This is a genomic window from Pseudomonas sp. THAF187a, assembly GCF_009363395.1.
In the GTDB taxonomy this organism is placed as follows: domain Bacteria; phylum Pseudomonadota; class Gammaproteobacteria; order Pseudomonadales; family Pseudomonadaceae; genus Aquipseudomonas; species Aquipseudomonas khazarica.
In genome coordinates this window covers 4,979,577-5,204,278 of sequence record NZ_CP045349.1, presented here as the reverse complement: position 1 = coordinate 5,204,278, position 224,702 = coordinate 4,979,577, and the positions used below count along the sequence as shown (strand labels likewise).

General features: G+C 65.7%; 200 protein-coding genes, 2 tRNA genes, 3 rRNA genes and 1 pseudogene (2 of these 206 cut by a window edge). 94 read left to right on the top strand and 112 right to left on the bottom strand.

The features are described 5' to 3' along the window. Positions 1 to 256, top strand: the 3' end of a protein-coding gene (locus tag FIV02_RS24300) for a tetratricopeptide repeat protein (RefSeq protein WP_152490023.1). 455 nt of this gene lie to the left of the window's left edge; 256 of the gene's 711 nt are visible here — the last part of the coding sequence; the start codon falls outside the window, past its left edge; the stop codon is at positions 254 to 256. Beyond that, complete coding sequence (locus FIV02_RS24295; protein ID WP_152490022.1) at positions 256 to 1,503, top strand: hypothetical protein; 1,248 nt, start codon at positions 256 to 258, stop codon at positions 1,501 to 1,503. The genes FIV02_RS24300 and FIV02_RS24295 overlap by 1 nt, the downstream gene beginning before the upstream one ends. 112 nt (positions 1,504 to 1,615) lie before the next feature. On the opposite strand, the gene FIV02_RS24290 is transcribed toward FIV02_RS24295, so the two are convergent. After that, on the bottom strand, positions 1,616 to 2,983 hold the full coding sequence (locus tag FIV02_RS24290; RefSeq protein ID WP_152490021.1) for a glutamine synthetase family protein: 1,368 nt from the start codon (positions 2,981 to 2,983) through the stop codon (positions 1,616 to 1,618). Positions 2,984 to 3,079: 96 nt separating this feature from the next. Continuing rightward, on the bottom strand, positions 3,080 to 4,474 hold the full coding sequence (locus FIV02_RS24285; protein WP_152490020.1) for an aspartate aminotransferase family protein: 1,395 nt from the start codon (positions 4,472 to 4,474) through the stop codon (positions 3,080 to 3,082). Between the two features lie 244 nt (positions 4,475 to 4,718). Here FIV02_RS24285 and FIV02_RS24280 point away from each other — a divergent pair, with 244 nt between their 5' ends. Further along, positions 4,719 to 5,372, top strand: coding sequence for a GntR family transcriptional regulator (locus FIV02_RS24280; protein ID WP_150607227.1), 654 nt, complete (start codon positions 4,719 to 4,721; stop codon positions 5,370 to 5,372). A 107-nt stretch (positions 5,373 to 5,479) separates the two neighbouring features. On the opposite strand, the gene FIV02_RS24275 is transcribed toward FIV02_RS24280, so the two are convergent. Then, complete coding sequence (locus FIV02_RS24275; protein WP_037055555.1) at positions 5,480 to 5,887, bottom strand: SMI1/KNR4 family protein; 408 nt, start codon at positions 5,885 to 5,887, stop codon at positions 5,480 to 5,482. Positions 5,888 to 5,993: 106 nt separating this feature from the next. On the opposite strand from FIV02_RS24275, the gene FIV02_RS24270 reads away from it, so the two are divergent. Next, positions 5,994 to 6,470, top strand: a complete 477-nt coding sequence (locus FIV02_RS24270) for a GNAT family N-acetyltransferase (RefSeq protein WP_150607225.1) — start codon at positions 5,994 to 5,996, stop codon at positions 6,468 to 6,470. A gap of 152 nt (positions 6,471 to 6,622) precedes the next feature. Here the strand turns inward: FIV02_RS24270 and FIV02_RS24265 are convergent, their stop codons facing one another. The 4 genes from FIV02_RS24265 to uvrD all read right to left on the bottom strand — a co-directional run bounded on the left by FIV02_RS24265 (position 6,623) and on the right by uvrD (position 12,080). Then, entirely contained in the window at positions 6,623 to 7,468 is an 846-nt protein-coding gene (locus tag FIV02_RS24265) for a Tim44 domain-containing protein (protein ID WP_150607223.1), read from the bottom strand. A gap of 166 nt (positions 7,469 to 7,634) precedes the next feature. Further along, the gene (locus tag FIV02_RS24260; RefSeq protein ID WP_150607219.1) at positions 7,635 to 8,717 is read right to left on the bottom strand and encodes a TRAP transporter substrate-binding protein; all 1,083 of its coding nucleotides are present in this window, start codon (positions 8,715 to 8,717) and stop codon (positions 7,635 to 7,637) included. A 52-nt stretch (positions 8,718 to 8,769) separates the two neighbouring features. Next, positions 8,770 to 9,870, bottom strand: coding sequence for a TRAP transporter substrate-binding protein (locus FIV02_RS24255; protein ID WP_152490019.1), 1,101 nt, complete (start codon positions 9,868 to 9,870; stop codon positions 8,770 to 8,772). Positions 9,871 to 9,896: 26 nt separating this feature from the next. Continuing rightward, positions 9,897 to 12,080, bottom strand: coding sequence for a DNA helicase II (uvrD, locus tag FIV02_RS24250; RefSeq protein WP_037055547.1), 2,184 nt, complete (start codon positions 12,078 to 12,080; stop codon positions 9,897 to 9,899). A 118-nt stretch (positions 12,081 to 12,198) separates the two neighbouring features. Between uvrD and FIV02_RS24245 the strand changes: the two genes are divergently transcribed. Further along, positions 12,199 to 13,878: a molecular chaperone HscC gene (locus tag FIV02_RS24245; protein WP_256663036.1), complete on the top strand. Its 1,680-nt coding sequence runs from the start codon at positions 12,199 to 12,201 to the stop codon at positions 13,876 to 13,878. Here the strand turns inward: FIV02_RS24245 and FIV02_RS24240 are convergent. Next, positions 13,875 to 16,547, bottom strand: a complete 2,673-nt coding sequence (locus tag FIV02_RS24240) for a DUF805 domain-containing protein (protein WP_152490018.1) — start codon at positions 16,545 to 16,547, stop codon at positions 13,875 to 13,877. The two genes, FIV02_RS24245 and FIV02_RS24240, sit on opposite strands and share 4 nt — an antisense overlap. Then, positions 16,544 to 17,251: a DUF1266 domain-containing protein gene (locus tag FIV02_RS24235; protein WP_152490017.1), complete on the bottom strand. Its 708-nt coding sequence runs from the start codon at positions 17,249 to 17,251 to the stop codon at positions 16,544 to 16,546. The genes FIV02_RS24240 and FIV02_RS24235 overlap by 4 nt, the downstream gene beginning before the upstream one ends. 306 nt (positions 17,252 to 17,557) lie before the next feature. Here FIV02_RS24235 and FIV02_RS24230 point away from each other — a divergent pair, with 306 nt between their 5' ends. Together FIV02_RS24230 and FIV02_RS24225 are read left to right on the top strand one after the other, a co-directional pair. Next, positions 17,558 to 20,440 carry a bifunctional diguanylate cyclase/phosphodiesterase gene (locus FIV02_RS24230; protein ID WP_152490016.1) on the top strand — a complete coding sequence of 961 codons (2,883 nt, stop codon included), beginning with the start codon at positions 17,558 to 17,560 and terminating at the stop codon, positions 20,438 to 20,440. 121 nt (positions 20,441 to 20,561) lie between these two features. Further along, the gene (locus FIV02_RS24225) at positions 20,562 to 21,227 is read left to right on the top strand and encodes a hypothetical protein (protein WP_152490015.1); all 666 of its coding nucleotides are present in this window, start codon (positions 20,562 to 20,564) and stop codon (positions 21,225 to 21,227) included. Positions 21,228 to 21,265: 38 nt separating this feature from the next. Here the strand turns inward: FIV02_RS24225 and FIV02_RS24220 are convergent, their stop codons facing one another. Further along, positions 21,266 to 21,691 (bottom strand): VOC family protein, encoded by a 426-nt coding sequence (locus FIV02_RS24220; RefSeq protein ID WP_152490014.1) that lies wholly within the window; start codon positions 21,689 to 21,691, stop codon positions 21,266 to 21,268. Between the two features lie 108 nt (positions 21,692 to 21,799). Here FIV02_RS24220 and FIV02_RS24215 point away from each other — a divergent pair, with 108 nt between their 5' ends. The 10 genes from FIV02_RS24215 (at position 21,800) to FIV02_RS24170 (ending at position 33,326) form a co-directional block, all read left to right on the top strand. Next, positions 21,800 to 22,660, top strand: coding sequence for a LysR substrate-binding domain-containing protein (locus tag FIV02_RS24215; protein ID WP_152490013.1), 861 nt, complete (start codon positions 21,800 to 21,802; stop codon positions 22,658 to 22,660). Positions 22,661 to 22,721: 61 nt separating this feature from the next. Further along, complete coding sequence (locus FIV02_RS24210) at positions 22,722 to 23,234, top strand: RNA polymerase sigma factor (RefSeq protein WP_037055535.1); 513 nt, start codon at positions 22,722 to 22,724, stop codon at positions 23,232 to 23,234. Positions 23,235 to 23,332: 98 nt separating this feature from the next. Next, on the top strand, positions 23,333 to 24,301 hold the full coding sequence (locus tag FIV02_RS24205; RefSeq protein WP_152490164.1) for a FecR family protein: 969 nt from the start codon (positions 23,333 to 23,335) through the stop codon (positions 24,299 to 24,301). Between the two features lie 206 nt (positions 24,302 to 24,507). Next, complete coding sequence (locus tag FIV02_RS24200) at positions 24,508 to 27,099, top strand: TonB-dependent receptor (RefSeq protein ID WP_306106440.1); 2,592 nt, start codon at positions 24,508 to 24,510, stop codon at positions 27,097 to 27,099. Positions 27,100 to 27,169: 70 nt separating this feature from the next. Continuing rightward, positions 27,170 to 27,736, top strand: a complete 567-nt coding sequence (locus tag FIV02_RS24195) for a heme acquisition protein HasA (protein WP_152490012.1) — start codon at positions 27,170 to 27,172, stop codon at positions 27,734 to 27,736. A gap of 166 nt (positions 27,737 to 27,902) precedes the next feature. Beyond that, positions 27,903 to 29,660, top strand: coding sequence for a type I secretion system permease/ATPase (locus FIV02_RS24190; RefSeq protein ID WP_152490162.1), 1,758 nt, complete (start codon positions 27,903 to 27,905; stop codon positions 29,658 to 29,660). Next, positions 29,657 to 30,973 (top strand): HlyD family type I secretion periplasmic adaptor subunit, encoded by a 1,317-nt coding sequence (locus tag FIV02_RS24185; protein ID WP_152490011.1) that lies wholly within the window; start codon positions 29,657 to 29,659, stop codon positions 30,971 to 30,973. The genes FIV02_RS24190 and FIV02_RS24185 overlap by 4 nt, the downstream gene beginning before the upstream one ends. 2 nt (positions 30,974 to 30,975) lie before the next feature. Then, positions 30,976 to 32,295, top strand: coding sequence for a TolC family outer membrane protein (locus FIV02_RS24180; protein WP_152490010.1), 1,320 nt, complete (start codon positions 30,976 to 30,978; stop codon positions 32,293 to 32,295). A 52-nt stretch (positions 32,296 to 32,347) separates the two neighbouring features. Continuing rightward, complete coding sequence (locus tag FIV02_RS24175) at positions 32,348 to 32,938, top strand: biliverdin-producing heme oxygenase (protein WP_152490009.1); 591 nt, start codon at positions 32,348 to 32,350, stop codon at positions 32,936 to 32,938. A 64-nt stretch (positions 32,939 to 33,002) separates the two neighbouring features. Continuing rightward, on the top strand, positions 33,003 to 33,326 hold the full coding sequence (locus FIV02_RS24170) for a YbaN family protein (protein ID WP_371923292.1): 324 nt from the start codon (positions 33,003 to 33,005) through the stop codon (positions 33,324 to 33,326). A gap of 155 nt (positions 33,327 to 33,481) precedes the next feature. Here FIV02_RS24170 and FIV02_RS24165 read toward each other — a convergent pair whose 3' ends face one another. The 7 genes from FIV02_RS24165 to zur form a co-directional block, all read right to left on the bottom strand. Then, positions 33,482 to 34,252 (bottom strand): MetQ/NlpA family ABC transporter substrate-binding protein, encoded by a 771-nt coding sequence (locus FIV02_RS24165; RefSeq protein ID WP_152490007.1) that lies wholly within the window; start codon positions 34,250 to 34,252, stop codon positions 33,482 to 33,484. A 64-nt stretch (positions 34,253 to 34,316) separates the two neighbouring features. Further along, entirely contained in the window at positions 34,317 to 34,985 is a 669-nt protein-coding gene (locus FIV02_RS24160; RefSeq protein ID WP_152490006.1) for a methionine ABC transporter permease, read from the bottom strand. Then, positions 34,985 to 35,992: a methionine ABC transporter ATP-binding protein gene (locus FIV02_RS24155; protein WP_152490005.1), complete on the bottom strand. Its 1,008-nt coding sequence runs from the start codon at positions 35,990 to 35,992 to the stop codon at positions 34,985 to 34,987. Before FIV02_RS24155 ends, FIV02_RS24160 begins: the two co-directional genes overlap by 1 nt. Positions 35,993 to 36,173: 181 nt before the next feature. Beyond that, positions 36,174 to 37,010 carry a PA5502 family lipoprotein gene (locus FIV02_RS24150; RefSeq protein WP_152490004.1) on the bottom strand — a complete coding sequence of 279 codons (837 nt, stop codon included), beginning with the start codon at positions 37,008 to 37,010 and terminating at the stop codon, positions 36,174 to 36,176. A 116-nt stretch (positions 37,011 to 37,126) separates the two neighbouring features. Beyond that, a complete protein-coding gene (gene znuB / locus FIV02_RS24145; RefSeq protein ID WP_037055522.1) occupies positions 37,127 to 37,915 on the bottom strand; it encodes a zinc ABC transporter permease subunit ZnuB in 789 nt (262 codons plus the stop codon). Continuing rightward, entirely contained in the window at positions 37,915 to 38,703 is a 789-nt protein-coding gene (znuC, locus tag FIV02_RS24140; RefSeq protein ID WP_037055521.1) for a zinc ABC transporter ATP-binding protein ZnuC, read from the bottom strand. Before znuC ends, znuB begins: the two co-directional genes overlap by 1 nt. After that, positions 38,700 to 39,185: a zinc uptake transcriptional repressor Zur gene (gene zur, locus FIV02_RS24135; RefSeq protein WP_037055519.1), complete on the bottom strand. Its 486-nt coding sequence runs from the start codon at positions 39,183 to 39,185 to the stop codon at positions 38,700 to 38,702. Before zur ends, znuC begins: the two co-directional genes overlap by 4 nt. Positions 39,186 to 39,451: 266 nt before the next feature. On the opposite strand from zur, the gene znuA reads away from it, so the two are divergent. Together znuA and FIV02_RS24125 are read left to right on the top strand one after the other, a co-directional pair. Beyond that, entirely contained in the window at positions 39,452 to 40,378 is a 927-nt protein-coding gene (znuA, locus tag FIV02_RS24130; RefSeq protein ID WP_152490003.1) for a zinc ABC transporter substrate-binding protein ZnuA, read from the top strand. A 268-nt stretch (positions 40,379 to 40,646) separates the two neighbouring features. Then, positions 40,647 to 41,888: an MFS transporter gene (locus FIV02_RS24125; RefSeq protein WP_152490002.1), complete on the top strand. Its 1,242-nt coding sequence runs from the start codon at positions 40,647 to 40,649 to the stop codon at positions 41,886 to 41,888. Between the two features lie 20 nt (positions 41,889 to 41,908). Here the strand turns inward: FIV02_RS24125 and FIV02_RS24120 are convergent, their stop codons facing one another. The 9 genes from FIV02_RS24120 to zwf form a co-directional block, all read right to left on the bottom strand. After that, entirely contained in the window at positions 41,909 to 42,280 is a 372-nt protein-coding gene (locus FIV02_RS24120) for a hypothetical protein (RefSeq protein WP_152490001.1), read from the bottom strand. Continuing rightward, positions 42,270 to 42,890, bottom strand: coding sequence for a hypothetical protein (locus tag FIV02_RS25080; RefSeq protein ID WP_256663034.1), 621 nt, complete (start codon positions 42,888 to 42,890; stop codon positions 42,270 to 42,272). The genes FIV02_RS24120 and FIV02_RS25080 overlap by 11 nt, the downstream gene beginning before the upstream one ends. After that, complete coding sequence (locus FIV02_RS25075; protein ID WP_256663033.1) at positions 42,860 to 43,264, bottom strand: hypothetical protein; 405 nt, start codon at positions 43,262 to 43,264, stop codon at positions 42,860 to 42,862. The genes FIV02_RS25080 and FIV02_RS25075 overlap by 31 nt, the downstream gene beginning before the upstream one ends. A 9-nt stretch (positions 43,265 to 43,273) precedes the next feature. Continuing rightward, positions 43,274 to 44,341 (bottom strand): hypothetical protein, encoded by a 1,068-nt coding sequence (locus tag FIV02_RS24110; protein WP_152490000.1) that lies wholly within the window; start codon positions 44,339 to 44,341, stop codon positions 43,274 to 43,276. Continuing rightward, positions 44,328 to 48,401, bottom strand: a complete 4,074-nt coding sequence (locus FIV02_RS24105; RefSeq protein ID WP_152489999.1) for a hypothetical protein — start codon at positions 48,399 to 48,401, stop codon at positions 44,328 to 44,330. Before FIV02_RS24105 ends, FIV02_RS24110 begins: the two co-directional genes overlap by 14 nt. Further along, positions 48,398 to 49,198, bottom strand: a complete 801-nt coding sequence (locus tag FIV02_RS24100) for a DUF4123 domain-containing protein (protein ID WP_152489998.1) — start codon at positions 49,196 to 49,198, stop codon at positions 48,398 to 48,400. The genes FIV02_RS24105 and FIV02_RS24100 overlap by 4 nt, the downstream gene beginning before the upstream one ends. Continuing rightward, positions 49,195 to 51,276 (bottom strand): type VI secretion system tip protein TssI/VgrG, encoded by a 2,082-nt coding sequence (tssI, locus tag FIV02_RS24095; protein WP_152489997.1) that lies wholly within the window; start codon positions 51,274 to 51,276, stop codon positions 49,195 to 49,197. Before tssI ends, FIV02_RS24100 begins: the two co-directional genes overlap by 4 nt. Positions 51,277 to 51,464: 188 nt before the next feature. Further along, complete coding sequence (locus FIV02_RS24090) at positions 51,465 to 51,983, bottom strand: Hcp family type VI secretion system effector (protein WP_003241180.1); 519 nt, start codon at positions 51,981 to 51,983, stop codon at positions 51,465 to 51,467. A 283-nt stretch (positions 51,984 to 52,266) separates the two neighbouring features. Continuing rightward, entirely contained in the window at positions 52,267 to 53,691 is a 1,425-nt protein-coding gene (gene zwf / locus FIV02_RS24085; RefSeq protein ID WP_218571718.1) for a glucose-6-phosphate dehydrogenase, read from the bottom strand. A gap of 220 nt (positions 53,692 to 53,911) precedes the next feature. On the opposite strand from zwf, the gene hexR reads away from it, so the two are divergent. The 4 genes from hexR to FIV02_RS24070 all read left to right on the top strand — a co-directional run bounded on the left by hexR (position 53,912) and on the right by FIV02_RS24070 (position 56,321). Next, positions 53,912 to 54,778, top strand: coding sequence for a transcriptional regulator HexR (hexR, locus tag FIV02_RS24080; RefSeq protein ID WP_037054469.1), 867 nt, complete (start codon positions 53,912 to 53,914; stop codon positions 54,776 to 54,778). Positions 54,779 to 54,815: 37 nt separating this feature from the next. Continuing rightward, positions 54,816 to 54,956: a hypothetical protein gene (locus FIV02_RS24870; RefSeq protein ID WP_172979196.1), complete on the top strand. Its 141-nt coding sequence runs from the start codon at positions 54,816 to 54,818 to the stop codon at positions 54,954 to 54,956. A 69-nt stretch (positions 54,957 to 55,025) separates the two neighbouring features. Then, the gene (locus FIV02_RS24075) at positions 55,026 to 55,211 is read left to right on the top strand and encodes a PA3496 family putative envelope integrity protein (RefSeq protein WP_037054482.1); all 186 of its coding nucleotides are present in this window, start codon (positions 55,026 to 55,028) and stop codon (positions 55,209 to 55,211) included. 102 nt (positions 55,212 to 55,313) lie between these two features. After that, a complete protein-coding gene (locus tag FIV02_RS24070) occupies positions 55,314 to 56,321 on the top strand; it encodes an Ldh family oxidoreductase (RefSeq protein WP_152489996.1) in 1,008 nt (335 codons plus the stop codon). 90 nt (positions 56,322 to 56,411) lie between these two features. On the opposite strand, the gene FIV02_RS24065 is transcribed toward FIV02_RS24070, so the two are convergent. The 14 genes from FIV02_RS24065 to FIV02_RS24000 all read right to left on the bottom strand — a co-directional run bounded on the left by FIV02_RS24065 (position 56,412) and on the right by FIV02_RS24000 (position 70,245). Next, complete coding sequence (locus tag FIV02_RS24065) at positions 56,412 to 57,995, bottom strand: aldehyde dehydrogenase (NADP(+)) (protein WP_152489995.1); 1,584 nt, start codon at positions 57,993 to 57,995, stop codon at positions 56,412 to 56,414. A gap of 79 nt (positions 57,996 to 58,074) precedes the next feature. Beyond that, positions 58,075 to 59,010 carry a dihydrodipicolinate synthase family protein gene (locus tag FIV02_RS24060; RefSeq protein WP_047587070.1) on the bottom strand — a complete coding sequence of 312 codons (936 nt, stop codon included), beginning with the start codon at positions 59,008 to 59,010 and terminating at the stop codon, positions 58,075 to 58,077. Between the two features lie 141 nt (positions 59,011 to 59,151). Beyond that, complete coding sequence (locus FIV02_RS24055; protein ID WP_152489994.1) at positions 59,152 to 60,189, bottom strand: proline racemase family protein; 1,038 nt, start codon at positions 60,187 to 60,189, stop codon at positions 59,152 to 59,154. A 12-nt stretch (positions 60,190 to 60,201) separates the two neighbouring features. After that, positions 60,202 to 60,924, bottom strand: coding sequence for an amino acid ABC transporter ATP-binding protein (locus tag FIV02_RS24050; protein WP_037054492.1), 723 nt, complete (start codon positions 60,922 to 60,924; stop codon positions 60,202 to 60,204). Then, positions 60,917 to 61,567: an amino acid ABC transporter permease gene (locus FIV02_RS24045; RefSeq protein ID WP_037054493.1), complete on the bottom strand. Its 651-nt coding sequence runs from the start codon at positions 61,565 to 61,567 to the stop codon at positions 60,917 to 60,919. Before FIV02_RS24045 ends, FIV02_RS24050 begins: the two co-directional genes overlap by 8 nt. Positions 61,568 to 61,580: 13 nt before the next feature. Beyond that, entirely contained in the window at positions 61,581 to 62,246 is a 666-nt protein-coding gene (locus FIV02_RS24040) for an amino acid ABC transporter permease (RefSeq protein ID WP_037054495.1), read from the bottom strand. A gap of 3 nt (positions 62,247 to 62,249) precedes the next feature. Continuing rightward, positions 62,250 to 64,025, bottom strand: a complete 1,776-nt coding sequence (locus tag FIV02_RS24035) for an aconitase X (RefSeq protein WP_371923222.1) — start codon at positions 64,023 to 64,025, stop codon at positions 62,250 to 62,252. A gap of 22 nt (positions 64,026 to 64,047) precedes the next feature. Next, complete coding sequence (locus FIV02_RS24030) at positions 64,048 to 64,866, bottom strand: transporter substrate-binding domain-containing protein (RefSeq protein ID WP_037054498.1); 819 nt, start codon at positions 64,864 to 64,866, stop codon at positions 64,048 to 64,050. Positions 64,867 to 65,115: 249 nt separating this feature from the next. Then, positions 65,116 to 65,868, bottom strand: coding sequence for an AraC family transcriptional regulator (locus FIV02_RS24025; protein WP_178114236.1), 753 nt, complete (start codon positions 65,866 to 65,868; stop codon positions 65,116 to 65,118). Positions 65,869 to 65,938: 70 nt separating this feature from the next. Next, positions 65,939 to 67,174, bottom strand: coding sequence for an FAD/NAD(P)-binding oxidoreductase (locus tag FIV02_RS24020; protein ID WP_152489992.1), 1,236 nt, complete (start codon positions 67,172 to 67,174; stop codon positions 65,939 to 65,941). Then, on the bottom strand, positions 67,171 to 67,407 hold the full coding sequence (locus FIV02_RS24015; protein ID WP_037054509.1) for a (2Fe-2S)-binding protein: 237 nt from the start codon (positions 67,405 to 67,407) through the stop codon (positions 67,171 to 67,173). The genes FIV02_RS24020 and FIV02_RS24015 overlap by 4 nt, the downstream gene beginning before the upstream one ends. Continuing rightward, positions 67,400 to 68,509 carry an FAD-binding oxidoreductase gene (locus tag FIV02_RS24010; RefSeq protein WP_152489991.1) on the bottom strand — a complete coding sequence of 370 codons (1,110 nt, stop codon included), beginning with the start codon at positions 68,507 to 68,509 and terminating at the stop codon, positions 67,400 to 67,402. Before FIV02_RS24010 ends, FIV02_RS24015 begins: the two co-directional genes overlap by 8 nt. Beyond that, positions 68,506 to 69,441, bottom strand: a complete 936-nt coding sequence (locus FIV02_RS24005; RefSeq protein ID WP_047584600.1) for a 4-hydroxyproline epimerase — start codon at positions 69,439 to 69,441, stop codon at positions 68,506 to 68,508. The genes FIV02_RS24010 and FIV02_RS24005 overlap by 4 nt, the downstream gene beginning before the upstream one ends. A gap of 132 nt (positions 69,442 to 69,573) precedes the next feature. Next, positions 69,574 to 70,245 carry a GntR family transcriptional regulator gene (locus FIV02_RS24000; RefSeq protein WP_037054516.1) on the bottom strand — a complete coding sequence of 224 codons (672 nt, stop codon included), beginning with the start codon at positions 70,243 to 70,245 and terminating at the stop codon, positions 69,574 to 69,576. A gap of 246 nt (positions 70,246 to 70,491) precedes the next feature. Between FIV02_RS24000 and FIV02_RS23995 the strand changes: the two genes are divergently transcribed. Together FIV02_RS23995 and FIV02_RS23990 are read left to right on the top strand one after the other, a co-directional pair. After that, positions 70,492 to 70,950: a (2Fe-2S)-binding protein gene (locus tag FIV02_RS23995; protein ID WP_037054519.1), complete on the top strand. Its 459-nt coding sequence runs from the start codon at positions 70,492 to 70,494 to the stop codon at positions 70,948 to 70,950. 168 nt (positions 70,951 to 71,118) lie between these two features. Next, complete coding sequence (locus tag FIV02_RS23990) at positions 71,119 to 73,356, top strand: xanthine dehydrogenase family protein molybdopterin-binding subunit (protein ID WP_152489990.1); 2,238 nt, start codon at positions 71,119 to 71,121, stop codon at positions 73,354 to 73,356. 152 nt (positions 73,357 to 73,508) lie between these two features. Here the strand turns inward: FIV02_RS23990 and FIV02_RS23985 are convergent, their stop codons facing one another. Together FIV02_RS23985 and FIV02_RS23980 are read right to left on the bottom strand one after the other, a co-directional pair. After that, a complete protein-coding gene (locus tag FIV02_RS23985; RefSeq protein WP_152489989.1) occupies positions 73,509 to 74,696 on the bottom strand; it encodes an XdhC family protein in 1,188 nt (395 codons plus the stop codon). 81 nt (positions 74,697 to 74,777) lie between these two features. Further along, a complete protein-coding gene (locus FIV02_RS23980) occupies positions 74,778 to 75,752 on the bottom strand; it encodes a LysR family transcriptional regulator (protein ID WP_150607156.1) in 975 nt (324 codons plus the stop codon). A gap of 156 nt (positions 75,753 to 75,908) precedes the next feature. On the opposite strand from FIV02_RS23980, the gene FIV02_RS23975 reads away from it, so the two are divergent. Together FIV02_RS23975 and oadA are read left to right on the top strand one after the other, a co-directional pair. After that, positions 75,909 to 77,324, top strand: a complete 1,416-nt coding sequence (locus FIV02_RS23975; protein ID WP_037054528.1) for an acetyl-CoA carboxylase biotin carboxylase subunit — start codon at positions 75,909 to 75,911, stop codon at positions 77,322 to 77,324. A gap of 8 nt (positions 77,325 to 77,332) precedes the next feature. After that, a complete protein-coding gene (oadA, locus tag FIV02_RS23970) occupies positions 77,333 to 79,141 on the top strand; it encodes a sodium-extruding oxaloacetate decarboxylase subunit alpha (RefSeq protein WP_037054531.1) in 1,809 nt (602 codons plus the stop codon). A gap of 249 nt (positions 79,142 to 79,390) precedes the next feature. On the opposite strand, the gene FIV02_RS23965 is transcribed toward oadA, so the two are convergent. The 13 genes from FIV02_RS23965 to FIV02_RS23905 form a co-directional block, all read right to left on the bottom strand. Next, on the bottom strand, positions 79,391 to 80,119 hold the full coding sequence (locus FIV02_RS23965; RefSeq protein WP_051800626.1) for a carbonic anhydrase: 729 nt from the start codon (positions 80,117 to 80,119) through the stop codon (positions 79,391 to 79,393). A 158-nt stretch (positions 80,120 to 80,277) separates the two neighbouring features. Then, a complete protein-coding gene (gene pgi / locus FIV02_RS23960) occupies positions 80,278 to 81,942 on the bottom strand; it encodes a glucose-6-phosphate isomerase (RefSeq protein ID WP_134678327.1) in 1,665 nt (554 codons plus the stop codon). A 14-nt stretch (positions 81,943 to 81,956) separates the two neighbouring features. Further along, positions 81,957 to 82,910: a carbohydrate kinase gene (locus FIV02_RS23955; protein ID WP_152489988.1), complete on the bottom strand. Its 954-nt coding sequence runs from the start codon at positions 82,908 to 82,910 to the stop codon at positions 81,957 to 81,959. 109 nt (positions 82,911 to 83,019) lie between these two features. Beyond that, a complete protein-coding gene (gene xylB / locus FIV02_RS23950; RefSeq protein WP_152489987.1) occupies positions 83,020 to 84,519 on the bottom strand; it encodes a xylulokinase in 1,500 nt (499 codons plus the stop codon). A gap of 2 nt (positions 84,520 to 84,521) precedes the next feature. After that, a complete protein-coding gene (gene tal / locus FIV02_RS23945; protein WP_152489986.1) occupies positions 84,522 to 85,484 on the bottom strand; it encodes a transaldolase in 963 nt (320 codons plus the stop codon). 15 nt (positions 85,485 to 85,499) lie between these two features. Then, the gene (locus FIV02_RS23940) at positions 85,500 to 86,975 is read right to left on the bottom strand and encodes a mannitol dehydrogenase family protein (RefSeq protein ID WP_047584184.1); all 1,476 of its coding nucleotides are present in this window, start codon (positions 86,973 to 86,975) and stop codon (positions 85,500 to 85,502) included. A 26-nt stretch (positions 86,976 to 87,001) separates the two neighbouring features. Further along, positions 87,002 to 88,105, bottom strand: a complete 1,104-nt coding sequence (locus tag FIV02_RS23935) for an ABC transporter ATP-binding protein (protein ID WP_152489985.1) — start codon at positions 88,103 to 88,105, stop codon at positions 87,002 to 87,004. A 13-nt stretch (positions 88,106 to 88,118) separates the two neighbouring features. Next, the gene (locus tag FIV02_RS23930) at positions 88,119 to 88,952 is read right to left on the bottom strand and encodes a carbohydrate ABC transporter permease (protein WP_037054547.1); all 834 of its coding nucleotides are present in this window, start codon (positions 88,950 to 88,952) and stop codon (positions 88,119 to 88,121) included. A gap of 10 nt (positions 88,953 to 88,962) precedes the next feature. Further along, complete coding sequence (locus FIV02_RS23925) at positions 88,963 to 89,895, bottom strand: carbohydrate ABC transporter permease (protein WP_037054550.1); 933 nt, start codon at positions 89,893 to 89,895, stop codon at positions 88,963 to 88,965. 167 nt (positions 89,896 to 90,062) lie between these two features. Then, complete coding sequence (locus tag FIV02_RS23920) at positions 90,063 to 91,373, bottom strand: sugar ABC transporter substrate-binding protein (protein WP_037054551.1); 1,311 nt, start codon at positions 91,371 to 91,373, stop codon at positions 90,063 to 90,065. A gap of 227 nt (positions 91,374 to 91,600) precedes the next feature. After that, positions 91,601 to 92,506 (bottom strand): AraC family transcriptional regulator, encoded by a 906-nt coding sequence (locus FIV02_RS23915; protein ID WP_134678236.1) that lies wholly within the window; start codon positions 92,504 to 92,506, stop codon positions 91,601 to 91,603. 61 nt (positions 92,507 to 92,567) lie between these two features. Next, positions 92,568 to 93,629: a PA0069 family radical SAM protein gene (locus FIV02_RS23910; RefSeq protein WP_152489984.1), complete on the bottom strand. Its 1,062-nt coding sequence runs from the start codon at positions 93,627 to 93,629 to the stop codon at positions 92,568 to 92,570. Between the two features lie 76 nt (positions 93,630 to 93,705). After that, positions 93,706 to 94,692, bottom strand: a complete 987-nt coding sequence (locus tag FIV02_RS23905; protein ID WP_152489983.1) for a bile acid:sodium symporter family protein — start codon at positions 94,690 to 94,692, stop codon at positions 93,706 to 93,708. Positions 94,693 to 94,774: 82 nt separating this feature from the next. On the opposite strand from FIV02_RS23905, the gene FIV02_RS23900 reads away from it, so the two are divergent. Further along, positions 94,775 to 95,566: a helix-turn-helix transcriptional regulator gene (locus FIV02_RS23900; RefSeq protein ID WP_152489982.1), complete on the top strand. Its 792-nt coding sequence runs from the start codon at positions 94,775 to 94,777 to the stop codon at positions 95,564 to 95,566. Between the two features lie 191 nt (positions 95,567 to 95,757). On the opposite strand, the gene FIV02_RS23895 is transcribed toward FIV02_RS23900, so the two are convergent. Next, a complete protein-coding gene (locus tag FIV02_RS23895; protein WP_152489981.1) occupies positions 95,758 to 96,045 on the bottom strand; it encodes a YheV family putative zinc ribbon protein in 288 nt (95 codons plus the stop codon). Continuing rightward, positions 96,042 to 98,090: an oligopeptidase A gene (gene prlC, locus FIV02_RS23890; protein WP_152489980.1), complete on the bottom strand. Its 2,049-nt coding sequence runs from the start codon at positions 98,088 to 98,090 to the stop codon at positions 96,042 to 96,044. Before prlC ends, FIV02_RS23895 begins: the two co-directional genes overlap by 4 nt. A 130-nt stretch (positions 98,091 to 98,220) precedes the next feature. Here prlC and FIV02_RS23885 point away from each other — a divergent pair, with 130 nt between their 5' ends. From FIV02_RS23885 to FIV02_RS23870, 4 genes are all read left to right on the top strand, one after another. Further along, complete coding sequence (locus tag FIV02_RS23885; protein ID WP_152489979.1) at positions 98,221 to 98,757, top strand: gamma carbonic anhydrase family protein; 537 nt, start codon at positions 98,221 to 98,223, stop codon at positions 98,755 to 98,757. A 2-nt stretch (positions 98,758 to 98,759) separates the two neighbouring features. Then, a complete protein-coding gene (locus tag FIV02_RS23880) occupies positions 98,760 to 99,260 on the top strand; it encodes a GNAT family N-acetyltransferase (RefSeq protein WP_172979195.1) in 501 nt (166 codons plus the stop codon). 116 nt (positions 99,261 to 99,376) lie between these two features. Beyond that, positions 99,377 to 100,348, top strand: coding sequence for a hypothetical protein (locus FIV02_RS23875; protein ID WP_152489978.1), 972 nt, complete (start codon positions 99,377 to 99,379; stop codon positions 100,346 to 100,348). 59 nt (positions 100,349 to 100,407) lie between these two features. Next, on the top strand, positions 100,408 to 101,085 hold the full coding sequence (locus FIV02_RS23870; protein WP_152489977.1) for an HAD family hydrolase: 678 nt from the start codon (positions 100,408 to 100,410) through the stop codon (positions 101,083 to 101,085). Here FIV02_RS23870 and FIV02_RS23865 read toward each other — a convergent pair. Next, on the bottom strand, positions 101,070 to 101,300 hold the full coding sequence (locus tag FIV02_RS23865) for a DUF1161 domain-containing protein (protein ID WP_037054573.1): 231 nt from the start codon (positions 101,298 to 101,300) through the stop codon (positions 101,070 to 101,072). The genes FIV02_RS23870 and FIV02_RS23865 overlap by 16 nt on opposite strands. Before the next feature lie 62 nt (positions 101,301 to 101,362). After that, positions 101,363 to 102,424: an aminopeptidase gene (locus FIV02_RS23860; RefSeq protein ID WP_152489976.1), complete on the bottom strand. Its 1,062-nt coding sequence runs from the start codon at positions 102,422 to 102,424 to the stop codon at positions 101,363 to 101,365. A 135-nt stretch (positions 102,425 to 102,559) separates the two neighbouring features. Between FIV02_RS23860 and FIV02_RS23855 the strand changes: the two genes are divergently transcribed. Beyond that, positions 102,560 to 102,979 carry a hypothetical protein gene (locus FIV02_RS23855; protein WP_134678245.1) on the top strand — a complete coding sequence of 140 codons (420 nt, stop codon included), beginning with the start codon at positions 102,560 to 102,562 and terminating at the stop codon, positions 102,977 to 102,979. 15 nt (positions 102,980 to 102,994) lie between these two features. On the opposite strand, the gene FIV02_RS23850 is transcribed toward FIV02_RS23855, so the two are convergent. The 3 genes from FIV02_RS23850 to FIV02_RS23840 form a co-directional block, all read right to left on the bottom strand. Continuing rightward, positions 102,995 to 103,420: an OsmC family protein gene (locus tag FIV02_RS23850; protein ID WP_037054579.1), complete on the bottom strand. Its 426-nt coding sequence runs from the start codon at positions 103,418 to 103,420 to the stop codon at positions 102,995 to 102,997. An 84-nt stretch (positions 103,421 to 103,504) separates the two neighbouring features. Next, positions 103,505 to 104,506 carry an LLM class flavin-dependent oxidoreductase gene (locus FIV02_RS23845; RefSeq protein WP_152489975.1) on the bottom strand — a complete coding sequence of 334 codons (1,002 nt, stop codon included), beginning with the start codon at positions 104,504 to 104,506 and terminating at the stop codon, positions 103,505 to 103,507. Between the two features lie 113 nt (positions 104,507 to 104,619). Beyond that, entirely contained in the window at positions 104,620 to 105,648 is a 1,029-nt protein-coding gene (locus FIV02_RS23840) for an AraC family transcriptional regulator (RefSeq protein WP_152489974.1), read from the bottom strand. Between the two features lie 173 nt (positions 105,649 to 105,821). Between FIV02_RS23840 and FIV02_RS23835 the strand changes: the two genes are divergently transcribed. Further along, the gene (locus FIV02_RS23835; protein WP_037054586.1) at positions 105,822 to 106,793 is read left to right on the top strand and encodes a TAXI family TRAP transporter solute-binding subunit; all 972 of its coding nucleotides are present in this window, start codon (positions 105,822 to 105,824) and stop codon (positions 106,791 to 106,793) included. Between the two features lie 64 nt (positions 106,794 to 106,857). Here the strand turns inward: FIV02_RS23835 and FIV02_RS23830 are convergent, their stop codons facing one another. Then, on the bottom strand, positions 106,858 to 107,763 hold the full coding sequence (locus tag FIV02_RS23830; protein WP_037054649.1) for a LysR family transcriptional regulator: 906 nt from the start codon (positions 107,761 to 107,763) through the stop codon (positions 106,858 to 106,860). A gap of 128 nt (positions 107,764 to 107,891) precedes the next feature. Here FIV02_RS23830 and FIV02_RS23825 point away from each other — a divergent pair, with 128 nt between their 5' ends. The 5 genes from FIV02_RS23825 to FIV02_RS23805 all read left to right on the top strand — a co-directional run bounded on the left by FIV02_RS23825 (position 107,892) and on the right by FIV02_RS23805 (position 114,936). Next, entirely contained in the window at positions 107,892 to 109,130 is a 1,239-nt protein-coding gene (locus tag FIV02_RS23825) for a D-amino acid dehydrogenase (RefSeq protein WP_152489973.1), read from the top strand. 39 nt (positions 109,131 to 109,169) lie between these two features. Next, the gene (locus FIV02_RS23820; RefSeq protein ID WP_047585210.1) at positions 109,170 to 109,529 is read left to right on the top strand and encodes a RidA family protein; all 360 of its coding nucleotides are present in this window, start codon (positions 109,170 to 109,172) and stop codon (positions 109,527 to 109,529) included. Positions 109,530 to 109,609: 80 nt separating this feature from the next. Continuing rightward, on the top strand, positions 109,610 to 110,581 hold the full coding sequence (locus FIV02_RS23815) for a TAXI family TRAP transporter solute-binding subunit (protein ID WP_152489972.1): 972 nt from the start codon (positions 109,610 to 109,612) through the stop codon (positions 110,579 to 110,581). 172 nt (positions 110,582 to 110,753) lie between these two features. After that, positions 110,754 to 113,312, top strand: coding sequence for a TRAP transporter permease (locus FIV02_RS23810; protein ID WP_150607113.1), 2,559 nt, complete (start codon positions 110,754 to 110,756; stop codon positions 113,310 to 113,312). A 115-nt stretch (positions 113,313 to 113,427) separates the two neighbouring features. Beyond that, on the top strand, positions 113,428 to 114,936 hold the full coding sequence (locus tag FIV02_RS23805) for an NCS2 family permease (RefSeq protein ID WP_152489971.1): 1,509 nt from the start codon (positions 113,428 to 113,430) through the stop codon (positions 114,934 to 114,936). Position 114,937: 1 nt separating this feature from the next. Here FIV02_RS23805 and FIV02_RS23800 read toward each other — a convergent pair whose 3' ends face one another. Both FIV02_RS23800 and FIV02_RS23795 read right to left on the bottom strand, forming a co-directional pair. Further along, positions 114,938 to 116,578, bottom strand: a complete 1,641-nt coding sequence (locus tag FIV02_RS23800) for a Na/Pi cotransporter family protein (protein ID WP_152489970.1) — start codon at positions 116,576 to 116,578, stop codon at positions 114,938 to 114,940. Between the two features lie 85 nt (positions 116,579 to 116,663). Next, a complete protein-coding gene (locus FIV02_RS23795; protein WP_150607107.1) occupies positions 116,664 to 117,791 on the bottom strand; it encodes a PilT/PilU family type 4a pilus ATPase in 1,128 nt (375 codons plus the stop codon). 166 nt (positions 117,792 to 117,957) lie between these two features. On the opposite strand from FIV02_RS23795, the gene FIV02_RS23790 reads away from it, so the two are divergent. Continuing rightward, the gene (locus FIV02_RS23790) at positions 117,958 to 118,692 is read left to right on the top strand and encodes an ABC transporter substrate-binding protein (RefSeq protein ID WP_230622682.1); all 735 of its coding nucleotides are present in this window, start codon (positions 117,958 to 117,960) and stop codon (positions 118,690 to 118,692) included. 26 nt (positions 118,693 to 118,718) lie between these two features. On the opposite strand, the gene prfH is transcribed toward FIV02_RS23790, so the two are convergent. The 3 genes from prfH to FIV02_RS23775 all read right to left on the bottom strand — a co-directional run bounded on the left by prfH (position 118,719) and on the right by FIV02_RS23775 (position 121,549). Further along, a complete protein-coding gene (prfH, locus tag FIV02_RS23785; protein WP_371923291.1) occupies positions 118,719 to 119,270 on the bottom strand; it encodes a peptide chain release factor H in 552 nt (183 codons plus the stop codon). Positions 119,271 to 119,335: 65 nt separating this feature from the next. Then, entirely contained in the window at positions 119,336 to 120,472 is a 1,137-nt protein-coding gene (locus FIV02_RS23780; protein WP_152489969.1) for an RNA ligase RtcB family protein, read from the bottom strand. 213 nt (positions 120,473 to 120,685) lie between these two features. Further along, positions 120,686 to 121,549 carry an AEC family transporter gene (locus tag FIV02_RS23775; protein WP_230622683.1) on the bottom strand — a complete coding sequence of 288 codons (864 nt, stop codon included), beginning with the start codon at positions 121,547 to 121,549 and terminating at the stop codon, positions 120,686 to 120,688. A gap of 109 nt (positions 121,550 to 121,658) precedes the next feature. Between FIV02_RS23775 and FIV02_RS23770 the strand changes: the two genes are divergently transcribed. Next, positions 121,659 to 122,060, top strand: a complete 402-nt coding sequence (locus tag FIV02_RS23770; protein WP_152489968.1) for a GFA family protein — start codon at positions 121,659 to 121,661, stop codon at positions 122,058 to 122,060. 8 nt (positions 122,061 to 122,068) lie between these two features. Here the strand turns inward: FIV02_RS23770 and FIV02_RS23765 are convergent, their stop codons facing one another. The 9 genes from FIV02_RS23765 to FIV02_RS23725 all read right to left on the bottom strand — a co-directional run bounded on the left by FIV02_RS23765 (position 122,069) and on the right by FIV02_RS23725 (position 130,140). Further along, positions 122,069 to 124,024, bottom strand: a complete 1,956-nt coding sequence (locus tag FIV02_RS23765) for a DUF4105 domain-containing protein (RefSeq protein ID WP_152489967.1) — start codon at positions 124,022 to 124,024, stop codon at positions 122,069 to 122,071. Continuing rightward, on the bottom strand, positions 124,021 to 124,341 hold the full coding sequence (locus FIV02_RS23760) for a DUF2388 domain-containing protein (protein WP_037054615.1): 321 nt from the start codon (positions 124,339 to 124,341) through the stop codon (positions 124,021 to 124,023). Before FIV02_RS23760 ends, FIV02_RS23765 begins: the two co-directional genes overlap by 4 nt. Before the next feature lie 143 nt (positions 124,342 to 124,484). After that, positions 124,485 to 124,808: a DUF2388 domain-containing protein gene (locus FIV02_RS23755; RefSeq protein WP_037054618.1), complete on the bottom strand. Its 324-nt coding sequence runs from the start codon at positions 124,806 to 124,808 to the stop codon at positions 124,485 to 124,487. Between the two features lie 83 nt (positions 124,809 to 124,891). After that, a complete protein-coding gene (locus FIV02_RS23750) occupies positions 124,892 to 125,095 on the bottom strand; it encodes a DUF1127 domain-containing protein (protein ID WP_037054620.1) in 204 nt (67 codons plus the stop codon). A gap of 225 nt (positions 125,096 to 125,320) precedes the next feature. Then, positions 125,321 to 125,536: a DUF1127 domain-containing protein gene (locus FIV02_RS23745; protein WP_037054622.1), complete on the bottom strand. Its 216-nt coding sequence runs from the start codon at positions 125,534 to 125,536 to the stop codon at positions 125,321 to 125,323. 358 nt (positions 125,537 to 125,894) lie between these two features. Then, positions 125,895 to 127,331, bottom strand: coding sequence for an NAD(P)(+) transhydrogenase (Re/Si-specific) subunit beta (locus tag FIV02_RS23740; RefSeq protein WP_152489966.1), 1,437 nt, complete (start codon positions 127,329 to 127,331; stop codon positions 125,895 to 125,897). 2 nt (positions 127,332 to 127,333) lie between these two features. Further along, positions 127,334 to 127,648, bottom strand: coding sequence for an NAD(P) transhydrogenase subunit alpha (locus FIV02_RS23735; RefSeq protein ID WP_037054628.1), 315 nt, complete (start codon positions 127,646 to 127,648; stop codon positions 127,334 to 127,336). Between the two features lie 11 nt (positions 127,649 to 127,659). Then, the gene (locus tag FIV02_RS23730) at positions 127,660 to 128,781 is read right to left on the bottom strand and encodes a Re/Si-specific NAD(P)(+) transhydrogenase subunit alpha (RefSeq protein WP_037054631.1); all 1,122 of its coding nucleotides are present in this window, start codon (positions 128,779 to 128,781) and stop codon (positions 127,660 to 127,662) included. Between the two features lie 462 nt (positions 128,782 to 129,243). Then, positions 129,244 to 130,140 carry a LysR family transcriptional regulator gene (locus tag FIV02_RS23725; protein ID WP_152489965.1) on the bottom strand — a complete coding sequence of 299 codons (897 nt, stop codon included), beginning with the start codon at positions 130,138 to 130,140 and terminating at the stop codon, positions 129,244 to 129,246. Between the two features lie 180 nt (positions 130,141 to 130,320). On the opposite strand from FIV02_RS23725, the gene FIV02_RS23720 reads away from it, so the two are divergent. From FIV02_RS23720 to FIV02_RS23680, 8 genes are all read left to right on the top strand, one after another. Then, complete coding sequence (locus FIV02_RS23720) at positions 130,321 to 131,499, top strand: acyl-CoA dehydrogenase (protein WP_037054635.1); 1,179 nt, start codon at positions 130,321 to 130,323, stop codon at positions 131,497 to 131,499. Positions 131,500 to 131,556: 57 nt separating this feature from the next. Next, positions 131,557 to 132,780 (top strand): CaiB/BaiF CoA-transferase family protein, encoded by a 1,224-nt coding sequence (locus FIV02_RS23715; protein ID WP_152489964.1) that lies wholly within the window; start codon positions 131,557 to 131,559, stop codon positions 132,778 to 132,780. Between the two features lie 606 nt (positions 132,781 to 133,386). Further along, positions 133,387 to 134,923, top strand: a 16S ribosomal RNA gene (locus FIV02_RS23705). A gap of 88 nt (positions 134,924 to 135,011) precedes the next feature. Further along, positions 135,012 to 135,088, top strand: a tRNA-Ile gene (locus FIV02_RS23700). A 20-nt stretch (positions 135,089 to 135,108) separates the two neighbouring features. Then, a tRNA-Ala gene (locus tag FIV02_RS23695) sits at positions 135,109 to 135,184 on the top strand. A 245-nt stretch (positions 135,185 to 135,429) separates the two neighbouring features. Continuing rightward, positions 135,430 to 138,322 (top strand): 23S ribosomal RNA (locus tag FIV02_RS23690). Between the two features lie 138 nt (positions 138,323 to 138,460). Continuing rightward, positions 138,461 to 138,576 (top strand): 5S ribosomal RNA (gene rrf / locus FIV02_RS23685). Together the 16S, 23S and 5S rRNA genes with 2 tRNA genes alongside form the textbook arrangement of a ribosomal RNA operon. A gap of 360 nt (positions 138,577 to 138,936) precedes the next feature. Then, a complete protein-coding gene (locus tag FIV02_RS23680) occupies positions 138,937 to 139,278 on the top strand; it encodes a PilZ domain-containing protein (protein WP_152489963.1) in 342 nt (113 codons plus the stop codon). A 68-nt stretch (positions 139,279 to 139,346) separates the two neighbouring features. Here FIV02_RS23680 and flhA read toward each other — a convergent pair whose 3' ends face one another. The 7 genes from flhA to FIV02_RS23645 are packed head-to-tail and all read right to left on the bottom strand — an operon-like array spanning position 139,347 to position 145,623. Beyond that, on the bottom strand, positions 139,347 to 141,443 hold the full coding sequence (gene flhA / locus FIV02_RS23675) for a flagellar biosynthesis protein FlhA (protein WP_152489962.1): 2,097 nt from the start codon (positions 141,441 to 141,443) through the stop codon (positions 139,347 to 139,349). Between the two features lie 3 nt (positions 141,444 to 141,446). Beyond that, positions 141,447 to 142,580 carry a flagellar biosynthesis protein FlhB gene (gene flhB, locus FIV02_RS23670; protein ID WP_152489961.1) on the bottom strand — a complete coding sequence of 378 codons (1,134 nt, stop codon included), beginning with the start codon at positions 142,578 to 142,580 and terminating at the stop codon, positions 141,447 to 141,449. Beyond that, on the bottom strand, positions 142,573 to 143,367 hold the full coding sequence (fliR, locus tag FIV02_RS23665; protein WP_047587258.1) for a flagellar biosynthetic protein FliR: 795 nt from the start codon (positions 143,365 to 143,367) through the stop codon (positions 142,573 to 142,575). Before fliR ends, flhB begins: the two co-directional genes overlap by 8 nt. Positions 143,368 to 143,377: 10 nt before the next feature. Continuing rightward, entirely contained in the window at positions 143,378 to 143,650 is a 273-nt protein-coding gene (locus tag FIV02_RS23660; RefSeq protein ID WP_037051071.1) for a flagellar biosynthetic protein FliQ, read from the bottom strand. 13 nt (positions 143,651 to 143,663) lie between these two features. Then, entirely contained in the window at positions 143,664 to 144,416 is a 753-nt protein-coding gene (gene fliP / locus FIV02_RS23655) for a flagellar type III secretion system pore protein FliP (protein ID WP_152489960.1), read from the bottom strand. Then, complete coding sequence (gene fliN / locus FIV02_RS23650; protein ID WP_047587253.1) at positions 144,416 to 144,787, bottom strand: flagellar motor switch protein FliN; 372 nt, start codon at positions 144,785 to 144,787, stop codon at positions 144,416 to 144,418. The genes fliP and fliN overlap by 1 nt, the downstream gene beginning before the upstream one ends. Continuing rightward, positions 144,784 to 145,623 (bottom strand): FliM/FliN family flagellar motor switch protein, encoded by an 840-nt coding sequence (locus tag FIV02_RS23645; RefSeq protein WP_150607084.1) that lies wholly within the window; start codon positions 145,621 to 145,623, stop codon positions 144,784 to 144,786. The genes fliN and FIV02_RS23645 overlap by 4 nt, the downstream gene beginning before the upstream one ends. A 478-nt stretch (positions 145,624 to 146,101) precedes the next feature. Here FIV02_RS23645 and FIV02_RS23640 point away from each other — a divergent pair, with 478 nt between their 5' ends. The 14 genes from FIV02_RS23640 to FIV02_RS23575 all read left to right on the top strand — a co-directional run bounded on the left by FIV02_RS23640 (position 146,102) and on the right by FIV02_RS23575 (position 159,363). Continuing rightward, positions 146,102 to 147,511, top strand: a complete 1,410-nt coding sequence (locus FIV02_RS23640) for a sigma-54-dependent Fis family transcriptional regulator (protein WP_152489959.1) — start codon at positions 146,102 to 146,104, stop codon at positions 147,509 to 147,511. Positions 147,512 to 147,523: 12 nt separating this feature from the next. Continuing rightward, positions 147,524 to 147,859, top strand: a complete 336-nt coding sequence (locus tag FIV02_RS23635; RefSeq protein WP_037051080.1) for a flagellar hook-basal body complex protein FliE — start codon at positions 147,524 to 147,526, stop codon at positions 147,857 to 147,859. 20 nt (positions 147,860 to 147,879) lie between these two features. Further along, positions 147,880 to 149,559: a flagellar basal-body MS-ring/collar protein FliF gene (fliF, locus tag FIV02_RS23630; protein ID WP_152489958.1), complete on the top strand. Its 1,680-nt coding sequence runs from the start codon at positions 147,880 to 147,882 to the stop codon at positions 149,557 to 149,559. Further along, on the top strand, positions 149,534 to 150,598 hold the full coding sequence (locus tag FIV02_RS23625) for a FliG C-terminal domain-containing protein (protein WP_037051085.1): 1,065 nt from the start codon (positions 149,534 to 149,536) through the stop codon (positions 150,596 to 150,598). The genes fliF and FIV02_RS23625 overlap by 26 nt, the downstream gene beginning before the upstream one ends. A gap of 1 nt (position 150,599) precedes the next feature. Then, positions 150,600 to 151,292 carry a flagellar assembly protein FliH gene (gene fliH / locus FIV02_RS23620; RefSeq protein ID WP_152489957.1) on the top strand — a complete coding sequence of 231 codons (693 nt, stop codon included), beginning with the start codon at positions 150,600 to 150,602 and terminating at the stop codon, positions 151,290 to 151,292. A gap of 18 nt (positions 151,293 to 151,310) precedes the next feature. Then, positions 151,311 to 152,627, top strand: a complete 1,317-nt coding sequence (gene fliI / locus FIV02_RS23615; RefSeq protein ID WP_037051087.1) for a flagellar protein export ATPase FliI — start codon at positions 151,311 to 151,313, stop codon at positions 152,625 to 152,627. Beyond that, positions 152,624 to 153,049, top strand: a complete 426-nt coding sequence (locus FIV02_RS23610; RefSeq protein ID WP_037051089.1) for a flagellar FliJ family protein — start codon at positions 152,624 to 152,626, stop codon at positions 153,047 to 153,049. Before fliI ends, FIV02_RS23610 begins: the two co-directional genes overlap by 4 nt. A 95-nt stretch (positions 153,050 to 153,144) precedes the next feature. Then, positions 153,145 to 153,423, top strand: coding sequence for a flagellar biosynthesis anti-sigma factor FlgM (gene flgM / locus FIV02_RS23605; protein ID WP_047587244.1), 279 nt, complete (start codon positions 153,145 to 153,147; stop codon positions 153,421 to 153,423). After that, the gene (gene flgN, locus FIV02_RS23600) at positions 153,420 to 153,866 is read left to right on the top strand and encodes a flagellar export chaperone FlgN (protein ID WP_037051093.1); all 447 of its coding nucleotides are present in this window, start codon (positions 153,420 to 153,422) and stop codon (positions 153,864 to 153,866) included. Before flgM ends, flgN begins: the two co-directional genes overlap by 4 nt. Before the next feature lie 59 nt (positions 153,867 to 153,925). Further along, entirely contained in the window at positions 153,926 to 154,477 is a 552-nt protein-coding gene (locus FIV02_RS23595) for a chorismate lyase (RefSeq protein WP_152489956.1), read from the top strand. Between the two features lie 162 nt (positions 154,478 to 154,639). Continuing rightward, positions 154,640 to 155,530, top strand: a complete 891-nt coding sequence (gene ubiA / locus FIV02_RS23590) for a 4-hydroxybenzoate octaprenyltransferase (RefSeq protein ID WP_152489955.1) — start codon at positions 154,640 to 154,642, stop codon at positions 155,528 to 155,530. A gap of 178 nt (positions 155,531 to 155,708) precedes the next feature. After that, positions 155,709 to 156,398 carry a phosphate regulon transcriptional regulator PhoB gene (phoB, locus tag FIV02_RS23585; protein ID WP_003242584.1) on the top strand — a complete coding sequence of 230 codons (690 nt, stop codon included), beginning with the start codon at positions 155,709 to 155,711 and terminating at the stop codon, positions 156,396 to 156,398. 242 nt (positions 156,399 to 156,640) lie between these two features. Further along, complete coding sequence (gene phoR / locus FIV02_RS23580; RefSeq protein ID WP_037051097.1) at positions 156,641 to 157,960, top strand: phosphate regulon sensor histidine kinase PhoR; 1,320 nt, start codon at positions 156,641 to 156,643, stop codon at positions 157,958 to 157,960. 62 nt (positions 157,961 to 158,022) lie between these two features. Further along, positions 158,023 to 159,363 carry a hemolysin family protein gene (locus FIV02_RS23575; protein ID WP_037051098.1) on the top strand — a complete coding sequence of 447 codons (1,341 nt, stop codon included), beginning with the start codon at positions 158,023 to 158,025 and terminating at the stop codon, positions 159,361 to 159,363. Here FIV02_RS23575 and FIV02_RS23570 read toward each other — a convergent pair. Continuing rightward, positions 159,350 to 160,504: a BCCT family transporter gene (locus FIV02_RS23570; RefSeq protein ID WP_152489954.1), complete on the bottom strand. Its 1,155-nt coding sequence runs from the start codon at positions 160,502 to 160,504 to the stop codon at positions 159,350 to 159,352. The two genes, FIV02_RS23575 and FIV02_RS23570, sit on opposite strands and share 14 nt — an antisense overlap. Positions 160,505 to 160,783: 279 nt before the next feature. On the opposite strand from FIV02_RS23570, the gene FIV02_RS23565 reads away from it, so the two are divergent. From FIV02_RS23565 to FIV02_RS23540, 6 genes are all read left to right on the top strand, one after another. Next, positions 160,784 to 162,277 carry an acetyl-CoA hydrolase/transferase family protein gene (locus FIV02_RS23565; RefSeq protein WP_047587232.1) on the top strand — a complete coding sequence of 498 codons (1,494 nt, stop codon included), beginning with the start codon at positions 160,784 to 160,786 and terminating at the stop codon, positions 162,275 to 162,277. Between the two features lie 120 nt (positions 162,278 to 162,397). Beyond that, on the top strand, positions 162,398 to 162,565 hold the full coding sequence (locus tag FIV02_RS23560) for a rubredoxin (RefSeq protein ID WP_037051106.1): 168 nt from the start codon (positions 162,398 to 162,400) through the stop codon (positions 162,563 to 162,565). A 139-nt stretch (positions 162,566 to 162,704) separates the two neighbouring features. Next, complete coding sequence (locus FIV02_RS23555; RefSeq protein WP_152489953.1) at positions 162,705 to 163,853, top strand: FAD-dependent oxidoreductase; 1,149 nt, start codon at positions 162,705 to 162,707, stop codon at positions 163,851 to 163,853. A 188-nt stretch (positions 163,854 to 164,041) separates the two neighbouring features. Further along, entirely contained in the window at positions 164,042 to 164,314 is a 273-nt protein-coding gene (locus FIV02_RS23550) for an HU family DNA-binding protein (protein WP_003242571.1), read from the top strand. 149 nt (positions 164,315 to 164,463) lie between these two features. After that, positions 164,464 to 164,859: a helicase gene (locus FIV02_RS23545; protein WP_152489952.1), complete on the top strand. Its 396-nt coding sequence runs from the start codon at positions 164,464 to 164,466 to the stop codon at positions 164,857 to 164,859. Positions 164,860 to 164,942: 83 nt separating this feature from the next. Then, positions 164,943 to 165,698 (top strand): hypothetical protein, encoded by a 756-nt coding sequence (locus tag FIV02_RS23540; protein ID WP_172979193.1) that lies wholly within the window; start codon positions 164,943 to 164,945, stop codon positions 165,696 to 165,698. A 10-nt stretch (positions 165,699 to 165,708) separates the two neighbouring features. Here FIV02_RS23540 and FIV02_RS23535 read toward each other — a convergent pair whose 3' ends face one another. The 3 genes from FIV02_RS23535 to FIV02_RS23525 all read right to left on the bottom strand — a co-directional run bounded on the left by FIV02_RS23535 (position 165,709) and on the right by FIV02_RS23525 (position 170,220). Further along, positions 165,709 to 167,115, bottom strand: a complete 1,407-nt coding sequence (locus tag FIV02_RS23535; protein WP_037051115.1) for an aminoacyl-tRNA deacylase and HDOD domain-containing protein — start codon at positions 167,113 to 167,115, stop codon at positions 165,709 to 165,711. A 91-nt stretch (positions 167,116 to 167,206) separates the two neighbouring features. Beyond that, complete coding sequence (gene recG, locus FIV02_RS23530) at positions 167,207 to 169,282, bottom strand: ATP-dependent DNA helicase RecG (RefSeq protein ID WP_037051124.1); 2,076 nt, start codon at positions 169,280 to 169,282, stop codon at positions 167,207 to 167,209. A gap of 8 nt (positions 169,283 to 169,290) precedes the next feature. Further along, complete coding sequence (locus tag FIV02_RS23525; RefSeq protein WP_037051126.1) at positions 169,291 to 170,220, bottom strand: hydrogen peroxide-inducible genes activator; 930 nt, start codon at positions 170,218 to 170,220, stop codon at positions 169,291 to 169,293. Positions 170,221 to 170,474: 254 nt separating this feature from the next. On the opposite strand from FIV02_RS23525, the gene FIV02_RS23520 reads away from it, so the two are divergent. The 3 genes from FIV02_RS23520 to FIV02_RS23510 all read left to right on the top strand — a co-directional run bounded on the left by FIV02_RS23520 (position 170,475) and on the right by FIV02_RS23510 (position 172,827). Next, on the top strand, positions 170,475 to 171,332 hold the full coding sequence (locus tag FIV02_RS23520) for an NAD-dependent epimerase/dehydratase family protein (protein ID WP_152489950.1): 858 nt from the start codon (positions 170,475 to 170,477) through the stop codon (positions 171,330 to 171,332). A gap of 2 nt (positions 171,333 to 171,334) precedes the next feature. Then, on the top strand, positions 171,335 to 172,135 hold the full coding sequence (locus FIV02_RS23515; RefSeq protein ID WP_152489949.1) for an AraC family transcriptional regulator: 801 nt from the start codon (positions 171,335 to 171,337) through the stop codon (positions 172,133 to 172,135). A 68-nt stretch (positions 172,136 to 172,203) separates the two neighbouring features. Continuing rightward, complete coding sequence (locus FIV02_RS23510) at positions 172,204 to 172,827, top strand: LysE family translocator (RefSeq protein ID WP_037051131.1); 624 nt, start codon at positions 172,204 to 172,206, stop codon at positions 172,825 to 172,827. 13 nt (positions 172,828 to 172,840) lie between these two features. Here the strand turns inward: FIV02_RS23510 and FIV02_RS23505 are convergent, their stop codons facing one another. The 6 genes from FIV02_RS23505 to FIV02_RS23480 all read right to left on the bottom strand — a co-directional run bounded on the left by FIV02_RS23505 (position 172,841) and on the right by FIV02_RS23480 (position 178,148). After that, positions 172,841 to 173,578: a hypothetical protein gene (locus FIV02_RS23505; RefSeq protein ID WP_152489948.1), complete on the bottom strand. Its 738-nt coding sequence runs from the start codon at positions 173,576 to 173,578 to the stop codon at positions 172,841 to 172,843. 55 nt (positions 173,579 to 173,633) lie between these two features. Beyond that, positions 173,634 to 174,014, bottom strand: coding sequence for a RidA family protein (locus FIV02_RS23500; RefSeq protein WP_037051135.1), 381 nt, complete (start codon positions 174,012 to 174,014; stop codon positions 173,634 to 173,636). A 68-nt stretch (positions 174,015 to 174,082) separates the two neighbouring features. Further along, positions 174,083 to 176,194, bottom strand: a complete 2,112-nt coding sequence (gene spoT / locus FIV02_RS23495; protein ID WP_037051137.1) for a bifunctional GTP diphosphokinase/guanosine-3',5'-bis pyrophosphate 3'-pyrophosphohydrolase — start codon at positions 176,192 to 176,194, stop codon at positions 174,083 to 174,085. 60 nt (positions 176,195 to 176,254) lie between these two features. After that, on the bottom strand, positions 176,255 to 176,518 hold the full coding sequence (gene rpoZ / locus FIV02_RS23490; RefSeq protein ID WP_037051139.1) for a DNA-directed RNA polymerase subunit omega: 264 nt from the start codon (positions 176,516 to 176,518) through the stop codon (positions 176,255 to 176,257). Between the two features lie 94 nt (positions 176,519 to 176,612). Continuing rightward, a complete protein-coding gene (gene gmk, locus FIV02_RS23485) occupies positions 176,613 to 177,230 on the bottom strand; it encodes a guanylate kinase (RefSeq protein WP_037051141.1) in 618 nt (205 codons plus the stop codon). Between the two features lie 54 nt (positions 177,231 to 177,284). After that, entirely contained in the window at positions 177,285 to 178,148 is an 864-nt protein-coding gene (locus FIV02_RS23480; protein WP_152489947.1) for a YicC/YloC family endoribonuclease, read from the bottom strand. 185 nt (positions 178,149 to 178,333) lie between these two features. On the opposite strand from FIV02_RS23480, the gene rph reads away from it, so the two are divergent. Continuing rightward, positions 178,334 to 179,053, top strand: a complete 720-nt coding sequence (rph, locus tag FIV02_RS23475) for a ribonuclease PH (protein ID WP_037051147.1) — start codon at positions 178,334 to 178,336, stop codon at positions 179,051 to 179,053. A 24-nt stretch (positions 179,054 to 179,077) separates the two neighbouring features. After that, the gene (locus tag FIV02_RS23470; RefSeq protein ID WP_037051149.1) at positions 179,078 to 179,449 is read left to right on the top strand and encodes a DUF4870 domain-containing protein; all 372 of its coding nucleotides are present in this window, start codon (positions 179,078 to 179,080) and stop codon (positions 179,447 to 179,449) included. 52 nt (positions 179,450 to 179,501) lie between these two features. On the opposite strand, the gene FIV02_RS23465 is transcribed toward FIV02_RS23470, so the two are convergent. Continuing rightward, positions 179,502 to 180,281, bottom strand: a complete 780-nt coding sequence (locus tag FIV02_RS23465) for an exodeoxyribonuclease III (RefSeq protein ID WP_037051151.1) — start codon at positions 180,279 to 180,281, stop codon at positions 179,502 to 179,504. An 80-nt stretch (positions 180,282 to 180,361) separates the two neighbouring features. Between FIV02_RS23465 and pyrE the strand changes: the two genes are divergently transcribed. Both pyrE and FIV02_RS23455 read left to right on the top strand, forming a co-directional pair. Continuing rightward, positions 180,362 to 181,003: an orotate phosphoribosyltransferase gene (pyrE, locus tag FIV02_RS23460; RefSeq protein WP_037051153.1), complete on the top strand. Its 642-nt coding sequence runs from the start codon at positions 180,362 to 180,364 to the stop codon at positions 181,001 to 181,003. A gap of 20 nt (positions 181,004 to 181,023) precedes the next feature. Continuing rightward, on the top strand, positions 181,024 to 181,626 hold the full coding sequence (locus tag FIV02_RS23455; RefSeq protein ID WP_037051155.1) for a DUF4124 domain-containing protein: 603 nt from the start codon (positions 181,024 to 181,026) through the stop codon (positions 181,624 to 181,626). Positions 181,627 to 181,788: 162 nt separating this feature from the next. On the opposite strand, the gene argB is transcribed toward FIV02_RS23455, so the two are convergent. From argB to coaBC, 4 genes are read right to left on the bottom strand one after another with little or no spacing between them, the layout of a single operon-like run. Then, positions 181,789 to 182,694: an acetylglutamate kinase gene (gene argB / locus FIV02_RS23450; protein WP_037051158.1), complete on the bottom strand. Its 906-nt coding sequence runs from the start codon at positions 182,692 to 182,694 to the stop codon at positions 181,789 to 181,791. A gap of 24 nt (positions 182,695 to 182,718) precedes the next feature. Continuing rightward, positions 182,719 to 185,307: a phosphomannomutase/phosphoglucomutase gene (locus FIV02_RS25130; RefSeq protein ID WP_152489946.1), complete on the bottom strand. Its 2,589-nt coding sequence runs from the start codon at positions 185,305 to 185,307 to the stop codon at positions 182,719 to 182,721. Positions 185,308 to 185,344: 37 nt separating this feature from the next. Next, a complete protein-coding gene (gene dut, locus FIV02_RS23440) occupies positions 185,345 to 185,800 on the bottom strand; it encodes a dUTP diphosphatase (RefSeq protein ID WP_037051166.1) in 456 nt (151 codons plus the stop codon). 2 nt (positions 185,801 to 185,802) lie between these two features. Beyond that, on the bottom strand, positions 185,803 to 187,011 hold the full coding sequence (coaBC, locus tag FIV02_RS23435; protein ID WP_152489945.1) for a bifunctional phosphopantothenoylcysteine decarboxylase/phosphopantothenate--cysteine ligase CoaBC: 1,209 nt from the start codon (positions 187,009 to 187,011) through the stop codon (positions 185,803 to 185,805). 140 nt (positions 187,012 to 187,151) lie between these two features. On the opposite strand from coaBC, the gene radC reads away from it, so the two are divergent. Then, entirely contained in the window at positions 187,152 to 187,826 is a 675-nt protein-coding gene (gene radC / locus FIV02_RS23430; RefSeq protein ID WP_152489944.1) for a DNA repair protein RadC, read from the top strand. Positions 187,827 to 187,835: 9 nt separating this feature from the next. Here the strand turns inward: radC and FIV02_RS23425 are convergent. Then, a pseudogene (locus FIV02_RS23425) lies at positions 187,836 to 189,413 on the bottom strand (ABC transporter substrate-binding protein). Positions 189,414 to 189,756: 343 nt separating this feature from the next. On the opposite strand from FIV02_RS23425, the gene rpmB reads away from it, so the two are divergent. The 3 genes from rpmB (at position 189,757) to FIV02_RS23410 (ending at position 191,590) form a co-directional block, all read left to right on the top strand. Then, complete coding sequence (rpmB, locus tag FIV02_RS23420; protein ID WP_003242523.1) at positions 189,757 to 189,993, top strand: 50S ribosomal protein L28; 237 nt, start codon at positions 189,757 to 189,759, stop codon at positions 189,991 to 189,993. A 10-nt stretch (positions 189,994 to 190,003) separates the two neighbouring features. Next, positions 190,004 to 190,159 carry a 50S ribosomal protein L33 gene (gene rpmG, locus FIV02_RS23415; RefSeq protein WP_003457707.1) on the top strand — a complete coding sequence of 52 codons (156 nt, stop codon included), beginning with the start codon at positions 190,004 to 190,006 and terminating at the stop codon, positions 190,157 to 190,159. Positions 190,160 to 190,375: 216 nt separating this feature from the next. Continuing rightward, positions 190,376 to 191,590: an HDOD domain-containing protein gene (locus FIV02_RS23410; protein ID WP_152489943.1), complete on the top strand. Its 1,215-nt coding sequence runs from the start codon at positions 190,376 to 190,378 to the stop codon at positions 191,588 to 191,590. On the opposite strand, the gene FIV02_RS23405 is transcribed toward FIV02_RS23410, so the two are convergent. After that, positions 191,578 to 194,457, bottom strand: a complete 2,880-nt coding sequence (locus FIV02_RS23405) for an EAL domain-containing protein (protein WP_152489942.1) — start codon at positions 194,455 to 194,457, stop codon at positions 191,578 to 191,580. The genes FIV02_RS23410 and FIV02_RS23405 overlap by 13 nt on opposite strands. A gap of 181 nt (positions 194,458 to 194,638) precedes the next feature. Beyond that, positions 194,639 to 195,697, bottom strand: coding sequence for a fatty acid desaturase (locus tag FIV02_RS23400; RefSeq protein WP_047587179.1), 1,059 nt, complete (start codon positions 195,695 to 195,697; stop codon positions 194,639 to 194,641). 103 nt (positions 195,698 to 195,800) lie between these two features. Between FIV02_RS23400 and FIV02_RS23395 the strand changes: the two genes are divergently transcribed. The 5 genes from FIV02_RS23395 (at position 195,801) to FIV02_RS23375 (ending at position 202,911) form a co-directional block, all read left to right on the top strand. Further along, on the top strand, positions 195,801 to 196,814 hold the full coding sequence (locus FIV02_RS23395; protein WP_134677636.1) for an AraC family transcriptional regulator: 1,014 nt from the start codon (positions 195,801 to 195,803) through the stop codon (positions 196,812 to 196,814). Beyond that, on the top strand, positions 196,811 to 197,887 hold the full coding sequence (locus FIV02_RS23390) for an FAD-dependent oxidoreductase (RefSeq protein WP_037051202.1): 1,077 nt from the start codon (positions 196,811 to 196,813) through the stop codon (positions 197,885 to 197,887). Before FIV02_RS23395 ends, FIV02_RS23390 begins: the two co-directional genes overlap by 4 nt. 231 nt (positions 197,888 to 198,118) lie before the next feature. Continuing rightward, positions 198,119 to 199,690, top strand: a complete 1,572-nt coding sequence (locus FIV02_RS23385; protein ID WP_172979192.1) for a methyl-accepting chemotaxis protein — start codon at positions 198,119 to 198,121, stop codon at positions 199,688 to 199,690. Positions 199,691 to 200,104: 414 nt separating this feature from the next. Continuing rightward, entirely contained in the window at positions 200,105 to 201,472 is a 1,368-nt protein-coding gene (locus tag FIV02_RS23380; protein ID WP_152489941.1) for a glutamine synthetase family protein, read from the top strand. 125 nt (positions 201,473 to 201,597) lie between these two features. Then, the gene (locus FIV02_RS23375) at positions 201,598 to 202,911 is read left to right on the top strand and encodes an FAD-binding oxidoreductase (protein ID WP_047587171.1); all 1,314 of its coding nucleotides are present in this window, start codon (positions 201,598 to 201,600) and stop codon (positions 202,909 to 202,911) included. Positions 202,912 to 202,936: 25 nt separating this feature from the next. Here FIV02_RS23375 and FIV02_RS23370 read toward each other — a convergent pair whose 3' ends face one another. Together FIV02_RS23370 and FIV02_RS23365 are read right to left on the bottom strand one after the other, a co-directional pair. Next, positions 202,937 to 203,266, bottom strand: a complete 330-nt coding sequence (locus tag FIV02_RS23370; RefSeq protein ID WP_152489940.1) for a DUF2790 domain-containing protein — start codon at positions 203,264 to 203,266, stop codon at positions 202,937 to 202,939. A gap of 126 nt (positions 203,267 to 203,392) precedes the next feature. After that, positions 203,393 to 204,706 carry an OprO/OprP family phosphate-selective porin gene (locus FIV02_RS23365; protein WP_152489939.1) on the bottom strand — a complete coding sequence of 438 codons (1,314 nt, stop codon included), beginning with the start codon at positions 204,704 to 204,706 and terminating at the stop codon, positions 203,393 to 203,395. 375 nt (positions 204,707 to 205,081) lie between these two features. On the opposite strand from FIV02_RS23365, the gene FIV02_RS23360 reads away from it, so the two are divergent. From FIV02_RS23360 to FIV02_RS23350, 3 genes are all read left to right on the top strand, one after another. Next, complete coding sequence (locus FIV02_RS23360) at positions 205,082 to 205,984, top strand: LysR family transcriptional regulator (protein ID WP_152489938.1); 903 nt, start codon at positions 205,082 to 205,084, stop codon at positions 205,982 to 205,984. Positions 205,985 to 206,236: 252 nt separating this feature from the next. Beyond that, complete coding sequence (locus FIV02_RS23355; protein ID WP_256663139.1) at positions 206,237 to 207,517, top strand: OprD family porin; 1,281 nt, start codon at positions 206,237 to 206,239, stop codon at positions 207,515 to 207,517. A gap of 141 nt (positions 207,518 to 207,658) precedes the next feature. Next, positions 207,659 to 207,862, top strand: a complete 204-nt coding sequence (locus FIV02_RS23350; RefSeq protein WP_172979191.1) for a hypothetical protein — start codon at positions 207,659 to 207,661, stop codon at positions 207,860 to 207,862. 239 nt (positions 207,863 to 208,101) lie between these two features. On the opposite strand, the gene FIV02_RS23345 is transcribed toward FIV02_RS23350, so the two are convergent. Together FIV02_RS23345 and FIV02_RS23340 are read right to left on the bottom strand one after the other, a co-directional pair. Continuing rightward, positions 208,102 to 209,493, bottom strand: a complete 1,392-nt coding sequence (locus FIV02_RS23345) for a heavy metal sensor histidine kinase (RefSeq protein ID WP_152489935.1) — start codon at positions 209,491 to 209,493, stop codon at positions 208,102 to 208,104. Then, the gene (locus tag FIV02_RS23340; RefSeq protein ID WP_037051233.1) at positions 209,490 to 210,164 is read right to left on the bottom strand and encodes a heavy metal response regulator transcription factor; all 675 of its coding nucleotides are present in this window, start codon (positions 210,162 to 210,164) and stop codon (positions 209,490 to 209,492) included. The genes FIV02_RS23345 and FIV02_RS23340 overlap by 4 nt, the downstream gene beginning before the upstream one ends. Before the next feature lie 456 nt (positions 210,165 to 210,620). On the opposite strand from FIV02_RS23340, the gene FIV02_RS23335 reads away from it, so the two are divergent. The 3 genes from FIV02_RS23335 to FIV02_RS23325 are packed head-to-tail and all read left to right on the top strand — an operon-like array spanning position 210,621 to position 216,323. Then, positions 210,621 to 211,817, top strand: a complete 1,197-nt coding sequence (locus FIV02_RS23335; protein ID WP_256663029.1) for a TolC family protein — start codon at positions 210,621 to 210,623, stop codon at positions 211,815 to 211,817. 56 nt (positions 211,818 to 211,873) lie between these two features. After that, on the top strand, positions 211,874 to 213,148 hold the full coding sequence (locus FIV02_RS23330) for an efflux RND transporter periplasmic adaptor subunit (RefSeq protein WP_152489932.1): 1,275 nt from the start codon (positions 211,874 to 211,876) through the stop codon (positions 213,146 to 213,148). Between the two features lie 22 nt (positions 213,149 to 213,170). Further along, on the top strand, positions 213,171 to 216,323 hold the full coding sequence (locus FIV02_RS23325; RefSeq protein WP_152489931.1) for a CusA/CzcA family heavy metal efflux RND transporter: 3,153 nt from the start codon (positions 213,171 to 213,173) through the stop codon (positions 216,321 to 216,323). A gap of 34 nt (positions 216,324 to 216,357) precedes the next feature. On the opposite strand, the gene FIV02_RS23320 is transcribed toward FIV02_RS23325, so the two are convergent. Then, on the bottom strand, positions 216,358 to 217,140 hold the full coding sequence (locus tag FIV02_RS23320; RefSeq protein ID WP_152489930.1) for a helix-turn-helix transcriptional regulator: 783 nt from the start codon (positions 217,138 to 217,140) through the stop codon (positions 216,358 to 216,360). Between the two features lie 140 nt (positions 217,141 to 217,280). Between FIV02_RS23320 and FIV02_RS23315 the strand changes: the two genes are divergently transcribed. Together FIV02_RS23315 and FIV02_RS23310 are read left to right on the top strand one after the other, a co-directional pair. Then, positions 217,281 to 218,096 carry a carbon-nitrogen hydrolase family protein gene (locus tag FIV02_RS23315; protein ID WP_152489929.1) on the top strand — a complete coding sequence of 272 codons (816 nt, stop codon included), beginning with the start codon at positions 217,281 to 217,283 and terminating at the stop codon, positions 218,094 to 218,096. A 108-nt stretch (positions 218,097 to 218,204) separates the two neighbouring features. After that, entirely contained in the window at positions 218,205 to 219,530 is a 1,326-nt protein-coding gene (locus FIV02_RS23310; protein ID WP_037051242.1) for an APC family permease, read from the top strand. Here the strand turns inward: FIV02_RS23310 and FIV02_RS24865 are convergent. From FIV02_RS24865 to FIV02_RS23295, 3 genes are all read right to left on the bottom strand, one after another. Continuing rightward, positions 219,475 to 221,472, bottom strand: coding sequence for an alkaline phosphatase family protein (locus FIV02_RS24865; RefSeq protein ID WP_172979190.1), 1,998 nt, complete (start codon positions 221,470 to 221,472; stop codon positions 219,475 to 219,477). The genes FIV02_RS23310 and FIV02_RS24865 overlap by 56 nt on opposite strands. Positions 221,473 to 221,597: 125 nt before the next feature. Further along, positions 221,598 to 221,939 carry a VOC family protein gene (locus FIV02_RS23300; protein WP_152489928.1) on the bottom strand — a complete coding sequence of 114 codons (342 nt, stop codon included), beginning with the start codon at positions 221,937 to 221,939 and terminating at the stop codon, positions 221,598 to 221,600. 69 nt (positions 221,940 to 222,008) lie between these two features. Next, complete coding sequence (locus FIV02_RS23295) at positions 222,009 to 222,695, bottom strand: Crp/Fnr family transcriptional regulator (RefSeq protein WP_152489927.1); 687 nt, start codon at positions 222,693 to 222,695, stop codon at positions 222,009 to 222,011. 115 nt (positions 222,696 to 222,810) lie between these two features. Between FIV02_RS23295 and FIV02_RS23290 the strand changes: the two genes are divergently transcribed. Beyond that, positions 222,811 to 223,335 (top strand): DUF962 domain-containing protein, encoded by a 525-nt coding sequence (locus tag FIV02_RS23290; RefSeq protein WP_037051246.1) that lies wholly within the window; start codon positions 222,811 to 222,813, stop codon positions 223,333 to 223,335. 64 nt (positions 223,336 to 223,399) lie between these two features. On the opposite strand, the gene FIV02_RS23285 is transcribed toward FIV02_RS23290, so the two are convergent. Both FIV02_RS23285 and FIV02_RS23280 read right to left on the bottom strand, forming a co-directional pair. After that, entirely contained in the window at positions 223,400 to 224,146 is a 747-nt protein-coding gene (locus tag FIV02_RS23285; RefSeq protein ID WP_152489926.1) for a hypothetical protein, read from the bottom strand. A gap of 113 nt (positions 224,147 to 224,259) precedes the next feature. Further along, a protein-coding gene (locus FIV02_RS23280; protein ID WP_152489925.1) for a helix-turn-helix domain-containing protein crosses the window boundary here: on the bottom strand, positions 224,260 to 224,702 show its 3' portion. 352 nt of this gene lie beyond the right edge of the window; the window shows 443 of its 795 coding nt (coding positions 353-795); its start codon lies beyond the right edge, outside the window — the gene reads right to left on this strand; its stop codon occupies positions 224,260 to 224,262.

The window sequence follows — 224,702 nt, the reverse complement described above, 5'->3', positions numbered from 1 at the left end:
CCGCTTCTCGCCGCTGCGCGCCGGGGCGCGGGTGGAGGAATACGGCCCGGCAGCCATCGGCAAGCTGGACGGTCGCCTGCACGGCGATGGCGCCGCGATGACACTGCAGGACGCCCAGCTGGGCGCCGGTTGCTCCGTGCAGCTGCTGCGCGAAGGCATCGCCCTGCGCGTGCTGGAGGTGTTCGACGAGGGCTGTCAGGACTACGGCGGCATGGGCATCAGCGTGGCGGGCGGGTACATCAAGGTGAGCCGATGATGCGCAGAGGGATCGTTGCACTGCTCGCGAGTCTGCCGGTGCTGCTGGTCGTGAGTGGCTATGCCTGGATGCGGGATGAGCCGCTGAGTGCCGACGCCCAAACCTGGCTCGAACAGGCCCAGGTCGATGCGGCGCAGAGTCGGGCCTATGTGTTTCTCAATGGTCTGGATGCCGATCCTGGGCAGTCGCCAGAGGCACTGGGTGCCGAGCGGCTGCAGGCCTATCGCACCTGGCGCAGCAGCCACGGCCCGTTGGATGAGGGTTTTGCGGAGCCGCTGGTCCCGACGTTGGCTATAGCGAATGGACCATTGTTCTGTGCGATAGAGAAAGATGGCTGTCTGAGCACACTGCTGAGTGGCGTGTCTGGCTGGGTGGAGACGGATGAGCAGCGTCTTCTGCGCGAGCGCTACTGGCAGTTCCTCCAGCTCGATGACTACCGCAATCTGCTGGAGGACAGCATCATGGCCCCGTTGCCGCCCTACCACTACCTGGTGAATGGCCAGCAGCTGCTGGCTCTGCAGCTGCTCAAGGCGGCTCAGGCGGGGGAAGGTGAGCAGGTTCGGGTGCGTCTGGATGAGGAGCTGCAGCTGCTGCGAGGGCAGATGCGTCGCGCCGATACGCTGATCGCGAAGATGATCATGGTGCGTATGGTCGAGCGCAACATGCGCTGGCAGGCCGTGCTCTATCGCCAGGGGCTGATGCCCGCGCCGAGCAGCGTGCCTGCATTCGATCAAGCCGAGCGCAGCTTGCTGAGGCCGCTGCAGTATGAGTTTCGGAGTGTGGCCCTGATGTTCAAGAGCCAGCCCAGCAGCAACCTGGACTGGAAGGAGCGCCTGCTCATGTGGTGGGGGCTGCGTCCGCAGATGAGCATCAACGCCAGCCTGAGTTTCTATCAGCCACTGGCTGAGCTGTCGCAGCTTCCGCCTGCGGAGTTTGCCCCTAAGGTTCAGCAATTGCCTGAACCTCAGTGGCAGAAGAGCCGGCGCAATCCCGTGGGTAACGTGCTGCTGGGTGTGGCCATACCGGACTTTCGTGACTATGCCGTGCGTGTGCAGGACCTTGAGGCCCAGCGCCGTCTCCTGCAAGGGATGTCTCAACTGCCTCAAGGTGTGCCAAGTGCCGAGCAGTTGCATGCCTTCGACAACCCCTACTATCCGGGCCAGCCGGCGCTGCTCGATGAGCGTGACCGGCTGTGCTTTGCCGGACCTTTGCCGGTGCGAGACGGGGCGCGCTGCCTGTCGCTGTGAGCCGGACGTAGCCCGGATGCAATCCGGGGGCTGGTTCGGCAATTTCCCCGGATTTCATCCGGGCTACATGGCGCAGTCGGGTGGGTGACGCTTGTTCATCCACCTGCCCGGCTCAGGCGTGGCTCAGGTACCAGCGCCAGTCCTGTTCGCCCACTTCGCCCATGAACTGGCGGTACTCGGCCCATTTGATCGCGAGGAAAACCTTGAGGAAGCCCTCGCCCAGCGCCTCGCACGCCCAGCTTGAACCTTCCAGGTTGCGCAGGGCGGTAAGCCAATCCGTGGGCAGCGTTTCGCGGGCCTGTTCGTAGCCGTTGCCGACGATGGCCGCCCCCGGATCGATCTGCTCGCGGATGCCCTTGTGGATGCCGGCGAGAATCGCGGCCGCCGCCAGGTAGGGGTTGGCATCGGCGCCGCAGATGCGGTGTTCGACATGACGGCTGTGGGCCGGTCCGCCCGGCACGCGGAAGGACACGGTGCGGTTGTTCACCCCCCAGCTCTTGGCCAGCGGTGCATAGCTGTTGGCCTGGAAACGGCGGAAGGAGTTGGCGTTGGGGCAGAAGATCGCCAGCGCATCGTCGAGCGTGGCCATCATGCCGCCGATGGCGTGGCGCAGCAGCGGCGTACCCTGCGGGTCGTCGCTGGCCATCAGGTTGTTGCCGTTCTCGTCGGCCAGCGAGACGTGCATATGCAGACCGCTGCCGGCCAGGTCGCCGAAGGGCTTGGCCATGAAGCAGGCCTGCAAGCCGTGTTTGTTGGCCACGCCCTTGACCAGGCGCTTGTAGCGCACGCCCTCGTCCACCGCCTGCAGGGCGTCGAAGCGGTGCTCCAGGGTCAGCTCGAGCTGGCCCGGCGCGTATTCGGAGATTGCCGTGCGCACTGGTAGGCCCTGTGCCTCGCAGGCGGCATAGAGATCGTCGAGGAACGGCTGCAGCTGTTCCAGCTCGTAGACGCCGTAGACCTGTGGCGCCTGTGGGCGCACGCCGTTCATCTGCACGGCAGGCTGCGGGCGACCATTGGCGTCGCGCTGCTTGTCCAGCAGGTAGAACTCCAGCTCCACCGCCATCACCGGGTGATAGCCTTCGGCCTTGAGCGCGTCGATGGCACGCACCAGCACGTGGCGTGGATCGCCCGGCGTGGCTGGCAGGCCCTGGGTCGGGTGCATGCTTACCTGCAACTGGCCGGTGGGCACGGTGCGCCAGGGTTGCAGGGTCAGGCTGCCGGGCAGCGGGTAGGTCCAGCAGTCGGCGTCGGCCACTTCCCAGACCAGGCCGCTGGCCTCGACGTCCTCGCCCTGGAGGGTCAGCGACAGGATCGAACTGGGCAGCGGCCGGCCATTCTCGTAGATGGCCAGCAGTTCGTCGCGGTGCAGCAGCTTGCCGCGGGGGATGCCATTGGCGTCGATCAGCATCAGCTCGATGCTGCGCACCTCGGGGTGGCGATCTAGAAAGTCGCGGGCTTCCTGGGGATTGGCGAATTGCATGTGGGTTCTCGTAGAAGGTCGTGGGGCGCGTCTGTGGGAGGCGCTTCAGCGGCGACTGTCGCGGCTGAAGCCCCTCCCACAGGCATCCTTTGGGGCTTACTCGCGGGCGCCGGGGATGGCCAGCAGCTCGCTCAAGGCCTGGTCGAGCGTGACGATCAGCTTGTCCACATCCTCGGTCGTGGTGCTCGGGCAGCACAGGGTCATGTTGTGGAACGGGGTGATGAGGATGCCGCGGTTGATCAGGTACAGGTGCAAGGCCATCTGCAGCTCGTCATGGAAGGCGGCCTCGGCTTCGGCCCCGGTGCGCGGCGCTGTGGCACAGAACTGGAATTCGCAGCGTGCGCCCAGCTCGGTCACCGACCAGTCGAGGCCGTGCCGGCCGATCAGCTGACGGAAGCCTTCGGCCAGGCGCGCGGCCAGTGGCAGCATGCGGTCGTAGGCGTCCTGGGTCATCACCTGCTCCAGGTTGGCGCGCATGCAGTGCATGGCCAGGGCGTTGGCCGACAGGGTGGTGCCCATGCCGCTGTGGCCATGACCCTGGCTGCCTTCGCTGGCGCGCTGGCGGGCTGCGTTCATGGCGCTGGCCATCGCCGCGCTGCAGCCGAAGATGCCGCAGGGCACGCCGCCGGCGATGGGCTTGCCGACCACGAAGAAGTCCGGCTCCAGCCCCCACAGGCGGGTACAGCCGCCGATGTCGGTGGAGATGGTATGGGTCTCGTCGATGATCAGCAGGCTGCCGTACTGGCGCGTCAGCTCGCGGCAGCGCTGCATGAAGCCCGGATCGGGGAGGACCATGCCGATGTTGGTCATCGCCGGTTCGCAGAGCAGGGCGCAGACATCACCCTGGGCCAGGGCGGCCTCCAGTGCTGCGACATCGTTGAAGGGGATGGCGCGGCTGTGCTCGGTCAGGTCGTAGGCCTGGCCGATCAGCCCCGAGCGGTGCACCGTCTGGCCGTCCCTGTGGCGCACCATCACGTCATCGACGGTGCCGTGGTAGCAGCCGTCGAACACCAGCAGGGTCTTGCGCTGGGTGATGGCGCGCGCCCAGCGCAGCACGTAGCGGTTGGAGTCGGTCGCCGTGGCGGTGACCTGCCAGTACGGCAGGCCGAAGCGCTGCGCCAGCAGTTCGCCGCAGACCACGGCATCCTCGCCGGGGAGCATGGTGGTCAGGCCGTTGCCGGCCTGTTCGGCGATGGCGCGGGCCACGGGATCGGGCGAGTGACCGAACATGCTGCCGGTGTCGCCCAGGCAGAAGTCGATGTACTCATGACCGTCCACGTCGAAGAAGCGTGCGCCCTTGGCGCGCTCGACGAACAGCGGCACCGGTGTCGACCAGTCGGCCATCCAGTGCATCGGCACGCCGCCGTACAGCGAATGGCGTGCGCGTTCGGCCAGGGCTGCGGATTTCGGGTTGCGGGACAGGAACAGCTCGCGCTCGGCAGCGACGAAACGCTCCACGGCGGCTTGGCTGATACCACTGGCAGTGGTCATGGGAAGTACCTCGATGGGGTTTCGTGCATCATATTTTGTGATCACAAAATAGTAAACGGTAGGATTTATCCGTTAATTCAGGCAGTAAACTGCTAATTTGTGATCACAGAATATTTACGCTATAGCGCTTTTTCACACAAAATCCATATCGACGTAGACTTGTCGGATTTTCCAGCGGAGCCTTCCATGCGCGACTGTAGCCTCACCCTTGCTCAACTGCCGGCACCACCGAGGGAGCCGGCCCATGGCTGACAACCTGCAGGAACAGCTGTACCAGAACATTCGCTCGGGCTTGCTGGCCGGGCGCTTCCAGCCGGGCCAACGGTTGAAGATCCGTGACCTGGCTGCCGAGTGGGGCACCAGCCCGATGCCGGTCCGCGCCGCCCTGCAGCGGCTGGTGGCCGAGGGGGTGCTGGAGGGCGAGCAGCAACGCTCGGTGCGGGTGCCATCGATGACGCGTGAGCGCTACGAGAACATCTTCCAGGTGCGCCTGGCGCTGGAGGGCATGGCGGTCGAACTGGCGACGCCACGGCTGGACAGCGCGGACCTGGCGCTGCTGCGCGACTGCGTGCAGCGCATGGATGCAGCCATCGAACGACGCCAGGTGCAGGACTACCTGAACGCCAACAGCCAGTTTCATCTGCACCTGTACGGCGCGTGCGGCAACCCGGTGCTGCTGCGCTCGATCGAGGCGCTGTGGCTGCAGATCGGTCCCTTCTTCAACCGCCTGTTCACCGGCGCCGACCTGTCATTGCGGCTCAACGACTTTCACGAGGACGCCTTCGCCGCCATCGAGGCCGGCGATGCCAAGGGGGCGCGCCAGGCCATGGAGCAGGACCTGCTGTACTTCGCGCGGTTTCTGCTCAACCTGCTGGCGCTGGAGCAGGGCGAGGTGTGAGCCGGGTTTGCCTGATGGGGTGTGCCGGTCGCGGCTGAAGCCCCTGCCCCTGCCTCGGGTTCAGGTGTAGCGGCCAGCCGTGTGCGGCGCTTTGGTGGCGACGCCGATCAGCTTTCCAGCCAGACGTCGCGGCACCAGTGCCAGACCGAATCCCAGCTCTCGTCGGTCAGCTCACCCTCGTCGCCGTCCCACAGCCACACCTGGCCTTCCACGTCCACGGCGTAGTAGTCGCGGCCGTCCTGGCACAGCGGCACCAGGTCGCGTGGCAGGCCGAGGTCCCAGGCCACCGAGGCCACTTCCGGCAGGTAGGTGTGCGATTGCGGGTCGCTGGCGGTCACCGGCTCCAGGCGGCCATAGACCACGTCGCTGACCTTGAGCAGGAACTCGCGCAGTTCGAAGGGCAGGTGGATGAGGATCTGCTCCTGAATCTCCACCAGGGTCTCTTCCTCCGGCAGCTCCAGCGGTACCGGCACCGGTTCGTTGAGTTCGCGCAGCTGTTCGATGACTTCTTCCACAGTGTCGGCTCCTGATGCGGTGGGATCGGCTTTATACAGTAGCTGCTGGGTGGAATGAAAACCTCCGGGCGTCGCGGCATACTGCTGATTTTTACGGAGCGCCCCTATGCCGTCTCTCTCCTGGCAATGCCTGCACCACCGCGAACTCGATACCGCCACGCTCTACGCGCTGCTGGCGCTGCGTACCCAGGTGTTCGTGGTCGAGCAGAACTGCCCGTATCTGGAAACCGATGGCCAGGACCTGCTGGGCGACACCTGCCACCTGCTGGCGCGCGACGAGCATGGCCTGGTGGGCTATCTGCGCCTGCTCGATCCGCAGCGCATGGACGGTGAGGTGGTGATCGGTCGGGTGGTGATCGCCGCGTCGGCACGAGGCAGCGGCCTGGGGCACCAGCTGATGGAGCGGGCGCTGGCCGAGTGTGGGCAGCGCTGGCCGGGCGTGCCGTTGTACCTGTCGGCGCAGGCGCACCTGCAGGGCTACTACGGGCGCTATGGCTTCGAGCCGGTGACCGAGGTCTACCTGGAGGACGACATCCCGCACATCGGCATGCGCCGGGCGGCGGGCGACCAGGCGTCCGGCTAGGTCGCCGCTGCAGCGCCCGCTCGGATGCGCCCGCAGCGCTGCTGCCGAACGGGCTGACGGTGTTGCAGGAGCGCTCCCGGCCGCGCAGGCCGGCCAGGGCCGAAACGAAAAACCCCGGGGCTTGCCCGGGGTTTTTCATGCTGCGCTGCTGATCAGTTCTGGCGGATGCCGGCGATCAGCCAGGGCTGGTTGTCGCCCTGGGCGCGTTCCAGGCGCCAGCTTTCGCTGAACGCTTCGCCCTGGTCGAAGCGCGAGGTCTTCGACAGGCCGCTGAAGGTCAGGGTGGCGATGGTCTTCTCGGCGTTGTCGTCGACGCCGTCGAGCTGCACGTCGAGCTCGTCGATGTAGGTGGACTGGAAGCCGTCACCCAGCTCGGCGCGCTCGCGCTTGAGGAAGTCCAGCAGTTGCGGGGTGACGAACTCGGCGATCTTGTCCATCTCGTTCGCGTCCCAGTGCTGCTGCAGGTTCATGAAGTGCTCGCGGCCGGCAGCCAGGAAGCTCTGCTCGTTGAACCAGGCCGGGGCGTTGATCACCGGGCGCGCCGCCGCAGCGCCGCTGCCGCCGAAGATCGAGGTCGGTGCGGCCTGGGCCGGCATTTCGCGCTGGTACGGAGCGCCAGCGGTGGCGGCTTGCGGCTGCTGCTGAGCACGACGGGCGGCGAGGAAGCGGAAGATCAGGAAGGCGATCAGGCCGAAGATCAGGAAGTCCATGATCTGCAGGCCTTCGAAGCCATCACCCATGAACATCGAGGCGAGCAGGCCACCGGCGGCCAGGCCGGCCAGCGGGCCGAGCCAGCGCGATGCGCCGCTGGCGGCAGCGGGTTGACGACCTGCGGTGGGCGCGGTGGTTGCCGGTTGCGACTGCGGCGTGGCCTGGCGAGTCTGGTGGCTGGGCGCGGAACCGAAGGACTTGCCGCCGCCAAAGCGCTTGGCGTGGGCTTCGAAGCTGAAGGTCAGCGCCAGGCACAGGACCATGGCGATACTGAGGAAACGCTGCATCACGGTTTTCTCTCTTGTGGAAAAGCTTGGGCGGCATCTTGCCCGGCAAGGATGGGCGTGGCCAGTGACAGAATGTTTCTGGCTTTTGCCTGGAGCGGCAGGCCCCGCGCGGACGAAATCCGCGCGCCTGCCCGAACGACGAACGGAGCCCGCAGGCTCCGTCCATTCAGCGCCAGTCGTAGAGTTCCTTCTCCGACAGCGCCTGCATTGAGGTCGCCAGTGCCTGGAAGGCCTGCATCGAGGCCCAGATGCGGCCGTTCAGTTCGCTCTGCGCGGCCAGTTCACCGAGTACCTGTTCGGTTTCCTGCTGCATGGCCAGCAGCACCTCGTCGGGGAAGCGCTTGAGCAGCGTGCCGCTTTTCTTCAGCTCGTCCAGCGCCAGGGCGTTGTTGAACACGTAGTCGTCCATCATGTCCAGGGTGGAGGCGCGGGCCGCCTCGGTGACGATCGCCTGCAGGTCGGGCGGCAGGCTGTCGAAGGCCTTCTGGTTGATCAGCAGCTCCAGCACCGACTGCGGTTCCTGCCAGCCGGGGTAGTAGTAGTACCTGGCGGCCTTCTGCAGGCCGAAGGCGAGGTCGTTGTAGGGGCTGACCCAGTCGGTGGCATCGATGGCGCCGGTCTGCAGGGCGGTGAAGATCTCGCCGCCCGGCAGCACCACGGTGGTGGCGCCGAGGCGACTCCAGACTTCGCCGCCGATGCCCGGCATGCGGATCTTCAGGCCCTTGATGTCGGCCAGGCCGTTGATTTCCTTGTTGAACCAGCCGCCCATCTGCATGGTGCTGTTGCCCGCCGTCAGCGGCTTGAGGCCGAAGGGCGCGTAGGCTTCGTCCCACAGCGCCTGGCCGCCGCCATGGCTGAGCCAGGCGTTCATTTCCAGGGTGGACAGGCCGAAGGGAACGGCGCCGAAGAACTGCGCGGCCGGCACCTTGCCCTTCCAGTAGTAGGGCGTACCGTGGCCGAGCTCGGCGGTGCCACGGGAGACGGCATCGAACACTTCCAGCGCCGGCACCAGCTCGCCAGCGGCGTAGACCTTGATGGTCAGGCGCCCGGCGCTCATGGCGTTGATCCGCTCGGCCAGACGCTCGGCGGCGACGCCGGTGCCCGGGGCGTTCTTCGGCCAGGTGGTGACCATCTTCCAGTGGAAGCTTTGCGCAGGCGCCTGGGCTGCGTCGGCAGGGGCGGAATCGTCCTTGCAGCCGGTCAGGCCGAGGGCGAGCAGGGGCAGGAGAAGCAGAGAGCGAAGACGCATGGACAGTCATCCCTAAGAAAAACGGGGCCTTCAGTGGCCCCGTTCGATTGGCTCAGCGCCAGTTGTACAGCTCTTTCTCGGTCAGTGCCTGCATGGCGCTGGCCTCTTCGAGGAAGGCTTTCTGCGAGGCCCAGATGCGGCCGTTGAGATCGCTCGCCGCCGCCAGTTGCTCGAGCACGGCTGCGGACTGTTCGCGCATGGCCTGCAGCACGTCGTCCGGCAGGCGCTTGAGCTGCACGCCTTCGGCCTTGAGGCTGCCCAGCGCCTTGGCGTTGTTGAACACGTAGTCGTCCATCATGTCCAGGGTGGCCGCGCGTGCCGCCTCGACGACGATGGCCTGCAGGTCGGCCGGCAGGGCGTCGAAGGCCTTCTGGTTGACCATCGACTCGACCACCGCCTGCGGCTCCTGCCAGCCCGGGTAGTAGTAGTACTTGGCGGCCTTGTGCAGGCCGAAGGCCAGGTCGTTGTAGGGGCCGACCCAGTCGGTGGCGTCGATGGCGCCAGTCTGCAGGGAGGTGAAGATCTCGCCGCCGGGCAGGTTGACGGTGATCGCGCCGAGCTTGCTCCAGACTTCGCCGCCGAGGCCCGGCATGCGGATCTTCAGGCCCTTGATGTCATCCAGGCTGTTGATCTCCTTGTTGAACCAGCCGGCCATCTGCATGGTGGTGTTGCCAGCGGACAGCGGCTTCACGCCGAACGGCGCGTAGGTCTCGTCCCACAGTGCCTGGCCGCCGCCGTGGCTGAGCCAGGCGTTCATTTCCAGGGTGGACAGGCCGAACGGCACGCTGCTGAAGAACTGCGCGGCCGGTACCTTGCCTTTCCAGTAGTACGGGGTGCCGTGGCCCATCTCGGCGGTGCCGCGGGAAACGGCGTCGAACACTTCCAGGGCGGGTACCAGCTCACCGGCGGCGTAGACCTTGACGGTCAGGCGCCCGGCGCTCATGGCGTTGATGCGCTCGGCCAGGCGCTCGGCTGCGGTGCCGAGGCCGGGGAAGTTCTTCGGCCAGGAGGTGACCATCTTCCAGTGGATGGTCTGTGCGGGCGCGGCTGCGGCTGCGGTTTGCTCGCTGCCAGCCTTGTCTTCCTTGCAGCCGAGCAGGCCGAAGGTGGCCATCACGGCCAGGGCGGCGCCGAACAGGTTGCGGCGATTCATCGATGGTTCTCCAGATACGGTAGGTTCTAACAGGCTTCCAGCTTGGCATAGGCCAGCATCAGCCACTTGCTGCCTTCGTTTTCGAAATTCACCTGTACCCGCGCCTGTGCGCCGGCACCCTCGAAATTGAGGATGGTGCCCTCGCCGAACAGGCTGTGTCGCACGCGTTGCCCCAGGTTGAAGGGCGTCTGCGGTACGGCGCTGCCGGCGAACAGGCTGCTGCCACCCATGGAACTGGTGTTCACCGGGCGGCTGACGCTGTTGTTCAGGCGGACTTCCTGAATCAGTGGTGCGGGTATTTCGCGGACGAAGCGCGATACCTTGTTGTAGGTCTCGCTACCGTAGAGACGCCGGGTTTCGGCGTAGCTGATCACCAGCTTCTGCATGGCACGGGTAATGCCGACATAAGCCAGGCGGCGCTCTTCTTCCAGTCGGCCCGGTTCTTCCAGGCTCATCTTGTGCGGGAACAGACCCTCTTCCATGCCCACCAGGAACACCAGCGGGAATTCCAGGCCCTTGGCGCTGTGCAGGGTCATCAGTTGGATGCTGTCCTCGTTCTCGGCGGCCTGGGTGTCCCCGGCCTCCAGCGAGGCGTGGGTGAGGAAGGCCTGCAGCGGGGTCAGCTCGTCGTCTTCGTCATTCTCGAAGGTGCGTGCCGCGCTGACCAGTTCCTCGAGGTTCTCCACGCGGGCCTGGCCTTTCTCGCCTTTTTCCGCTTCGTGGTAGGCGAGCAGGCCGCTCTGCTCGATGACCACCTGGGTCATCTGGTGCAGGGGCATCGCCAGGACCTTCTCCGCCAGGCCTTCGATCAGCTCGATGAAGCCGCTCAGGGCGCTCGAAGCGCGGCCCGGCAGGGCCTTGTTGGCGAGCATCAGGCGGATCGCTTGCCACATGTGCACGTCATGCGCGCGGGCGTATTCGCGAATGGTCTCGATGCTCTTCTCGCCGATACCGCGCGCCGGCACGTTGATGATGCGCTCCAGCGCGGCATCGTTGCCGCGGCCGTCGAGCAGGCGCAGGTAGGCCATGGCGTTCTTGATCTCGGCGCGCTCGAAGAAACGCTGCCCGCCATAGATGCGGTAGGGGATCTTCTCGCGCAGCAGCGCCTCTTCCAGCACCCGCGACTGGGCGTTGGAGCGGTAGAGGATGGCGATCTCGCTGCGCTTGAGGCCGTCCTTGCGCAGGGCGTCCTCGATGCTCTCCACCACGTAGCGGGCTTCGTCGTGCTCGTTGAACGCGGCGTACAGCGCCAGGGGCTCGCCGTCGCTGCCGTCGGTCCACAGCTCCTTGCCCAGGCGCCCGTTGTTGTTGGCGATCAGGGCGTTGGCGGCCTTGAGGATGCCGGCCGTGGAGCGGTAGTTCTGCTCCAGGCGGATCAGCTGGGTGTCGGGGAAGTCGCTGGAGAACTGCTGGATGTTCTCGATCTTCGCGCCGCGCCAGCCGTAGATCGACTGGTCGTCGTCGCCGACCACCATGAGGCTGTCGCCGCCCTTGGCGAGGAAGCGCAGCCAGGCGTACTGCACGGCGTTGGTGTCCTGGAACTCGTCGACCAGGATATGGCGGAAGCGCCGCTGGTAGTGTTCGAGCAGGCCCGGCTTGTCGCGCCAGAGGTCGAGCGCGCGCAACAGCAGCTCGGCGAAGTCGATCACCCCGGTGCGGGCACAGGCCGCCTCGTAGGCTTCGTAGATGCCACGCATGGTGGCGAGGAACAGGTCGCCGCCCGCCTGGATGTGCGCCGGGCGCAAGCCCTCGTCCTTCTGGCCATTGATGAACCACTGCGCCTGCTTGGCCGGCCAGCGCTGTTCGTCCAGGCCGAGGTCGCGGATCACCCGCTTGATCAGGCGTTGCTGATCGTCGGAGTCGAGAATCTGGAAGTTCTCGGCCAGGCCGGCTTCCTGCCAGTGCGCGCGCAACAGGCGGTGGGCCAGGCCGTGGAAGGTGCCGACCCACATGCCCGCCGGGCTGTGCCCGAGCATGTCCTCGATGCGCTGGCGCATCTCGGCGGCGGCCTTGTTGGTGAAGGTCACCGACAGGATCGAATGAGGCGAAGCACCCATGGCCTGAATCAGGAAGGCGATGCGGTGCACCAGCACACGGGTTTTCCCGGAGCCGGCACCGGCCAGTACCAGTTGGCGGCCAAGCGGGGCAGCCACGGCCTGGACCTGGGCGTCGTTGAGCGAAGCGAGGAGGAGTTCGGGGTCGTTTTGCATCGCGGCATTCTAGGGGGCCGGACAGGGGAGGGCAAACCGTGTCGACCAGGCGGTTTGCCGAGGCCTGCGCGCGGAGTAGACTGCGCCTCTCAATGGATCTGAAGGAGTCGTGACGCCGATGTCTACCGGTACCCACGCCATGGAAAGCCCCCTGCTGGGCATCGACCTGGGCACCACCAACAGCCTCATCGCGGTTTGGCGCGAGGGGCGTGCGGAGCTCATTCCCAATGCCCTCGGCGAGGTCCTCACGCCGTCGGCGGTGAGCCTGGACGAAGATGGCAGCATCCTCGTCGGCAGCGCTGCCCGTGCCCGGCTGACCACTCATCCACTGCGCAGCGTGGCGGCATTCAAGCGCTACATGGGCAGCGACAAGCGTTTCACGCTGGGCGACCGCCAGTTCACCCCGGAAGAACTCTCGGCGCTGGTGCTCGGCTCGCTCAAGGCCGATGCCGAGGCGCACCTCGGCATGCCGGTGAGCACGGCGGTGATTTCGGTGCCTGCCTATTTCAGCGATGAACAGCGCAAGCGCACGGTGTTCGCGGCGGAGCTGGCCGGGCTGCGCGTCGAGCGCCTGATCAACGAGCCGACCGCCGCGGCGATGGCCTACGGCCTGCACGAGCAGCAGTTCGAGCGCACCCTGATCTTCGACCTGGGCGGCGGCACCTTCGACGTCACCGTGCTCGAATACGCGCTGCCACTGATCGAGGTGCATGCTTCCACCGGCGATAACTTCCTGGGGGGTGAAGATTTCACCGAAGCCCTGCTCGGGGCCTGCCTGGACGATTGGCAACTGGCGCGCAGCGCGCTGGACAGCCAGGCGCTGGCGAGCCTGGAAGATGCCCTGGAGCAACTCAAGCGGCGCCTCGCCGACGGTCCGCAGACGCTGGACTGGATGGGCCGCCAGTGGCAGCTGGACGAGGCGCGTGCCCTGCAGATCTGGACGCCGCTGCTGACCCGTCTGCGCCAGCCCATCGAACAGGCCCTGCGCGATGCGCGGCTCAATCCGCGCGATCTCGACAGCCTGGTGCTGGTCGGCGGTGCCACGCGCATGAGTGCGGTGCAGCAACTGGTGGCGACCCTGTTCGGCCGTCTGCCCTACCGGCACCTCGACCCGGACACCATCGTCGCCCTCGGCGCCGCCGCCCAGGCCGCCTGCAAGGCGCGCGACCATGCCATCGAGGAAGTCATCCTCACCGATGTCTGCCCCTATACCCTGGGGATCGCCTCGCGCCGCAGCGACGAGCAACCCGGCGCCTTCTCGCCGATCATCGAGCGCAACACGGTGATCCCGACCTCGCGGGTGCAGCGCTACTACACCACCCACGCGCAGCAGGAGTACATCCGCATCGAGGTCTACCAGGGCGAGCGCCCCTGGGTGCGCGACAACATCTTCGTCGATGCCTTCGAGGTGAAGCTGGCCCAGACCGGGCAGGTGCAGGCACTGGATGTGCGCTTCAGCTACGACATCAACGGCCTGCTGGAAGTGGACGTGACCCTGGAGAACGGCCAGCGTCACGGCCATGTGATCGACCGCAGCCCCACCGGCCTGAGTGCCGAGGCACGGGCCACCAGCCAGGCGCGCCTGGCCGGTTTGAAGATCCACCCGCGCGATACCTTGCCCAACCGCACGCTGCTGGCACGCCTGGAACGCGCCTGGATGCAGACCCTGGGGGCCGAGCGCGAGCAGATCGGCCAGTGGCTGGACGAGTTCCAGAACGTGCTCGGCACCCAGCAGGAGCAGCCGATCACCGCCGCGCGGCAGCGCCTGGAGCAGCAGCTGCAGGCGCTGCGCTTCTAGCCGGCCGGCGGCTCGCGGAAGCCGTTGAGCTGGCGCAGGCGGGCCTGCAGGCCCTGCCCGGCGTCGGCCCGTCGGCCACCGGGCGGGCCGTAGCGGTTGGGCAGCGGGTCGCCTGGCCAGAAGAACAGCAGCAGCGCTATGTAGGGCATGAAGAAGCTGCCGGCCAGCAGCATCACCAGGGTGCCGGCGCCACGGCTCATGTCGTGCAGGCGGCGCAACTGGCAGCCGATCAGCGCCAGGCCGATGACCAGCAGCGTCGCCAGGGCCAGACCGTTGCCGGCCTTGCTGGCGAGGCCGGCCAGGGGTACGGCGATCGCCGCCAGGGCGATGGTCTGCAGGGTGAAGTTGAGCCGGTTCAGGCGCCCGCCCAGTCGCCAGGGTTGCCACTGCGCGCGCAGGCTGTCGGGCTGATGCCGAGGCAGCAGGCGTTCGCTGCGTGACAGCAGCAGGGTGATCGCCAGGCGCACCGCGATGGGTGTCACGGTGCTGTCCTTGGCCTGCTGCAGCGAGCGCAGCTGACCCGAGGTGGGAACGCCAGGCTTGGTCTGATACAGGGTGCGCATCGACTCGAAGATCGTCTGCATGGTCGAGAAGGGCAGTCCGTTGTCCTTGCAGATCGACTGCGCCAGGGACTCGGGACGTGCCTTGACCAGGCCCTCGCGGAACGCGTCGAACCAGGTGCTGGGCCCGGTGAAACCGTGCAGCCGCTGCAGGGCCTGGTCGCGCAGCGCGCGCGGCAGGTCCGGGTCGTGGTAGAGCAGGGCGTCGAGGATCATCTGGCCGAGGGGATCGCCCGCCAGCTCATGGCCGTGGTGCCGGGCGCCGGCTTCGATCCGGGCGACCGAGGGCAGCCGGCGGCTGCCCAGCAGCACGCTCGGGCTGACCAGTTCGGCCGCCAGCAGTCCCTGCAAGGCATCGCCTTCGTCGAGGTCGAACAGCCACTGCTGAGGCGCGGCGTCGGCCGCCAGCCACTGCGTCTGCAAGGCATGGGCCGGATGCTCGGCGGAGGTGGGCACGCGCCCGACACGCTCACGCAGCCGTCCCAGCCACTGCAGTGGCTGCTCCAGCAGGCCGATCAGCAGCAGGGTCTGGCGCTGCAGCTGCCAGCGCGCCTCGGGCTCGGCGGGCAGCGGCGGCAACGGCTGTCCCGCTTGCAGCAGGCGCAGTTGCAGCTTCAGGCAATAGGGATGCAGACCGTCCGCCAGTGGGGCGAGCACGTCCTGCAGGCGTTGCAGGGTGTCGGGCGCATAGTGGCGCAGGCGGCGAAGCCAGCTCAGCATCTGCGCGCGGGCGACGGTGTTGTCGCCCAGGGCCTGGGGCAAGGCCGCGCCGGGCGTGGCCAGCGCATGTTGCAGTGCCTGCACGGCGGGCGATTCGCGCAGCCATTGCAGCTGTTGCCCGGCCAGGTAGGCGAAGCCTTGCTGCACGATGACGCCGAGCGGGTGCTCATCGGCCGTCAGGTTCAGCAGCGGCTCGATGTCCGCCGCCTCGCCACGCTGCAGCAGCCAGGCCTGGCGATACAGGCGGGTCAGCGGCGTATCCAGTGCGCTGAACAGTTCGGCGAGGAACGGCCATTCGCTGTCGCCCAGCTGCCAGGCGACGAAGGTGCGTGCGAGGGCCGGCAGGTCGGTGTCGGCCGCGCGCAGCCAGCGGGCCAGGGTCTGCGGGCTCTGCGCCGGCTCGCCATCGCCCAGGCGGTTGTCGTCCAGGGCGTACTGTCGGTCCACATCCTGCTGGCTGCGGTCGCAGGCCATGATCAGCAGGGGCAGGTGCTCCGGCGCATGGTAGGCGCTCCACGCCAGCAGCCAGGCGGCCGCTTCGGGCATCTCGCGTTCCAGCCACAGGCGCGTCCACAGGTCGAGGGCATCCTGGTCATGGTGCTGCTTCTGCAGCGCCAGCAGGTAGAGGATGTCGAGATCGTCCGGCTGCTCGGCGTGACGCGCCTGGTAGTGCTCCAGGGCACCGCTGAGGGCCGCGCCGGCCAGGGTGCACTGACGGTACAGGTGCGGGTAGTAGGCCGGGTCGGCGGGCATCGGCAGGCACAGGTGCAGGGAGCTCCAGCCGCGGAACTCCTGCAGCGGCCGGTTCTGGAACAGGTGCTCGAGGGTGCGCACGTACCAGAGGTTCTCCACCTGCGCCACGCTCGGCCAGTCGCTGAGGGTGGCGAGGTCGAACGGGTCGGGTTCGGCGATGCGCTGCAGCAACTGGTCGAGCGGCTCGGCTTCTTCGAAGGGCAGCTGCATCAGGCGGTTGGCCCAGGCCATGCGCTCGGTCAGCAGCTGCGCGCAGCGGTGCGACAACGGCCCGTTGCTGAGCAGCAGGTGACGCAGCGAGCCGTCGATGCTCTCCAGCACGTCCAGCGGCAGCTGGTCCAGCGCCCGGCAGTAGTCCTGCCAGGCCTCGGGGCGAAAGCGCCGGCCGGCATCCTGCAGCAGCTCGACGAACTGCTGCACGGCCTGTTCGCTGGCGCTGGGCAGTGCGGCCGCCTCGCCGGCCTCGCTCGCTTCGCCGCGCGCGTGGCGCAGGGCATCCTCGTAGGCACCGCGCAGCGCCTGGAAGCCCTCGGGGTCGCGCTCCGGATGGACCTCGGGCAGGCGTGTGCGGTAGGCCGTGCGAATGGCGTTCTGATCGTCTGTCGGCTCGATGCCGAGGTGTTCCCAGCAACTCATGACCAGTCGAATGCCTCCAGCGATTCAGGTTTTTCCGGCAGATCCAGCTCCAGGTCCCAGTGCAGGTCATCCAGTCCTGCCGCCGGGTTCATCGCCAGCTCGCGTGCCAGCGCGACGTGCGTCGGGTTGCTGCCCTGGCGGCTGATGCACAGCGCCAGCTCGTCTGCCTGCTCGTGGCCGAGGCAACTCCAGTAGCTGCGGCCGATGAGAAAGCCGGCCAGGTAGCTCTGCCAGTTCTGGTAGTAGTAGCGCGCCCGCAGGCTCAGGCGGCTGTGCAGCCAGAGGCTTTCCTCGAGGCTGAGCCAGCCGTTGAGCTGACCGATGCGGGCGAGGAAGCTCATGCGCCCCAGGTCCCAGGCGCGAATACCGCCGGAGCCGCACACCAGGATGGTATCGGCGACGTAGCGGTAGGCGACCTGCTGGCTGGCGTCCAGGCTGTCGACCAGCTTCTGCCATTCGCTTGGCAGCAGGCGCGCGTTGTCCCAGTAGGCGCCGCTCAGATCGCTGGCATGGCCGTTGTCGGTCATGCGCTGGATCATCGCCAGCAGGGCCGGGCGATCGGCGATGTCCCAGGACTCGGTCAGGTCGACGAATTCGTTGTCCGGGTAGAAGTTCGGCAGGTCGTAGCGGGCGTCGTAGCGGGCATTGATCGCCACCATCGGTGCGGACAGGGCGAAGAGCCAGCGTCGTTGCAGTTCATCCATGGGCTGAGGGCCATTCTTCCTTGAGCGGGAGGGCGCCATCCTAGGAGCTGTTGGCAGGGGGCTGCAAGTGCCTCGCGGCGTCCCGGGCGAAAGCGCTCAACCGATGACTGGCAGGTCAGCCGGCCAGTGTCCGCGCGCGTTGCGCCCATGGCGCGGGACGCCCGCCGAAAGTTGGACGCCAGGTTGTGAAATTGCCCACATCTCTGTTGGGCACAGCGTCTGTCTCGGGTATTCTGCCGCCACGTCAGGGCTGCGACCGCCGCTTGCGCGGGCAGGCCCTCAGGCACCATTACAAGAACATCGCCTATGACCGCCACTACTAGCGCCGCAATCCAAGAGATGACGCTGGACCCGCAGCAGACCGAGCATCAGTTCGCCACGGATATCGCCGTCGAGCGCACGCGCCTGCTTTTCCAGGGCTCGCGTCTGCCTACATTGCTGATGTTGCTGGTCGGCTTGGCCTGCCCCCTGCTGCTGTGGCATCAGCAAAGCGTGCCCCTGCTCGCGCTGTGGCTGGCCTGGGTGGTGCTGCTGGTGCTGCTGCGCCTGACCCAGGTGAAGGCCTTCGACGACGCCCTGCCCAGCCGCCAGGCGGAACCCTACTGGCGCCGCGTGTTCCTGCTCGGCGCCGGTGCCTCGGGGCTGAGCCTGGCCTTCGCCGTGATCGTCCTGGTGCCCGCCGATGTGTTCTACCACCAGGCCCTGGTCTATGGGCTGATCGCCGCGGCCATCCTCTCCGCCAGCGTCGCCTACGCGGTCAGCCTGCCGGCGTTCCTCACCTTCGCCTTGCCCTGCCTGCTGCCGTCGGCGGCCTTCCTGCTGCTCAGCGACAACAGCCTGCAGCGCGGCTGGGGGCTGATCAGCGTCATTCTCTTCCTGGCACTGCTGGTCGTCGCCTGGCAGGTCAACCGCCTGGTCCAGCGCAGCCTGTTGCAGCGGTTTCACAACCTGGCGCTGATCGCCCATCTGGAGCACGCCAAGCAGCGCGCCGAAGGGCTGAACGGGGAGCTGGCCAGCGAGGTGGAGCAACGTCGTCGCGCCGAGCGCGAGCTGCGCGATGCCCATGGCGAGCTGGAAATGCGCGTGGCCGAGCGCACCCTGGAGCTGGACGAGGCCACGCACGCGCTGGGCAAGAGCCAGGCGCGCCTGTCGCTGGCGCTGGAGGCCAGTGAGCTGGGGCTGTGGGACTGGGACCTGCAGAGCGACCAGGTGCACCACTCGCACCTGCGCGAGCTGTTCGGCCTCGACCCCGAACAGGTCAGGGAGATGCTGCGCGACCTGCGCCCGCGCCTGCATCCCGACGACCTGCCGACGTTGCGGCGTGCCTTGCTCGAGCACATGAAGGGACGCAGCGAGGACTATCACGTCGAATACCGCGTACGCCACGCCGACGGGCACTGGGTGTGGGTCGAGGACCGTGGCCGTGCGGTCGAGCGCGACTCCAGCGGGCGCGTGCTGCGCATGCTCGGCACCCGCCGCAACATCAGCGCACGGCGCCAGCAGGAGCAGCAGCAGCGGCTGGCGGCGATGGTCTTCGAAGCGGCCAGCGAGGGTATCTTCATCCTCGACCCGGACTACCGTCTGCTGGCGGTGAACCGTGCCTTCAGCAGCGTGACCGGCTATTCGCGGGACGAGGTGCTCGGGCGCCGGGTCACCAGCCTGCTCGGCAGCGACGAGATGCGCCGCCAGTACCTGAGCATCCGCCAGGAACTCGATGGCAGCGGCAACTGGCAGGGCGAGCTGATCGAGACGCGCAAGAGCGGCGAACTCTACCCGCAGTGGTTGCAGCTCAACATGGTGCGTGACGCGGCCGGGCGGCCCAGCCATATCGTGGGCTTCTTCGCCGACCTCACGGCGCGCCGCGAGGCCGAGGAGCGCCTGCGCTACCTGTCGCACTACGACGAGCTGACCGGCCTGGCCAACCGCACGCTGTTCCGCGAGCGCCTGCACGAGGCCAGCCAGCGTGCGCGGCAGACGGGACGCAGCATCGCCCTGATGCACATCGACCTGGACCGTTTCAAACTGCTCAACGACAGCCTTGGCCATGAGGTCGCCGACCAGCTGCTGCGGCAGATGAGCCGTCGCCTCACCCAGACCGTGCCGGAGGCCGACTGCATCGCGCGCCTGTCCGGTGACGAGTTCGCCATCATCCTCGATGCCTACGGCAGTCTCTCCAGCCTGGCGCGGGTGGCCAGCCGTCTGCTGGCCAAGCTGCGCGTGCCGATGACCGTCGGCGGCCACGAGCTGGTGGTCAGCGCGTCGCTGGGGATCAGCCTGATGCCGGACTATGCCCGCGAGGTCGGCACGCTGATCAGCCAGTCGAACATGGCCGTGCAGCATGCCAAGCACCTGGGCGGCAACACCTTCCAGTTCTTCACTGACAACCTGCAGGCCTGCACCCTGGGGCGCCTGCAGCTGGAAAACCAGCTGCGCAAGGCGATCGACGAGGGCCAGCTGGAGGTGTTCTACCAGCCCAAGCTGAACCTCGCCGACGATCAGCTCAACGCCGCCGAGGCGCTGGTGCGCTGGCGTCATCCGCAGCAGGGGCTGGTGCCGCCGGGCGAATTCATCGGCCTGGCCGAGGAGACCGGGCTGATCACCGCGATCGGCGAGTTCGTCCTGCGTCAGGCCTGTCGCCAGGCGTGCGAGTGGCAGCGCCAGGGGCTGGCGGAGATTCGCGTGTCGGTCAACCTGTCCGTGCACCAGCTGCGCCAGGGCAATCTCACCAGCCTGGTCCGCCAGGTGCTCGAGGAGACCGGGCTGGCGCCGGAGTACCTCGAGCTCGAACTGACCGAGAGCCAGCTGCTGGACAACGTCGAGAGCGTCATCGTGACCTTCCAGCAGCTGCGCGCGCTGGGTGTGAAGCTGGCGATCGACGATTTCGGCACCGGCTACTCCTCACTCAGCTACCTCAAGCGTTTCCCGGTGCACTACGTGAAGATCGACCAGACCTTCATCCGCGACCTGTCGCCGGGTGGCGAGGACGCGGCGATTACCCGCGCCATCATCGCCATGGCGCACAGCCTGGAGCTCAAGGTGGTCGCCGAGGGCGTGGAGACCCAGGCGCAGATGGACTACCTGAAAAGCCAGCACTGCGATGAGATCCAGGGTTTCCTGATCAGTCGTCCGGTGGAGGCGAGTGCCTTTGCCGAGCTGCTGCGCGCGCAGATCGAGCGCGCGCCGGGTTGAGCCGCGTTTCCTCCCTACCCAGTCACGGCTGAACGCTGCGGGCGTGACCGGCGCAAAGATGGCTGCGCCCCGCGTGCCGCTGCGCGATGCTGCGGGCCTCGCTCACGACAAGGAGGACCCGATGGCCAAAGCCCCCAACCTGAGCCTGTCCCAACGCCTGCTGCTGGCTTCGCAGCGCATGGCGCCAGTGGCGGTGAAAGCGGCGCTGGTGCAACAGCTGGGCGCCGAGCAGGCTGCGCAACTGTCGCCGCACATGCCGCCGGCGCAGTTGCGCGAACTGATCATGACGCTGCCCATCGAGTTCCTTGCCGAGGTCACCACGCACCTCGATCCGCGCGGCATCCTCGATACCTACCTCAGCCTGCCCGACAGCCTGCACCTGGAGGTGGCCCGGCGGTTGTGCGTGATCGGGGCCTTCGCCACCGCGGCGCGCTATGCCGAATGCCTGTCGCCCAGGCAGGTGAAGGTGCTGATCTACGGCATCCACGACGCCGACCAGGTGCTGCAGATCGCCCGTCATATCGTCGACATCGAGCTCATCGTGCAGAGCCTGCGCAGCTTCTCCACCAGCTACCTGTGCAAGCTCACCGAGGCGGCCGCCGCCGATGCCAACGTGGCGCTTTCCGCTCGCGTGCTCAGTGGCCTGCCGCTGTCACGTCAGGCCGATATCTGCACCCATCTTGCGCCAGCCGTGCTGGAGCCACTGCTGCCGCTGCTGCTGCAGGCCAATGCGGCGCTGCGCGAGCTGTTGCCCGAGCCCGCGCAGCCTGTAGCCGAGCTGCCCTAGGCGCGCACCGAGCCGGGCGGTTGGCGGCGGCGCCGGACCTAGCGCGCGAACAGCTGGCCGATGTCCTTGAACGCCTTGAACTCCAGGGCGTTGCCGCACGGGTCGAGGAGGAACATCGTGGCCTGCTCGCCGACCTGCCCCGCGAAGCGCACGTAGGGCTCGATGACGAAGCGGGTGCTGCGGCTGCGCAGGCGCTCGGCCAGCGCTTCCCAGTCGGCCCAGGCGAGCACCACGCCAAAGTGCGGCACCGGTACGTCGTGGCCATCCACCGGGTTGCTCACCGCCGACTCCTGGTGGGCCATCTTCGGCGCCTGGTGGATGACCAGCTGGTGGCCGAAGAAGTCGAAGTCCACCCAGTGCTCGCTGCTGCGGCCCTCGGCGCAGCCGAACACCTCGCCATAGAAATGCCGCGCGGCGGCCAGGTCGTATACGGGAATTGCCAGGTGAAAGGGAGCAAGGGCCATCACGGAGTACCTCTGTTGGTTTTTGCTCCAGCCTACCAACAGCAGAATTGATCGAAAGCGAATATCCTTGCTCGCAAGCTCAAATATTTTTGATCGATAGGGGCCGCCGTGCTGCGCGAGCTGAGAACCTTCGTCACCGTCGCCCGCCTGGGTACCTTCGCCGCGGCCGGCCAGCAGGTCGGCCTCACCCAGTCGGCGGTCAGCGCCCAGATGCGTGTGCTCGAACAGCAGCTCGGCGTGCGCCTGTTCGACCGTAGCGGCCGCAGCGCGGTGCTCAATGCCGCCGGCCGGCATGCCTTGCCGTTGGCCGAGCAGATGCTCGCCCTGTACGGGCAGATGGCCCTGCCGCCAGGGGCTGGCGACTGTGTCGGCGAGTTGCGCGTCGGCGCCATCGCCACCCTGCAGACCGGTCTGTTGGCCGAGGCGCTGCCGCGTTTTCACCAGCTGGCGCCACGGGTCGAGCTGAAGCTGGTGCCGGGTGTCTCGCTGCAGCTGTTCAGTCAGCTCGATGCCGGCGAGCTGGACCTGGCCTTGCTGATCAAACCGCCGTTCGCCTTGCCCAAGGAGATTCTCGAAGTGCCGCTGGCGCGCGAACCTTTCGTGCTCGTCGCCCCTTTGCACGTCGAGGGGGATGACCCGCTGCGGCTGCTGGCCGAGCAACCATTCGTGCGTTACGACCGGACCTCGTTCGGCGGCCGCCAGGTCAGCCGCTTCCTGCGAGAGCAACGCCTGACTGTGCATGAGGCGCTGGAACTGGACGAACTGGAAGCCATCGTGCGCCTGGTGGAAAACGGCATGGGGGTGTCGCTGGTGCCGCGTGCCGGCCTGTGGCTGCAGCGCCCGACCCGACTGCGGGTGATCGAGCTGGGCGCGTTGACCTTCCACCGCGAACTGGTCGCCTTGTTGCGCCGGGCACAGCGCCAGCCGGCACTGGACTGTCTGCTGAGCTGCCTCGAGTCGATAAATTGAAAATGCTTCTCAATAAAAATAAGATGCCGCTTTCCTATCGCCCAAGACCAGGGATGCACGATTGTCGGACTTGGATCTCAAAGGCCTGTTCCAGAAGCACGCCAAGACCCTGCACAGCTTTCTGCTGCGCAAGAGTCGCGACCCGCAACTGGCCGCCGATCTCACTCAGGAGAGCTTTCTGCGTCTGGCCGAGCAGAGCGGCGGCGAGCGCATCGACAATTCGCCGGCCTACCTCTACCGTACGGCCAGCAACCTGCTGATCGACCACCAGCGCCAGCAGATTCGGCGCAGGACCGACCTGCTCGGTGATGACCTGTTGCATGAAATCGAGGCCGAAGGCAGCTCGCTGGACGACATCACCGCCGCGCGCCAGCGTATCGAACGTCTGCAGGAGGCCGTCGCCGAGCTGCCGGCGCGGACTCAGGAGATCTTTCGCCTCAACCGCATCGAGGGCCTGACCCACGCCCAGGTGGCGCGTCAGCTGGAGATCTCCGACAGTTCGGTGCAGAAGCACCTGGCACGCGCCCTGGCGCATGTGATGGAGCGCGTGCTCGAGGTGGACGAACAGGCATGACGATGGTTTACGGTAAAACCCCGCGTCGCACGTCATTACTTGAAACGGGTATCAGCCGCCCGCTCCGCAGCGACCTATAACGAGAATCCAGAGTGAGCGTGATTAGCCAAGATCCGCAGCAGCGGAGCATCCGTGAGGCCGCCGCCGAATGGGCGGTGCTGCTCGCTGACGATGCACTCGACGACGCCCGGGCCGAGGCGCTGCAGCACTGGTTGCAGGCCGATGTCCGGCATGCCGAGGCGCTGGCGTTCGCCCAGCGTACCTGGGCGACCCTGGCGGGTCTGCCGGGCGACAGGCCCCGGCAGCATCGGGCGCCGCCAGTGGCCTCTGCCAGGCCCCAGCATCCCGTGCGCAAGGCGCGCCTGCGGCGCTGGGGCGCGGCGGCCTGCCTGGCGCTGCTGCTCGGTGGCCTGGGGCTGAGCCAGCGCGACCGCCTGTTGCTGCCGCTCATGACCGACCATCGCACCGCCAGCGGCGAGGTGCGCAGCCTGACGTTGGCCGATGGCAGCGAGGTGATCCTCGACAGTGCCAGTGCCATCCGCCTGGACTACTCCGCGACCCGGCGGCGGGTGGAGCTGCTGGCCGGTGCCGCCATTTTCCAGGTGGCGCCGCAGGCGGATCGGCCGTTCGTCGTCGAGGCGTCCGGCGGGACGGCACGCGCCCTGGGCACGCGCTTCCTGGTGCGGCGCGAGGCTGACGAAGGCGCTCTGGTCGGTGTGCTGGAGCACGCCGTGCAGGTCAGTGCCGGCGGCCAGCAGCAGCGTCTGGAAGAGGGGGACAGCGTGCATTACGACGCCTCGGGCATCAGCGACGTGGCGCTCGACCTGCAGCGTGTCACCAGCTGGCAGCGTGGCTTGCTGGTGTTCGACCGCGTGCCGCTGGCGCAAGTGGTCGAACAGCTCAACCGCTATCGCAGCGGACACATTCTCCTCGGCAGCGAGGCGCTGGCACAGCGCGAGGTGAGCGGGGTTTTCCGCCTGGATGCACTCGACGATGCCCTGGCCACCCTGGCGCGGGAAATGCACCTGCAGCGGGCAGAAATGCTGGGCATCAGCCTGATCTACTGAGGCGCATCGAGGCGCTCCGACAGGACCGGCAGAAAAAATTTCACGATTTCCTTACTGAGTTTCTCCGGGTTGCGCGTCTTTGTTGGTAGTGATTTTCATTATCAATAAAGAAAGCCCTGGGGTTAGTCGTGAGTCGTCGTCGTTCTGCAGCATCACCTGCTCTCCGTCATCCTTCATCCGTGTTGCTCAGTGGTGTCGCGCTGGGCGTGGCCCTGGCCTTGAACGGCGCCGCGCTGGCGGCCGAAGCCGTGGCCGAGGCGCGCTCGACCCATCACGAGGTGATGGCATTCGACATCCCCGCGCAACCGCTGGACCGCGCTGCCCTGGCCTTCGCCGAGCAGACGGGGGTGCAGGTGTTCTTCGACAGCGCACGCCTGCAGGGCTTCGCCAGTACCGCGCTGAGCGGGCGCTACCCGCTCGACGAGGCGCTGCGTCGCCTGCTCGGCAGTGCGCCGGTGGATTACCGCTTCGACGGCCAGCGTCAGGTCACCCTGACCCGCCGTGCGCTGCGCGATGAACAGACGCTGCAGCTGCAGTCGACCACGGTGCAGGGGCGCCAGCTCAGTCAGCGCCAGGAAACCTACCTGCAGCCACGCTCGGTCGCGGTGATCGACCGTGAGCAGATCGACCGCACGCCGCCTCATCATGCTGCCGATCTGCTCGAGCAGTCGGCGGGTGTTTATACCGCCGTGAGTCAGCAGGACCCCGGGTTGTCGGTGAACATCCGCGGGCTGCAGGACTACGGTCGGGTCAACATGAACATCGATGGCATGCGTCAGAACTACCAGCAGAGTGGCCATCAGCAACGCAATGGCAGTATGTATGTCGACCCCGAACTGTTGTCCGGCGTGGTGATCAGCAAGGGCGCCAGCTCCGGGCTGGGCGGCGCGGGGGTGATCGGTGGTGTGGCCGAGTTCCGTACCGTGGAGGCGAGCGACTTTCTGCGCGATGGCAAGGAGGTTGGTGGCCGGCTTCGGGCGACCAGCGGCCTGGGTGGCTTGGGCAACGGTACTCACTTCATCGGCAGCGGTGTCTTCGCTTTTGGCAACGATGCCTGGGACGTTCTGTTGGCGGGTAGCGAACGCAATCTGGGCAACTACGAGCCGGGCTCCAACGGGCGTATCGGCGAAATCCGTACCCAGGCGGGTACGGCCAATGACGCAACCGAGCGCTTGAAAAACTCCACGGTCGACTATTCGGCCAACGAGATGCGCTCGTTCCTCGCCAAGTTCGGCCTGAACCTCGACGAGACGCAGCGCTTGCAACTGAGCTATCTGCGTACCGAGGTTTCCTATGACGATGCCAACCTGATGAGTGTCAGCGGTGATCGGCTCTGGGAGAAACTCGGCAGCAGCGAGGTGACCTCGCAGAACCTGGCCCTCGATTACAGCTACGACCCGGAAAGCCCGCTGATCGACTTCAAGGGCAAGCTGTACTTCGTCGAGAATCGCAACGAGCAGGACAATCTGGCGCGCGGTAGTTCGCCGGCCTACCAGATCGAATACCGTACCCGCACTATTGGTCTGCAGCTGGAGAACACCTCGACCTTCGCGCTCGGTCAGCTCAGTAGCCTGGACTTCAACTACGGTGCGGAGTTGTTTCAAGACAAGGTCAGGCCCAAATCGGATCAGCAGGCTGAGAGCGCGGCCGTTTCCTTTCCCTATGTCGAAGGCATGACGCCGTCTGGCAAGCGCGGCATGGCCAGTGTGTTCGGTGAGTTGCGCTTGCACTATGACGACTGGCTGACGGCCAGCGCCGGGCTGCGCTACGACCGCTATCGGCTGCAGGGTGAAACCGGCATGACCATCCGCCGCTTCACGCCGCCTGCGACCTTTACCCAGGAAGCGCTGACATTCGATGTGGATCGTGAGGAGGGGCGCTTCTCGCCGACCTTCGGCCTGGCGATCAAGCCGGGCCTGGACTGGCTGCAGGTATTCGCCAGTTACGGTAAGGGCTGGCGCCCGCCGGCGGTGACCGAAACGCTGATCTATGGGCGGCCGCATGGCGGAGGTGGTGAGTGGATGTATCCCAACCCCTACCTCAAGCCTGAGCGTTCCAGTGCCTGGGAGGTTGGCTTCAACGTCTTTCGCCAGGGCTTGTTGCAGGCCAACGACAGTCTGGGCATCAAGGTTGCCTACTTCGATACGCGGGTGGACGACTTCACCTACATGGCCATCAACCGGCAGGTGCCGGGGTTCGGTACGGGGCCGACCTTGGGCACTGTGGCGCATGTCAACGACCTGACCTCGACACGCTTTCGCGGTGTCGAGTACCAGGCCAACTACGACAACGGACGCTTCTACGCCGACCTCACCTACACCCACATGATAGGCAAGAACGAGTACTGCTCGAAGAATGCCTGGTTGGGCGGCGCTGAGCGATTCGGTTTCATACCGGGCGTCGGTGTTGGTTCGATCCCGGATGACTATGCCAATTCGCTGGTCAGTTGTGGCGGCCTGATGGGCAGCTCCGAGTACATGCCGATGGATCGAGGCTCGCTGGTGCTGGGGACCCGCTGGCTGGATCGCAGGCTGGATGTGGGCACACGTATCCGTTACAGCGAGGGCTATACCGAGTCCTACACCGAGCGCAACCTCGAAGCCATCTACCCGGCCGACTGGGCCTCTTATGTCGTCTACGACTTCTTCGCCGGCTACCAGGCCACACCCCAGACTCGGCTCAGCCTGTCCCTGGAGAACGCCTTTGATCGTGCCTACTTGGTGCCGCTGGGGGATGTGTATGCCTTCACTCTTAGTCGCGGCAGAACCCTGACCGGCAGCGTCGAGTACCAGTTCTGAGAATTTGCTCATCCCGAGCGAATCGCGGCTCGTTGGCGGGCCGTGAATGACACCGATAGGAGATCAACCCATGAGTCTGTCCATTTCCTACAGCGCCACCTATGCCAGTAACTCGATCAGCAGTTACCTCTCGGCCTGGGAGCTGACCTTCGCCGACAACAACCACACCAGTGGCAACGTCAACGAGGGCAGCAACACCGGCGGTTTCTATCCGGGCTACCTGAGCGGCACGCAGTACGCCATCTCCGGGTACGAGAGCACCGGCGCCTTCGTCGCCGAAGGCACCCTGAGCTACAACATCACCACGCACGTGCTGTCCGGTGACCTGGATAACGTCAACCTGGGTGGTTATCTGTACAAGGATGCCAGTGGCTACCACCTGTTCGACGAGCAGGCGACCTTCGATGGTCTGGGCCTGAGCGGCACCGACGTGCACAACACCATTTACGCCCTGATGTCCGGCAACACCGGTGAGCTCGAAGCACAGCTGAACGACATCCTCGACGACTACGGCGTCTCCACCGACGACACCTTCGACGTGGTCGCCGCTGCCCTGGCAGCCGGTCCGCTGAGCACGGGCTCGGCCGAAACGGTTGGCGTACCGGAGCTGGCCGACGACCTGGCCCTGGCGGCCTGATCGGGCGGTGATGAAAAAGGCGGCGGGGAGATCGCTCTCCCGGCCGCCGGCAACGACCGCCGTGGTGCTGGCCTGAACAACTCGCGCCACGGTGGTCGCACGAATTCTCGACAAGCGCGGCCTGCTGCGTCAATCACGGCAGGCGGCGTTCCTGGGGCTCGAAGGCATGCAACCCTCCAATGAAATCCTCGCCGCGCTGGCGTCCTGCCGGCGTGGCTTCGTCAGCATCGGCGCGTTCAGCGCGGTGATCAACCTGTTGATGCTGGCCCCGGCGTTGTACATGCTGCAGGTCTACGACCGCGTGCTGGCCTCGGGCAACCACATGACTCTGGCCATGCTGACGCTGATGGTGCTCGGCCTGTATGCCTTCATGGGCCTGCTGGAATGGGTGCGCAGCCTGGTGGTGATCCGTCTCGGCGCGCTGGTCGACCAGCAGCTGGGCGGTCGCGTCTACGACGCCACCTTCGATGCCAGCCTGCGGGTGGCGCGCGGCAGCAGCGCGCAGCCGCTGAACGATCTGACCAGCCTGCGCCAGTTCGCCACCGGCAATGCGCTGTTCGCCCTGTTCGATGCGCCCTGGTTCCCGCTCTATCTGGTGGTGCTGTTTCTCTTCCATCCCTGGCTCGGCTGGCTGGCGCTGGGCGGTGCCGCGCTGTTGCTGGTGCTGAGCTGGGCCAACCAGTGGCTGACCCGAGCGCCCCTGGCCGAGGCCGGGCAACTGGCGATCCATTCGACCCAGGCGGCCAGTGCCCACCTGCGCAATGCCGAAGCCACCGAAGCCATGGGCATGCTGACGCGCCTGCGCCAGCGCTGGCAGGCCGAGCACGGGCGCTTTCTGCAGTTGCAGAATCGCGCCAGCGAGCAGGGTTCGGTCTTTGCCGCGGCCTCGAAGGGCGTGCGTCTGGCCCTGCAATCGCTGATGCTCGGCCTGGGCGCGTTGCTCGCCGTGGATGGGCAGATCACGCCGGGGATGATGATCGCCGGCTCCATCCTCAGCGGCCGCGTGCTCGGTCCGCTGGATCAGCTGATCGGCGCCTGGAAGCAGTGGAGCGGTGCGCAGCAGGCCTACCAGCGCCTGCGTGACCTGCTCCAGGCGCAGCCGCCGCGTGCCAGCGGCATGAGCCTGCCGGCGCCGCGTGGCGAGCTGCGCGTGGAGCAGCTGTCGGCCTGTGCGCCGGGGGCGCGCACGCCGGTGCTGGCGGGGGTCAGCTTCGCCCTGGAGCCGGGCCAGCGTCTGGTCGTGCTGGGGCCGTCCGGTTGCGGCAAATCCAGCCTGGCGCGCCTGCTGGTGGCGGCGCAGGTGCCGCTGGCGGGCAAGGTGCGCCTGGACGGCGCTGACCTGCAGCAATGGGACAAGCAGGCGCTTGGCCCGTACCTCGGCTACCTGCCGCAGGACGTGCAGCTGTTCGCCGGCAGCATCGCCGAGAACATCGCCCGCTTCACCGAGGTCGAGGCGGACAAGGTGATCGCCGCCGCGCAGATGGCCGGCGTGCACGAACTGATCCTGCGCCTGCCGCAGGGTTACGACACGCGCCTGGGCGAAGGTGGCGCCGGGCTGTCTGGCGGGCAGAAGCAACGCATCGGCCTGGCCCGGGCGGTTTACGGCCTGCCGGCGCTGATCGTCCTCGACGAACCCGATGCTAACCTCGACGAGGCCGGCGAGCAGTCGCTGCTGGCTGCGCTCGATCGCCTGCGCGAGCAGGGGCGCACGCTGGTGCTGGTCAGCCATCGCCCGGCGTTGCTCAAGGGCGCCGATCAGTTGCTGGTGCTGCGCGCCGGGCAGATGCAGGCCTTCGGTCCGGCCGCGCGGGTGTTGCAGGATCTGCAGCAGAGCGCCCGTTCCGCCGCGCAGACCGCGCCGGTGCGGCGGGTCGCGCCGGCGCTGAGCATCAGCTACGGCGCCCAGCCGGGAGGCCAGCAATGAGTGCCCCGGCTCCTGTGCAGGGGTTGCATGCGGTCGATGCCGGGGCACCGACTCGCCTGGGCTGGTGGCTGTTGCTGGTCGGCTTCGGCGGCTTCCTCGCCTGGGCCGCGCTGGCGCCTCTGGATCGCGGCGTGCCGGTCAGTGGCACGGTGATGGTCAGCGGCAATCGCCAGGCGGTGCAGCACCCCGTCGGCGGTACGGTGCGGCGCATCCTGGCCCGCGACGGCGACTCGGTGCAGGCCGGCCAGGCGCTGCTGGAGCTGGACGACCAGGCATTGCGGACCCAGGCCGAGGCATTGCGCGCGCAGTTGATCGGCAGCCGCGCCAGTGCCGATCGCCTGGCCGCCGAGCGTGACACGGCCGAGCGCATCGACTTCGATCCCTGGCTGCTGGCGCGCGGTGATGATGCGCTGGTCAGTGCCAGCCTGGAATTGCAACGACAGCTGTTCGCCAGCCGCCAGCAGGCGCTGCGCCTGGAACTCGAGGGGCTGGCGCAGAACCTCGCCGGCAGCGAAGCGCAGCTGGGTGGCCTGCGCGCGCTGCGCAGCAGCAAGCAGGCGCAGTTGCAGGTACTCGATGAACAACTGCTGGGCCTGCGCGAGCTGGCTGCCGAGCAGTACATCCCGCGCAACCGCCTGCTCGATGTCGAGCGCCAGCGTGCCGAATTGCTCGGGCTGGTGGCGGACGACAGCGGCCGTATCGGCCAGTTGCAGCGGCAGATCGCCGAGTTGCGCCTGCGCGCCGGCCAGCGCCGCGAAGCCTTCCAGGAGCAGGTACGCAGTCAGCTGGCCGAGGCGCAGGTTCGCAGCGAAGAACTGCGTCATCGCCTGGCGGGCCTGGAGATCGAACTGCAGCAGGTGGTGCTGCGTGCGCCGGCGGCGGGCCAGGTAGTGGGCCTCAGCGTGTTCACCGAGGGTGGCGTGGTGGCGCCGGGGCAGGCGCTGATGGAGATCGTCCCTGAGCATCAGCCACTGCTGGTCGAGGGCCGGCTGAGCCCGGCGCTGGTGGACAAGGTCCACGCCGGCCTGCCGGTGGAGCTGCTGTTCAGCGCCTTCGAGCAGAGCACCACGCCACGGGTGCCGGGCACGGTGCAACTGGTCTCGGCCGATCGCCTGGAGGACGAGCGCAGCGGCGATGCCTACTACGCCGTGCGCATCCGCGTGGATGACGCAGGCATGCAGAAACTCGGCGGCCTGCGCATTCGTCCCGGCATGCCGGTGGAAGCCTTCGTGCGCACGGGCGAGCGCTCGTTGCTCAACTACCTGTTCAAGCCGCTGCTCGACCGTACCCACCTGGCCCTGGCGGAAGACTGAGCATGCGCGTGATCTGTTTCCTGCTGCTGTCCTGCCTGGCGCTGCCGGCGCAGGCCCTGGCGCTGCTCGATGCCTACGCCCTGGCGCTGCGCAACGACCCGAGCTTCCAGGCGGCCATCGCCGAGCGTGACGCCGGCCTGGAGGAACGTGCGGTCGGTCGTGCCGGGCTGCTGCCCAGGTTGTCGTGGAGCTACAGCAACCAGCGCAACGAATCGGAGGTGAGTGCGGGCGGGCAGCGCGTCGACCGCGACTATCGCAGCTACGCGTCGGTGCTGAGTCTGCAGCAGCCGTTGTTCGACTACGCCGCCTGGGCCGACTATCGCCAGGGCGTGGCGCGCGCCCTGCTGGCCGATGAGCGCTTCCGTGCACGCAGCCAGGAGCTGGCGGTGCGCCTGTTCGAAGCCTACAGCCAGGCACAGCTCAGCGACGAGCGCATCCAGCTGGCGCGCGCCCAGCGCCGTGCACTGGTCGAGCGCCTGCGCCTCAATCGACACCTGCTCCAGGCCGGCGAGGGCACCCGGACCGATGAGCTGGAAACCGAGGCGCGCCTGGCTCTGGCCGAGGCCGAACTGATCCAGGCGCGGGATGACCTCGATGTCGCCTTGCGCACGCTGGAGAGCATCGTCGGCGAGCCTCTGGATCGTGCCGATCTGCTACCACTGGCCGACGACTTCACCGTGCAACCGCTGCAACCGGCGCGCTTCGAGGCCTGGCGCGATCTGGCCATCGCCGGCAATGCCGAACTGGCGGCGCAGCGCCAGGCCGTCGAGGTGGCCGCAAGAACGATCGACAGGCAGCGTGCCGGGCACCTGCCGACCCTGAGCCTGGTGGCCAGCAACCGTCTGACCAGCTCCGACTCGGAGAGCAGCTACAACCAGAAGTACGACACCGACAGCATCGGCATCCAGCTCAGCGTGCCGCTGTTCGCCGGTGGCGGCGTGTCGGCGGCGACCCGCCAGGCGACGGCAGCTCACCTGCAGGCCGGCTTCGAACTGGATGCGCAGCGTGCCGACGTGCTGACGCGCCTGCGTCAGCAATTCAACCTGTGCAGCAGCGCGCAGGCGCGGTTGCGCGCCTACCGGCTGGCCGTGGCGTCGGCGCAGACCCTGGTCGAGGCCACGCGCAAGAGCGTGGCCGGTGGCGAGCGGGTCAACCTCGATGTGCTGGACGCCGAACAGCAGCTGTATGGCGCTCGGCGCGACCTGGCCGAAGCGCGTCATGGCTACCTGCGCGCCTGGTTGCAACTGCGCCAGTTGAGCGGCGTGCTGGCCGCCGCCGACCTGGAGCGCCTGGCCGGCTATTTCGTCGACGCCGATTACTGAATGAAACCGACTGATTCGTCTTTACCTAACCGAACCATTCAGGGCTACCGCCATGACCGCACCTTCGCAACTTTCCCACCCGCTGCGCTCGCAGCGTCTCAACGCCATCACCCACGAGCCGCACAGCCGCCTCGATCAGCTGGTCAAGAGCCATGATCCGTTCGCCAGCCCGGAGCGTTTCGCCCATTTCGTCGCGGCGCAGTACCTGTTCCAGCGCGACCTGCAGGCGCTCTACAGCGATCCCGAGCTGATCCGGCTGATCGCCGACCTGCCGCAGCGCTGCCGTGTCGAACAGGCCAGGCTGGATCTCGCCGACCTGCAACGTGACCTGCCGCAGGGCGATGAGCGCATTCGTGGCCAGGCCATGGGCACCGGCGAGGCGCTGGCCTGGCTGTTCGTTTCCGAAGGCTCCAAGCTCGGTGCGGCCTTTCTGCTCAAGCGCATGCCGGCGCTGGGTTTGAGCGAGACCTTCGGCGCCCGTCACCTGGCCGAGCCGGAAGGCGGTCGGGCGCAGGGCTGGAAGGCTTTCACGGCGGTGCTCGACAGCATCGAACTGGACGCCGAGCAGGAACGCCAGGCCGAAGTGGCGGCGATTGCGGCCTTCGAACGCTTCACCGAGCACCTGGAGCGCTGCTTTGCCTGACGCCAGCTTGCAGCCCGGCTGGCAGCGCTGGCTGTGGCTGCTGCTGGCCTACCTGAGCATCGGCATGGCCATGCTCGGGGTGATCCTGCCGGGGCTGCCGACCACCGAGTTCGTCCTGCTGGCGGCGTGGGCGGCCTCGCGCAGTTCGCCGCGCCTGGCCGCCTGGCTGGAGAACCATCGGGTGTTCGGCCCGCTGTTGCGCGACTGGAAGAACGGCGGCCTGGTCGCCCGGCGCACCAAGTGGCTGGCCAGCCTGAGCATGCTGACAGCGCTGGGGATCATGATCCTGACGGTCGAGCACCGGCCTTCGGTGCTGTTCGCTGCGGCTGGCATGAGTTGCGGCGCGCTGTTCATCTGGACCCGCCCGGAGAAGCCCAGGGCTGCCTAGTGAGTAGCCCGGATGCACCCTGGGGTGGCCGGCGAGAAGGGGCCCGGATTTCATCCGGGCTACGCCGTACCAGCGCTCCCTTCTGCTGACCCCAATAAAAATGCCGCGTGGCTGGGCGGCCACGCGGCATCGGGTACGACGGGGGCGATCAGCGATCAGAACGCCGGTACGACAGCGCCCTTGTACTTCTCTTCGATGAACTGCTTGACCTCGGCGCTGTGCAGGGCCTTGACCAGCTTCTGCACGGCCTCGGCGTCCTTGTTGTCGGCGCGGGTCACCAGGATGTTGACGTACGGCGAGTCGCTGCCTTCGATGGCCAGGGCGTCCTGGGTCGGGTTCAGCTTGGCTTCCAGGGCGTAGTTGGTGTTGATCAGGGCGAGGTCGACCTGGCTCAGCACGCGCGGCAGGGTGGCCGCTTCCAGTTCACGCACCTTGATCGCCTTCGGGTTCTCGACGATGTCCTTCGGCGTGGCGAGGATGCCGGCGTCCGCCTTGAGCTTGATCACACCGGCCTTCTGCAGCAGCAGCAGGGCGCGGCCGCCGTTGGTGGCGTCGTTGGGGATGGCCACGGTGGCGCCCTGCGGCAGCGCGTCGAGGCTCTTGATCTTGCTGGAGTAAGCGCCGAAGGGCTCTACGTGCACGCCGGCGACGCTGACCAGATCGGTCTTGCGGCTGGCATTGAACTCGTCCAGGTACGGCTGGTGCTGGAAGAAGTTGGCGTCCAGGTTGCCCTGCTGCACCTGCAGGTTGGGCTGCACGTAGTCGGTGAACACCCGCACCTTCAGCTCCACACCTTCTTTGGCCAGCGCCGGTTTGACGAACTCGAGGATCTCCGCGTGCGGCACCGGGGTGGCGGCGACGTTGAGGGTTTCGGCCTGGGCCGAGAAGGCCGCGCAGGCAGCCAGGGCAGTCAGCAGTTTCTTCATTTCGAGGTTCCTTTTGGGAAGGTTGGCGCGGGTCTCGCGGGTGGCGAGTCGCCGCTTTTCATCATTACTTGCGAGAAAAGTGCACCACCAGGCGGTCACCGACCATCTGCAGCACCTGCACCAGAATCAGCAGCAGCACCACGGTCACGGCCATCACGTCGGGCTGGTAGCGCTGGTAGCCGTAGCGCACGGCCAGGTCACCCAGGCCGCCGCCGCCGACCAGGCCGCTCATGGCGGTGTAGCCGACCAGGGTGATCGCGGTGACGGTGGTGGCGGCGAGCAGGCCGGGCAGGGCCTCGGGCAGCAGCGCGCGGGTGATGATCTGCCAGGTGCTGGCGCCCATGGCCTGGGTCGCCTCGATGATGCCGCGCTCCACTTCGCGCAGCGCGGTTTCCACCAGGCGGGCGAAGAACGGCGTGGCGCCGACCACCAGCGGCGGGATGGCCCCGGCGACCCCCAGCGAGGTGCCGACCACCAGCTCGGTGATGGGCAGCATCAGGATCAGCAGGATGACGAAGGGCACCGAGCGCAGGACGTTGACCACCAGCGACAGCACGCCATACAGGGCCTTCTGCTCGAACAGCTGGCGCGGGCCGGTGAGAAACAGCAGCACGCCGAGCGGCAGGCCGAGCAGCACGGTGAACAGCATCGAGCCGAGCAGCATGTTCAGGGTGTCGATACTGGCCTGCCAGATTTCCGGCCAGAAGACGTTGGGCAGCAGTTGTTCGAGCATCAGCGCAGTACCTCCAAATGCACATCGGCGGCTGCGAAGCGCGCCAGCGCGGCGTCGATGTCACCGCCGGTCAGGGCCAGGGTGAGCTGGCCGTAGGGGGTGTCCTTGATGCGGTCGATGCGCCCGGCGAGGATGCTGTAGTCCACCCCGGTTTCGCGAGCCACAGTGCCCAGCAGCGGCGCGTAGGTGGCGTCGCCCTGGAAGGTCAGGCGCAGGATGCGGCCTTCGACATGGGCGAAGTCATCGCGCTGCTCGGCCTCGTCGACATGCTCGGACTCCTGCACGAAGCGCCGGGTGGTCGAGTGCTGCGGGTGCAGGAACACCTCGGCCACCGGGCCTTCCTCGACGATGACGCCGGCGTCCATCACCGCCACGCGGTCGCAGACGCGGCGAATCACGTCCATCTCATGGGTGATCAGCACGATGGTCAGGCCCAGCTCGCGGTTGATCTCGGCCAGCAGGTGCAGCACGGCGGTGGTGGTCTGCGGGTCGAGGGCGCTGGTGGCTTCGTCGCACAGCAGGATCTTCGGCCGGGTGCTCAGCGCGCGGGCGATGCCGACGCGCTGCTTCTGCCCGCCGGAGAGCTGCGCCGGGTATTTCTTCGCATGCTCCTGCAGGCCGACGCGGGCCAGCAGTTCGGCAACACGGGCGTCGATCTCGGTACGGCTCAGCTCGCCGGCCAGGCGCAGCGGCATGGCGATGTTGTCGGCGACGGTCTTCGACGACAGCAGGTTGAAGTGCTGGAAGATCATCCCGACCTGCTGGCGGAAGCGGCGCAGGCCATTGGCGTCGAGCGCGGTGACATCGACATCGTCGATCTCGATGCGCCCGCCGGTGGGCTCCTCGAGGCGGTTGATCAGGCGCAGCAGGGTGCTCTTGCCGGCGCCGGAGTGGCCGATGATGCCGAACACCTGACCGCGGCCGATCTGCAGCGTGGTGGGCTGCAACGCCGGAATCTCGCGGCCCGCGACGCGGTAAGCCTTGTGGACGGATTGAAACTGGATCACACGAACGACCTTTTGGGTGTGTTCAAGGGCTGGCTACGGGGTTGTCGAGCCGGCCATCGGGCGCCGGGTGGGCGCAAAAGGGCGCTAGTTTACCCGGCGGTGTTTAGGCCGAGAAAATCTTTGTTGGCCTATGGTTATTACAAAATGGCATTACCTGCAGCGCAGCAGCCGGCGTGCGGCACTACTTGCGCTGCGGGCTCAACAGCAGATGCGGCACCTGCTGCGGCACGATCTTTTGGCTCAGTCGCGGGCGGAAGGTCGGGTCGAGCTTCTTGATCCGTGCCGAGAGCAGCGCCGCGACCCAGGGATAGTCCTTGGCCTCGCGTACTTCGATGCGCACCGCACAGTGAAAGGTCACGACATCGGCCGCGACGCTGTCGAGCAGGCGGCGCAGGTTTTCGTTGTCCTGGTTGTCCAGCATAGGCAGGGCGACGCTGCTGGTGGTGGCGTCGAGGTCGATCAGGCGTGCCTTGGGTGCGCGCTCGACGACCGGCTCCACGGCAGGTTCGGTGACTGCGGCGGCGGCCTTGAGCTGACGCTCGGCCGCCAGGCGCTGCTGGCGCAGTTGTTCCTGACGCTGTGCATCGAGCCTGGCCGCTGCCTCCCGCGCCTGCTGTTCGGCGGCGTTCTGGCGGGCCTCTCGTGCGCGGTCGATGGCCTGGTTCAGGTCATGGCTCAGCGACGGTGCCTGCGGCAGCAGGCTGCGTGCCTGACCCAGCGCCTGCGCGGCGCGATCCAGATCACCCTGTTGCAGCGCCTCGCGGCCCTGTTCCATGTAGGCATCGGCCAACTGGCGCTGGTATTGCTCCAGGCGCGTGTCACCGCTGGCGCGACGCTGCAGGGCATCGAGCTGGCTGCGCGCGTCGTCGAGCCGCTCCTCGGCCAGGCTCACGTCAAGCTGGCGGAAGGCGCTGACCAGTTCATCGACCGGCAGCACGTTGTGCGATGGCGTGTTCTGGCAGCCGGCCAGCAGCAGAACCAGAACCAGGGGAAGACCACGAAAAGCGAACGACTTCATGACTACGCGTCTCGAGTTGTGCAAAAAACGCGCAATCATACAGGTTTGCGGTGCCGATTTCACGCCGCACGCTACACCACTCCCCGGATGGCGCTCGGTTTACGCGGCGCGCGCCATCATCCGTTGCGCTTGGGCAGGGCGAAGCTGGCCAGGAACAGGCCGGCGGCGCTGACCACGATGGACGGCCCGGCCGGCGTGTCCTGGTACCAGGACAGCGTCAGGCCGCAGCACACCGCCAGCAGGCCGAGCAGGCTGGCGCCGATGGCCATCTGTTCCGGCGTGCGCGCATGACGCTGGGCGGCGGCGGCGGGAATGATCAGCAGCGAGGTGATCAGCAGGACGCCGACGACCTTCATCGCCACGGCGATCACCACCGCGATCAGCAGCATCAGGGCCAGGCGAATCGCCGCCACCGGCAGGCCTTCGACGCGCGCCAGCTCCTCGTGCACGGTGATCGCCAGCAGGGGGCGCCACAGCCAGGCCAGCAGCGCCAGCACCAGTGCGCTGCCGCCGACGATCCAGGCCAGGTCGCTGTGGCTGACGGCCAGCAGGTCGCCGAACAGGTAGCTCATCAGGTCGATACGCACGTCATGCATGAAGCTCAGCGCCACCAGGCCCAGCGACAGGGTGCTGTGGGCGAGGATGCCGAGCAGGGTGTCGGAGGCCAGTGGCTGGCGCTGTTGCAGGGTGACCAGCAGCACGGCCAGCAGCACGCAGCCGACGGTCACCGTCAGGGTCGGGCTGACGTCGAGCATCAGGCCCAGCGCCACGCCGAGCAGGGCGGCATGGGACAGGGTGTCGCCAAAGTAGGCCATGCGCCGCCAGACCACGAAGGAGCCGAGCGGGCCGGCCACCAGGGCCAGCGCCAGGCCGGCGAGCAGGGCGTTGAGGAGGAAATCGGGCATCAGTGTTTGCAACCTGGACCGTGAACGTGAGCCGGACCATGGATGGTCAGGCCCGCCTTGACCACGCCGCCATGCAGGTCGTGATCATGGTCGTGATGGTGGTGGTAGACGGCCAGGCTCTTGGCGTCCTGGCCGAACAGTTCGATGAAGGCCGGGTCGCCACTGACCTGTTCCGGGTGCCCGGAGCAGCACACGTGACGGTTGAGGCAGACCACCTGGTCGGTGGCGCTCATCACCAGGTGCAGGTCGTGCGAGACCATCAGCACGCCACAGCCGTAGCGTTCACGCAGCTGCGAGATCAGCCGGTACAGCTCGGCCTGGCCGGCCACGTCGACACCCTGTACGGGCTCGTCGAGCACCAGCAGCTGTGGCTCGCGCAGCAGCGCCCGGGCCAGCAGCACGCGCTGCATCTCGCCGCCGGAGATGCTCTGCAGCGGGCTGTCGATCACCTGTTCGGCGCCGACCTCGGCCAGCGCCGCGAGGGCGCGCTTGCGGTCCACTCCCGGCACCAGGCGCAGGAAACGCAGCACCGACAGCGGCAGGGTGGCGTCGACATGCAGCTTCTGCGGCATGTAGCCGATGCGCAGGCGTGGCGCACGCCGGACCTTGCCCCGGTCCGGCTGCAGAAGGCCGAGCACGACGCGCACCAGGGTGGTCTTGCCGGCGCCGTTGGGGCCGATCAGGGTGACGATCTCGCCAGGTCTCACGCTGAGCTGAACGTCGTCCAGCACGGCCTGGCCGTTGAACCCGACGGCCACGCCCTGCAGCTGGATCAGCGCGTCGCTCATCGCTCGTCCTTGCAGCCGGCGCAGAGGCCGACCACTTCCACGGTCTGGCTTTCCACCGCGAAACCGACGCCTGCGGCGCCGTCGACGATCGCCTGGCTGATGGCCGGCTGTTCCAGTTCGGTCGCGGCATGGCACACCCGGCAGATCAGGAACTGGCCCTGGTGGGCATGCTCAGGATGGCTGCAGCCGACGAAGGCGTTGAGCGAGGCGATGCGATGCACCAGGCCGTTCTCCAGGAGGAAATCCAGCGCGCGATAGACGGTAGGCGGCGCGGCGCGGCGGCCATCTTCCTCGCTGAGTACGCCGAGGATGTCGTAGGCGCCGAGAGGCTTGTGGCTGGCCCATACCAGCTCCAGCACGCGCTTGCGCAGGGTGGTGAGGCGCAGGCCCTGGCGGGCACAGATGGCTTCGGCCTCAGCCAGGGCGTGACTGACGCAGCGGGAGTGATCATGGGGGCGCGAGGCCAGTGGCGTGTCGGTCATGGGCAAGGACGGCGCTGGTAGGAGACGTTATTATATTACTCGCTCAGTGCGTCTCTAAAAACCACCTGCGTTGCCATCGCTGCGTTGAAAACAGGCCCAGGATGCTCATTTACCGCAGGTAAACTGCATCTTCTCGCCTGCCGGATTCGCTGGCGCTCAGCCTTCGGGCCAGCCTCTGGCTGATACGTCCGTTGGTCTTGCGCCTTGCGCTGGCTACCGCGCTCAGGTTTGCAGAGATGTCCACCCATCCAATCCGAGTATGTCCCGTGTCGCGTCTTATCTGTCTTATCGCCCTGTTCTTCGTCGCCAGCGCCCAGGCCGAGGTGCGTGTCCTGACCAGCATCAAACCGCTGCAATTGATCGCAGCGGCCGTGCAGGATAGCGTTGGCGCGCCCGAGGTGCTGCTGCCGCCCGGCGCCTCGCCGCACCACTACGCGTTGCGTCCTTCCGACGTGCGCCGGGTGCGCGATGCCGATCTGCTCTACTGGGTGGGCGCGGACCTGGAGAATTTCCTGCCGCGCGTGCTGAACAATCGCCAGAAACCGCAGGTGGCCGTGCAGGATCTGCCAGGCATGGCCCTGCGTCACTTCGGCGACAGCCACGAGGAGCATGCTGGGCACGGGGAGGATCACGCCGATGAGGACCTCGGCCATGACCACGACCACCGTCCGGGCAGCCTGGATGCCCATCTGTGGCTGTCACCGGTCAATGCCAAGGTAATCGCGGCGCGCATGGCGGCCGACCTGAGCGCGCTGGACGCGGCCAACGCGGCGCGCTATGCCGCTAACCTGCAGGCATTCGAACAGCGCCTGGATGCGCTCGACGGGCGTCTTCGTCCGCAACTGGCGGCGCTGCAGGGCAAGCCTTATTTCGTCTTCCACGAGGCGTTCGACTATTTCGAGGCAGCGTATGGCCTCAAGCATGCCGGCGTATTCAGCGTGCTGACCGAAGTGCAGCCAGGGGCGCGGCATGTCGCAGCGATGCGCGAGCGTCTGCAGGCTGCGGGGCCCAGTTGCGTGTTCAGCGAGCCGCCGCTGCGCCCGCGCCTGGCGGAAACCCTCACCGCCGGCCTGCCGGTCAGACTGGCCGAGCTGGATGCGCTGGGCGGCACCTTGCCGGTCGATGCCACGGCCTACCCACTGCTGCTGGAAAACCTGGCCAACGGTCTGAGCGAGTGCCTGAACAGCCTGTAGGGTGGAACGCGCTGCAGCGCTCTACCGGATAAACGCCGGCCCGAGCCCTTGATGGTGGATGAAAAAGGCGTCATCCACCCTACGCACAGGAAGATCCGCCGGGGCTTGCGCGAGCGACGCCCCGGATTGCTTCCGGGCTGCGGGCTGGCAAGGCTGTTGTGGGAGGGGCTTCAGCCGCGACCCACTGCGCTACGAACTGTAACCACCGCTGCGTTGCCGCTCGCAGGCGCAAACCACTAGGCTTGCGCTTTTGCCGCGAGCGCCTGCCATGTCGCCATCCGCCTCTCGCCCGTCCAATGCCACGCTGGTGCTGCTGGCGTCGCTGTATTGCGCGCAAGGCCTGCCCTCCGGGCTGATCGCCCATTCGCTGCCGGTGCTGTTGCGTCAGCATGGTGTCGACCTGGCGCTGATCGGCCTGCTCAAGCTGCTGGCGTTGCCCTGGCTGCTCAAGGTGCTGTGGGCGCCCTGGGTCGACCGGCTGGCCTCACCCCGCCTCGGCCACCATCGCGGCTGGATCCTGCCGCTGCAGAGTGGTGTCGTGGTCTGCCTGGCCGCGCTGGCGCTGCTCGCGCCGCAGACCCTGTTCGGCTCCGGCTTGTGGCTGTTGCTCGGCCTGCTCGTGCTGATCAACCTGCTGGCGGCTACCCAGGACGTCGCCACCGACGGGCTGACCGTGCGCCTGCTGCCGGAGCGCTGGCGCGGCCTGGGCAACAGCCTGCAGGTGGGCGGCTACAAGGTCGGCATGATCGTCAGCGGCAGCGGCCTGCTGCTGGTGATCGACCCGCTGGGCTGGAATCTGGCGCTCGGCCTGCTGGCCGGGCTGGTCCTGCTGATGAGCGTGCCGATCCTGCTGTTTCCCGAGCGCCGGCTCCTGCCCTTCCAGCCCGCCCTGGCAGAAAGCGCCCTCGGCCCGCGTCTGCTGTTGAACCATTATCGCGGCCTGCTGGCACAGCCCGGCATGCTGCTGTGGCTGGCGGTGGTGCTGACCTTCAAGCTGGGCGACTCGCTCGGCTCGCCGATGATCAAACCGATGCTGGTGGACCAGGGCTGGAGCACCGCCCAGCTGGGCCAGCTGACCCTGATCGGCAGCCTGGCCGGCATTGGTGGCGCCTTGCTCGGCGGCCTGCTCTACGCCCGCATCGGCGTGCTGCGGGCATTGATCCTGTTCGGCGCCCTGCAGGCGCTCGGCATCGCTGCGCTGGCCTTGCTGGTGGGGCAGGGCGCCAATACCGTGCTGGTCTATGCCGTGACCCTGTTCGAGCAGGTGGCCGACGGCATGTCCACCGTCGCCCTGTTCGCCGCGATGATGCGTATGTGCCGCCCGGAACACGAAGGCGCCGACTTCACCCTGCAGGCGTCGGCGCAGGTACTGCTGTCCGGTTTCGTCGGGGCCGGCAGTGGCGTGTTGGCCAAGGGGGTGGGGTATGAGGGGTTGTTTGTCGGTGCGGGCGGGTTGGGGATGTTGGTGCTGGTGGTGGTGCTGATACATGGCCGCCGAACTCAGGGTTGAGAACGGCGGAGTTCGGCCTATCAGGCATTGCTCAGAGAGAGGGTGTTCGAGCTCTGAAGCGATTTCTTCGCGCCGAGGATGCCGATGACGCCGACAGGCACGAAAGGCACGCAACCGATGATGAACAGGATGGCGCCCAGCTTGGCTTTATCGAGCATGACCAGCAGCATGCCGATCATGTTTAGCACCAGGAATGGAAGCATCCAGATATACAGACCGTCGTAACGCGGCTCCAGACTGATCCAGACCACTGCAAGCAGGTGAATCACGGTGCCCAGGGGCATCTTGAAATCCATTTTCTTCATAGGTTTTCCGTAGGTGTGAAGGTTATGCGAGGGGTAGCGGGGCGATTCTGACAGCCGTCCATCGATCAGTTCGGAATCAATCGGCATAACGCACATGGCGATCCATGAGGTTGAGGCGCCCGGTAATGTCGTAGGCGTTGACGCGGGCCAGGTTCTGTTTCAACTGCGCGTCCCAGGTTGCATCGTCCATATCACGCCAGTAGCGCTCGGGGCGGCCCGTGCGGCGGTCATGTGCCGCCGTGGTCGGATCGTTCGCGCGGTGCTGCTCGAACAGCGGGATATCCGGCAGCGGGTGGCCGATGTCCATGTAGTTCTGCAGAAAGTCCCACGCGGCGAAGTGCGGCGACATGCTGGAATCCTTGGGCACGATGGGACTCAGATCAATGGCCAGGTCGTGATAGCGATGCAGCAGATGCAGTTGATACCAGATCAATCCCTGCCTGTCGGGGCCGCTGCTGATATAGGCATCGAACTCATGAAAGGGGTAGGTGAACTCACCGATGGTGCCGCTGCGTTTGTACTCGCCCATATTGTCGTAATCGAAGATCGTGACCATGCCAGTGCGGCGGTTGAACTCCCACAGCGGGCCCTTGGAGGGGCGAACGACCCAGTTGGTAAATTTGTTAACGACTAGGGAGCCGATGGCCCAGCAAGCGAGGGGTACCGTCAGATACCATGCTGTTTCTTTAGCAAACATCCATAAATTGTCCGTGAATTCGCCATCACCCAAAAAACAAACCGCCCCCCCCCCAATAGATAAAACCAGAACAGGCTGCGCTTGGAGAGCGAGGCATGCCGATAACGCTCGTGATCGATGACTTGGTGGTAATCCAGCAGTTCGTATGACTGTTTTTTTTTCGTCCCTGCTGCCAACGCGTGCTCATAGCGTTCGATATCTCGCAGCTCGGCAGGTGATGGTTGGCTCAGCATGCTATGCGGCACGATGTCCTCGGTATGCCCCCAGGGCAGGCGCGAGTTGCCAAAGCGGAACACCCAACTGCGCTTGGTCGCTGCTGGCTGATCGGGAATGCGCGCTGGCTGGTAGGCGCTTGGGCTGTAGTGGGCAGTCATGGCTCGCAATCAATCAGCATAGCTCACATGCAGTGCCATCAGGTTGGGGCGGTTGAAGGTATCGATCTGGGAGATGCGTCTATCCAACTCTCGCTCTTTGGCCTCGAAAGTTTCGTCGTCCATATCGCGCCAGTAGCGCGGCTCGCGGCTGGTTTGGTGGTCGTGTTCAGCGGTAGTCGGGTCGAGATGGCGGAAGGCTTCCAGCCTCGGCGTGTCCGGCAGGGGCTTGCTGATGTCCATATAGTTCTGCAGGTAATCCCAGAGGGCGCACGGTACCTCGGTACCGCTGCATGCACCGACAAAATTGCCCATATTGATCCAGATGTCTTGGTAACGGTGGACGATGCATAGCACGTTATTGGGTAGGCCCTGGCGATCTGGTGTGACGGTGATATAGGCATCGAACTCGTAGAAAGGTGCGGCCTTTTCGCCGATGGTGCCGTTCTTCTTATATTCACCTTGATTGTCGTAATCGAAGACAGTGACCAGCCCAGTGCGGCGGTTGAATTCCCAGAGAGGGCCTCTGGAGGGTTTTATCCAGAGTTTGGGGAAGTGGTAGACGACAAGTGAGCCTACCCCCCACATAGCTAGTAGAGGAGCAAATATAAAGGCAGAAAGAGTAAGGAGAGTATTTGCTAGTTCGCTTGGCCAATTAGGATGGCTGTAGTCTTCGGTTATCAAGAATGAGAAGAGTATGAGCGGGATAGTTATACATGAAAAGCCTTTTCCGAGCATCTGCATGTACATCCAAAACTTGGAGCTAGCAGGGAATTGAGCATGTCTGATCCGTTCATGATCTAGCAGGTCATGAAGATCAATATGCTCGAACGGCTTAGGTTTATATTCGCCGCGACTCTTTTGTTCATCCCTGATCCTGTCCCTTTCTTCCTGCAGGCGTAAGCTGGCTGGTTTGACACTTGTCAGTACGCTGGGTGGGACGATGTCCTGGCTACTGCCCCAGGGTAGGCGCATGCTACCGAAGCGGCGTAGCCAGGGCTGTTTCTCCGCCGGAGGCTGGTCGGGTACGCACTTCGGGTGATAGGCCTCGGGACTGTAGAAGGAATCAGGATTCGGCATGGGTCTTCTCATCGGCCCAGAAAGGTTCGTTGGTCTTGTTGAAATTGGCGGCTGTTGCCTGGCTTGGATCGGCTTTCCCGCTTCTGATCGGCGGGGTGGGGAAGAGCCAGAGTAGCGCTCCAGGGCGACAGTCCTTCTCGCCAGTATCGAGTGCTAGACGCAATTGTGCGCGCACCTGCCACTCATAGTGCAGGCTGCTGTCGCGTATATTGCCCGTCCATTGCCGGAAGGACGGTGTCTGCATATAAAGTTCGCGGCCATTGGGTACGGGGCGCATGGTCACTGGGCCGGGATTGTGCACGGTGACTGTCGCGGGGTAGGGGTCGCCATTGCCGCGATAACGTGTTTCATGAGCGAGCAGGCGTGTTTCGGGATACACATTGACTTCGCCCATCTGGGCCAGCAGGCCAGGCAGGTTACTGCTTATGCGGATGCGGGTATTGGCGTTGGCTAGCTTGTACGATTCGGCATCCTGGCTTATCTCCAGCTTAGCGTTTGGCTTGAAATAAGGGTTGGCTTCGATTGCGATGCGGATGCCGGCGAAAATCCCGATCAGACGATAGAGGGCCTCATGAGGCTCGATCAGATAGTCGCGGGGCTCCGCCCCGAAGGGTCCACATTCCAGCCAGTCCTCCAGTTGGGTGCTGCTAAGCCAGAAAACCAGACCTGCGCCAAGCACGATCAGCACCAGTGCAGCCAGGCTGAAGGGGTTGAAGCCAAACAGCACGCTGGTACCGCTGAAGAAGGGGGCGATGCCACCTAGCATGGCGCCCACTGCCATAGCACCAAAACCCCAGACGGTGTCATCTCCCCACTGCCAAGCATTGACGGCATCCATGATACAAACAACCATCATCACAAGGCTTGCAACTGCTGTCGCGATTAGACGAGCGGATAGTTGAGTGACAAGCTCTACACCGAGAGTTCGGCTAAAGAATCCCGATAGTTTATCGAGATTGAGAGTCCAACGAGTCTTGCGAACATAGGATGTGAACCACTTCATCTCTTTCATTTTGAATAGGAGCATTTCGACGGCAATGATGGTGTCGATACTGGCGCTAGCTGCACCAAAACCTGCCCTGAAACGACCTTTCTGATCCAAAGAAGAGAACTCCGCATACAAGTTCCAGATCTCCAGCCCCATCACCGCTGCTGAAAAAGCACCATGGTTGAGCGCTTGAAAATACAGATTGCGCTGCCCGGCATCTACGCTGCGGGCCAGTTCCTGAATGCGTTGATTCGCTAGCTGCATTTCCTTCTGTGCCGCTTTCGCCAGTTCCCCAGCTTGCTTCATGCGTCTTTCCAGAGTCGCCTCCTGGCGCCTAGCGTTGTTTGTCTGCTGGGTTGTTGCGTGCAGCAGGGCAGCTTTATCGGCATTGACCTGAGCTGCAATGCTCTCGGCCTGTTCGGCCATCATTTTGGCGTTCTTGTAGTGGTTGTAGGCCTTGATCAATTGCGCCGTGTTCTCATTTTCCGGCATGGCCGCGACCATATGGTCGGCAGTTTCACTGGGCAAGCCCTGGCGGTTGGCCGTTCGGGCGTTGCTGCTGGCTTTCAGATTGCCTTGGTCATCCATTACCTCGCCATAGGCGCGGATCGTACGTTGGATGTCCAGGGGCAGGTCACTCAGGGCGAAGATATAGTAACCGCCGGCTCTGGCCGCGCTACGGCGCATCAGACGTAGCCCCCCGAAGTGCTCGGCAAGCATGCTGCGTAATTGCTCGATGCTCATGCCATGTAGGCGGATATTCATGGGTCTGGCTTCGGCAGCGAGCTTGCGTCGTGTGACGTCCTCTAGTCCTTGGGCTTCGCTCAGTGCTTGCCGGCGTTTGTCCAATTCGGCCTTGGCGCTACGCTGCTCGCTCTCGGCTGTTTGCTGAGCCTTTTCTGCTTGCTGGCGTTGCTCGTTGGCTCGTTCGCGGCCTCGCTTGGCGTTTTCGTGTTGGTTTTGCGCTTGCTGGCGCTGCTGGTTGGCGGCGGCGCGCTCCGTCTGCGCTTTTTCGATACCTTTGCTAGCTGCCCTGATCGCGCCGTCCAGGTGCTCGTATATGCTGATCAGGCCATTGGCAATGGCTTTGCTCTCGACGATTACGGCGCTGGTCAGCCCGCCTGCGTCAAGCAGGGCTTGAAGCTGGGCAGCATCGATTGTGGCTTGTGCTTCCTTGGGGGCTTGGAGGTTCTCTTGAGCGGCTAGAACTGTTGCGCGGAAGCTACCATCTCCAATGTTTTCCTCGATTTGCTCAGGCTTGACATAGGCCTGCTCAAGTTTGGCCAGGTCATATCTGGGCCAGAGCATAGAGTGCAGAGGGTGTTGCACCTTTTCTGCTACGTTCAGGATGAATCGGCGCCCGGCGGAATCAGACTGAGCCATGCACAGCCGTCCACCGACAGCATCGACGAGTTGCGGGCTATTGCTGGCCAGCGGGTCGTGATCGGCGGCGGTGGTGGCCAGCGAGGAAAATGCCTGGGCAGTAAAGTGCAGAGCGGCGGTGTACTCGAAGTGATCGAGGCTGAGGTGATCGGCGATGGTTTGCTGGCACGCACTTTTTTCCAGTAGACCCACTAGGCATTGCTGGCTGCTTTCCATGGCTCGCCATGCTTCCATGCGTTCGATGGTGGCGGTGAAGCGGTTCAGATCCTGCAGCCCGGTCGGGGTGATCTTGCTGATGCAGGCGTGCAGCTTGTTCACTTCGCCGGATACGCTTCTGGGCACGATCGTCTGCTGCACAAGCATGGCGCTGGCAAAGTGGCCATGGCTTCGTGCGTATTCCGCGCATTGCTCCAGCAGCATCTTGTGGCCAGCGATCTTGGTCGTCAGGTGGCGCAGGCGGAACTGATTGTCGTCGAGCAGAATGGCGCAAAGCTGTCGAGGGCGTAGCGCGGCAAAGATATCCGCTGCGCCGGACTGTGCTTGCCAAAGCTCCTTGGCTTCGAACGTCGGCTCGATTCTGGGCTTCTGCGCCTTTAGTTTCTCGCGCAGCGCTTGTTCGATGGCGCCCATCTCCACTTCAGGTTCCGCGGGCGTGGTCTTACCAGCCTGGCAGGCATCGAGGAAGGTATTTGCCGCCACGAGGCTCTTGGCCGGGTATTGACCGCTCAGGTCGCATAAATAATGGCTGGGGTTATCCAGCATCAGCTCAAAACCAGCCTGCCTGCCACGTTGTGGAGCCGCCACGCTCAGCGGAAAGGCCCAGAGATCGAGGTTCATCCTTACCAGGCGGGCCGCGCTGAGAGGTTGCGCCGAGTCCATGATCTGCTTGTAGGCCTCGATGATCTCCAGCCCACCCGGCTTGCCGGTGAACAGTTTATCAAAGGTGGCCTTGGATACATCCAACTGCGTGTGGCTGGTACGGGTGCGTCGGGTTGCCTTATCCCTTTCAAGAAAGACGAGGCGAGCTGCGCTCAATTGGATTTCGGAGAAGCAGAGTTCTACGTCAAGTTCCTTGCGGTTGTTCCATTGCGAGGGCAGCCAGATTTCTTCCAGACCGACGCCGATGGCTTTACGCGGGCCGGACTTGAAACCGGTGCCCTGGCGGTAGCTGTCGACTCGCACATCGTGGTAGGTGACACCACTCTCGCTGTTACGTACTTCCAGCTCACGCCAGAGCTTGCCGCGGTAGAACAGGTAGAGGTAGCCATTGCGCAAGCTGACCGGCGTACCGAGGTCATAGACGCTCTTGCTACCTGGCAAGGCGGTCATGGGCACCACCGGCACGATCTGATTCCACTGGGCAGTATGTTCGGGTTGGCGAGGCGTGGTGCGCACTTCGTCATGCAGCGGAACGCGAATTGGCCCGCCTTCGCTCGTCGCGATTTCCAGCCATAGATTGCGCTTGGGCTGGTTCTCCCAGTCCCACACGTGCAGTACGCTGCTAAAGCTGTCGCTGGTCTGGATTTCTGGTTTGTCCTGCTGGGTCAGCCATTCCTGTTGAGTGGCGTTGGTTTCGTCATAGATGACCAGCTTCTGGGTAGTCGGGTGATCCTTGCCCACTACCTGGATGATGAGCTTGCCAGCCTCGCAGGCGGCGCCTTTGCTCAGTGCGCATACGTTGTTGCTCATACGCTGCTTTCCTTGTCGGTCGTATTCTGGGTCAGGTGTCTGGCGAGGGCGTCAAGGCGCTCCTGATCGGTGCCGGGCGGGAGTATGTCTGGCGGCGTGGCGTGTGGGTTGGCATGCCGCAGGTCGAGGTAGGTGTGTAGCGATTCAGCCGTCACGAAACCGGCCTGCATACCCTCACTCAGGTAGTCCCAGGCCCTTTTGAAGCCAATGCCACTCTGGCGTTCCCACCACTGGTAAAGAAAGTGCTCGCCCTGTTGACGTTGCAGCGCTTGTTCCTGTCTGGGGGGCAGATGCAGTTCATGCGTGGTGGTTCCGGAGTGCCATTCCTGTGCCTGCCGGTTGTCGATGTGCTGCCAGACTTCGCGGCCGTCGGCGCGGTCGTGCCAGGTGCCGCCATACCAGGTCAGCCGCTGTATCGGGCCGAGCCACAGGGGGCGTGTTTCCTCATCACTGGCAGGGAAGAAGTAACTGGCGGTACGTGGCCTGGAGTAGCGTAGTACGCCACGGCGCTCCTGATCGAAGCGGATGAACAGGATATGACGCAGGTGGGCCAACAGGCCTTCGGTTGGTCCCGTGATTTCAAGCTGCAGGCCGGGCCAGGAGGCCGGTTCATTCTGCACGGCAGCAAGCAGTGAGGGATTGGCCTGTGCATCGATCAGCAGGGGGCTTTCTTCCTCGCAAGCGGCCAGTTCTGTGCCGTCGAACAGGCGTATAGGATCCGGGTTCTCGCCAAGTCGATACAGGTCGGGCAGCAAATGTTCCGTGCGCTCCAGCAACAGCCAATGCCCTGTGCTCATACGCTGGCTCCAGGAGTCATGGCCTTACGGCAGGGACAGTCGGATAGCGGGCATTGCATAGGGGTTCCACCCTTGGGTTTCTGACAGAGCTCGACGATGGGCAACTCTTCACGCAGGCGCTGCTTGAGCAATGCTCCCGGCACATCCACATCCGCCGGCCTCACCGCGCCAGGCAACACCGGCGCTGCCCCCGAACCGCTGCCCGCTGCGCCGCCGGAGTTGATCTTGATCACCGGCCCGACCAGGGTCACGCCGCCGCCGTCGAGCTTGATGAAGCTGCCGCCGCCCTTGAGGGTCAGTTCGCTGCCGGCTTCGAGCACGACCTTGAGGCCGCTGCTGAGGTGAATTTCCTGGCCGGCCTGGATGAACTGGCCGTTGCCCAGCTTGATGTGCTGGCTGTCGCCGACGGTGAGGTGGTCGTTGGCCTTGATCTCGGTCTTGCGATCGGCGTGAGTGGTGCGGTGTTCTTCGGCCTTGAAGTGGCTGTAGGCATTGGCCTCGACGGTATCGTGGCGCTCGTTGCCGACGCGGATCTTCTGGTCGTGCTCGATGTTCTCGTCCCAGTCGCGCTGGGCGTGGACGTAGATCTGCTCGGCGCCCTTGCGGTCCTCGATGCGCAGTTCGTTGTAACCACCACCGCCGGGGCTGCTCAGGGTCTTGAACACGCTGCGGGTCTTGTTCGTCGGCAGGTCGTAGGGCACCACGTGCTCGGCGTGGTACAGGCAGCCGGTGACCAGTGGCTGGTCGGGGTCGCCTTCGAGGAAGGTGACCAGCACTTCCATGCCGATGCGCGGGATGGTGATGGCGCCGTAGCGATCGCCGGCCCAGCTGGAGCTGACGCGCAGCCAGCAGCTGGTCTTGTCGTCGGCCTGGCCTTCGCGGTCCCAGAAGAACTGCACCTTCACCCGGCCGTATTCGTCGCAGTGGATCTCTTCGCCGGCCGGGCCGGTGACGACGGCGCTCTGACTGCCCAGGATGCGCGGCTTCGGGTGCTCCAGCGGCGGGCGATACGGGACGTCCCACGGGGTGGCGACGAACTGGTTGCGATAACCCTGGGTGAAGCCGTCGTCGGCTCGGGTGTCGCTGATGACCGACTCTTCCAGCACCTGCGGTTGCTTGCCTTCGTGCAGCACCTCGGTGAGCAGCCAGAGCTGGTTCCAGGTGTCGCGCGGGTGGTCGGTCAGGTCGAGGAAGTGGCCACTGACCAGGGTTGGCGAGTCGCCATCGCCCTGGGCCTGCGCGAAGTCATGGCGATGGCGTTCCAGGGCGCGCGTGGCCAGGTGCTTGCCGCGCTCGCGGTCGGTGTAGCGGCCGGGGTAGTCGTAGTCCTCCAGCTTGGGCTGGGCGTCGCCATCGGCCTTGGCTTCCAGTTGCAGGCGTGGCTTCTCGAAGTCGTAGTCACGGCGTGTGACCTGGCTGGTGCGGGTCTCCACGCGGACGCCGAAGTGCTTGATCACCGGGTCGTCGGCCACCAGGCCGGTGTCCTGCTGGTAGGCCAGCGGTGCCAGGCGTGGGAAGACGGTCTGGTCGTCGCCGAAGGTCAGGACGTGGCCGTCGCTGCTGTGCTGGAAGTGGTAGTGAATGCCTTCCTCTTCGCACAGGCGCTGGACGAAGTGCAGGTCGCTCTCGTCGTACTGCACGCAATATTCGCGCTCGGGGTAGATCGAGCTGAGCTGGAACTGGTACGCATCGGCCTGGATGCCGTGTTCTTCGAGCACCTGGCTGATGATCTTCTCCACCGTCAGGTGCTGGAAGATGCGCTGGTTGGTGCGGTGTTTCAGATAGGTCAGCTGAGGCACCAGTGTCAGGCGGTAGCGGGTCATGCGCTTGCCGGACTCGCCCTGGGCGATGCAGTGGATCAGGCCGTGGATGCCTGCTCCCTTCTGGTCGAACGCGAGAAAGGCACGTTGATGCAGCAGGCTTTCCAGGTCCAGGTCGGGCCTGTCGCTGATCAGTTCCACGGCGAACGCATACGGCTGGCTGACCGCCTCGCGCCCGCTGAACTCGAGCACCTGCAGGTCGTGTTCGACACCTTCGATGCTGAGACTGAAATGGGTCTGGTTGGCCTGGGCGAACATTCGTTGTTCCTCTCGATCATTCCATGATGGGCGCGTGGCGCGCTCCAGGTTGTAACCGATTCGGCCGCGCGCTGCTGGCAGCGGTCGAGGTTTTCGGCAACTGCCGCGCCTGTCCGACGCGTTTTGCCGAAACGCAACGGCCAGGACGATGCCTGGCCGCTGCGGTGACGCACGAACTCAGCCTGCGATTAGGCGGAGATCGGGGTACGCCAGTCGTCGGAGCCGGAAGTACCGGAGACTTCGTGGGTCCAGACGATTTTGCGGTAGGTGAAGTAGACGTCTTCCAGGTGAGTGAAGTGCGCCATGTTCGGGTCCTGGCAGTTCGGCATGCGCGACTGAACGTCGACGATCACGGCGTCTTCCAGTTCGATGGTGAAGTAGTGCTCCTGGGTACCGGTGGAGGAGGTGCGGTACCACTCCAGACGGCACTTGTTCAGACGCTCACCGGAGGTCAGGGCGTTGAAGATCAGCGGCGAGGACTTGTCGAAGACCTTGGTGATCATCAGCGGCTTGTGTACGCGCTGGCCGGTCGGTTGGCCGGACTGCGGGTCACGCGGGATGATGACCTGGTGGTTGTACGCCTGAACCAGAATCTGGTCTTCATGACCTTCCTGGAAGATGTTGCCGACCGAGTCCTCGGTGAAGGTGCCAGCGGTGATCAGACCTTGTTTGGTGCCTTCGAGGGACAGATACGCGGGTGTTGGCATGAGTGCTCTCCTTGCCTGGGTCATGGATCATGATTGATCCGGGAGCCTTGTCTAAAGCGAGCGGCATGCCAGATAAAATAAATTCAATTAAAACAGGTAGTTAGAGTGACTGGACGGTGCGCTTTCGTCACCTTGAGCGCTGGGTCACGTTAATCTGCGCAACAAGTTGCGCAGTGCTGTGCAGCTTGTTGCGCAGCGCGCTGAAGGCCCCGTGTTTGCTGGTTTTCAGGCGATCCGGCAGTGCTTTATCCGGCGGGCGCTGCGCAAGAAGCTGCCGCTCGGTTCATTCGGCCCAGTGCCGGCCATGGCGCTCCAGCAGGTGCTGCAATTGCTCCGGGCCGTCGCTGCCGGCCGGGTAGGGGCGCGGGCTCTGGTAGTGCTGGTGCCAGCCCTGCAGGATCGGGTCGACCCACTGCCAGGCGGCCTCGACTTCGTCGCGGCGCATGAACAGCGTGGAGTCGCCTTCGATCACGTCCAGCAGCAGGCGCTCGTAGGCGTCCCAGCGGCGCTGCTGGCTGAAGGCGTTGGCCAGGTTGAGGTCCAGTTCCACGGGTTTGAGGCGCATGCCCTTGCCCGGGTTCTTGGCCATCAGCTGCAGGCTGATGCGTTCTTCCGGCTGCAGGCGAATCAGCAGCTGGTTGGCCTCGCCGTCGTTGAACAGGCGGTGTGGCACCGGCTTGAACTGGATGAGAATCTCCGAGGTTTTCTTCGCCAGGCGTTTGCCGGTGCGCAGGTAGAAGGGCACGCCGGCCCAGCGCCAGTTGTCGATCTCCGCCTGTACGGCGACGAAGGTCTCGGTGTCGCTGTCGTTGTCGACGTTTTTCTCGAAGTAGTAGGCCTGCACGTCATGGCCGCCGATCTGGCCGGCGGTGTACTGGCCGCGCACGGTCTTGTCCTGCACGTCGAGGCCGCTGATGGGCTTGAGCGCTTCGAGAATCTTCACCTTCTCATTGCGCACGGCCTCGGCGTCGAAGCGTACCGGCGCTTCCATGGCCACCAGGCAGAGCAGCTGCAGCAGGTGGTTCTGGATCATGTCGCGCATGGCGCCGGCCTTGTCATAGTAGGCACCGCGGTTTTCCACACCGAGCGTCTCGCAGACGCTGATCTGCACGTGGTCGATATGCCCGGCACGCCAGACCGGCTCGAACAGGGCGTTGGCGAAGCGCAACGCCATGAGGTTCTGCACGGTTTCCTTGCCCAGGTAGTGATCGATGCGGAACACCCGAGCTTCGTCGAATACCGCACCGATGGCCGCGTTGATCGCACGGGCCGAATCCAGCGAGTGGCCGATGGGCTTTTCCAGCACGATGCGGGCGGCCGGGCCCGCCAGGCCGGCGTTGGCCAGGTGGGTGGCGATGTCTTCGAACAGATTCGGCGCGGTGGCGAGGTAGTAGACCCGCACGCGGTCCTCGGCACGCCCCAGGTACTTGGCCAGGCGGCCGAAGTCGGCGCTCTGCGCGGCGTCCATGGCAAAGTAGTCGAGGCGCGCGGCGAAGCTGGCCCAGGTTTCGGTAGTGAAGTCCGCGCGCGCTACCTGCGCCCGGCAATGGCGCTCGGCCAGCGCCTGGTAGGCCTCGCGGCTGTGACTGCTGCGAGCCAGGGCGAGGATGCGCACGTCGGCATGCAGGCGTCCTTCGCGATGCAGGTGGTAGAGCGCTGGCAGCAGCTTGTGCAGGGCCAGGTCGCCGGTGCCGCCAAAGACCAGCATGTCGCAGGGGATGCTCAAGAGAAGACTCCGACTCGATTCTGACAGGCTGTTGGAAACTACCCGTGTTGGTAATACGGCGTCAAAAACGGGCTGTTGGCCGTGCGCCAGTGCCACTCATGTAGTATAACTACAAGGTCACTACAACCCCGGCGATGGATCATAACCGAGTCATGATCGATCGAGTGCCCGTGGTAGACCCTTTTCTCATAGAGCCAAGCCCGTGAATCTGTTGCAACACATCGCCCAGTCGCGCCACCTGCTGCGCAAGTCAGAACTGAAGGTGGCCGACCACGTCCTGCTCGATCCCGCATCGGTGATGCACAGCTCGATGGCCGAGCTGGCGCACAGCGTGGGTATCAGCGAGCCGACCATCGTGCGTTTCTGCCGTGCCATCGGCTGCAGTGGTTTCCAGGATCTCAAGCTCAAGCTGGCGCAGAGCCTGGCGGCGGGTGCGAGTTTCGGTCAGTTCGCCATTCACGAGGACGACTCGGTCGCGGACTTCAGCCTGAAGATCTTCGACACCACCCTGCACACCCTGATGGAAGTGCGCGAGAAGCTCGACCCCGAGGCGCTGCAGCGCGCCATCGCCGCCTGCTCGCAGGCGCAGCGTGTGGAGTTCTATGGCTTCGGTGCATCCGGTGCCGTGGCGGCGGATGCCCAGCACAAGTTCTTCCGCCTGTTGCTCAATGCCGCCGCCTACTCCGACCCGCACATGCAGGCGATGAGCGCGGTCACGCTCAAGCCGGGTGATGTCGCCGTGTGCATTTCCCAGTCCGGCCGTTCCAAGGACCTGCTGATCACCGCCAACCTGGTGCGCGAGTCCGGTGCCAGCCTGATTACCCTGTGCCCGAGCCAGACCCCTCTGGCCGAACTGGCCACCGTCAACCTGGCCATCGATGTGCAGGAAGACACCGAGATCTACACCCCGCTGACCTCGCGCATCGCCCACCTGGTGGTGATCGACGTGCTGGCCATGGGCGTGGCCATGGCGCGCGGGCCGAGCCTGGTCAACCACCTCAAGAGCGTCAAGCGCAGCTTGCGCAGCCTGCGTCTGTCGCCGAAGTCGATCAAGGCTTCCGAGGATTAGAGAGTTGGGTCTTCAAGGACGAAGATGCGAGCAAGGCATGCGCTACAGATTGCACTGGTCGTTTTCCTGGCAGGGTGCAGTACTGTTTCCGCTCGATGCTGTTCGCGTGCACGAGCGTGACGAAGCCCCGCACGAGCTTCGAGCGACCGAGGCGGTCGACGTCACCGAGCATTCATGACGTCGCCGTCAAAGCGTCATCTGCCCGGAGCAAGCTGAGGCCTCCAGTCCTCGTTCCGGGAGTACCGAGATGTCTCGTATCTTCGATGACGCGCTGCTGCAGACCCAACCCGACGCCAAGACCCGTCGCAAGCTGCAGGACCAACGGCGCATGGCCTATCGCCGGGCCATCGAGCACTACGCCGAGCAGTGCCAGCTGCAGCGTGAGCTGGCGGACTTCCCGGATCTGCAGACGAACCAACGCCACGCCGCCTGACGCCGCACGGTGTGCCGAATTCGGCATGCTGCCTGGGTAAAGCGATCAAGCGGGCGGGGCCTGTTCGGGCCACTGTAACGGGCTGACTGCCAGGAGCCCGATATGACCCGACTGACCCTTGCCGAGGCCCATGAGCTGGCCGCCGATATCCTTCGCCATGCCGGTTTCAGTGCCGCCTTCGTTCAGGCCATCGCCGCCACGGTGACCGCCGGCGAGCGCGATGGCTGCACGTCCCATGGCCTGTGGCGCCTGCTGGGCATCGTGCGCACGCTGAAATCAGGCAAGGCGGTGGCCGATGCCGAACCCGAGGTGTTCGAGCCGGCGCCTGCGCTGGTGCGCGTCGATGCCCATGGTGGCTTCTCGCAACTGGCGTTCGCCGCCGGCCTGCCGCTGCTGGCCGAGAAGGCGCGGCGCCATGGCATCGCCGCCATGGCGATCAATCGCTGCGTACATTTCTCCGCGCTGTGGGTGGAGATGGAGGCGCTCACCGAACTGGGCCTGGTCGCGCTGGCCTGCAACCCGACTCAGGCCTACGTCGCGCCCACCGGGGGCAGTCGCCCACTGTTCGGCACCAATCCCATCGCGTTCGGCTGGCCACGTCCTGGCGGCCAGCCGTTCGTCTTCGACTTCGCCACCAGTGCCGTGGCCCGTGGCGAGATCGAGCTGCATCGCCGTTCCGGCAAGCCGTTGCCGAGCGGCTGGGGCGTGGATCGCCAGGGACGGCCCAGCGATGACGCCGCCGAGGTGCTCGACCATGGCGCCATGCTGACCTTCGGCGAGCACAAGGGCTCGGCGCTGTCGGCCATGATCGAGCTGATTGCCGGGCCACTGATCGGTGACCTCACCAGCGTCGAGTCCGCCGCGTTCGATGCGGGGCACAACGCCTTGCCGTATCACGGCGAGCTGATCATCGCGCTCGATCCGCAGCGCTTCCTCGGTGAGCAGGCCGACGCGCAGCTGGCCCGTGCCGAGACGCTGTTCGAGGCGATCCAGGGCCAGGGCGCACGGCTGCCGTCGCAGCGCCGCTACGCAGCGCGGGCGCAAAGCCTGGTCGAGGGTGTAGAGATCGCCGACAGCCTGTATCAGGACCTGATCGCGCTGCGTGGCTGAGTGCTGGCGGGGCCAGGGGCCAGCGCAAAAAAAGCCCCAGCAAGCCGGGGCTGAGGGTGGGATGCGCCGGTTACCGCGCCGACACGGATTTCAGTCCAGCGCATCCCGCGTGGTGACGCCGTTGACCAGCCGCGCCAGGCCGAGCGGGTTGGCATTCTGCAAGGCTTCTGGCAGCAGGGCGTCCGGGCAGTTCTGGTAGCACACTGGGCGCAGGAAACGCTCGATGGCGAGGCTGCCGACCGAGGTGCCGCGCGCGTCCGAGGTGGCCGGGTAAGGGCCGCCATGCACCATGGCATCGCACACCTCGACCCCGGTCGGGTAGCCATTGAACAGCACTCGGCCGACCTTCTGTTCCAGCACGGCCAGCAGGTCGCCATGCGCCTGCAGGTCATCTGCCTCGGCCGTCAGCGTGGCGGTCAGCTGGCCGCGCAGGCCGTGCAGGGCCCTCAGCAGCTCGGCCTTGTCGGCCACCTCGACGATCACCGTCGCCGGGCCGAAGACCTCCTCCTGGAGCAACGCGTCACCGTCGATCAGCAGGCCGGCATCGGCCTGGAACAGCTGTGGACGCGCCTGCCGGCCCTCCTGCGGCTGGCCGGCCAGGTGGCGAATGCGCGGGTGCGCGTGCAGCGCTGCCAGGCCCTTCTCGTAGCTGTGCAGCGTGCCGCCATTGAGCATGGTCTGCGCCGGACGCTGGCCGATTTCGGCGATCAGGTTGGCGGTGAACAGGCTGAACTCCGGCGAGGCGATGCCGATCACCAGGCCGGGGTTGGTGCAGAACTGGCCGCAACCGAGCACCACCGAGTCGGCCAGTTCGCGGGCGATCCGCTCGCCACGGCTGGCCAGGGCGCCGGGCAGCACCAGCACCGGGTTGATCGAACTCATCTCGGCGAACACCGGAATCGGCTGCGAGCGGGCCGCGGCCATGTCGCACAGGGCACGGCCGCCCTTGAGCGATCCGGTGAAGCCGACGGCCTGGATCGCCGGGTGCTTGACCAGCGCCTCGCCGACGCCGCTGCCGTAGATCATGCTGAACACGCCGGCGGGCATGCCGGTCGCGCGGGCGGCACGCAGGATCGCCTCGGCGACGAAGGCGGCGGTGGCCATGTGGCCGCTGTGCGCCTTGAACACCACCGGGCAACCGGCTGCCAGCGCCGAGGCGGTATCGCCACCGGCGGTGGAGAAGGCCAGGGGGAAGTTGCTGGCGCCGAACACGGCAACCGGCCCGACGCCGATGCGGTACTGGCGCAGGTCCGCCCGTGGCAGCGGCTGTCGCTCCGGCTGGGCACGGTCGATGCGCGCCGCATAGAAGTCGCCCCGGCGCAGGACGCGGGCGAACAGGCGCATCTGGCCGCTGGTGCGGCTGCGCTCGCCCTGGATGCGCGCCGCCGGCAAGGCGGTTTCGCGGCAGACGATGGCGACGAAGTCGTCGCCCAGCGCGTCGATCTCGTCGGCGATGGCGTCGAGGAAGGCGGCGCGCTGTGTGGCTGGCAGGCTGCGGTAGGCCGGGTAGGCCTCGGCAGCGGCCTTGGCGGCGGCGTCGACTTCTTCGGCGCTGGCCTGGATGAAGGTGTAGGGCAGGGGTTCGCCCGTGGTGGCGTCATGACTGCTGTGAACCACGCTGCCGGCGGCGCTGAATACGCCGCCGATGATGTTGTGGCCGATGGTGGAGGGCATTGCGGGCTCCTGTGTTTGCAGCGGTTCGGGAAGGCCCTGCGCTCGGCTGCGCAGGCGGCAGCCGAGCGAGGTGCAGCGGTCAGGCGGCGGCCGACCAGTTGGCGTACCACTGGCGGAACAGCTGGTACTGGGTCTCGGCGTAGCGGCGCTGGGCGTCGCTGAGCGCGTCGCTCTCGTTGAAGTGCAGGCGGTATTCCTGGTCGCCGTTGAGCACCATCAGGTGCTTGTAATAGAGCACCAGGTCGGTGCCTTCGTCGAAGGACGACAGCACGTTCAGCGCTTCGGAAAGTTCCCAGGCACGGCGGCGCGCAACGGCATCGCCCTTGGCGGCCTGCCTGCTCAGCTCGACCAGTTGCAGCACTTCACGTGGCAGCGCGTTGCCGATGCCGGTGATGGCGCCGGTGGCGCCGCAGTTGACGAAGCCGTGCACCACCTGGGTATCCACGCCAGCCATGAGGATCACACTGTCGTCCTGCGAGGTGATGTGTTCGGCGGCGTAGCGCATGTCGGCGGCGCCACCGAATTCCTTGAAGCCGACCAGGTTGGGGTACTGGCGGCGCAGCTTGAAGAACAGCTCGGCGCGGGTGGCGAAGCCGTAGTAGGGGCTGTTGTAGATCACCGCAGGCAGGTTCGGCGCGGCGGCGAGAATGGCGGAGAAGTGCGCCTCCTGGGCGGCCGGCGAGGCGCCACGGGACAGCACGCGGGGAATGACCATCAGGCCGTGGGCGCCGACCTTGGCGGCGTGCGCGGCGTGCGCCACGGCCTCACGGCTGTTCACGGCGCCGGTGCCGACGATGGTCGGCACGCCGGCTGCGACCAGGCGTGCCACGCCTTCCTGGCGCTCGGCCTCGGTGAGCAGCGGCCAGTCGCCCATGGAGCCGCAGTAGACCACCGCGCTCATGCCGATTTCGATCAGTTCCTTGCCCTTGCGCACCAGGGCGTCGAAGTCCGGCTTGCGCTCGGCGGTGCAGGGGGTCATCAGGGCGGGGATGGTGCCGATGAAGATGTTGCTCATGCTGTAGCCTCTTGGATAGATGCAGGGTATTTCGTATACGAAAATAAGCGTGCGAAGCGCACCATTCATTTCCAGGGTCTGGGCCGTAGCCCGGTTCACTGCGTCGGCGAGCCGGCGCTTGTCAATCTGCTGAACGCCGCGTTACAGCTGCAGGTCCACCGGCCAGGTGTCCGACAGACGATAGCCGGTTGGCCAGGGGTCGTCCGGGTCGAGCATGTGCTGGTGGGTGCCGGTGATCCAGGCGCGCCCGGACAGGCAGGGGTAGATGGCCGTGCGCCCGGCGACCTCGGTCAGCGAGTCGATGCGGCAGTGGAACGCCGAGCCGATGATCGAGCGGCCGATGAAGCGCTCGCCCACCGCCAGCTGGCCCTTGGCATGCAGCACGGCCATGCGCGCCGAGCAGCCGGTGCCGCAGGGGGAGCGGTCGATCTTGCCGGGGCGGATGACCACCGCGTTGGCGCCAGTGGCCACACCGTTCTCATGCACCACCGGCGCGGCGATCTGGCAGAAGGAGAGGTGGTTCCAGTCCGGATTCAGCGGGTGGCTGAAGCCGAGCTGCTGGTTGGCCGCCTGGGTGATCTTCAGGCCGATGGCGACCAGGTCCGCGGCTTCGTCCGGGGTGATGGCGAAGCCCAGCCTGTGCGCGTCGGCGATGACGAAACTGTCGCCACCGTAGGCGGTGTCCACCTGCAGCGAACCGATGCCCTCGACCTCGATCCAGGCGTCGAGCCGGTCGGCGAAGGACGGTACGTTCTTCACTTCGACGCGCTCGGCCTTGCCGTTCTTGCAGTCGGCGACCACTTCCACCAGGCCGCCGGGGGCTTCCAGGGTCAGCCGGGTCTGCGGTTCGCTCATCGGCAGGATGCCGCTGTCGAGCAGCACGGTGGCCACGCACAGCGAGTTGGAACCGGACATCGGCGGCACGTCGGCCGGTTCCATGATGATCCAGCCCATCTGCGCGGCGGGGTTCTTCGCCGGCACCAGCAGGTTGACGTGGCGGAACACGCCACCGCGCGGCTCGTTGAGCACGAAGTTGCGCAGGAAGTCGTCCTGCGCGACCCAGCGCGACTGCTGCCAGAGGGTCTCGCCGGGGGGCGGGGTGACGCCGCCGACGATGACGTCACCGACCTCGCCTTCGGCGTGGCAACTGACGACATGGATGAGTTTGCTGCTGCGCATGCTGCGGCCCTCCTAGTTGACCGACTTGAGGAAGTCGGCGGTTTCCGGGCGCTGCGGATTGCCGATCACCTGGTCGGGCGTGCCGATCTCATGCACCAGGCCGTTGCGGAAGAACGCCACGCGGTCGGAGACGTCCCGGGCGAAGCGGATCTCGTGCGTCACCAGGACCATGGTCATGCCGTCTTCGGCGAGCATGCGCATGGTGTCCAGCACCTCGCCGACCAGCTGCGGGTCGAGGGCGCTGGTGGCTTCGTCGAACAGCATGTAGTCGGGGCTCATGGCCAGTGCGCGGGCAATCGCCATGCGCTGTTGCTGGCCGCCGGAGAGCTTGCTGGGAAACACCTTGAGCTTCTCCGCCAGGCCGACGTGGGTCAGCTGCCTGACCGCCATCGCCTCGGCTTCCTCCTTGCTCAGGCCGAGCACCTTGCGCGGCGCCAGCATGACGTTCTCCAGCACCGTCAGGTGCGGGAAGGCGTTCCACTGCTGGAAGACGATGCCGATCTTCTGCCGCAGCCTGTTCAGGTCGGTGCCGGCGGCATGCACCTCGGTGCCATCGACGCGGATGCTGCCCTGCTGGATCGGCTCCAGGCCGTTGATGCACATCAGCAGGGTCGACTTGCCGGAGCCGGAGCCGCCGATGATCGACACCACCTCGCCCTTGTTCACCGTCAGGCTGACGCCCTTGATGACCTCGAGGTCGCCGAAGGATTTGTGGACGTTGTCGATCTCAATCATTTTCCTGCCACCTTTTTTCCAGCCGGGCGCCGAGTTGGGCGACGACCAGGCTCATGACGTAATAGATGATGCCGGCGATGCACAGCACCAGCAGCGGCTCCTGAATGCGCGTGACGATGGTCTGCGAGGCGCGCAGCAGCTCGACGATGCCGATCCACATGACCAGGGCGCTGTCCTTCATCACGCTCAGCACCAGGTTGAGCCAGCCGGGGAAGGCCACGCGGGTGGCGATCGGCAGCACGATGTAGCGCAGGTCCTGCAGGTAGCTCATGCCCAGCGAGCGCGAGGCGCGACGCAGGTTCGGCGGCACCGCGAGGACGCCACTGCGGACGATCTCGGTGCAGAAGGCCGCGGCGTAGACGCCGAGCACGATGCAGCCGACGGCGAAGGCGCTGATGTTCAGCCCGGCGATGCTCTTCATGGCATTGAACAGCACGAACTGGATCAGCAACGGGACGCTGCGGAACACGTCCAGCACCCAGGCCAGCGGCAGGCTGGCGCGTGGCAGGGTGGCGCGCAGCAGGCCGAAGACGACGCCGGAGAGGGTGCCGATGAGCATGGCGCCGACGGTCAGCTGCAGGGTCACCCAGGCGCCGTCGAGCATGAACATCAGGTCGGTGGAGGTCAGGCTGGTTTCGAACATGTGCAGTCCTCCCTCAGTAGCGGAACAGGCGCCAGGCCATCAGCCGTGCGACGAGCACGATGGTCTTGGCGATCAGGTAATAGAGCAGCGCCGCGAGGGCGAAGTACTCGAAGGTGCGGAAGGTCTTCACGTTGTAGTCCTGGGTCACGCCGGTGAGGTCGTTGTTCAGGCCCACGACCACGCCCAGCGAGGTCATCAGCACGGCCCAGACCATCTGGTTGGACAGCGGGTGGAAGACGATGCGCAGCAGCTGCGGCACGATGATCATGCGGTACGCCTGGAAGGCGTTCATGCCCAGCGAGCGGGCGGCCTTCATCTGGGTTTCCGGCACGGCCTTGAGGCCACCACGGAAGTTCTCCGCCAGGTAGCCGGCGTTGTTGAAGGTGATGCCGGCGAGCAGGGCGACCCAGGAGCTGACGTGCAGCCCGAAACTGCCCAGCCCGAAGTAGAGGATGTAGATCTGGAACAGCGACGGCGTGTTGCGGGCGATGGACACCCAGGTATTGGCGAAATGCCGCAACGCCGGGTTCTTCATCTGCCGCATCACGGTCAGCAACAGGGCGATGAGCGTGCCGAGAAGCATCGACAGCGCGGCGGTCTCCAGCGTGACCCAGGCGCCGGCCAGCATGTCCGGCAGGGCCTTGAACGCTGAGCGCCAGTGGAAGGAATAATCGAACATCGATCAATGGGTTCCTTGCGGTTGAGGTTGTCCCAGCCAGGCCGGGAGTTGTCCCTGGTTCTGCCCGCTGCAGGCCGCGTCGACACACGCGGCAAGGCTGCCGAAATGCACCTGGCGTCCGGCCAGCCCGGGGGCGTAGTGGGCGTACTTGCCCGAATTGGTCATCAGGTTGCGGCTGTCCGGCGGCACCACCGGCTCGCCGAGCATGCACCAGCAGGTGTCCGTCAGCAGGCGCACGCCGAAGGCCTGCAGGGTGGCGACATGGCCGCTGGCGCTGGCCTGGTCGTGCACGGCACGCCCGCAGGTCACCACCACGGCGGTATGCGGATGGCGCGTGCGCCCGGCGCAGAGTTCGGCCAGCCTGGCCAGCTCGCTGGCCGAGGCGTGCGGGTTGCCGAGGGCGACCAGGCTGACCTCGCTCGAGTCGGCGCTGTTGAGCTCGGCCCAGCTGCTGCGCAGGTCCGCCAGCGTCACCTGCAGGGTGCGCCGTGGCGCCTGGCCGGCGAGGGCGCGGGTCACGTCCGGCGCCTCCGGGGTGATGCCGGCGATATGGAACATCGGCGCTGCCGAAGTGGTGGCGAAGGCAGCGCTGAAGGCCTTGAGGTCATCGCGGCTCGGCTGGCTGTGCTCGAGGCCGGCGAGTACCGGGATGTCGACGGTGGCGAGCAGCCCGACGTGGTAGCCCAGCAGCGGCCAGAAGCTGTCGTCGGCCTCTGCGGGCGCCTCGACCTCGAGCAACAGGCGCGCCTGGCGGCCCGCGTCGAGATGGCTGCCGGTGCGCGGCGCGCGGCCGGTGAGGGCGATGCAGATGTCGAGAAAGTCCGGGTACTTGAGCGTGCGCGCGCCGATCACGCTGTTGGCGTAGGCCACCGCGTTGGATTCGGCCCAGACGATCTGCTCGCCGAATGCCGGTGCGCTGTCGAGCAGGTAGGGCGCGCAGGTGAAGCTGAGCTGCGCGCCCATCGCCATGTACACGTCGCCCAGGCGGCTGGCCGGTTCGCCGAACGCCGGATCGACGCCCAGGGCGCGCCACTGGCGCTGGTCCACCGAGATGGCATTGAGGGTGGTCGGCACGCGCACCCTGGCGCCCCAGTCCAGCAACTGCTGGGCGAAGCGCAGGCTGGCCGAGCCGGTGTAGATGCAGCCATCGATATGCGCCTGGCTGATGTCGAGCAGTGCGCTGGCGCCCTGCAGTTCGGCCATGCGCACCAGCAGCTGCATGGCGACCTGGGCGGCGCGGCCCTGTTCGCCGGCGAGCAGAGCGCGGTCGCCGGCGTTGAGTTCGAGCGTGCTCGCCTGGGTTTCGGCCGGCTCGAGCGGGCTGGCTTGCCAGCCATCGTCGGGTGCGTGGGCAAACAGCTGCAGGTTCGCCCCGTCGACGCGAGCGAAGCTGCCGTGGTGCGCGGCCAGCTGGGCGAACGCGGCATGGCCGATGCACAGCACGGGCAGCTGGATGCCGAAGATGTGTTCGGCGACCAGGGCGCCGAGGCTGAGAATTTCGTCGGGTTCGGCCAGCACCAGCGCCGCTGGCGCCGGGCCTGACAGGATCAGCTCCAGCAGGACGCTGCTGCCGGTGCAGGAGCCGCGTCCGCTGGGAATGGCCAGTACGCGCCCGGCCAGGGATTGCCCGCTCAGCGGGTGATGGCGGTCGATCACCTCGCCGTTGCTCGGGTCGACGCCGCCCCAGAAGCTCAGGCCGAGCGTGGCGTGCAGCAGTGGCCCCTGGCCTCGGCCGGCGACCAGGCAGCGGCCGTCGATAGTAGTTGCAGGCATCGTCATCATCCCCACCAGGCGCGGCCGATCAGTAGTACACGGCGGGAACGGTCAGGTTGGCCGGCTTGATCTCCTCGCCCACCCACTTTTTCCACAGCTCGTCGTAGCGGCCGTTGCGCACCTGCTGGTTGACGAACAGGTTGAGGTAGTTGAGCAGGCCGTACTCGCTGCGCTTGGCGGCCAGGGACACGTAGTCGACGACGTAGGGGGCGTCGCCCGCGACCTTCAGGCCCTTGTACTTGCCGGACTTGAGGGTGGCGGCGGCCACGGTATTGGTCACCACGGTGGCGTCGATATGGCCCTGACTCAGGGCGAGGATGGTGTCGTTCTGCGACTGGTAGGCGCGGAAGCTGCCTTCACCCCAGGCCTTCTGATCCTTTTCCAGGGCGATGGCCTCGTAGGTGCCGCTGGTGTTGCCGAGCTTCTTGCCTTTCAGGTCGGCGTAGCCGTTCACGCCGGTGTCTTCGCGGGTCAGCACGACCATCTGGAAGGCGAAGTAGGGCACGGTCATGCCAACCGTCTTGGCGCGTTCGAGGGTGTCGGAGGTGGAGGCGACGATGACGTCGGCCCGGCCGGAAACCAGCGCGGGAATGCGATCCGGGAAGGGGGTCTCGACCACTTCGGCCTCGACGCCGAGGATCTTCGCCAGGTCGCTGCAGTAGTCGACGTCGAAACCGGCCGGCTTGTTCTGCTCATCGCGGAAACCCATGGGCGGGAAGTCCAGGGTCACGGCGCAACGCAGTTTGCCTGATTCGATGATGTCGTCGAGCTTGTCGGCCTGGGCGTTGCCGATCAGCGAAGCGCTCAATGCGGCGCCGAGGGCGAGGGTGAGGGTCTTTCTGTTCATGTGCAGCCTCATGATGGGTGATGGTTGGCAGATGAATCGAGTATCAATGATTTCGTATACGATATTTGATTAGCAAGGCCTGTGCCGATTTTCACCGGCAGCCTGCTGCGAGGTGCCAGCCCTTGCCAGGCAAGGGCTGCAGAGGGGAAGGCGAGCAAGGTGACGCAGCGCGCGGCGCTGGCGAACTGTCACCGTGTTACATAACGAAGCATGACGGCGCGCGTTTGCCCCGAAGCGGAACACGCCTGCTCAGAGCTGGCGCCGGGCGTCGCGATACTGGCTGGGAGAGAGGCCGGTCAGGGCCTTGAACTGGCGGCTGAAGGCGCTGTGATCGGTGTAGCCGCAGCGCAGGGCGACCTCGGTGATCGGCAGTTCGCCCTGCAGCAGCTGGCTGGCCGAGCCGAGCCGCGCCTTGTGGATCATCTGCCGTGGCGTGAGCTGGAAGATGCGCTTGCACAGGCGCTCCAGCTGCGCCACCGAGAGCCCGGCCAGTTCGGTCAGCTCGGCCAGGCTGATCGGGCGCGCGTGGTGCTGGCGAATGTAGTCGTCCACCGCAGCCAGCTTCTGGTAGGCCGGGTGAGTGTCCTGCGCGGCCTGCAGGTCGCACGACACGCCAGCCATGCCGATCACGTTGCCGGCGACATCGTGCAGCGCCAGCTTGTGGGTCAGGCACCAGCCGGTGAGGTGTCCGGGGTACAGGTGCAGTTCGAGCTGATCCTCCAGCCGTGCGCCCGCCTGCAGGACCTGCAGGTCCTGGGCGGTGTACTGCGGGCCCAGATGCGACGGGAAGACCGCCTCGGCGGTGCGGCCGAGCAGCGCCTGCTTGTCCTTGCAGCCGCAGCGCCGGACCAGTGTCTGGTTGACCATCATGTAGCGCGCCTGCGGGTCCTTGATGAAGAACACCACGCCGGGCATTGCATCCAGCAACGGCGCGACCGCCGTAAGGCTGTCGAGCAGCGCGGGCAGGTCGGTGAGCGTGGAACGTGGTAGCAGGTCTAACATCGTGCGACTGACAGGTGGCGGCCCCTGAGCATACGGCTCGAGGGGCCGCCTGGGTAGTGCTCGAACGGCGCTATTGCAGGTGCAGCAGGGTGTCGATGCGCGCCGGGCTGAGCGGCGAGCGGGGCGCCGGCTGTGGCCAGTCGAACAGCACCTGCGCGGCGGCTGCGCAGACGCGTCCCTGGCAGGCGCCCATGCCGCAGCGGCTGGCCATCTTGGCCTGGCTCCAGCCAGCCTGGTCGCGGACGGCCGCCAGCGGCACGTCTTCGCAGCGGCAGAGCAGGGTCTCGGGCCTGGCGAGGTGCTTGACCTCGTCACGCAAGGCGAACGCTGCGTTCAACGCCTTGGCGAACCCCTGCCAGTGTTGCCGTCGTGGCCACAGGCGCCGCGCTGCGTCGTGCTCGCCGACTGCCGCATGGCCGGCGATGGCGCCTTCCACCAGGGCTTTCTCGCTGCCGCCGAAGCCGGTGCTTTCTCCGGCGGCGTAGTGATCGGCGAGGCTGGTGGCCTGCCAGTCATCCACGGCCAGTGCATTGAGTTCGATGCGGCAGCCCAGGGCCTGGCCAAGTTGCAGGTTGGCTATCAGGCCGAAGCCACATGCCAGGCGGTCACAGGCGACTTCGCGGATGCGCCCGCCGATGCTCAGGCGCACGGCTTGCAGGTGCCCGTCGCCGAGTGCTTCGACGACATGGCTGTTCGCCCTGTAGCCCAGGTGGAACAGCGTGCAGGCCTGCAGCAGCTTGCCTGGCCAGCGCGGCAGTTGCGCGGCGAAACCGGCGACGGCTGACCAGTGTGCCTGCTCGGCGATGTTCAGCACCTGCGCGCCGTTGTCCTGCGCCGTGGCGGCGCTGGCGAGCAGCAGCGGGCCGCTGCCGGCGACGACGATGCGCTCGCCGGCGACCGGCAGGCCGCCCTTGATCAGTGCCTGCAGGCCGCCCGCGCCGGTGACCCCAGGCAACGTCCAGCCGGGAAACGGCAGCAGCAGCTCCCGCGCACCGGTGCAGAGAATCAGCTTGTTGTAGTGGATGATCCAGCCGCGCGTGGGGTCTTCCAGCAACAGCGCCTTGGGGCCGGCCAGGGCGACCACGCGGGTGCAGGGCAGCCACTCGACATTCGCCAGCGCCTCCAGCTGTTGCCGGTAGGCGCGCGCCTGCGCCGGCAGGTGCGCCTGCGGGCCGTCGCGCCAGATCTGTCCGCCCGCGGCGGGATTGTCGTCGACTATGGCGATGCGCGCGCCGCTGGGGGCCGCGGCCAGAGCTGCCGCCATGCCGGCGGGGCCGGCGCCGACGATGAGCAGGTCCACCTTCATGCTCGGGTCTCCACGTGCATGCCGTCCTGGCACAGGGTCTGGCAGGCCAGGCGCCGCTGGCCATCGATGTTCACGCGACACTCCTGGCAGATGCCCATGCCGCACAGCGGGGCGCGGCGCTCGCCACTGACCGAGGTGCGGCTGCTGCCGTCACCACCGAGCGCGAGCGCGGCGGCGACCGTGGTGCCGGGGGCCACCCGCAGTGGGCTGCCGTCGAGAGTCAGTTCAGGCATGCGCGCGTACTCCTGGGAAGCGTTGTGGCAGGTAGGCATCCACCTGCAAGGGGGCGGGTTCGCCGAGCAACTGGGCGATCAGCAGGTCGGCGCTGCCCGGTGCAGTGGTCACGCCCAACCCTTCATGGCCGACGGCCAGCCACAGGCCCTGGCGTTGCGGGTGCGCGCCGAGCAGCGGCAGGCCGTCCGGGCTGGCGGCGCGGAAGCCGGTCCAGGCGCGGATGGCGTTGAGCCGGGCCAGCCCCGGCACGTAATCGACGGCGCGCTGCAGCATCTTCGCCAGCATCCATGGTTCGACGGTGGGGTCGCTGGTGTTGAACTGCCGCGATGCGCCGATGAACAGCTGTCCGGTCGGGCGCGGCTGGACATTGGCGGCGGTCGAAGGGCCGCTGGCGTTGTGCGCGCTGGTGACGTAGCCCAGCTCCACCAGGGTGTGGCTGATGTGGCCGGGGTAGCGGTCGGTGATCAGCAGGTGGCCCTTCTTCGGCTCGATCGGCAGCTCCGGGCAGAGGGTGCTGGCGTGGGTGCCGCCGGCGAGAATCAGCGCCTGGGCGCTGAGCCAGCTGCCGTTCTCCAGGCGCACGCGCTGGCCGTCCACCTCGACGACGTGCGCCAGGCGTTGTTCGATCAGCGGGTGGTCGAGCAGCCAGCGCGCGACATTGGGTGCATAGAGGATGCCGTCACCGATCACGCGCAGACCGCCGTGCAGGCCGTCGCGCAGCTCCGGTTCGGCCCGTTGCAGGGCCGTGGCGCCGAGCAGCTCGCAGTCCAGCCCGTGATCGCGCAGCACCTGATACTTGGCCTCGGCCACGGCCATTTCCTCGGCATTGGCGGCTAGCCACAGGGTGCCGTTCTGCCGGTAGGCGCAGTCCTCCGGCATGTCCCGCGACCAGTCGCGCCAGCGTTGCACCGAGTATTGGCTGAGGGCCAGCTCGGCCGGGTTGTCGTCGAGCACGATCAGGTGGCCCATGCCGGCAGCGGTGGCGGCGCGCAGGCCGGCATCCAGCACCAGCACGCGGTGCCCGCGCCGGGCCAGTTCGTGGGCGCAGGTGGCGCCGACGATGCCGGCGCCGATGACGATGAAGTCGGCGCCGTCGCTCACAGCACGATGCCCCAGGCGAAGGGGTCGTCGTCCTCGATCAGCAGGGTGGCCTCGGCACTGACGTTGGCCCGGCCGCGAATGGTCGGGATGATGCGGCCGCCGTCGGCGGTCTCGTAGCGGCCTTCGAACTGGCTGCCGATCACGCTGGCCTGGCGCCAGGTCATGCCGGGTTGCAGCTTGCCGTCGGCGGCGAGGCAGGCCAGCTTGGCGCTGGTGCCGGTGCCGCAGGGCGAGCGGTCGTAGGCTTTGCCGGGGCAGAGCACGAAGTTGCGGCTGTCGGCTTCGGCGTCATCGGCGAACAGCTCGATGTGGTCGATCAGGCCGCCGTCCTCACCGCGAATGCCCTGGTCTTCCAGCGCCTGCTGCACGGCCGCGCTGTAGCGGGTCAGGGCCTCGAGGTTGTCGCCCGCCACGCGCAGGCCGTGGTCGCTGATCAGGAAGAACCAGTTGCCGCCCCAGGCGATGTCGCCGGTGACGTCACCCTGTCCGGGCACGCCCAGGGTGACCGCCTTGCGGTAGCGGTAAGCCGGCACGTTGCGCACGCTGACCGAGCGATCCTCATGCAGGGTCGCCTCGACGGTGCCGACAGGCGTCTCGATCTTGTGCACGCCGGGCCCGATCCGCCCCAGGTGGGCCAGGGAGGCCACCAGGCCGATGGTGCCGTGCCCGCACATGCCGAGGTAGCCGGTGTTGTTGAAGAAGATGACACCGGCACAGGCCTGGGGATCGACCGGGGTACACAGCAGGGCGCCCACCAGGACGTCGCTACCGCGTGGCTCCAGCACGCTGGTCGCACGCCACTGGTCGTGCTGGCTGGCCAGGCGTTGCCGGCGCTCGGCCATGCTGCCGCTGCCCAGGTCAGGAAAACCGCTGATGATCAGGCGGGTCGGTTCACCGCCGGTGTGGGAATCGATTACCTCGATACGTTTCATGTGGCCATGCCTGCAGTCGTGTTGAGTGACTACAGGGTGACGCGAGGCGCAGCGTCAGGCTTGAGGGATTTGCCTGGGGCGAATGACGAAATCAGCACAGCCTCGGGGCGACTGAATAGGCCGGGGCGGGCCTCAGCGGTGACCTGGCAAATGCGCGAAGAGGCTGCTGCAGACACCGGTGATGTGTTCCTCGAGCAGCGCCACCGCATGCTCCGTGTCGCGGCTGCGGCAGGCGTCGATGATCGCGCGGTGCTCGTGGTCGGCGCGGTCCTTGCCCTCCGACAGGCTCATCTGCATGCGCAGGTAGCGCTCCAGCTTGTCGTGGATCGAGCGGATCAGGCTGACCAGGAAAGGCCGCTGCGCCGGCTCGTACAGGCAGGCATGCAGCTTCCAGTTGAGTTCGGCCCAGCGCCCCACGTTTTCCTCGCCGACGAACTCCTCGCAGATGCGCTCGGCGCGGGCGAAGGTCTCCTCGGTCATGTTTGGAATGGCCAGGCGCAACACCTTGTTCTCGAGCAGGATGCGCACCTCGAACATCTGCGCCAGTTCCGGCTCGGAGATCCGTGTCACCACGGCGCCCTTGTTGCGCTGGAACAGGACCAGGCCCTCGGCCTCCAGGCGCTTGAGCGCCTCGCGCACGGGAATCTTGCTGACGTTGAACAGCTGCGCCACGTCGTCCTGGCGAATCGGCTCGCCTTCGGCGATATCGCCCGCGACGATGGCGTCACGCAGGTGCGTGGTGATGACCTCCGATGCCGTTGGCGTGAGGCCGAGGTTGGGGGCGTTGACACGGGCAAGGGGCAAGGGGCGGTACTCTCTTCAGCTATAGCGGATACTTTATACGAAATTTCTCGAGCGGATCGTAGGGGTATTTCGCAGCTTGCCCGATTCTACGGACTTGTTGCCCGGTTCTGCCGATCTCGTTGGCGGGCAACGACACCGTGCTGTTCGCCCACTACAGTGATGGCCTGGCTCCCTGTGGGCCTGACCGTGAACGCCGGCGAGCCTGGCGAGACTATTCAGACACCATCAAGTCAAGGTGGGCAGACCATGATTACCCTGAATCTCAATGGCAAGGACCATGAGCTGGACGTGGCCGACGACATGCCGCTGCTCTGGGCCCTGCGTGACGTCGCCAATCTCACCGGCACCAAGTATGGCTGCGGCATGGCGCTGTGCGGTGCCTGCACGGTGAACGTCGAGGGACAGCCGACCCGCTCCTGCGTCACCCCGGTATCGGCGGTGGTCGGCAAGCGCATCAGCACCATCGAAGCGGTCGCCGAGGACAGCGTCGGCAAGGTCGTGCAGGAGGCTTGGCGTGAGCTCGACGTGGTGCAGTGCGGCTACTGCCAGTCTGGCCAGATCATGGCGGCCACGGCACTGCTCAGCAGCAACAAGGCGCCGAGCGATGCCGATATCGACGCGGCCATGAGCGGTAACATCTGCCGTTGCGCCACCTATGTGCGGATTCGTGCGGCCATCCATCAAGCCGCCGAGCAACTGGCCTAAGACCTCTCCAGGGTCTGCTGCGCGTCGCGCGTGCGGGGCTTAGAACCGATTCGGAATGCATGCAGCACATCAACGCATGTGCGAGCCCAGTCCGTCGTCGATCGGTTGTTGCCTTGCCCGCCTCTGGCTCGCGAGACCCTGAACAGGTTTTCTTCGGAGAACTGAATCATGGGCAAGATCGAAACCCCCGATAGCGCCGCTCGCGGCATCCTCAACGTCAGCCGTCGCTCGTTGCTCAAGGGCACGGGCGGGCTGGCGCTGGGCATCTTCTTCGCGCCGCTGATCCGCGGCATGGATGCACTGGCCGCAGGTGGCCCGCTGGAGCCGAACGCCTTCGTGCGGATCGACCTGGATGGCAGCGTGACCGTGCTGGCCAAACACCTGGAGATGGGCCAGGGCAGCTACACCGGCCTGGCCACGTTGCTGGCCGAAGAGCTGGACGCCGATTGGGAAGCGGTGCGCGTCGAAGGCGCGCCGGCCGATGTGAAACGCTACAACAACCTCGCCTTCGGCCCGATGCAGGGCACGGGCGGCAGTACCGCCATGGCCAACTCCTGGGAGCAGATGCGCAACGCCGGGGCCACGGCCAAGGCCATGCTGGTGGCTGCGGCGGCGCAGCGCTGGGCAGTGCCGGCCAGTGAAATCAGCGTCAGCAAGGGGGTGGTCAGTCACCCCGGCTCGGGGCGCAGTGCCGGTTTCGGCGAGCTGGTCGAAGCGGCTGCGGCGTTGCCGGTGCCCGAGCAGGTGCAGCTCAAGCAGCCGCAGGACTTCAAGCTGATCGGCAAGGTCGAGCTGCGCCGCAAGGACAGCCCGGGCAAGACCGACGGCAGTGCCGTGTTCACCCAGGACTTCAAACTGCCGGGCATGCTGGTGGCGATGGTCGCCTATCCGCCGCGTTTCGGTGGCGTGCCGCGTTCCGTCGACAGCAGCAAGGCCAAGGCCGTGCGCGACGTTGTCGGTGTGGTGGAGTTTCGCGACCTGCCGCACGGCCGTGCCGGCGTCGCCGTGCTGGCGAAGAACACCTGGGCCGCGCGCCAGGGGCGTGATGCCCTGGTGATCGACTGGGACGAGAGCCAGGCGTTCACCCTCGGCAGCGAGGAAATCCTCGCCCAGTACCGCGAGAGTGCCGGCAAGCCCGGCCTGCCGGCGGCCGCCCGTGGCGACGCCGATGCGGCGCTGGCCAAGGCGGCGAAAACCGTCGAGGCCGACTACGAGTTCCCGTACCTGGCGCATGCGGCGATGGAGCCGATGAACTGCCTGGTGAAGCTCTCCGCCGATCGCTGCGAGATCTGGAACGGCGAGCAGTTCCAGACCGTCGACCAGGCGATCATCAGCGGCTACCTGGGCTTCAAGCCGGAACAGGTGTCGCTGACCCAGCTGTATGCCGGCGGCAGTTTCGGGCGCCGTGCCAGCTCGCGTTCGGATTACCTGCTGGAGGCCGTGGCGATCACCAAGGCCGCGCGCGACAAGGGCGTGGACGCACCGGTGAAGATGGTCTGGGCGCGTGAGGACGATACCCGTGGCGGCTTCTTCCGCCCGATGTACCTGCACCGTGCGCGCATCGGCCTGGATGAGGCCGGCAAGCTGCAGGCCTGGCACAACCGCATCGTCGGCCAGTCGATCATCGCCGGCACCTCGATGGAGCCGTTCCTGGTCAAGGAGGGCGTCGACCATACCTCGGTCGAAGGTGTCTCCAACCTGTCCTATGCGGTGCCCAACCTCAAGGTGGAGCTGAGTACGCCGAGCAACATCAGGGTGCCGGTGCTGTGGTGGCGCTCGGTCGGGCATACCCATACCGGCTATGTGGCCGAGACCATGATCGACGAAGCCGCGGTGGCGGCCGGCCAGGACCCCTATGCCTTCCGCCATGCGCTGCTGGAAAACCACCCGCGTCACCGTGGCGCGCTGGAGCTGGCGGCCAGGCAGGCGGGCTGGGACAAGCCGCTGGCCGCCGGTGCGGCGGGCGAGAAGCGTGGACGTGGTATCGCCGTGCATGAGTCGTTCGGCTCGTTCGTGGCGCAGGTCGCCGAGGTGACGGTGAAGGCCGACGGCAGCTATCGCCTGGATCGCGTGGTGTGTGCGGTGGACTGCGGTATCGCCATCAACCCGGACGTGATCAAGGCGCAGATGGAGGGTGGGATCGGCTTCGCCCTGGCGGCGGCCCGGCACAGTGCGATCACCCTGAAGGATGGGCGGGTCGAGCAGTCGAACTTCCATGACTTCCAGGTGCTGCGCATGAACGAGATGCCCAGGGTCGACGTGCATATCGTGCCCTCTGCGCAGAACCCGACCGGTGTCGGCGAGCCCGGCGTGCCGCCCCTGGCGCCGGCGCTGGCCAACGCACTGTTCGCGGCCACTGGCGTACGCCTGCGCAAGCTGCCGTTCCCGGCGCAGATCAAGGCCTGACCGAGAGCAGGCGCTGAACACAAGACGCCCGGGCAGGATGCCCGGGCGTTTTTGTGTGTGGGTGTTTGCGTGGCGGATTCGTGAGTGGCTGATCGCGGCTGAAGCCGCTCCTACAGGGAGCGGGGTAGCCCGGATGCAATCCGGGGCCGCGTTCAGGAGGCGGTCAGGCGGGTGGTCGTTGCAATGTCGCTCGACTCCAGTGGGGTCTGCGCATGGATCGACGCCTGGCGGTGCTTGAGCATGCCTCCGCTGCGCTCGTTCAGCGCGGCGGTCATCTCGGCCAGGATCGAGGTGGCCACGCTTTCCGGTGTGTCGCCACCGATATCCAGACCGATGGGGTAGTGCAGGCGGTCCAGCGCGGGCAGTTGTGCGGCGTACTGGCGAATTTCCCCCAGCAGGCGCTCGGTGCGCTCGCGTGGGCCCAGTTGGCCGACGTAGAGGGGCGAGCCCTGCAGCACGCTGCCCAGCCAGTGACGGTCCTGGCTGTAGCTGTGGCTCATGATCGCCACCAGCGCGCCGTCGGTCAGCCGGGTCAGGTCGCAGGGCGCTTTCACGTCCACCTGGCGCACGACGTCGGCATCGGGGAAGCGCTCGGCGCGGGCGAAATGCGCGCGCCCGTCGATCACGCTGACATGCCAGTCCAGCAACTTGGCCATGTGGCTCAGCGGCTGCGCATCATGCCCGGCGCCGAAGATCACCAGGCGGCGTTGCGGCGGCAGGTACTCGCAGAACACTTCGATCTCGCCGCGCGCGCCCTGGTAGGTCCGCAGCGAGGAGCGGCCCAGGGCCAGGGTCTCGGCCAGGTCGGCGCGGAGCGCATCGTCGAGGCCGGGCTCGGGCAGGCGTCCGCTGCTGGCCTGCGCGGGGTGCAGCGCGAGGCGATCGCCGACACGCACGCGGGCGTGACGATAGCTGGAGATCACCGTGCCCAGCGCGCCGGGCTGGCCGCTTTCGCGCACCTGGCGCAACAGGTCGAGCACGCCCAGGGGCTTCTCCGCGCTGTGCCGTTCGAGCAGCACGTGCACGGTGCCATTGCAGCCCAGGCCGAAGGTCAGCGCGGCGTCCTGGTCATCATCGTCATCCTGGGTCGCGGTGCTGTAGCGACGGATCACCGCCTCGCCGCTGTCGGTCAGCCACCAGGCCTTCTTCGCCACTTCGGATTCCAGGCAGCCACCGCTGATGGTGCCCACGGTACCGCCGTAGAGCGGGATCAGCATGCGCGCGCCGGGGCGTCGGTAGGCCGAGCCTTCCACCTTGACCACGGTGGCGAGCACGGCCTGGCCGTTATCGCGTTCGACGCTGCCGATGGCGTCGAGCAGGGCACTGATTCCCGACAGCATAGGTTTCTCCCAGACAAGAACGGGGCAGCGACAGGCGGCGACCCTCAGACTGCCAATGTTCCGTATGCCAGTTAAGGAGAGTTAGGCCGATCCTGCGAGATTCTTGCCCGATCCTGCGTGGCTGCCTTCGAAACGCTCGGCCAGCCTGACGATATGCGCACGCTCGGTGCGGATGAAGTCGACGAAGGCCTGGGCCACGGGGGACAGGCGTCGCCCGCGGATGTTCACCACGCACCAGCTGCGCTGCAGCGGCAGCTCGGCCACCGGCAGTTCGCGCAGCAAGCCGTGCTGCAGCTCCAGGCGCACGGCGTGGCGTGGCAGCAGGGCGATACCGAGGCCGGCCAGCACCGCTTCACGCTGCGATTCCAGCGAGCCGATCTCCAGGGTATTGGGGAAGTGCGCGCGCTTCTGGTGGCAGTACTCCTCGCAGGCGCGCCGGGTGCCCGAGCCGCTCTCGCGGATCAGCAGGGGATAGGGGGTCAGGTCCTGCAGTTGCAGGTTGTCCGCCTGGCACAGCGGATGGTCCGGCGCCGCCACGGCGATGATCGGGTTGTTGAGGAAGGGCATGAAGTCCAGCGCCATGTCCTGCGGCACCTGGCTCATGATCATCAGGTCGTCGCGGCTCTGGGTCAGGCGGCGTACCACCAGGCTGTGGTTGACCACGGTCAGGTTCAGGCTGACTTCCGGGTAACTGCGGCGAAAGTCGGCGAAAAGGTGCGGAATGAAATACTTGGCGCTGGATTCCACGCACAGGTTCAGTTGCCCCTGCAGTGAGCCCTGCAGGTCCGACAGCTGCATGTCCAGGCTTTCCAGGCGACCGAAGATGTCGCTGCTGGCGCGGCGCAGGGCTTCGGCGGCTTCGGTCAGGTAGAGCTTCTTGCCGAGGTACTCGAACAGCGGCTGGCCGACCAGCTCTTCCAGCTGGCGGATCTGCAGGCTGACGGCGGGCTGGGTCAGGGCCATCTCCTCGGCGGCGCGGCTGTAGGAGCCGTGCTCGCACACGGCACGGAAGACCTGGAGCTGGCGCAGGGTCATGCGCAGCAGGGTTTTACGCACGGTCGTTTCCTCGTTCGCAAAGATGAATAAGTAATTACTTATGCCTGATCAAATAATTATTCATTTTGGTTAATCCGTATAGCCGGATAGGGTTTGTCCAACTTTGCAACCAACTGTTGCAGCGGCCCTTGCAGCTCTGCGCTGAGGATTCGAACCGTGATCAAGAAGATCCTGATCGCCAACCGTGGTGAAATCGCCGTCCGCATCGTGCGGGCCTGTGCCGAGATGGGCATTCGCTCGGTGGCCATCTATTCGGATGCGGACCGTCACGCGCTGCACGTCAAGCGTGCCGACGAGGCGCACAGCATCGGCGAGGACCCGCTGGCCGGCTACCTGAACCCGCGCAAGCTGGTGAACCTGGCGGTGGAGACCGGTTGCGACGCCTTGCATCCGGGCTACGGCTTCCTGTCCGAGAATGCCGAACTGGCGGAGATCTGCGCCGAACGCGGGATCAAGTTCATAGGCCCGAGCGCCGAAGTCATCCGCCGCATGGGCGACAAGACCGAAGCGCGCCGCAGCATGATCGCCGCCGGCGTACCCTGCACCCCCGGCACCGAAGGCAATGTCGCCGACCTGGCCGAGGCCCTGCGTGAGGCCGAGCGCATCGGCTACCCGGTGATGCTCAAGGCCACCTCCGGTGGTGGTGGGCGCGGCATTCGTCGCTGCAACAGCCGCGAGGACCTGGAGCAGGCCTACCCGCGGGTGATCTCCGAGGCGACCAAGGCCTTCGGCAGCGCAGAGGTGTTCCTGGAAAAGTGCATCGTCAATCCGAAGCACATCGAAGCGCAGATCCTCGCCGACAGCTTTGGCAACACCGTGCACCTGTACGAGCGCGACTGCTCGATCCAGCGCCGCAACCAGAAACTCATCGAGATCGCCCCCAGCCCGCAGCTCACCCCTGAGCAGCGCGCCTACATCGGCGACCTGGCCGTGCGCGCCGCCCAGGCCGTGGGCTACGAGAACGCCGGCACCGTGGAGTTCCTGCTCGCCGAGGGCGAGGTGTACTTCATGGAAATGAACACCCGGGTGCAGGTGGAGCACACCATCACCGAGGAAATCACCGGCATCGACATCGTCCGCGAGCAGATCCGCATCGCTTCGGGCCTGGCCCTGTCGATCAAGCAGGAAGACATCATCCACCGCGGTTATGCCCTGCAGTTCCGCATCAACGCCGAGGACCCGAAGAACAACTTCCTGCCCTCGTTCGGCAAGATCACCCGCTACTACGCCCCCGGCGGGCCCGGCGTGCGTACCGACACGGCGATCTACACCGGCTACACCATTCCGCCCTATTACGACTCGATGTGCCTGAAGCTGATCGTCTGGGCGCTGACCTGGGAAGAGGCGATGGACCGTGGCCTGCGCGCGCTGGACGACATGCGCGTGCAAGGCGTGCGCACCACCGCGCCCTATTACCAGGAAATCCTGCGTAACCCGGAATTCCGCAGCGGCCAGTTCAACACCAGCTTCGTCGAAAGCCATCCGGAACTGACCCAGTACTCGATCAAGCGCAATCCGTCGCACCTGGCCATCGCCATCGCCACCGCCATCGCTGCCCACGCGGGCCTGTAGGGGACATCATGAGCAAGAAGATCACCGTTACCGATACCGTCCTGCGCGATGCCCACCAGTCGCTGCTGGCCACGCGGATGCGCACCGAAGACATGCTGCCGATCTGCGACAAGCTCGACCGCGTGGGCTACTGGTCGCTGGAAGTCTGGGGCGGCGCCACGTTCGACTCGTGCGTGCGCTTCCTCAAGGAAGATCCGTGGGAGCGTCTGCGTCAGCTCAAGGCCGCGCTGCCCAATACCCGCCTGCAGATGCTCCTGCGCGGGCAGAACCTGCTCGGCTACCGGCATTACAGCGATGACGTGGTCAAGGCCTTCGTCGCCAAGGCGGCGGTCAACGGCATCGACGTGTTCCGCATCTTCGACGCGATGAACGACGTGCGTAACCTGCGCGTCGCCATCGAGGCGGTCAAGGCCGCCGGCAAGCATGCCCAGGGCACCATCGCCTACACCACCAGCCCGGTGCACACCACCGACGCCTTCGTCGCCCAGGCCAAGGCCATGCAGGCGATGGGCATCGACTCCATCGCCATCAAGGACATGGCCGGCCTGCTCACGCCGTACGCCACCTTCGAGCTGGTCAAGGCGCTGAAGAGCGAAGTCGACCTGCCGGTGTTCATCCACAGCCATGACACGGCCGGCCTCGGCGCGATGTGCCAGCTCAAGGCCATCGAAGCCGGCGCCGACCATATCGACACCGCCATCTCCAGCCTGGCCTGGGGCACCAGCCATCCGGGTACCGAGTCGATGGTCGCCGCGCTCAAGGGCAGCGAGTTCGACACCGGCCTGGACCTGGAGCTGATCCAGGAGATCGGCATGTACTTCCATGCCGTGCGCAAGAAGTACCACCAGTTCGAGAGCGAGTTCACCGGCGTGGACACCCGCGTGCAGGTCAACCAGGTGCCGGGCGGGATGATTTCCAACCTGGCCAACCAGCTCAAGGAGCAGGGCGCGCTGAACCGCATGAACGAAGTGCTGGACGAGATTCCGCGCGTGCGTGCCGACCTCGGCTTCCCGCCGCTGGTCACGCCCACTTCGCAGATCGTCGGTACCCAGGCGTTCTTCAACGTGCTGGCTGGCGAGCGCTACAAGACCATCACCAACGAGGTGAAACTGTATCTGCAGGGCCGCTACGGCAAGGCCCCGGGCAAGGTCGACGAGCAGCTGCGCAAGCAGGCCATCGGCAGCGAGGAAGTGATCGACGTGCGTCCGGCCGACCTGCTCAAACCCGAGCTGGCGCGCCTGCGTGAAGAGATCGGCAGCCTGGCCAAGTCCGAAGAGGACGTGCTGACCTTCGCCATGTTCCCCGATATCGGGCGCAAGTTCCTCGAAGAGCGCGAGGCCGGCACCCTCAAGCCCGAAGAACTGCTGCCCATGCCCAGTGGCCAGGGCGCGGCGCCGGTCGGCGGCGAAGGCGTGCCGACCGAGTTCGTGGTCGACGTGCACGGCGAGAGCTACCGCGTGGACATCACCGGGGTCGGCGTCAAGGGCGACGGCAAGCGTCACTTCTACCTGTCCATCGACGGCATGCCGGAAGAAGTGGTGTTCGAGCCGCTCAACGAATTCGTCGCCGGCAGTGGCGGCAAGCGCAAGCAGGCCGGCGCCCCGGGCGACGTGTCCACCACCATGCCGGGCAACATCGTCGATGTGCTGGTCAAGGAAGGTGACACGGTCAAGGCCGGTCAGGCGGTGCTGATCACCGAAGCGATGAAGATGGAAACCGAAGTGCAGGCGCCGATTGCCGGCAAGGTCAAGGCCGTTCACGTGGCCAAGGGCGACCGCGTCAATCCGGGCGAAGTGCTGGTGGAAATCGAAGGTTAACCTCAGGAGCCCGGCCTGTTGGATGGGCAAGTTTGACGGGGCGTAACCCGGGCTCCTTTTTTATTCACGGGCGCTTCGCATGAGGCGCCAAGGGTTCGAGACCCGGGAGCCGCAAGGCTCCTTTTTTTACCACGGTTCTCTGGCCGTGCCCCGGGTGCGCAAGCACAGCGCGGGCGATCAGCACCGCTTGCGCGGGGCGCGGCCTTTTCCCTTCGACCGGCCGGAGCAGTTCGCTCCGGCCGGTCTTTTTCATTCCTGCGGGAAGCGCGAGCGCGGGGTGGCCATCGGCACCTTGTCGCCGTCGAGCGGCAGGAAAGTGCCCAGCTCGGCGTCATAGGCCTTGATCTGGCTGGTTTCGATGTCATACACCCAGCCGTGGATGAACAGCTGGCCGCGCGCCAGCTTGGCCGCTACCGACGGGTGGGTGCACAGGTGGTTGAGCTGCGCCACCACGTTTTCCTCGGTGAGCACCGCCAGGGTTTCCTTGTCGTCGCTGCAGTTGCAGTTCTCCGCCACCACGCTGCGTGCCACCTCGGCATGGCGCAGCCAGGCCTTGACGGTGGGCATGGTTTCCAGCGATGCCGGGTTGAGTACCGCCTTCATCGCGCCGCAGTCGGAGTGGCCGCAGACGACGATGTGCTGCACGCCCAGGGCCATCACCGCGTATTCGATGGCGGTGGAGACGCCGCCCATCATCTGCCCGTAGGCCGGCACCACGTTACCGACGTTGCGGTTGACGAACAGGTCGCCGGGCGAGCTCTGGGTGATCAGTTCCGGCACCACGCGCGAGTCGGCGCAGGTGATGAACATGGCACGCGGGTTCTGGGCGGTGGCGAGCTTCTTGAACAGTTCTTCCTGCTGCGGGAAGACTTCGTTGCGAAAGCGCTTGAAGCCATCGACGATGCTGTGCAGCGCCTGCTCGGCGGTTTCGTTGCCCTCATGGGTCTGAAGCGGAATCACCTGGTGTTTGTAAGGCATGCCCTGAACCTCTTTGTTATCTGAAAATGCGCTGCTAGAACGACAGCCGCTGCGCTGTGCGAGTCACACCGCAAGTTTCTCCTGCGCCAGGCGGCGCGACAACCGGTAGGTTTTTGCAATTCGTGGCGAACGCCTGCGGCCGGGCGAGCCGCAGGTCGTCAGCCGCGGTGGTGGCTGCGGAAGAAGTCGATCAGGCCCTGGGTGGACGCATCCTCGGCGCCGCTGAGGTCGCTGCCGACCATGCGCGAGTAGACGCCCTTGCCCAGTTCCTTGCCCAGCTCCACGCCCCACTGGTCGAAGGCGTTGATGCCCCAGATCACGCTCTGCACGAACACCTTGTGCTCGTAGAGGGCGATCAGTGCGCCCAGGCGGCCGGGGCTGACCCGCTCCAGCACCAGGGTGTTGCTCGGGCGGTTGCCGGGGACCACCTTGTGCGGCGCCAGGCGCTGCACCTCGGCCTCGCTCAGGCCCTGGGCGCGCAGTTCGGCCTCGGCCTCGGCGTGGCTCTTGCCGAGCATCAGCGCCTGGCTCTGCGACAGGCAGTTGGCGAACAGCCACTGATGGTGATCGGCGACCGGGTTGTAGCTGCTCACCGGGACGATGAAGTCCGCCGGGATCAGCAGCGTGCCCTGGTGCAGCAACTGGTGATAGGCGTGCTGGCCGTTGCAGCCGACGCCGCCCCAGATCACCGGGCCGCTGGCGATCTGCAGCGCGCTGCCGTCCTGGCGCACGCGCTTGCCGTTGGACTCCATGTCCAGCTGCTGCAGGTGCTTGGTGATGTTGCGCAGGTAATGGTCGTACGGCAGGATCGCGTGGCTCTGCGCGCCCCAGAAATTGCCGTACCAGACGCCGAGCATGGCCAGCAGCAGCGGCATGTTGCGTTCGAACGGCGCCTGCTGGAAGTGCCGGTCCATGCGGTAGGCGCCGGTGAGCAGCTCCTTGAAGTTGGAGATGCCGATGGACATGGCGATGGGCAGGCCGATGGCCGACCACAGCGAATAGCGCCCACCGACCCAGTCCCACATGGGCAGGATGTTTTCCTCGCGGATGCCGAAGGCGCAGGCCGCCTCGACGTTGCTCGACACCGCCATGAAGTGCCGGTGCAGCTCCTCTTCGCTGCCACCCTGGGCCAGGTACCAGCCACGTGCGGCCTGGGCGTTCTTCAGGGTTTCCAGGGTGCCGAAGGTCTTCGACGAGACGATGAACAGCGTGGTTTCCGCACACAGCTTGGCGGCCAGCTCCTGGAACGAGCTGCCGTCGATATTGGCCAGGTAGTGGCAGCGCACGCCGCGCTGGGCGAACGGCAGCAGCGCCTCGGACACCAGCTGCGGGCCGAGGAACGAGCCGCCGATGCCGATGTTCACCACGTCGGTGATCGGCTTGTCGCTGTAGCCGCGCCACAGGCCATGGTGCACCCGGCCGACCAGTTCGCTCATGCGTTGCAGGGCGCGGTGCACCTGCGGCATCACGTCCACGCCGTCGACCAGCACGCGCTCGCCCAGCGGCCGGCGCAGCGCCGTGTGCAACGCCGGGCGCCGCTCCGAGGCGTTGACCTGCGCGCCATCGAACAGCGCCGCGATGGCCTCGGCCAGGCCGGCCTCGCGGGCCAGTTCGACCAGCAGGCTGCGGGTGCGCACGTCGATCAGGTTCTTCGAATAGTCGAGGAACAGGCCGCAGTCATCCAGCGAGAAGCGCGCGAAGCGTTGCGGGTCGTCGGTGAAGGCCTGGCGCAGGCTGAAACCCTCCAGTGCCTGGCGCTGCTCGCGCAGTGCCTGCCAGCTGGGCAGTTGGGTGACGTCCTGCGAGGACGGGGTGTAGGGCATCGGGCAATCCTCTCTCAGCGCGCGGCCAGGTGATGGCGGTCCAGCTCGTGCAGGTAGGGCAGGTCGGGGCCGACCCGTGAGCAGGTCAGCGCGGCCGCCTCGATGGCCAGGCGCAGCATGTCGTCGATCGTTGCGCGGTCGAGCGTCTTCAGCGCCTCGGGGCTGTCCAGGCCATGCCGTGCCAGGTAGCTGAGCAGCGCCGCCTGGAAGGTATCGCCCGCACCGACGGTGTCGCGGGTGTGCACCGGCACCGCCGGTGCCGACCAGTGCCCGTGACGGCTGTGCACGCTGGCGCCGGCACTGCCATGGGTGAGAAACACCAGCTGGCAGCGTTCGCTGAGCCAGCCGGCCGCGACCTGTTGTGGCTCGCGCTCGGGGTACAGCAGCTGCAGGTCCTCTTCGCTGACCTTGATCAGATGCGCATGGCTGGCGAAGGCTTCGACCCGTTCGCGCCATAGCGCGACATCCGGCGCAGGGCCGAGGCGCACGTTGGGGTCGAGGCTGATCAGGCGCCGCTGATGTTCGCGCTGCACCAGCGCCAGCAGCGTGCTGGCCACCGGTTCCACCACCAGGGAGAAGGAGCCGACATGCAGGCCGCGCACCTGGGCATCCAGGGTCGGCAGGTGTTCGGTCAGCAGCAGGCGGTCGGCGCAGCCCTCGCCACGGAAGGAATACTGCGGCGAGCCGGCGGCATCCACGCCGACCATCGCCAGGGTGGTCGGCGCATCGCTGGCGATCAGGTAGGCATCGCTCACGCCCTCGTCGTGCAGGACCTGGCGCAGGCGCTGGCCGAGGCTGTCGGAGGATATCCCGGTGAACAGCGCCGAGTCGGCCCCCATGCGGCGCATGCCCAGCGCCACGTTGAACGGCGAGCCACCGGCGATGGCCTTGAAGGCCAGCTCGTTGCTGCGTGCGCCGTCGCTCTGGATGAACACGTCGAACAGTGCTTCGCCACAGACCAGGTACATATGTCTCTCCGTATCGGTTCTCGCGCAGCTCCGCAAACGGCCCTGGCGCTGGCTCGCGGCGTCGCTCTGCGCCAGTGCCGGGTGTTCCGCAGCCGCCCTCGGGGCGTTCTCACGCCGGGTTGTGTTCGGCGAGCCGGCTGACCTGCTCGCGATAGTGTTGGTAGACCTCTTCGTACTGCGCCGTGCGCGCCGGGTCCGGCTGCGTCTGCGTGCTGGCGTCGAGCTGCACGCAACGTTCGCACAGTGCGGCCAGCTGCGCCTGGCGGTCGGCACCCGGTGTCAGGCACCACGCCGCCTGGATCGCCGCACCCAGGGCGGCGGCCTCGGTCTGTCGCGGGCAGACCAGCGGCGTGCCCATGATGTCGGCGATTACCTGGCGCCACACCGGGCTCTTCGCCGCACCACCGATCAGGCGGATGGTCTGGCTCTGCAGGCCGCTGGCGCGCAGCAGGTCGAGACCGTAGCGCAAGCCGAAGCTGGTGCCCTCGACCACCGCCCGGCAGAGGTTGGCGCGGGTCAGGTTGTCGCTGTCCATGCCCAGCAGGCTGGCGCGCGCGTTGGGCAGCGCCGGTACCCGTTCGCCGTTGAAGAACGGCAGCATCAGCAGACCCTCGGCGCCGATGGGCGCCTGCTCGACCAGCGCGCCGAAGGCCTGGATGTCCAGTTCCAGCAACTGCTGGATCAGCCCGGTGGCGCTGGTCAGGTTCATGGTGCAGATCAATGGCAGCCAGCCGCCGGACGACGAGCAGAAAGTCGCCACCTGGGCATGCGGGCTGATCATCGGCTGGTCGCTGTAGGCGTACAGCGTGCCGGAGGTGCCCAGGCTCATGGTGATCGCGCCGGGACGGATGTTACCGGTGCCGATGGCACCCATCATGTTGTCGCCGCCGCCGCTGGCCACCACGGCCTGCGGGTTCAGGCCCAGGCGCTCGGCGATCTGCGGGCGGATAGGCCCCACCGGCTGGTCCGGCTCCAGCAGTTGCGGCAGGGCGCGCTGCAGGCGCCCGCTGGGGTCGATGAAATCCAGCAGCGCGCCGTCCCATTGGCGTGTGCGCACGTCGAAATAGCCGCTGCCGGAGGCGTCGCCGTATTCGCTGCAGGCACGCCCGGTGAGCCAGTGGTTGAGGTAGTCGTGTGGCAGCAGGATATGCGCGATGCGGGCGAACAGTTCGGGGTGCTGCTCGCGCGTCCAGAGCAGCTTGGACACCGTGTAGCCGGGCGCGATGGCCACGCCCAGGCGCTGCAGCGAGCCGGCTGCGCCGCCGAGGTGCTCGAGCAGGCGCTGGTTCTCCGGGGTCGATTCGGTGTCGCACCAGAGCTTGGCCGGACGCAGCACCGCGCCCTGCTCGTCGAGCAGGACCAGGCCATGCTGCTGGCCGGAGACGCCGATGCCGAGAATCTGCTCGCCGCGAATGCCGGCGGCGGCCAGCGCCTGCCGCGTGGCCTGCTCGAAGGCCTCCAGCCATTGCCCCGGCTGCTGCTCGCGGCGGCCGTTGGCCGCGCTCTGCAGGCTGTGGCTGGCGCTGCCGGCGCCGAGCACCTGGCCGCTGTCGGCGTCGAGCACCAGGGCCTTGGTGCCCTGGGTGCCGCAGTCGATACCGAGGTACATGCTCAGAGCTCCCGCATGCGCTCGATCAACAGCGCTTCCAGGGCGAGCTGATCGGCATGGAACTGGCGAATGCCCTCGGCGAGCTTCTCCGTGGCCATGGGGTCTTCGTTCATCTGCCAGCGAAACTGCTGCTCGTCGAGGCAGGCCGGGGCGAGCACCCGCTGGCCGTCGTCCTGCAGCGCTGGCCGCAGTTCGCCGCTGGCCTGTTCCAGTTCGGCGAGCAGGGCAGGGCTGATGGTCAGACGGTCGCAGCCGGCCAGGGCGAGCACTTCGCCGATGTTGCGAAAGCTCGCGGCCATCACCACCGTGGCGTAGTCGTGCTGCTTGAAGAAGCGATAGACCTGGCGCACCGACAGCACGCCGGGGTCGTTCTCGGCCTCGAAGCGGACGTCCGGGGTCTGCTGCCTGTGCCAGTCGAGAATACGCCCGACGAAAGGCGACACCAGGTAGATGCCGGCCTCGGCGCAGGCACGGGCCTGGGCCAGGTTGAAGATCAGCGTGAGGTTGCAGCGAATGCCCTCGCGCTCCAGCTGGCGCGCCGCCTGGATGCCTTCCCAGGTGGCGGCGATCTTCACCAGGACGCGGTCGCCGGGGATGCCCAGTTGCAGGTAGCGCTGATGCAGCGCGCGCGCCCGCGCCACGGTGGCGGCGCTATCGAAGGACAGCGCCGCCGGCACTTCGGTGGACACCTTGCCCCGGATGGTCGCGAGAATCTCCACGCCCATGCTGACCACCAGGCGGTCGCACGCCTCGGCGATGATCGCGCGGGGCGCTGCGCCGCTGCGGATGGCCTGGCGCAGTGCGTCGTCGACCTGACGCTGGTACTGCCCCGCCTGCAGCGCCTTGAGGATGATCGACGGGTTGGTGGTGGCGTCTTCGGGCTGGAAGCGGTTGATGGCGACCAGGTTGCCGGTGTCGGCGACCACCACGCTGTGCTGCTTGAGTTGGCTGAGCAGGCTGGGCATGTGCGTCTCCGGGGCCTAGGCGTGCAGCAGGTTGTGCAGGGTCTGGCTGACGCCCCGCTCGCGCAGGCTGGTCAGGCAGCGCTCGAAGGCGGCGACGAATTCCAGCGAACGCCCTGGCGCGCTGCCGAAGATCGTCTCCTCGCCGAGCACCCGCGCGGTGAGCTGGGCATCGTCGGCGACCAGTGCCTGGCAATGCTCGGCCCTCGGGTCGGGAATCCGGTAGCGGGCACCGCTTTCGTCCTCGCCCTTGAGGTACAGCGCCCAGGCGGCGACCACCAGCGCCACCCGGTCCAGTGGCTTGCCGTCGGCGATCAGGCGGTGCAGGGTCGGCACGATGAACTTGGGAAACTTCGACGAGCCATCGGAGCATACGCGCTCCAGCTGGTCGGCGATGGCCTGGTTGGAGAAGCGTTCGATCAGCGTGTCCTTGTAGGTGGTCAGGTCGATGCCCGGCACCGGGGCCAGCTGCGGCGTGACGTCGAGGTCCATGAAGCTGCGCACGTACTGGCGCATCAGCGGGTCGTTCATGGTCTCGTGGACGAAGCGATAACCCTTGAGAAAGCCCAGGTAGGTCAGGGCCAGGTGGCTGCCGTTGAGCAGCTTGATCTTCATCTCTTCGTAGGGCGTGACGTCGTCGGTGAACTGCACGCCGACCTCCTCCCAGGCGGGCCGGCCGCTGACGAACTTGTCTTCCAGCACCCATTGCACGAAGGGCTCGCAGACCACCGGCCAGGCGTCCTCGACGCCGTGCTGCGCGGCCAGCTGCTGGCGGTGCGCGGCGCTGGTCATCGGGGTGATGCGATCGACCATGGCATTGGGAAACGACACGTGCTGGTCGATCCAGCTGGCCAGCTCCTGGTCGGCCAGGTGAGCGAAGGCGAGCAGCGCCTTGCGCGTGACGGCGCCGTTGTGCGGCAGGTTATCGCAGGACATCAGGGTAAAGGCCGGAATGCCGGCGGCCCGGCGCCTGGCCAGGGCCGCGCAGAGGAAGCCGAACACGCTCCTGGGGGCGTCGGGGTGGCGCAAGTCGTGCTGGATGGCCGGCAGCTCGGCGAGGAACTCCCCGCTGCTGTCGTCGATGCAGTAGCCGCCTTCGGTGATGGTCAGCGAGACGATGCGGATCGCCGGGTCGGCGAGCTTGTCGATCAGCGCCTGCGGCGATTCCTCGGCCAGCAGCATGTCGTTGATGGCGCCGATCACCCGTACCGGCAGGTTCGGTTCGTCGCCCAGTTCGACCAGGGTGTAGAGATAGTCCTGGCCGGCCAGGGCGTCACGCATGGCGCGGTCCTCACTGCGCACGCCGACTCCGCAGATGCCCCAGTCGAGCGCCAGGCCCTGGTTCATCAGAGCGTCGGTGTAGACCGCCTGGTGAGCGCGGTGAAAGCCGCCAACGCCGATATGGGCGATGCCGGTGCGGATCATGTCCGGGGTGTAGGCTGGCAGCGCGACAGCGCCGCCAAGCCGGGAGAGCTGCTGGCGATTGAGTTTCATCTGGAAAGTCCGGTGATGGCGCGCTGTCAGGCGGCCTGCTGCAAGGGTTTGGCGACGGCCTGGCCGTCGGCGTCGAAGAGGTGGCAGTGCGCCGGGTCGAAATCCAGCGCCAGGGTGTCGCCATAGCGCGGCGCGAAGTCGCCCCGTACCCGCACCGTGAGCATTTCGCCCGAGCTGCAGCGCACGTGGCAGAAGGTGTCGCTGCCCAGGCGTTCGCTGACGTCGGCGGTGACCTGCAGGCGGCCCGTGCCGGCGGCGGCGACGTTGAGGTGCTCGGGGCGCACGCCCAGGGTCACGCTGCTGCCGACGGCGAGCCCGGCGGCGGACAGCGGCAGGCTCAGCTGGCCACCGCATTCCAGTTGCACGGTGCAGCTGTCGGCCTCGACCTGCTGCAGCGTGCCGCGCAGGAAACCCATCTTCGGCGTGCCGAGAAAACCGGCGACGAACAGGTTGGCCGGGTGGTGGTACAGCTCCAGCGGCGAGCCGACCTGCTCGATGCGGCCGCCATTGAGCACCACCACCTTGTCGGCCAGGGTCATGGCTTCGACCTGGTCGTGGGTCACGTAGATCATGGTCGCCTGCAGGTCCTTGTGCAGTCGCGCCAGCTCCAGGCGGGTCTGCACGCGCAGGGCGGCGTCGAGGTTGGACAGCGGCTCGTCGAACAGGAAGATCTTCGGGTTGCGCACGATGGCGCGACCGATGGCCACGCGCTGGCGCTGGCCACCGGATAGCTGCCTGGGCTTGCGCTCGAGCAGGGCCTCCAGTTGCAGGATGCGTGCGGCGTTGGCGACCTTCGCCTCGACTTCCTGCTTGCCCACCCGCGCCAGGTCGAGGGCGAACGACAGGTTCTTGCGCACGGTCATGTGCGGGTACAGCGCGTAGGTCTGGAACACCATGGCCAGGTCGCGGCGCGCCGGGGCGACATCGGTGATGTCCTTGCCGTCGAGCTCGATGTGGCCGCTGCTGACTTCCTCGAGCCCGGCGATCAGGCGCAGCAGGGTGGACTTGCCGCAGCCGGAGGGGCCGACGAACACCACGAACTCGCGGTCGCGGATGTCCAGGTCGATGCCCTTGATGATCGCGGTGCCATCGAAGCCTTTCTTCAGGTTGCGGATCTTCAGATCAGCCATGTCAGTTCTCCCGTTATTTCACCGCGCCGAAGGACAGGCCGCGTACCAGTTGTTTTTGGCTGATCCAGCCGAAGATCAGGATGGGCGCGCAGGCCAGGGTCGAGACGGCGGAGAGCTTGGCCCAGAACAGGCCCTCGGGGCTGGAGTAGGAGGCCACCAGGGCGGTCAGCGGGGCGGCGGCGGAGCTGGTCAGGTTGAGCGACCAGAATGCTTCGTTCCAGCACAGGATCAGCGACAGCAGCATGGTCGAGGCCAGGCCGCCGCGAGCGATCGGCAGCAGCACGCGGACGATCTCCTGCCAGGTGGTGGCGCCGTCCAGGCGCGCGGCTTCGAGGATGTCCACGGGGATGTCCTTGAAGTAGGTGTAAACCATCCACACCAGGATCGGCAGGTTGATCAGGGTGTAGATGATGATCAGCGCCAGGCGCGAATCGAGCAGGCCGAACTGCTTGGCCAGCAGGTAGATCGGCACCAGCACGCCGACCGGCGGCAGCATCTTGGTCGACAGCATCCACAGCAGCGTGCCGCGGGTGCGCCTGGTCTCGAAGAACGCCATGGAATAGGCCGCCGGCACGGCCAGGAGCATGCACAGCAGCGTCGCGGAGACGGAGATCAGCACCGAGTTCCAGGCGAAGGCGAAGTAGTCGCTGCGCTCGTTGATGTGCAGGTAGTTCTCCAGCGTCGGCATGAAGATGAACTGCGGTGGCGTGGCGAAGGCGTCGATCTCGGTCTTCAGGCTGGTCAGCACCATCCACAAGATCGGGAAGAAGATCACCGCGGCGATCGCCCAGGACAGGGTGCCGATCAGCACGCTCTGCAGGCGACGGGATTGCTTGAGGGTCAGCATGTCCGGGGCCTCACTGCTTGTCGGTCAGGTTCTTGCCGATCATGCGGATCAGCACGATGGCGGCGATATTGGCGATGACCACCGCGATCAGCCCGCCCGCCGAGGCCATGCCGACGTCGAACTGCAGCAGGGCCTGGTTGTAGATCAGGTAGGCGAGGTTGGTCGACTCGTAGCCGGGGCCACCGCTGGTGGTGGTGTAGATCTCGGCGAACACCGAGAGCAGGAAGATGGTCTCGATCATCACCACCACGGCAATCGGCCGCGCCAGGTGCGGCAGGGTCAGGTGCCAGAAGATGGCGAGCGGGCCGGCGCCGTCGAGGCGCGCGGCCTCCTTCTGCTCCTGGTCCAGCGACTGCATGGCGGTCATCAGGATCAGGATGGCGAACGGCAGCCACTGCCAGGACACGATCAGGATGATCGAGAACAGCGGATAGTGCGCCAGCCAGTCCACCGGCTGGGCGCCGAAGAACTGCCAGACGGCGGCGAGAATCCCCGACACCGGATGGAAGATCAGGTTCTTCCACAGCAGCGCGCTGACCGTGGGCATGATGAAGAACGGCGAGATCAGCAGCACCCGTGCGATGCCGCGACCGAAGAATTCGCTGGCCTCCAGCAGGGCGGAGATGAGCACGCCGAGCACCACGCTGATCAGCAGCACGCTGCCCACCAGCAGCAGGGTATTGCCGGCACCGGAGAGGAAGGCGGCGTCGGTGACGAAGTACTCGAAGTTCTCCAGGCCGACGAAATCGTTCTCGCCGGGGTACAGCAGGTTGTAGCGGATCAGCGAGAAATAGACGGTCATGCCCAGCGGCACGATCATCCAGATCAGCAGCAGGAGCACCGAAGGGCTGACCAGGAACCAGCCGGGTGCCAGGCGCCGAGGCTTGCGCCCACCCGGCGTGCTGAGCTGGGCAGCAGGTGTGTCGATGGCCGGAGAATTCATCATGCCTCCGAGGGCGGGATTGGGGGTGAGGTAGGGCGGATGGCGTTGCGTCGGGTGGGGTGAGCGCCCGGTTGAGCAGCGACGCGACGCCGACTCTCGCCTGCTCGGGTGGCGCGCCGCGCTTCACCTGCGACGGCGCTGAACCACACCGGGACGCTGCGCGTGGCTTACTTCGGGTATCCCGCGCGCTTCATTTCCCGCGCCGTGCTCTGCTGCGCGGCCTGCAGGGCCTGCTCCGGCTGCATCTGGCCGGTCAGCGCGGCGGCGAACAGCTTGCCGACACTGGTGCCGATGGCCTGGAACTCGGGAATGGTCACCAGCTGGATACCCACGTAGGGCACGGGCTTGGCGCTGGGGTTGGCCGGGTCGGCCTGCTTCAGCGAATCCAGGGTGACCTTGGCGAACGGCGCCGCCTGCATGTAGGCATCGCTGTAGGTCGAGGCACGGGTGCCAGGCGGTACGTTGGCCACACCGTCGGTGTCGGCCACCAGCTTGGCGTAGGCCTGCGAGGTGGCCCAGGCGCTGAAGGTCTTGGCGGCAGCCTTGGACTTGGAGCTGGTGGGAATCGCCAGCGCCCAGGAATACAGCCAGGAAGCGCCCTTGTCGGTGACCTGGGTCGGCGCGAAGGTGAAGCCCACCGCGTCGCTGACCTTGCTCTGCGACGGGTCGGTGACGAACGAGCCGGCCACGCTGGCGTCGACCCACTGCGCGCACTTGCCACTGTTGAACAGCGCCAGGTTTTCGTTGAAACCGTTGCTCGAGGCGCCCGGCGGGCCGTACTTCTTCATGTTGTCGACGTAGAAGTTCAGCGCGTTCTTCCACTCGCTGCCGGTGAATTCCGGCTGCCATTGCTCATCGAACCAGCGCGCACCGTAGGCATTGGCCAGGGTGGTGATCAGCGCCATGTTCTCGCCCCAGCCGGCCTTTCCGCGCAGGCACAGGCCGTAGACGCCCTGCTCCGGCTGGTGCAGCTTGCCAGCGAACTCGGCGAGCTGTGCCCAGGTCGGCTGTTCCGGCATCTGCAGGCCGGCCTGCTCGAACAGGTCCTTGCGGTAATAGGTGATCGAAGCTTCGGCGTAGAACGGCAGGGCGTACAGCGTGCCCTTGGCCGACAGGCCTTCACGCACCGAGGGGAACACGTCGTCGAGGTGATAGTCGGCCGGCAGATCGGTCATCGGCTCCAGCCAGCCTTTTTCGCCCCATAGTGCGGCTTCGTACATGCCGATGGTGAGGACGTCGAACTGGCCGCCCTGGGTGGCGATGTCGGTGGTCAGGCGCTGGCGCAGCACGTTCTCTTCGAGCACCACCCACTTGAGCTTGATGTCCGGGTTCTGTTCTTCGAAGGTCTTCGACAGGCGCTGCATGCGGATCATGTCGCTGTTGTTGACCGTGGCGATGGTCAGGGTTTCGGCGCCCTGGGCGACGACGGTGAGGGACAGGCAAGAGGCTGCAACGAGGGCTTTGATCGAGTTGTTCATGCTTGTGAACTCCTCTCCCGCGCCGGTACGGCTACGGAAGAACGTTATTGTTTTTGTTTCGCTCGGCCCGGATTACACCCCCGCTGGGCCGCGCGGACAAATCCTTGAGCGCACAATGGCCGATACTTTTTTGCACTCGATAGGCAATGCTCAACCTGCCTGGCGAGCAGCGGAACTGCCTGGGATGAGGGGCTGTGGCGATATCGGGGGACAGGAGCGCTGCCGATTCAGTACAGGTTTTGCTCGGTCAGGCGCTGCACCGCCAGCTTGCGATAGCCGGAGGGCGTCATGCCCTTGAGTTGCTGGAAGCGGCGGTTGAAGTTGGAGATGTTGCTGAAGCCGGACTCGAAGCAGACCTCGGTCACCGGCTTGTCGCTCTTGCTCAGCAGCTCGCAGGATTTGCTCACCCGCAGGCGATTGACGAACTCGACGAAACAGCGCCCGGTGGCCTGCTTGAAGAAGCGCGAGAAGTAGGTGGGCGTCATGCCCAGGTGCTCGGCGACCTCCTCCTGGCTGATGCCCTGTGCATAGTGCTGAAAGATGTAGTCCACCGCCCGGTTGATGCGTTCGACATGCTGCTCGTCGCCCAGCTCCGACGAGGTCACGGCCGAGAGCAGCTGGTAGTCCTCGCTGCCGGCGAGCAGCTCCATGAGGATGAAGAAGTGGCCCAGGCGGGTGATCCCACGGCTGCTGGCGATCCTGCCCAGCAGCACGGCGGCTTCGCGAATCAGCTGCGGGTCGCGGAACTCGATGCCGAACTGTGCGCGGGCGAGCAGGGGCTGCAGGGTCTTGAGTTCGGCGAACACGGCGGTGCCGCTTTCCAGCACCTCGTCGGTGAAGTTGACCAGCATGTCGCGGGTTTCCACCCGTTCGCCTTCCTCGACCTGGCTGATCCAGTTGTGCGGCAGCCCCGGGCCGGTGAGAAACAGGGTGTTGGCAGAGAAGTTGCCGATGTAGTCGCCGATGAACACCTTGCCCGAACTGGCGACGATCAGGTGCAGCTCGTATTCCTTGTGGAAATGCCAGCGCACCAGTGGCGAGGGGAAACCGTGCTGACGGTAGATCAGCGAATGGCCTTCATGGTCGTCCATCAGTTCGTAGGACGGGTCGGCTACGCGGGATGTGCGGGTCATGGGGTGCGCCGGTCAATGCCTCGGTTGACCACGTTTTAACATATCGGCGCCCGCTGCCAAGTCAGAGCAGACTCAATTGCGCACCCGGCGGGCAGAACTGCGTGCAATCCAGCGCCACGCTGCCCCGGCGGTCCAGGCCGAACTTGCGGCGCGCCAGGCGGAAGCGCTGTTCCAGCAGGTCGGCGAACTGCCCCTCGCCACGCATGCGGCTGCCGAAGCGGCTGTCGTAGTTCCTGCCGCCACGGCTCTGGCGGATCAGGCTCATCACATGGGCGGCGCGCTCCGGAAAGTGCACCTGCAGCCATTCCTCGAACAGGTCGGCGATTTCCAGCGGCAGGCGCAGCAGCACATAGCCGGCCGAGCGGGCACCGGCATCCCGGGCGGCCTCCAGCAGCGCTTCCAGTTCCATGTCGTTGATCATGGGAATCATCGGTGCGCAGAGCACGCTGACCGGCACACCCGCCTCGTGCAGCGTGCGCATGGCCCTCAGGCGCGCCGCTGGTGCTGCGGTGCGCGGTTCCATGATGCGCTTGAGCTCGTCGTCCAGGGTGGTCAGGCTGAAGGCCACGCTGACCAGGTTGTGGCTGGCCAGTTCGCCGAGCAGGTCGAGGTCGCGCAGGATCAGCGAGCCCTTGGTGATGATGTGCAGCGGATGCTTGTAGCGCAGCAGGATTTCCAGCGCCTGGCGGGTCAGGCGCTGTTCGCGCTCGATGGGCTGGTAGGCGTCGGTGTTGATGCCCAGGGCGATGGGCTGCGGCACGTAACCGGGTTTCTGCAGCTGCTCTTCGAGGCGCTCGGCCAGGTTGGTCTTGGCGATCAGGCGGGTCTCGAAGTCGATGCCCGGTGACATGTCCCAGTAGGCATGGGTCGGCCTGGCGAAGCAGTAGATGCAGCCATGCTCGCAGCCACGGTAGGGGTTCACCGAGCGATCGAAGCCGACATCCGGTGAGTTGTTGCGGGTGATGGCCGTCTTCGCCTTTTCCTTGCGCACCTCGGTGGCGCGGCTCGGCGGCGTTTCCTCCTGATACCAGCCGTCGTCCTGCTGCTCCGAACGGGTCGGTGCATAACGGTTGTGTGGGTTGCTGGCGGTACCACGGCCTCGTGGCGGCAGGCTGGCGGACATGAACGGGCTCCTGAGAATACTGTATAAAAATACAGTTATCTGGCGCCCGGGCAAGTCCCTTCTGTCGCGGCGCCGCTCAGGCGGTCGCCGGTTGCGTCCCGTCCTTGCGCTGGGCGTAGCGCTGCGCCAGTACCGCGCAGACCATCAGCTGGATCTGGTGGAAGAGCATCAGTGGCAGGATCAGCACGCCGATGGCGCCGCCGGCGAACAGCACCTGGGCCATGGGCACGCCGGTGGCCAGGCTCTTCTTCGACCCGCAGAAGAGGATGGTGATGCGGTCCTCCAGGTTGAAGCCCAGCCACTTGCCGAGCAGGTGGGTCAGCAGCAGCGCCAGGGCCAGCAGCACGCAGCAGGCGACGACCACCGCCAGCAGCGTGACCAGCGGCACCTGCTGCCAGAGGCCGCCGATCACCGCGGCGCTGAAGGCGGTGTAGACCACCAGCAGGATCGAACTCTGGTCGACGTACTTCAGCCAGTTCTTGTTCTGCGTCACCCAGCCGCCGATCCAGCGTTGGGCGATCTGGCCGAGGATGAACGGCAGCAGCAGTTGCAGGCTGATCTTGCCGATGGCGTCGAGGGTCGAGCCGTTGTCGCCGTGCACGCCCATCAGCACGGCCACCAGCAGCGGCGTGATGAAGATGCCCAGCAGGCTGGAGGCCGCCGCACTGCAGATCGCCGCCGCGACATTGCCGCGTGCCAGGGAGGTGAAGGCGATAGCCGACTGCACCGTGGCCGGCAGCGCACAGAGGTAGAGCATGCCCATGAACAGCTCGCTGCCCAGCAGCGGCTCCAGGGCAGGGCGCAGTGCCAGCCCGAGCAGCGGGAAGAGGATGAAGGTGCAGGAAAACACCAGCAGGTGCAGGCGCCAGTGACCGGCACCGGCGACGATCGCCTGGCGTGACAGCTTGGCGCCGTGCATGAAGAACAACAGGGCGATGGCCAGGTTGGTGATCCATTCGAACGCGGTGGCGACCTGGCCGCTGGCGGGCAGCAGCGTGGCCGTCAGTACCACGGCGAGCAGGGTCAGGGTGAAGTTGTCAGGCAGCAGGCGGGAGCGGGCCATGATCGATATCCGGTTGTTGTCAGACAGGCTCGGCCACTCTAGCCTGAGTCGCATCGACCGACTAACGCCATCAGGGCAGAGAATGTCGCCTAACGGACAAAACCCGCTGCCCGAACGTGCAGTCCCACGCCTGCCGCATCTGCCACGGCCGCTCTATGCGCGCACCGAGTCGCTGGCGCGGGCAGTCAGCACGCCACGTCACCGTCATCCCTGGGTGCAGTTGTCCTATGCCCTGCAGGGTGTGCTGCATGTTCACAGTGCGGCGGGCAGCTTCGTGGCACCGCCACAGCGGGCCATCTGGATTCCCGCCGACCTGGAGCATGAGGTGGTCAGCTCGCCGGGTACCGAGATGCGCAGCCTGTACATCGACTGCGCCGTCAGTGCCTGGGCGCCCGCGCGTTGCCGGGTGTTGGCCATCGACAACCTCAGCCGCGAGCTGATCCGGCGCTTCTGCGAGCTGCCGGTGGAGTACGACGAACAGGGTGCCGATGGCCGGCTGGCGCAGGTGCTGCTGGATCAGTTGCGTGCTGCACAGGAAGTGGGGCTGTCGTTGCCGCTGCCCCAGGATGCACGGCTACTGCGCCTATGCCGGAGCTTGCAGGGCCAGCCCGACGACCAGCGCAGCCTGACGCAATGGAGCCAGGCACTCGGCGCCTCGGAAAAGACCCTCAGCCGTCTGTTTCTGCGCGAAACCGGCCTGACCTTCCGCGCCTGGCGCCAGCGTCTGCGCCTGCTGACGGCGCTGGAACCGCTGCAGCGTGGTGATCGCGTCACCGATGTGGCCCTGGGCTGCGGTTACGACTCCACCTCGGCCTTCATCGCCGCGTTTCGCCAGCAGTTCGGCGCGACGCCGGGGGAGTTCTTTCGCGGTTGATGAGGCGCTCGATCAGCAGGCTGAGGTGGCCGCCCGCCATCGCTCGGACAGGCAATGCCGGAGTGATGGCGGCGTAACCCAGCATTGGCAGAGGCAGGAAACTCCGTTTGGTGGGTTACGCGGCGCGTGACCTTCCCCGTTGTTGGCGAGCGCGTGTCCGGCGCCGCTAACCCACCCTACGGCGCGAGTTACTACTCGCTGGGCTTCTTCAGCTTCGGGTTGGGGAAGAACTGCACCGCCTGCACGTTCGGATCGGCCGCCTTGGGCTTCAGGCCGCTGACGTTGACCCGTGTGGGCAGTTCCCTGGGCACCGAGTTGCCACGGGCGTCGAGGGTGTCGGCGTAGCCGCACTTGACGCACTCGCGGTGCGGCACGCCATCGACGTTCCACATCTTGATGCTGTCGGTCTCGCTGCACGCCGGGCACACGGCGCCGGCGATGAAGCGTTTCGGCGTGCTGTTCACAGGCTCATCGCTCATGCGGCCTCCTGGCTCAGGCCGAGGTGACGCAGCAGGGCGTCGATGCTCGGTTCGCGGCCACGGAAGTCGACGAACAGCACCATCGGCGCCTGCGAGCCGCCACGGGCGAGGATGGCTTCGCGGAAGGCGCTGCCGGTGGCGCTGTTGAACACGCCTTCTTCCTCGAATCTGGAGAAGGCATCGGCACTGAGCACTTCGGCCCACTTGTAGCTGTAGTAACCGGCTGCGTAGCCGCCGGCGAAGATGTGCGCGAAACCATTGGCGAAGCGGTTGTAGGCCGGTGGTCGCATCACCGAGACCTCGCTGCGCACGCCTTCGAGCACGTCCAGCACGCTGCGGCCGTCGCCGTGGGTGGCATGCAGCTCGAAGTCGAACAGGGAGAACTCCAGCTGGCGCACCATCATCAGCCCGGACTGGAAGTTCTTCGCCGCCAGCATCTTGTCCAGCATGGCCTGTGGCAGCGCTTCGCCGGTTTCATGGTGGCCGGAGATCAGCGCCAGGCCTTCCGGCTCCCAGCACCAGTTCTCCATGAACTGGCTGGGCAGCTCGACCGCATCCCAGGCCACGCCGTTGATGCCCGAGGCGCCGGCGTGCTCGACGCGGGTCAGCAGGTGGTGCAGGCCGTGGCCGAATTCGTGGAACAGGGTGGTGACTTCGTCGTGGGTCAGCAGCGCCGGCTTGCCGCCGACCGGCGGGGTGAAGTTGCACACCAGGTTGGCGACCGGGGCGATCAGCTTGCCGGAGGCATCACGCCGCTTGTCGCGGGCGCCATCCATCCAGGCGCCGCCGCGCTTGTTGGCGCGGGCGTAGAGGTCGAAGAAGAAACGCCCGACATGCTCGCCGTGTTCGCTGATCTCGAACAGGCGCACGTCCGGGTGCCAGGTGTCGAAGTCGTGCAGCTCGCGGATCTGGATGCCGTAGAGCTTCTGCACGATGGCGAACAGGCCGTTGAGCACCTTGTCCACCGGGAACCAGGCGCGCACTTCCTCCTGGGAGATGCTGTAGCGCTGCTGGCGCAGCTTCTCGCTGTAGTAGCCGACGTCCCAGCTTTGCAGGTCGCAGAGACCCTGCTCGGCGGCGAAGGCCTTGAGCTCGGCCAGGTCCTGCTCGGCGAAGGGCTTGCTGCGCACCGCCAGGTCACGCAGGAAGCTCAGCACCTGAGCGGTCGACTCCGCCATCTTGCTGGCCAGGCTCAGCTCGCTGTAGTGGGCGAAGCCGAGCAGGCGGGCCAGCTCCTGGCGCAGGTCGAGAATCTCGCTCATCAGCGGACCGTTGTCGTTCTGCCCGGCGTTCGGACCCTGGTCGGAGGCGCGGGTGCAGTAGGCGGCGTACACCTCTTCGCGCAGGGCGCGGTCGTCGGCGTAGGTCATCACGGCGTAGTAGCTGGGGAACTCCAGGGTGATCAGCCAGCCGTCCAGGCCCTTGGCCTGGGCTGCCTGCTGCATCTGCGCCTTGGCCGAATCGGTCAGGCCGACCAGCAGCGCTTCATCGGTCACCTGCTTGGTCCAGGCCTGGGTGGCGTCGAGCAGCTGGTTGGAGAACCTGCTGGTCAGCTCGGACAAGCGCATCTGGATTTCACCGTAGCGCTTCTGCTGTTCGGCCGGCAGGTCGATACCCGACAGGCGGAAGTCACGCAGGGCGTGCTCGAGAATGGTCGTCTGCGCCACGTCGAAAGTGGCAGCCTGCGGGCTCTGCGCCAGCGCTTCGTAGGCCTGGAACAGCGGCTTGTTCTGGCCCATCTCGGTCCAGTATTCCGACAGTTTGGGCAGGCAGGCCTCGTAGGCGGCGCGCAGTTCCGGGCTGTTGCACACGGCATTGAGGTGGCTCACCGGGCTCCAGGCGCGGCCCAGGCGCGCACCCAGTTCGTCCAGCGCCAGGACCAGGCCGTCCCAGCTCGGATTGGCCTGCTGGCGCTCGAGCAGCTTGGCGATGGCGACGCGGCTGTCGGCCAGGATCTGCTCGACGGCAGGTTCGACGTGCTCGGGTTTGATCTGCGAGTAAGGCGGCAGGTCGAAGTCTTGCAGCAGGGGATTGTTCGCGGTCACGACGAGGCACCTGTAACGAAGGGAGATTGGGTTGAGAGCGTGGCAGCACAGCGAGGCGGCACGATAACAACCGACATGGGGGCCATATTAATTACAATCAAGCCTTCCCGCAGCCTTGGAGATTTCTATCATGGCGATTCGCAGTTACCAGCAATTCACTCCGCAGCTCGGTGAGCGGGTATTCGTCGATGCCAGCGCCGTGGTGCTGGGTGACGTCGAGATCGGTGACGACAGCTCGGTCTGGCCGATGACCGTGATCCGTGGCGACATGCACCAGATCCGCATCGGCGCGCGCACCAGCGTGCAGGATGGCAGCGTGCTGCACATCACCCATGCCGGGCCGTTCAATCCGGAGGGCTACCCGCTGATCATCGGCGACGAGGTCACCGTCGGGCACAAGGTCACCCTGCACGGCTGCACCCTGGGCAGCCGCATCCTGGTCGGCATGGGCAGCATCGTCATGGACGGCGCCGTGGTCGAGGACGAGGTGATCATCGGCGCCGGCTCCCTGGTGCCGCCGGGCAAGCGTCTGGAAAGCGGCTACCTGTACGTCGGCAGCCCGGTCAAGCAGGCGCGGCCGCTGACCGACAAGGAGCGCAACTTCTTCAGCTACACGGCAGGCAACTACGTGAAGCTCAAGGACCTGCATCTGGTCGAGGGCTACTAGCCGTGAGCGATGCCGAACTGCGCATTCGTCCTCTAGAGGCCGCCGATTTCGACCAGGTCTGGCCGATCATCCGCGATGTGGTGCAGGCGCAGGAAACCTATGCCTTCGACCCGGACATGGATCGCGCCAGCGCCTGGAAAACCTGGGTCGAGCTGCCGCGTGCCACCTTCGTCGTCGAGCAGGACGGGCAGATCCTCGGCACCTACTACATCAAGGCCAACGCCGCCGGCCCCGGCGATCATGTGTGCAACTGCGGTTACATGACCGCTGCGGCAGCGCGCGGCAAGGGCGTGGCCAGCGCCATGTGCCGGCACTCGCTGCAGGTCGGCCGCGAGCTGGGCTTCAGCGCCATGCAGTTCAACAGCGTGGTGGCGAGCAACACGGTAGCCGTGGCGTTGTGGCAGAAGCTCGGCTTCGCCATCGTCGGCACCCTGCCCAAGGCCTACCGGCATGCGCGACTGGGGCTGGTGGACTGCCATGTGATGTTTCGCAGCCTGACCTGAGCCGCACGCGCCGGGCGTGCCGGCAGCACAGTTCTGCATGCGGGCGCTTTTGTCCGCCATGCAGGGTGGCTAAGCTCGCCAGACCGAACAGGATGCCTGCACCGACAAGGATTGCCATGACTCAAACCAACCCCTTCGCGGCCGAGCCACTCGTTCCATCCGCTGCGCCCCGCCCGCTGCCGGCATTACCAGGGCATCTGGTGGCCGTGGCCCTGTCGATGAGCGTCATCGCCATTCTGCTGTCGATGATCGGCTGGTGGAGGAGCGATCTCGAGAACGATTTCAGCGTCTGGCTGAGCTACGTCGCCCCGTACTGGGTCACTCACCTGCTCATGGCGGGACTGGGTGTCTACTGGCTGACGAGCGCATACCTGGAACGTCATCGCCTGGCCGGCTACCGGCAGCCGGCGCCACTGCTGGTGAGTTATGGCGTGGTTTACCTGCTGCTGTCCTGGGGGCTCGGTTTCGTCTCCGGCCAGCTGTACATGTGGCTGTACGAGCTACTGGACGATCAGTACAGCGGACGCCTGCTGACCAGCCTGGGCTGGTCGGTCATCGGCCTGCTGAGCTTTTGCCTGGAGGTGCTGGTGCCGCTCTGGCTGCTGCTGCAGCTGTTCCGACGCAGCGCCGAGGTGACCGATGGTGACCTGCAGATGGCCGGTACGTCGCTGGCCTGGTGTTTCGCGCTGGCCATCATGGTGGGATACCTGCAGGTGATGGGTCTGGCGCTCGAGCTGATGGACGGTGCGTTCTACGGGTTCGAGCTGGAAAGCTGGGCGGGGGTGATCAATCTGCTCCATGGCGGCGTTTACATGCTGGTGGCGTTCTTCGCCGCGCGCTCGGCCTTGCCGGAGCAGGTCCGTGGTTTCAGGGGCGGGCGGCTGGCGCTGGCGGCGCTGATCACGCTGTCGCTATGGATTGCCGGCGCGCTGCTGTGCGCGATCATCATGCTGGTGTTGCTGCTGGTGGTGGGTGTCTCCGACCTGCTGTTGCTGCTGCTCTTTGGCCTTGTGCAACTGGCGCTGCTCTGGCCGTTCAGCCGCCTCGGGCTGCGCTGGGGCTATCGGGTGCAACCTGTACAGGGGTGAACTGTCGGGGGGCAGGCGAGTATCCTTCCCGGCCTTCCGCTTTCCCAGAGGTGCTCGTCATGCATCATTCCACCGTTCTTTTCGACCTCGACGGCACGCTCACCGATCCACGCGAGGGCATTACCCGTTCGGTGCAGTTCGCGCTGGCCAAGCTGGGCATCGACGAACCGGACCTGGCGGCCCTGGAGCATTTCATCGGCCCGCCATTGTTGCAGTGCTTCATGGCCAGCTACGGGCTGGACGAAGCCACCGCCTGGCAGGCGGTGAACCATTATCGCGAGCGCTTCAAGGTCACCGGGCTGTATGAGAACCGGATGTTCGCAGGCGTACCGAGCCTGCTCGACGCGCTGCAGGCGCAGGGGCGCACGCTGTACATCGCCACCAGCAAACCCACGGTTTTCGCCGAGGAGATCGCCCGGCACTTCGGTTTCGACCGCTACTTCAAGCGCATCTATGGCAGCGAGCTGGATGGTACGCGCACCAACAAGGTGGAGCTGCTGGCGCATCTGCTGGAGTCGGAAGACCTGGCGCCGGGCTCGGCGCTGATGATCGGTGACCGCAAGCACGACCTGATCGGCGCACGCAGCAACGGCGTGCAGGCGGTGGCGGTGGGGTACGGTTTCGGCAGCCGTGAGGAGTTGCTGGGTGAGGCGCCGGCGTTCCATTTCGAGACGCTGGAGGCGCTGCATGGCGCCTTCATGGGCAACGCCCCCGGGGTGGCTCAGTCGTTGCGCTGATAGATGATCTTCCTGGTGCCGCCGTCGCAGCTGCCCACCACCATGCTCTGATCCTGGACCTCGTCGTTGGCAACGATTTCCAGGGTGTAGCTGGGCACGTTGTTGGCCTGAATCTTCACTTCGATTTCCTGCTTGAGCTCCTCGCAGGGTTTGGGCGCCGCCAGCGCGCCGCCTGCAAGCATCAGCAGGGCCAGGGCAGGGATCATCCGTTGCATCGCGCGTATCTCCAGGGTTGTGGGTGACCTGTGAGGTTGGACTGGCAGATTGCCCGGCAGTTCTAGTCGTCACCCTGCAGGGTGGTCAACTGCGCATGGCGTTGTTCGGCGGGCAACTGGCCCAGAGCGGCGACGGCGGCGTAGAAGGCCGGCCAGTCGCGGCCTTCGCGGGCAAACAGCGCGGCGAAGGCGGGCACCCATTGGTCGTACAGGCCGAAGGGCAGCAGCTTGGCGTTGTTCAACGGGGCGTCGATCCAGGCGTCATAGCGGCCCTGGCCACCCCACTCGCGTTGGCGCAGCGTGCGGTAGTCGTGGCGCAGGCGGGCGAATTCGGCCTGTTTGGCGCTGCGCATGGCCGCTGCCGGCAAGTCGCGGGCGTAGAGCAGGCGCAGGCGTTCGCGGCTGGCCAGGACCAGTTCGACGAACTGCTGGCGCTGATGGTCGTCGCTGGCGGGGGGCGTCTCCCCACGGGATGCGTGCCACTGGCGCAGGCCCTCGCGCTCGACGAAGGTGGCGAAGGACTCGTTGAAGGCGGTATCGCCCGGCAGGTAGAACTGCTGGTGCGCCAGCTCGTGAAAGATCACCGCGACCAGGCGTTCGTCGTCCCAGCGCAGCATGCTGTTGAGCAGCGGGTCATCGAACCAGCCCAGTGTGGAGTAGGCCTCAACGCCGCCTATGTAGGTGTCCAGCCCCTGTTGGCGGAGCCGCGCGGCGGCGCCACGGGCGCGACCCTGCTGGTAGTAGCCGCGATAGGCGACGCACCCGGCGATGGGGAAGCAGTGCAGCTCCGGGTCGAGGGAGAACTCGGGCGTGGCGAACACGTTCCACACCACGAAGGGGCGCTTGAGGTCGGCGTAGAGCCGGTAGCTGCGGTTGTCCGGCAAGCGCAGGCTGGCGCTGGCGAAGTCCCTCGCCTGCTGTGACAGCGCCAGGCGCCTGGCCAGATCGGGTGTGGTTTGCGGGTCCTGCAGCAGTCGCTCGACGGGCTCACGTGCCTGCAGCAACTGCCACTGGCCCTGGCCGAGATGGGCGTAGTAGTCCAGGGTCGAGCAACCGCCGAGCAGCAGCGCGAGCAGCGGAACCGCGAGGCGGCGCAGAATGTCGATGGAGAAGGTGTCGGGCATGCGCTCACGCTAGCCGATCCGGATGGTCGGTGCCTAGGCTCCGGATGAAAAGCGCCGCGACAGATGGCTCTACTATTTCCCCGGGACCGGCCCGCGCACGCTAGGCTGGTGCCCGAACCCAAGATGGAGGTCGACATGCGCGCCCTGCTGGCTGTTCCCGTTCTGCTGACACTCGGAGCCTGTGCTTCGCCGTTGCCCAAGCCCGATCCCCAGCAGGCCTGGGTCGAGCTGTATGCCACCGCCGATACGCTGTTGATGGCCGACCGCCTGGACGGCGAGCGCTGGCCGGATGGTCGTTACTTCCAGGTCACGCCCGGCAAGCACGAGCTGGAAACGCGCTTTCAGTTCGAGGTGCGCGGCGGCACGCTTGGCATGCAGAGCGAGCCGTTGCGCATGACCTGCGAGATTCGCCTGCGCTATGACGGCTTCGCGCCGGGCCAGCGCTACCGTGTCGAAGCCAGGCCGCTGCTGATGAAGGCGCAGGCCTGGCTGTACGACGATCAGCGCAACGTGCTGGCGCGAGGCGAGGTCCTGCGCTGCGGCACGGGGATCTAGTCGCAAGCGGCTGGCTCAGTCCTCCAGCACCGCTTCCAGCGTGATCTTGGCGTTGAGCACCTTGGACACCGGGCAGCCGCTCTTGGCGGTCGCCACGGCCTGTTCGAACGCGGCGCGGTCGGCGCCGGGGATTTTCGCCCGCAGCGACAGGTGCACGGCGCTGATCTCGAAACCGCCATCGACCTTGTCCAGCGTCACTTCTGCCTGGGTATCGATGCTCTGTGCGGTCATCCCGGCGTCCCCCAGCTCCTTGGACAGCGCCATGGAGAAGCAGCCGGCGTGGGCCGCGCCGATCAGTTCCTCGGGGTTGGTACCGGGCTGGTCGGCGAAGCGGGTGTTGAAGCCGTAGGGCGAATCCCTGAGGGCGCCGCTCTGGGTGGAAAGGGTGCCCGTGCCGTCCTTGATGCCGCCCTGCCAGTGGGCCGATGCAGTCTTTTTCATGTGCGCTCTCCCATTGCCTGCAAGAGGCCGCCGGTCTGGCGGCCTTCCTGCATTCAGAGGGCGTGCATGCGCACAAGTTCGAATTCAGTCGCGTTGCAGCTGCGCGAGTATGTCGAAGGCATGCAGGCGATCGGCGAAGTCGTACATGTCGCAGGTGAAGATCAGCTCGTCCGCCTCGGTCTGCTCCAGTAGCTGCTCCAGGCGCTGGCGCACCGTCTCCGGACCGCCGATGGCGGCCAGGCCGAGGAATTCACCGACGGCCTGGCGTTCATGCGGCAGCCAGAGGCCCTCCATGCTGGCGACCGGCTGGCGCTGCACCAGGCTCTGGCCACGGACCAGGGCGAGGATGCGCTGGTAGGCGGAGGTCGCCAGGTACTGCGCCTGTTCGTCGCTGTCGGCAGCCAGCAGCGGCACGCCAAGCATCACGTAGGGTTTGTCCAGCACCGCCGACGGGCGGAAGTGGTTGCGGTAGATCCGGATCGCTTCATGCAGGTAGCGCGGTGCGAAATGCGAGGCGAAGGCGTAGGGCAGGCCCTTCATCCCGGCCAGCTGCGCGCTGAACAGGCTGGAGCCCAGCAGCCAGATCGGCACCTCGGTGCCGCTCCCGGGCATGGCGATCACTCGCTGGCCCTCCTCGCGCGGGCCCAGGTAGGCCTGCAGCTCCTCGACATCCCTGGGGAAGTCTTCCGCGCTGCCATCGCGGCTGCGGCGCAGCGCATGGGCGGTGTACTGGTCGGCGCCGGGCGCGCGGCCCAGGCCCAGATCGATACGGCCGGGGTAGAGCGTGGCCAGGGTGCCGAACTGTTCGGCGATCACCAGTGGCGCATGGTTGGGCAGCATCACGCCGCCTGCGCCCAGGCGAATGCGCGACGTGCCGGCGGCCAGGTAGCCGATCAGTACCGCCGTGGCGGAACTGGCGATGCCGTCCATGTTGTGGTGCTCGGCGACCCAGAAGCGTTCGAAGCCGAGACGTTCGACATGCCGGGCCAGGGCCAGCGAGTTGTGCAGGGCCTGGGCAGCGTCGCCGTCGTCACGAATCGGCGCCAGGTCCAGGGTGGAGAGCTTGATCGAGGCCAAGCGGCTCATGGGGAGTCTCCTCAATGCGTGGCCGGCTACTCTAACCCCTCGGCTTGCGGGGGCGCACGCCACGCGGGGGCATAGTCATCATCGACGTGGCTGATGCGCAGCGGGGCGTTACCTCACCCGGCGCCGTAGCGGGTGCGATACTCGCCCGGCGTCAGGCCGGTCCACTGACGAAAGGCGCGGAAGAACACGCTGGGTTCGGAGTAGCCGAGCAGCCAGGCGATTTCCGTCGCGGGCAGGCGCCCGTCACGCAGGTGCTGCTCGGCCAGTTGCCGGCGCGTGTCGGCGAGCAGTTGCTGGTAGCTGCAGCCTTCGTCGGCCAGGCGGCGTTGCAGGGTGCGCTCGCTGAGAGCCAGTGCCCGTGCCAGTTCGGCTCGGTCCGGCTCGCCGTGGGCCAGCTGTTCGCCCAGCAGTCCGATCACGCGGGCGCTCAGGCTGGCGCTGGGCAGGCGGGCGAGCAGGGCTTCGGCATGCTGGCGCAGCAACTGCTGCAGCGGCGGGTTGGCCTGGATCAGCGGCAACTGGCACAGGTCGCGTGGCAGGACGATGGCGTAGTCGTCGCAGGCGAAGTGCAGCGGACAGTCGAACACATCGTCGTAGGGCGCGAGGTCGCCCGGCTGCGGATGACGAAAACGCACGTCGAGCAGGCGAAAGCCGTCCAGCAGCGGCAGGGTGGTCTGCACCCAGCAGGCCATCATCGCCAGCACGCGGATGCGGGTCGCCGGGTGCTGGGGGTACAGCGGGCGATAGAGCAGCGAGAGCGTGTCGTCCTGCTCCTCGACCTGCAGCTCACCACCCTCGCCGCCGAGGCGCTGGTAGCGCAGCGCGGCGGTCAGCGCATCGCCCAGCGTCGCACTGCTTTGCAGCAGGTAGCTGAGGACGCTGAAGGGTCCGGGCGTCAGGTTGCGTCCCAGCAGCAGCCCCGGTTCCGGATGTTGCAGGCGCCTGTCCAGTTCGAGCCACAGCGCTTGCTGGGCGGCGAAGGGAATGCGCGCATCGGGGTCGACGAGCTGCTCGTCGTGCAGCGCGCAGGCGTCCAGCAGGGGCTGGCGCTCGAGGCCGAGGCGCGTGGCGGTGTGCAGGATCGCCTGGGTCAGGCTGGCGCTGACCGAGGCCTGCGAGGGGGCGTTGGGCGGGTTCGACATCCGTCGATTCTGCCCAATGCCGGCAGTGGGCGATAGCCCGGCTTCACACACGCCGTTACCAGCGATTGTTCGACAGCGCGTGCATATTCGCCGCGAGCGGTTAGACTTCCCATCCGGACGTCGCTCACAAGGCGCGCTCGCTCAAAACAACAGAGAAAAAAAGGAGATATCCCATGAAAGGCAAATCCTTGGCATGGGTCCTGTCCGCCGCGCTCGCGGGTACTGCCCTGAGTGGCATGGCACAGGCCGAAGAGAAATTCGTCACCATCGGCACCGGCGGCCAGACCGGCGTCTATTACGTGGCCGGTCAGTCCATCTGCCGCTTCCTCAACCGTGGCTCGGCTGAGCACGGCATCAAGTGCAACGCGCCGGCCAGTGGCGGCGGCGTCGCCAACGTCAACGGCATTCGCAGCGGCGAATTCAACTTCGGCATCATGCAGTCCGACCACCAGTACAAGGCGCTCAACGGCCTTGCACCGTTCGAAGCCGAAGGGGCGATGAGCGATATCCGCGCCGTCTTCTCCCTGCAGAGCGAAGTGTTCACCATCCTCGCCCGTCGCGACGCCAACATCAAAGGCTTCGATGACCTCAAGGGCAAGCGCGTCAACGTCGGCAACCCGGGTTCCGGTCAGCGCGACACCCTGGAAGAGATCCTCGCCGTCAAAGGCTGGGACCGCTCCGCCTTCGCCCTGGCTGCCGAGCTGAAGCCGGCCGAGCAGGCCAGCGCCCTGGGTGACAACAACATCGACGCCATGACCTACTTCGTCGGTCATCCCAACGGCGCGATCCAGGAAGCCACCACCACCACCGACGCCGTTCTGGTTCCGGTGACCGGCCCCGAGATCGACAAGCTGCTGGCCGAGAAGACCTACTACACCAAGGCCGAGATTCCGGGTGGCCTGTACAAGGGCAACGATCAGGCGACTCAGTCCATCGGCGGCAAGGCCGTGCTGTCCACCAGCGCCAAGGCCGACCCGGAAGTGGTCTACCAGCTGGTCAAGTCGGTGTTCGACAACATCGATCGCTTCAAGCGCCTGCACCCGGCATTTGCCGACCTGAAGGAAACCGACATGATCAAGGTCGGTCTGACTGCCCCGCTGCACGAGGGCGCCGCACGCTACTACAAGGAGCGTGGCTGGCTGTAAGCCTGCCTGGCGGCTAACGAAAACCGCGGCCTCGGCCGCGGTTTTTCGTTTTCCGGCGCCTGGTTCAGCCCTGCGCGGCAAGCAGGTCGGTCGCCAGGCTCTGCAGGCGCGTCAGCAGTGCCTGCTGCGCGGCAGAGGGTGTTTCATCGACACGCCGCAGCAGGTACAGCGTCACCGGGATGTTGGGTTCCAGCGGGCGGGCCTGGACATCGCCCAGGTTGCCGGACAGTGCGGTGAAGGGGTCGACCAGTGCCAGCCCCTGTCCCGCCGCCACCAGCATGCGGGCCAGCTGGTAGGTCTGCACCGAGATATCGATGCGCGCGGGCGGCTGCAGCTCCTCGATGTGTCCGCGCAACAGACCGCCCAGCGCGTCTCGCGTGTCCAGGCCGATCAGGCTCAGGCCGGCCATGTCCTGCAGGCGTATCGATGTCGAGCAGGCCGCCTCGCTCCACCAGCCCGGCGGCGCGATGGCCATCATCCGGCCCTGCGTCAGGACCTCCGTATGCAGATCCGGGTGTTCGACGCGTTGCAGCGTCAGGCCGAGGTCGGCTTCGCGCAGCAACAGGGCCTGGACGATTTCACTGGTGTGCTGGGTCGCGAGGTCGCAGCGGGTCTGTGGATACTCGGCGCGCCAGCCGCACACCACATCGGGCAGCAGGGTCTGCGCCAGGGTGGGCGTGCAGACGAGGCGCAGCGCCCGTTCCTCTCCACGGCGCAGGCTGGCCGATAGCCGCCGCAGGTCCTGCAGCTCGGCAGACAGCCGCTCGGTCTGCTGCTGCAGTATCCGCGCTTCCGCGGTGGGCAGCAGCTTGCCGCGCACGCGGCTGAAGAGTGCGAACCCCAGCTGCTGCTCCGCATGCTGGAGAATCTTGCTGGCGGCCGGCTGCGAGATGTGCAGCAGCTCGGCGGCAGCCGTGAGGCTGCCGGTCTGCAAGACCGCCTGAAACAGCTCGATATGACGTAGGCGCATGATCCGTTCGTGCTCCAGCGAGACCGGCTGGAGCATAACCTGGGGTTATGGGCTGCCACTATCTTTTCATTGGTCGCCCGCGCCAGGCATCCATACCCTGAATTCCATTCAGATGCGGGAGATGGATGATGCGGGTCGCGGTTATCGGTGGTGGCGTGATAGGCCTGACCACCGCCTATGCGCTGGTGCGCCAGGGCTATCGGGTCGATTTGATCGAGCAGCGTGATGAAGTGGCGCTGGAGACCAGCTTCGCCAATGGCGGTCAGCTCAGCTATCGCTATGTTGCGCCGCTGGCCGATGCCGGCGTGCCGCTGCAGGCGTTGTCGTGGATGCTTCAGGGCAATGCGCCCTTGCGCTTCCGGCCCAGCCTGAACCCCCGTCAGTGGCACTGGTGCCTGCGTTTCCTGCTGGCGTGCCGGCGCTCGGTGAACCAGCGCAATGCCCAGCACCTCCTGCGCCTGGCGCTGTACAGCCAGTCGGTGCTGCAGGAGTGGCGTGAGCATGAGCTGCTGGACGATTTTTCCTGGCGCGCCAACGGCAAGCTGGTGATCTACCGCAACGCGTCGAGTCTGCACAAGGCGCAGGCCGGGGTCGACCCGGCCCATCAGCGTCTGCTCGGCGCGGAGCAATGCATCGAGCTGGAACCTGCCCTGGCGGCGCTGGCCGGACGCTTCAAGGGTGGCATCTTCGCCGCCGGCGACGAGGTCGGTGACTGTCATCAGTTCTGCCGCCAGCTGCTGCGCAAGCTGCGCGGCCATCCGACGTTCCGCCTGCATACCGGGCAACGCGTCACCGGGCTGCCGCTGGAGCGCGGCAGGGTCCGGGCCGTGGCGCTGGCGGGCGAGGAACTGGCGGTCGATCAGGTGGTGGTGGCTGCGGGCATCGGCAGTGTCGAGCTGCTTCGCCCGCTGGGACTGCGCCTGCCGATCTATCCACTGAAGGGCTACAGCCTCACCCTGCCGTTGGCCGACCGCGCTGCGGGACCGGAGACCAACGTCACCGACTACGACAACAAGGTGGTCTATGCCCGTCTCGGCCAGCGCCTGCGGGTCGCGGCGATGGTCGATATCGGCAGTTGGGACGCCAGCCCGGATCCGGGGCGGCTGGCCGCGTTGCAGCGCTTGGCCCAGGCCAGCTTCCCCGCTGCGGGAGACTATGCCGCCGCCGAGACCTGGGCGGGTATGCGTCCGGCGACGCCGGAGGGTACGCCGCTGCTGGGTGCCAGTGGTATCGACAACCTCTGGCTGAACGTCGGCCATGGCAGCCTGGGCTTCACCCTGGCCTGCGGCAGCGCCGAGGCCGTGACCCAGCTGATAGGCCGGCAGCGCCCGGCGATCTCTCTCGAGGGGATGAAGCTGGCCTCCTGAGAACCCTTGAACAACCCCATGACCCCGTAGGAGTTTGCCATGTCCGTGCAACGTATCCAGACCAATGCGCGCCTTTCCGGCGCGACGATTTTCGCCGACCTGGTATTTCTTTCCGGTCAGGTGCCGACCGATCGCAGCCAGGATGTCGCGGGCCAGACGGCTCAGGTGCTGGACAAGATCGATGCCCTGCTGGCCGAGGCCGGCTCGGATCGCAGCCTGCTGCTCAGTGCGCAGATCTGGCTGAAAGACATCGAGAAGGACTTTGCCGCCATGAACGAGGTCTGGAGCCGCTGGCTGCCGGCCGGCTGCGCGCCGGCGCGTGCTACGGTCGAGGCGCGTCTGGCCTCTGCCGACGTACTGGTCGAGATCATGCTGACAGCGGTGCGCAAGCCCGCGTAACTGCCGCATTGGTTCCATCGATGGCGCCGGCGCTGCCGGCCCGTCTGCCGTTCGAAAAACAAAAACACGAGGACGTTGATATGCAGCAACATCGAATCATGGGTCTGTTGGCGTGCGTGCTGGGCAGCAGTCTGCTGGCCAGCCCCCTGGTCGCCGAAGAGCGCTACGTGACCATCGGCACGGGCGGGCAGACCGGGGTCTATTACACAGCAGGTCAGTCGATCTGCCGTTTCCTCAACCGCAGCGGTGCCGAGCACGGCATCAAGTGCAACGCCCCATCCTCCGCGGGCAGCGTCAGCAACATCGCCTCGATCAAGAGCGGTGACTATGACTTCGGCTTCATTCAGTCCGATCACCAGAACAAGGCGCTGACGGGCCAGGCACCGTTCGACAAGGACGGCGCGGTCGCGGACCTGCGCGTGGTGTTCTCGCTGCAGAGCGAGATTCTCACCGTGGTCGCCCGTGCCGACAGCGGCATCCAGAGCTTCGCGGACCTCAAGGGCAAGCGGGTGAACATCGGCGTGCCAGGCTCGGGCAGTCGCGACACCTTCGATGAGGTGATGCAGGCCAATGGCTGGGGCAAGTCCGACTTCGCGCTCGCGGCCGAGCTGAAACCGGCAGAGATGGCGGCGGCCCTGGGGGACAACAATCTGGATGCCATCACCTATGTGGTCGGCCATCCGAGCGGCGCCATTCAGGAGGCGATGGCCACGGTCGATGCGCGGCTGATTCCGGTCACCGGTCCGGGAGTCGACAAGCTGCTGACCGAGGCCAGCTACTTCACCCGGGCGGACATTCCTGCCGGCCTCTACCCTGGCGTCAACGAGGCCATTGCGTCCATCGGCGGCAAGGCCGTGCTGGCGACGTCGGCAAAGACCGATCCCGAGGTCGTCTATCAGCTGGTCAGGTCGGTGTTCGACAACCTCGAGCGCTTCAAGCGCCTGCACCCGGCCTTCGCCGATCTGCGTGCCGAGGACATGATCAGCGCGGGTCTGACGGCACCGATGCATGAGGGCGCACTACGTTTCTACAAGGAGAAAGGCTGGCTTTAGGCCGGGTGGAGAGAACCTGGCAGAGCTCTAAACTCTTCGATAACGGGCGCAGTTGAGTTTGTATAGGTAAACTGCGTGCCTAGAGACCCGTTCACAGGGTCGAAAAACCGAGCCCCTCCGTCAACGAGGGGCTCGCCGTTTTATCAGAATGACAACGTAGGTGTACCTCCCTATGGCCGAAAAACAACTCTCCACCGAGGAACTGATCGCCCAGGACGTCGGCGCGCGTTTGCCCGTCGGCCCGATGGCCCAGGTGATCACGGGCCTGGCGCTGCTCTGGTCGCTGTTCCAGCTGTGGATCGCCTCGCCCCTGCCGTTCATCTTCGGTTTCGGTGTGCTCAATGACACCCAGACCCGCGCCATTCACCTGGCCTTCGCGTTGCTGCTGGCGTTTCTCGCCTACCCGGCGTTCAGAACCTCGCCACGTGATCGCGTGCCGCTGCTGGATATCGCCCTCGGTCTGGTCGCCGCCGCCAGCGCCGCCTACCTGTTCATCTTCTATCAGCAGCTGGCCCTGCGCCCCGGCAGCCTGACCACGGGCGACCTGGTCACCGCCTGCATCGGCATCCCGCTGCTGCTGGAGGCGACCCGCCGCGCGCTGGGCCCACCCCTGGCGATCATCGCCCTGGTGTTCCTCGTCTACAGCGTGGCCGGCCCCTGGATGCCGGGGCTGCTGGCGCACCGTGGAGTGAGCTTCCATGCCCTGGCCAACCACCAGTGGATCACCACCGAAGGCGTATTCGGTATCGCGCTGGGTGTGTCGACCAGCTTCGTCTTCCTCTTCGTGCTATTCGGCGCGCTGCTGGAACGCGCGGGGGCCGGGCACTACTTCATCCAGCTGGCGTTCAGCCTGCTCGGTCACTTCCGCGGTGGTCCGGCCAAGGCCGCGGTGCTGGCGTCCGGCCTGACCGGGATGATCTCCGGCTCGTCGATCGCCAACGTGGTCACCACCGGCACCTTCACCATCCCGATGATGAAGCGCACCGGCTTTTCCTCGGAAAAGGCCGGCGCGGTCGAGGTGGCGTCGTCGGTCAACGGCCAGATCATGCCGCCGGTGATGGGCGCGGCGGCCTTCCTGATGGTCGAGTACATCGGCATGCCCTATGTCGAGATCATCAAGCATGCCTTCCTGCCGGCAGCGATTTCCTATATCGCGCTGCTCTACATCGTGCACCTGGAGTCGCTCAAGCTCGGCCTGCAGCCCATCGGTGGGCATCAGCCCAAGCCGTGGCTGCGCCGCCTGACCGGTTTCGCCTTCGGTGCGGCGCTGATCAGCGGCCTGTCGCTGGCCGTCTACTACGGGCTCGGCTGGCTCAAGCCGGCGCTGGGCGAGTACGCCCTGCCGGTGATCGGCGTGCTGCTGGCGGTGGTCTACCTGGCCCTGCTGAAAGTCGCCGCCAGTGTGCCGGTGCTGCCGGCCGAAGACCCCAATGCGCCGCTGGAAGAGCTGCCGCAGACCCGTGCGGTGCTGCTGTCCGGCCTGCACTTCCTGCTGCCGGTGGTGGTGCTGGTCTGGTGCCTGATGATCGAGCGCCTGTCGCCCGGCCTGTCGGCCTTCTGGGGCAGCGTGATGCTGATCATCATCCTGCTCACCCAGCGTCCGCTGCTGAGCTGGATGCGCCGCGATGGCAGCCATGACCACGGCACCTTCGTCGATGGCGTGGTCGATCTGCGCGAAGGCCTGATCGCCGGTGCGCGCAACATGATCGGTATCGGCATCGCGACCGCTGCCGCCGGCATCATCGTCGGCGCGGTCTCGCAGACCGGCGTGGGCCTGGTGCTGGCCGATCTGGTCGAACTGCTGTCGATGGGCAACCTGCTGCTGATGCTGCTGCTGGTGGCGGTGTTCAGCCTGATCCTCGGCATGGGCCTGCCGACCACGGCCAACTACATCGTGGTGTCCAGCCTGCTGGCGCCGGTGGTGGTGGCGCTGGGGCAGCAGAACGGTCTGATCGTGCCGCTGATCGCGGTGCATCTGTTCGTCTTCTACTTCGGCATCATGGCCGACGTGACCCCGCCGGTGGGGCTGGCCTCGTTCGCCGCGGCGGCGGTGTCCAAGGGCGATCCGATCAAGACCGGTCTGGTGGCGTTCTTCTACAGCCTGCGGACCGCCGCCTTGCCGTTCCTGTTCATCTTCAACACCGACCTGTTGCTGATCGACGTGGACTTCTGGCACGGCGTGCTGATCTTCATCGTCGCGACCATCGCCATGCTGATCTTCGCCGCCGGTACCCAGGGCTTCTTCCTGGTGCGCAGCCGCTGGTACGAGAGCGTGCTGCTGCTGGTGGTCGCCTTCAGCCTGTTCCGCCCCGGCTTCTGGATGGACATGGTCCACGACCCCTATCAGGACATCCCGCCGGCGCAGTTGGCCCAGGCGCTCGATGGCGTCGAGGATGGCAGCTCGCTGCGCCTGCGTATCCGTGGCGAGGATGCCGTTGGCGATCCCCGTGAGTTCAGCCTGCTGCTGCCGGTACCGGACGGTGCCACGGGTGAGGAGCGCCTGCAGAAGCTGGGCCTGAACCTCTACGAGGAGGACGGCAAGGTGCTGGTCGACAGCGTCGCCTTCGGCAGCATGGCGGCCGATGCCGGCCTGGAATTCGATCAGCAGATCCTCAAGGTGCGTGCGCCGACCGACCGCTGGGTCAAGGAGCTGATGTGGATTCCGGCCTTCGTGCTGTTCGGCCTGATCGTGCTCCTGCAGCGTCGTCGCCAGGTGCCGCAGGCGGCGTAACCGGCTCGACCCGACCACGACAAGGCAGCTTCGGCTGCCTTGTTCGTTTATGGCCGATGGCCAGGTTGATAGACTCGCCGGCCTGACCATTCGGACAACAAGGATTCAGCCCGTCATGTCGACGCCGCGCGTGCATTACCCCTGGTACAAGAAGGAGGACACCGACGCCTTCTTCGCGCTGTTCCAGAACAACATCGCCAACTTCGTGATCATCGCCATCAGCATGCTGGGCATGGGCTTTCCCGCCGAGATCGTGTTTGGCCAGGTGTTGCCGGGGGCGGCCGTGGCGGTGATGGCAGGCAATTTCTACTACGCCTGGAGCGCGGCGCGGCTGGCGCGCAAGGAAAACCGCGCGGATGTCACCGCGCTGTCCTACGGCATCAGCACGCCGGTGATGTTCGTCTTTCTGTTCGGCGTGCTGCTGCCGGCGAAGAACCTCACCGGCGATGCCGAGCTGGCCTGGAAGGTGGCCGTGGCCGCCTGCTTCATCAGCGGCGCCATCGAGGCGGCGATCAGCCTGATCGGCAACTGGGTCCAGCGTTCCTTGCCGCGCGCCGCCATGCTCGGCGCCGTGGCCGGTGTCGCGCTGACGTTCATCGCCGGTGAAATGCTGTTCAAGACCCTGGAAATCCCCATGATCGGCCTGCTGGTGCTGGCCATCATGATCGTCGGCCTGGTGGCGCGGGTGAGCATGCCGTTCCGTCTGCCTGCCTCGCTGTTCGCCATCATCGTCGGCACGGCGCTGGCCTACCTGGTCGGCGCGGCGGACAGCGGCAGGTTCGCCGATGCCTTCACCCACCTGGGCTTCTACCCGCTGTTGCCCAACCTGGCCTGGTACGAAGGCCTGGGGCTGCTGTTCACCAGCCTGCTGGCGCTGATCACGGTGATCCTGCCGATCACCCTGTACAACGCCATCGAAACCATGAACAACGTCGAGGCCATGAGCGCTGCGGGGGATACCTACAGCGTGCGCGAATGCCAGGCGGTGGATGGCGTCGGCACCCTGCTGGGCGCGCTGTTTGGCGGTGTGTTCCCGACCACCGTGTACATCGCCACCGTCGGCTCGAAATGGATGGGCGCCGGGCGTGGCTACAGCCTGCTCAATGGCGCGGTGTACGGTCTGGCGACCATGTTCGGCCTGATCGCCTTCATCGCTGCGCTGATTCCGGTCTCGGTGGTGGCGCCGATCCTGGTGTTCGTCGGCATGTCGATGATCGCCACGGCGTTCCACAGCAACCAGGCGCGCTACTACCCGGCGGTGGCGCTGGCGATGCTGCCGTACTTCGCCAACTACCTGATGACCCGCTTCAACCGCGGCGCGCCCGAGGTGGTCGAGGGCATTTCCAGTGCCATCGGCGCGCTGGGGCAGGGCGCCATGTTCAGCGCCATCCTGCTCGGCGCCATGTGCGTCACGGTGATCGACCGGCAGTTCCGCCAGGCCACCGTCTTCGCCCTGGTGGCCGCCGGCATGGCCTTCGTCGGCCTGATGCATGCGCCGAAGCTGGCCTGGTACGCCGCACCGGACTTCGTCCACGGCTACCTGATGATGGCGCTGTTCTTCGCCTGGTACGCCTGGCGCGGGGTGACGCCGTCAGCGCCGGCGCAGGCGCCCGGCGCGGACTGAGTCACTCGCCGCCATCGGCCTGCAGGGCACCGGTGTCCCGGCTTTCCAGCACCACGTAGGCGCTGGCGCAGAACAGCGAGTTGAGTCGCTTCATGTCGGCGATCAGTTCCAGGTGCAGCGAGCTGGTCTCGATGCTCTGCACCACCTGGCGTTGCAGCCGGCCGATGTGCGCGTGCGCCAGGCGCCGTTCCTGCGCGCGGAAACGGCGCTTCTCGCGCAGCAGCTGGCTGGCGCTGGCCTGGTCGGCACTGAGAAAGACGTTCAGGCCGAGGCGCAGGTTGGCCCTCAGCTGGGTGTGCAGGTGGGTCAGCTCCTCCAGGCCCTTCTCGGAGAACGCCCGGCGTTGCGCGGTCTTCTCGCTCTGGATCTTGCCCAGCATGCGCTCGATCAGGTCGCCGGCCTGCTCCAGGTTCACCGCCAGTTCGAGGATCTCGGCCCAGCGCTGACTGTCGTGGTCGCTGAGTGCCTCGCGAGGCACCTGCGCGAGATACAGCTTGATCGCCCGGCACAGGCTGGCGACGTCGTCATTGAGGCTGCGCAGTTCCTTGGTCAGCGCCGGCTGGTTGTGTTCCAGCACCGGCCCCAGGTGGCCGAGCATGCTCTCGACCAGGTCGCCGGCGCGCAGGGTTTCACGCACCGCATTGGCCAGTGCCAGGCTCGGCGTGGCCAGCGCCGTCGGGTCGAGATGGCGCGGGCGGGCGACGCCGCTGTCGTCGTGGCGGTCCGGCAGCAGCCAGTTGCAGAAGCGCGCCATGAGCCCGACGCTGGGCAGCATGAGCAGGGCGCGCAGGCTGTTGTAGAGCAGGTGGAGGAAGATCACCAGCTCGGCTGGCCGCCAGTTCAGGCTGTCCAGCCAGTTGGCCAGTGGCTGCAGCACCGGCAGGACCAGCAGCAGGCCGATCAGCTTGTAGATCAGGCTGCCCAGCGCCACGCGACGTCCGGCCGGGTTCTGCAGGCTGCTGGTGAGAAACGCCAGCAGACCGCTGCCGATGTTGGCGCCGATGACCAGGCCGATGGCCACCGGCAGGCTGATCATGCCGGCGCCGGCCAGGGTCGCGGTGAGCAGCACGGCGGCCAGGCTGGAATAGGTCAGCAGGGCGAACAGGGCGCCGACCAGGGCGTCGAGCAGCAGGTCGCCGGTCAGCGAGGCGAACAGCACGCGGATGCCACGCGCCTCGGTAATCGGCGTGGCAGCGGCGACGATCAGCTCCAGTGCCAGCAGCATCAGGCCGAGGCCGATGGCTACCCGGCCGAGCTGGCCGGCCCGCGTCTGCCGGCGCGAGAGGAAGAAGATCACCCCGATGAAAATCAGCAGAGGGCTCAGCCAGCTCAGATCGAGCGTCAGCACGCGCGCCATCAGCGCGGTACCGACATCGGCGCCGAGCATGATCGCCAGGCCGGGTGCCAGGGCCATCAGCCCCTGGGCGACGAAGGACGTGACCAGCAAGGCGGTGGCGTTGCTGCTCTGTACCAGCGCGGTGACGCCGATACCGGCGACGAAGGCCAGCGGTCGTCGGCTGACGTTGTGGCTGAGTACCTTGCGCAACTGCGAGCCGAACACGCGCAGGATGCCGGTACGTACGATGTGTGTGCCCCAGACCAGCAAGGCAATGGCTGACAGCAAATGCAGCAGGGTCAGCATGAATCGGCCCCCCTGAAAGACGGCCGATGAGGAATTATGCTTTCGGCCTGTATTGAGCATCGGCCGAAATCGTTCAGAAAGCCAGTCAGCCGTCGCGCAGCACCTTGAGTTCGGCGTCGTCGGCGGAGAAGCCACGCTCGAGTTTGAACTTGAGACTGAGGTCGGTGCGCGAGTCGGCGAACTTCAGGGCATCGGCCAGGTTGATGCGCCCGGCTTCGAGCAGGGCGAACAGGTGCTGGTCGAAGGTCTGCAGGCCCTGTTCCGCCGCACGTGCGATGGCTTCGCGCAACTCGTCCAGCTCATCGCGCTGGATCAGGTCGCGGATGTAGGGCGTGCCGAGCATCAGCTCCACCGCTACCACGCGCTTCTGGGCGATGCCGGGGACCAGGCGCTGGCCCACCACGGCGAGGAGGTTGTGCGCCACGTCGGCCAGTACCTGCTTGCGCGCCTCGTCGGGGAAGAAGCGCGCGATCCGCTCGATCGCATGGCTGCTGCTGGTGGCATGCAGGGTGGCGACGCACAGGTGGCCGGTCTCGGCGTAATGCAATGCGTGCTGCATGGTCGCGGCGTCACGGATTTCGCCGAGCATGATCACGTCCGGAGCCTCGCGCAGCACGTTGCGCAGGGCGTCGTCGAAGCTGTGAGTATCGAGGCCGACTTCGCGCTGATCGATGATCGAGCGCTGGTGGCTGTGGAGGAACTCGATGGGGTCTTCGATGCAGACGATATGGCCGCTCTTGTGGCGATTGCGGAAGTCCAGCATCGCTGCCAGAGTGGTGGACTTGCCAGAGCCTGCCGCGCCGGTGACCAGGATCAGCCCGCGATCCTGCATGGCCAGCTTTTCCAGCAGCCTGGGCAGACCGAGCTGCTCGACGCCCGGAATCCGGCTCTTGATCAGACGCACCACCATGGCCACCTCGCCACGCTGGTAATAGACATTGACCCGGTAGCGCCCGGCACCCTGCAGGCTGACCGCGAGATTCATCTCCAGGTCGCGCTCGAACTCGGCGATCTGCTTCTGGGTCATCAGCTGATAGGCCAGCTGCTGCACCTCGCCGGCCTTGAGAACGTGCTGGCCGGCCGGCTGGCTGTGCCCCTCGACTTTCATGTGCGGCGGCGCACCGACGCTGAAGAACAGGTCCGAGCCCGCATGCTGGTGCATCAGTTGCAGATAGGGAAAGACGTCGGGTTGCTCGGCGCTGGTGTCGTTCATCGGCGGGTCGCAGTTCGTGGCGTTGCAGCAAGGATAGTCGGCGTCCGCACACGCCCATTGCTTTGTATCAAGAGAGCGGGATGATTGGTCGCCTTATAGCTGGATCGCCGTCCGGCCACACTGCGGCACGGCCTGGTGCTTGAACGTCGGATACGGGAGGAAGGTGGTGGGATTCTGGAGGGCTGCCCTGCTGGGGCTGCTGCTGTGCACATCGCTACGTGCCGAGGTTCTCCACCTGGTCACGGGGGATGAGTACGCGCCATTCACGGGCAAGGCGTTGCCGGGGCAGGGCATGCTCACCCAGGTGGTGCAGGCCGCGCTGGCCGAGCAGGGGCTGGCCATGACGCTCGATTGGCAGCCCTGGAACCGTGGCTATCTCAATGCCTCGCGCGGCGAATACGACGCCACCTTTCCCTACGTGCACTCCACCCAGCGCGAGCAGGACTTCCTCTACTCGGCCCCCCTCTACAAGGCCGAACAGCACCTGTTCAGTCGCGTCGGCGACTCGCTCGAGCTCGACGACCTGTCGCGCCACAAGGGGCTTCGTCTCTGCTATCCGCTGGGCTGGCAGCCGCCCGTCGCGATCCAGCGCCTGATCGACCAGGGCGCGCTCAGGCGCCATTCACCGCTCGGCCTCAAGGAATGTGCACGGCTGTTGCTGCTGCAGCGCGACGACCTCTTCATCGCCGACCGCAATCTGGGGGAAAGCGCCCTCCGCTCGATCGGTGTCGGTGCGGAGCGGTTTCACCGCTCGCACGCCCTGGGCAGCAACACCCTGCACTTCATCGTGCCTCGACGCCATCCGCGGGCGGCGGAGCTGATCGAGCGCTTCGACCACGGCCTCGACGCGCTCAAGGCGAGTGGGGAGTACCAGCGCATCGTCGATCGTTACGTGGAATAGGTGGTCGTCGAGGACGACCACCCGGTTCAGCTGCGCTCGTCGAAGCCAGGCCCATGAAAGCTGCGCACTGCGTTGCCGCGCTCGAGTTGATGATGCTGCAGGCGCCGCTCGGCTCGCGCCGTATCGCTGGCTTGCTCGCCGAGGTCTTTCAGCCGCTTGGCCAGCAGCATCAGCGCAATGCGCTTGTTGGCATGCTGGCTGCGTTCGTTCTGGACCTTGACGCTGATGCCTGTGGCCAGGTGAGTCGCACGTACCGCCGAGTCGGTGGTATTGACGTGCTGTCCACCAGCGCCAGAGGCGCGCAGGGTCTCGAAACGCACCTGGCTGTTCGGCAGGGCTTCAGGCAGTTCGTAAAGCGTGCCGCTGAAGAACCAGTTCTTGCGTCCGTAGCCTGCGCGAAAGGGGCTGGGACACACCCATTGCATGGTGCCGCTCCAGGCTGTCGCAAGTGCCTTGCCCTGTTCACCGTGCAGGCCAAACAATACCGAGCGCAGGGTGCCGGGCCGTGGCCCGGTTTCCTCCTCGAGGAGCTGCAACTGCACCTCCAGTGCTGTCGCCTCGCGATGAAGGATCGGCATGGCCTTGGCAACCGCCAGTGCGCACTCTGCCGGGCCTTGGCCCGCGGAAAGTTGTAGTAGCAGCATCAGCAGCACCCCCCGCGCGTCTTGTACGTGAGCACTGGCTTGAGGCGTGCCAGCACGCGCAGCAGGCCCGCGTCACGCAGGGCGCCAATCACTGAGTCGATGGCCTTGTAGGCTTCGGGGGCCTCTTCGTAGATCAACCCTCGATCGGCGCAGATGACCCGGCTACCCAGTGCAGTACGGCTCAGTTGCTCGACGCTGTAGCGTTTGGCGAGGCGTTCCTTGCACTCGCTACGCATCCATTTGCGGCCAGCGCCATGCGCCAGTGAGTTCAGGCTGCGTGGATCGGCCAACGGCTCCACCAGGTAGCTGTAGTCACCGCGCGAGCCTGGAATCACCAGTGTGCCCTGATCGGACGGTGTTGCCCCCTTGCGATGCAGCCAGCCGTCCACGCCGTCGATGCGGGCCGCTGAAACCAGATTGTGGTTGATGTCCAGCAACGGCTCACCGTTCGCGCGCAGGCGCTCGAGCATGCGTCGGGCGATCAGCTGCCGATTGGCCTCGGCGAAACGCAGCGCATCGTCATGACGCTCGAGGTAGTGCGCGCATGCTGGCGTGCCGATTTCCAGCCCGGCGTGGCCGAACTGATCGACCTGTTCCCGCAGGATCGCCTCGCCCAGGCCGCGTGAACCGCTGTGTACCAACAGGAGCAGGTGCTTGCCGTCGATACCGAGCCTGTTCAGGGCATCGGTGTCATAGGCCTGGTCCAGCTGTTGCAGCTCGGCGAAGTGATTGCCGCCGCCAATGGTGCCCAGCGCTCTTTCGTGGCCGCTGGCCGGCAGGTTGAAAGCAGCGATCGCTTCGGCCCAGTCCTCGTCCAGCGGTGTGTCGAGGTTCCCCAGACGTTTTTCCAGCTTGTCCAGGTGCAGCTTGGCGACTGGCAGATCACTGCGCCACAGCGCCATGCCGCAGCCGATGTCGTTGCCTACCAGCGCCGGGTATAGCCGCCGTGTGGAAAAGAATGCGGCGCCGACCGGATAGCCGCGGCCCGGATGCAGGTCCGGCATGCCGGCTACCCGTTGCATGCCTGGCAGGCGTGCAGTGGTTTCGAGTTGTTGGATCGCTTTTCCTTCGATCCAGGTGTCATCCCCGGCGACCAGTGTCACGCCGGAAGACAAATTGCGAATATAAGTGCCCATGGTCCAATCCAAATGGGTTGAAACGAAAAGATTTCGGATTTGGCAGGACCGGGCCGGTCAGCTCATGCCGCCAGGGTGGCAGCGGGATGGGTCAGACCAGACTCGACCTGCAAAGGGTGATCAGCAGTCGCATGATGGTTCTCCTTTGCTGTCGGTGGATGGGAAGAGGCGCGCATCCTAGGCCGGGAGGCAGGATGCACGCAAGTGCGGATTTCACAGCAGCGTCATGACCAGCAGCAGGCTGCCCGCTGCCAGCAGGGTCTGCAGGGTGATGATTCCGGCCATCAGCTGGCTGTCGCCGCCCAGCTGGCGGGTCAGTACGTAGGCCGTGGGGGCGGTGGGCAAGGCGAAGAACAGCACCAGCACGGCGCTCTCCATGGCCGGCAGCGCCAGTGCCCAGGCCACGCACCAGGCCAGGACGGGCATGACCAGCAGGCGCAGCGCGCTGTTCCAGCCCAACGCGGGCACCTCGGCGCCCAGTTGCTCGGGCTTCAGTGCCGCGCCGACGCAGAGCAGGCCCAGCGGCAGGCTGGCAGCGGCCAGCAGGCTGAGCAGGCGATCCGTGCCGCCAGGCAGTCCGATGCCCGTGAGGTTGAACAGGGCGCCCCCGACACAGGCGAGAATCAGCGGATTCTTGGCGATGGGCAGCAGCAGACTGCGGGCGCTGACACCGCGTTCGGCGGTCAGCGACCAGACCGACAGCACGTTCACCGTCGGCACCATCAGGGCCAGCATCAGCGCGGCCAGGGTCAGGCCTTGCTGGCCGAAGAGGCTGCCCACCGCTGCCAGTCCCAGGTAGGTATTGAAGCGCAGGATGCCCTGGCTGAAGGCGCCGAAGCGCCCGGCCGGCCAGCCACGCAGGCGGCGTACCAGCAGCAGGGCGATCCAGGCGATGCCCAGGGCCAGCAGCACGGCGAGGGCCAAGCGCGGCAGGGCGGGGTTGTTCAGGGGCGCCCGGGCCAGGCTGGAGAACAGCAGCGCGGGGAACAGGATGAAGTAGTTGAGGCGTTCGGCACCGGGCCAGAAGGCCTCGCTGGGGAACTCACGCAGGCGCAGCCAGTAGCCGGCGACTATCATGGCGAACAGCGGCCACAAGGCCAGCAGCAGGTCTATCACGGTAACCCCCGACGGTGGTGAGGGCCTATCTTGGTCAGCGGCGCATGGCAATGCAAGACGGAGCGAAGAGATGAGCGAGCAGCATGAGGGTGGCTGCCAGTGCGGTGCCCTGCGTTACCGGATCGAGGCGCCGCTGTCGGACAGTGCGCATTGTCACTGTGCCATCTGCCGGCGTAGCAGCGGTGGCATTCTCACCACCTGGGTCACGGTGCCCAGGACGAGCTTCCAGTGGTTGCAGGGGCAGCCACGCACCTTCGCTTCATCGGCCAGTTGCTCGCGCTACTTCTGCGCCGACTGTGGCGCGCACCTGGCGTTGTTCACCACGCTCAGCCCGCGGACGCTGGATGTGACAGTCGCCACCCTCGATGCGCCGGAACTAGCGCCGGCCAATCGACACATCTGGGTGGGCAGCCGTCTGCCATGGCTCAGCGCCGATCCGCAGCTGCCGGAGGAAGATGAGGAGCTGCTGTAGCGGGGGGATCAGGGCAGCTCCAGGCCTCCGCTGGCCTTGTGCAGCGCGCGCAGGTGCTCACCGAGGGCGAGGAGGTTGGCCTCGTTGGCCTCCAGTTCGAGCAGACGCCCGGGCTCCAGCAGCTTGCGCACCTCGCCATCGAGTTCGTCGCTGAGCTGGCGCAGCTGCTGCTGCCGCTCACGGCTGCGGTTCTCCAGCCCCTGCCACTCGCTGTACTGCGGCAAGCCATAACCACCGTCGAGCAATTCTGCGGGGCGACTGAGGAAGCCGCTGTTGGCGAGTATCTGTTCCAGCGCGCTGCCGGCCTTGTTCAGGTTGGGGTCGCCTGCGGCACGCCCGCTCAGGTAGCGCTGCTTGAGTTCGTCCTGGGCGAGCAGCAACTGGCGGCGCAGGGCGGCTTGTTCGAGCAGCAGCAGGGCGGCGCTGGCACGCAGATCGGCCTGGCTGAACCACTGGCGACGATCCTCTGCGGGTTGTTCCAGCCAGGCTTCGACGCTGCCCTGCGGGATCGGCAGGCGCTGGCGCAACACGCCGAACATCGCCTGGTAGCGCTCGCGGAAGGAGTCGAAGCGGTAGCCCAGGCGCAGCGCTTCGCGCGGGTCGTCCAGTACCGAGGTGTCGGCCAGGCTGCGGGCGTCCATCAGTTGCAGCAGGCCGTTGGGCAGGATGCTGTCGAGCGCCTGCAACTGCGGGTCGCCGGTACCGCTGCGCAGCAGTTTGAGGGTTTCCACCGCGCAGTTGTTGGAGATGAAGTAGTAGTCGCCGTCATAGCTCCAGTGCTGCTCCACGGCACGGGTCACCAGTTGCTCGAGCTGGTCGCGTGACAGGCGCAGTGGCACCGAGGCCAGGCTGCGCAGCTCGACCTTGGTGTACTCGTCGATCACCTGCTCCAGTGGCAGGACGAACAGGCGCGATGGGTAGACGCCGGTCAGGCCATCCCAGCTGGAGAGCTGCAGGTCGCCGACGAAGGCGCGATAGGACAGCACCAGGTGCTGGTCCAGATCCAGCCGGCAATCCGGGCCACGCGGCCTGCCCGGTGCGCAGACCACCAGGCGCAACATGCTGTGGCCCCAGCGGCTCATCCAGGCATCGTTGGCTTCGGCGAGCAGGTAGTCGACCTCGTACACGCGCTCCGGGTCCAGGCGCCCCAGCGGCTGGCGGGCGAAGTCGCGCCCGGCGTTGAGGTAGGGGTAATCGCTGGCGCAGGGCGTGGTCGGCGGTGTCCAGTCGAAGTGCTCGCGCCAGTAGCGAGCCAGTGACGGGCGACGGCAGGCGTAACTCGGATCGAGCAGGAAGTATTCGAGGTTGACCGCGACGAACTCCAGTGCGTTGCGCAGTTCGTAGTCGTCCGGGCTGCGCGCCACCTGGCCGTTGTCCGTGTCGCGTGCGCCGCGCCTGCCGACCCGTTGCGCCCAGCCGGCCAGGTCGAGCAGACGTGGGTCGTCGCTGAGGGTGAAGCGGCGTTCGGTCTGGCCGCGGCACTCGTCCGCCAGCCCGACCAGGCCGGTCGACCTGGCACGCTGCCGACACTGGTTGATCCGCTGGCGCTCGGCGGTGGGCCAGAGCCGGGCGCGATCGTAGAGGTGGGTCAGCTCGTGCAGCAGGGTGGCCAGCAGCTCCTGGCGCTGGGTGCCGTGGGCGCGACTGGTGCGATTGCGGGCTGCCGAACCGTCCACCAGCCTTGCCAGCAGCGCGGCATTGAGCTCGATACCGCTGAAACGCCCGACCTGACCGTAGACGTCGGCCGGCATGTCGGCACGCCAGCTGACAGCGACCACGCGATCCAGCCGCGCGATGAAACTTGGCGGTAACGCTGCCATGGCCTCGTCCAGCAGCGTCTGGCTGGCCTGGCGCTCGGCCGCAGCGAGTGCGTCGTCGTCCAGCAGCAGGCGCAGCTGTGCCTGGGCGAGGCCCGTGGCGAGCGTCAGCAGAACGCCGCAGCACCAGGCGGCGAGGCGAGTCACAGGGCGAGGATGGCTTCGGCGAGCTGCAGGTCGCTGGCTTGTCGGGCCTCTGGCAACTGCTGGCGGATGGTCTGCAGGGCGGCTTCCAGTTGCGCGCCGCGGATTTCGCCGGCACTGGCAACGAAGCTAGCCGCGTCGTCGCGGGCCTGAACCACGGCCTTCATGTCGCGCAGCGAGGTGGTGGTATCGGAGGTGAAGTTGATGCTGCGATCCAGCGCGCGCACGACGATGTTGCTGGTGGCGACTAGGGTCTGAGCCTGGGCGAGGCCACTGCACAGGGCACAAGCAGTGAGGGCGATGACGAGTGAACGACGCATGATGAGTAGCTCCGAGAACTGCAGAACGGACGATTTGACGTGGGCAAGCCTGCGCGGTTCCCCGTGCGCGGTCGCTCGGGGAAGTGTACGGGGCGCAGCGAAGCCGGTCAGCAGTGAGTCGACCGGCAGGGGCGTGGAGTCTTCTACAGGCTGAGAATGGCTTGTGCCAGGGTCAGGTCATCGGCCTGCGCCAGCTCGCTGGCATGGCTGCGAATCTGCAGCAGGGCAGCTTCCAGCCTGGCGCTGCGGATGGCGCCGTCGCTGGCGACGAAGCTGGCGGCGTCCTCGCGAGCGGCGCGTATCTGCTTCATGTCGCGCAGGGAGCTGGTCGCATCCGAGAGGCCTTCGGCCGTGCCGGCCAGGGCGCCCACCAGGGTATCCGTGGTGGCGACCAGGCTACTGGCGCTGGCACTGCCGACGAGCAGCATCGTCAGCAGGGCGGCGCTGAAGGATTTGTTGAGAGGCATCTGGGGTCACTCCGAGGTTACGGGACAAGGTGCTGCCCGCGTCCGCAGCTTAGCCCAGAAGGCCTGTGCACTCCATTGCTGGCCTAGCGCCAGAAGGGCTTGGCCAGTTCCTGCTCGCGCTGGGCCGGGCTGATGCCTGCGTCGGCCAGCTGCTGTGCATTCAACTGGGCCAGCTGGCGGCGCGTGCGCAGGTTGCGCTGCCAATGACGCAGCAGCGCGTAGAGGCGCAGGGAGTCCAGGGCGTGGGGATGTGCGTGCTGCGAGAGCGGGGAGTGCGTGCGGTCCATGGCGTACTCCTGTCCAGAGACAAGGTGTGGCAGTCCATGATCTCGCCAATGGTTGTCGAGGAGCAGATACAAACGGGGGGAATTGTGCAGGGGCAGTGTCTGATACCTGGCAACTGTACTGCTCGTCAGGGCGACGACTGTTCCAGATAAAACGAAAGCCCCACCGCAGCAGAGACGGTGGAGCTCTCAGAAGATCCCAATTCTGGGATGGAGCAAAGCGGTCAATCAGCGCCAGAACGGCTTCTGCAGTTCGACGAAACGCTGATTTTCGGTGATGCCAGCGTCAGCGAGCAGGCGGGCATCCAGTCGAGCCAGTTGACGACGGCTGACGATGCGGCGCTGCCACAGGCTGAGGGTGGCGATCAGGCGCAGGGGCCAGGCAGACTTGTCACTGGCAACGCTGTGAGTTTGGAGCAGGGCGGAACTGAGGGTACGTTCCATGGTGGTCATCCTTCCGCTTGTGGCGGGTCTGGTGTTTGCTTTCGATGGGGAAATTATCCCGAGCGCGAGCGTGGCCCAGTAGTCACAGCTGGATGAAATTGTTGTGCTATTAGATAGGTTGCTTTGTAACTGTTTGGTCAGGAAATGAATGAACTGTACTGGCCATAAGTTAAAAAACTGGGTGCAACCCATTTATGCGAGATTTTTAACTGGGTGCAACCCGTTAACCATGGTCTTTCGAGCAGTACAGTTGCAAATTGATTTGCCGTAGCGTTTGACCTGAAATTCAGCTTTTTTACCGGTTCCAGAAACGGAAAACCCGGCGCGAGGCCGGGTTTCCTGTCTGACTGGTCAGGGCTTATTCCACGGCCTTGACCATGTCCTCGATGACCTTCTTGGCATCGCCGAAGACCATCATGGTCTTGTCCATGTAGAACAGTTCGTTGTCCAGGCCGGCGTAGCCGCTGGCCATCGAGCGCTTGTTGACGATCACGGTCTTGGCCTTGTAGGCCTCGAGGATCGGCATGCCGGCGATCGGTGACTTCGGATCGTTCTTCGCGGCCGGGTTGACCACGTCGTTGGCGCCGAGCACCAGGACCACGTCGGTCTGGCCGAACTCGGAGTTGATGTCCTCCATCTCGAACACCTGCTCGTACGGCACTTCGGCCTCGGCCAGCAGGACGTTCATGTGGCCCGGCATGCGGCCGGCAACCGGGTGGATCGCGTACTTCACGGTCACGCCACGGTGGGTCAGCTTCTCCGCCAGTTCCATCAGCGCGTGCTGGGCACGGGCAACCGCCAGGCCATAGCCGGGGACGATCACCACGGTGTCGGCGTTGGTCAGCAGGAAGGCAGCGTCGTCGCTCGAGCCCGACTTCACGCTGCGCTGCTCCTGGCTGCCGCCTGCCGCACCGGCATCTGCGTCGGCACCGAAGCCGCCGAGGATGACGTTGAAGAACGAACGGTTCATCGCCTTGCACATGATGTACGAGAGGATGGCGCCCGAGGAGCCGACCAGCGAGCCGGCGACGATCAGCATCGAGTTGTTCAGCGAGAAGCCGATACCGGCGGCCGCCCAGCCCGAGTAGGAGTTGAGCATCGACACCACCACCGGCATGTCGGCGCCACCGATCGGGATGATGATCAGCACGCCGATGACGAAGGCCAGCGCCACCAGCACCGCGAATGCGGTGATGTTGCCGGTGAAGGTGAAGTACAGGCCCAGGGCGAGGATCGCCAGGCCGACCGCGAGGTTGACCAGGTGCTGGCCCTTGAACACCACCGGGGCGCCCTGGAACAGACGGAACTTGTACTTGCCCGACAGCTTGCCGAAGGCGATCACCGAACCGGAGAAGGTGATGGCACCGATGGCCGCGCCGAGGAACAGCTCCAGGCGGTTGCCGGACGGAATCGCATCGCCCAGGGCGGCGACGATACCCAGCGACTGCGGTTCGACCACGGCGGCGATGGCAATGAACACGGCAGCCAGGCCGATCATGCTGTGCATGAAGGCGACCAGCTCCGGCATCTTGGTCATTTCCACGCGCTTGGCCATGACGGTGCCGACGCTACCGCCGATCAGCAGGCCGACGACCACGAAGCCGATACCCTGCACGGCCAGATCGGCGCCGAGCTTGTAGATCAGGCCGACGGTGGTGGCCACCGCGATGCCCATGCCGATCATGCCGAACAGGTTGCCGCGCCGCGACGTGGTCGGGTGCGACAGGCCCTTGAGCGCCTGGATGAAGCACACCGAGGCGACGAGGTAGAGAACAGTGATCAGGTTCATGCTCATGGTCAGTGTTTCTCCACAGGTGCTTTCGGCGCTTTCTTCTTGAACATTTCCAGCATGCGTCGGGTGACCAGGAAGCCGCCGAAGACGTTGACGGCGGCCAGGGCCACGGCCAGGGTGCCCATGGCCTTGCCCAGCGGCGTGACGGTCAGTGCGGCCGCCAGCATGGCGCCGACGATGACGATCGCCGAGATGGCATTGGTGACCGCCATCAGCGGGGTGTGCAGGGCCGGGGTGACGTTCCAGACCACGTGGTAGCCGACATAGATAGCCAGCACGAAGATGATCAGGTTGTAGATGCCGTCGGAAATCAGATCCATGTCCCTACTCCTTAGCCGTTCTTGCGCACGACTTCACCGTCCTTGCACATCAGGCAGGCGGCGACGATGTCGTCTTCGAGGTTGAGCTGGAACTGGCCTTCCTGGTCGATCACGAGCTTGAGGAAGTCCAGCAGGTTGCGTGCATACAGCGCCGAGGCATCTGCCGGCACCAGCGCGGCCAGGTTGGTGTGGCCGACGAAGGTGACGCCGTGCTTGACCACGACCTGATCGGCCTCGGTCAGCGGGCAGTTGCCGCCTTGAGCGGCCGCCAGGTCGATGACCACGGAGCCCGGCTTCATCTCGGCCACCGTGCTTTCGTGCAGAAGCGTCGGTGCCTTGCGGCCCGGAATCAGCGCGGTGGTGATGACGATGTCGGCCTGCTTGGCGCGCTCGTGCACGGCCTTGGCCTGACGCTCCATCCAGGATTGCGGCATCGGCCGGGCATAGCCGCCCACGCCCTGCGCGCACTCGCGCTCCTCGTCGGTCTCGAAGGGGACGTCGACGAACTTGGCGCCGAGCGACTCGATCTGCTCTTTCACTGCCGGACGCACATCCGATGCCTCGATCACGGCACCCAGACGCTTGGCGGTGGCGATGGCCTGCAGGCCGGCGACACCTGCCCCGAGGATCAGCACGCGGGCCGCCTTAACGGTACCGGCGGCGGTCATCAGCATGGGCATGAAGCGCGGGTAGTGGTTGGCCGCCAGCATCACCGCCTTGTAGCCGGCGATGTTGGCCTGGGACGACAGCACGTCCAGGCTCTGTGCGCGGGAGGTACGCGGCGCGGCCTCCAGGGCGAAGGCGGTGATGCCGCGGGCATTCATGCGCGCAATGGTCTCATTGCAGAACGGGTTGAGCATGCCAACCAGCACGGCGCCGGACTTCATGTGAGTCAGTTCGGCGTCGGTGGGTGCGACCACCTTGAGCACCAGGTCGGCGCCGAAGGCGGCCGAATCGTTGCCAATGGTTGCGCCAGCGGCCTCATACGCGCTGTCCGGAATGCTGGCGCTGACGCCAGCACCGGCTTGCACGGTCACCTGATGACCTTGGCCGACCAGCTTCTTGATGGTCTCGGGGGTCGCGGCAACCCGCGTCTCCCCTGCATGGGTTTCGAGAGGAACACCAATGTGCACTTCTAATCTCCTGCGTGATCTTTTTTGTGAACCGGTGCACTGCGCTGGCGCGCCGGCGATTGGGGATCAGCACATAACCCGATAGTGAATGGCGGGCGCGGCGATTGTGCAGTCGAACGCAAACCCTTACAAGAAGTTATGGAGTAAAAAAAATGCATTACTACAAGTAATGGGTCTATGAGGGATTTTTATACTGCGCGCAGCCCGCGTGGCGTCCGGTCGGCAGCAGGTTTCATGCAGGTTTGGCGGCCATGCCGGTATTCATGAGCGGAATGACCGTTGGTCGAATCGGCTGGAGTGTGAAAAGTAATGAACGAGGCGTTCAAAATCACGCAATACCCCAGAGACAGGGGCTTTTGTGAATGAATCGGGCAGAGCGCCTTGTAGTGTGACCGATAGCGCCCTACGTGTTCAATCCGGCTTCTGTTTCGCTGCTCTCGGTCGAAAAGAGTAGGGGCATGACTACTCGGCTCGGTAGGCGCGTGCCTCGCCTTGCAGCCAGTCGCGGAAGGCCTTGAGCGCCGCGGACTCGGCCTTGCGCTCCGGCACCATCAGGTAGTACGCACGGTCGTTGTCCGGCACGGCCGCGTCCATGGCGATCACCAGGCTGCCCTCTTTGAGTTCCCGCTGGATCAGGAAGGGGGGAATCAGGGCGACACCCATTTCATGGCGGGCCGCCTGGGCCAGCATGGAAAACAACTCCAGGCGAGGCCCGGTCATGTCGCGGGCGACGCTCATGCCTTGCGCCGCGAACCACTGGCGCCAGGCATAGGGGCGGGTGGTCTGCTGCAGCAGTGGCAGGGTGGCGATACGCTGCGCATCGATCTCACCCTGTTCCAGCAGTGCCGGGCTGCACACCGGCAGCAGGTGCTCGGGCATCAGGAAGTGCGCCTCGGTGCCTGACCATTCGGCATCGCCATAGTAGATGGCGGCATCGAAGTGGGTGTCGGCGAACAGGAAGGGGCGGGTGCGGTTGGTCAGGTGCACCGTGACCTCGGGGTGCAGCCGCTGGAAGGCGCGCAGGCGTGGCAACAGCCACTGGGTACCGAATGTCGGCACCACCGCCAGCTCGATGCTGGTGGTGCCCTGGTTGCCCATCAGGGCCAGGGTGTCACGTTCCACGGCATCGAGCTGGGCAGCCACCTTGCGACTGTAGGCGATGCCGGCCTCGGTCAGCACCACGCCACGGCGCGAGCGGCGGAACAGCTCGACGTTGAGGAAGCTTTCCAGCCCGCCGATCTGCCGGCAGATGGCGCTCTGCGTCAGGTTCAGCTCATCGGCCGCCTTGGTGAAGCTCTGGTGACGCGCTGCGGACTCGAAGGCGACCAGGGCGGCGGTGCTGGGGATCTTGCGGCGCATTTATGCGAAAGCCTCACACGGAAGTGGCGTTAGTTGCTGTTTAAGCTATCTCGAAGTGAGGAAAAAGCACAGGTCTGTGCGAATTCTGCGTTTGTCCTGGATGCCAGGTCGTCCTAGGATCATCCTTATACGGGGTCGGTTGCGCCGGCCGCTCACTTCATCGTTTCGAGGTTTCTCGCAATGGCCAAGGCAAGCTTCAACTGGATCGACCCGCTGCTGCTCGATCAGCAACTGACCGAAGAAGAGCGCATGGTGCGCGACAGCGCCCAACAATTCGCCGATGACAAGCTGGCTCCTCGTGTGCTGGAGGCCTTCCGTCATGAGCAGACCGACCCGAAGATCTTCCGCGAGATGGGTGAGACCGGGCTGCTCGGCGCGACCATTCCCGAGGCCTACGGTGGCAGTGGCCTGAACTATGTCTGCTACGGGTTGATTGCCCGCGAAGTGGAGCGCATCGACTCCGGCTATCGCTCGATGATGAGCGTGCAATCCTCCCTGGTGATGGTGCCGATCAACGAGTTCGGCAATGAAGCGACCAAGCAGAAGTACCTGCCCAAGCTGGCCAGCGGCGAATACATCGGTTGCTTCGGCCTGACCGAGCCGAACCACGGTTCCGATCCGGGTTCGATGGTCACGCGTGCGAAGAAGGTCGAGGGCGGTTACCGCCTGAGCGGCAGCAAGATGTGGATCACCAACAGCCCGATCGCCGACGTCTTCGTGGTCTGGGCCAAGGACGATGCCGGCGAGATTCGTGGCTTCGTGCTGGAGAAGGGCTGGGAGGGGCTTTCCGCTCCGGCGATTCACGGCAAGGTCGGGCTGCGCGCCTCGATCACCGGCGAGATCGTCATGGACAACGTGTTCTGTCCCGAAGAGAACGCCTTCCCAGATGTGCGTGGCCTGCGTGGCCCGTTCACCTGCCTGAACTCTGCGCGTTACGGCATCAGCTGGGGCGCGCTGGGCGCCGCCGAGTTCTGCTGGCACACCGCGCGGCAGTACGTGCTGGATCGCAACCAGTTCGGCCGCCCGCTGGCGGCCAACCAACTGATCCAGAAGAAGCTGGCGGACATGCAGACCGAAATCACCCTGGCCCTGCAAGGCTGCCTGCGCTTGGGAAGGATGAAGGACGAAGGCACCGCAGCGGTGGAAATCACCTCGATCATGAAGCGCAACAGCTGCGGCAAGGCGCTCGACATCGCGCGCCTGGCCCGCGACATGCTGGGCGGCAATGGCATCAGCGACGAGTTCGGCATCGCCCGTCATCTGGTCAACCTCGAAGTGGTCAACACCTATGAAGGCACGCATGACGTGCACGCGCTGATTCTCGGTCGTGCGCAAACCGGCATCCAAGCGTTCTTCTAAAGGCTCGCGCCTCTCACTGATCCATGGCGCGCTTGGCGCGTCATGCGGAGGATCTCCATGTCCGGTGCTCTTTCCCATATTCGCGTGCTCGACCTGTCCCGGGTACTTGCCGGGCCCTGGTGCGGGCAGATCCTGGGCGACCTCGGGGCCGAGGTGATCAAGGTCGAAAAGCCGGGGGCGGGGGACGACACCCGGCATTGGGGGCCTCCCTATATAAAGGATGCCGAGGGTAACGACTCGCGCGAGGCCGCCTATTTCCAGAGCGCGAATCGCAACAAGCAGTCCCTGACCCTGGATTTCACCCAGCCGGAGGGCCAGCGCCTGGTCCGCGAGCTGGTGGCGCAGTGCGATGTCCTGCTGGAGAACTTCAAGGTGGGCGGCCTGGCGGCCTATGGCCTGGATTACGCGTCGCTCAAGGCGATCAATCCGAAGCTGATCTACTGCTCCATCACCGGTTTCGGTCAGACCGGGCCTTACGCCAAGCGTGCCGGCTACGACTTCATGATCCAGGGGCTTGGCGGGCTGATGAGCCTGACGGGGCGCCCTGAGGGTGAGGAAGGGGCGGGGCCGATGAAGGTCGGCGTGGCGCTCACCGATATCCTCACCGGGCTGTACGCGACGGTGGGCGTATTGGCGGCGCTCAATCAGCGCGAGCAGTCCGGTATCGGTCAGCACATCGACGTGGCGCTGCTCGACGTGCAGGTGGCCTGTCTGGCGAACCAGGCCATGAACTACCTGACGACGGGCGTATCCCCCAAGCGCCTGGGTAATGCCCATCCCAATATCGTCCCTTACCAGGACTTCCCCAGCGCCGATGGCAACTTCATCCTGGCCGTGGGCAACGACGGGCAGTTCCGCAAGTTCTGCGAGGTAGCGGGTATCGCCGGTCTTGCCGATGATCCGCGCTATGCCACCAACAAGGCGCGCGTGGCCAACCGGGCCGAGCTGATCCCGCAGCTGCGCCAGGCCACCGTGTTCAAGACCACGGCGCAATGGATTGCTCTGCTGGAAGCGGCGGGTGTGCCCTGTGGGCCGATCAACGATCTGCAGCAGGTGTTCGCCGATCCGCAGGTCCAGTCCCGTGGGTTGAGCTTCGATCTGCCCAATGCGCTTGGCGGTCGTACGCCTCAGGTCGCCAGTCCCCTGCGCCTGTCGGACACGCCTGTGGCCTACCATTCGGCACCGCCACTGCTCGGGCAGCACACCGATGCGCTGTTGCAGGGGGTGCTGGGCATGAGCGAAGGGCAGATCACTGCACTGCGTGAGGCGGGGGTGATCTGAGTTTCGCGCTCTCTATATAGAAGAGGCGCAGGCCGTTGGAACAGGCTGCGCAACTTTTTGCATATCAGGGCTTTACAGCGCGTTCTGGTGCTGTAGAATGCGCGCCACTTCAGCGATGAAGCTCTTCGAAAACTTCTTGTTAATCAATAAGTTAAGTTTAAAAGAGGGGTTGCAAAGCTGGATCTGGCGTGTAGAATGCGCGCCGGTCGACAGGGTGGTGGTTGAGCCCTGTTGGTGATTCGGTCAAGTGGATCGAAAGCGGTAGAAAAGAGGTGGTTGACAGCGGTTTTGAACGCTGTAGAATGCGCCTCCCGCTGGAGAGAAGAAGCTCTGATCGAAAGCGCAAGTGGTTGAGTAGAAAGAAAAAATTCTTCGAAAAACAGCTTGACAGAAACAAAGGCTGCTGTAGAATGCGCGGCCTCGGTTGAGACGAAAGACTTAACCAACTGTTCTTTAACAACTGAATCAAGCAATTCGTGTGGGTGCTTGTGAGGTAAGACTGGTAGTCAACTGATTATCAGCATCACAAGTAACACTCGTGAATTCGAGAGTTTATTTGCGATTGCTGAGCCAAGTTTAGGGTTTTCTCAAAACCCAAGTAGTATTGAACTGAAGAGTTTGATCATGGCTCAGATTGAACGCTGGCGGCAGGCCTAACACATGCAAGTCGAGCGGATGAAGGGAGCTTGCTCCTGGATTCAGCGGCGGACGGGTGAGTAATGCCTAGGAATCTGCCTGGTAGTGGGGGATAACGTTCCGAAAGGAACGCTAATACCGCATACGTCCTACGGGAGAAAGCAGGGGACCTTAGGGCCTTGCGCTATCAGATGAGCCTAGGTCGGATTAGCTAGTTGGTGAGGTAATGGCTCACCAAGGCGACGATCCGTAACTGGTCTGAGAGGATGATCAGTCACACTGGAACTGAGACACGGTCCAGACTCCTACGGGAGGCAGCAGTGGGGAATATTGGACAATGGGCGAAAGCCTGATCCAGCCATGCCGCGTGTGTGAAGAAGGTCTTCGGATTGTAAAGCACTTTAAGTTGGGAGGAAGGGCTGTAGGCTAATATCCTGCGGTTTTGACGTTACCAACAGAATAAGCACCGGCTAACTTCGTGCCAGCAGCCGCGGTAATACGAAGGGTGCAAGCGTTAATCGGAATTACTGGGCGTAAAGCGCGCGTAGGTGGTTCGTTAAGTTGGATGTGAAAGCCCCGGGCTCAACCTGGGAACTGCATCCAAAACTGGCGAGCTAGAGTACGGTAGAGGGTAGTGGAATTTCCTGTGTAGCGGTGAAATGCGTAGATATAGGAAGGAACACCAGTGGCGAAGGCGACTACCTGGACTGATACTGACACTGAGGTGCGAAAGCGTGGGGAGCAAACAGGATTAGATACCCTGGTAGTCCACGCCGTAAACGATGTCAACTAGCCGTTGGAATCCTTGAGATTTTAGTGGCGCAGCTAACGCATTAAGTTGACCGCCTGGGGAGTACGGCCGCAAGGTTAAAACTCAAATGAATTGACGGGGGCCCGCACAAGCGGTGGAGCATGTGGTTTAATTCGAAGCAACGCGAAGAACCTTACCTGGCCTTGACATGCTGAGAACTTTCCAGAGATGGATTGGTGCCTTCGGGAACTCAGACACAGGTGCTGCATGGCTGTCGTCAGCTCGTGTCGTGAGATGTTGGGTTAAGTCCCGTAACGAGCGCAACCCTTGTCCTTAGTTACCAGCACGTTATGGTGGGCACTCTAAGGAGACTGCCGGTGACAAACCGGAGGAAGGTGGGGATGACGTCAAGTCATCATGGCCCTTACGGCCAGGGCTACACACGTGCTACAATGGTCGGTACAAAGGGTTGCCAAGCCGCGAGGTGGAGCTAATCCCATAAAACCGATCGTAGTCCGGATCGCAGTCTGCAACTCGACTGCGTGAAGTCGGAATCGCTAGTAATCGTGAATCAGAATGTCACGGTGAATACGTTCCCGGGCCTTGTACACACCGCCCGTCACACCATGGGAGTGGGTTGCTCCAGAAGTAGCTAGTCTAACCTTCGGGGGGACGGTTACCACGGAGTGATTCATGACTGGGGTGAAGTCGTAACAAGGTAGCCGTAGGGGAACCTGCGGCTGGATCACCTCCTTAATCGAAGACTTCAGCTTTCTCATAAGCTCCCACACGAATTGCTTGATTCACTGTAGAAGACGATGCTGTAACGCGGCGACCCTGTTATAGGTCTGTAGCTCAGTTGGTTAGAGCGCACCCCTGATAAGGGTGAGGTCGGCAGTTCAAATCTGCCCAGACCTACCAATTCAGGTGCAGATGCTTACGGGGCCATAGCTCAGCTGGGAGAGCGCCTGCTTTGCACGCAGGAGGTCAGCGGTTCGATCCCGCTTGGCTCCACCATTACAGCATGATCGTTAGAGAGTTCAGAAATGAGCGCTTCAGGTGATGACCTGTTGAGTGCTGATTTCTGGTCTTTTGACCGGTACAAATCGTTCTTTAAAAATTTGGATATGTGATAGAAGTGACTAACGATGTGTTTCACTGCACATTGTTAATCAAGGCAAAATTTGTAGTTCTCAAGACGCAAATTTTCGGCGATGTCGTCTTCACGATTGAGACAGTAACCAGATTGCTTGGGGTTATATGGTCAAGTGAAGAAGCGCATACGGTGGATGCCTTGGCAGTCAGAGGCGATGAAAGACGTGGTAGCCTGCGAAAAGCTTTGGGGAGTCGGCAAACAGACTGTGATCCAGAGATCTCTGAATGGGGGAACCCACCCGGCATAAGCCGGGTATCTTGTACTGAATCCATAGGTGCAAGAGGCGAACCAGGGGAACTGAAACATCTAAGTACCCTGAGGAAAAGAAATCAACCGAGATTCCCTAAGTAGTGGCGAGCGAACGGGGACTAGCCCTTAAGTTGATTTGAGTGTAGTGGAAGGCTCTGGAAAGTGCCGCCGTAGTGGGTGATAGCCCCGTACACGAAACGCTCTTATCAATGAAATCGAGTAGGACGGGGCACGAGAAACCTTGTCTGAACATGGGGGGACCATCCTCCAAGGCTAAATACTACTGACTGACCGATAGTGAACCAGTACCGTGAGGGAAAGGCGAAAAGAACCCCGGAGAGGGGAGTGAAATAGAACCTGAAACCGTATGCGTACAAGCAGTGGGAGCCTACTTTGTTGGGTGACTGCGTACCTTTTGTATAATGGGTCAGCGACTTATATTCAGTGGCGAGCTTAACCGAATAGGGGAGGCGTAGCGAAAGCGAGTCTTAATAGGGCGCTTTAGTCGCTGGGTATAGACCCGAAACCGGGCGATCTATCCATGGGCAGGTTGAAGGTTAGGTAACACTGACTGGAGGACCGAACCGACTACCGTTGAAAAGTTAGCGGATGACCTGTGGATCGGAGTGAAAGGCTAATCAAGCTCGGAGATAGCTGGTTCTCCTCGAAAGCTATTTAGGTAGCGCCTCGTGTATCACTGCTGGGGGTAGAGCACTGTTTCGGCTAGGGGGTCATCCCGACTTACCAAACCGATGCAAACTCCGAATACCAGCAAGTGTCAGCACGGGAGACACACGGCGGGTGCTAACGTCCGTCGTGAAAAGGGAAACAACCCAGACCGTCAGCTAAGGTCCCAAAGTTATGGTTAAGTGGGAAACGATGTGGGAAGGCTTAGACAGCTAGGAGGTTGGCTTAGAAGCAGCCATCCTTTAAAGAAAGCGTAATAGCTCACTAGTCGAGTCGGCCTGCGCGGAAGATGTAACGGGGCTCAAACCATACACCGAAGCTACGGGTTCATCCTTTGGATGAGCGGTAGAGGAGCGTTCTGTAAGCCTGTGAAGGTGAGTTGAGAAGCTTGCTGGAGGTATCAGAAGTGCGAATGCTGACATGAGTAACGACAATGCGAGTGAAAAACTCGCACGCCGAAAGACCAAGGTTTCCTGCGCAACGTTAATCGACGCAGGGTTAGTCGGCCCCTAAGGCGAGGCAGAAATGCGTAGTCGATGGGAAACGGGTTAATATTCCCGTACTTCTAGTTACTGCGATGGAGGGACGGAGAAGGCTAGGCCAGCACGGCGTTGGTTGTCCGTGTTTAAGGTTGTAGGCTGGTTTCTTAGGTAAATCCGGGAGATCAAGGCCGAGAACTGATGACGAGCGTTCTTTTAGAATGCGAAGTGGTTGATGCCATGCTTCCAGGAAAAGCTTCTAAGCTTCAGGTAACTAGGAACCGTACCCCAAACCGACACAGGTGGTTAGGTAGAGAATACCAAGGCGCTTGAGAGAACTCGGGTGAAGGAACTAGGCAAAATGGCACCGTAACTTCGGGAGAAGGTGCGCCGGTGAGGGTGAAGTATTTACTACGTAAGCCCATGCCGGTCGAAGATACCAGGCCGCTGCGACTGTTTATTAAAAACACAGCACTCTGCAAACACGAAAGTGGACGTATAGGGTGTGACGCCTGCCCGGTGCCGGAAGGTTAATTGATGGGGTTAGCGCAAGCGAAGCTCTTGATCGAAGCCCCGGTAAACGGCGGCCGTAACTATAACGGTCCTAAGGTAGCGAAATTCCTTGTCGGGTAAGTTCCGACCTGCACGAATGGCGTAACGATGGCGGCGCTGTCTCCACCCGAGACTCAGTGAAATTGAAATCGCTGTGAAGATGCAGTGTATCCGCGGCTAGACGGAAAGACCCCGTGAACCTTTACTATAGCTTTGCACTGGACTTTGAGCTTGCTTGTGTAGGATAGGTGGGAGGCTTTGAAGTGGGGACGCCAGTTCTCATGGAGCCATCCTTGAAATACCACCCTGGCAACCTTGAGGTTCTAACTCTGGTCCGTTATCCGGATCGAGGACAGTGTATGGTGGGTAGTTTGACTGGGGCGGTCTCCTCCCAAAGAGTAACGGAGGAGTACGAAGGTGCGCTCAGACCGGTCGGAAATCGGTCGTAGAGTATAAAGGCAAAAGCGCGCTTGACTGCGAGACAGACACGTCGAGCAGGTACGAAAGTAGGTCTTAGTGATCCGGTGGTTCTGTATGGAAGGGCCATCGCTCAACGGATAAAAGGTACTCCGGGGATAACAGGCTGATACCGCCCAAGAGTTCATATCGACGGCGGTGTTTGGCACCTCGATGTCGGCTCATCACATCCTGGGGCTGAAGCCGGTCCCAAGGGTATGGCTGTTCGCCATTTAAAGTGGTACGCGAGCTGGGTTTAGAACGTCGTGAGACAGTTCGGTCCCTATCTGCCGTGGACGTTTGAGATTTGAGAGGGGCTGACCTTAGTACGAGAGGACCGGGTTGGACGAACCTCTGGTGTTCCGGTTGTCACGCCAGTGGCATTGCCGGGTAGCTATGTTCGGAAAAGATAACCGCTGAAAGCATCTAAGCGGGAAACTTGCCTCAAGATGAGATCTCACTGGGAACTTGATTCCCCTAAAGGGCCGTCGAAGACTACGACGTTGATAGGCAGGGTGTGTAAGCGCTGTGAGGCGTTGAGCTAACCTGTACTAATTGCCCGTGAGGCTTGACCATATAACACCCAAACAATCTGCTCTGACAGCAGAGGGTGTCGATGGTGAAGTCGACAGAAAGCCGAAAATTTGCGAGAGCTACAAGCCTCTATCACGTATCCAAGGGATCGCGCCTTACCGCGAGATCCCAACCGAATTGCTTGACGACCATAGAGCGTTGGAACCACCTGATCCCATCCCGAACTCAGTAGTGAAACGACGCATCGCCGATGGTAGTGTGGTGCTTCACCATGTGAGAGTAGGTCATCGTCAAGCTCCTATACGAAACCCCAGATCTCTAACGAGGTCTGGGGTTTCTTCTTTGCGCGGCAGAAAGTACAGCGTGGCCAGCGCCGGGCATGTGGGCGAAGGCTGATCGCCGGCAAGCCGGCTCCTACGGTACGCGCCTGGCCTGAGCACCACGAAATCCCCGTAGGAGCCCGCTTGCGGGCGATGGCGGTGGTCGCGCACCTGAGTGGTCGCTCTGCAAGCGGGCTTAAGTAATCCCTCCTGCCGGTCGCCTTGCGTTGATGAATCACAGGTTATCAACGCGTACGTCCTCTTCGCATGACGTCGATTGATAGCACCTGATCCTCGCGATCCAGCCAGACGTGGCGAGCACTAAGGCAATCTCCTATGCGTCAATCGAGTCGAATCACCTTCCGTTCCACCTTTCGCATCAAGATCAGTGATCGAGAGCGCGACGCGCTGATCGGTTATGCCGGCGACGTTTCCGAGTGTGGGATGAAGCTGCTCAGCGATGCGCTCGTAGAGCCGGGTAGCATGCTCAAGCTGAGAGTGCGCATGCGCGATCGGGAGGGGAACCTGCGTCAGGTGGACGTGGATATGGTCTGCCAGTGGTCGCAGGAGAACACCCGCACCGGCTTCTTCGAAGCGGGCATGGCCCTGCAGGGCGAGTCGGCCGAATACGTGCGTCTGATCGAGGGAATGCGCAAGCTGCGCAAGGAGAAGGCGTGAGCCTCGGGTGGCAGGGCTGATGGGGCAGATGCCGAGTGCGGCATCCACCCTGTCGGGAGGCTTCTCGACTAGCCCAGGGTGCCGAGGATGTTGACGCCTACCCTGTCCGGGATCTCGTTCTGCGACAGCACATGCAGGCCGGGGCTGAAGACGCGGGCATAGCGTGCCAGCAGGGGGCGCAGCTGTGGCATGACGGTGAGGATCGGCGGATGGCCGTCCTTGCGCAGTTTCTCCTTCACCACCGGCATGGTGTTCTGCAGCTGGTTGAGCAGGCTGGGTTCGACCGGGATGTTGTCCAGGCTCACCGGGCCGGCCTGCTGGGCGATGGCCAGGGCGTTGAGCAAGGTGTTCTCCAGCGCATTTTCCAGGATGAATACCGACAGTTCCTGACGCTCCCCGGCGATCATGCCGACGATGCCGCGGCGCAGGGCATAGCGCACATCGGAGGCGAGCAGCACCGGGTCCTTGGTCGACTCGCTGGCCTCCAGCAGGGTGGTGGCGATGGTGACGATATCCTTGAGCGGCACCTGCTCCTGCAGCAGCTGGCGGTAGACGCGATGCTGCTGGGTGTAGCTCAGCTGGGTCTTCAGGCTGTCGGCCAGCTTCGGTGCCTGCACCTGCAGGCGCTGCATCAGATGGTCGACGTCATCGTGCTTGAACACGTCCGGCAGGTGTTCGCGGATCACCTTGTTCAGGTGGGTGGCGATCACGCTGGCACAGTCGATCACCTGGTAGCCGAGGTTGAGCGCACGGGCCTTGTCTTCCGGCTGAATCCACACCACCTGCATGCGATAGGCCGGGTCGACGCCGAGTATGCCGTCGATCTCGCCGTACAGCTCCGGTGAAGGGATGGCCATCATGCGGTCGGCATGCAGTTCGGCACCGTCGATCTTCTCGCCGTTGATCTGGATGCTGTACTGCGAGGCCTTCAGGCGCAGGCTGTCGCGGATATGCACTTCCGGCAGGAGAAAACCCAGGCTTTCCGAGAGGGTCTGGCGTACACCGCGAACGCGCTGGGTCAGTGGTGCCCCGGCGGCCTCGTTGACCAGCCCTACCAGCTTGTAGCCCAGCGATACCGACAGGCGCTCGACCAGGGGGATGTCTTCCCAGGCCAGGTTCTGCGCGCGTTCCTGCTCCATCGCCTTGCCCAAGGCCTCCACCTGCTCCAGGCTGGCAGCCTCTCGGGGTGGGCCGTTGCGCGCCACCATCCAGCCGACGAAGGCCACCAGGGCGGCGAAGCTGATGAACGCCAGGTGCGGCATCCCCGGCACCAGGGCCAGGGTGAAGAGGATGCCGGCCACGGTGTAGAGCAGCGCCGGCTGCGCCAGCAACTGACGGTGCACCTGGTCGGTGATTTCCGAGGATTCGTTGATCCGCGTGACGATGATCGCCGCGGCGGTGGACAGCAGCAGCGCCGGAATCTGCGCGACCAGGCCGTCGCCGATGGTCAGCAGGGCGTACTGCTGGAACGCCTGGCCGGCGCTCAGGTCGTAGACGAACAGGCCGATGGCGAAGCCGCCGAACAGGTTGATCAGGAGAATCAGGATACCGGCGATGGCGTCGCCCCGGACGAACTTCGAGGCGCCGTCCATGGCCCCGTAGAAGTCGGCTTCCTTGGCCACTTCCGAACGGCGACGCTTGGCCTCGTTCTGCTCGATCAGGCCGGCGTTGAGGTCGGCGTCGATGGCCATCTGCTTGCCGGGCAGCGCGTCCAGGGTAAAGCGCGCGGTGACTTCGGAGATGCGCTCGCCGCCCTTGGTGATGACGATGAAGTTGATGATCATGAGGATCACGAACACCACCAGGCCGACGATGAAGTTGCCGCCGATCACCACCTCGCCGAAGGATTCGATGACCTTGCCCGCCGCGCCGGTGCCGGTATGACCTTCGAGCAGCACCACGCGGGTGGAGGCGACGTTCAGGCACAGGCGCAGCAGGGTGGTGATGAGGATCACCGTGGGGAACAGGGAGAAGTCCAGCGGGCTTTTCGACGACACGCTGACCAGCAGCACCAGGATCGCCATGGCGATGTTGAAGGTGAACAGGGCATCGAGCAGCACGGGCGGCAGTGGCAGGATGACCATGGCCAGGATCGACAGGATCAGCACCGGGATGCCGATGCGGCCGCTGCGGAAGGTGGGCGCGAGTTGCTGCAGTAGGTTCATGGATCAGCCCCTGTTGGCCAAGCTGTCGGGAATCGGAAGGTTGCTCGCCAGTTGCGGCTTGCTCCTGCGGCCCTGGCGCCAGGCCTTGAGCTGCAGGATGTAGGTCAGTACATGGGCGACCGCGGTGTAGAGCGGTGCGGGAATCTGCTGGTTGACCTGGGTGGTGAAGTAGATGGCGCGCGCCAGCGGCGGTACTTCGACGACCTCGAGTTCGTGCTTGGCAGCCATCTGGCGCATGTACAGCGCGGTTTCATCGACCCCCTTGGCCAGCACGAAGGGGGCCTGGGCCTTTTTCGTGTCGTACTTGAGGGCGACCGCGTAGTGCGTCGGGTTGGTGATGACCACGTCGGCGTTCTTGATTACCTTGCTGATCTGTCGTTGCAGCATCTGCCGCTGCAGCTGCTTGATGCGCGCCTTGACCTCCGGGCGACCCTCCTGATTCTTGTGCTCTTCCTTGCGCTCCTGCTTGGTCATGCGCATTTTCTTGAGGAAGAAGTAGCGCTGCAGCGGGATGTCGATGAAGGAGAACACCACGAAGATCAGCATCAGGCAGAGGGTCAGGTTGAACGTCAGGTCGAGCGCCGCCGAGATCGCTTCCAGCACACTGCTGCGCTGCAGGGCGATCAGCTGGGGCAAGGCGGCACGCACCAGCATGTAGCCGACGCCGAGCAGCACCAGCACCTTGAGGATCGACTTGAGCAGCTCGCTCCAGTTCTGCGCGGAGACGATCCGTCCCAGGCCGGTGATGGGATTGAGCTTGCCCAGCTTGGGCGCGAAGTTCTTCGCCGAGAACACCCAGCCTCCCGGCACCAATGACAACGCCACCACCAGCAGCGAGGTGAGCAGCAGCGGCGACAGCAGCTTGATGAACACCAGCAGGTTGTAGCCGAGCAGGGTGTCGAGGTCGTCCAGGCCGATCTCGCTGTGGCCGAACTGAATGTAGGAAAGGCGGAAGCTGTCGCTGAGCCCCTCCATGAACAGCCCCGCACTGAACTTGAGAATGAACAGGGTGGCGATCAGCGAGATGGTGGTCGACAGGTCCTTGGAGCGCGCGACCTGGCCGTCTTCCTTGCTCTTCTTGAGTTTGTGCGCGGAGGCTTCTTCGGTTTTCTCCTGGCCGCTGTTCTGCTCAGACATCGCCGCCCTCGCGCAGGATCACGCCGATGCCGTTGAGCAGCTCGCGGGTCAGGTGCAGGTAGCTGTCCGGCAGGTTCGGCAGGGTCAGGTAGATGCACAGCAGGCCCATCAGGATGCTGATGGGAAAGCCCAGGGAGAACAGGTTCATCGCCGGGGAAATGCGGTTGAGCAGGCCGAAGCAGAACTGCACCAGGGTCAGGCAGAACACGATCGGCAGCGTCACCAGCACGGCGGCCGCCAGTACCCAGGCGAAGGCCTGGATGAAGTGCTCGGCGCCCAGGTAATGCAGGCCGCTGCCCACCGGCCAGAACAGGAAGCTCTGGTACAGCACGCTGACGGTGACCAGGTGACCGTCGATGGCGAAGAACAGCAGCACCAGCAGGATGAAGTACAGCTGATAGACGATCGAGGACGACGACACGCCGTTCACCGGGTCGTTGTAGCGCGCCATGCTCATGCCCATCTGGGTCGATACCACCTCGCCGACCAGCATGAAGATGGTGAACACCAGCTGCAGGGTCAGGCCCAGCAGGATGCCGAAGGCGGCCTGTTCCAGGGCGGTCAGCACGCCGCGCAACGACAGCGGGTCGATCTGCGGCATGTCCGGCAGGGCGGCACCGAGCGCCACGGTCAGGGCCAGGGCGAGGAGGATGCGTACGCGCACCGATACCGTCTTGTGGTTGAACAGCGGCGCCATGCTGAGCAGCGCGGCGATGCGGCAGAAGGGCCACCAGTAGGCCTGCAGGCTGCTCAGGTAGGTGCTGGCATGCAGCAAGGGCTCGTGCATGGGCATGGCGTCAGCCGACCAGATGGCCGGCCTGCTTGAAGGTTTCGATGAACAGGTCGCCCAGCGTGCGCAGGATCCAGTGGCCGGCGAACACCAGCATGGCGAGGGTGATCAGCAGGCGCGGGAGGAAGCTGAGCATCTGTTCGTTGATCTGCGTGGCCGCCTGGAAGATGCTCACCAGCAGGCCGCCGAGCAGGCTCGGCACCACCAGCACGCAGACGATCAGGCCGGTGATGTAGACGGCGTGGGCCACCAGTTCGGCGGCGTGTTCGGGCGTGAGCATCGCGCGGGCCTCGCTAGTAGGGCTGAATGCTGGTGGTGAGGGTGCCGACCAGCAGGGTCCAGCCATCCACCAGCACGAACACCATGAGTTTGAACGGCAGCGAAATCATCATCGGCGAGAGCATCATCATGCCCATCGCCATGAGCACGCTGGCCACCACCAGGTCGATTACCAGGAACGGCACGAAGATCATGAAGCCGAGCTGGAAGGCAGTCTTCAGCTCGCTGAGGACGAACGCCGGCAGCAGCAGGGAAAAGTCCAGCTGGGCCAGGTCCTCGGGCATCTCCTCGCCGGCCAGGGCGACCAGGGTTTCCAGCGAGTTCTTGCTGGTCTGCGCCAGCATGAACCGACTGATGATGCGCTTGCCTTCACCAAGGCCCTGTTCGAGGCTGATCTGGTCGGCTTCGAATGGCACGTAGGCTTCGCTGTACATCTCCTGCCAGACCGGGCGCATCACCAGCAGCGTCAGGCACAGGGCGATGCCGACCAGCACTGGGTTGGGCGGGCTCTGCTGCAGGCCGATGGCCTGGCGCAGGATGGCCAGGACGATGATGAAGCGGGTGAAGCAGGTCATCATCATCAACATGGCCGGAAGGAAGCCCAGCAGCGTCATCATCAGCAGGATCTGCAGCTTGACGCTCAGGGTCTGGCCATCTTCGGTGTCGTTGAAGTTGAACAGGGTGATGTCGCCACCGGCGGCCTGGGCCAGCAACGGGCAGCACAGGGCTGCCAGCAGCAGACCGGATTGCAGCAGGCGGCGCCGCATCACACGCCCAGCCCGCTGAGGCCGCTACCGGACAGCTCGACGATGCGCAGGCCGTAGTTGCCGTTCATCACCACCACTTCGGCCTTGGCGAACAGGGCGCCGTTGACCTTCACATCCAGCGGCTCGCCGGCCAGCTTGTCGAGGGCGATCACGCTGCCGGCGTCGACGTCCATCAGCTCCTTGAGGGTGATCTCGGTGGAGGCCACCTCCAGGGTGACGTTGACCGGGATCTTGCCGAAGAAGCTCAGGTCCTGCTGTGGCAGGCTGGCCGGCGCTTCTGCGGGCGTCGATTCGCTGACCAGCTCGTCGGTGCCGAGACCGGCATCGTTGATCAGGCTGTCGAAATCGTTGTCGGAAATGGGGCTGCTCATGGGGTCTTCACACTCTCGAGAGAAGTCAGGAACAAGGCGCCTTCGTCTTCGAAGATGGCGCCGCGAAACAGCTTCTGCTGGTTGATCTTTACGTCGCAGTGCTCGAGCAGTCGCATCGGCAGGACGTCGCCGGGGCGCAGGGCAAGCGCTTGCGCCAGCGGCATCTGCAGGCTGGCGACCACGCAATCCAGGCGCACCGGCAACTGGCGGATCTGGTTGAGCGAGCTGCCGCTCTGCGCGGGGGGCGCCGGCGGGGTCAGGCGGCTGGTCATCTCGTCGACCAGTTGCGTATCCAGGTAGATGAAGATCGACGACTGGCTGCCGGTGATATGGCTGCTGAACTGCAGCTCCGCCACGTACTCCCAGGCCGCTTCTTCGTAGGCGTTCTCGTAGGGCTCGAGCTTGCCGAAGGTCTGGCCGGCGAGAATCGAGCGGGCGAACAGCTGGGCGACATCCAGACCCAGGCGTGTGCGCATGCGCTGTTCCGAGGTGCTGACCGGCGGCGCCTCGTGATTGGGCAGGCAGGTGCCGCCGTAGTAGCACTCCAGGGCTTCGGTCAGCAGTGCCCGATCCATCGCGAAACCGACCTTGCCCAGGGCCGAGCGATACCGGCACTCGGCTTCTCTGCTCACATGCTCATGCACGTCGACCCGCAGCAGTTCGAGATTGATTCGATAGGCGCGCAGAAAGTAGTCGCTGATGATGCGCGGATATTTGGCGGAGAGCTCGCGAATATAGTGAGGAATCTTGTGGTAATGCCGGCCAAGTTTCTGCGGTTTCAACCGGGGCAGACTGTCGGCGGGCACGCCATGAAGGACTTTTTTAATCCCGGTCATGTTGTGAGCTGTATTCCTGGTTGTAACTGCGCGAGCGCTGTTCGGCAGTCGAACAGGCAGTGCAGAGGACGTTTTGATTTACCGGCAGGCCATGGCGGGAAGCCGTGGTCGTGGCGTCGAATTCATCCAGGCACAGCGCTGCAAGCCAGTGATGACGAGGGCGAGTCTAGGGGGAGGGAGGGCGGGAAATTAAATCAATAGATATCAAATGCTGTTTTTGATAGCGGCTGGCCAGCATTGATAGGAAATAACAGCAAGTAATTCGGCGATTTTTTGTGCGCTTGTTAACGTTCGCGCCGTGAACCGTCGCACCCAGGGAAGGTGCATCGGCAAGTTCCGCCGAGTTGACCAAACAAGAGCGACGGGAAGTTTCGAAAGATTAAGGGACCGCGTGAAAAAAAACTGTCATCGAGTTGGCAGTTTTGCACACGGGGTCGAAGGCAGCCGCCGAACGCACACAGACAACGGGTGATTTACCTTGCAGCACTCAACTCAAACGGTAAGTTACGCCTGCGACGAGCTGTTCGATGAACAGCTGGGGCAGCAACATATAGTCGTGGTCGGCCAGGCCGACGCGGCCAGCGAGCGTCTGTTGACGGGCGGCCTGCTGCGCCAGGGCTTCCGTGTCCGGCGTTTCGCCAACTGCCTTGAACTCGACCCGCATGCGCTGCAAGGCGCCAGCCTGGTGCTGGTGTTCGTCAGCAGCCTGGCCGGCAGCACCCTTTATGCACAGGTGGGCGCGATCCTGCGCCAGGTCGGTCGCGTCGGCGTGGTGCCGGTGGTGGAGTATGCCGATCAGGAGAAGGCCGCGACGCTGCTCGAACTGGGCTGCGTCGACTACCTCCTGGCACCCTTCAGCGAGGCTCAGCTCAGCGCACTGTTGCGCCGCCAGGAATCGGCCAGTGCCGGCGAGGAAGGTTTCGTGTCCTGCTCGCAGGCCGGGCGTCGTCTGCTGGCCATGGCGCAACGCGTGGCGATGACCCGTGCGCCGATTCTCATCACCGGGGAGACCGGCACCGGCAAGGAGCTGATGGCACGCTACATTCATCGCTTCTCAGCCCAGGACGACGCGCCCTTCATCGCGGTCAACTGTGCGGCGATTCCCGAGCAGATGCTCGAGTCCATCCTCTTCGGCCACGAGAAAGGCGCCTTCACCGGCGCGGTGAGCGCCCAGCCCGGCAAGTTCGAACTGGCCAATGGCGGCACGCTGCTGCTCGACGAGATCGGCGAGTTGCCGCTGGGCCTGCAGGCCAAGCTGTTGCGCGTGTTGCAGGAGCAGCGCGTCGAACGCCTCGGTGGACGTCGCGAGATCGCCCTGGACGTGCGCATCATCGCCGCCACCAACCGCGACCTGCAGCAGGAAGTGGCGCAAGGGCGCTTCCGTGCCGACCTGATGTTCCGCCTCGATGTGCTGCCACTGCACATCAGCCCGCTGCGCGAGCGCAAGGAGGATGTGCTGGCGCTGGCGCGGCGTTTCATCCGCCAGTACGCGCCGCAGGATGCGCGCCACGAACTGCTGACCGAGGACGCCTGCCGCGCCCTGCTGGCCCACGACTGGCCGGGCAACGTGCGCGAGCTGGAGAACTGTCTGCAGCGCGCGCTGATCCTGCGCAACGGCCTGTACATCCAGGCGCAGGACCTGGGCCTGAGCCTGCCGCCCAGCAGCGCCCCGGAGCCGGCGCCACGCCTGCAGCCACAGGCGCTCGAAGGCGGCAAGGCGGCGCTGCGTGCAAGCGGCAAGTGGGCCGAGTACCAGCATGTGATCGACACCATCCGCCGTTTCGGCGGGCACAAGACCAAGGCCGCCGAAAGCCTTGGCATGACCCCACGCGCACTGCGCTATCGCCTCAACGCCATGCGTGAGCAGGGCGTGCAGATTCCCGTTTAGGAGAAGCAAAGGATGAACTCGATCAGTCAGGTGCAGCAGGATCTGCTGGGCCGTATGGAGCAGCTCAGAAGCCTCAGCGAGGCGACCCCGGTCCAGCCGGCGCAAGCCTTTGCCGTGCAGCCCGGCGAGGCGGGTTTCGCCGCCGCCTTCGACGATGCGGTGCGCGCCGTGGACGCTCAGCAGCATCGCTCCGGCGAACTGATGGCGGCCGTGGACAGCGGGCAGAGCGATGACCTGGTGGGGGCGATGATCGAGAGCCAGAAGGCCAGCGTCTCGTTCAGTGCGCTGATGCAGGTGCGCAACAAGCTGGCCAGCGCCTTCGACGACATCATGAAGATGCCGCTGTAAGCGGAGCGGAGACCTGACGCGTGCTGCAGACCCTGAGAAGCAAACTGCCCGAAGGCGGGCTGAAACTCGACCCGCGCATGACCCTGGCCGGGCTGGCGTTGCTGGCCGCGCTGCTGGCGGTCGGCGTGGTGTTCTATCTCTGGCGCGACCAGGGTTCGTTCCGGCCGCTGTACGGCAGCGGCGAGGCCTACCCGGCGGCCGAGGTGATGCAGGTGCTCGATGGCGATGCGATCAGCTACCGCCTGCACCCGCAGAGCGGCCAGGTGCTGGTGCGCGAGGACCAGCTGAGCCAGGCGCGCATGCTGCTGGCGGCCAAGGGCGTACAGGTCAAGGTGCCGGCCGGCTACGAGCTGTTCGACAAGGACGAACCGCTGGGCACCAGTCAGTTCGTCCAGGACGTGCGCCTCAAGCGCAGCCTGGAGGGCGAACTGGCGCGCACGGTGATGGCGTTGAAGGGCGTCGAGGGCGCGCGCGTGCACCTGGCGCTGCAGGAAAGCAGCTCCTTCGTGGTCGGCAAGCGCGAGCCGGGCAAGGCCTCGGTGATGCTGCAGCTGGCACCGGGCTACAAGCTGACGCCGGAGCAGATCAGCGCCATCGTCAATCTGGTCGCCGGCAGCGTGCCGCAGCTGGAGGCGGGCAACGTGCAGGTGGTCGACCAGTACGGTGCGCTGCTGTCCCGCGGGATCGATAGCCACGGCGGCCCGGTGCAGAACTGGCAGGTGGTCGACGACTACCAGAGCAAGGCGGTGGCCAATGCCGAGGCGGTGCTGGCGCCGGTGCTGGGGGGCGGCAACTACCGCATCAGCGTGGCCGCCGACATCGATTTCAGCCAGAAGGAAGAGACCTTCCAGTCCTACGGCGAGACGCCGCGCCTGCGCAACGAAGTGCTGCGCGACGAGAGCGTGCTCGACCAGCTGGCGCTGGGGGTGCCGGGGTCGCTGGCCAACCGCCCGCCGCAACCGGCGCCCGAGCCGGCCCCGGGGCAGGCCGCAAATGAGCAGGACAGCGCGAACAAGGCGGCCACCTCGCTGCGCAAGGAGTCCAACCGCCAGCTGGATTACGACCAGAGCGTCACGCACGTCAAGCATGCGCCGTTCAGCCTGCGCCAGCAGAGCATCGCCGTGGTGCTCAATGCCGCCGTGGCCCCGGAGGGCGGCTGGACGCCCGAGGCGCGCGAGGAACTCGCGGCGATGGTCAAAAGTGCGGTGGGCTTCAACCAGGCGCGTGGCGACCTGCTGACCCTGAGCGTGTTCCCCTTCACCGAGGCCGGCCTGGCGACTGCGGCGGGCGAGGCCCTGCCCTGGTGGCAGGACGCCAAGGTGCATGACCTGGCCAAGCTCGGCGTGTTCGCCCTGATCAGCCTGTTGCTCCTGCTGCTGGTGGTGCGTCCGGCCGTGCGCAGCCTGAGCCAGCGCAGCCAGCCTGGGCTGCCTGCGGCGAGCGAGGGCGACGAGCAGCTCGCCCTGCATGCCGAACGCGCCGCCGAGCGCCTGCTGGCGCGTGTCGGTGACGACGCGCCTGGGGCCACCGTGCTCGGTGAGCTCAGCCCGTTGTCGGAAATCCGTCTACCGGCGCCCGGTTCGGGCCTGGAGCTACAGATCGAACACCTGCAGATGCTGGCCAAGAACGATCCCGAGCGCGTCTCGGAAGTCATCAAACAGTGGATAGGGCGCAATGAACGAGACCTCAACCCAGCCTGACGGCCGCGGCGGTTCCACCGCCAAGGAAATGCGCCTGCGCGTGCAGAAGCGTTCGTTGAGCTCCTCCGAGCAGGCCGCCATTCTCATGCTGAGCATGGGCGACGAGATTTCCGCCGGGGTGCTCAGGCACTTCTCCCGCGAGGAAATCGTCGCCATCAGCCAGGCCATGGCGCGCCTGTCCAACGTCAAGCAGCCGATGGTCTCCGACGTCATCGGCCGCTTCTTCGAGGACTACAAGGAGCAGAGCAGCATCAAGGGCGCCTCGCGTGGCTACCTCGACGGCATGCTCAGCAAGGCGCTGGGCAGCGAGATCACCCGTTCGCTGCTGGACAGCATCTATGGCGAGGAGATTCGCGCCAAGATGGCCAAGATGGAGTGGCTCGACCCGAAGCAGTTCGCCGCGCTGATCGCCAAGGAACACGCGCAGATGCAGGCGGTGTTCCTCGCCTTCCTGCCGCCCGGCATGGCCAGCGACGTGCTCGAGTGCATGCCGCGCGAGCGGCAGGACGAGCTGCTGTACCGCATCGCCAACCTCAGCGAGGTCAACAGCGACGTGATCGCCGAGCTGGAGCTTCTGATCGAGCGCAGCCTGGCCGTGCTCAGCACCCAGGGTTCGCAGGTGCGCGGCATCAAGCAGGCAGCGGACATCATGAACCGCTTCAAGGGTGACCGCGGGCAGATGTTCGAGCTGTTGCGCGCGCATGACGATCAGCTGGTCGAGCGCATCGAGGATGAAATGTACGACTTCTTCATCCTTTCACGGCAGAACCAGGACGTGCTGCAGGCGCTGCTTGAAGCCGTGCCGCTGGAAGAGTGGGTGGTCGCGCTCAAGGGCGCCGAGCCGGAGCTGGTGCGCGCCATCGCTGGCGCTATGCCCAAGCGCCAGGCGCAGCAGATGGAGTCGATCAACCGCCGCCAGGGCCCGGTGCCGCTGAGCCGGGTCGAGCAGGTGCGCAAGGACATCATGGCGGTGGTGCGCGAGATGTCGGCCAATGGTGAGCTGCAGGTGCAGCTGTTCCGCGAACAGACGGTGGAATGAGATGACGCTCAAGGTGATCAACGGCGACGCCCGGCAGTGGCGCGCCTACCGCTTCCCGCCGCGCAGCAGCCAACCGAGCGAGGACTGGAGCGGCGATCCGGCCGGGCTGCAGCGGGCCATGGCCGATGGCTTCCAGCAGGGCATCGAGAAGGGCTACCAGGACGGTCTGCAGCAGGGCGAGGAGGCCGGGCGCCAGGCCGGTTTCGAGCAGGGCCGCGAGGACGGCATGAAGCTCGGCCGCGACGAGGGGCGCAGCGAGGGGCGCCGCGCCTTCGAGCTGGCGGCGCAGCCGCTGCAGGCCATCAGCGAGCAGGTCGAGCACTACCTCGGCGAACTGGAGCACAAGCGTCGCCAGGAACTGCTGGAGCTGGTCAGGAAGGTCGCGCAGCAGGTCATTCGCTGCGAGCTGACCCTGCATCCGACGCAGCTGCTGGCGCTGGTCGAGGAGGCCCTGAGCGGCATGCCGGGCGAGCCGGAGGACGTTCAGGTGCTGCTGAGCCCCGAGGAGTACGCGCGGATCAGGTCGGTGGCGCCGGAACGTGCCGCGGGCTGGAAGCTGGTGGCCGACGAGCGCCTGGCGCTCGGCGAATGCCGGGTGGTCACGCCACAGGCCGAGGCCGACGTCGGCTGCCAGCAGCGCCTGGATGCCTGCATCGACACCCTGGCCGAACACCTGCACCTGACTGAAGCCTGACCGGGAGCCGTCGCCAGCATGCTCGACTACAAACTCGACGAAGCGCTGCGCTCGCTCGATGGCGTGCAACTGGCCAAAGTGGCCGGGCGCCTGGTGCGGGTCTCCGGGATGTTGCTGGAAAGCCTCGGCTGCCAGCGCAGCACCGGCCAGCGCTGCCGTGTGGAGCAGGCCGACGGCAGCCTGCTGGACGCCCAGGTGGTCGGCTTCAACCGCGATATCACCTACCTGATGCCGTTCAAGAAACCGGTCGGCCTGGCGGCTGGCTCGCGGGTCTTCCCGGCCAAGGACGAGGCGGTGCTGCACATCGACGAGTCCTGGCTGGGGCGGGTGGTCAATGGCCTCGGCGAGCCACTCGACGAGCGCGGAAAGCTCAGTGGTCGCGATCCGTTGCCGGTCGAGCTGCCCAGCGTCAACCCGCTCAAGCGCCGCCCGGTGGAGGCGGCGCTGGATGTCGGCGTGCGCGCCATCAACGGCCTGCTGACCCTGGGCAAGGGGCAGCGCGTCGGCCTGTTCGCCGGCTCCGGGGTGGGCAAGAGCGTGTTGCTGGGCATGATCACCCGGCAGACCAAGGCCGACGTGGTGGTGGTCGGGCTGATCGGCGAGCGTGGCCGCGAGGTGCAGGAGTTCATTCTCCACTCGCTTGGCGAAGAGGGCCTGCGCAAGGCGGTGGTGGTGGTGGCGCCGGCCAACGAATCACCCTTGATGCGGCTGAAGGCCACCGAGCTGTGCCACAGCATCGCCGCCTACTTCCGCGACCAGGGCCAGGACGTGCTGCTGCTGGTCGACTCGCTGACCCGCTATGCCATGGCCCAGCGCGAGATCGCCCTGGCGCTGGGCGAGCCGCCGGCGACCAAGGGTTATCCACCGTCGGTGTTCGGCATGCTGCCGGAGCTGGTGGAGAGTGCCGGCAACGGCGAGAGCGGCAGCGGCAGCCTCAGCGCCATCTACACCGTGCTGGCCGAGGGCGATGACCACCAGGACCCGATCGTCGACTGCGCACGGGCGATCCTCGACGGCCATATCGTGCTGTCGCGGCGCCTGGCCGATGTCGGGCATTACCCGGCCATCGACATCTCCGCCTCGGTCAGCCGCTGCATGAGCCAGGTCGGCGAGGCCGCGCACCTGGCCGCAGGCCGCCAGTTCAAGGAGTTCTACAGCACCTTCGAGAAGATCAAGGAGCTGATTCCGCTCGGCGGCTACACGCCGGGCATGGATGCCCGGACCGACCGCGCCGTGCAGCTGGCGCCGAGCCTCGAACGCTTCCTGCGCCAGGAGGTCGGCGTCGCTGCCGAGCTCGGCGCCAGCATCGCCACCTTGCAGAGCATCATCAAATGAAAGAGCAGCTAGAAGTGCTGGGGCGGCTGGCCAGCCTGCGTGGCAACCGGGTGCAGCAGATGCTCGGTCGGGTCAGTTATCAACAGAACCTGTGCCAGCGCTATCGCAACAACATCACCGGGCTCAGCCGCCTGTGCGGTTTCAGCGTGCCGATGACCACGCCGCTGCAGCGCGACAACCAGCAGCGCTACAAGGCCACGCTGTACAAGATGGTGGAGCTGCAGCGCCGCGAGCTGGCGCTGGCCGAGGAGAACCTGGCGCGTATCCAGCGCGAGTTGCTGACGGCCATGCGCAGCGAGAAGGTGATCAACCAGTTTCTCGAGAGCAAGCTGGGCCAGTGGCATGAGCTGCTTGCCCGCCAGGAACAGAAGATCCAGGATGGCCTGGCGGCGCAGGCCTGGTGGCGCGCACAGGTCAGCTGACGGGCGGCGCCGCGAGATTATTTTTCGCCTGGGGTTTAAGTGCTGGCCGTATCGGGTCGCTCTTAGGCCATAACACCACGAGTTGGATTCGAATCATGGAAATCAGCAGGCACCTCAAGCCCGGTCTCAACCTGCCCAGCGACGTCCCCGCCAAGGTGCAGGGCGCGCGGCCGCAGCAGGAGACCCCCGCGCGCGCCAGTGCAGGCGCCGAGCCGCGTCTCGAACAGCTGCAGGCGGCGCTGCAGAGCCTGCCGGACGTCGATCTGGACAAGGTCGCCCAGCTCAAGGCGGCGCTGGCCAATGGCGAGCTGAGCAGCGACCCGGCGGCGCTGGCCAGCAGCATGCTGACCTATCACAGCGGTAGCGATGCGTGACCACAGCGCGTGAGCAACAGCTGCTCCAGGTCGTCGAGCAGGACCTGCATCAGGACTGCGCCGACTACCTTGCCCTGCGCGGGCTGATGCAGGAGCTGTATCAGCAGTTGCTCAAGCGCGACAGCCGGCAGATCGACCTGCTCAACGAGCAGATCCTGCCACTGGTGGACCAGGCCAGGGCGCGGGCCGAGCGTCGCAGCAAGGTCCTGGCCGCCTTCCAGCTGGGTACCGGCCACAGCGCCATGCACAAGCTGCTGGCGCGCTATCCGCAGGCCCAGCGCAATCACCTTTCCCACACCTGGGAGCAGCTTGGCCTGCTGGCCGGGCAGTGCAAGCGTCTCAACGAGCGCAACGGCAAGCTGCTGGCCATGCACCACGAAATCCTCGAGCAGTTGCTCGGCGAGCCCGGAGCGGCTCAGCTGTACGCGCCGCCACCCTACTGAGGCAGCCCGGACGTGGCGTGATAGACTCGCGCGCTTCCGATCCGTGGTGATTGTTCTCCGTGTCTCACGCCGCCCTCGCTCATCCTCCGCGCTGGTTGACCCAGGCCCAGTTGCATCCGCAACCGACTGCCGCTGTCCGCGACTGGCTGTTCAACGGTGACTCGCTGACACGGCGCCTGACGGCACTGTCGCACGACGGCTTCTCCGTGACCCCGTTGCAGGAAGGCTGGCAGCGCCTGCGCAACGACGAATGCGCCCTGCTCGGCGTGGCCGATGGCAGCCAGGGCTGGGTGCGCGAGGTCTACCTGCGTGGCCACGGGCAGCCCTGGGTCTTCGCCCGCAGCGTTGCGGCGCGCAGCGTGCTCGAAGGCTCCGGACTGAACCTGGCTGAACTGGGCAGCCGCTCGCTGGGCGAACTGCTGTTCAGTGACCGCGCCTTCGACCGCGGCGAGCTGCAGGCCTGTCGCTATCCGGCCGCCTGGTTGCCGCAGGCGGTGCGTGAGGAGCGCCTGTGGGCGCGGCGCTCCTGCTTCAGCCGCGCAGCGCTCGGCGTGCTGGTGGCCGAGGTCTTCCTGCCGGCGTTCTGGCAGGCGGCGGGTCTCGACGCGTAGACCGCAAGCCCGCGCTGCGTCTGCCAGCAAGCGGCTGCGCGGCGCGCCAGTGCCCGAAGGCATGGGCGTACCTGGCGCCTGTAACGGTGGATGAGGACAGCGTCATCCACCCTGCGCCGCCAACCCCTTTATAATCCGCGCAACCTGCACGGAGACGCCGCGATGTACACCCGCCTGCTGCAATCGACCACCCGCCTGCACCCGCGTGCCTGGGACTTCATCCAGCTGATGCGCCTGGACAAGCCCATCGGCATCTACCTCCTGCTGTGGCCGACGCTGTGGGCGCTGTGGGTGGCGGGCGAGGGCGTGCCGAGCGTGAAGAACCTGTTCATCTTCGTCGTCGGCGTGATTCTGATGCGCGCTGCAGGGTGCGTGATCAACGACTACGCCGACCGCAACTTCGATGGCCATGTCAGCCGCACCAAGGCACGCCCGCTGGCCAGCGGCAAGGTCACGCCACGCGAAGCGCTGGTGCTGTTCGCCGTGCTGGTGGCGCTGAGTTTCGTGCTGGTGCTGTTCACCAATGCCACCACCATCTGGCTGTCCTTCGGCGGCCTGGCCCTGGCCGCCTGCTACCCCTTCATGAAGCGCTACACCTTCTACCCCCAGGTGGTGCTCGGCGCAGCGTTCTCCTGGGGCATGCCGATGGCCTTCACCGCCGAGACCGGCAGCCTGCCGCCCGAGGCCTGGCTGCTGTACATCGCCAACCTGCTGTGGACGGTGGCCTACGACACCTACTACGCGATGGCCGACCGCGAGGACGACCTGAAGATCGGGGTGAAGTCCACCGCCATCCTCTTCGGCGACGCCGACCGTCTGATCATCGCGACCCTGCAGGGCCTGGCGCTGCTCTGCCTGCTGCTGGCCGGTGCGCGCTTCGAACTGGGCCTGTACTTCCATCTTGGCCTGCTGGTGGCCGCTGCCTGCTTCGCCTGGGAGTTTCACGTGACCCGCCGCCGCGAGCCGCTGGTGTGCTTCAACGCCTTCCTGCACAACCACTGGGCGGGGTTGGCGATCTTCATCGGCATCGTGCTGGACTATGCCCTGCGCTGAGTGAGCGATAAGCATGCTGCGCTGGCGCTCAGCCCGACGGTCGCTCCCGTTGGCAGCGTGCGTCAGCTGGCGAAATCGCGACCCTGCTCCCGGCACTGCCGCGCGCTTGTCATATCGCTGCAATAATTCCGTTATCTAATGCGGCGCAGACAGATGAACGAACAGAGGCTAAGGCCCCATGGTTGGCAAGAACATCCTGATCGTCGATGACGAAGCACCGATCCGCGAAATGATCGCGGTGGCCCTGGAAATGGCCGGTTACGAGTGCCTGGAAGCGGAGAATACCCAGCAGGCCCATGCCGTCATCGTCGACCGCAAACCCGATCTGATCCTGCTCGACTGGATGCTGCCGGGTACCAGTGGCATCGAGCTGGCACGCCGCCTGAAGCGCGACGAGCTGACCAGCGATATCCCGATCATCATGCTCACCGCCAAGGGTGAAGAGGACAACAAGATCCAGGGCCTGGAAGTCGGCGCCGACGACTACATCACCAAGCCCTTCTCGCCGCGCGAGCTGGTGGCGCGCCTCAAGGCCGTGCTGCGCCGGGCCGGTCCGAGCGACAGCGAGGCGCCGATCGAGGTCGGTGGCCTGCTGCTCGACCCGATCAGCCATCGCGTCACCATCGACGGCAAACCGGCCGAAATGGGGCCGACCGAATACCGCCTGCTGCAATTCTTCATGACCCATCAGGAGCGCGCCTATACCCGTGGCCAGCTGCTCGATCAGGTCTGGGGTGGCAACGTCTACGTCGAGGAACGTACCGTCGACGTGCATATCCGTCGCCTGCGCAAGGCGCTCGGCGATGCCTACGAAAACCTGGTACAAACCGTGCGCGGGACTGGCTATCGTTTCTCCACCAAAGGCTGAGCCGCTGGTGCTGCGCGTCGGCCCTGCCGCGTCGAGAACAGGTCCGGCAGGCCGCGAGCGGCCAACGCAGTTTGGTGAGGCCCCTAAGGGCGAACGTGGTGAGTAATACGCATGGACAGTCGTACAATCGCCCGCAACGCCGAGCGTTCCGCAGTTGCCTGCGCGGGGGCGTCATCGGTATTGCATGGCTCCAGCTCGCAAGCTCGTGAAGCTGCTGCTGCGAGCTCGCTCTTCAGACAAGGATGCGTTCCATCGTGAATCAAGACTGGCGTGGTGCCGTGGTGCGCCGGCTGTTGCTGCTGATCGGCGCCTGCCTGCTGCTGGGTTTCGTCACCGGCGAATATGCCTGGGTGCTGGCGTGTGGCCTCGCCATTCACCTGGGCTGGACCCTCAGCCAGCTGTTGCGCCTGCACAAATGGCTGCGCGAGCACAAACCCGACGAACCGCCGCCGGACGGCTACGGCCTGTGGGGCGAGGTGTTCGACAGCATCTACCACCTGCAACGGCGCAACCAGAAGGCGCGTGGCCGCCTGCAGGCGGTGATCGACCGCGTGCAGGAGTCCACCGCTGCGCTCAAGGATGCGGTGGTGATGCTCGACAGCCAGGGCAACCTGGAATGGTGGAACCGTGCCGCCGAGACCCTGCTGGGCCTGAAAACCCCCCAGGACAGTGGCCAGCAGCTGGCCAACCTGGTGCGCGACCCGCGCTTCAAGGAGTACTTCGAGCGTGGCAACTATGCCGATGCCCTGGAGATTCCCTCGCCGGTCAACGACCGTCGGCGCCTGCAGTTCCATATCACCCGCTACGGTAACCGCGAGCATCTGCTGCTGGTGCGTGATGTCACCCGTCTCCATCAGCTGGAACAGATGCGCAAGGACTTCGTCGCCAACGTCTCCCACGAACTGCGCACGCCGCTGACGGTGATCGCCGGCTATCTGGAGACCCTGCTGGACAACGTCGAGGCGGTCAATCCGCGCTGGCTGCGTGCCCTGCAGCAGATGCAGCAGCAAGGCGCGCGCATGCAGACGCTGCTCAACGACCTGCTGCTGCTGGCCAAGCTGGAGGCCACGGACTATCCCTCGGACAATCAGCCGGTCGCGGTCGACCTGATGCTGCTGTCGATCCGCAACGATGCCCAGGCGCTGTCAGCCGATCAGTTGCATCGCATCAGCCTGGAGGCCGATCCGCACCTCAAGCTCAAGGGCAGCGAGGCCGAACTGCGCAGCGCGTTTTCCAACCTGGTGTTCAACGCGGTCAAGTACACGCCGGCCGGCGGCGAGATCCGCATCCGCTGGTGGGGTGACGAGAAGGGCGCGCACCTGGCCGTCAGCGACACGGGCATGGGCATCGACGCCAAGCACCTGCCGCGCCTGACCGAGCGCTTCTACCGCGTCGACTCCAGCCGTGCCAGCAACACGGGCGGCACCGGGCTCGGCCTGGCGATCGTCAAGCATGTGCTGCTGCGCCATCGCGGCAACCTGGAGATTGGCAGCGAGCTGGGCCGCGGCAGTACCTTCACCTGTCACTTCGCCCCGGCCCAGGTGGTGCAGCGCGCCCGCTGAATGCTTGCATTCGGCGCGGCGAGGCTCCACCCTCTAGCGATCATTGGCCAACCCGAACCTTCATGGACCCCTCCACGAGCCTCTCCGTTTCCACCTATCTCGCCGACTTCGGCCTCATGCTGTTCGCCCTGTTTCTGGTCCTGCTCAACGGCTTCTTCGTTGCCGCCGAGTTCGCCATCGTGCGCCTGCGTGCCACCAAGGTCGACGCGCTGGCCGAGGCGCATGGCTGGCGCGGGCACATCCTGCGCACCGTGCACAACCAGATGGACGCCTACCTCTCGGCCTGCCAGCTGGGCATCACCCTGGCTTCGCTGGGCCTGGGCTGGGTCGGTGAGCCGGCCTTCGCCGAGCTGCTGACGCCGCTGCTGGCGGCACTGGGTATCGATTCGCCGGCGCTGATCCACGGCATCGCTTTCTTCACCGCGTTCGCCATCATCTCCTACCTGCACATCGTCATCGGCGAGCTGGCGCCCAAGTCCTGGGCGATTCGCAAGCCGGAGCTGCTGTCGCTGTGGACGGCGGCGCCGCTGTACGCCTTCTACTGGCTGATGTACCCGGCGATCTTCGTCCTCAACGCCAGCGCCAACGCCATCCTGCGCATCGCCGGGCAGGGCGAGCCCGGCCCGCATCATGAACACCACTACAGCCGCGAAGAGCTGAAGCTGATCCTGCACTCCAGCCGCGCCAGCGCCGACAGCGACCAGGACCTGCGCGTGCTGGCCTCGGCCGTCGAGCTGGGTGAGCTGGAAGTGGTGGACTGGGCCAACTCGCGCGAGGATCTGGTCTACCTGGAACTCAACGCCAGCCTGGACCAGGTGTTCACCACCTTTCGCCGGCACAAGTACAGCCGCTATCCGATCTACGACGAGAGCAAGGAAGAGTTCGTCGGCGTGCTGCACATCAAGGACCTGCTGCTGCAACTGTCGCTGCTGGAGATGCTGCCCTCGGCGCTCAAGCTCGGCGACATGATGCACCCCCTGGAGCGGGTCAGCCGGCACATGCCGCTGTCGCAGCTGCTCGAGCAGTTCCGCCAGGGCGGTGCGCACTTCGCCCTGGTCGAGGAAGCCGACGGCAAGGTCATCGGCTACCTGACCATGGAGGACGTGCTGGAGGCATTGGTCGGCGACATTCAGGACGAGCACCGCAAGGCCGAGCGCGGCATCCTGGCGTACCAGCCGGGCAAGCTGCTGGTACGTGGTGACACGCCGCTGGCCAAGGTCGAGCGCCTGCTGGGCGTCGACCTCGACCACATCGAGGCCGAGACCCTGGCCGGCCTGATCTACGAAACCCTCAAGCGCATGCCCGAGGAAGAGGAAGTGCTGGAGACCGACGGCCTGCGCATCATCGTCAAGAAGATGAAAGGCCCCAAGGTGGTGCTGGCCAAGGTCCTCAAGCTCGACTGACCGAGCGGCCGCCGATGCTCTGCAGGGCAGGGCGGCAGCGTAGCGCGAGCAGCCCCAGGGTGGCGGCATACAGGCCGATGACCGTCAGCCCGACCCATTGAATCTCGAACGGCGTGAAGCGGAACGTCAGCACCAGCGCGCCGAGCAGGACGAAGTGGCAGGCGATGAAGCGCGCACGCCCCAGCCGCTGCACGCTGAGCCCCAGGTTGTCGCTGTACAGGCGCACCAGGGAGTCCACCGAGTTGATCACGAAGATCACCCCGACCGCGAGCATCGCCAGCTTCCACAGCGGCGCGATGGCGATGCCATCGGTGAAGTAGTGGTAGAGCACGGCAAACCAGATCGCCAGGGGAATCGACGGGATGATCAGCAGCGCCAGCAGCAGCTGGTAGGTCTTCAGCCCGCCGACGAAGCGCGAGACGAACTGGCCGATCATGATGCTCCAGGCGAACCACCAGAACAGGTAGAAGGCGTGATAGTCGCTGAGCGGCACGACGAAGTGCGGCAGCTTGGCGAAGTAGCCGCTGCCGATGTCGCCGGCCGCCCGGGCGAAGCTGTCCGGGCCGACCCCGCCGACGATGGCCATCGCCAGGATCAGGCCGAAGAACAGCCAGGTGGAGGCCACGCTGAGTACCTTCAGGTAGCGGATGTCGGTGCTGGAATAGATCGCGGCGAGCAGGATGGCGACCACCGTCAGGTACTGCCAGGTTTCGCTGATCTCCGGTGCGTACCAGGCGATGTTGACCAGGAACAGGTACGCGGTGAAGGCGCAGGTGGAGACGATCACCAGGTTGTTCACCAGCTTCACCGGGCGCAGTTCGAACAGGCGCACCCTGGGTTCGATCACGCAGAAGTAGAAGGTGGTGATGAAGTACATGGCCCAGATCAGGAAGCCCCAGAAGCCGAAGGCGACCGCCAGCGGGTTGGAGAACTGATAGGGCTGCTCGCTGGCGTAGATCGGGAATTCGGTCATCGGGAAGATGATCAGCCCCATGTCGAGCCCGGAGGTGAAGAGGATCGCCAGGAAGGTGAACAGGCCGACCGGCTCGCTGCCGGTGCAGCGCAGGCGACCCCAGCGCAACAGCACCCAGAGGGTCAGGCCGAGCAGCGCCAGGGACGCCGCACAAAGGACGAGGTTCATCGGTGCAAGCCTCTTGTTGTTATGGGTGAGCACGGCTTATCCGCTGCCGAGGCCTGGCGATACTGCCGAAGTCGGACCGCGCGGACATACGTGTGGGCGTCGGCCAGTGCTCCGATTGCGTCAGGCCGGAGATGGCACTTTGCTTCTGTCCGGTTGCCTCGAAATCCGACGAAAGGCCCGTTCTAGAGGGTTCAATCCTACTTTCGTGGTAGAGGCGCGAGGCAGTGCGGCCACTAGACTGCTCGCCCTCCGTGCTATCCCCGCCTGTCGAGGTTCCCGATGTATGCAGATCGTGTGCGCCAGCCTTCGCTGCTGGACAAGGTGATGACTGCGGCCGAGGCGGCCGCCCTGATCGAGGACGGCATGACCGTCGGCATGAGCGGTTTCACCCGTGCCGGCGAGGCCAAGGCGGTGCCGCTGGCGCTGGCCGAGCGTGCGCGCCAGGCCCCGCTGAGCATCAGCCTGATGACCGGCGCCAGCCTCGGCAACGACCTCGACAAGCAGCTGACCGAAGCCGGCGTGCTGGCCCGGCGCATGCCGTTCCAGGTCGATGCCACGCTGCGCAAGGCGATCAACGACGGCCGCGTGATGTTCATCGACCAGCACCTCTCCGAGACCGTCGAACAGCTGCGCAACCACCAGCTGAAGAAGCCCGACATCGCGGTGATCGAAGCGGTGGCCATCACCGAGCAGGGGCACATCGTGCCGACCACCTCGGTGGGCAACTCGGCCAGCTTCGCCATCTTCGCCGAGCGGGTGATCGTCGAGATCAATCTGGCGCACAACCCGAATCTGCAGGGCCTGCACGACATCTACATCCCCACCTACCGGCCGACGCGCACGCCGATCCCGCTGACCCGCGTCGACGACCGTATCGGCAGCACGGCGATCCCGATCCCGGCGGAGAAGATCGTCGCCATCGTGGTCAACGACCAGCCCGACTCGCCGTCCACCGTGCTGCCACCGGACGTCGAGACGCAGGCCATCGCCGACCACCTGATCGCCTTCTTCCAGCGCGAGGTCGATGCCGGGCGCATGAGCAACAGCCTCGGCCCGCTGCAGGCCGGTATCGGCTCGATCGCCAATGCGGTGATGTGCGGGCTGATCCATTCGCCATTCGAGAACCTGAGCATGTACTCGGAGGTGCTGCAGGACTCCACCTTCGACCTGTTCGATGCCGGCAAGCTGGCTTTCGCCTCAGGCAGCTCGATCACCCTCTCGGCGCGCCGCAATGCCGATGTGTTCGGCAATCTCGAACGCTACAAGGAGCGCCTGGTGCTGCGCCCGCAGGAAATCTCCAACCACCCCGAGGTCGTGCGCCGCCTGGGCATCATCGGCATCAACACGGCGCTGGAGTTCGACCTGTACGGCAACGTCAACTCCACCCACGTCGGCGGCACCAGGATGATGAATGGCATCGGCGGCAGCGGCGACTTCGCCCGCAACGCCCACCTGGCGATCTTCGTCACCAAGTCGATCGCCAAGGGTGGGGCGGTGTCCAGCGTGGTGCCGATGGTCAGCCACGTCGATCACAGCGAGCACGATGTCGACATCCTGGTCACCGAGCAGGGCCTGGCCGACCTGCGTGGCCTGGCGCCGCGCGAACGCGCCCGGGCGGTGATCGACAACTGCGTGCATCCGGACTTTCGGGGGCCGCTCGGCGACTACTTCGAGCGCGCCTGTGCCCGTGGCGGGCACACCCCGCACATCCTCCGCGAAGCGCTGCAGTGGCACATCAACCTGGAGGAAACCGGGCGCATGCTGGCCGGCTGAGGCGTGGCGTGCGCGCCGCGTCGATGGCCTATGCTCTGGCGTGCCCAACCTCCGACTGGCTAGCCAGTCGCGGTACGATCCAGTAGGGTGTGTCCGCCATCTCTCGAGGAGGCCTGTACCATGCGCAAGTGGCAATGCATCGTCTGCGGTTTCATCTACGACGAGGCTCTGGGGCTGCCCGAGGAGGGCATTGCACCCGGTACGCCCTGGGAAGACGTGCCGGCCGACTGGGTCTGCCCGGACTGTGGCGTGGGCAAGGTCGACTTCGAGATGATCGAGATCGTCTGAGGGGGCGCTGACAAATTGCTGCGTCTTGCCTGACCTTTGTCAGCCCCTCCGAGTCTGGCCGCCGTTTCCAGCGGCTTCTCATTGATTCACGACGACGGCCGCCTGGCCGTCGTGTCGTTTTCGCCGCGAGGATTCATGCATGAGCGCACCCCTAGTGATCGTCGGTACCGGCCTGGCTGGCTACAACCTGGCCAAGGAGTGGCGCAAGCTCGACAGCGAGACGCCCCTGTTGCTGATCACCGCTGACGACGGACGTTCCTACTCCAAGCCGATGCTGTCCACCGGCTTCGGCAAGAACAAGGACGCCGATGGCCTGGCCATGGCCGAGGTCGGCGCCATGGCCGAGCAGCTCAAGGCGGAGATCCGCACCCACACCCGCATCACCGGCATCGACCCGGGCCACAAGCGCCTGTGGATCGGCGAGGAGGCGGTGCCCTACCGTGACCTGGTGCTGGCCTGGGGCGCCGAGCCGATTCGCGTACCGGTGGAGGGCGATGCCCAGGATGCGATCTTCCCGATCAATGATCTCGAAGACTACGCCCGTTTCCGTGATGCCGTAGCCGGCAAGCGCCGGGTGCTGATTCTCGGGGCCGGCCTGATCGGCTGCGAATTCGCCAATGACCTCAGCGCGGGCGGCTATCAGGTGGAACTGCTCGCACCCTGCGAGCAGGTGATGCCCGGCCTGTTGCACCCGGCGGCGGCCGCTGCGGTGCAGGCCGGCCTGGAGGGGTTGGGGGTGCGCTTCCACCTGGGCCCGGTGCTGGCCAGCCTGAACCACCAGGGCGATGCGTTGCAGGCCGTGCTGGCCGATGGCACGCAGATCGAGTGCGATGCGGTGGTCTCCGCCGTCGGCCTGCGCCCGCGTATCGCGTTGGCTGCTGCTGCCGGCCTCGACGTCAATCGCGGGGTGATGGTCGACCGTCAGCTGCGGACCTCGCACGCCAACATCCACGCGCTGGGTGACTGCGCCGAGGTCGATGGCCTCAACCTGCTCTACGTCATGCCGCTGATGGCCTGTGCCCGTGCCCTGGCCAAGACCCTGGCCGGCGAGCCGACCGCCGTCAGCTATGGGCCGATGCCGGTGACGGTGAAGACGCCGGTGTGCCCGCTGGTCGTCTCGCCGCCGCCGCGCGACAGCCAGGGCGAGTGGACGGTCGAGGGTTCGGGGAGCGACATCAAGGCGCTCTGCCGCGATGCTTCCGGGGCGTTGCTGGGCTACGCGCTGACCGGTGCGGCGGTGCAGGAGAAACTGGCCCTGAACAAGGAACTGCCCGCGCTGCTGGCATGATTGCCTGTCGTTCTGTCGGATACGCCACGAAATTGCCTGACTAAACTGTCCTATGAGACTGGCGCAGTGCGATGCGGCATGCCATTCTCCCAAGGGTCTGCCGCAGCGCAGAGCTGTTGCGGCGCCTTGGGCGCTGTTCTGGAAGGACAGCACGGACACAACAACAAAAAACCGTCAAAGAGGCATCTATGCGTAAACCGGAACTCGCCGCCGCCATCGCCGAAAAGGCTGATCTGACCAAGGATCAGGCCAATCGTGTACTCAACGCCGTACTGGAAGAAATCACCGGCGCACTGAACCGCAAGGACAGTGTGACCCTGGTTGGCTTCGGTACTTTCGTCCAGCGTCATCGTGGCGCACGCACGGGCAAGAACCCGCAAACCGGCCAGCCGGTGAAGATCAAGGCCAGCAACACCGTTGCCTTCAAACCGGGCAAGTCCCTGAAAGACGCGGTCAACTGAGCCCATCGCCCGGAGCCGCTCGGCTCCGGGCTCCCCCTCCGCAGCCCGGCTGCGTCCTCGCCATTGCAGCCATGCTTTCGACAGGCTGTAGTCTTGCGAGAAAACCACTACAATGCGCGCCCATCATCTTCGATCACGAGGGCCTGTGCATGAAATTCCGTTTTCTTCTGTGGATGCTGGGCCGCCTGATGGCCAAGGCCAGTCGTGAGAACCCGGCGTTCCGCCAGCAACTCGAAGGCCGCGACATGGTCTTCCAGCTGCACACGCTGGACGGCAAGGTCGCCCGTCACTTCATCGTCTCCGGCCAGCGCGTCAGCAGCAAGCGTGGCAGCACTGCCGAGCCGGCCTTCGCCATCGGCTTCAAGGACGCCGTCTACGGTTTCGAAACCATGACCGCGAAGAACAAGCAGCTGGCCTTCATGCAGGGTATCCAGAACAAGGACATCCAGATCCAGGGCAACCCGGCGCTGGTGATGTGGTTCCAGGGCCTGACCAAGTACCTGACGCCGAAGAAAAAGGCCGAGTCGCCGAAAAAGGCGGCCTGATCGGCAACCGGGCGGCTCGCGGCTGGCCGCCACGCTGCGCTTTGGTTAGGCTTGCCAGGCAAGTCATCGTGGAACGCCCGACCATGCGCCTTTTCCTGTTGCCCCTGCTGTTGCTGGCCGCGACCGCCGTGCGGGCCGAGCCAAGCTCAAGCAAGACCCTGCTGCCGCTGTTCGAGTTGGCCGGCATCCACCTGCTGTGCGAGCAGAGCCTGCCGTTGCTGCAGCGCGGCCAGGGTGAGAGCGAACAGAAGCGCCTTGCCCAGCTGTTCGCAGGCGAGGCGTTCTGCCTGGACCTGGCCGAACGGGTCGGGCAGCGACTCGACGAAGAACAGGCCGAACAGGCCCGTGCGCGTCTCGACGGCCCCCTCGCGCAGCGTTTCACCGCCGCCGAGCGGGCGGTCGGCGAACAGCCGGAAGTGCTCGGCGAATATCGCCAGCGCCTGCAGCAGCGGCCGCCGCGCGGCGCGCGGGTGGAACTGGTCAGGCGTCTGGATGCGGCGGCGCGTACCACCGAGCTGGCCAGCCTGCTGCGCTACGAAGTCGGCAAGACCCAGGCGCTGCTGGCGCTCAGGGCGCGTGGCGAGAATCTCGACGAGGCCGAGCTGCAGCGCCAGACGCAGACCCAGGCGGATGCGATTCGCCAGTCCAGCCAGCAGGCCGTGGAATCCTTCATGCTCTATGCCTACCGGCAGATGCCCAGTGACCAGCTGGCCGAATACGCCAGCCTGTACGAGCAGGCCAGCGTCAGCCAGTTGCTGGCCGTCAGTCTGGAGGTGGTGCCGCAGCTGTTCGCCGAGCGCCGCGAACAGCTGCGCAAGGGGGCTGCGCCCGCGCAGTGACCCCGCGCCCTCAGTGGCTGGGGTTGAACTGCGCTGCCAGCTCGCGCAGGGCGACTTCGGCGCTGAGTACCTTGCTCACCGCGTCTTCCGCCTTGTCGCGGGTCAGGCCGAGTGCCTCGAACAGTTCATCGGGAATTTCGCTCTGTGGCCCGGCACCGATGCCGCGGTTGCGCAGCAGGCTGACCGCCAGGCACACCAGGTTGGCGAAGGCGGCGCCGTCGCCGGCATAGTCGGGGTCGTGCTGGAAGCGCAGGGCGTTCGCCAGCTCTTCCGGCATGTCCCAGTGGCGCATCAGCCAGGCGCCGATCTGTTCGCGGGTGATCCCCAGCAGGTGCTGCTCGATATAGCTGTGCGGCAGGTGCGGGTTGACCTCCAGGTGGCGGCAGATCAGCGAGAAGTGCGGCGGGAAGACGTGCGCCAGCACCAGGTAGCCGAAGTTGTGCAACAGCCCGGCCAGGTAGGTCAGGCCCGCCTCGGGGCGTTGCGCGCGCGGCATGGCGCGGGTCAGGCCCTCGATCACCGCTGCGGTGTAGATCGCCTGTTGCCAGTAGGGGGTGGCGTGCTGCGGCTGGTCCTTGGGCAGGCTGAGGGTCTTGCCCAGGGCCAGGCCCAGCGCCAGGTTGATCACCAGATCGAAGCCCAGCACGCGGACGATGGCGTCCTCCACCGAGCGGATCTTGCCGGGCGCGGCGTAGTAGGGCGAAGCCGCCCAGCTGACCACCTGGGCGGCCAGTGCCGGGTCGGTCTCGACCACGCCGGTGATGTCGTCCACCGTGGCGTTGGGGTCGACACGCAGCTTGATGATCTTCTGCGCGGTTTCCGGCAGCGGCGGAATCTCGATGGTCTCTTCCAGGCGCTGCTGGATGCGCCGTGCGGTGAAGGCCTGCACGGCCTGGGTGATTTCCGCGCGGTCGTCGTGCGGACGGTCGAGGTTGGGCTTGATCGCGCTCACCGGCTCGCCAAAGCGTGCCGCGCTGGCCTTGCTCAGCAGGCTCTTGTAGGCCTCGGTGGGGATCTCCAGCAGCACGCCGGGCTGGCCGGACTCGATCAGCAGGCTGGGCGCCTGCAGCAGGCGCTCCTCGTACAGGCAGGGCGAGCTGGTCAGCGGCGGCAGGCCCGGCAGGGCCGCGAGGTTGTGCTTGCCGAGCATGCGCTCCAGGCGTTCCGGCTTGACCGCCGTCAACTGGCGCCCGGTGAGTTCGGCCAGACGACCGAGGTCGAGCAGTTGGCTACGCGGATAGAGCACCAGCAGGGCGCCCACGGCGTCGTCCAGCAGCACCGCCTGCAGGCGTGCGGCGGCGGGCAGGCCGGGCCTCTCGGCGCGTACCTGGTAGGGCACGGCGAGTTTTTCCAGCAGCTGCAGGATGACGCTGGGCGGCTGCGGCGTGGCGTTGGGGGCGAGGGCGGCTTCAGTCATATCGGTATCCGGCAGTGACGCGTCTACCCCGGAGTATAACCAGCGGGGACTTGCGCAAAGGTTCGTGGCGACGGTTGTCCTGTGAACGGGCTCACACTTGACCGTATTGCTGGCCATGACGCAACCAGCGTTCCAACAATGGAGCCACATGTTGCGGCCAATGTTCCAAAAGAGCGTGTGCGGCGTCGCGAACGGCGGGCAACAGGTCGGCGTCGCGCATCAGATCGGCGACCTTGAACTGCAGCAGGCCGGTCTGCCGCGTACCGAGCATTTCGCCGGGGCCGCGCAGCTCCAGGTCCTTCTCGGCGATGACGAAACCGTCGGTGGTTTCGCGCATGATGGCCAGGCGTTCGCGACCCAGCTGTGACAAGGGTGCATGATAGAGCAGCACGCAATGGCTGGCTGCACTGCCTCGGCCGACCCGGCCGCGCAACTGGTGCAGTTGCGCCAGGCCGAGGCGTTCCGGATTCTCGATGATCATCAGGCTGGCGTTGGGCACGTCGACGCCTACCTCGATCACCGTGGTGGCGACCAGCAGCTGCAGCTTGCCCTGCTTGAATTCGTCCATCACGGCGGCTTTCTCGGCCGGCTTCATGCGCCCGTGAATCAGGCCGACGCGCAGTTCGCCGAGGGCAGCGGAAAGTTCTTCGAAACTGGTCTCGGCTGCCTGGCAGGTGAGCTCTTCGGATTCCTCGATCAGGGTGCACACCCAGTAGGCCTGGCGCCCCTGCTGGCAGGCATTGCGCACCCGCTCGATCACCTCGATGCGGCGGCTGTCGGCGATCACCAGGGTGTTCACCGGCGTGCGTCCGGGCGGCAGCTCGTCGAGGATCGAGGTGTCCAGGTCGGCGTAGGCGCTCATCGCCAGGGTCCGTGGGATGGGTGTGGCCGTCATGATCAGCTGGTGCGGGCTCAGGCGCCCGTCGATGCCCTTCTGGCGCAGGGCCAGGCGCTGCTGGACGCCGAAACGGTGCTGTTCGTCGATGATCACCAGGGCCAGGCGCTTGAACTTCACCTCGTCCTGGAACAGCGCATGGGTGCCCACCACCATGGGGCAGCCGGCGGCGATCTGCTCCAGCGCACTGGCACGCGCCTTGCCCTTGAGCTTGCCGGCCAGCCAGGCGACCTCCAGCCCGAGTGGCGCAAGCCACTTGCTGAAGTTGAGGAAGTGCTGCTCGGCGAGAATCTCCGTGGGGGCCATCAGTGCCACCTGGTAGCCGGCCTCCAGCGCCTGCAGCGCAGCCAGGGCGGCGACCACCGTCTTGCCGGCACCAACGTCGCCCTGCACCAGGCGCAGCATGGGTTCGCCTTGCGCCAGGTCGTAGGCGATCTCGGCGCCGACCCGTTGCTGTGCACCGGTCGGGGCGAAGCCCAGGTTCTTCAGATACTGCGCCGGCAGTTTCTGTGCCGGCGGCAGGGCTGGCGCCTGCTGTGCGCGCACCTGTTCTCGCAGGCGTTGCAGCGACAGCTGGTGGGTCAGCAGCTCCTCGAAGGCCAGGCGATGCTGGGCCCAGTGGCGGCCTTCGGCGAGCTCTTCGACATCGGCGTCGGGCGGCGGGCGGTGCAAATAACGGATGGCTTCGTCCAGCGGCGCCAGGCGGTAGTCGCGGGCCAGCTCATCGGGCAGCCAGTCCGGCAGGCTGCGTGGTCCGAGGCGTGCCAGCGCCTGCTGGCTGAGCTGGCGCAGGCGCTGCTGGGTCAGGCCCTCGGTGGTCGGGTAGATGGGGGTCAGGCTCTGTTCCACCGGCGCCGGTTCGTCGCCGCTCTGCGCGCGGTACTCCGGGTGGTAGATCTCCAGGCCGGTGGCCCCTGGACGCACCTCGCCGTAGCAGCGCAGCGCGGTACCGCGCTTGAGGCCTTCCTTCTGCGCCTGGCTGAAATGGAAGAAGCGCAGGCTCAGGGTGCCGCTGCCATCCTGCAGGCGCACCAGCAGGCTGCGGCGACGCCCCATGACCACGTCGGCACCGGCGACGATGCCCTCGACCACCGCGTCCTGGCCGGGGCGCAGCGCGCCGATGGGGGTGATGCGCGTGCGGTCCTGGTAGCGCAGAGGCAGGTGGAACAGCACGTCCTGCAGGTTTTCCAGGCCGACCTTGGCGAGTTTTTCCGCCAGCGCAGCCCCCACGCCTTTCAGCGCGGTCACGGAAACCGCTGACAGCTCCGTCACTCTGGACCTCAGGCGCTCTTGGTCTGCGGGCTGCGAGCGACCGAGCACAGGCGAATGGAGTCGGCCAGGACTTCGATGGCATTGGGCCGCGGGAAGCTGGCGCGCCAGGCGATGGCCACGGTGCGGAAGGGCACCGGCGCGCTGAGCGGACGCACCTCGATCACGCCGGGGGCATAGTGGTGGCTGTCGACCGCCGAGAACGGCAGGATCGACACACCCAGGCCGGAGGCGACCATGTGGCGGATGGTCTCCAGCGAGCTGGATTCCACCGTGGTGTGCTTGCCGTGGTCATCGCCACCCTTGCGCAGCGTCGGGCAGGCTTCCAGTACCTGGTCGCGGAAGCAGTGGCCCTCGCCGAGCAGCAGCAGGCTCTTGTCGTTGAGCAGCTTGGTGTCGATGGTTTCCATTTCCGCCCAGGGGTGGCCGGCCGGCAGCAGCGCGTAGAACGGCTCGTCGTACAGCGGCTTGGTCAGTACATCGGCCTCCTGGAAGGGCAGGGCGATGATGATCGCGTCCAGCTCCCCGGTGCGCAGCTTGTCGCGCAGGATATGGGTGAAGTTTTCCTCGATGTACAGCGGCATGTCCGGGGCGACCCGGTGCAGCTGCGGAATCAGGTGCGGGAACAGGTAGGGACCGACGGTGTAGATGGCGCCGATCTTCAACGGCGCCGCCAGCTGGTTCTTGCCGGCCTGGGCCAGCTCGCGGATGCCTTGTGCCTGCTCCAGTACCTTCTGCGCCTGGGTCACGATGCCCTCACCGACCGGCGTCAGGCGCACGGCGCTCTTGCTGCGCTCGAAGATCAGTACGCCGAGCTCGTCCTCCAGCTTCTTCACGCCCACCGACAGGGTCGGCTGGCTGACATGGCAGCGCTCGGCGGCACGCCCGAAGTGCTGTTCCTGAGCGAGGGTGACGATGTAACGTAGTTCGGTGAGGGTCATAGTGTTTATCCATTAAGTTGCCGCTAAGCATAGCCTTTGCATTGCGATGAACCAACCGGGCTGACCGACTGTTTGAGAACAATATGTGTTGTCGTGGCTGGCTTGGGAGCAGGCGCGTGCGCGAGTCCGATCAACAGGCCGGCTGCCAGCGCGAGCCTGCTTTCCAGCTGTTGCGGCCGGGCGCTGACGGCCTCGCCGAGGCGCCTGAGCGGCCTGTTACACTGCGCCTTCGCCTAAACGTCATGGAGAAGAGCATGTCCGCACCTAACAGTCTGCTGATCGTCGGTTGTGGCGATGTCGGTAGCCGCCTTGGGCAGCGCATGGCCGACGCTGGCTGGCGCGTGCTGGGGATGCGCCGCAACGTCGCGGCCCTGCCGGCCGGCATCGAGCCGGTGGCCGGTGATCTGCACGCGGACCCGTGCCCGGCGGAATGGCCACGGCAGCCCCTGGACTACCTGGTCTACTGCGCCGCCGCCACCCAGCATGACGAGGCCGGCTATCGCGCTGCCTACGTCGACGGGCTGCGTCGCACCCTGGGTTGGCTGGCGCTGCATGGACAGCGCCCACGGCGCATCCTGTTCGCCTCCAGCAGTGGCGTCTATGGCCAGCAGGAGGGCGAGTGGATCGATGAGGACTCCCCGGCCGAGGCGCAGAGCTATTCGGCGCTGATCATGCGCGAGGCCGAGCGCGTCGCCCTCGACAGCGGCCTGCCGGCGACCGCCGTGCGCCTGACCGGTCTCTACGGGCCGGGCCGGCAGTGGCTGCTGAGCCAGGTGCGTGATGGCTATCGCGTCAGCGAGACGCCGCCGCTGTATGGCAACCGTATCCATGTCGACGATGCCGCCGGGCTGCTCGCGACGCTGTTGCAGGCAGACGCCGCCGGCACGCCGCTGGCCGATCTCTATCTAGGCGTCGACGATGAGCCCGCCGCGCTGCATGAGGTGGTGGCCTGGCTGCGTGAGCGCCTGGGTGTCAGCCACTGGAGCGACGAGCAGCGTGTCCGGCGTGCCGGCAGCAAGCGTTGCAGCAACGCTCGCGCCCGGGCCCTGGGCTGGGCACCGCAGTACCCCAGTTACCGCGAGGGCTACGCGGCGATGTTGCAGGACGCCTGAGGTTGGCCGGTAACCGCTTGCTGGCCAGGCCCTGGTTGCCGGGTGTGGAGCTGTTCCACGCCGATTTTTCCGGGCAGGCGTTCGGTCGCCACAGCCACGACGCCTTCGCCGTCGGCGCCATCGTGCAGGGCGTCGGCGGGTATCAGTGCCGGGGGCAGCGCTATGCCCTGCCGGCCGGCACCCTGTCGCTGATGAACCCCGAGGAGCCGCACACCGGGCATGCCGAGTCGGCGCGGGTGGTCTATCGCATGCTCTATGTCGAAGAGGCGCGCCTGCCCGCGCTGCTCGGGCGCAAGCGCCTGCCCGAGGGGTTTCGCGAGCTCAATCCGGCCGATGATGGCCAGGTGGCGGCCGGGCTCGCGCGACTGGCGAGTGCCTTCGAGCACAGCGACGCGCTGACCCTGGAAAGCGAGCTGCTGGCGCTGCTCGAGCAGGTGTTCGTCCGCCATGGTGGCCTGCGCGCGGTGCGTGCCGCGCCACGCGACGGTGGCATGACGGCCTGGGTGCGAGACTATCTGGAGGCGCATCACGCGCAGGCGGTCAGCCTGGATGAACTGGCCCGTCTGGTGCAGCGCCATCCGCGGCACCTGATCGAGGCCTTTCGTCGTGCCTACGGCGTACCGCCGCACACCTACCTGCTGCAGCGCCGGGTGCGTGAAGCCAAGCGCCTGCTGTTGCGCGAGCAGACGCCCGTGGAGGTGGCGCTGGGCCTCGGCTTCTGCGATCAGGCGCATTTCTCCGCGACCTTCAAGCGCTTCACCGGCGTCACGCCGGGCCAGTTCCGGCGCCTTGCCGCGACCTGAGTTTTCTTCAAGACCGCAGCGCCGGGCTCCCCGGAAACTGACCTCCATTGCCAAGGAGGTCGTCTCTCATGCTCGCGCTGTTCGCCCTGGTCGCCAGTACCCACTTTGCCGCCTTGCTGTCGCCGGGGCCGGACTTCTTCCTGCTGATTCGCACCGCGCTGAGCCAGGGGCGCCGCCAGGCGGACGGGTGCGCCGCCGGCATCGCCCTGGCCAATCTGCTGAGCATGTTGCTGGTGCTGCTGGCGCTGCAGGCACTGCCCGGGCAGGGTGGGCCGTTCTGGAGGGTGCTGCAGCTGGTCGGTGGGGTCTACTTCGCCTGGATCGGCGTGCAGGCGCTGCTGTCGCGGCGCGACCTGCACCTGCCGGACGCCGCGCAGGTGGCGCTGGGCAGCTGGACGCGGGGGCTGCGCCAGGGGCTGCTGGCCAGCAGCCTGAATCCCAAGCTGCCGCTGTTCTACGCGGGGTTGTTCGGTGTCCTGCGCGAAGCCGCCATGCCGAGCTGGGGCCTGCTCCTGGCCATGCTGTGGATGACCCTGGTGGTCTGGGGCTGGGACCTGGCCCTGGTACGCCTGCTGGCCTATCCGCGCTGGCGCAGCTGGCTGCAGCAGCGGGTGCGCTGGCTGGACCGCGGGTGCGGGGCGCTGCTGTCGCTGCTGGGGGTGTCGCTGGTGCTGGGCGGGCTGCTCGACTAACCCGCCGCCCGGTTCATGGTTGCCGGCGCTTGAGCAGCCAGCGCTGCGGGCCTGGCTGGTACTCGGGCATCTCGTCGAACTGGGCACGGTTCTGTGCTTCGAAGATGCGCAACTGGTTGCCTTCATGGACGAACAGCCAGGGGCTGCCCTGGTCGCCCGCCTGGAGCCAGAGGCTGTCGTTCTCACCGCTCATGGCCGCGCAATCACCGGCCAGGCACAGGGCGAAACGCTCGGCGCCGGGTAGTCCTTCGACCTGGCCGTCGACCTGGAAGCGCACCAGGCCACCCTGGCCGATGCCTTCCTCGATCAGCCAGTCGCCACCCAGGTAGTCACGGTACAGGGCCTGCTCGAAGTGGCTGCCCAGTGGTGCCGGGCCTTCCTTGCTGTCGACGCGGGTGAACTGCTGTTCGGGCCAGTACTCGCTGGCCACCTGCACCAGTTGGCCATCCTCGACGCTGAGCCGCTCTTGGTAGTCGCCGTAGAAGGTGACCTGCCAGCGGCCTTCGCCGGAGGCCTGCAGCCTGCCTTCTGCCAGCTCGAAACCGTTGCTGTAGCTGGCTTGTCGCTGCGCCGGGTCGATCTGCCATTCCAGGTTCGGGCCATAGGCGAGCAGGGCTTCGCGCAGGCGCCCGCTGGCGCTGGCCGCATCGATGGCTGCCTGGTTGATCCAGGTTCCGCTGGGGTCGTTGTTCGGTGTGCTGGCGCAGCCGGCCAGCAGGGCGCTGGCTAACAACAGAGCTGTCAGACGCATGGTGATCTCCATGCAGGGGGGGAGAAGGGCGGGGCCGTGCGCCCCGCCTCGGGACTTATTCCAGAACCAGAATAGCGTCCATTTCCACCTGCGAGCCACGCGGCAGGGCGGCAACGCCGATGGCGGCGCGTGCCGGGTAGGGCTGCTCGAAGTAGCGACCCATGATCTCGTTGACCTTGGCGAAGTGCGAGAGGTCGGTGAGGAAGATGTTCAGCTTGACGATGTCCTTGAACGAACCACCGGCGGCTTCAGCCACGGCCTTGAGGTTCTCGAACACCTGCACGGTCTGGGCCTCGAAGCCTTCGACCAGTTCCATGCTCACCGGGTCCAGCGGGATCTGCCCGGACATGTAGACGGTGTTGCCGGCCTTGATGGCCTGGGAGTAGGTGCCGATGGCGGCGGGGGCCTTGTCGCTGCTGATGACGGTCTTGCTCATGAATCGCTCCTTGTGAGAACTGGCTGGGTCGAGCACCCAGCCTACAGGCTGGAAATGGGTGGATTGTGTCAGGCACGCACCCGAGTGATACGCATCACGCCCTTGAGCGCACGCAACTTCTTGATCACCCGGGCCAGGTGCACGCGGTCATGCACGCTGATCACCAGTTGCACGACGCTGATGCGCCCGTCGCGTTCGTCCATGCCGATCTTCTCGATGTTGCCATCGGCGGCATTGACGCTGCTGGCCAGCAGGGCGATCAGGCCGCGCTGGTGCTCCAGTTCGACGCGCAGTTCGACATTGAATTCGCCGGTGACATCCTTGGCCCAGTTGAGCTGGATGCATTTTTCCGGGTTGTGGCGAATGTCGGCGATGTTCCGGCAGCTTTCCATGTGCACCACCATGCCCTTGCCGGCGGACAGGTAGCCGACGATGGGGTCGCCCGGAATCGGCGTGCAGCACTTGGCGTAGCTCATCACCAGACCTTCGGTGCCGCGAATCGCCAGCGGCCCTTCGCTGCTGGGCAGGGCGTCGTCGCTGCTCTCGGCGAGCAGACGGCGGGCGACCACGTAGGCCATGCGGTTGCCCAGGCCGATGTCTTCGAGCAGGTCCTCGATGACCTCCTGGCGGTATTCGCCCAGCACGGTCTGGATGCGCTCGGCGCTGATCTTCTCCAGGTGCGTGTCGAAGCTGGCCAGCACCTTGTTCAGCAGGCGTTCGCCGAGGCTGATGGACTCGGAGCGGCGCTGCTGCTTGAGCGCATGGCGGATGTGCGTGCGCGCCTTGCCGGTGACCACGAAATTGAGCCAGGCCGGGTTCGGCCGGGCGCCCGGGGCAGTGACGATTTCCACCGTCGAGCCGCTTTCCAGGGCTTGCGACAGCGGCGCCAGGCGGCGGTTGATGCGGCAGGCGATGCAGGTATTGCCGACGTCGGTGTGCACCGCGTAGGCGAAGTCGACCGCCGTGGAGCCTTTCGGCAGCTCCATGATGCGGCCCTTGGGCGTGAACACGTAGACCTCGTCCGGGAACAGGTCGATCTTCACGCTCTCGATGAATTCCAGCGAGTTGCCGGCGCGTTGCTGCAATTCCAGCACGCCCTTGACCCACTGCCGCGCACGGGCGTGGTTACCCTTGGGCGCCTCGTCCTCGCTGGACTTGTACAGCCAGTGTGCGGCGATGCCGTTGTTGGCCATCTCTTCCATCTCGCGGGTGCGGATCTGGATCTCGATGGGCACGCCGTGCATGCCGAACAGCGTGGTGTGCAGCGACTGGTAGCCGTTGGCCTTGGGAATCGCGATGTAGTCCTTGAAGCGGCCGGGCAGGGGCTTGTACAGGTTGTGCACGGCGCCGAGCACGCGGTAGCAGGTGTCGACCTTGTCGACGATGATGCGGAAGGCATAGACGTCCATGATCTCGTTGAACGCCTTACGCTTGCCGCGCATCTTCTGGTAGATGCTGTAGAGGTGCTTCTCGCGGCCGATGACTTCGCCTTCCATGCCCTCGTGCTGCAGGCAGAGCTGGATCGACTCCTCGATCTTGGCGACGATTTCCTTGCGGTTGCCCCGGGCGCGGCGCACGGCGGCGCGGATGCGCTCGGAACGCATCGGGTGCATGGCCTTGAAACCGAGGTCCTCGAACTCCACGCGCATGGCGTGCATGCCCAGGCGGTTGGCGATGGGCGCGTAGATTTCCAGGGTTTCCTTGGCGATGCGCCGGCTCTTCTCGTGCGGCATGGCATCGAGGGTGCGCATGTTGTGCAGGCGGTCGGCGAGCTTGACCAGGATCACGCGAATGTCGCGGGCCATGGCCATGGCCATCTTCTGGAAGTTCTCGGCCTGGGCCTCGGCCTTGGTCTCGAAGTTCATCTGGGTCAGCTTGCTGACCCCGTCGACCAGTTCGGCCACGGTTTCGCCGAACTGCGCGTTGAGCGCTTCCTTGGCGATGCCGGTGTCTTCGATGACGTCGTGCAGCATGGCGGCCATCAGGCTCTGATGGTCCATGTGCATGTCGGCGAGGATGCTGGCCACGGCCAGCGGATGGGTCACGTAGGCTTCGCCACTGCGGCGGCGTTGGCCATCGTGCGCCTGTTCGGCGTAGAAATAGGCTCGGCGGACCAGGTTGACCTGGTCATGGCCGAGGTAGGTCGAAAGCCGATCGGCGAGAGCGTCTATGCCAGCCATGGGACGCTCCCCGTATGACTGGCCTCGTGCTGCGAGCGACTTCGACCCGGCATCATCGACTTACAGAGGCTCGTTGGCCTCTTCCTCGAAGGCAGCGAACAGCGGCTCTTCTTCAACGATGTCTTCCTGGGCGACGATCTCGGCATCGACCAGGCCGGCAGCGATTTCGCGCAGGGCGACGACGGTCGGCTTGTCGTTTTCCCAAGCGACCTTCGGCTCCTTGCCGCCGGTGGCCAGTTGGCGCGAACGCTTGGTCGCGAGCATGACCAGTTCGAAGCGGTTATCAACGTTGTCCAGGCAATCTTCGACGGTAACGCGAGCCATGGTGTTCCTCGTAACGTGTGCGGATAAGCTTGGCCCGAGCGGGCGAGCGGACTGAATAGTCTAAAAAATCACCAGCGACAATGGAAGCGCTGTTTTACGCCAGCAGTTCGCTGAGCAGGCCGGCATGGCGTTGTTGCTGCTGCGATTGCGCCAGCTGGTTGCAACGGAAGATCGCCTTGAGGTCGCTCAGGGCATGGTTGAAATCGTCGTTGATCACCAGGTAGTCGTACTCGACGTAGTGGCTCATCTCGCTGACGGCCTCGCGCATGCGCCGCTCGATGGTCTCGCCGCTGTCCTGGCCGCGGTTGGTCAGGCGATGGCGCAAGGCTTCCTGGGTCGGCGGCAGGATGAAGATGGACTTGGCCTGCGGCATCAGCTTGCGCACCTGCTGGGCGCCCTGCCAGTCGATTTCCAGAATCAGGTCGAAGCCCTCGGCCAGGGTCTGCTCGACCCACTTCTGCGAGGTGCCGTAGAAGTTGTCGAAGACCTGTGCGTGTTCGAGAAACTCGCTGCGCTCGATCATGGCGGTGAACTGGGCATGCTCGACGAAGTGATAGTTCACCCCGTCCTGCTCGCCCGGGCGCATGGCGCGGGTGGTGTGCGAAACCGAGACGCGAATCTGCACCTCGCTGTCGATCAGGGCCTTGACCAGGCTGGTCTTGCCGGCGCCGGAGGGTGCGGAAACGATGTAGAGGGTGCCGGTGGTGGCCATGAAAGCGATCCTGGGAAAAGCGTTGAACGAAAGATAGCAGCCGTGTGGCTGACGTTACTCGATATTCTGCACCTGCTCGCGCATCTGCTCGATGAGCACCTTCAGGTTCACCGCAGCCTGCGTGCTGCGCGGGTCGAAGGCCTTGGAACCGAGGGTGTTGGCTTCGCGGTTGAGTTCCTGCATCAGGAAGTCCAGGCGTCGCCCGGCAGCGCTGCCGGCCTTGAGTACGCGGCGCACTTCGCTGACGTGGGTGCTGAGACGGTCGAGCTCTTCGGCAACGTCGCTCTTTTGCGCCAGCAGCACCAGTTCCTGCTCCAGACGTTGCGGGTCGAGCTCGGCCTGCATCTCGGCGAAGCGCGTCTCGATCTTGGTGCGCTGGCCGGCGAGCATCTGCGGGACCAGTTCGCGCAGGGCGGCGACCTCGTCGAGAATGGCGTCGAGGCGATCAGCCAGCAGCTTGGCCAGTTCGGCGCCCTCGCGGGCACGGCCGGCCTTGAGGTCGCCGAGGGCTTCGGCGAACAGGCTGAGGGCGGCGGCGTTGAGGGCCTGCGGGTCGGCCGAGTCGGCGACCAGCACGCCGGGCCAGGCCAGCACTTCCAGCGGGTTGAGCGGGGCGGGCTGCTGAATCAGCGCGGCGACCTGCTCCGCGGCGGCGATCAGCTGGCGTGCGCGCTCGCTGTCGACCTGCAGCTGCTTGTCGGTCGCCTCTTCGGCGAAGCGCAGGGTGCATTCCACCTTGCCGCGCGACAGCCCCTGGCGCAGCGCGTCGCGCACGGCGCCTTCGAGGTCGCGGAAGGCTTCCGGCAGGCGCAGGTGCGGCTCCAGGTAGCGATGATTGACCGAGCGCAGTTCCCAGCTCAGGGTGCCGTGGGCGGTCGCCTGCTCGTTGCGGGCAAAGGCCGTCATGCTGTGAACCATGGGAGTACCTCGCGGGATTCGGCTCGAAAAACGCAGGATTGTAGCCCAGGGGGCGTGCCCATTTCATGCCCGGCTGATCCGCCGGGGCGGGCCTGCCGGCTGCCGCTGCCAATTCGGCATGTCGTCCTGCTCTGTGGCCCCCTATAATGCGTGCTGTTTTCACTTAATGAAGTAGGTATCGCTCGATGAAACGTCCCAGTGGCCGCGCCGCCGATCAGTTGCGCTCGATTCGCATCACCCGCAACTACACCAAGCACGCCGAAGGCTCGGTCCTGGTGGAGTTCGGCGATACCAAGGTGATCTGCACCGTCAGCGTCGAGTCCGGCGTGCCGCGCTTCCTCAAGGGGCAGGGCCAGGGCTGGCTGACCGCCGAGTACGGCATGCTGCCACGCGCCACCGGCGACCGTAACCAGCGCGAGGCCAGCCGTGGCAAGCAGGGCGGCCGTACCCTGGAAATCCAGCGCCTGATCGGCCGCTCGCTGCGCGCCGCGCTGGACATGAGCAAGCTGGGTGAGAACACCCTGTATGTCGATTGCGACGTGATCCAGGCCGACGGTGGTACCCGTACCGCCTCGATCACCGGTTCCATGGTGGCGCTGATCGATGCGCTGAAGGTGCTGAAGAAGCGTGGCTCGCTGAAGGGCGAGCCGCTCAAGCAGATGATCGCCGCAGTGTCGGTCGGCATCTACCAGGGCGAGCCGGTGCTGGACCTGGACTACCTGGAAGACTCGGCCGCCGAGACCGACCTCAACGTGGTGATGACCGACGCGGGCGGCTTCATCGAGGTGCAGGGCACCGCCGAAGGCGCGCCTTTCCAGCCGGACGAGTTCAATGCCATGCTGGCCCTGGCGCAGAAGGGCATGAACGAAATCTTCGAGCTGCAGAAAGCCGCGCTGGCCGACTGATCTTCCCGAGCAAGGAGCACCCAGATGAACGATGAACTGCAGAATCCGCTTCCGACCCCCAGTCAGGAGGCCCGTCAGTGGGCGATGTTCTGTCACTTCGCTGCATTTCTCGGGCTGGTGTTCCCCTTCGGCAATCTGCTCGGCCCGCTGATCCTCTGGCAGGTGAAGAAGGACCTGGACCCGTTCGTCGATGAGCAGGGCAAGGAGGCGCTGAACTTCCAGATCAGCGTCGCCCTGGCCGCCGTGGTGTGCTTCATCCTGATGGTGGTGGTGATCGGCTTCCCGCTGCTCATGCTGCTGGGGCTGGCGGCTCTGGTGCTGACCATCATCGCCGGGATCAAGGCCAACGAGGGGCAGTCCTACCGCTATCCCTTCAGCTGGCGCCTGGTGAAGTAGGCGAGCACGCAGCAAAAAGCCGGCTAAATGCCGGCTTTTTCATGCCTTGCGCTCAGACGCTGAGAATCCAGTCGTAGTCGACGATCAGCGGCGCATGCTGGGAAAAGCGCGGCTGGCGCGGCAGGCGCGCGCTGCGCACGCTGCGACGCATGCCCGGGGTCAGCAGCTGGTAGTCGAAGCGATAGCCCAGGTTGAGCATCTCCGCCTGTTCGTTGTCCGGCCACCAGCTGAACTGATCGCCTTCGCGGCTGACTTCACGCAGGGCGTCGACGTAGCCCATGGTGCCGATCACCTCGTCCATCCAGGCGCGCTCGGGCGCAAGGAATCCAGGAGTCTGCTGGCAGTCGCGCCAGTTCTTCACGTCCAGCTTCTGGTGAGCGACATGCAGCGAACCGCAGTAGATGTACTCGCGGCGCTTGCGGCGTTGCTTGTCCAGATAATGGGTGAAGTCGTCCATGAACTTGAATTTCTGATTCAAGCTCTCGTCCCCGTCCCGACCCGAAGGCAGGAGCAGGGTGGCAATACTTACCTTGTCGAAATCGGCCTGCAGGTAGCGCCCGTAGCGATCGGCCATTTCAAAGCCGAGGCCGCTGATCACCGCCTTGGGTTGCAACCGCGAATAAAGCGCCACGCCACCTTGGCTGGGCACTTCACCGTCGCATGCATAGAGGAAATAACCATCCAGTTGGAAGGCTTGGTCGTCCAGTTCAAAGGCGGAGGCACGGGTGTCTTGCAGGCAGATCACGTCGGCATTCTGGGCTTGCAGCCAGCTGAGCAATCCACGCTCGGCCGCAGCCTGAATACCATTCACGTTCACACTGATGATCCGCATAAATGGCCCCCAAAAACACGTGCGTGTATGATACCCGAGCTCACCTCATTTAGCTAAATCCGTGCCGTCCGGGACTTTTCATGCAAACGTACCAGCGTGATTTCATTCGCTTTGCCATCGAACGCGGTGTTCTGCGTTTCGGCCAGTTCACTCTCAAATCCGGGCGCACCAGTCCTTATTTCTTCAATGCCGGCCTGTTCGACAGCGGCCTGGCCCTGGCCCAGCTCGGGCGCTTCTATGCGGCGGCCATCGTCGACAGCGGCATCGACTTCGACGTGCTGTTCGGCCCGGCCTACAAGGGTATTCCGCTGGCCGCGACCACGGCGGTCGCGCTGGCCGAGCATCATGGCCGTGATCTGCCCTGGTGCTTCAACCGCAAGGAAGCCAAGGATCATGGCGAGGGCGGCACGCTGGTCGGTGCACCGCTGGAAGGGCGGGTGCTGATCGTCGACGATGTGATCACCGCCGGCACCGCCATCCGCGAAGTGATGCAGATCATCCAGGGCCAGGGCGCCCAGGCGGCCGGTACGCTGATCGCGCTGAACCGCCAGGAGCGTGGCCAGGGCGAGCTTTCTGCGATCCAGGAGGTCGAACGCGACTTCGCCATGCCGGTAGTGAGCATCGTGTCACTACAACAGGTACTGGAATATCTGGCAGGGGATGCTGAACTGAAGCAATATCTCCCGGCTGTCGAAGCCTATCGCGCCGAGTACGGAATCTAGCCCTAGCACAAGGTCGTTCTATGTCTGCACCGCTCCTGACCCGCTGTACGCTGCTGTTGAGCTTGCTACTGCCGCTGTCCGGAGTGGCTGCCGAGCTTTACCGCTACGTCGACGACAAGGGTGTCACGGTGCTCAGCCGTCAGGGCGTGCCGCCCGAGTTCATCGGCAAGGGCTACGAGGTGCTGAACGACCAGGGGCGTGTGGTGCGGGTGATTCCGCCGGCGCCGACGGCCGAAGAGTTCGCCCGCATGCAGGCCGAAAAGGTGCGCGCCAGCAATGACGCGAAGCTGCTGCGTCTCTATACCAACCTCAACGACGTCGACCGTGCCCGCGAGCGCAAGCTGGCGGAGCTCGACAGTGTCACCAACGTGGCGCGCGGCAATCTGCAGTCGGTGCGCACGCAGCAGGCCAACCTGCAGAGCCAGGCCGCCGAGCATGAGCGTGCAGGTCGGCAGGTGCCGGAAAACCTGCTGGCGCAGATCAACAACCTCAAGGAAGAGCAGCAGCGGCTGCAGCGCGACATTGCCCGCTACAAGGAGGCGCGTGGCCGCGCCGAAGCCGGTTTCGCCGCAGATCGTGCACGCCTGGCCGAGCTGTTCGGCGAGCCGCAGAGCAAGCCGTAGGCGCTGAGGTTTCCCGTGCCCCCGTGGGGGTAATCGGAACCTGTGGCGATGCCGCTTCAGGGCTGCCAGGGCGTGGTGCCTGCCTGACCCGTCCCCGACCTATGGACACCCTCTCCCGCAGGCAGGAGAGGGGCATCAGCAAGCCGCGAGCGCGGCTGGCTTTCAGGGGCGCTTGCGGTTGCTGATCATGGTGCCGTTGCCAATATCGGTGAAGATCTCCAGCAACACGGCATTCGGTACGCGACCATCGATGATGTGCGAGCTGGTCACGCCACCCTGCACCGCCTCCAGGGCGCACTTGATCTTCGGCAGCATGCCGCCGTAGATGGTGCCGTCGGCAATCAGTTCGTTGACCTGCTCGGTGGTCAGGCCGGTAAGCACGTCGCCCTGCTTGTTCATCAGGCCGGCGATGTTGGTCAGCAGCATCAGTTTCTCGGCTTTCAGCGCCTCGGCCACCTTGCCGGCCACCAGGTCGGCATTGATGTTGTAGGACTCGCCGTCCGGGCCGACGCCGATGGGCGCGATGACCGGGATGAAGTCACCCTTGACCAGCATGTTCAGCAGGTCGGTGTTGACCCCGGTGACCTCGCCGACATGACCGATATCGATGATCTCCGGCTGGGTCATCTCCGGGGTCTGGCGGCTGACCTTGAGCTTGCGCGCGCGGATCAGGCAGGCGTCCTTGCCGGTCAGGCCGATGGCGCTGCCGCCATGCTGGTTGATCAGGTTGACGATGCTCTTGTTAACCTGGCCGCCCAGGACCATTTCCACCACGTCCATGGTCGCGGTGTCGGTGACGCGCATGCCGTCGATGAAGTGGCTCTCGATGGACAGGCGCTTGAGCAGGTCGCCGATCTGCGGGCCGCCGCCGTGCACGACCACCGGGTTGATGCCGACGGCCTTCATCAGCACGATGTCCCGGGCGAACCCCTGCTTGAGCTCCTCGCTTTCCATGGCGTTGCCGCCGTACTTGATCACCAGGGTCTTGCCGACGAAGCGGCGGATATAGGGCAGGGCTTCGGACAGTACCTTGGCAACCTGGGCGGCGGCGTCACGCTCGAGGGTCATGCGGGGGCTCCTGGAACTAATCGATCAAAAGGGCAGTTGCAGGTCGGGGGCGACCTTGTGCAGCTGGTTGCGGAACACATCCTGAATCCGCTCCAGCTCTTCCTGGGTGTCGGCCTCGAAGCGTAGCACCAGCACCGGCGTGGTGTTGGAGGCGCGGATCAGGCCCCAGCCCTTGGGATAGTCGACGCGCACGCCATCGATGCTGGTGAGATTGGCCTCGCCCCACTGGCCTTCACGCTGCAGGCGCTCGATCAGCGGGAACTTGCTCTGCTCGGTCACCTGGATGTTGATTTCCGGCGTGGAGATGTCGCTCGGGAAGGCGCTGAACACCAGCTCGGCTTCGCGCTTGTCGAGGCTGAGGATTTCCAGCAGGCGCGCGGCGCTGTAGATGCCGTCGTCGAAACCGAACCAGCGCTCCTTGAAGAAGATGTGGCCGCTCATCTCGCCGGCGAGCAGGGCGCCGGTTTCCTTCATCTTCTTCTTGATCAGCGAGTGGCCGGTTTTCCACATCACCGGACGACCGCCATAGCCGCTGATCAGCGGGGTCAGGCGACGGGTGCACTTGACGTCGAAGATGATGTCGGCGCCCGGGTTGCGCGATACCACGTCCTTGGCGAACAGCATCAGCAGGCGGTCAGGGTAGACGATGTTGCCGGTATTGGTGACCACGCCAACGCGGTCGCCATCGCCATCGAAGGCCAGGCCGAGATCGGCGTTTTCCGCTTTCACGCGGGCGATCAGGTCCTTGAGGTTCTCCGGCTTGCCCGGGTCCGGGTGGTGGTTGGGGAAGGTGCCGTCCACTTCGCAGTACAGCGGGATCACGCTGCAGCCGAGGGCTTCGATCAGTTGCGGGGCGATCACGCCGGCCGCGCCGTTACCGCAGTCGACCACCACGCGCAGCGGCTTGGCCAGGGCGATGTCGTCACGGATGGTCTTGAAGTAGCGCTGCAGCACGTCGACCTGCTGCACGGTGCCCACGCCGCTGGCCAGGTCGTTGTCGTCCAGGCGGGTCTTCAGCGCCTGGATCTGCTCGTTGGCCAGGGTGTCGCCGGCGATGATGATCTTGAAGCCGTTGTAGTCCGGCGGGTTGTGGCTGCCGGTGAGCATCACGGCCGAGCGCCCTTCCAGCACGTTGGCGGCGAAATACACCACCGGGGTCGGCACCATGCCGATATCGGTCACTTCGCAACCGCAGTCGAGCAGGCCCTGTACCAGCTGTTGCAGCAGTTCCGGGCCGGAGAGGCGGCCGTCACGGCCGACGATGACCTTGGGTTCGCCCTGGGCCAGGCTCTGCGAGCCGATGGCACGGCCGATCCAGTAGGCGTACTCGGCGGTCAGGGTGTCACCCACCACGCCGCGGATGTCGTAGGCGCGGAAGATGTCGGCGGGGAGTTTCGGGGCGCTTTGGCTAGTCGTCATTGCGGGGTTCTGCTCCAGTCCCAGGAGATCCTGGTCTTCGTCGAGAATGTCGATATCGAGGATATCGGTGTCCTGGAACAGCGGGTCGACCAACTCTGCGGGCTTGGCAGCGGGCGGAGCGGCGGGAGCCGCAGCTGTTCCTTTAGCGGGTGTGGTACTGCCTTCAGGGCTGCTGCGACGCGGCAGCCGGGCCAGGCTCTGAGCCAGGGCATCGAGTGCTGGCACGCTGAGGCTGAAGGCTTTGACGTTTTTGCCGGCGGAGAGTTCTTTGAGCATTTGCCCGAGTTGCCTGGCGTCGCCGTTGACCTGGCGTTGCAGGCCGCCGCGTACCAGGATCAGGCCGATGACCGCGCCGCCGAGGGCGAGCAGGGCGGCCAGGGCCAGCATCAGCGGAGGAATGCTGCCCTGCACCAGGCCTGGGCCGGGGGTGAAGGTGACTTTCCAGTAGGGATTGCCGGTGGCGAAGGTCTGGGCGTTGCCGTTGCCCGGCTGGCCACGCTGCAGCAGCACCTGCGCCGGGGTGTTGGCGAACTGCTGCACCAGCTGCAACTGGCCATACTCGGCCGGCAGCGGCGGTAGTGCCGCGAGCAGGCGTTGCAGATCGAACGCCAGCAGCAGGGTGCCCTGGGCCGGCTGGGTCTCGCTCATGCGCAAGGTTGCCGCGCTGTAGGCCAGCCAGCGCTGGCCGACCCGATAGGCTTCGATGGCGGGTTGCTGGCCGCTCTCGGCGCGGCGCAGCATGTCCAGCCCGGCGAAGTTCATGGGGGCTGCGCGGCTGGTGTTTTGCACGGCTTCGCCACGCCGGTTGAGATGGGCATCGATGACGCCATCCCAGTAGCCCAGGCGCCGTTCGGCCTCGCTGACCTGCAGGCTGTCGCCGCTCTGCAGGGCCTGCAGCAGTTCGGGGTTGCGCGCAGCGGACAGGCTGTCGGCCTGCATCTGCTTGAGTGCCTGCTGCACCGCAGCGGCCTGGCTGCTGCCGATGGCCTGGGTCAGCTCGGCCTGGCGGGCCTGGTCACCGCTGCTCTGGACGAACCAGAGCAGCGCGCCGCCGGCGCCCACGCCGATCAGCGTGGCCAGCAAGCCGGGCAGCAATGGGCCCAGGGCCGGCGCCGGCGCCTTGCTCCTGGTCTTCTCCGGCACGATGGCGGCGGAGGTGTCGGCTTCCTTGGCGTTGCGCTTGAAGAGTTTCACGTGGGTGCTCCTCGGCGGATCGTCCTGTGGGAAAGGGTCAGTGGCTGCCAGAGTGGCCGAAGCCGCCCGAGCCGCGTTGGGTTTCGTCGAACTGCTCGACTAGCTCGAAGTGCGCCTGCACCACAGGCACCAGCACCAGCTGCGCGATACGCTCGCCGATCGCGATGGTGAACGGCGTCTGGCCGCGGTTCCAGCACGACACCATCAGCTCGCCCTGGTAGTCCGAGTCGATCAGGCCGACCAGGTTGCCCAGCACGATGCCGTGCTTGTGGCCCAGGCCCGAGCGCGGCAGGATCATCGCGGCCAGGCCCGGGTCGCCGATGTAGATCGACAGGCCGGTCGGGATCAGGACGGTCTGGCCCGGCTCGAGGACGATGTCCTCCTTGAGCATGGCGCGCAGGTCGAGGCCGGCGGAGCCCGGGGTGGCGTATTGCGGCAGGGGGAATTCCTGGCCGAGGCGAGGATCGAGGATCTTGGCTTGCAGAGCGTGCATGGTCAGTTCTTGTTCAAACGGTCGGCGATGAGTGTGATCAACTGGCGGGCGATCTTGCCCTTGCTGGTCTGGGCAAAGCTGGTTTGCTGCAGCTCGCGGTCGATCACGGTGATGGCGTTCTCTTCACTATTGAAGCCGATGCTGGGGTTGGCCACATCGTTGGCGACGATCAGGTCGAGATTCTTGTCGCGCAGCTTGCGCGAGGCGTATTCGAGCAGGTTCTCGGTTTCCGCGGCGAAGCCCACGCTGAACGGGCGGTCTTCGCGACCCGCGATGGTGGCGAGGATATCCGGGTTGCGCACCATTTGCAGGAGCATCCCCTCGCCACTGCTGGGGTCTTTCTTCAATTTGTGCTGCGCGACCACTTCCGGGCGGTAATCGGCCACGGCGGCGGCGGCGATCAGCACGTCGCAGGGCATCGCAGCTTCGCAGGCGGCGAGCATGTCGCGGGCACTGACCACATCGATCCGGCTGACCCGGTCCGGCGTCGGCAGGTGCACCGGGCCGCTGACCAGGGTGACCCTGGCGCCGGCTTCGGCGGCGGCCTCGGCCAGGGCGAAGCCCATCTTGCCGGAGCTGTGGTTGGTGATGTAACGCACCGGGTCGATGTTTTCCTGGGTCGGGCCGGCGGTGATCAGGATGTGCAGGCCGTCCAGCGCCTGACGCTCGAAGCAGTCGGCGGTCAGGTTGGCGAGGTCGTTCGGTTCGAGCATGCGGCCCAGGCCGACGTCGCCGCAGGCCTGGCTGCCGGATGCGGGGCCGAACAGGCGCATGCCGCGCTGTTGCAGCAGGTCGAGATTGGCCTGGGTGGCGGCGTCGCGCCACATCGCCTGATTCATCGCCGGCGCCAGGGCGATCGGGGCGTCGGTGGCCAGCACCAGGGTGGTCAGCAGGTCGTTGGCGATGCCCTGGGCCAGGCGGGCCATGAGGTCGGCGGTGGCCGGGGCGATGAGGATCAGGTCGGCCCAGCGTGCCAGTTCGATATGGCCCATCGCCGCTTCGGCGGCCGGGTCGAGCAGGTCGAGATGGACGGGGTGCCCGGAAAGCGCCTGCAGGGTCAGCGGCGTGATGAACTCGCGGCCGCCCTGGGTCATTACCACGCGGACTTCGGCGCCCTGATCCTTGAGTCGGCGAACCAGCTCGGCGCTCTTGTAGGCGGCAATACCGCCCCCCACGCCGACGATGATGCGTTTGCGATACAGCCGCTGCATAGGCTTGCCTTTTATATACCGGTGGATGTGCGCCACGTGACCAACGCCTCCCCAGGCCGGTCCCGTGTAAAAAGATGGGCTACGATAGCACAGCGCCCGCAGCGGAACAGCGGGCGCCTGGCTCGACATGGAGGTGTTCGATGAGCATTCGCGACTGGCCCGCGGCGGAGCGTCCGCGGGAGAAATTGCTGGAGCAGGGCGCTGCTGCGCTGACCGATGCCGAACTGCTGGCGATCTTCCTGCGCACGGGGGTTGCCGGCTGCAGTGCGGTGGACCTGGCGCGGCGCCTGCTTGCCGAGTTCGGCAGCCTGCGGGCCTTGCTGGAGGCGGAGTTGCCTGACTTCAGTCAGCACCTCGGCCTGGGACCGGCCAAGTACGCGCAGCTGCAGGCGGTGCTGGAGATGGCCAGACGGCATCTGGCCGAGCGTCTACGCCGTGATTCGGCGCTGGAGAGTCCGCAGGTGGTGCGCGACTACCTCAAGGCGCAGTTGCGCCACGAGTTGCACGAGGTGTTCGGCTGCCTGTTCCTCGATGCCAAGCATCGCGTGCTGGCGTTCGAGGTGCTGTTCCGTGGCGGCATCGACAGCGCCAGCGTCCACCCCCGGCAGGTGGTCAGGCGTGCGCTGGCCAACAACGCGGCGGCGGTCATTCTCACCCACAATCACCCGTCTGGCGTTTCCGATCCCAGCGAGGCCGACCGTGTGCTGACCCGGCGCCTCAAGGACGCGCTGGCGCTGGTGGAGGTGCGGGTGCTCGACCACTTCATCGTCGGCGATGGCGAGCCGCTGTCGATGGCCGAGCAGGGGTGGATGTAGCCCGGCCGGTCAGCGGGCCAGGCTGACTCTGGCGAAGTCCTGCCGGCCGAACGGGCTGACCCGGTAGCCCTCGACCTTGGCGTCGAGCAGGGCGAAGGCCGTGGGGTGGGCCAGCGGCAGCCACAGCGCCTACTGCTGGATGATCGCCTGCGCCTGGTGATAGAGGCGGCTGCGTTCGGCCTGGTCGCTGTGGGTCTTGCCGTCGGCGATCAGCTGGTCCAGGTCCTTGTCGCAGTAGCGTGCGAAGTTGAGGCCGGACTCGACCGAGGCGCAGGCGAATTGCGGGGTGAGGAAGTTGTCCGGATCGCCGTTGTCGCCGGCCCAGCCCATGAACAGCAGATCGTGCTCGCCGGCCTTGGCACGGCGGATCAGCTCGCCCCATTCGATCACGCGAATCTCGGCGTCGATGCCGACCTTGGCCAGATCCGCCTGCAGTAGCTGGGCGCCGAGGCTGGGGTTGGGGTTGAGCAGGCTGCCGCTCGGGCGGGTCCAGATGGTGGTCTTGAAGCCGTCCGCCAGGCCGGCTTCGGCCAGCAGGGCACGGGCGCGCTCCGGCTCATGGGCGTAGCCGGGCAGCTCGCGGGCGTAGCTCCAGGTGTTCGGCGGGTAGGGGCCGTTGGCCGGCTCGGCGCTGCCTTCGAACACGGCCTTGACGTAGCTGGCCTTGTCGAACGCCAGGTTGATCGCCTGGCGGACCTGCGGCTTGTCCAGCGGCGGGTGCTGGCTGTTGATACCGACGAAGGCGGTCATGAAGGCAGCGGTCTGGGCACTCTTGAGCTTGGCGTCGCCGGCGATGGCCTGGACGTCCTGAGGCTTCGGCGACAGGGCGATCTGGCATTCGCCGCGGCGCAGCTTCTGCAGGCGCACGTTGCTGTCCGGGGTGATGGCGAAGATCACCCGGTCCATGGCGGGCTTGCCGGCAAAATATTCCGGGTTGGCGCGGTAGCGCACGGCGGCGTCCTTCTGGAAACGTTCGAAGACGAAGGGGCCGGTGCCGATGGGCGCGCTGTTGAGCTTCTCCGGTGTGCCCGCCGCCAGCAGTTGCTCGGCATATTCCGCCGGGTAGATGGAGGCGAAGCCCATGCTCAGGGTGGCCAGGAAGGTGGCGTCGCGGCGGCTCAGGGTGATGCGCACGCTGTGTGCGTCCGGCGCCTCGACCCTGGCGATCAGGCTCGGCCACTGCATCGATTGCGCATGCGGATAGCCGCTGACGGCGACCGCGTGCCAGGGATGCTGGTCGTCGAGCATGCGCTGGAAGCTGAACACCACGTCCCGGGCATCGAGGTTGCGGCTGGGGGTGAAGGCGGCGCTGTGGTGAAAATGCACGTCATCGCGCAACTGGAAGTCGTAGACCAGTCCGTCCGCCGAGATCGACCAGCTGCGCGCCAGGCTCGGCAGCAGCTTGCCCTGCACGGCGTCGAACTCCACCAGGCGGTTCATCAGCATGTCGGCCGATGCATTGGTGGTGGTCAGCGAGTTGTACTGCACCACGTCGAAACCTTCCGGGCTGGCTTCGGTGCACACGCTGAGGGTCGCGGCCTGGGCAAGGATCGGGGTGCACAGCAGAGTGGCGAGCAGCAGGCGCATGGTTGGCTCCATTCCTAGCGTGGATGACAAGCTTGCAACCCTAGTCGATTTGCCGGGTGCTGAATACCTCGGTGAGGCGACGAGCGGTCAAATGTGGATAATGCCCCGAAGGCTCGGCCCCAGGGCCGTTCGCGGGTGCGCCCTGACTTTTTATCCTGCGCTTTCCCTTGTTGCCCCCAGGGCTTTCTGGTATAAAGCAGCGCTCTTTTCTAGGGGCCCGGTTCTTGCGCTATTCAGTGCGCCCGGTAAGACCCTCGAGAAACGCGGCGCTGAGCGCCAATGACATTGAGTTTAAGCGGCCAACCCATGCCGGGTTGGGCATGTGGTTTTAGAGGGCTGAGGCATGTCGAGAGTCTGTCAAGTTACCGGTAAGGGTCCGGTAACCGGGAACAACATTTCCCACGCAAACAACAAAACCCGTCGTCGTTTCCTGCCGAACCTGCAGCACCATCGCTTCTGGGTCGAGTCCGAGAAGCGCTTCGTACGTCTGCGCGTATCTGCCAAGGGCATGCGTGTCATCGACAAGCGTGGCATCGACGTAGTGCTGGCTGAGCTGCGCGCTCGCGGCGAAAAGGTTTAAGGAGAGAGTCATGCGTGAACTGATCCGTTTGGTGTCCAGCGCCGGTACCGGCCACTTCTACACCACCGACAAGAACAAGCGCACCACCCCCGACAAGATCGAAATCAAGAAATTCGATCCGGTCGTACGCAAGCACGTGATCTACAAGGAAGCCAAGATCAAGTAATTGATCGGCCTTCCGTCGAAAAAGCCCGCCCTTCCGGCGGGCTTTTTCGTTTCTGCGTGCGGCAATACGTCTCAGGCATTCCCGGCGGGTGCCGGCCCGTGCCGGCTGACGACAGCCCAGGTGGCGGTTTAGACTGCGGCCTCTGGCCTGAAACTGACGCATCGTGCAGCTTTCTCCGGCCCGGCAACCTCCCTTCGTTCCCGTCCAGAGAGTCGCATGACCGCCTCAGCACATCCCGTGGAAGTTCTAATCGCCGAGGCCGACCCCTGGACTTCCAACCTGCTGCAGCAACTGGTGCTCGATGTCCGGGGCGATGCGCGCGTGCTGCAGGTCAGCGACGGCCAGACCGCTCTGGCCCGCTGCAAGCGGCGGCTGCCCGATCTGGTGATCGCCGACGGTGAATTGCCCGGGCTCGACGGTGTCGAGCTGCTGCGTCAGCTGCGGCGCCATCCGCGTACGCCGGCACTGCCCTTCGTCCTGATCAGCGGTCGTCTCGATGCCAGCAGCGTGCGCGCCGCGCGCCCGCTGGCGCCCAGTGCCTACCTGGCCAAGCCCTTCAATGCCGAAAGCCTGCGCCAGCGCCTGCGCGGGTTGTTGCCGGTCGCCAGCGGCGAGCCGCAGTCGCGGCAGCCGCTGCTGCTCAGCGAGCTGCGGGACTTTCTCGACACGGTGCGCGAGGAGGGCCAGGGGGCGCCGTTGCTCAGCGATGTGCGCAATGCGGTCAGCCAGGGCCTGCAGGCGGGTGAGCAGGACCTGGGCGAGCTGGCGGCGGTGTTCGGCGCCGATCCGCAGATCACCGCTCTGCTGATCGCTGCCGCCAGCACGGCGGCGCAGCACCAGGGCATGCCCTGTCACACCCTGGCGCAGGCGCTGCAACGCCTGGGCGTGGCGCGCACGCTCAACCTGGTGCTGGGACTGGCGCTGCAGCGCAATGCCCAGTTGCGCGATGCGCGCCTGGCCGAACTGGCCGCGCAGACCTGGCAACGGGCCAGGCGCAGCGCCGAGCTGGCGCGCTGGCTGGCGACCGAGCTGAAGCTGGACGCCGAGCTGTGCTACACGGCGGGCCTGCTGCACAACCTCGGTGAGCTGGCCCTGCTGCGCAGCCTGCAGGACTGGCAGGAGGCCGGTGGCGAGCTGAGCAACGCGCAGATCGACGATGCCATGCAGCGCCGTGCGGCGAGTTTCGGCTCCGCCCTGCGTATCCGCTGGCGCCTGCCGTTCGGCCTGCGCGAGCTGATCGCGGCGTTCTATGGCCTGGGCAGCGGCGTGTTCTCCCGCGAGGCGCTGGTGCTCAACCTCAGCGGCCTGCTGCTGGCGCTGCCGGCCAATGCCCTGCCGGCCAGCCTGGCCGAGGCCCGTTGCGTGCGCATGCTGCGCCTGAACGTGGCGTTGCTGGAGCAGGTGCCGGTGGAGCTCTATCAGGCGTCCTGAGTGTCGTGATGGCGGACATCGTCGGCCAGCAGGTGCAGCGGTTGCGGGCGGCCGACGAAATAGCCCTGTGCATAGTCGATGCCGAGGCGGCGCAGGCAGTCCAGGCTGGCCTGGGTCTCGACGAACTCGGCGACGGTGAGCAGGCCGAGCTGGCCGGCGATCTGGCGCATCGAGCCGACCATGGCCTGGTTGATCGGGTCGCGCTCGATCCCGCTGATGAAGCTGCCGTCGATCTTGAGGATGTCCAGCGGCAGGTGGCGCAGGTAGGCGTAGGAGGCGAAGCCGCTGCCGAAGTCGTCCAGGGCGACCTTCAGACCCTTGCCGCGCAGCTGTTCGATCCACTGCGCGGAAACGCCCAGTTCACCCAGGGCGACCATTTCCGTGACTTCGATGCACAGCTTGCTGGGCGGCAGGCCGTGACGCTGCAGCTCGTCCTGCAGCAGGTGGTGGAAGCCGCTGTCGAGCAGTGAACTGGCACTGAGGTTGACGTTGACCTGGGCCAGCTGCGCCAGATGGCGTGGATTGGCCGCCAGCCAGGCGCACAGGTGCTGGATCACCCAGCGATCGATGGCACCGAGGAAGTCATAGCGCGCCGCGGCGTCGAGAAACTGCGCGGGGCTGATCCAGTCGCCGTTGTGCGGGTCGCGGTAGCGCAGCAGCACTTCGTAGTGCAGGCCGCTGGAGGCCTGCTGCAGCGCCTGTACCGGCTGGAAGAACAGCTCGAAATGACCGCGCTCGGTGGCCTCGCGCAGGCGGGTTATCCACTGCAGCTGGCGTTGGTGCTCGAGCAGGGCACCATCGGCCGGGTTGAACTGCTGCACGCGGTTGCGCCCCTGGTGCTTGGCCAGCTGGCTGGCGCTGGTGGCCCAGTTCAGCGCCGTCTCCCAGTCGCTCACCCCGGAGCCGAGTGCCAGCATGCCGATGCTGGCGTGCAGGCGGAATGGCCGTCCCTGCCAGGTGAAGACGAACTGCTCGACGCCGCGGCGCAACTGTTCGGCCTGCTCCAGCGCGGCTTCGTCGTCCACCTCGCGCAGCAGGACGGCGAACTCGTCGCCGCCAACGCGGGCCAGCTCGGCATGCCGTGGCAACTGATGCAGCAGTTGGCTGGCGAGTTGCCTGAGCAACTGATCGCCGGCGGAATGGCCGCAGAGGTCGTTGACCTGCTTGAAGCGGTCCAGCCCCAGCAACAGCAGGTGACTGAAGCGGCGCTTGGCGGTGCCGCCGAGGGTTTCCGCGAGCAGCCGCTCCAGTTCGCGGCGGTTGAGCAGGCCGGTCAGCGCGTCATGTGCGGCCAGTTGCTGCAGGCGCTCTTCCAGCGCACGGCGCTCGCTGAGGTCGACCACGATGCCCTCGATGCAATCCTGATGCGGACGTAGGTGCAGCGACAGGTACACCCAGCGCGGGCGCTGTTCGAGGTCGTACAGCTGGCATTCGCAGCTGGCGGTGCCGCTTCGCGCGTCCAGCTGCGAGAGCAGCTCGTGCCACTGCGTCTCGCCCACCAGGCTCGGCAGGGCGAGTGCGTCGAGGTTGGCCGGCAGTGCCTCGCGGCCCAGCAGGCGAGCCAGGCTCGGATTGGCTTCCAGCAGCCTGCCGTCGCGGCGGCAGCGGAAGATGCCTTCGCCGCTGTGGCGGAACAGAGCCTGGTACTGTTCCAGGTTGTCGATGGCCTGGGCCTGGCTGCTCAGCAGCACGCGGCGTACGCGCTCCAGCTGTTTGTCCAGCAGGGCGCCGAACAGCAGCATGCTCAGGGCCGGCAGGTAGGCGTACATGGCGTAGAAGCCCGCCGGCAGCGGGACCAGCCCGGCGCGGCCCAGCGGCACCAGCAGCATCAGCATCAGGGCCGCGCTCCAGCACAGCAGGTAGCCGGGCGCGTAAGGGCGGCGCTGGCGGACGCCGATGATCAGGAGCAGCAACTGGTACAGGCCGGTGGCCAGGATCAGCAGGTTTAGCACCTCATAGGCGCGCGGATGATCCACCAGCAGGCCGCCGACGCTGACCAGCAGGCTGGCGGCGAACAGCGCGTCGCGCAGCCAGCGCAGGCGCTTCAGGCGCAGGCCGAGGGCGCTGGCGATGAACAGCGAGCTGAAGATCATCATGCCGGCGGTGGGCAGGTTGACCAGCAGTTTGGGCAGCATCGGCCACTGCGGCCAGAGCAGCCCGGCGAGGTTGTAGATACTGGCGTTGTACAGCGCGGTACTCAGCGAGGTCAGGCCGAAACAGGCCAGCGGCCACTCGCGCAACGTGCTGTAGCGGATCAGGTAGAACAGCGCCAGGGCCAGCAGCGCGCCGATCAGCAGGCCGCTGCGCAGCCAGCTGTGGGCGATCAGCTGCTGCCCCTGTTCGGCACCGACCAGCTGCAGCGGCAGGTTGATCGCCGAATGGCTCTGCACGCGCAGCAGCAGGGTGTGCACACCGGCGTCCAGGCGCGGCAGGTTGAGCAGGAAATGCGGATAGGGTTCGCCACGTTCGCTGAATGCCCGGCTCGAACCACTGTAGAGCGGCCCCAGTGGCCGTTCTCCGTCGTACAGCCAGATTTCCAGGTCGTCGAGGAAGGTCTGTCCGATGATCAGTTGCAGGCGCTCCGCCGCCGGGGCCTGCACCTGCGTGGCGAGCCACCAGGCGCTGCGGCTGTAGCCGATACGCGGTGTGCCCTCGACCTCGCGGCCCTGGCTGGCGATGCGTTGCAGCACCTCGCTTGCGGTCAGCTGGGCGCCGGGGTCCTCGAGCAGCAGGCTGCGTTCGATGCTGACCGGCTCGTCCAGGTCGCCCGCCTCGAGCTTGAGCAGCGGCAACGCGCCGCCCGCCCAGGTCGGCAGGATGCAGACCAGGCAGAGCAGGGTCATCAATGAACGAAGTGGGCGGAGCATCCGGGCGCCTCATGGCTACTGCGAGGGCGCCGGAGTCCGGTGGACGTTGTTCTGTCGTGCGGTAACGGTCAGGCGCAGAGGGATTCTAGCCGACTGTCGGGATGATGATTGCGGGGCGAGTCTCATCCGCCAGGAAGAACGCCCCCGCCCGTCGCGGCGCACAGGGCGCCGCGCATGAGAATCAGGCGGCCTGCGTGCGTTGCGCTTGCGCCTGGTCGCGGCGGGTCCAGCGATTGGCGCGGGCGAACGTGCCGAAGTCGTTGAAGCGTACGCCCATCTCGCGCATCACCCTGTGGGCGAAGGGCACGCTGAGCTGGCGGATGTAGAAGGGTTCCTTGACCACGAAGTGGTGGATCGCATGGCTGCTGCCGAAGTTGAAGCAGAATGCCTGCAACGGCCACAGCCACCAGGGGTTGAGCACCTGCGTCTGCTGGATCACGTTGCCCGGTTCGACATCGCCGTAGTAGTGCATGTTGGAGCTGACGAAGTGCAGGCAGAAGGTGCGCAGCACGTTGGGGCCGACCAGCACCACCACGGCGACGTTCACCACCTGCATGGTCGCCAGGGTCGTGGCCGACCAGGCAATGGGGGCACCGAGGGCGGCGCTGGCCCAGTCGAGCAGGTGGAAGCCGAGGAACAGGTACCAGGTCGCCCAGTTGAGCAGGCCCAGCGGCGCGTAGACCTTCAGCGTGCGGCTGAGGATCAGCCGGCGGTGCGCCGGATTCTTCGCCCGCAGCCAGCGGATCAGCGAGCTCATCATGTTGTCGCCGACCATCAGCAGGCGGGCGATACCCCAGGGTTCGCCGTTGGTGATGGCACGTTCCTCGGTATCCGCCTCGCTGCCGGAGACCTTGTGGTGGTTCAGGTGCAGGTGCCGGCGCACCCAGGGGTTGATGGTGCTCGGCCGGGCCAGCCAGACCAGCGCCATCATCAGGTTGTGCGGCACGGGTCGCTTGCGGAAGTACATCGAGTGGATCAGGTCGTGCTCCAGCTCGTGGGTCAGCGAGGCGAAGAAGGCGTTGAGCAGCAGGCACCCCCACCAGGGCAGCTGGCCACCGATGTACAGGGCCGCCGAGCCGAGCATGCCGAGCAGGGCGAAGGCGAGAATAGCGGCGCCGAGCGCGTCCTGGTGCTGCAGGATCGGGTAGCGCTGGCGCAGTGCATTGCCGTGGGCCATCACCTGCTCGCGGATATGCGCGGCGCGTTGCTGATCATTAAGGCTTGCGGGGGAGGGGGACATGCCGACATCCTCTTGTTATTGGGCTGTGACTTCACTGTGCCGTGACGGTCGTCAGAGCGCCCGACCGAGCACGCCAACCTGCCTACCGGATACGCCAATCTGCATGACCGCCGAACCCTCCACCCTGGCCAGCTGGACCCGCGCCCTGCGCAAGCAGCTCGATGCCCTTGGCCTGGACAGCAGCGCGCTGTGCCGCGAGGCCGGGCTCGACCCTGCACTGCTGGACGATCCCAACGCGCGTTGCCCGCTGTCGGTGACCACCCGTCTGTGGCAACTGGCGGTGGCGGCCAGCGGTGATCCGGCGCTGGGCCTGAAGACCTCGCAGTTCGTCAGCCCGACCACCTTCCATGCCCTGGGTTATGCGCTGATCGCCAGCAGCAGCCTGCGCGAGATGTTCGAGCGCATCGTGCGCTATCACCGGGTGGTCAGCGATGCCCTGCAGCTGGAGCTGCGCCAGGTGGACGATGCCTACGAGTTTCGTTTCCGTGTCCCGCCTGGCAGCCCGACGCCGGCACCGGAGGCGCTGGACGCCTTCGCCGCGATCTACGTGCGCAGTTGTCGCAATCGCCTGAGCCGCGACTTCGCCCCGCTGCTGGTGCAGCTGCAGCGCCCGCGTCCGCTCGACCCCGAGCCGTGGCAGGCGGTGTTTCGCGCTCCCGTGCAGTTCGAGGCCGAGGAAAGCCTGTTGCGCTTTCCGCGGGACGCCTTCGAGCAACGCCTCGACGATGGCAACCCGGAGCTGGCCGAGCACAACGAAGCCGTGCTCAGGCGCAGCCTGGAACAACTGCAGGCGGCCAGTTGCAGCGAGCGGGTACGCAACTTCCTGCAGGCGCAGTTGCCAGATGGCGAGCCGTCGGCCGAACGCATCGCCCAGGCCCTGCACCTGAGCCTGCGCAGCCTGCAGCGCCACCTGGCCGAGGAGGGCACCAGCTACGAGGCGCTGCTCGGTGACACGCGCCAGGCCCTGGCACTGCAGCACATGCGTGACCCGCGCTGTTCGATCAGCGAGATTGCCTATCTGCTCGGCTTCAGTGACAGCAGCAGCTTCGGCCGAGCCTTCAAACGCTGGACCGGGCAGACCCCGAGCCAGTACCGCGACGGATTGAAAAAAGCATGACCCAGTACGACCTGATATTGGCCGGAGCCGGTCACGCCCACCTTGGTGTGCTGCGCCGTTGGGCCATGGTGGAACGCCCGCCAGGGCGGATCGGCCTGCTCAGCCCCGGCCCCGAGGCCTGGTACGCCGGCATGTTGCCGGGGCTGATCAGCGGCCGTTTCAGCGCCGCCGACTGCCGGGTGGAGCTGCAACCGCTGTGCCGGGCGGCCAAGGTCGAGCTGATCGAGGGCGAGATCGCCTCGCTCGACGCCGACAGCCGCTGCCTGCGCCTCACCGATGGCCGTGACCTGCAGGGTGAATGGCTGTCACTCAACGTCGGTGCCGGCATGGCCATACCACCGCAGCAGGGCGATGCCATGCAGGTGCTGGCCGCGCGGCCCATCGAGCGGCTGCTGGTGGGCTGGCAGCAATGGCAGGCCGAGCCCAGGCGCATGGCGATTCTCGGCGGCGGCGCGGGCGGCGTGGAGCTGTCCCTGGCGCTGGCCGACAAGGTGCCGGCGCTGGCGCTGTTCTGCGGCGGCGCGCTGCTCGACGGGCTGTCGCCGGGGCTGCGCCTGCGTGCCCTCGGCCATCTGCGTCAGCGTGGCGTGCAGGTGCGTGAGCACTGTCCGATCGGGCGCATCGAGGACGACTGGCTGCTCAGTGGCGACGAGCCCGTGTGGCGCGGGCGCCGCCTGTTGCTGGCCAGTGGCGCGCGGCCCTGGCCCTGGCTGACGGCCAGCCAGCTGGCCACGGACAGCGCCGGCTTCATCGCCATCCGGCCGACCCTGCAGTGCGAGTCGCACGCGCAGGTGTTCGCCGTCGGCGACAGCGCCAGCCTCGATGGCATGCGCCGCAGCGGGCGTTTCGCGGTGCGCCAGGCGCCCGTGCTGGCTGCCAACCTGCAGGCGGCCTTGCAGGGGCGGCCCCTGCGCCAGTACCGGGCGCAGTGGCAGAGCCTGGCACTGCTCGCCACGGGCGATGGCGGCGCGCTGCTCGGCTGGCACGACTGGAGTGCGGGCGGGCAGCTCTACGGGCGCTGCAAGGACTGGCTCGACCGGCGTTTCGTCCAGCGCCATCGCGTCGTGGGGTAGGGCAGGCTAAATTCATGGCATGGTGCTACCAAAGTGCGATGGTGCCGGCGCTGCCAACCTGCTCGAATTCGGTCATCGTGCCCGGTCTGCATCGTCTGATTTGTCGACGGGCCTGCCTTCCTCGTAGCCTGCTGCCCAGGTTGCGTGGGATATTCCAGGAGAGAACCCGCCGTGACTTCGTCCGCCTACAGCGCCTCGCCGCGCACCAGAACAAGAACTCTGAGGTCGGTCATGCAAGCTGCTTTCATCCGCACACCTGTCGCCTGTCTGCTGCACGCCATCGGGCTTGCGGGCCTGATGCTGGTCTATCAGCAGGTGCAACTGCCCGCTTATGTCAGCGTGCCGTCCTTCCTGCTGTTGGCACTGTGGCCCTGGCTGGGGCCCTGGCAGCGCCGCGACGAACCCGCCGCCGTGGTGCGCAAGGCGCCGACCGGTGACTTCGTCGAGCTGAGCCGTGGGCTGTCGCGCCACACCTGTCACAACGCGTTGTCCGCAGCCAGGGTCGCCCACGCGGTCAAGCACCTGGCCGAACGCCTGCAATCGCAGCTGGCGGCGGTGCAGCAGGTCAGCCAGGCCGCCGAGGCCATTACCCTTACCGAGCAGGACAGCGCAGCACGTGCCGAGCAGACCCTGACGGCGGCCCGGCATGTGCGTGAGGCCAGTGCCGATGGCCAGGCCGAACTCAACCAGGCCATCGGCCGCATGCAGCAGCTCAGTGCCCAGACCCTGGCCAGCCGCGAGCTGATCGACGGCCTCGGCAGCCGCACCGAACAGATCGAGCAGGTCACCCAGGTGATCCAGTCCATCGCCAGCCAGACCAACCTGCTGGCACTCAACGCCGCCATCGAGGCGGCCCGTGCCGGTGAGATGGGCCGTGGTTTCGCCGTGGTCGCCGATGAGGTGCGCAACCTGGCGGCGCGCACCGCCAGCGCCACCGAGGAAGTCAGCCAGATGGTCGCCGACATCCGCCAGCAGAGCACGGCAGTGGTCGAGCACATCCAGCGCCAGAGCGGCGAGCTGGAGCAGGCGGCGCAGCAGATCGAGACCGCCGGCAGTCGGTTGCACGGCATCGCCGACCAGGCCGAGGAGGTCGAGCAGCAGGTGGCGCGGATCAGCGCCGGCACCGCCGACAATCACCAGCGCCTGGCCAGCCTGTCGGCCGCCGCGTTGCAGCTGCAGGATGACGTGCAGGGCAGCGAGGGACAGACGCGGCAACTGGCCGATGCCGCCGAACAGTTGGTCGGCCAGGCCGAGACGGTCAGCGAGCAGCTCGCCGAGGTGGGCCTGGACGACTATCACCAGCGGGCCTATGACCTGGCGCGCGAAGGCGCGGCTGCCATCGCCGCGCAGTTCGAGCAGGACCTGCAGGCCGGGCGTATCGGTCTCGACGACCTGTTCGATCGCCGCTACCAGCCGATTGCCGGTACCCAGCCGCAGAAGTACCGCACGCGCTTCGACCAGTACGCCGACCAGGTGCTGCCGGCTCTGCAGGAACCCTTGCTCGAACGCCACGAGGGGCTGGTCTTCGCCATCTCCACCACGCCGGAAGGCTACGTGCCCACCCACAACGCCGCATTCAACCATCCGCCCAGCGGCGACCCGGCGGTGGATGCAACCCGCAGCCGTGGCAAGCGCCTGTTCAACGACCGCACCGGTATCCGTTGTGGCAGCCACAAGCAGACCCTGCTGTTGCAGACCTACATGCGCGATACCGGCGAACTGATGCACGACCTGTCGGTGCCGATCATGGTGCAGGGCCGGCATTGGGGTGGTTTGCGCCTGGGCTATAGACCCGAGCCATAGGGCGCGCCGCGCGCCCCGTCGACGGCATTGCCGGCAGGAAAATGCCTGTCTGATTGTTTAGCCGGCGCACAACCAAGCGTATGAAAAACCCGATTTAACGCACGTCAAACCCTGTGCGACGCTGCCAAGCCATGATCTCCCCGGCCTGCCAAGTCCATGTTCCGCTGTACCGCGCGCCTGCGCGGCGGCGCCTGTTGGAGCGGCTCAACCCGCTGCTGACGATCATCCTCGCCTTCTGGGCGCTGTGGCACTGCCGCCACGCGCGCCCACCGGACGCCGTCCCCACCCGCTGAATTCCGATGGCTGCGCCATGCCCGCAGCCGCTGATGCCCAATTGTCTGCCTGTGCAACCTGTTCGAGAATCGAACGGGCCGTGCGGACACCGAGCGCCTGACTGGCGCAAGCGAGTGCGATATGACGACTTTCGCTGCTGTGCAGGAAGCCCAGGCTTTCCTGACCGACAACCCCGACATCGAACTGATCGAGCTGTTCATCCTCGACGCCAACGGCGTGCCGCGCGGCAAGCTGCTGCATCGCGAGGAACTGCTGGCGCTGTATGAGAGTGGCCGGCCGTTGCCGAGCACCATGCTGGGCCTGTCCATCCTCGGCGAGGATGTCGAGGACTCCGGCCTGGTCTGGGACGTAGGCGATATCGACTGCCGCGCCTACCCGTTGCCCGGTAGCCTGGTGCGCCTGCCCTGGCGGCAGATTCCCACTGCTGCGGTACAGGTTTCCATGCACCCCAGCGAAGGCCTGCCGGCAACCCCCGCCGACCCGCGCCAGTTGCTGGTGCGGGTGATCGAGCAACTCGAAGCCGACGGCTATCACCCGGTGATGGCCTGCGAGCTGGAGTTCTACCTGCTCGACCAGAAGCGCGACGCGCAAGGGCGCCCGCAGCCGGCGCTGGATGCCGACGGTGGCCGTCCGCGACAGACCCAGGTCTACGGCCTGCGCGAACTGGAGCAGATCGAGCCGTTCCTCCGCGACCTTTACGTCGCCTGCAAGGCCCAGGGGATTCCGGCACGCACGGCGATTTCCGAGTACGCCCCCGGCCAGGTCGAGATCACCCTGGAGCACGGTCCGGTACTGGCGGCGATGGACCAGGCGGTGCGCTACAAGCGCCTGGTCAAGGGGGTGGCGCATGCCCACGGCATGCAGGCCTGCTTCATGGCCAAGCCGTTCGCCGAGATCGCCGGCACCGGCATGCACATGCACGTCAGCCTGGCCGATGCGGCGGGTGACAATCTGTTCGCCAGCGAAGATCCGGCCGGTACGCCGCTGTTGCGTCAGGCGGTCGGCGGCATGCTTGCCAGCCTGCACGACTCGTTGCTGCTGTTCTGCCCCAACGCCAACTCCTACCGGCGTTTCCAGGCCAACAGCTACGCGCCGCTGGCGCCGACCTGGGGTGTGGATAACCGTACCGTGAGCCTGCGCGTGCCGGGCGGCCCGGCCAGGACCCGACACGTCGAGCACCGCATCTGCGGCGCCGACGCCAACCCCTACCTCGCGGCAGCGGCGATTCTCGCCGGTATCCAGCGCGGCATCCGCGACCGCCTCGACCCCGGGGCGCCGATCGAGGGCAACGGCTATGCCCAGGCCAAGGAGCGCCTGCCGAGCCAATGGTCGGCGGCGATCCAGGCGCTGGAGCAGTCGAGCTGGGCCCGCGACGCCTTCGGTGGCGACTTCCTCAAGGTGTTCCTGGCGGTCAAGCGCGCCGAGTATCGCCAGTTCATGGGCGAGGTCGGCGAGCAGGACTGGCGCTGGTACCTGAGTAACGCCTGACTGAACAGCATCGCGGCTGCAGCCGCTCCTACGAAGTGTGCATCCCATGTAGGCGCGGCCGGGCGGCATTCCGCTTCAGCCGCGATCACAGATTCACCGGTGCCAACGCACCCCAAGGATATGCAATGAACGCGATCAACCAACCCGTCAAACCCGCCGCCGAGCGTGCGCCTTCCTACTACTCGGCGTCGCTCAACTTCGAGTCAGACTACCCGACGCTGCAGGGCAGCGTGAGCGTGGACGTGGCCATCATCGGCGGTGGCTTCACCGGCATCGCCACGGCCGTGGAGCTGGCCGAGCGCGGCCTCAAGGTCGCCGTGGTGGAAACCAACAAGGTCGGCTGGGGGGCCAGCGGACGCAATGGTGGCCAGGTCACCGGCAGCCTGTCCGGCGACGAAGCCATGCGCAAGCAGATGCGCAACAGCCTCGGCAGCGACGTCGACGACTTCATCTGGCACCTGCGCTGGCGCGGCCACGAGATCATCAAGAGCCGTGTGGCCAGGTACGGCATCGCCTGCGACCTCAAGCACGGCCATCTGCATGCGGCGATGAAGCCCAGCCACATGGACGAGCTCAGGGCCTCCTACGACGAGGCACTGCGGCGCGGCATGGCCGGCGAGGTGAGCCTGCTCGACGGCGCCGAGGTGCGTGCCCAGCTGGGCAGCGACCTGTACTGCGGGGCGATCAAGAACACCCGCAACATGCACCTGCACCCGCTCAACCTGTGCCTCGGCGAAGCGCAGGCGGCGGCGAGCCTGGGCGCGCTGATCTTCGAGCATTCCGAAGTGCTGGATATCGTCCATGGCCCGCGTCCGGCGGTGGTCACCACGGGCGGGCGCATCGAAGCCAAGCAGGTGCTGCTGGCTGGCGACGTCTACCACAAGCTGGAGCGGCGCAAGCTCAAGGGCATGATCTTCCCGGCCATGGGTGGCATCGTCACCACCGCGCCGCTGGGCGAGCTGGCGAAAGAGATCAACCCGCAGGACCTGGCGGTCTACGACTGCCGCTTCGTGCTCGACTACTACCGCCTGACCGGCGACGGCCGCCTGCTGTTCGGCGGTGGTGCCAACTATTCCGGGCGTGATTCACGGGACATCGCCGGGGAGCTGCGCCCGTGCATCGAGCGCACCTTCCCGCAACTCAAGGGCGTGCAGATCGACTTCCAGTGGAGCTGCGCCATGGGCATCGTGATGAACCGCATCCCGCAGCTGGGCAAGCTGTCGTCCAATGTCTGGTACTGCCAGGGCTACTCCGGTCACGGCGTGGCGACCACCCACATCATGGGCGAGATCATGGCCAAGGCGATTACCGGCGACCTGGAGCAGTACGACACCTTCGCCGCCTGCAAGCACATCAAGGTGCCGCTGGGTGACCAGCTCGGCAACCCGATGCTGGCGGCCGGCATGTGGTACTACCAGATGCTGGAGAAGCTGCGCTGAGACGGGCAACTGTGTCGGTGGCGTTTCAGCGCTGGCTGCGGCATTCGCCCTGGCTGCGGTAGCGAATACTGCGCAGTTCTTCGTTGCTGTCTTCGAAGACCATGATCTGTGGGATGACTCCGCAGTATTCGATTCTCGGGCTCTGGTAAACGACCTTGGCGATGTCCAGTTTCATGCTGTAGCGGTAGTCCTGGATTTGCGGCATCGGCTTGCCCGTGCGCTCGGCGTATCGCTGGGCGACTTCGATGCTGTTCTGTTCGATCTGCCTGACCTTGTCCTTTGGAAAGGACTGCGCAAGGGCGTTGCTGGCGACCAGCAGAAGGGCGATAGGCAAGAGGTGGTTGAGGATTTTCATGGCTGGGCCTGTGGCTGATGGTGTTGAGCCGGACACTAGCGACCCGTCGCTTACCCAGGCATTGCGCCAGGATTACAATCGCGAAAGCCGACGCCGGCAGGGGCTTGGCACCTGCCGGCGGCACACTCAGAAGACGTACTGCAGGCGCATGACGACGCCATCGCCGGTGTCATCGCCAACCGTGTTGCTGGCGTTGTCGGTACTCGCCGTGACGTAGTTGGCGCTGATCTTCACGGCCTCGTTGGCATACCAGTTGACGCCAAGCGTATGGGTCCTGGCGCGAGCGTCACCGACCTGGCGTGTGGTCGTGCTGCTGGTGATGTTGTCATCTTCCACCCTGATCGAGTCGAAACGGTAGAACAGCTCCCAGGCCCCCAGTGCCTTGTCGTCCGCCTTGATGGTGTCGAACCTGGCGCCATCGAGTCGGTAGAGACGCGGCTCGCCGGTGAGGGTGTAGGCGACCTGGACGTAGTAGCCGTCCGCTTCGACGTCGTTGCTCGCCTGGTCGGCCTTGAGGGTGCGGCGCAGATACTCGCCCTGGACCGAGAAGGCATCCAGTGCCCAGGCACCCTCCACGCCCCATACCGCATCGTCGTCCCAGAGATCGGCGCTGGCAGCAGCGCCACCGAAGACCACGCGGTTGCCGTTGTCGCCGGCGCTGCTGCCGCCGTTGGTGCTGACACCGCGCATCCCCACGCGTGGACGAATGCGTGTGTCCACGGCGCTGCCGCCGAGGTCGCGATAGGCGTACTGCAGGCCGACATGCAGGACATTGCCGGGTTGGTTGAGGGGCGCGAACACCGCGCGGGCGTTGTAGCGTTTGACGCTGTCACCATCGCTGTCGTTGTTGTTCTCGCTGAAGACGCTGCCGGAAAGGTATGCGGAGCCGGCGATGACGCGGGTCGCCTGTAGCCCCAGGCCGGAGTTGTCGTTTATCCAGTCGGCCAGCTCGTAGGACAGGTTGCGTTCCAGCGCGGTCGTCCATTTCGAGCTGGTGGCCTTCTCCAGGCCGAAGTCGGTGTAGAAGCGACCGGCCTTGATGTTCAGCGGGCTGAAGCCGGTATAGGTGACGCTGGCCTCGTCGAAGTAACCGGCACTGTCGTTGCCGGTGTTGCGCGACAGGTCATAGTTGATCTGGTACTTCCAGTCCCTGTAGGCGGTGCCGCCCAGTTCCAGGTAGGCGCGTCGGAAATAGCCCGCATCGGCCGAGTTGCCATTGCGCGTGTAGTAACCGTCGAACATCGAGTAGTCGGCCTGCAAGCGGCCGCCCAGCTTGAAGCTGAAGGCTTTGTCGGTGGTGGCCACCTCCAGCCCGCCTTTGGTCCTGATGACGATATCGGCGCCGTCGGTGGTGACCGTCCCGGCGTGTGCCGGGATGGCAGGAAGACTCAGCAGGATGCCGAGTGCGAGGAGGGAAAATGGTGTGGGTTTGATCAACATGCATGGCTCCTTGTCGCCGAATGTCAGGGGTTGGCGACGGGATGCTTTGCGGGGCGGATGACGCTTGGCGGGCAATTCGGTGACGATTCGATGACGCTCGCTCGTTGCGGGCGCGCACCCCGGAAACGCTGGGCGCTGGCGCTTTTACGGGCATGCCGGGGGGTGATTTCACTTCGATGGCGATCAGGTGAAAGCGGCCGTGTGGCACCCAGTCGCTGGCGCCGTGAGCGACGCTGCAGAACCCGGATTACAGATAAGTAATCTTGCGGCAAGCCTGGCGAAAGGCGGTGCTCGGTAGGCTGCCGGCCATGTCATCACGTCTTGCCAGTGCGCACATGCAGAATCGAGTCCGGAGCCACATGCCTGGCGGTCGCCATGGCTGAGATCGAGCGACTCGTGGCCAGGAGCTTTCTGGCAACCGCGCGCTGCGCCAGTTTCAAACAGGCGGCACGCAGCCTGAACATGCACCCCACGGTGCTGCGCAAGCAGTTGCGGCGGCTCGAAACCAGTCTGGGGGAAGCGCTCTTCGTCTATCAGGATCGCGCACTCGCACTGACGTCACGCGGCCTGTCGTTGCAGGCGGAGCTGGCATCCCGGCATCGAGACCTGCGCCCCGAAGTCGGTTTCGCCGAACGGCCCGAGCTGCGTCTGTCGCTGCCGGAATGGGTGCTCGACGATGTGCTGGGTCGGCATCTGGTGGCCTTTCTGCGCAGGCATGCCGGCGTGCGCCTGGAGCTGCTCCGCCAGGACCAGGGGCCGCTGCTGCAGAGCGAGGTCATGATCTGGCTGGCCGATCCCGACCAGGCCCGGCCTGATCCCGGTTTTGCCATGACGCGGCCCCAGCGTCTGGCCAGCGTCGAGTTCCAGGCCTGCATCGGCAAACGCTACGCCCGTGAGCGACGGCTACCCGCGCGCCTGTGTGATCTGCACGACTACATGCTGGTGCAGCGCCCGGACACGTCGGCATCGGCGGTGTTCGCGCCGTGGAATGCCCTGGTGGACGCGCGTGGCAGTGCGGTGACACGTGCGCACTCCCAGCAATGGACGATGGAACTGATTCGGCACGCCGCCTGTATTGGCCTGATGCCGCACTACACCTCGCACATCGACGCGAACCTGCAACTGCTGCCCGGCCTCTTTGCCCGACCGATGAGGCAGTCGATCTGGCTGGCCTGCGCACCGCTCTCGGCGCAGCGCGAGGATGTCATGAGCCTGCAGGCGCTGATCCACAACGCCTTTGCGGAGCGCCGCGACTGGTTTGCTGCAGACGATGAGTGATGCCGCACGACGACTTTCCGTGCCGGCGTGCGAGCGGACCGTGCAGGGGGCGTCGAGTTCTTCGATTACGAAATTGTAATGCGGCGCTCATCTCCGAGTTATCCGCAGGTTGCAAGGATGTGAGGGCCATAACCACAAGAAGAGTCGGCCTATGACAACCCCAAAACTGCCGGTAAGCATCAGGAGCCATGTATGAACAAAAGCCCTTTAACCCTGGCGATCATCTCCGCACTGGCATTCGGTCCAAGCACGATGACGCAGGCGTCCGAGACACAGGCCAGCGACGGTTTCGTCGAGGGAAGCAGCCTGAAGATCCTCAACCGCAACTTCTACTTCAACCGCGACTTCCGCAAGGGCGAGGCCAGGGTGCTGCCCAACGGTGAGCGCAGCAGCTACACCGAGGCCTGGACGCACGGCATTCTCGCCAACTTCGAGTCTGGCTTCACCCAGGGTACCGTCGGCTTCGGTGTCGACCTCCACGCGGGGCTGGGCCTGAAACTGGATACCGGCGACGGCCGTTATGGTCCGGGTGGTAGCGTCGACATGCTGCCGGTCGACAGCGATGACCGGGCCGAGGATGCGTATTCCAAAGTGGGCGCGGCGGTCAAAGCCCGCTTTGCCGACACCGTGGTCAAGGCCGGTGATGTGTTTCCGACCACGCCTGTCGTGCATTACGGCGATTCGCGTTTGCTGCCGCAGAGCTTCAAGGGGGTCACCCTGGTCAACGAGAGCGTGGACGGGCTGACCCTGCAGGGCGGCCGCCTGCACGCCATGAGTCAGCCACAGGAAAGCACCTCGCGTGGTGAGTTCGCGACCTTCTACGCCGGGCAGGTGGACTCGCCCTGGGTCGGCTACTTCGGTGGCGACTATGCCGTCAGCGACAACCTGGGCTTCAGCCTCTACGGCAGCCGCCTGAAGGATGTCTGGGATCAGTATTACGCCGGGATGTGGTGGACCTATCCGCTCTCCGACGACCTGGCGCTGTTCGGCGGGCTGAACTATTACAACGCGACGGACGAAGGCAAGAAACGCCTGGGCGAACTGAGCAACAACATCTACAGCGGCAGCATCGGCGTGCGCTACGGCGCCCACCGCGTCGCCCTCTCTCACCAGCGCAACAATGGCGACGATGATTTCGACTATCTGCGCCAGTCCGACTCCATCTTCCTGGACAACTCCCTGCAGTACAGCGATTTCAACTCGCCGAAGGAGCGTTCCTGGATGCTGCGCTACGACCTGGACATGGCGGACTTCGGCATCCCCGGGCTGAGCTTCATGGCGCGCTACGCGCTGGGGCGTGACGCGGACTACTCCAACGCCAACAGCACGTACATGCGCAGGGATGACGCCGGCAACCCGCTGACCGACCAGAAGCGCTGGGAGCGCAATATCGAGGTCAAGTACGTGTTCCTCGACGGTTCGCTCAAGGACCTCTCGGTGCGTGTGCGGCAGATGAATACCCGTGCCACCGCGTATGAAAGCGACCTCGATGAGGTGCGTGTCATCGTCGAGTATCCGCTGCAGGTGCTGTAACACCGAACAGGAGCGGCGCTGCCGCTCCTAACTGTCAGGATTGTAATGCGGGCCTCATGCTCTCGTTAGGTGCGCCTACCTAACATGGGGCTGTCTTCGAAGCGTTCGTTTCCACGTTTGCTCAGTCAGGCCGAGGTTCCCATGAAAGTGTTCACCCAGTTCCTGTTCGTCGTTCTCCTGAGTGCAAGCAGCCTGCTCGCCTCGGCGGAGGATGGTTCGCAACGCTCGCTCGATGCGCTCAAGCAGTTCCGTGAAAACCAGCAGCGCATCCATGGCGATCGAGCCGCCGGGCAGCAGCCATCATCGTCTGTTCAGAGTGGCGACAACGACGCAGTGCGTGACTGAACGCACGTCGTTCCCCCTCTTCAGTCCCCATCTCTTGGTAGCTCCCGCTCCTTTGGTTGAGAGATGGTTTTTGGCGCCCCTTCGGGGCGCTTTTTTATGGCGCTCATCAGGCGGGCGTCTTCGCGCATCGAATCAGTCCGGTGGTGCCAGGTTCTTCCGGGGCTTGTGCGTACGCATGCAGCCTGTCCATGGGCCGCGCGCCTGCCGTCGGCGCAATGAGGCTGGTGGCGCGAGCTGCCTCAGGGGCGCGCCACGGTGGGGAAGTAGAGGGTGAAGATGGTGCTCTCGTGCACGATGCTGCTGACGTTAACCTGGCCCTGATGCAGGCTCATGATCGAACGCACGATGGCCAGGCCCAGGCCGGTGCCGCCGTCGGCACGCGAGCGTCCGCGGTCGACCCGGTAGAAGCGCTCGAACAGCCTGGGCAGGTGCTCGGGCGGGATGCCGGGACCCGGGTTGCTCACCACCAGCGTCACCTCCGAGGGCCCTGCGCTGATCCTCATGTTCACCGTCGCCCCTTCCGGGCTGTGGCGAATGGCATTGGACAGCAGGTTGGAGATGGCCCGTTGCACCATCAGGCGGTCACCCTCGATCGTTGCCTGGCCGGCGACGTCGAGCAGGATGCGCTTCTCTTCGGCCATGAGGGCGAAGAGTTCCGCGACCTTTCGGGCTTCTTCGTGCAGGGCGATCTCTTCGAAAGGAATCAGCGCGGCGGGATGGCTGACATGGGCCAGGAACAGCATGTCCGACACGATACGCGTGACCCGGCCGAGCTCCTCGGTGCAGTTCTCCAGTACCAGCTTGTACTGCTCGGGCGGCCGCTCTCGCGATAGCGTTACCTGCGCCTTGCCGATGAGGTTGGTGATGGGGGTGCGCAGCTCGTGAGCCAGGTCATCGGAGAACTGCGAGAGCTGCTGCACGCCGCTGTCCAGGCGATGGAGCATGAAGTTGATGCCACTGGCCAGTTCACGAAGCTCGCGGGGCAGATTCTCCAGCGGCAGGCGGTGGCTCAGGTCCTGAGTCGATATGCGTTCGGCGATCCTGCGGAACTGATGCAGCGAGCTGAGGCCGCGATGGGCTATCCATCCGGCGCCTGCGGCGATCAGTAGCAGCACGAAAGGCAGGGCGATCAGCGTGGATTCGATATAGGCGCGCAGCAGTGCCTGGTCGCTGGCGCGGTCGAGGGTGAGCACGGCTCGGATGCGTGTCCCATCCTTGCGTACCATCAGCTGCGAGGCCGTCATCCGCTCATCGCCCAGGGCGTCCTGCCAGCGCTCGAAACGCACGGCCTCGCTCGAACTCTTCGACAGGGGTGGCAGGTCCGCCAGGTTGCCCACGCGCAACAGGACACGCGGCTCAGGGCCATCGTCATACAGGATGAGCGAGAGATTGTCGTGGCCCTTGATCAGGTCCCTGATGTTGTGGATCTGGTCGCCCACTTCGGGACGCAAGGCGACTTCGCGGGTGGCATGGCGAACCTGCTGCAGCTTGTCCTCGAGGTTCTGTGTCGCGATGCCGTCGAGTTGTCGGCTCAGCGAGAAGTAGGCCAGGGCACTGAGCAGCGCAACCAGCAGCAAACCCAGCAGGGCGACGGAAAGGCTGAGCTGGCTCGACAGCCGGACGGGCCTCATGAACGGGCTTCCAGCACATAGCCGACACCGCGCAGGGTGTGGATGAGCTTGTTCTCGAAGGGGTCGTCGATCTTCGCACGCAGGCGCCGGATCGAGACTTCCACGACATTGGTGTCGCAATCGAAATTCATGTCCCAGACCAGAGAAATGATCTGGGTGCGCGAGAGCACCTCACCGCTGCGGCGCATCAGCAGGTGCAGCAGGGCGAACTCCTTGGTGGTCAGGTCGATGCGCTGTTCGCTGCGGTAGGCGCGATGACGGGCCGGGTCCAGTTCGAGGTCGTCGACCTTGAGGACGTCAGGGACGCTCGGTTGTTCGCCACGCCGCAGCAGCGAGCGGACCCTGGCCAGCAGTTCGGGAAACTCGAATGGCTTGACCAGATAGTCGTCGGCGCCGGAGTCGAAGCCTTTCAGCTTGTCAGCCAGCCGGCCGCGTGCGGTCAGCATCATCACCGGGGTGCGGCTGTTGCGGCGGATGCTGGCGAGTACTCCCCAGCCGTCGATTTCCGGCAGGTCGACATCGAGTATGACCAACTCGTAGGCAGACTGCGCTGCCATATGCAGGCCGTCGACACCATTGGTTGCAATATCGACGATATAACCACTTTCGCTCAGGCCCTGGTGGAGATAGTCGGCAGTTTTAAGCTCGTCCTCAACGATCAGGATTCGCATACGCGGGATAACCTTGGTGAAATTGATAAGGAGTTTTTCGAGTCGCGGTTGTTATCGAATACGGCAACGTCAGTGCGCGATGTCCAGACACGCAATGATGAACCTTGAAGTGGCTACAGAGTCAAGGAAGGCCATTTGTTTCAGGGCGTTACATGAACTTATAGGGTTTCTTCTAGTTGTGGATTGGTGAAGTTGATATATGTCTTGTTATAACTTGATAGATGACTTTGCGTGTGTGAGTTGCATGTTAATACAGGGCATTATTCTGTGGCTGAGTATTACGGATTTGTAATTTTGCAGTCACTCCGTCGATAGGTGGGGCTCCCTAAATTCTGCACCGAATGAAGTTTGCCGAGACGTGCACGCATGTCTGCGGATTTATATCGGTGTGGAGGAAAGAACTTGTCGAGGCGATATTCGAAAGTTGCTGAAGTATGGGGCCTGGCCGCTGCTTTCGTGTTCACCCTGGGCCAGGCCAATGCGTCGACAGCGATCACGCTGAGCCAGGCGTGGGAACGAGCCCTGCAAGGCAACCCGTCGCTGCTGGCCGGTGAACGCAATGCCGGCATTGCCGAGGGCGAGCGCAGGCAGGCCGGGGTGCTGCCCAACCCGGAGTTGTCCTGGGAGGTGGAGGACACGCGCAGTGCGACGCGAACCACCACGGTACAGATCAGCCAGCCGATCGAACTGGGGGGCAAGCGCGGTGCCCGTATCGAGCTGGCCGAGCGCGGTATCGACAGCGCCTCGATAGGCCAGGAGCAACTGCGCAACGAACTGCGTGCCGAGGTGGTGGCGGCATTTCAGGGGACGTTGCTGGCGACGATGCGCCAGACCCTGGCCGAACAGGCACAAGCGCTGAGTGAGCGTGGCGTCGCGGTGGTCGAGGCGCGAGTCAAGGCGGGCAAGGCGTCCCCGCTGGAGGTCGCACGGGCCCGCCTGCAGTTCGACGAGGTGCGCCTGGAAACCGCGCGTGCCCGCGATCAACGGCGCAATGCCATGAGCCAGCTACTGGCGGTCATCGGCCCGCAGGCCAGCGCGGATGAGCTGGAGCTGAGCGGCGATGCCGCCAGCCTGCCCGCGCTACCGGGTGTGACAGAGCTGTTGCGCCGTCTGGACAGTGCCGCGCCGATGCGTCTGGCGCAGATCGAGATCGAGCGCCAGGAGGCCGCCATCGCGGTGGAGAAGAGTCGGCGCATTGCCGATCTCACGGTCAGCCTCGGCAGCCAGTACAGCCGTGAGGATCGCGAGCGGGTGAATCTGCTCGGGCTGTCCATGCCGCTGCCGTTGTTCGACCGCAATCAGGGCAACGTGCTGGCCGCCTCGCGGCGGGCCGAGCAGGCGCGCGACCTGCGCAATGCGGCGCAGCTGCGCCTGCGCAGCGAGGTGCAGCAGGCTCACCAGCAATGGCGCACGGCGCAGGGGGCGATCCGCAGTTTCGAGGACGGCTTGCTGGGCGCCGCCGACCAGGCGCTGGAGAGCACCACGCGGGGGTTCCAGATGGGCAAGTTCGCCTTCATCGATGTGCTCGATGCCCAGCGCACCCTGATCGACGTTCGCTCGCGCTACCTGCTGGCGCTCGACGAAGCGCTGGCCGCCTGGGTCCGGCTCGAACGCATCTACGGCGATCTCTCCGCCAGCACGGATGGGTACTGAATCCTTGTCACCAAGGCCGGTGCGATGCCGGCGCTGATCACTGTTTGGGGTTGTTCATGCAGAAGAAACTCGGTGTTGCCATCACGGCCGCCATGGCCGTGGGTTTTGTGGGTGGGGCGCTGTTCTACAACGGTGGGCAGTTCGCTGCGGACATGGGCCATCGACTGGCGGAAAGCGGCAATGGCTACGCGACCGGGGTCAATCCGCTCGGCGCGGCGCAGGCCGCGAGTGCCGACGAAGAGCATGCCGAGGACGGCGATGGTCATGCACAAGGCGATGAGTCGGCAGAGGGGCATGCCGAGGAGGGTGGGCTGCAGCTCAGCGACGTGCAGATCGCCGCTGCCGGTATCGAGCTCGCCGAAGCGCAGGCACGCAGTATGAGCACCTATATCTCGCTTCCTGGCGAAGTGAATTTCGATGAGGAGCGCACGGCGCACGTGGTACCGCCCAGTGCCGGGGTGGTCGAGCGGGTGCTGGTCGGCCTGGGGCAGAAGGTGGCGGCTGGCGAGGCGCTGGCGGTGATCGTCAGCCAGCAGGTTTCCGAGTTGCGCAGCGAACTGGCGGCGGCCTCACGGCGCCTCGAGCTGGCGCGCACCACCTTCGAGCGTGAGCGCCAGCTGTGGCAGGACGGCATCTCCGCCGAACAGGATTACCTGCAGGCCAGGCAGGCGCTGCAGGAGGCGCAGATCGCCCTGGCCAACGCCCGGCAGAAGGGCAGGACCCTCGATCCCCAGGGCGATGCCGGTGACGGCAGTCGCTACGAGCTGCGTGCCCCCTTTGCCGGTGTGGTAGTGGAAAAGCACCTGGTGCCGGGCGAGGTCGTGGGCGAAAGCAGTGCGGCCTTCACCGTGGCCGACCTGAACCGCGTGTGGGTCACTTTCAGCGTGTCTCCGCGCGACCTGGAACGGGTCCGGGTTGGCCAGGACGTGCGCGTCATTGCCCCTGAACTGGGGCGCGAGACGACCGCCAAGGTTGCCTATGTCAGCCGCCTGCTGGGTGAGCAGACGCGCACGGCCACGGGCCGCATCACCCTGGACAACGCCGATGGCGTATGGCGCCCCGGCCTGTTCGTCTCCGTCGCACTGGCCACCGAACGCCATGCGGCCAAGGCGGTGATCCCGCTTTCGGCCGTGCAGGAGGTCGAGCAGCAGAGCAGTGTCTTCGTGCGCACCGACGAGGGTTTCGACGTTCGTGCAGTGACGCTGGGGAGCCGCAGCGACGGCTTCGTGGAGGTGCGCGAGGGCCTGAAGGCCGGGGAGCGGGTGGCGGCTGCCGGCAGCTTCATTCTCAAGTCCGAACTGGGCAAAGCCAGCGCCGAGCACGCGCACTGACCCTCACCGACGAGTATTCCTCATGTTTGAGCGCATCATTCAATTCGCCATCGAGCAGCGCTTTCTGGTGCTGCTGGCCGTGCTGGCGATGGCCGGGGTGGGTGTGGCCAGCTATCAGAAGCTGCCGATCGACGCCGTTCCCGACATCACCAACGTGCAGGTGCAGATCAGCACCGCTGCCGATGGTTTCTCGCCGCTGGAAACCGAGCAGCGCATCACCTTTCCCATCGAGACGGCCATGGCCGGCCTGCCGCACCTGAAGCAGACCCGCTCGCTGTCGCGCTCGGGGCTGTCGCAGGTGACGGTGATCTTCGAGGACGGCACCGACCTCTACTTCGCCCGGCAGCTGGTCAACGAGCGCCTGCAGGCTGCCAAGGAGCAGTTACCCGAGGGGGTGGAGGCCTCCATGGGGCCGATTTCCACGGGCCTGGGCGAGATCTTCCTGTGGACGGTGGAGGCCGAGGAGGGCGCCCTCAAGGAGGACGGCACGCCCTATACGCCGACCGATCTGCGGGTGATCCAGGACTGGATCATCAAGCCGCAACTGCGCACGGTGCCTGGCGTGGCCGAGATCAACAGCATCGGTGGCTTCGCCAAGGAGTTCCAGATCGCCCCCGATCCCAAGCGCCTGGCCGCCTACAAGCTGACGCTGGGCGAACTGCTGCTGGCGCTGGAACGCAACAATGCCAACGTCGGCGCCGGCTACATCGAGCGCAACGGCGAGCAACTGCTGGTGCGGGCCCCCGGCCAGCTGGGCACGCTGGAGGATATCGCCAACATCGTGGTGGCCAACGTCGATGGCACGCCGATTCGCGTCAGTCACGTGGCGCAGGTGATGCTCGGGCGTGAGCTGCGTTCCGGCGCCGCCACCGAGAACGGCCGCGAGGTGGTGCTGGGCACGGTGTTCATGCTGATCGGCGAGAACAGCCGCAGCGTATCCCAGGCCGTGGCCGCGCGGCTGGAGGAGATCAACCGCTCGCTGCCCGAAGGGGTGGTGGCGGTGACGGTGTATGACCGCACCAACCTGGTGGACAAGGCCATCGCCACGGTGAAGAAGAACCTGATCGAGGGCGCGATCCTGGTGATCGTCATCCTCTTCCTGTTCCTCGGTAACATCCGTGCCGCCCTGATCACGGCCATGGTGATTCCGCTGTCGATGCTGTTCACCTTCACCGGCATGTTCGGCAACAAGGTCAGTGCCAACCTGATGAGCCTCGGGGCACTGGACTTCGGCATCATCGTCGACGGTGCGGTGGTGATCGTCGAGAACGCCATTCGCCGCCTGGCCCACGCGCAGCACAAGCACGGTCGCGAGCTGACCCGCAGCGAGCGCCTGCACGAAGTGTTCGCTGCCTCCAGGGAGGCGCGCCGCGCGCTGATCTTCGGCCAGCTGATCATCATGGTGGTGTACCTGCCGATCTTCGCCCTGACCGGGGTCGAGGGAAAAATGTTCCACCCCATGGCCTTCACCGTGGTCACTGCGCTGTTCGGCGCCATGATTCTCTCGGTGACCTTCGTCCCGGCGGCGATCGCCCTGTTCGTCACCGGCAAGGTGAAGGAAGAGGAAAACGCGCTGATGCGCATCGCCCGGCGTGCCTACGAGCCGGTGCTGCAGTGGGTCATGCGCTATCGCCTGCAGGCCTTCGGCGCCGCCCTGGTGCTGGTGCTGTTCTCCGGTTTCCTGGCCTCGCGCATGGGCAGCGAGTTCGTCCCCAGCCTGAGCGAGGGTGACTTCGCCCTGCAGGCGCTGCGCGTGCCCGGCACCAGCCTGACCCAATCGGTGGAGATGCAGATGCGCCTGGAGCAGACCCTGCTGGCCCAGGTGCCGGAGGTGAAGCGCGTCTTCGCCCGCACCGGCACGGCCGAGATCGCCTCCGATCCGATGCCGCCGAACATTTCCGACAGCTACGTGATGCTCAAGCCGCGTGAGCAGTGGCCTGATCCGGACAAGTCGCGGGAAACCCTGATCGCCGAACTGCAGGCCGCCGCCGAGTTGGTGCCGGGCAGCAACTACGAGCTGTCGCAACCGATCCAGCTGCGTTTCAACGAGCTGATTTCCGGCGTGCGCAGCGACGTCGCGGTGAAGATCTTCGGTGACGACAGGGACGTGCTCAACCGCATGGCTGCCGACGTGGCACAGGCCCTGGGCAGCATCGCGGGTGCATCCGAGGTGAAGGCCGAGCAGACCAGCGGCCTGCCGGTGCTGACCGTGGCCATCGACCGCGACAAGGCCGCGCGCTATGGCCTGAACGTCGGTGACATTCAGGACACCGTCGCCGTTGCCGTGGGTGGCCGTCGGGCGGGCACGTTGTTCGAGGGCGATCGCCGCTTCGATCTGGTGGTGCGCCTGCCGGAAGACCTGCGCACCGACATCGACGGCCTGTCGCGTCTGCTGATCCCCGTGCCGGCTGCCGGGGCCGCCACCAGCGTCGGCTTCATCGCCCTGGCGGAGGTGGCCCGGCTGGAGCTGGCGCCCGGCCCCAACCAGGTCAGCCGCGAGAATGGCAAGCGCCTGGTGGTGGTCAGCGCCAACGTGCGTGGGCGCGATATCGGCTCCTTCGTGGAGGAAGCCGAAGCGAAGATTCGCCGCGACGTGAAGCTGCCCGCCGGCTACTGGACCAACTGGGGCGGGCAGTTCGAACAGTTGCAGTCCGCCGCCAGGCGCCTGCAGGTGGTGGTGCCGGTCGCGCTGCTGCTGGTCTTCATGCTGCTGTTCATGATGTTCAACAATCTGCGCGATGGCCTGCTGGTGTTCACCGGCATCCCCTTCGCCCTGACCGGGGGTGTCATGGCGTTGTGGTTGCGTGACATTCCCCTGTCGATCTCCGCCGGGGTGGGCTTCATCGCCCTGTCGGGGGTGGCGGTGCTCAACGGCCTGGTGATGATTTCCTTCATCCGCAACTTGCGTGAGGAGGGCATGGGCCTGCAGCGAGCCGTCACCGAAGGGGCCTTGCAGCGTCTGCGCCCGGTGCTGATGACGGCCCTGGTGGCGTCGCTGGGCTTCGTGCCGATGGCCCTGGCCACCGGTACCGGTGCCGAAGTGCAGCGACCGCTGGCGACCGTGGTGATTGGCGGCATCCTGTCGTCCACCGCGTTGACGCTGCTGGTGTTGCCGGCCTTGTATCGCTGGGCGTACCGGCGTGAAGAGCAGGCGGAACCGGAGGCCAGCCCGTGACCCCGCCGCCCATGCGCGGTCCGGGACTGGGGCGTCAGCCGCCCTGCGCCTGGAGGAACAGGGCGAACAGTTCCGACTGCGACTTGATCCCCAGCTTGCTGTAGACATGCTTGCGGTGCACCTTCACGGTCTCCGCCGAGATCGCCAGCTTGCGCGCCACTTCCTTGCTGGAGTGGCCGCTGAGCATCAGCCGCACGACTTCCAGCTCGCGGCCGGTCAGGGCGGTCTCCACGTGCCGCGCCATCTGCTCCAGGCGTTCCTGCCAGGGCGGGGGCGCGCTCGGTTCGCCGGGCTCCGGTTCGAAGGCCAGGCGCTGGCGCATCAGCGCCGTGACCCAGGGCTGCACCAGGCCGAGCAGGGCGATCTGCTCGGGACGGAAGACCTGGCGTGAGCCCAGTGACAGGCACAGGGTGCGTTCGCCCGGCAGGGCCAGGTTGATCTGCACTTCGTCGGCAACCACGTTGAGGCGGAAGTAGCGCTGGTAATAATCGGTCTGCTCGAAGCACTCCGGCGCCACCTCGCCCAGGCGCACCAGGCCGTCGCGGCGGCCTTCGCGGCTGGCGATGTAGAAGGGGTCGAGCAGGTAGAGGCCGCGCAGGTAGTCCTGGAACAGCAGGTCGGGCTCGCCATCATCGCCGCTGCACTCGGCCAGCACCTGCGGGCGGCCCTCGCTGAAGATCAGCGCCACCCAGCTGTCGTGCGCCACGTACTGGCCTAGGGTGCGCTGCAGGGCGCGCCAGAAGTGAGGGCCCGGCAGCGCGTCGATCAGCTCGGCGACGCTGCGATGGAAGGCGATGTCGTGCAAGGTCATGGTCATGCCTCTACCCCCGGGGGGTTACCCCGCATGCGTGATTTCGCCCGGGCACCCCTGTCTCCATACTCGAACCCTGGCGGATGGCTGCCGGCATTCTGGGTAGCCACCACGCGTCGTGCAACAACAAGAATCGGAGCCCTGTCATGCAAGTCGAACTCGTCCAGCTCGCTGGCCGTGATGGCGATACCGCCCACAACCTCGCTGCCGCGCTGCGCGCCATCGCCGGCTGCGCGGCCGGAACCCGCCTGCTGGTCTTTCCGGAAACCTACCTGACCGGCTTCCCCACGGCGGAGAACGTCGCCGCCCTGGCCGAGCCACTCGATGGCCCGAGCCTGCGGGCGGTCCGTCGCGCCGCCGCCGAGCGGGGGGTGGCCGTGGCCATCGGCATTGCCGAGAACGACAACGGCGTGTTCTACAACACCACGCTGCTGATCGATGGCGACGATACCGTCCTCACTTACCGCAAGACCCATCTGTGGGCCTCCGACCGGGGCGTGTTCACCCCGGGCGACCGCTACGCCACGGCGCTGCTCGACGGTGTGCGCGTCGGCCTGCTGGTGTGCTTCGACATCGAGTTTCCGGAAAGCGCCCGGGCCCTGGGTGAGCTGGGCGCCGAGTTGCTGATCGTCACCAACGGCAACATGGACCCCTACGGGCCGACCCATCGCACCGCGATCATGGCGCGGGCGATGGAGAACCAGACCTACGCGGTGATGGTCAACCGCGTCGGCGAGGGTGACGGCAACCTGGTGTTCGCCGGCGGCAGCGCGGTGGTCGAGCCCGGCGGCGGCCTGCTGCTGGAGGCGGGTCGCGAACCCTGCCGGCAGGTCATCGAACTGGACATGCAGCGCCTGGCCGAGGCCCGCCGCGACTATCGCTACCTGGACGAGCGACGCATGCCGCTGCCTGGCGAGCGTGTCGAGCATGACAGCGGCCTGCGTGAGCTGCTGATTCCCTGATTTCCCTTGAACGGGCGCCGCAGAAGCGCCCGTGCGGCCTCGCCGCGCCTTTCTTTCGCCGACTTCGGCTCTGCCATAACAATTTCAAAAAAACGGGAGTAGCAAGCAATGGCTCGTCTGCAACGATCCCTTTCACTGGGAGCGGTGGTGCTGTTCGGCATCGCCTACATGACACCGATCATCGTCCTCGGCACCTTTGGCATCCTCGCCGAGATCACCCGTGGTGCGGTGCCCTCGGCCTATGTCGCCGCCTCGCTGGCGATGGTCTTCACGGCACTCAGCTATGCCCGCATGGCCGGGTTGTTCCCGGTGGCCGGTTCGGCCTACAGCTACGTGCGCCGCAGTATCAACGATCACCTGGGGTTCATCGCCGGCTGGGCGGTGCTGCTCGATTACCTGTTCCTGCCCATGGCCATCTGGCTGATCGGTGCGGCCTACCTGCACTCGGCCTTCCCCGGCTTGCCACAGGCGCTGTGGGTGCTGACCTTCATTGTGCTGACCAGCCTGATCAACGTGGTCGGCCTGCGCCTGGCCAAGGGCATCAACGGCGTGCTGATGCTGGTGCAGTTCCTCGTCCTGCTGGCCTTCGTCGCGCTGTGCGTGCACTACGTGCTGGGTGATGCGAGCAAGCCGCTGTGGTCGCTGGAGCCGTTCCTGGGCGAGGGCATGAACCTGTCGCTGGTCATGGCTGGCGCGGCGGTCGCCTGTTACTCCTTCCTCGGCTTCGATGCGGTCAGCACCCTGACCGAGGAGACCCACGAACCGCAGCGCACCATCCCGCGGGCGATCCTGCTGATCACCCTGATCGGTGGCCTGATCTTCGTGGTCACCGCCTACTGCGTGCAGCTGGCGCATCCCTCGACGCTGTTCGAGAGCAGCGATGCGGCGGCCTACGAGATCGCCCGCAACATCGGTGGCGACCTGTTCGTGTCGGTGTTCCTGATCGGTCTGATCGTCGGCCAGTTCACCTCGGGCCTGTCGGCCCAGGCCAGCGCCTCGCGCCTGATGTTCGCCATGGGCCGTGACGGCGTGCTGCCGCGGGCCTTGCTGGGCACCCTGAGCCCGCGTTTCGGCACCCCGGTGGGCGCCATCCTGGTGTGCGCGGTCGTGGCCCTGCTGGCGCTGAAGCTGGACGTCACCACCTCGACCTCCTTCATCAACTTCGGCGCCTTTCTCGCCTTCAGCCTGGTCAACCTCTCGGTGATCGTCCACTTCGCCCGCCAGCCGCAGGCGCGGGGGCCGCTGCAGGTGCTGCGCTACCTGCTGTGCCCGTTGCTCGGTCTGCTGGCGACACTATGGCTGATGGTCAGCCTGGATCGCCTGGCGATCATGCTCGGCTGCAGCTGGCTGGTGCTCGGTGGCCTGTACCTGACCTGGCTCACCGGAGGCTTTCGCCGCCGTCCTCCGGAGCTGCAGTTCGACGCGCAGAGCTGAGCTGCGCCACCGTTGCCGGACCTTCGTCGCGCTCGGCGACGAAGGTCACCGGTTTCGAGCCGTCGGCATTGAGGTGCAGGATGCGTTCGGGACGGCCCTGCGCGTCGAAGAACACCTGGCCGAGGCCGGCGCCGTTCCACAGCCGCTCGCCCGAGCGGCTGCGGTCGGGGATCAGCGGGGTGACGCGCATGCGCCGGCGCTTGGTCAGCCAGTTGAGTGGCGACCAGGGGGCATAGAGCCAGCGGTTGAGGCGGTCGAACCAGTCCAGCAGCCTGTGCGGGAATTCGTTCTTGATGCCGCTGCTGGTGATCTGCCAGATGGTGGGACTGTTGCGGCGCAGGCGGATGTTCACCCGGTAGACGAAGGAATAGTGCACGTCGCCGGACAGGATGACGAAGTCCCCAGGCGTGCGCGAGTGGCGGAAGATGTTCATCATCACGCTGGCTGCGCCGCGATGGGCCATCCAGTTCTCGGCATCGACCAGCAGCGGATGGCCGGCGTAGGTGAACAGCTTCTGGATGCCCTCGATCAGCTTGACGCCGAACATCGGCGCGGCGGAGACGATGATGCAACTGGGGTGATCGAGCAGCGCCTGCTGGAAGTCGCACAGCGCTTCCCAGTCCATCAGCCCGGAGGGTTTCGACAGATGACCTTCGCTGCGCCAGCGTCGCGTGCGGGTGTCGAGCACCAGCAGCGCCGGGGTGGTCGGCAGCACGTAGTGCCAGTGCTGGAACTCCAGCAGTTGCCCGATCAGCGCGTCCTGCGCCTTGGCCTGCAGGTGGTCGTTCGCCTGGCGTTGCAGGAGCAGGTCGCGGCAGGCCCGCAGCGGCTCGGCGAACGCCTGCGGGTCGTTGCCCCAGCCCTGGCACAGCAGGTAGGCGAGCAGGGCGTTGCCAATGATGCGCCGGGAGAACGGATGGCCGTAGGCGGTCTGTTCCCAGCGCGCGGACAGGTTCCAGTCGTCGGTGACGTCATGGTCGTCGAAGATCATCAGCGTCGGCAGGTGGGCCAGCACGCGGGCGGCCTGGCCTAGCCCCTGGCGGAATGCCGCGATGCGCTGACGTTCGTCGGCGTAGCGCTGCTGGCGTTGCTCGTCCAGTGGCGGGGGCGTTTCCTCGATCAGCGTCCAGGGCACGGGCGACCAGACCAGCAGGTACATGGCGATCATCTCGGCGAAGGTCACCAGGTGGTTGTCGGCGCTGCTGCTGGTGAAGATCGGTTTCTTCACGCCGCCGAAGAACTTGTCGCGCAGGGTCTGGTTGCTGGTAATCTCGGGCAGCAGCTCGGCCCGCCGGTAGTAGCCTACCGGATCGGCGTAGAGCGCCTGGCTGTCTTCGACCACGGCGCCTTCGAGCTGCTCGTCGAACAGGCCGAGGCGGGCGATCAGCTGGTGGATGGCGCACAGCATCGGCCCGGCGACGTCATCCACGTACACCTGGTCGCCGCTCATCAGCAGCAGGGCCGGGCGCTGCGTGGCGTCGTGTGGCTCGGCCAGCAGGCGGTCGGCGCAGAGCAGGCCATCGTCGGCAGCATGGTGCGGCTTGCGGCAGGAGCCGTGGAGCAACTGGTCGAGCCGTGCACGCAGGACGAAATCGGCGTGCTCGGCGCCGTCGTGGAGCAGGTGCGCCGCCCAGTCGGCCATGCCGCGCGTCCCGTCAGCCGCGATGATCTGCAGGTCATAGGCGATGCGCACATCCTGGGGCAGGGCGCGCTCGAGGGGCACATCGAGCAGATGCAGGACCGCATGCCGGCCCAGCGGCAACTGCTGGCAATGCGCGTCGAGGGCCAGGGTGCGCGGCTCCTCACCGTCGGGGTGCAGCCAGAGTTGCAGGCTCAGCTCGCGACTGGCCACCAGCCACAGTACCAGGCGGCCGGGCTCCAGGCGGCGCAGCAGCGGGCCGGCCAGCACCGCGGGCAGTGGCGTGTGGAGGTTGTCGGGCATGAGGCTTCCTGCAGGATGAGAGACAGGGCTTGGACAGTGGCAGGGCGCCAGCGGTTCAGGAGGCCAGCTGGCGCAGGTGCTCGATCAGTAACGAAAGCCTGTTCAGCACTGGGGCACATAGCGGATCAGGCGCGATTGGTGATCTGGAATGCGTTGCCTTCTGCATCCTGGCCGTCGCAAAAGCACAGCGATTCGGCGTTGCCCTGCACCTTGCCCATCTGTATGCCAAGGTCCATCAGGCGCTCTCGTTCAGCGGCTACATCGGCGCTGTGGAAGCACAGCTTGATCGACGTGCCAGGTGAGCGTGTGCCCTTGTGGAACGCAATGCGTGAGGTCGGCGAGTCTGCGGGACCAATGTCCACGAACGACCCTTCGACCGAGAGGATCCGCATGCCGAATGCGCGGCAGTAGAACGCTGCAAGTACGTCGGGTTGTGGGCTGAAGATGATTACGCGGTGAAGGTACACGAGAGCAGCACCTCAGATTGGCTGGACACATGGCGACAGCGTAGCGCGTCTTGCCCGATGCATAGACGATCAGCTGTCCGCTGCGCGGCGCAGGTGCTCGAAGTCGAGAATCTCGATCTCGCCGTAGGTCAGGCGCACGACGCCCTGGGCCTCCAGCTCCTTGAGAATCTGGTTGGTGGTCTGGCGCGACAGCGAGAGCATCAGCGCCAGTTGTTCCTGGGCCAGGTGCAGCACCCGGCGCGGCTCGCTCTCGCCGTAGTTCTCGGCGATCAGTAGCAGGCGCCTGGCCAGGCGTGGCGCGGCCGGCAGCAGGCTCATGTCTTCCAGGGCGATGAAGGCCAGGCGCAGCTTGTGGCTCATCAGCAGGGCGAAATCGCGCCAGTGCTGCGGCTGGCGTTCGAGCAGGGCGAGCAGCTCGGCCTGGGGCAGCAACAGCAGGGTGCTGGCGCTTTCGGCGAAGGCATCGTGGGTGCGCGGCAGGCCGTCGAACAGGGAGATCTCGCCGAACCAGTACGGCGGCTCGACCAGGGTCAGCAGGGCTTCCTTGCCGTTCTCGCCGATGGCGCCGACGCGCACCGCGCCTTCGACCACCGCGTACAGGCCGCTGGGTCTGTCGCCACGGCGAAACAGCCGCTGGCCGGCATCCAGGCGCTGCACCCTGGCCATCTCCAGCAGGGTCTGGCTCAGCGCCGCAGGCAGCGCGGCGAACCAGTGGCCCTGGTTGAGCAGGCTGGCGTAGGTGCGAGGGTCGGGCATGTCGGCTCCTGTAGGGCGCTGTGGCCGTCGATGTCATTGTCGGCTAGGCGACAGAGCGATGCGCCGGCACGAGGTGATCATGGCGGGGCCTGTTCCCCTGCTGAGGACGATAACAATGAAAACCCTCGTCGATCACCTGGCCCAGTATGCCGCCTACCACCGCGACCGACGCAACATCGCCAGCCATTTCATCGGCATCCCGATGATCGTGCTGGCGGTCGCCGTGCTGCTCTCGCGCCCGGGTTTCGCGCTGTTCGGCCTGTGGCTGGCGCCTGCCACCCTGGTGGCGCTGGCCGCCGCGCTGTTCTACCTGCGCCTGGATACCCGCTTCGGTCTGGTCATGAGCCTGCTGCTGGCGCTGTGCCTGTGGGCTGCTGCCGGGCTGGCGGTGGCCGGCACGGCGCTGTGGCTGTCGGCGGGGCTCGGCCTGTTCGTGGTCGGCTGGGTCATCCAGTTCGTCGGCCACTATTACGAAGGGCGCAAGCCGGCGTTCGTCGATGACGTCATGGGGCTGATGGTCGGCCCGCTGTTCGTGGTGGCCGAGCTGGCCTTCCTGCTTGGCCTGCGCAAGGAGGTCGAGCACGCAGTGGTGGAAATCGCCGGGCCGACCTGCATTCGCGAGAAGAAGGCCCTGGCCTGAGTCGCCCGGCTGACGGGCGCATGCGCCGGCGAGCCGGCTTCTGCGGCTACCCGGCACGGCTGGGCTAGAACATCGCCATCCACTGCGCGGTCAGCGAGCGCGCGTGGCGGTCCACGGTGATCGGTGCGAAGGGGCGGCCGGACACGCTCTCCAGCGTGTTGCTCTGGCTGTTCATGTCGGCCAGCGCGGCGCGCAGGTAGCCCCAGCGGGTCTGCAGCTTGTTCACCTGCGGGTCCGTCTTGGCATCCAGGGCCTGCAGTTCCTGGTCGATGGCCGGCAGCAGCAGGCGTTCGTCCTGGCCCAGGTAGGTGTCGGGGTGCTCGCGGGCGATCTCGAAGGTGCCCAGGTAGGAGCGGGCGAGGTACTGCACCCCCAGGTACTCGACCTTCGCCGCCAGTTCGCTCTGCCCTGGCGCGCCCGGCAGCCCCCTGGCCGCCGCGAGAAAATCACGCAAGGCGCGACTGAGGTCCTCCGGGAAGCGCCAGGGCACGTTCTCGTCACCGGGGCCATAGGAAACACCGTTGCGCAGTTGGGTAACGAGGGCGTGGTGGGCGCTGGTGAGCTCGCTGCTGCCCTGCGGCAGGCTCTGCATGGCGCCGGCCAGAGCGGCCAGGTCGGCCTCCAGGCGCTGTCGATGGACCTTCTGGAAGCCCTCGCCACGTAACAGCATCAGGCTGCTGGTCGCGCGGCAGGCGTGAATCTGGATCTGTTCCTGCGGACTGACGGCCTCGGCGAAGGCCATGGGCGAGAGCCCGACGAAGAGGCCCAGCGACCAGAGAAAGGCATGGCGTAGCAGTGCTTTACAGCGCATCCGGGTGCTCCTTGTTATTGTTTTGAGCGGGGCGGCGTCAATGACACAGCGTCAAGACTACTGCGTCATGCCGGAGCGAGCATGACCCGAAAGAGTGATTTCGTCGGAAATCGCTACCGTTCGGGGGCTTTTGCCAGGTTGCGCAGGTACTCGGCACTGAAGGCGTCGGCCGGGAAGAAGGTTTCCAGGGCCAGCTCGGCCAGGGTCACGTCGTTCGGTGTGCCGAACACGGTGGTGGTGCTGATCATGCTCAGCACGCCGGCTTCGGTGCGCAGTTGCACCGGCATCAGGACCGTCTCTGCAGAGGCTTCGCCCTCATCCTCCGGCGCCGGGTAGGTCAGCAGTTCCTCGTGCAGGGCCAGGAGCTGCGGGTCGCCGCTGATCTCGGCATCGCGGTGCAGGCGCAGCAACAGGTGCGCGCGCCACTGCGCCAGGTTGACGATGCGCGGGGCCAGCCCCTCGGGGTGCAGGGACAGGCGCAGCACGTTGAGCGGCGGGCCGAGCAGGTCGTCTGCCACGCCGACGAGAAAGGGGCCGACCGAGGCGTTGGCCGCGA

What these genes read in the sequence shown, in the direction of transcription:
- FIV02_RS24295 (WP_152490022.1), top strand. Translation starts at nt 256, where the DNA reads ATGCGCAGAGGGATCGTTGCACTGCTCGCGAGTCTGCCGGTGCTGCTG.
- FIV02_RS24290 (WP_152490021.1), bottom strand. Translation starts at nt 2,983, where the DNA reads ATGCAATTCGCCAATCCCCAGGAAGCCCGCGACTTTCTAGATCGCCAC.
- FIV02_RS24285 (WP_152490020.1), bottom strand. Translation starts at nt 4,474, where the DNA reads ATGACCACTGCCAGTGGTATCAGCCAAGCCGCCGTGGAGCGTTTCGTC.
- FIV02_RS24280 (WP_150607227.1), top strand. Translation starts at nt 4,719, where the DNA reads ATGGCTGACAACCTGCAGGAACAGCTGTACCAGAACATTCGCTCGGGC.
- FIV02_RS24270 (WP_150607225.1), top strand. Translation starts at nt 5,994, where the DNA reads ATGCCGTCTCTCTCCTGGCAATGCCTGCACCACCGCGAACTCGATACC.
- FIV02_RS24265 (WP_150607223.1), bottom strand. Translation starts at nt 7,468, where the DNA reads ATGCAGCGTTTCCTCAGTATCGCCATGGTCCTGTGCCTGGCGCTGACC.
- FIV02_RS24260 (WP_150607219.1), bottom strand. Translation starts at nt 8,717, where the DNA reads ATGCGTCTTCGCTCTCTGCTTCTCCTGCCCCTGCTCGCCCTCGGCCTG.
- FIV02_RS24255 (WP_152490019.1), bottom strand. Translation starts at nt 9,870, where the DNA reads ATGAATCGCCGCAACCTGTTCGGCGCCGCCCTGGCCGTGATGGCCACC.
- uvrD (WP_037055547.1), bottom strand. Translation starts at nt 12,080, where the DNA reads ATGCAAAACGACCCCGAACTCCTCCTCGCTTCGCTCAACGACGCCCAG.
- FIV02_RS24245 (WP_256663036.1), top strand. Translation starts at nt 12,199, where the DNA reads ATGTCTACCGGTACCCACGCCATGGAAAGCCCCCTGCTGGGCATCGAC.
- FIV02_RS24240 (WP_152490018.1), bottom strand. Translation starts at nt 16,547, where the DNA reads ATGAGTTGCTGGGAACACCTCGGCATCGAGCCGACAGACGATCAGAAC.
- FIV02_RS24235 (WP_152490017.1), bottom strand. Translation starts at nt 17,251, where the DNA reads ATGGATGAACTGCAACGACGCTGGCTCTTCGCCCTGTCCGCACCGATG.
- FIV02_RS24230 (WP_152490016.1), top strand. Translation starts at nt 17,558, where the DNA reads ATGACCGCCACTACTAGCGCCGCAATCCAAGAGATGACGCTGGACCCG.
- FIV02_RS24225 (WP_152490015.1), top strand. Translation starts at nt 20,562, where the DNA reads ATGGCCAAAGCCCCCAACCTGAGCCTGTCCCAACGCCTGCTGCTGGCT.
- FIV02_RS24220 (WP_152490014.1), bottom strand. Translation starts at nt 21,691, where the DNA reads ATGGCCCTTGCTCCCTTTCACCTGGCAATTCCCGTATACGACCTGGCC.
- FIV02_RS24195 (WP_152490012.1), top strand. Translation starts at nt 27,170, where the DNA reads ATGAGTCTGTCCATTTCCTACAGCGCCACCTATGCCAGTAACTCGATC.
- FIV02_RS24190 (WP_152490162.1), top strand. Translation starts at nt 27,903, where the DNA reads ATGCAACCCTCCAATGAAATCCTCGCCGCGCTGGCGTCCTGCCGGCGT.
- FIV02_RS24185 (WP_152490011.1), top strand. Translation starts at nt 29,657, where the DNA reads ATGAGTGCCCCGGCTCCTGTGCAGGGGTTGCATGCGGTCGATGCCGGG.
- FIV02_RS24180 (WP_152490010.1), top strand. Translation starts at nt 30,976, where the DNA reads ATGCGCGTGATCTGTTTCCTGCTGCTGTCCTGCCTGGCGCTGCCGGCG.
- FIV02_RS24175 (WP_152490009.1), top strand. Translation starts at nt 32,348, where the DNA reads ATGACCGCACCTTCGCAACTTTCCCACCCGCTGCGCTCGCAGCGTCTC.
- FIV02_RS24170 (WP_371923292.1), top strand. Translation starts at nt 33,003, where the DNA reads ATGGCCATGCTCGGGGTGATCCTGCCGGGGCTGCCGACCACCGAGTTC.
- FIV02_RS24165 (WP_152490007.1), bottom strand. Translation starts at nt 34,252, where the DNA reads ATGAAGAAACTGCTGACTGCCCTGGCTGCCTGCGCGGCCTTCTCGGCC.
- FIV02_RS24160 (WP_152490006.1), bottom strand. Translation starts at nt 34,985, where the DNA reads ATGCTCGAACAACTGCTGCCCAACGTCTTCTGGCCGGAAATCTGGCAG.
- FIV02_RS24150 (WP_152490004.1), bottom strand. Translation starts at nt 37,010, where the DNA reads ATGAAGTCGTTCGCTTTTCGTGGTCTTCCCCTGGTTCTGGTTCTGCTG.
- znuB (WP_037055522.1), bottom strand. Translation starts at nt 37,915, where the DNA reads ATGCCCGATTTCCTCCTCAACGCCCTGCTCGCCGGCCTGGCGCTGGCC.
- znuC (WP_037055521.1), bottom strand. Translation starts at nt 38,703, where the DNA reads ATGAGCGACGCGCTGATCCAGCTGCAGGGCGTGGCCGTCGGGTTCAAC.
- zur (WP_037055519.1), bottom strand. Translation starts at nt 39,185, where the DNA reads ATGACCGACACGCCACTGGCCTCGCGCCCCCATGATCACTCCCGCTGC.
- FIV02_RS24125 (WP_152490002.1), top strand. Translation starts at nt 40,647, where the DNA reads ATGTCGCCATCCGCCTCTCGCCCGTCCAATGCCACGCTGGTGCTGCTG.
- FIV02_RS24120 (WP_152490001.1), bottom strand. Translation starts at nt 42,280, where the DNA reads ATGCCGATTGATTCCGAACTGATCGATGGACGGCTGTCAGAATCGCCC.
- FIV02_RS25080 (WP_256663034.1), bottom strand. Translation starts at nt 42,890, where the DNA reads ATGTTTGCTAAAGAAACAGCATGGTATCTGACGGTACCCCTCGCTTGC.
- FIV02_RS25075 (WP_256663033.1), bottom strand. Translation starts at nt 43,264, where the DNA reads ATGACTGCCCACTACAGCCCAAGCGCCTACCAGCCAGCGCGCATTCCC.
- FIV02_RS24110 (WP_152490000.1), bottom strand. Translation starts at nt 44,341, where the DNA reads ATGCCGAATCCTGATTCCTTCTACAGTCCCGAGGCCTATCACCCGAAG.
- FIV02_RS24105 (WP_152489999.1), bottom strand. Translation starts at nt 48,401, where the DNA reads ATGAGCAACAACGTATGCGCACTGAGCAAAGGCGCCGCCTGCGAGGCT.
- FIV02_RS24100 (WP_152489998.1), bottom strand. Translation starts at nt 49,198, where the DNA reads ATGAGCACAGGGCATTGGCTGTTGCTGGAGCGCACGGAACATTTGCTG.
- tssI (WP_152489997.1), bottom strand. Translation starts at nt 51,276, where the DNA reads ATGTTCGCCCAGGCCAACCAGACCCATTTCAGTCTCAGCATCGAAGGT.
- FIV02_RS24090 (WP_003241180.1), bottom strand. Translation starts at nt 51,983, where the DNA reads ATGCCAACACCCGCGTATCTGTCCCTCGAAGGCACCAAACAAGGTCTG.
- zwf (WP_218571718.1), bottom strand. Translation starts at nt 53,691, where the DNA reads ATGCTGGTCTTTGGCGGCACCGGCGACCTGGCCCTGCACAAGCTGCTG.
- FIV02_RS24870 (WP_172979196.1), top strand. Translation starts at nt 54,816, where the DNA reads ATGCGCTACAGATTGCACTGGTCGTTTTCCTGGCAGGGTGCAGTACTG.
- FIV02_RS24075 (WP_037054482.1), top strand. Translation starts at nt 55,026, where the DNA reads ATGTCTCGTATCTTCGATGACGCGCTGCTGCAGACCCAACCCGACGCC.
- FIV02_RS24070 (WP_152489996.1), top strand. Translation starts at nt 55,314, where the DNA reads ATGACCCGACTGACCCTTGCCGAGGCCCATGAGCTGGCCGCCGATATC.
- FIV02_RS24065 (WP_152489995.1), bottom strand. Translation starts at nt 57,995, where the DNA reads ATGCCCTCCACCATCGGCCACAACATCATCGGCGGCGTATTCAGCGCC.
- FIV02_RS24060 (WP_047587070.1), bottom strand. Translation starts at nt 59,010, where the DNA reads ATGAGCAACATCTTCATCGGCACCATCCCCGCCCTGATGACCCCCTGC.
- FIV02_RS24055 (WP_152489994.1), bottom strand. Translation starts at nt 60,189, where the DNA reads ATGCGCAGCAGCAAACTCATCCATGTCGTCAGTTGCCACGCCGAAGGC.
- FIV02_RS24050 (WP_037054492.1), bottom strand. Translation starts at nt 60,924, where the DNA reads ATGATTGAGATCGACAACGTCCACAAATCCTTCGGCGACCTCGAGGTC.
- FIV02_RS24045 (WP_037054493.1), bottom strand. Translation starts at nt 61,567, where the DNA reads ATGTTCGAAACCAGCCTGACCTCCACCGACCTGATGTTCATGCTCGAC.
- FIV02_RS24040 (WP_037054495.1), bottom strand. Translation starts at nt 62,246, where the DNA reads ATGTTCGATTATTCCTTCCACTGGCGCTCAGCGTTCAAGGCCCTGCCG.
- FIV02_RS24035 (WP_371923222.1), bottom strand. Translation starts at nt 64,025, where the DNA reads ATGACGATGCCTGCAACTACTATCGACGGCCGCTGCCTGGTCGCCGGC.
- FIV02_RS24030 (WP_037054498.1), bottom strand. Translation starts at nt 64,866, where the DNA reads ATGAACAGAAAGACCCTCACCCTCGCCCTCGGCGCCGCATTGAGCGCT.
- FIV02_RS24025 (WP_178114236.1), bottom strand. Translation starts at nt 65,868, where the DNA reads ATGTTAGACCTGCTACCACGTTCCACGCTCACCGACCTGCCCGCGCTG.
- FIV02_RS24020 (WP_152489992.1), bottom strand. Translation starts at nt 67,174, where the DNA reads ATGAAGGTGGACCTGCTCATCGTCGGCGCCGGCCCCGCCGGCATGGCG.
- FIV02_RS24015 (WP_037054509.1), bottom strand. Translation starts at nt 67,407, where the DNA reads ATGCCTGAACTGACTCTCGACGGCAGCCCACTGCGGGTGGCCCCCGGC.
- FIV02_RS24005 (WP_047584600.1), bottom strand. Translation starts at nt 69,441, where the DNA reads ATGAAACGTATCGAGGTAATCGATTCCCACACCGGCGGTGAACCGACC.
- FIV02_RS23995 (WP_037054519.1), top strand. Translation starts at nt 70,492, where the DNA reads ATGATTACCCTGAATCTCAATGGCAAGGACCATGAGCTGGACGTGGCC.
- FIV02_RS23990 (WP_152489990.1), top strand. Translation starts at nt 71,119, where the DNA reads ATGGGCAAGATCGAAACCCCCGATAGCGCCGCTCGCGGCATCCTCAAC.
- FIV02_RS23985 (WP_152489989.1), bottom strand. Translation starts at nt 74,696, where the DNA reads ATGCTGTCGGGAATCAGTGCCCTGCTCGACGCCATCGGCAGCGTCGAA.
- oadA (WP_037054531.1), top strand. Translation starts at nt 77,333, where the DNA reads ATGAGCAAGAAGATCACCGTTACCGATACCGTCCTGCGCGATGCCCAC.
- FIV02_RS23965 (WP_051800626.1), bottom strand. Translation starts at nt 80,119, where the DNA reads ATGCCTTACAAACACCAGGTGATTCCGCTTCAGACCCATGAGGGCAAC.
- pgi (WP_134678327.1), bottom strand. Translation starts at nt 81,942, where the DNA reads ATGCCCTACACCCCGTCCTCGCAGGACGTCACCCAACTGCCCAGCTGG.
- FIV02_RS23955 (WP_152489988.1), bottom strand. Translation starts at nt 82,910, where the DNA reads ATGTACCTGGTCTGTGGCGAAGCACTGTTCGACGTGTTCATCCAGAGC.
- xylB (WP_152489987.1), bottom strand. Translation starts at nt 84,519, where the DNA reads ATGTACCTCGGTATCGACTGCGGCACCCAGGGCACCAAGGCCCTGGTG.
- tal (WP_152489986.1), bottom strand. Translation starts at nt 85,484, where the DNA reads ATGCCCAGCCTGCTCAGCCAACTCAAGCAGCACAGCGTGGTGGTCGCC.
- FIV02_RS23940 (WP_047584184.1), bottom strand. Translation starts at nt 86,975, where the DNA reads ATGAAACTCAATCGCCAGCAGCTCTCCCGGCTTGGCGGCGCTGTCGCG.
- FIV02_RS23935 (WP_152489985.1), bottom strand. Translation starts at nt 88,105, where the DNA reads ATGGCTGATCTGAAGATCCGCAACCTGAAGAAAGGCTTCGATGGCACC.
- FIV02_RS23930 (WP_037054547.1), bottom strand. Translation starts at nt 88,952, where the DNA reads ATGCTGACCCTCAAGCAATCCCGTCGCCTGCAGAGCGTGCTGATCGGC.
- FIV02_RS23925 (WP_037054550.1), bottom strand. Translation starts at nt 89,895, where the DNA reads ATGAATTCTCCGGCCATCGACACACCTGCTGCCCAGCTCAGCACGCCG.
- FIV02_RS23920 (WP_037054551.1), bottom strand. Translation starts at nt 91,373, where the DNA reads ATGAACAACTCGATCAAAGCCCTCGTTGCAGCCTCTTGCCTGTCCCTC.
- FIV02_RS23915 (WP_134678236.1), bottom strand. Translation starts at nt 92,506, where the DNA reads ATGACCCGCACATCCCGCGTAGCCGACCCGTCCTACGAACTGATGGAC.
- FIV02_RS23910 (WP_152489984.1), bottom strand. Translation starts at nt 93,629, where the DNA reads ATGTCCGCCAGCCTGCCGCCACGAGGCCGTGGTACCGCCAGCAACCCA.
- FIV02_RS23905 (WP_152489983.1), bottom strand. Translation starts at nt 94,692, where the DNA reads ATGGCCCGCTCCCGCCTGCTGCCTGACAACTTCACCCTGACCCTGCTC.
- FIV02_RS23900 (WP_152489982.1), top strand. Translation starts at nt 94,775, where the DNA reads ATGTCGCCTAACGGACAAAACCCGCTGCCCGAACGTGCAGTCCCACGC.
- FIV02_RS23895 (WP_152489981.1), bottom strand. Translation starts at nt 96,045, where the DNA reads ATGAGCGATGAGCCTGTGAACAGCACGCCGAAACGCTTCATCGCCGGC.
- FIV02_RS23885 (WP_152489979.1), top strand. Translation starts at nt 98,221, where the DNA reads ATGGCGATTCGCAGTTACCAGCAATTCACTCCGCAGCTCGGTGAGCGG.
- FIV02_RS23875 (WP_152489978.1), top strand. Translation starts at nt 99,377, where the DNA reads ATGACTCAAACCAACCCCTTCGCGGCCGAGCCACTCGTTCCATCCGCT.
- FIV02_RS23870 (WP_152489977.1), top strand. Translation starts at nt 100,408, where the DNA reads ATGCATCATTCCACCGTTCTTTTCGACCTCGACGGCACGCTCACCGAT.
- FIV02_RS23865 (WP_037054573.1), bottom strand. Translation starts at nt 101,300, where the DNA reads ATGCAACGGATGATCCCTGCCCTGGCCCTGCTGATGCTTGCAGGCGGC.
- FIV02_RS23860 (WP_152489976.1), bottom strand. Translation starts at nt 102,424, where the DNA reads ATGCCCGACACCTTCTCCATCGACATTCTGCGCCGCCTCGCGGTTCCG.
- FIV02_RS23855 (WP_134678245.1), top strand. Translation starts at nt 102,560, where the DNA reads ATGCGCGCCCTGCTGGCTGTTCCCGTTCTGCTGACACTCGGAGCCTGT.
- FIV02_RS23850 (WP_037054579.1), bottom strand. Translation starts at nt 103,420, where the DNA reads ATGAAAAAGACTGCATCGGCCCACTGGCAGGGCGGCATCAAGGACGGC.
- FIV02_RS23845 (WP_152489975.1), bottom strand. Translation starts at nt 104,506, where the DNA reads ATGAGCCGCTTGGCCTCGATCAAGCTCTCCACCCTGGACCTGGCGCCG.
- FIV02_RS23840 (WP_152489974.1), bottom strand. Translation starts at nt 105,648, where the DNA reads ATGTCGAACCCGCCCAACGCCCCCTCGCAGGCCTCGGTCAGCGCCAGC.
- FIV02_RS23835 (WP_037054586.1), top strand. Translation starts at nt 105,822, where the DNA reads ATGAAAGGCAAATCCTTGGCATGGGTCCTGTCCGCCGCGCTCGCGGGT.
- FIV02_RS23830 (WP_037054649.1), bottom strand. Translation starts at nt 107,763, where the DNA reads ATGCGCCTACGTCATATCGAGCTGTTTCAGGCGGTCTTGCAGACCGGC.
- FIV02_RS23825 (WP_152489973.1), top strand. Translation starts at nt 107,892, where the DNA reads ATGCGGGTCGCGGTTATCGGTGGTGGCGTGATAGGCCTGACCACCGCC.
- FIV02_RS23820 (WP_047585210.1), top strand. Translation starts at nt 109,170, where the DNA reads ATGTCCGTGCAACGTATCCAGACCAATGCGCGCCTTTCCGGCGCGACG.
- FIV02_RS23815 (WP_152489972.1), top strand. Translation starts at nt 109,610, where the DNA reads ATGCAGCAACATCGAATCATGGGTCTGTTGGCGTGCGTGCTGGGCAGC.
- FIV02_RS23810 (WP_150607113.1), top strand. Translation starts at nt 110,754, where the DNA reads ATGGCCGAAAAACAACTCTCCACCGAGGAACTGATCGCCCAGGACGTC.
- FIV02_RS23805 (WP_152489971.1), top strand. Translation starts at nt 113,428, where the DNA reads ATGTCGACGCCGCGCGTGCATTACCCCTGGTACAAGAAGGAGGACACC.
- FIV02_RS23800 (WP_152489970.1), bottom strand. Translation starts at nt 116,578, where the DNA reads ATGCTGACCCTGCTGCATTTGCTGTCAGCCATTGCCTTGCTGGTCTGG.
- FIV02_RS23795 (WP_150607107.1), bottom strand. Translation starts at nt 117,791, where the DNA reads ATGAACGACACCAGCGCCGAGCAACCCGACGTCTTTCCCTATCTGCAA.
- prfH (WP_371923291.1), bottom strand. Translation starts at nt 119,270, where the DNA reads ATGCCGATCCTTCATCGCGAGGCGACAGCACTGGAGGTGCAGTTGCAG.
- FIV02_RS23780 (WP_152489969.1), bottom strand. Translation starts at nt 120,472, where the DNA reads ATGGGCACTTATATTCGCAATTTGTCTTCCGGCGTGACACTGGTCGCC.
- FIV02_RS23775 (WP_230622683.1), bottom strand. Translation starts at nt 121,549, where the DNA reads ATGATAGTCGCCGGCTACTGGCTGCGCCTGCGTGAGTTCCCCAGCGAG.
- FIV02_RS23770 (WP_152489968.1), top strand. Translation starts at nt 121,659, where the DNA reads ATGAGCGAGCAGCATGAGGGTGGCTGCCAGTGCGGTGCCCTGCGTTAC.
- FIV02_RS23760 (WP_037054615.1), bottom strand. Translation starts at nt 124,341, where the DNA reads ATGCGTCGTTCACTCGTCATCGCCCTCACTGCTTGTGCCCTGTGCAGT.
- FIV02_RS23755 (WP_037054618.1), bottom strand. Translation starts at nt 124,808, where the DNA reads ATGCCTCTCAACAAATCCTTCAGCGCCGCCCTGCTGACGATGCTGCTC.
- FIV02_RS23750 (WP_037054620.1), bottom strand. Translation starts at nt 125,095, where the DNA reads ATGGACCGCACGCACTCCCCGCTCTCGCAGCACGCACATCCCCACGCC.
- FIV02_RS23745 (WP_037054622.1), bottom strand. Translation starts at nt 125,536, where the DNA reads ATGGAACGTACCCTCAGTTCCGCCCTGCTCCAAACTCACAGCGTTGCC.
- FIV02_RS23740 (WP_152489966.1), bottom strand. Translation starts at nt 127,331, where the DNA reads ATGAGCATGAACCTGATCACTGTTCTCTACCTCGTCGCCTCGGTGTGC.
- FIV02_RS23735 (WP_037054628.1), bottom strand. Translation starts at nt 127,648, where the DNA reads ATGGATCTGATTTCCGACGGCATCTACAACCTGATCATCTTCGTGCTG.
- FIV02_RS23725 (WP_152489965.1), bottom strand. Translation starts at nt 130,140, where the DNA reads ATGCGCCGCAAGATCCCCAGCACCGCCGCCCTGGTCGCCTTCGAGTCC.
- FIV02_RS23720 (WP_037054635.1), top strand. Translation starts at nt 130,321, where the DNA reads ATGGCCAAGGCAAGCTTCAACTGGATCGACCCGCTGCTGCTCGATCAG.
- FIV02_RS23715 (WP_152489964.1), top strand. Translation starts at nt 131,557, where the DNA reads ATGTCCGGTGCTCTTTCCCATATTCGCGTGCTCGACCTGTCCCGGGTA.
- FIV02_RS23680 (WP_152489963.1), top strand. Translation starts at nt 138,937, where the DNA reads ATGCGTCAATCGAGTCGAATCACCTTCCGTTCCACCTTTCGCATCAAG.
- flhA (WP_152489962.1), bottom strand. Translation starts at nt 141,443, where the DNA reads ATGAACCTACTGCAGCAACTCGCGCCCACCTTCCGCAGCGGCCGCATC.
- flhB (WP_152489961.1), bottom strand. Translation starts at nt 142,580, where the DNA reads ATGTCTGAGCAGAACAGCGGCCAGGAGAAAACCGAAGAAGCCTCCGCG.
- fliR (WP_047587258.1), bottom strand. Translation starts at nt 143,367, where the DNA reads ATGCACGAGCCCTTGCTGCATGCCAGCACCTACCTGAGCAGCCTGCAG.
- FIV02_RS23660 (WP_037051071.1), bottom strand. Translation starts at nt 143,650, where the DNA reads ATGCTCACGCCCGAACACGCCGCCGAACTGGTGGCCCACGCCGTCTAC.
- fliP (WP_152489960.1), bottom strand. Translation starts at nt 144,416, where the DNA reads ATGCGGCGCCGCCTGCTGCAATCCGGTCTGCTGCTGGCAGCCCTGTGC.
- fliN (WP_047587253.1), bottom strand. Translation starts at nt 144,787, where the DNA reads ATGAGCAGCCCCATTTCCGACAACGATTTCGACAGCCTGATCAACGAT.
- FIV02_RS23645 (WP_150607084.1), bottom strand. Translation starts at nt 145,623, where the DNA reads ATGACCGGGATTAAAAAAGTCCTTCATGGCGTGCCCGCCGACAGTCTG.
- FIV02_RS23635 (WP_037051080.1), top strand. Translation starts at nt 147,524, where the DNA reads ATGAACTCGATCAGTCAGGTGCAGCAGGATCTGCTGGGCCGTATGGAG.
- FIV02_RS23625 (WP_037051085.1), top strand. Translation starts at nt 149,534, where the DNA reads ATGAACGAGACCTCAACCCAGCCTGACGGCCGCGGCGGTTCCACCGCC.
- fliH (WP_152489957.1), top strand. Translation starts at nt 150,600, where the DNA reads ATGACGCTCAAGGTGATCAACGGCGACGCCCGGCAGTGGCGCGCCTAC.
- fliI (WP_037051087.1), top strand. Translation starts at nt 151,311, where the DNA reads ATGCTCGACTACAAACTCGACGAAGCGCTGCGCTCGCTCGATGGCGTG.
- FIV02_RS23610 (WP_037051089.1), top strand. Translation starts at nt 152,624, where the DNA reads ATGAAAGAGCAGCTAGAAGTGCTGGGGCGGCTGGCCAGCCTGCGTGGC.
- flgM (WP_047587244.1), top strand. Translation starts at nt 153,145, where the DNA reads ATGGAAATCAGCAGGCACCTCAAGCCCGGTCTCAACCTGCCCAGCGAC.
- ubiA (WP_152489955.1), top strand. Translation starts at nt 154,640, where the DNA reads ATGTACACCCGCCTGCTGCAATCGACCACCCGCCTGCACCCGCGTGCC.
- phoB (WP_003242584.1), top strand. Translation starts at nt 155,709, where the DNA reads ATGGTTGGCAAGAACATCCTGATCGTCGATGACGAAGCACCGATCCGC.
- phoR (WP_037051097.1), top strand. Translation starts at nt 156,641, where the DNA reads ATGCGTTCCATCGTGAATCAAGACTGGCGTGGTGCCGTGGTGCGCCGG.
- FIV02_RS23575 (WP_037051098.1), top strand. Translation starts at nt 158,023, where the DNA reads ATGGACCCCTCCACGAGCCTCTCCGTTTCCACCTATCTCGCCGACTTC.
- FIV02_RS23570 (WP_152489954.1), bottom strand. Translation starts at nt 160,504, where the DNA reads ATGAACCTCGTCCTTTGTGCGGCGTCCCTGGCGCTGCTCGGCCTGACC.
- FIV02_RS23565 (WP_047587232.1), top strand. Translation starts at nt 160,784, where the DNA reads ATGTATGCAGATCGTGTGCGCCAGCCTTCGCTGCTGGACAAGGTGATG.
- FIV02_RS23560 (WP_037051106.1), top strand. Translation starts at nt 162,398, where the DNA reads ATGCGCAAGTGGCAATGCATCGTCTGCGGTTTCATCTACGACGAGGCT.
- FIV02_RS23555 (WP_152489953.1), top strand. Translation starts at nt 162,705, where the DNA reads ATGAGCGCACCCCTAGTGATCGTCGGTACCGGCCTGGCTGGCTACAAC.
- FIV02_RS23550 (WP_003242571.1), top strand. Translation starts at nt 164,042, where the DNA reads ATGCGTAAACCGGAACTCGCCGCCGCCATCGCCGAAAAGGCTGATCTG.
- FIV02_RS23545 (WP_152489952.1), top strand. Translation starts at nt 164,464, where the DNA reads ATGAAATTCCGTTTTCTTCTGTGGATGCTGGGCCGCCTGATGGCCAAG.
- FIV02_RS23540 (WP_172979193.1), top strand. Translation starts at nt 164,943, where the DNA reads ATGCGCCTTTTCCTGTTGCCCCTGCTGTTGCTGGCCGCGACCGCCGTG.
- FIV02_RS23535 (WP_037051115.1), bottom strand. Translation starts at nt 167,115, where the DNA reads ATGACTGAAGCCGCCCTCGCCCCCAACGCCACGCCGCAGCCGCCCAGC.
- FIV02_RS23525 (WP_037051126.1), bottom strand. Translation starts at nt 170,220, where the DNA reads ATGACCCTCACCGAACTACGTTACATCGTCACCCTCGCTCAGGAACAG.
- FIV02_RS23520 (WP_152489950.1), top strand. Translation starts at nt 170,475, where the DNA reads ATGTCCGCACCTAACAGTCTGCTGATCGTCGGTTGTGGCGATGTCGGT.
- FIV02_RS23510 (WP_037051131.1), top strand. Translation starts at nt 172,204, where the DNA reads ATGCTCGCGCTGTTCGCCCTGGTCGCCAGTACCCACTTTGCCGCCTTG.
- FIV02_RS23505 (WP_152489948.1), bottom strand. Translation starts at nt 173,578, where the DNA reads ATGCGTCTGACAGCTCTGTTGTTAGCCAGCGCCCTGCTGGCCGGCTGC.
- FIV02_RS23500 (WP_037051135.1), bottom strand. Translation starts at nt 174,014, where the DNA reads ATGAGCAAGACCGTCATCAGCAGCGACAAGGCCCCCGCCGCCATCGGC.
- spoT (WP_037051137.1), bottom strand. Translation starts at nt 176,194, where the DNA reads ATGGCTGGCATAGACGCTCTCGCCGATCGGCTTTCGACCTACCTCGGC.
- rpoZ (WP_037051139.1), bottom strand. Translation starts at nt 176,518, where the DNA reads ATGGCTCGCGTTACCGTCGAAGATTGCCTGGACAACGTTGATAACCGC.
- gmk (WP_037051141.1), bottom strand. Translation starts at nt 177,230, where the DNA reads ATGGCCACCACCGGCACCCTCTACATCGTTTCCGCACCCTCCGGCGCC.
- FIV02_RS23480 (WP_152489947.1), bottom strand. Translation starts at nt 178,148, where the DNA reads ATGGTTCACAGCATGACGGCCTTTGCCCGCAACGAGCAGGCGACCGCC.
- rph (WP_037051147.1), top strand. Translation starts at nt 178,334, where the DNA reads ATGAAACGTCCCAGTGGCCGCGCCGCCGATCAGTTGCGCTCGATTCGC.
- FIV02_RS23470 (WP_037051149.1), top strand. Translation starts at nt 179,078, where the DNA reads ATGAACGATGAACTGCAGAATCCGCTTCCGACCCCCAGTCAGGAGGCC.
- FIV02_RS23465 (WP_037051151.1), bottom strand. Translation starts at nt 180,281, where the DNA reads ATGCGGATCATCAGTGTGAACGTGAATGGTATTCAGGCTGCGGCCGAG.
- pyrE (WP_037051153.1), top strand. Translation starts at nt 180,362, where the DNA reads ATGCAAACGTACCAGCGTGATTTCATTCGCTTTGCCATCGAACGCGGT.
- FIV02_RS23455 (WP_037051155.1), top strand. Translation starts at nt 181,024, where the DNA reads ATGTCTGCACCGCTCCTGACCCGCTGTACGCTGCTGTTGAGCTTGCTA.
- argB (WP_037051158.1), bottom strand. Translation starts at nt 182,694, where the DNA reads ATGACCCTCGAGCGTGACGCCGCCGCCCAGGTTGCCAAGGTACTGTCC.
- dut (WP_037051166.1), bottom strand. Translation starts at nt 185,800, where the DNA reads ATGCACGCTCTGCAAGCCAAGATCCTCGATCCTCGCCTCGGCCAGGAA.
- coaBC (WP_152489945.1), bottom strand. Translation starts at nt 187,011, where the DNA reads ATGCAGCGGCTGTATCGCAAACGCATCATCGTCGGCGTGGGGGGCGGT.
- radC (WP_152489944.1), top strand. Translation starts at nt 187,152, where the DNA reads ATGAGCATTCGCGACTGGCCCGCGGCGGAGCGTCCGCGGGAGAAATTG.
- rpmB (WP_003242523.1), top strand. Translation starts at nt 189,757, where the DNA reads ATGTCGAGAGTCTGTCAAGTTACCGGTAAGGGTCCGGTAACCGGGAAC.
- rpmG (WP_003457707.1), top strand. Translation starts at nt 190,004, where the DNA reads ATGCGTGAACTGATCCGTTTGGTGTCCAGCGCCGGTACCGGCCACTTC.
- FIV02_RS23410 (WP_152489943.1), top strand. Translation starts at nt 190,376, where the DNA reads ATGACCGCCTCAGCACATCCCGTGGAAGTTCTAATCGCCGAGGCCGAC.
- FIV02_RS23405 (WP_152489942.1), bottom strand. Translation starts at nt 194,457, where the DNA reads ATGCTCCGCCCACTTCGTTCATTGATGACCCTGCTCTGCCTGGTCTGC.
- FIV02_RS23400 (WP_047587179.1), bottom strand. Translation starts at nt 195,697, where the DNA reads ATGTCCCCCTCCCCCGCAAGCCTTAATGATCAGCAACGCGCCGCGCAT.
- FIV02_RS23395 (WP_134677636.1), top strand. Translation starts at nt 195,801, where the DNA reads ATGACCGCCGAACCCTCCACCCTGGCCAGCTGGACCCGCGCCCTGCGC.
- FIV02_RS23390 (WP_037051202.1), top strand. Translation starts at nt 196,811, where the DNA reads ATGACCCAGTACGACCTGATATTGGCCGGAGCCGGTCACGCCCACCTT.
- FIV02_RS23385 (WP_172979192.1), top strand. Translation starts at nt 198,119, where the DNA reads ATGCAAGCTGCTTTCATCCGCACACCTGTCGCCTGTCTGCTGCACGCC.
- FIV02_RS23380 (WP_152489941.1), top strand. Translation starts at nt 200,105, where the DNA reads ATGACGACTTTCGCTGCTGTGCAGGAAGCCCAGGCTTTCCTGACCGAC.
- FIV02_RS23375 (WP_047587171.1), top strand. Translation starts at nt 201,598, where the DNA reads ATGAACGCGATCAACCAACCCGTCAAACCCGCCGCCGAGCGTGCGCCT.
- FIV02_RS23370 (WP_152489940.1), bottom strand. Translation starts at nt 203,266, where the DNA reads ATGAAAATCCTCAACCACCTCTTGCCTATCGCCCTTCTGCTGGTCGCC.
- FIV02_RS23365 (WP_152489939.1), bottom strand. Translation starts at nt 204,706, where the DNA reads ATGTTGATCAAACCCACACCATTTTCCCTCCTCGCACTCGGCATCCTG.
- FIV02_RS23360 (WP_152489938.1), top strand. Translation starts at nt 205,082, where the DNA reads ATGGCTGAGATCGAGCGACTCGTGGCCAGGAGCTTTCTGGCAACCGCG.
- FIV02_RS23355 (WP_256663139.1), top strand. Translation starts at nt 206,237, where the DNA reads ATGACGCAGGCGTCCGAGACACAGGCCAGCGACGGTTTCGTCGAGGGA.
- FIV02_RS23350 (WP_172979191.1), top strand. Translation starts at nt 207,659, where the DNA reads ATGAAAGTGTTCACCCAGTTCCTGTTCGTCGTTCTCCTGAGTGCAAGC.
- FIV02_RS23345 (WP_152489935.1), bottom strand. Translation starts at nt 209,493, where the DNA reads ATGAGGCCCGTCCGGCTGTCGAGCCAGCTCAGCCTTTCCGTCGCCCTG.
- FIV02_RS23340 (WP_037051233.1), bottom strand. Translation starts at nt 210,164, where the DNA reads ATGCGAATCCTGATCGTTGAGGACGAGCTTAAAACTGCCGACTATCTC.
- FIV02_RS23330 (WP_152489932.1), top strand. Translation starts at nt 211,874, where the DNA reads ATGCAGAAGAAACTCGGTGTTGCCATCACGGCCGCCATGGCCGTGGGT.
- FIV02_RS23325 (WP_152489931.1), top strand. Translation starts at nt 213,171, where the DNA reads ATGTTTGAGCGCATCATTCAATTCGCCATCGAGCAGCGCTTTCTGGTG.
- FIV02_RS23320 (WP_152489930.1), bottom strand. Translation starts at nt 217,140, where the DNA reads ATGACCATGACCTTGCACGACATCGCCTTCCATCGCAGCGTCGCCGAG.
- FIV02_RS23315 (WP_152489929.1), top strand. Translation starts at nt 217,281, where the DNA reads ATGCAAGTCGAACTCGTCCAGCTCGCTGGCCGTGATGGCGATACCGCC.
- FIV02_RS23310 (WP_037051242.1), top strand. Translation starts at nt 218,205, where the DNA reads ATGGCTCGTCTGCAACGATCCCTTTCACTGGGAGCGGTGGTGCTGTTC.
- FIV02_RS24865 (WP_172979190.1), bottom strand. Translation starts at nt 221,472, where the DNA reads ATGCCCGACAACCTCCACACGCCACTGCCCGCGGTGCTGGCCGGCCCG.
- FIV02_RS23295 (WP_152489927.1), bottom strand. Translation starts at nt 222,695, where the DNA reads ATGCCCGACCCTCGCACCTACGCCAGCCTGCTCAACCAGGGCCACTGG.
- FIV02_RS23290 (WP_037051246.1), top strand. Translation starts at nt 222,811, where the DNA reads ATGAAAACCCTCGTCGATCACCTGGCCCAGTATGCCGCCTACCACCGC.
- FIV02_RS23285 (WP_152489926.1), bottom strand. Translation starts at nt 224,146, where the DNA reads ATGCGCTGTAAAGCACTGCTACGCCATGCCTTTCTCTGGTCGCTGGGC.